The sequence below is a fragment of the Nostoc sp. UHCC 0870 genome (genome assembly GCF_022063185.1).
GTDB lineage: Bacteria > Cyanobacteriota > Cyanobacteriia > Cyanobacteriales > Nostocaceae > Trichormus.
In genome coordinates, this window is record NZ_CP091913.1 from 4,419,729 (window position 1) to 4,650,414 (window position 230,686).

The window sequence follows — 230,686 nt, forward strand, 5'->3', positions numbered from 1 at the left end:
ACATTCACCGCGACCAATGGATGAATACGCGGCGTTTAAAGCATATTGTCCACCTAGTTAATCAACAACACCCGGACTTAGTAGCCATTACCGGGGACTTAGTAACGCGTAACTTACCCGGATTAATCCCATCACTCAAGCCAGCCTTAGAGGAACTTACACCCCGCGATAGAACTGTTGCTATTTTAGGTAATCATGACCACGAAAACGACACCAAAGCCATCATTAAAATACTCAAACAAAGCGGCGTATTTGATTTAAATAATACTGTCTACACACTTCAAAGAGGCAACGCCATTTTAAATATTGCTGGGGTTGATGATGTGGGTATGGGTAAAGACCGCCTAGACTTAGTATTGCAGCAATTACCCCCACAGGGAGCAGCCATTTTATTAGCCCATGAACCAGATTTTGCGACTACCAGCGCAGCCACAGCCAGATTTGACCTGCAACTATCAGGACATTCCCACGGCGGACAAATCCGGCTACCTTTTGTCAAACCCCTGATTTTACCGCCTTGGGGTGAAAAATATTACTCAGGAGAGTACGAGGTAGGAAAAATGCTCTTATACACCAACCGAGGTGTAGGAATGACAGGCTTACATCTGCGTTTATTCGCCCGTCCTGAAATTACCATTTTTACTCTATCCTCTCCAAATCATCAGTAATTAAGTTCGTAGTAAGGACTTTAGTCCTTCCTTTAGGACTGAAGTCCTTCCTTTAGGACTGAAGTCCTTACTACAAACCTTTAAAACTCTCTGCGCCTCCGCGCCTCTGCGTGAAATCACTTGCCCAAACACCCAAGAATTTGGCACAATAAACCCAAATACTGCCAAATCAAAAACCATGCCTCAGCCCGGCGACATCCTCCGCAGCCGCTATAAAATCATTAAAATTCTCGGAAGTGGGGGATTTGGTGACACCTACCTAGCCCAAGATATAGACCTACCCGGAAAGCCGAAGTGTGTAGTCAAACACCTCAAACCCAATCCCGACCCCAAAGTATTAGAAATCGTTAGAAGATTATTTGACAGTGAAGCTCAAGTATTATACCGTCTAGGCAACGATAGCGACCAAATACCAAGGCTATTTGCCCACTTTGAAGAACAAGGGGAATTTTATCTAGTCCAAGAATTTATCGACGGTCAAGACTTAAGCCATGAAATCATTCCCGGTGAAAAGTTAACAGAAATAGCAGCCATTAAACTATTACAAGAAATATTAGAAATATTAGCAGTAGTTCACAAACAGAACATCATTCACCGCGACATCAAACCCCAAAACTTAATGCGTCGCCAGCAAGATGGTAAAATAGTGCTAATTGACTTTGGTGCAGTGAAAGAAGTTGAAGCCATGACGGTGAACACCCAAGGTCAAACAAGTTTGAGTGTAGCCATTGGTAGTCTTGGTTATATGCCCAGCGAACAAGCAGCCGGACGACCGAAATTATCAAGTGATGTTTACGCTGTGGGGATGTTAGGGATTCAAGCGTTAACAGGCTTACAACCCAACGAACTACCAAAAGACCCCAATGACGACGAGGTGATTTGGCGCAATCGGGCAAATGTCACTGAGAAGTTGGCAGATGCGTTAAATAAGATGGTGAGTTATTACTTTCGGGATAGATATCTTTCAGCAGTGGAGGCGTTGGCAGCAATTAAATTACTACAGCCACCCCCGCAAAAACGAGTAACGCCAACTATACCAATACCACAACCACGACAGCGACAAACACCGCCAACTGTACCCACACCACAACCACAACAGCGACAAGTAACGCCACCGCCACAACCTAAACCACAACAGCAACAACAAGCACCACCGCCAACATCTACACCTACAAAAATAATTACCCCAAATTGGTCACGACGCAAGGTAATACAAACAGTTGGGTTTGCGGGTGCTGGGTTGGGTTTAGCAATTGTAGTGCCACGTCTCTGGCAATCTAATTCACAATTCGTTGAAGACTTAGGGAATGGTGTCAGCTTAGAAATGGTGCAGATACCAGGGGGGACATTTACAATGGGTTCACCAGCAGGGGAAGCAGAACGAAGCTCAGATGAAAGTCCCCAGCATGAGGTAACAGTTCCCGGCTTCTTCATGGGGAAATATGAAATCACCCAGGAACAGTATCAAGCAATTATGGGGACAAATCCTGCTAACTTCAAAGGTGAGAAAAGACCAGTAGAAGGAGTCAGTTGGGATGATGCGGTAGAGTTTTGTGAAAAATTGAGTCAAAAGACAGGAAAACCCTACAGGCTACCCAGCGAAGCGGAATGGGAATACGCTTGTCGTGCAGGGACAACCACACCATTTTATTTTGGGGAAACCATTACTACAGATTTAGTTAATTATAACGGTAACTTTCCCTACGGTGCTGCACCCAAAGGTGAATATCGTGAACAAACAACAAATGTAGGAATATTTCCGCCGAACTCTTTCGGTTTATATGATATGTGTGGTAATATATGGGAATGGTGCGAAGATGTATATAATGATAGCTACCGAGGGGCACCGACAGATGGTAGTGCGTGGTTGACAAGTAGCGATAATAACAGAAAGCTGATGAGTGGCGGTTCTTGGGGCGACGGTGCTGGGTATTGCAGGTCTGCTATTCGCCTTGGGCGCTGGCGCGCAAACCGGTACAACGCTGTTGGTTTTCGCGTGGTTGCTGTGGCTGTGGCGTGAGGATTCCTTACCCTTTGCAATCTTGCCCTTTAGCCCTCTGCACTTCTTATTCTTTTCCCTTCTTATTCCCCCGCCGTCAGGCAGAAAAATATTTTTTTCAAGATGTGGTGTCTAGATATCAAAGTCATTATACACGAAGTTCAAAATTTAATCAAATCTAGATCCCCGACTTCTCAAAGAAGTCGGGGATCTGACCACACGACTTAGATAGAGGAATTAAAAACTTTTATCAACAGATGAACTGTCTATACAAAGTCGAATATAAACTACATCTAACTCAAATTTCTCAAATTAATTGAGAGTTTGAAGATGGGGCAGGCATTTTTAGCTGCTGCGTGGCGGTTCTTGGAATAACAATGCTAGGAATTGCCGGTCTGCTAATCGCAATAGGAACGCGCGCGCGAATCGGAACAACAATGTTGGTTTTCGTATTGTCGCGGTGGCGTTGGCGTGATTACTCCCCACCGTCAGAGTCGGTAAATGGGAATTTATCGAGCGTACATTAGGGAGTCCAGACCTGTCTCAGTGAGGAAGGTGACAACCTCGAAATATAAAACCGGGTTGGATAGGTTGGTAGGTTGCAAAACCGAAGACTTGTCCGACTCAATAATATTATCACTGGACGGACTAGAAGAGACATCTATGATTTAAGAGTTTGCACGCCAGGATATGCCAGAATTTTTGCGTCAGCCGTGAGTAACGGACACCCGTAAATTCTCGCAGTGGCTACTATGATTTGATCAGATGGATCTCGGTGAAAACCTATGAGTTTGGTTGATTCAACGATAATGGGTATTGTTATTTCAAGTAGTTGCACTCCTGGGTAAGCTAAAGCGGCTGTTAACCAATCCTCAACGGAAATTGAGAAAGCAAGTTTGCGATTCTCAACTAGTTTGGCAACTTCCCAACAAGAAATCAGGCTAACTCCAAGTCCTTGAGATCGATATTCTTCAATCCAATTGAGATATTTTTGATTTAGTCGCGCATTATTATCTACCCACCAAATCCAAATATGGGTATCTAAAATTATCATTGCAAAACTTCCCAATCTTCTATAGGTAAAGCAGGTTCAAATGGGTCATCATAATGAATGACCTTTCCCCGTAAAGGGTAAGGATTAGAATCTGAAGGTTGAGAAGAACTTTCTAAGATAATGATTTCTACTGCTTCCCCAGCCTGAAAGGGTAAGTCTTTGATGATCAAAGTTCCGTCTTCGGTTAATGTTGTTTCAATTCGATGTGCTTTCATTGTTACCCTGCGATTTCTCAGCTAATAAATCAGCAAATAGTCTTATACCTTCCTCACGCCAGCTATCATCATTCTCTCGTTCTTCTAGAGTAAATAATCTTTCTCGACAAAGAATTTGTAATAACGGTGATTGACATTGACAATTTTAGGACTTACGCAACTAGCATATTTTTTATGTAGGGGAGGCAAAAAGCGGTGTGGATTTTCCTCCCGCTTTATTGCCGTTGTGTGACGCTGCGAAAGTATTTGAACGTAGTATTGAGACTTAATAGCGTCACGCACCAACCATCGATTGTGACACTTGCGTAAGTCCTGTTTAAGCTTGCCGCACTACTAGGTTATTTTTGTTGGGAGAATTTGCGAACTCGCCAAATAACGTAACTTAATAGCGAAGTAGCTGCACAGATATAACCAATGCTGCTGGGTACACCAGCCACACCTAACGCCAGACTTCCCACCCACAAGGTAAGAGAGTAAATGAATAATACTGACCAGCGATGGGATAAACCAGCTTGTAAGAGTCGGTGATGTAGATGACATTTATCTGCAACCCAAGGGCGTTTACCTCGTCGCAGACGCGCCAAAATCACTGCGGACATATCTACAATGGGGACTGCCAAAATCAAGTATGGCAAAAGAACGGCAGTGAAAGCAGGGATTTTGACTAAACCTATGACACCTACAGAGGCTAAGGTGAAACCCATAAAATATGACCCCCCATCCCCCATAAAGATTTGAGCAGGGTTGAAGTTATAGCGTAGAAATCCTAAAGCTGCGCCAGCTAAAGCCGCAGCAATTAAGGCTGCTGCTGGTTGGTGCATAAATAAGGACACCAATAGCATGACTACAGCCGCAATCCCAGAAACCCCAGCCGCTAAACCGTCTAATCCATCAATCCAGTTGATGGCGTTCACCATCCCGACTAACCAAACTACTGTGATGGGCAAACTTAGCCAGTTGAGGTCAACTATACCAACGGTAGGAACGGTTATAAAATCTATGCTGACACCTGCTTTCCATGCACCTGCTGCAACAACAATTTGTATCAGCAGCCGTGTGAGAGGCGATAGACTTAATAAGTCATCGGCTAAACCAATCAAAAAAAAGCCAAGACCACCTACAGTAACGCCCCATATTTGCCATTCTTTCTCAGGGGGCAGATTGGCAAAGCCACCCAACCACCAAACAATCATTAAAGATAGCATTGTGCCTGCGAAGATAGAAACTCCTCCCAGGCGTACCATCGGACGGTCATGAATTTTGCGATCGCCAGGTTTATCTACACGTCCACTTCTAATACCAATATTTTTGACATCAGGTGTAGTCCAGAGAACGACTACTGCGGCGACTAGGAAAGCGATCAGATGATAAATCTGAGCAGGCATCTGTAATTTTTAAGAGTTTATTAACAAAAATTGGCTAAGGACGTTTCCTTCCTATTTTTACTACATTTGTGACTCTAATCAGCATAAGAATTAGGGATTGGAGATTGGGGAGATAGGGGATCAAGGAGAAAAGGGGAAAGTCTGCACCCTTGCAGCCTGCTTCCTACCCCAATTCCTCTTATCCCCATGCCCAATTTTTATGCTAAGGCTGGTACGGGAATCTCCAAGTGCGGATATAAGGGGAAGCGATCGCACAATGCGGCTACCCGGCGTTGACAATCTTGAGCTACGGCTTCTGATTCTGGGTTGAGCAGGCGATCGGCAATAATATTACCAATCTCGGTAAATTCGGTTACTCCCATACCCCGTGTTGTCATGGCGGGAGAACCTAACCGTAAACCACTGGTGACAAATGGTGATTGGGGATCAAAGGGGACGGTATTTTTGTTAGCGGTAATATTTACTTGACTCACTAACTGATCTGCTTTCTTCCCTGTCATATCAATAGAACGCAAATCAACGAGCATTAAATGGTTATCTGTACCATCAGATACCAGTTTTAATCCCCGGTTTTGTAGTTGATTCGCTAAAGCACGGGCATTCTCAATTACTTGCCTGGAATAAGTTGTAAATTCTGGTTTTAAGGCTTCACCAAAAGCAACCGCTTTACCTGCAATTACGTGTTCTAGGGGGCCGCCTTGCGTTCCTGGGAAAACTGATTTATCTAACTTTTTACCCAGTTCTGCATCACGGGTCAAAATTAAACCACCTCTGGGGCCGCGTAGGGTTTTATGGGTGGTGGTGGTGACGACATCACAATAAGGAATGGGGTTAGGATGTAAGCCACTGGCGACTAAACCAGCAATGTGGGCAATATCAGCTAGTAGGTAAGCACCAACTTCATCTGCAATAGCGCGGAATTTTTCAAAGTCAATGATGCGAGGATAGGCAGAATAACCACAAATCAAGAGCTTGGGACGTTCCCTCAACGCCAGCTCACGAATTTGCTCGTAGTCTAGTTGTTCTGTCTGTTGACTTACGCCGTAGTGACGGACTTGAAACCATTTACCCGACACATTCACCGGTGAACCGTGGGTGAGATGTCCACCATGAGACAAATCCATCCCCATGATTTTGTCCCCTGGTTCTAACAATGTCAGGAAAACAGCAAAATTCGCCTGTGCGCCAGAGTGGGGCTGCACGTTAGCATGAGCCGCACCAAATAGCTGTTTGGCTCGGTCAATTGCTATTTGCTCAATTTTGTCAATAAATTCGCAACCGCCGTAGTAACGCTTACCGGGTAAACCTTCGGCGTATTTATTGGTTAGGACTGAACCCTGAGCCGCCAGTACAGCCGCAGAGGTGAAGTTTTCACTGGCGATTAATTCCAAGTGGTCGCGTTCACGTTGGAGTTCTTGATTAATTAATTCTGCGATCGCGGGATCGGAGGTAGCAAGTAAGTCTGAATTTGTCCTAGTCACTTCAACTATACCTAATGGAAATTTGTACAAAAGTGGATTTGGTTTGCAGGCAGCTTCTACACTTAAGAATCAACAGTCAATATTTCTATTTTATTGATCTGCTATACAAATACGATTCATCACATCTGTATGATCTTTTATTATTAGCTACCAGCCAAGTTCCATAGATTAATCATCATAAACCTCTTTACGAAAATATGAACTTTTATACTTTTGATTATTTGTAGCGATTTTTATGCAGTTAAGGTTAAGTAATGATGATATTTCCAAGGGTTTACCCCAGGGAGTTTAGGGGCTGTGGTAAAATATGGGTATCAATGCTTAATACACCTAAATATTTAACATCTGCTTTGTCTCACTAGCATAATTGTTAACTTAATGCTCAGTGTGTGAATTGTATTCAGAAGAGTTTTTTTATCTGCTGTGAGATATGCACTATAGGGCTAAAAAGGCAATAGTAAAGCTACACTACCTGAACATAGGTAGTGTGTCTCCGTTCAGCCTTGAAATAAGCCTTGCACCAGTAGAGTGTCAAAGGAGGGGTTTTATATATGTTGATTATTTTAATGGACGAGCAAATCCTAACTCCTGAGCAAGTTTGTCAGTCTTGCTTGCTGGCTGATGGTAGTGGTCAACCCCGTTGGCGTAGTGGACAACTAACTTGTGGTCAAGCAATTCGCAAACTTGCACAACAGCAATCAGAACAGTATGAATGTCTAATGGGCTTCCGCATCGCTCATATAGAATAATCATACTTTTCTAGCAAGGCTGATTAACTGCGTTATCCTAGGCTCAAGTAACTCTGAAAATTTAGCCACAGGAGAATGCACAATGGCATGGCGCGGGACTACAACAATTGCCGATAGAGTTTTTGCTTGTTTACCTTATCTTTTGCCCATAATTGATGGTCTAGTCTTCGGGAGTTTTTTATTAAGACAATTTCCATTCCTACAATTATTGTTGTTACCTTTACAACCAGTATTAATAGTTTACGGTAGCTTAGGACAATTGGGTCAATTGCTCGTTTTCTTTGCCTTATTTATATTTGTGGTCAGAAACGAGAAGATTAGTCATTTTATTCGTTTCAACACAATGCAGGCAATTCTGCTAGACATTGTGATATTTTTGTGTAGTATTCTAATAAGAATATTGACACAAATTCCTAATACTGGTTTTGCAATCGAGACAATAGCAAACACGATCTTTCTAGGCATCGTAGCAGCAGTTGTCTATTCAGTTGCTCAGTCATTACTAGGACGTTATGCAGAAATTCCCGCCATTTCTGACGCGGTGTATATGCAGGTAAGGTAATACTTAACGGAACACCACAGTGTTTTCTAGGCGACCGATACCTTCAATTTCGATCCGGACGCGATCGCCTACTTGTAATTGACCGATACCTTCTGGTGTACCTGTCAATACCACATCTCCAGGTAATAAGGTCATCACCTGACTAATATAAGACACTAAAAAATCAGGGGGAAAAACCATCTGATCAATACCCGCAGATTGCACCGGATGGGAATCATCATTAACAAACGTCTGCAATCTAGCCCCAGGATTTAATTCTCTCACAATCCAAGGGCCTAGAGGACAGAAAGAATCAAAACCTTTGGCTCGCGTCCATTGACCATCTTTTTTTTGTAAATCCCTAGCTGTGACATCATTGGCGATTGTATAACCCCAAATTTTAGTTTGGGCTTCTTCTAGCGTGCAGTTACAAGCGCGATCGCCAATTACCAATGCTAACTCCCCTTCATAGTCTACTCGTTGCGACTGAGGAGGATACTTAATTGCTGTCTCCGATGGAATGATCGATGTTGGCGGTTTCAGAAAAATCAATGGTTCAGCAGGTACTAAAGTTCCCATTTCTGCGGCATGGTCTGCGTAATTCTTGCCTACTGCTATAATCTTCGAGGGAGCGCAAGGCGCAAGAATTTGGTAGTTGTCAGCTTCTAAAACTAGCTCTGTGGGTTGTCCGTGTAACCAAGGTGGAGCATCAAGCACCTGCACGTTCAAGGATAGTTGTAGTAACCCATAATAAATCTTTCCTTCTCGATTTTGAACTCGCACATAGCGTTGGGCCATAACCTTGATTAATATCCTCTTGTCTAAAGTTAAAAGTAGGGACTGGGGACTGGGGACTGGGGACTGGGGACTGGGGACTGGGGACTGGGGAAAAATTTCTACCTTTTTACCCTACACGCCTAAAACCTTACTTCTTAAGAGCCTCCAACTATCGCAGTTACAAGCAAAAAATGAAATAAGCAAATCAAATTCTCTTACCTGTCACCTGTCACCTGTCACCTGTCACCTGTCACCTGTCACCTATCACCTGTCACCTATCACCTGTCACCTATCACCTGTCACCTGTCACCTGTCAATTCTCTTCAACAAGCCCAATTTTGGCAGATAGGGCTGATGATTAAAATAGAAAACTGGTAAGATTATAGTTCCTTGTTGCTTCAGATGTTAATTGATACTAGTAACTCTAACAGAGTAATTGTATAAATTATCATTAGCAGCCAGATGTCCAAAAGGAGAATTACATCCATGTCCATAGTTTACGAAACACTATATATTCTGCGCCCAGACCTGACAGATGAACAGGTAGAGTTAGCGATCGCTAAATATCAGAACTTGCTCAAGGATCAAGGTGCTGATAACATCGAAATCCAAAACCGTGGCAAGCGTCGTCTTGCCTATGAAATTAACAGGCATCGTGATGGCATCTATATTCAAGTAAACTACACTGGGCCTGGAACAGTGATTGCTCCCTTAGAACGCGCTATGCGTTTGAGCGAAGACGTAATTCGCTACCTGACAACTAAGCAAGAAGTTTCCGAGGTTCAAGCCGAGGAAGTTGCTGTCACCGCTTAAGGCGATTTTTGTGAGTAGTTAGTGCTGAGTGCTGAGTGCTGAGTAGTGAGTAGTTAGTGCTAAGTAGTGAGTAAGAGTAGTGAGTAGTTAGTGTAGCGAGACGTAAGTCAGTCCTAGTTACCAAATCTATGGTACTTCATGGGAGTCGCTACCAATCGCAAAACTGCAAGCGCGCAGTATATTCCTTATGACAATAAACCCTCCTACCGCAGGAGCTTCACAAGGAACGAGATTTTTATTCAGCACCGGCTAAACGCCGCGCTACCGCTAACAGCACTCACAACTCAACACCGGCTAAACGCCGCGCTACCGCTAACACAACTCAGCACTCATAACTCAGCACTCACAACTCATAACTTAGCATCGGCTAAACGCCGCGCTACCGCTAACACAACTCACAACTCAGCACTTATTACTAACAAACTAAAAAAAATTTTACCTTCTGCCTTATTTTGTGATGGAGTTGGGAATGCTAAATTAACATTACTTGCCAAAAGCAGGCGATAGCAGTTATATCCAAGGTTGGAAAATATTCTTCAATCGGAGCTTTAAGCCGCCGTGAGCCAAACTGAAATACCCAACATCCAAGCCCTATCTTCAGAAATGTCGCAGCTGCGCCAAGAGTTACAGCTACGTGATCAATTAGTGCAACAACTATCTCAAGAACTTTTCCGACTAGTCAAGGGCAACACTAATTTTATACCTCCCAGATTAGAGGCGGAACAGGATTTAACTCAGTTAAAAGCTTTGCAAGAACAGTTACAAGCTGTTGAACAGCAAGTTACTTTCTATCAAGAGCAAATCACATCACGAGATGTGGAAATTTACCAACTGCGCCAGTCAGTGCAAGAGTTAACTGACCGCAGCCGGATGTTAGAGCAAGTAGTACAAGAATTACCTCAAATTTACCGTCGTAAGTTTGAAGAGCGTATGACTCCAGTCAGAGAAAAAGTAGCTACCCTACAGAGAGAAAACCGTCAGCTACAAGCTGAACTCCAGAGTGTAAGTTATCGTTTGGCTCTGAAAACCCGTACTTCTAGTCATAGTGGAATTGATTTGCCCAACTTTCCTCGTCCAGTATCTGGACAAGGTAATGTTTCTGCTGTGCAGAATGCCTGAAATACTAAATTTAAACGTAATTACCTAACATATTGCTAAAATCGCAGTTTTATTAGAAAACTGTCTATTTTTATATTGTTTACTTTCAAAATTTAATTTTTAATATTACTTATGATTGTAATACCCCTTGCCAAAATGCGCTCACTACAAGAGTGGGAAGCTTTCTCTGCGAGAAGCATTTGGTCGAAACAATAACGCCAGTAGAGACTTGGTAATGTATCTACTATGTACAGATCAGATCAGCCCAAAATCCTGATGTAGAGAAGAGATTTATCCCGTATGATCAGATGAATTATCTACACAAATAACTCTTAACTGAACCTTATTAGCCTATGCACAGGTTTAAAAGCAATCAGAAACAATCTCAGTAAATGCTCGTCATGAAACCTATAACAGCAATCCAACCCCAAAAGTTTATGAACCACCTGAATCAATGGAAATCTGGAGCAGCCGCAGCTATGGCAATGACAATTACCACAGGTGTCATTACCCCGATGATTGCCTTTGCTCCTGCGGCTAATGCTCAATACAATATTGGACAAACTAGAAGAGTTGCTATTCCTGCTGGAGTTAGTTTTCCTGTTAGACATGACAAAGAGAAAGTTGTTGTTAGTCGGGGAGAAACTATACAGCTAACTTTGAAAGTTTCTAACAATATTATTGATGGAAATAGAAATGTCTTAATTCCTGCTGGTACTGAAGTTATTGGACAATTAGAACCAGTATATTTTGATGGACAATATTCTACAGACAGAAACAATAAAGACAATATTAGAGGAGTAAGATTTGTAGCTAGAGAATTAGTCTATGCTTCGGGCATCAGACAAACAATTAATGCTAACTCTCAGACCATTACTCAAACTGAGAAAATTAACAAAAATGATTCTAGTAAAGTATTAACAGATGCAGCAATTGGTGCAGGTGCTGCTGCTGCAATTTCACTGATTACTGGTAATAGAAGAATTGAAATTGGAGAACCTTTAGGTGGTGCAGCCGCCGGTGCTTTGGCTAGCATACTACTACGGAAAAAAGAAACTGAAGTATTTGTAATTAGACCAGAGCGTGACTTGAGATTAGCACTCAGTTCTAACTTGAATGTGGATGTAATCCGCTAGCACCGCTACGCGGAAGTCAAAAATCCAAAGTCAAAAGTCCTGTATTGTAAGGCTTTGAACGATTGAGAATAGTATCTTTATTTCCGCCGCGCTGTACTTAGAGGACGTTTGAAAAGTCTGTTTCTTTGTCATGTTGTAGCTTGCTTCTCCGCAGGAGTATGTAGCGTAGCGTTGCGTAGCAAAGGGTAACATCTCGGTATGTGCCACAAAGCCTAGATTCTTCCTTACGCTCCGCTCCAGTCAAAACGACATTTTTATACCTACTGAAACTTTTCAAACACCCTCTTAGTAAGCTGCACTTAATTTTAGTTTTGACTGTCATCATCTTCAATTAGCGATCGCTACTTTCATCCCAAGTAGGCGATCGCTGATTTTTTTGCACCTCAAATCATTTATTAAACAATAAACCTCTGGCAAAAGCCGAAAATGAGATGTTTCGCTTCGCTCAACATGACAGCTTAAGTATTTATGCAATAGGTCTAATAGATATCTAATTTGTTAAAGCCGTCAGGTTTCTCTACCTCAAAAGTTGAGCAATATCTGCATAAGTGATTGCACTATTACTTATTACATATGTTTTGTGATATGAATATCCACCTTATTTAGAATATCCAGACAAAATAATATTTCTAATCATAGAGACATATGGGAAACTTTTTAATGTATAAATTGTCTAAGTAATTAAGAAGATAAACAAATAATTGTGTGGAGTCATAAATATATGTTTAAATTAAATCGTTGGCAATCTAGCACTGCTGCACTCATGGCTTTGAGTATTACAGCCGGAACTGTTGCACCTTTTGTTGTGGTTGCGCCATCTTTTGCTCAAACTACTTTTTCTGATGTTTCATCGAACTATTGGGCATCACAATTTATTCGAGAATTATCACAACGAGGTGTAATTGCTGGTTTTCCTGATGGTAGTTTCCGTCCAGAAGAACCAGTCACCCGCGCTCAATTTGCCGCAATGGTGAACAAAGCTTTTCAAAAAGCACCTGAACGCCAAGCAATTAGATTCGTAGACGTAGCCAGCAACTATTGGGCATATGGGGCTATTCAGCAAGCATACACCATTGGTTTCTTATCAGGATATCCCGGTAATAGCTTTAGACCTAATGAAAACATTCCCCGCCAGCAAGTTTTGGTTGCTCTAGCCAATGGTCTAGGATATGCTCCTGGGGGTAACGTTGAAAGCACTCTGCAATATTTCAACGACTCTTCTAACATAGCAGGCTATGCCCGTAGCCCCATAGCCGCCGCGACTGAAAAGCAAATTGTCGTCAACTATCCCAATGTGAGGTTTTTAAATCCCACAACTACCGCCACACGCGCTCAAGTAGCAGCTTTTATTTACCAAGCATTAGTTAGTTCTAATCAAGCTTCAACGATTAATTCGCCCTATATTGTAGCTATTCAACCTACAACCCCCACACCGATTGCTGTCACCATTCCCCAAGGAACAGTTATCCCTGTGAAGTACGATAAGGCGGAAAAAATTCTTGTTACAAAAGACGAAACAGCACCTTTGACACTGACAGTAGAGCAAAACGTCGTTACTCAAGAAGGAAATGTAGTTGTTCCTGCGGGTAGTCAGGTCGTTGGTCAACTCAGGCCTACTCAGGGTGGTTCTCAATTCGTTGCTCAAAAATTGGTTTTAACCACAGGTCAAGAGTATGACATTAGTGCAACTTCCGAAGTTATTACTAAAACTGAAACCGTCAGAAAGGGTACTAGCACAGGTACAATTCTCAAAAATACTGTGTTAGGTGCAGGCGCAGCAGCAGCCGTTTCTGCGGTGACAGGCGATCGCGCCATTGCTACAGAAGAAGTCCTAGGTGGCGCGGCTATTGGTGGGTTAATTGGTTTATTTTTTGGTAGAAACAGCGTAGACTTAATCGCCATTGACCCAGACACGGATTTACAAATGACAATTAATCAAAATTTACTGGTTTCGTTGAGATAGTTAATTAGTGACAGAGGGGAAGATTTAGTTCCCGGTTAGGGTAGGGTAAAAAATATTTGTGCAAGAGGTCTGATGACTAATGACCATTGACTATTGACTAACAGGTAACCAAATAATCACACTTGTTCCTGGTGCATTGGGTGTAGCGATCGCAGAGTTAATCGCCGGGCTGAAAACTTCTATTTGTCCGTGCATTTGCTCGATTAATTGTTTAGCGATCGCAATTCCTAACCCCGTACCGGGAATTTCTGTTTGGGCTTGCACTCCTCGATAATGTCTTTCCCCCAGATGGGCTAAATCTTCAGGGGGAATACCAGGGCCTGTATCACTAATCCCTATGCCTTGAAAATTAGCTTTTTCTTGCCCTAATTGAATATAAATTTTACCGCCGGAAGGGGTATATTTAAGTGCATTATCAATGATATTACTCAATACTTCTTGTAAGGATTTCAGATTAGCTCTTACTAATGGTAAACCCTGGGTAACTTCTAATATTAATTCTAGATTCCTCTCTTGAGCGATCGCTTGAGCAGAAACTAGCAATGGTGTTAATACTTCAGCTAAGGAGCAATTAGTTTCTTTATCTCCTGTGCCTGGTAGTAATAATACAGGTTGAGATTCTTTTTGTACAGTAGCTTCTACAAATCTTTCATTGTCAGGTAAGGAAAGTCGCTCTGAATCTAAATTTGCCCAATCGATGACCTCATCAAATTTTTGCAGCAATTCCGTGAGGCGATCGCTTTCTCTAACGATATTTCCTCCCACATCCCGATTTATATCTCCTGGACGCAATCGCTTTAATAACAGTTTGCCAAAGGTGCGTATGGCTGTTAGCGGGTTACGGAACTGGTGTAATAAGTTATCTAACAAATCTCGCTGTTGTTCTTGCAAAATTTGCTGTTGATGCAGTTGGTGTTGCAACCAGGCTCGACGCTGATCCAAAATACAAGCGATCGCTAATGTTTGTCCAATGGTTTGAATTTGGTTCTGTTCCGGTTCACTCCACGGGCGATCGTCTCTACCTGTCACCAACAATCCCATCATCACACCCTCATGAATCAAAGGAAAGACAAATTGATGCCCACTCAACAAAAAGTCTTCTTCTAGTTGCGGTGCTTCATTTTGGGGTGTTTCCGTTGTTGGTGCTGGTGTCAGCAATCTTCTTTGTTGCTGGGGTAGTGCCAACAAATTTTCTATTTGCAGTTGTTTACGTGCTGTAGCCTCAAAAATTTCTTCCCCTGGCAATATTACTGCTGTTTCTGGGTAAACTACTACAGGAATAAGTTTTGTCTCGCCTGTGGGAGACTCTACCAATTCTTGGGTTAAATAAACTACGCTTAAAGATGCTCCCAGCCCTTGGGTCAATAGTGCTATTTGCTCTCGGCATAGAGCAACAAAATCTGAACTGGCAGACATTAACATTTTTCGGCTCTTGCTCAGGATCACGGAATTTGAGAGAAGATAAAAGAAAGTACTTTGTTTTCCCCCTTTATTTAATAAAGCTTAACTAAATATTTTCAGTAATAGTTTTCGCCAAAGGATTATTTATTTTTGCGCTCTCGATTAATCTACTGTCAATCAGAATATTTTTGCTGTATCAAAAATTAAAAAACTATTGATCTTTTGAACTAGAACCTATATAATTACGACGGATTTTGTAGCTATAACTACAATCTATAGCTTGAAAGAGGAGGAAAATAGGTTGGCAAGGAGACGCAAAAGGAAGAGCCGTCGTCGCCAAGAAGGACGACGTATTTTAGAGCATGTGCCTCAATATAGCATCGAGAGTGGCGAAGAAAAACCTGTGACAGCAGCCAGAAAATTCATTCAATCTGAAGGTATCTTGCCACCAGCGTTGCTACTTGTAAAGCGAAATGAACACACAACAGACCGCTATTTCTGGGCAGAAAAAGGTCTGTTTGGAGCGCAATATGTAGAAGAGAACCATTTTTTGTTTCCTAGCCTGCGGATACTAGAACCTCCCGCAGGTTTGGAAGCAGTGGCTGTGGGCGGTCGCTGAGTCACAACTGGTTATCTTACTTTTTGATTGCAACTTCTGACAACCATTTAACTGGCAAAGATGGTCATTTTATGCAAAGTTTCCATTTTTTTTAAGTTTGTAACTGATTTGCCAGTAAATTTAGACCAAATAAATGCACAATCAACAAGAAACCAAACTTTTTGGTTTTTATTGATTCCTATTTGGTCGCAGTATACACAAGGGAGTAAAGATAGAGCCAAAAGTATCCAAATTTTCTGGATTGCCCTCAAAGCTCTGCCAACATATACTGATTTTCCATGCGGCATTGTGTCGTAGGGAAAATCGGTATCCTGTTAGTCATACTATCTAGTTCCCTGTTGTTTATCCAGTTGCGCGACAGGTGCAAAATTCCGTATTTTTAAATCCGAGATTTAGCACCAACGGCAACAGGAGAGTTGTCAACCAATCAAAATTTAGCCCAAAATTAGCATATCGCTTTCATTCAGGTCATCAGAAGCATCGAAAATCAATTACTAGTACAGCACGGCACGGCGGCAAAAGCCTGTTCTATAAGCTTTTTGAATTTTGCCTTGCGGTACTAGGCATTGCTAGGCTTTAGCTGCAAATTTTTCTGTAACTCAGCTATTTCATCACGATGAGCTGTCACAGTAATTTTGCTAAAAGATTTTTGCTCTTTTAAGTTTGGTTCAAGTTTGAGAAACACTTTTTCCAGTCTTCCCGCCTTTTGCCAATAGAAAAAACCACTCAAAGGTGAAAATAGTAACAGTCCTAAAAAAAGAAGGCTGTATTGGGGAAAAAGGAAAGATAGAACCAATGATAGACACACAAGACCAACAGCAGCTAAGAGAGTTAAAAAGACAGCTAAAAAAATGCTGGGCTTGACAAACCCTTCAAAAGCTACTTGGTTTTGTGATTTCTCTATCTCTACTACTCGGTAAGACCGGGAGCGAAAATAATCTTGTAATTGAGGCATGAACACTGCTTCATCTTGTTCAGATATCAGCTGTGCTGTTTGTGTCCTGTCTTTAGTCGCAGCACGAATAAAGAAAAGCAGCCCAACCGATAATAACAAGGTTAGCAGTAACGTGGATGACAAAATAGGAGTATCCATCATTGGTTGTTACTGTTTAACTGAGAGGAGATTTATTCATTATCAATTATCAACGTCAGTCAATAAACAATTTAGGGGTATAAGAGCTTTTTACACTTACACCCCTATACATTTACTTCACCCTCTGTGTTATGTAATCTCGCCAAAGCCGAGCCAAATCTAGTGATTGCCCTTCCCATTCTGGAGAAATTTGGTACATCCGCCTAGGCCGACCTCGACCTTCCAACTTTTTCCAATACCCATTAATAGCATTATGGTCTTCGAGAAATTTAATGGCACTGTAAAGTACAGTGTCAGAAAGCCGATAGGTGGGGTATTCAGTTTCTAATTGTTGAATCAACTCAGTACCGTATGATTCCCCTTGTAGCAATACATCCAGAATGTAACAAATTGCTAGTTCTTGGCAAAGATAAGTTGGCGGAGGATTCTCAAAGAATTGATATATATCCTCAATTTTCATAATTTAGTAAATGGCTAAAAGTATGCCTTAGGGTGGAATCTACATCTTTGTAGCCAGTATATGCTGCTACTCTAATCTGAGTAGGTATATAGTGCTACCTAGGCAGAATTTCCTAAGTGTAAACATCAAAATGAGAACCCACGATTGGAAATCAAGGGAAATAACAAAAGTTTTAGGAGAGTCAAAATAAAACGCTCCCAGCCTAGCTTTAATTAGTGTTGTGAGGAGCAATCAAGACAGCAGGTTTTGCCACTACCTTGGTTTTAAGTAATGCGGAGCTGATTAGAACTGCTTAAACGTAAGATGCTATCGAAAGAATTTTACAGGGAAAATGTCGTTTTGTCTGTAAATCTGTAAAAGTTAACCAATAATTGTTGAAAAAATCAACATCCTATTGCAAATCATCAAAAAGTTAGGCAACTAATGATGATATGGTGACAAGTCTGAAACCTGTAGACAGGCTAAAAATATGCAACACTGAGATGTCTAACCTTGAAATCCTCGTATCTCATCTGGTAAGTGTGATATGAGCAGGGCTGACACCAAAATGGTAGGGGTATGAGGGTGTGAGTGTGAAAGGTTTGCTCACTAACATTCTTGAGCCTAGGCTTTCAGCTACCGTTACCTGTGTGTAAGCCATCAATAAAATCAGTAAGTGCCTAGCAGGTAGATGATTCCGTATGTCACAAAACTCCGATGCTCCCTCGTCTTCCTCTAATCTCCGAACAATTGCCCAGACATTTCGCCTCACGGGTTGGATTAGCTTTTGGATTCAATTAGTGCTAGGTGTAGTTTCTGGGATTATTGTCCTGTTATTTGCTGTTTTCAGTCAAAGGTCAGGTAGTCCCAGTAATAATCCTGGGACTAGTTTCGGTGTCTTTTTAGCAGTTTGTGGAATATTAATCTTAGGTGGCGGGCTATATTTGGCTTATCGTTATACCAGAATTGGCAATCAATTGCTCTCATCTAACCCTAGCAATCGTCCTCGAAAAGTTGAGACAGTGCAGGTTTTACGCTTAGGACTATGGGTAAATTTAGCGGGGACACTAGTTACACTATTGGGAGCGCAGGCGATCGTTGGTACATTGGTAGCTAGGTCAATATCTCCCCAAGCCATCACAACGCAATTTTTTGACCCCACTAGAATCATTAGTGGTTTAGATATGTTGGTGGTACAGGCAAACATCAATACCGTGTCAGCTCATTTTGCTGGTTTAGTAAGTTCACTATGGCTACTCAATCGCATCAACCGTTCTTAATCCATTCAATGCCCCATTCCCTGCTCTCCACTCTCCATACCCTCTTTTAATATAATTTTTGTATTTGCTTTTCCGGTCATAGCAAGTCAAAATCAGTATATGCTGATGTGTTGGCAAGAAGTAGGCAAAAAGACTGAGAAAAATCTGTGCTGGATATTAAGCAACTACGGGAAAATCCCCAACTAATTAAGGAACGGTTGAATAGTCGTAGTGGTAAATACGACATAGAACCGATATTACAGTTAGATCGGCAGCAACGAGACATAGAAATTACTCGTAGCCAACTACAAGCTCGGAGTAATGAAATTGGTAAACTCGTTGGGCAGAAGATAAAATCTGGTGTCAGCCCTCAAGACCCAGAAATTCAAGCCTTGCGGGATGAGGGTAATAGTGTCAAAGCTCAACTGAGCGAACTAGAACCCAAAGAAAAAGAACTCAAAGCTGAAATTGAGCAACTTATTCTCGCAATTCCCAATGTTCCCAGTGATTCTACACCTCTGGGTAGAAATGAGGAAGATAACGTAGAAGTTCGCCGTTGGGGTGATGAGTACCTACCCCAGAATGCAAATATTCTACCGCATTGGGAAATTGGTGAAAAGCTGGGTATTCTCAATGTTGAGCGAGCGGTGAAGGTTGCCCAAAGTCGCTTTGTCAACTTAATTGGTGCTGGTGCAGCTTTAGAAAGAGCATTAATTAACTTCATGCTGGCGATGCAAACCCAAGCAGGTTATGTAGAAGTCAGTCCGCCGCTTTTGGTAAATAGCGAGTCTTTGACGGCGACAGGCCAGTTACCCAAGTTTGCAGAAGAAAGCTTTAAATGTGCTGATGATGATTTATGGCTAATTCCGACAGCAGAAGTACCAGTTACTAACCTTTACCGGGGAGAAATTCTCGCGGCGGAAAGTTTACCTATCTACCATTGTGCTTACACTCCTTGCTTTCGTCGGGAGGCTGGTAGTTATGGGCGTGATATGCGGGGGTTAATCCGGCTGCATCAGTTCAATAAAGTAGAGTTGGTGAAATTTGTCCATCCCAGCACCTCTTTTGATGAATTAGAAAAATTGGTAGGCAATGCTGAAGCGATTTTACAGGCTTTAAAGTTACCTTACCGCGTGATCAATTTATGTAGTGGAGATGTGGGCTTTTCTTCCACTAAAACCTATGATTTAGAGGTTTGGCTACCTTCTTCTGGGAAGTATCGGGAGATTTCTAGTTGTTCCAATTTTGTAGACTTCCAGGCGCGACGGGCGGATATTCGGTTTAAGGAAGCTGGGAAGAAGGGGACTCAGTTTATCCATACCCTCAACGGTTCAGGTTTGGCTGTGGGGCGGACAATGGCGGCTATTTTGGAAAATTATCAACAACCAGATGGGACTGTTTTGATACCGGAAGTGTTGCAACCTTTCTTGGGAAGAGAAGTGTTGTAATTAAGTCAAAAGGGAAACCAGTAGAGGCGTTTTAGGTAGCGTCTCTACATTGTTGTATGATTTTGGAAAAATGATCTTAGTAGGGGATAATAAATAAGAATTTAATAAGCTTAATGTTGGGGTAGAAAAACCTAGTTACAGATTTGATAAATCAACAACTTGAAAATTTAGGAGAGGTTATAAATTATGACAGTAGCATCGGATGAACTGGTATTTCAATCGCCATACTTAGCTGTGGTAAAAGCAAGAAAATTGCTACATGAGGGAAAAATGACAGAAGTTGCTCATATTCTGGAGAGTTTGGCAGAGTCAATGGGGCGATCAGAAAAAAGGGCAGTGATTAGTCAATTAACTCGACTGATGCTACATATAATTAAATGGAAATGTCAACCTGAAAAACGTAGTGCTAGTTGGGCTATTTCTATTAGATCCGCAAAGCGAGAAATTGCAGATAGCCAAGAGGAAATTCCCAGTCTCAATCGAGAGTTTTTAGAGTCAATTTGGGATAAGTGTTTTGACTCTGCGAAACAGGATGCTAGGGATGAAATGGGCAAAAAATTAGAAATTATTGCTTTAAGTTGGAATGAAGTTTTTGAAGAAACTTATACCTTTTGGGAAGATTAGATCACTTTTGACCAGAAAATATGAGGAGCGAAGATTGGAGAGTTTGAGTGGTAAATTGGGATTTAGGTTACACCAAACAAGCAGGGAAATAGGATGTTGGAATTGGGTGTAGCGATGTCTACGATGGGTTATGCCTACGCCCAAATTATAATAAGCTATTAAGCGATCGCCCAAACTATAATTTAAGAAAGCACAAAGGTTAATAAAACCCTGATTGCCATGTTAAAAAGTTACGAAGCGATTTATGAAAATGGTCAAGTAACATGGATATCGGAATAACCCCAAGTTAATACCGCTCATGTCATTGTTACCTTCATAGAAGAAACCTTACCATCGAAAAAACGACGCACTCCCCCGGCATCTATTGCTGGCAAAGGTAAAACATTGGGGGATATTGTTTAGTCCAATTATGAGAGCATTAGAAATAATCGTCACAATTACCCAGGATGGGAAGTTGCTAGTTAATTCTCCTATAGACCTACCTGTGGGTGAATATAATGCCGTCCTTGTACTAGAAGAGCAACCAATCGGTAGTAGGATTCAAACTTCTGTCCAAGAAGCTCAGGCTCTTTTGAGAAAATATATTCCTGCTAGTAGAAGGCTTTCTCAAGAGTTGATTGAGGAGCGAAGATTGGAGAGCTTGAGTGAGTGAAGTTGTTGTAGATGCTTCTGCTGTTTTAGCGTTGCTTAATCAAGAAACTGGTAGCGAAGAAATTTTGCAGTTGATTGACAATGCAGCAATTAGTAGCGTCAACTTATCGGAAGTTATAGCAAAGCTAGCAGAAGCAGGAATCCCTGAAGAAGAGATTAGGCAAATTCTATTGCATCTAAATCTTGAGGTGATTCCTTTTAATGAAGAACAAGCTCTGAGGGCTGGTATGATGCGTCCAGCTACTAAATCTATCGGACTTTCATTTGGAGATCGTGCTTGTCTGGCTTTAGGTGTTATTCTCAACCAGCCTGTGATCACCACTGATCGTTTGTGGAGTAACCTTAATATTGGAATTGAAATTCGAGTAGTGCGTTAGTGCGTAGGCGGAACATCATTATAGGCATCGCTATGCTCAACCCAGGTATCACCTAATTCTGTCGGATGGTTTGAGTCTGTGTGTCCGTTCCCTAACTACTACAATAAAAATATATATCCAAATATTTTGACTAATTTGCTCTATGTCAGTTTTAGCAGCGATCGCAGTCTTGGCTGTATTAATTTTGGTACATGAGTTGGGACATTTTATTGCAGCCCGTTCTCAAGGTATCCATGTCAACCGCTTTTCTTTGGGGTTTGGCCCAGTTCTTTGGAAGTATCAAGGCCCAGAAACCGAATATGCTATCCGCGCTTTTCCTTTGGGTGGCTTTGTCGGGTTTCCTGATGATGACCCCGATAGCGATATTCCGCCCAATGACCCGAATTTGCTGCGTAACCGGCCAATTTTAGATCGAGCGATCGTCATTAGTGCAGGGGTAATCGCCAATTTAATTTTTGCCTATATGTTACTGGTAGGCCAAGTTAGCTTCATTGGTATCGGCCAAGCTAGTCAACCAGGGGTATTAATTCAACAGCTAGCACCAGAAGTCAGTGATGTAGCCACCAAAGCTGGACTACAAGCAGGAGATGTAATTCTTGGAGCTAATCAACAACAATTTGGCACTTCCCTGCAAGGAATCGATAGTTTAAGAGACATCATTAAAAGTAGTCCCAATCAGTCGATTCAACTAGAAATTGCCCGTGGTGACAAAAAGCTGTCTGTGAATATCATCCCTGAAGCCAAGCCTAATGGTGGCAGTATTGGCGTTGGACTTGCACCTAATGGAAAAGTTGAACGCCGTGCAATCACTAATCCGATGAAGGCTTTAAGTATCGGTGCTACTGAATTTCAGCGCATCGTCACTATGACTTTTAAAGGCTTTGGGCAGCTAATTACTAACTTTGGTGAAACAGCCAGTCAAGTCTCTGGCCCCATTAAAATTGTCGAAATTGGAGCTAACATTGCCCAAAACGATACAGGTAGTTTGTTCTTCTTTGGGGCTTTAATTAGCATCAACTTGGCAGTCATTAATATTTTGCCTCTCCCGGCTTTAGACGGCGGACAACTAGCATTTTTGCTGATTGAAGGTTTGCGCGGTAAACCCTTACCTAATCGAATTCAAGATGGTGTGATGCAAACTGGTTTAGTGCTACTCTTGGGTCTGGGAATTTTTCTGATTGTCAAAGAAACTACCCAGTTGGAGTGGGTACAAAAATTGTTCCAGTGAGTACAAACCGTAAATCCCTATCCAAAAAGCAAAAAGCTCTAGAAATTCTGACTCGTTTGAAGCGGTTGTATCCAGATGCTACTTGCTCTTTGACTTATGCAACCCCTGTGCAGCTGCTGGTGGCTACGATTCTTTCGGCTCAGTGTACAGATGAGCGAGTCAATCAAGTCACACCAGTTTTATTTAGTCGGTTTCCTGATGCCGCGAGTTTAGCAAACGCTGACTTAGCGGAATTAGAAAACTTAGTACGTTCTACTGGGTTTTATCGCAATAAGGCGAAAAATATCCAAGGGGCTTGTCGGATGATTGTGAACGAGTTTGACTCTGTAGTTCCCGATCAAATGGAACATCTGTTAAAGTTGCCTGGGGTAGCACGCAAGACTGCCAATGTGGTGTTAGCTCATGCCTATGGGATTAATGCGGGGGTGACAGTAGATACTCACGTTAAACGTCTCAGCCAACGCTTGGGTTTAACGAAGTATCCAGACCCCATCCACATTGAAAAAGATTTGATGAAGTTATTACCGCAGCCAGATTGGGAAAATTGGTCAATTCGCCTGATTTATCATGGTCGGGCTGTGTGTAAAGCTCGTTCTCCCGTTTGTTTGGCTTGCGAATTGGCTGATTTATGCCCTGCGGTGATGGTAGGAGGTAAGGGAGTAGGGGAGTAGGGGCAGGGAGCAGGGGGCAGGGAGCAAGGTAGAATTTCTCCTCAGGACTCAGGACTCAGGACTCAGGACTCAGGACTCAGGACTCAGGACTCAGGACTCAGGACTCAGGACTCAGGACTCAGGACTCAGGACTCAGGACTCAGGACTCAAGACTCAGCACTCAGCACTCTCTAGATAAATAATTAGAAAGAGAGACGATCAGCCTGTACTAAATGTAGAATGGAAAATGCTGTCTTTACGTTGGTAAGATAATTTATGGCAAAGAAGAGTATGATTGAGCGCGAAAAAAAGCGCGCTAAGTTGATAGAAAAGTATGCTGTCAAGCGGGAAGCTCTGTTAGAAGAGTTCAGAACAACAGAGTCTCCCTTAGATAAGCTAGCAATCCACCGCAAAATCCAACAGCTACCCCGCAACAGTGCGCCTACTCGTCACCGTAACCGTTGCTGGTTAACTGGTCGTCCTAGAGGCGTTTACCGTGATTTTGGGCTGTCTCGGAACGTGCTACGGGAATGGGCGCACGAAGGTCTGTTACCTGGAGTAGTTAAATCTAGTTGGTAGTCAATAGTCATTAGTCATTAGTCAATAGTCCAGACATGAGCTTTTGACTGTGGACTTTTGACTGTAGACTTTCTTTTATTGTCCGCAACAACGGTCGATACCCAGACTTTCTAAGAGTAGATCGCTGACGGCGTTAGCGATCGCAAACTCTCCATAAAAGCTTTTGGAAAAATCAAACGCCTGCATCTCTGTGACAATAGCAATCACTAGAGAACCAAGGTCATTTTCCCCTTCCATTCTTTGACGCAAAAAAATCTGTGCAGCTCGTTGAGCAATCGTTTGATTAACGGCTTCTGGAATAAATTCTGTATCCAGCCATCGCAGCAAACGTTCTTGTAACCATTCGCCTTCGAGGTGGGGATTGTCTGAGGGTGGTAGGGTGATAGGTGGTATTGGTTGGGTCATCATTATTAAACGCACATTATGGGACATTGGGTATGGGGCATTGGGCATTGGGTATTGGGGTAAAATTTTTCCCCTGTGTACCTTGCCTGCTGCCTTTTGTTTTTATGTTTATTTTTAGTTTTATCTATGCAATATGATCTTGCGGCTATTATACAAGGCTATGCTCAAGGCTATTTTCTCATGGCTGATGACGATGCTGGACTGGGATGGTACAAAAGTCGCGATCGCACTTTGATTCCTTTAGATGATAAATTCCGCTACCCTAAGTCTTTGCAGCGTGTCTTGAATCAAGAACGGTTTACTGTGGCAATTAACCGTGATTTTCACTCTGTAGTCGCAGGTTGTGCTAACAGAGAAACCACCTGGATTTCTACAGAATTAGCAGAAATTTACTTATTACTACACGAAGCTGGCTTTGCTTATAGTTTTGAAACTTGGCAAGATGACAAACTCGCTGGAGGTATTTTAGGTATTGTCATTGGTGGTGCTTTCATTGGCGAATCGATGTTTTACCTAATTCCTGAAGGTTCTAAAGTAGCGATGGTCAAGTTGGTCGAAAGATTACGCCAAAGGCAATTCGTTCTGTTTGATGCTCAAATGATGAATCCCCATTTAGAAAGGTTTGGTGCTTATCGCATCAATGATGAAGACTATCAAATTTTGCTGCAAAAGGCATTGTTTAATCCTTGCACTCTCCTGTGAGCGGGTAGGGGTGTAGAGGGAGAACTATTAATTGCCTTCTTTAAAGAAATTTTATGAAGTTATCAAATTTGCCCTGGTAAATACCGCAATCAGGAGTTAAACTTGGGAGCATCTTAGTTAGGCAAGTATCTTTAGATGTAAAAAATTCCCAAAAATTCGCTATTTAATCAGTAAAATTGCTTAAAAAATGAAATTATCAATTTCTGAATTAAAAGAAAAATAATTATCATAAAAGCAAAGCAAAGGAAGTTGATTATAAATTGTTAAATAACCTTTAAAGTGATAATCTCCTGTGTGAGTGTGTGGGGTGTTTAAGCATATGGTTTCATCAATAACTCGAACTCAAAGCAACATTCGAGTGATTTCTGCTTCTGAAGTTGAGAAGTTAGGTAAGGGATTTGAGCAGAATAATGCACTGAATTTACTATCTTTGCCTGCAAATCCCCTGTTTGGTACAGATGGGATTCGTGGCAAAGTCGGAGAATTGCTAAGTGCGCCGTTGGCATTGCAAGTTGGTTTCTGGACTGGTGTAGTTCTACGTGACCATGTTGATCGGGATGGTCCGATCATTTTGGGACAGGATTCCCGCAACTCTAGTGATATGTTGGCGATGGCATTGAGTGCGGGGTTAACAGCCGCAGGGATAGAAGTTTGGTATTTAGGATTATGTCCTACTCCTTGCGTTGCTTATCTGACTAGCATCAGTGCAGCCATCGGTGGAGTGATGATTTCTGCTAGCCATAATCCACCAGAAGATAATGGGATTAAGATTTTTGGCGCAGAAGGTACTAAGTTATCACCAGCATTACAGAAAAAAATTGAAGAAGGATTACGTGGTAATACCTCAGTTACAGGCGGGGGAAATCATTGCGGACGGCATTACTCACGTCTGGAATTAATTAAAAATTACGGCGAAGCTTTACAAAAACCCTTGGAAAATACTGGCAATCTTCAGGGAATGAAGATTGTTTTAGATTTAGCGTGGGGTGCGGCTGTGGGGTTAGCACCTGCTGTGTTTCAAAAAATGGGGGCAGAGGTCATTTGCTTGCATAATGAAGCAGATGGCGATCGCATTAATGTTAACTGCGGTTCTACCCATCTAGACATTCTCCAAGCCACCGTTCAAGAACATAACGCTGACTTAGGGTTCGCCTTTGATGGTGATGCCGATCGCGTCTTGGCTGTAGATGATACTGGCAGATCAGTCAATGGTGATTACATTCTCTATCTCTGGGGACAAAATCTCAAGCAACAGCAACAACTCCCAGATAACTTGATTGTATCTACAGTCATGGCTAACTTGGGCTTTGAGAGGGCTTGGCAACAACAGGGTGGTGAATTGATTCGCACGGCTGTAGGTGATCAATACGTCCAAGCCGAAATGCTGAAGACGGGAGGGATGTTAGGTGGTGAACAATCTGGTCATATCCTTTGCCGACACTATGGTTTGACTGGGGATGGTTTGCTAACAGCCTTACACATAGCTAGTTTAGTGAAACAGGCTGGTGTTCCTCTCGCGGAATTGGTAGACCAAAGTTTTGATACCTATCCCCAATTGTTGCGGAATGTGCGCGTGACAGATCGCGATCGCCGGTTGAGTTGGCAAGATTGCGAACCTGTGCAGAAAGCGATCGCCTCTGCGGAAGTCGCAATGGGCAATTCTGGCAGAATCTTAGTCCGGGCTTCGGGTACAGAACCAGTGATTAGAGTCATGGTAGAAGCGGCTACCACGGAACTAGCTAACTACTGGACAGATGAATTAGTAACACAAGTAGAGCAACACCTTGCTATCTAGATCTCTGTGAAATCTGCTTAATTATAAAAAATATGCCGAAAACCCTTGAGGAACAGCAACGTAGTTGGGTATTCCTTACTTTCGGCATTACTCAGTTATTCCATACTGTTGAACCTGCATATTCCAAAGTGCGGTATACTCTCCCCCATGCTGCAAAAGTTCCTGATGTGTGCCATCCTCAATTAAACGCCCATCTTTGAGGACTAATATTCGGTGAGCCATTCGCACAGAAGCAAGTCTATGGGTAATCAAAATAGTAGTTTTACCCTCCGCTAGTTCCACAAAGCGCAGATATAACTCATACTCGCTGCGGGGGTCAAGTGCGGCTGTCGGTTCATCGAGAAGCAGTATTTGAGCTTGCTTACGGACAAAAGCACGAGCTAGGGCTAATTTTTGCCACTGACCACCAGAGAGTTCTGTACCGCTAAACTGTTTACCTAGGGGTGTGTCTTCCCCTGTGGGAAACTGTTCTACTAGTTTGACTATATCGGCTTTTTCTACGGCATATCTGAGCAAATCACGATTTTCTAAAGCTTTGAGGTTGCCTAAAGCAATATTTTCTCCTAGGGTGAGGGAGTAACGACCAAAATCTTGAAATACTCCTGCTATTTGTTGTCGCCACTGTTCTAAATTTAAATTCTTCAGGTCTACGCCATCAACTAAAATTCTGCCTTTGTTGGGGTCGTATAACCTAGTCAGTAACTTGACGAGAGTAGTTTTACCCGCGCCATTTTCCCCGACAATGGCGACAGTTTCCCCAGGATGCAGGGTAAAAGAAATATTTTTGACCGCCCATCCCTTAGCATCAGGGTAGCGAAAGTACACTTTTTCAAAAGTGATACCTTTACGAATGGGATTTGGAATTTTCTCCCCAGGTACACTTAAGAGCATGGGACTGGTACTATCGAGAAAAGCAAAAAACTGCTCCATGTAAAGCACATTTTCAAATAGTTCTAGCCCATTGCCGACAAATTCGCCTAAATTCTGCTGAAAGTAAGTTAAAGACTGGACAAATAACAGTACGCTACCTGCACTTAATTCTCCTTGAAATGCTTTCTGTACTACCCAATAGAAAGCAAAACCATTGCCTAGGGTACTTAAAATAGCTAAACTAGATGACCAAAAAGCTTGTTTACCCCGCAAATGGCGCATGGAGTTATGTAAAGACTGGAATGCTTGCAGATATCGGTCAATAAAGAATGAACCTAGCTGAAATAATCTAGTTTCTTTGGCGTAGGTATCGCTTAACATGACTGAAGTGTAATACTTCATTCTGCGCGCTTGGGGACTGTTTTCAAACAGAGTCAGCCAAATAGCTTTACCATATTGAGCAGAAACGACTACCTGGGGTATAGTAGCGATCGCAATTACTAAGGGAATCCAAAAAGTTAGGGGAATTAATAACGCCACCATCACCACTAAAGTGACCAAAGAACGGCCTAATTCCACCAAATTCTCTAGTAAATTCAACGGTTGATAGTTAATCTGTTCTTGTAAAAGCTGTAATTCATCATAAAATTCAGCATCTTCAAAACGGCTCAAGTCTGGTAAAGTATCAGCTTTACGCATTAACTTCAAACTCATATGAGCCATTAATTTATCATTGAGATTACCCTGAAGTGCTGTTCGCCAAGGGTCGAGTAGTGTTTCTAACAATAAAGCACCCACCCATCCCCCAACTAAAGGTAGCAAAATTGTCCAGCCCAATACTCTACCAGCAGACAACTCTGTTGCTACTGTATCTACTACTAACTTAGTAATCCATATACTGACAGCAGGCAGAAATCCTTGCAATAAAGTCAGGACAATTAATACAAAAATTTCCTTGGGTGCTGCTGTCCATACTAAGGGTAGAGAACGAAATAAGGCTTTAGTATATACCTCAAACCAAACTCTTAAATCGCTCATTGATATAAGCCTAATTTTTTAGATTTTATTTATGGTTAAATATTTATCTCATACCAAGCTCATTCATGATTTCGTATTAACAGCCATGATTTTTGCATAATAAAATTTTGGTTTCCAGGCACATCATTGTCTAATTATGCTATCTGACACTTTAATACTATTGAAAATAAAAACTATACTACTTAGGATAGAATAAGATTACTTTCAAAATAAAAAACTATCTTACTTAAGCAGGAATAAAAACAAAGACAAGACGATAAAGTATATAGTGTAGGCGTTACAAAATCGCTTTAAATACTAATTAGTTGTTAGAAAAATTTGACGCGAAAACACCATAAAAATAACTGTTTGACAACTCTCATTCAGATTGAAATCCAAGTAGTGATTTGACTGTAAAAGGAGTAAATAACAATGCTTACTCAAGAAACATTGACCACACAAACATTAGAAATGTATTTGGTAGATAGCGAAGATAAATTAGAACAAAGTCTGCTTTCTAAAGAAGAAATAGCAGCTTTAGAAAGATTAGTTCTACCAGGAACATTAGACACTGAAACTAGCCAAAGATGGGTTAGTCGATGTGGTGGATATTGCGGCGGATACTGCGGTGGACACTGTCGCCATCGCTGCGGGGGTAGATGTCGTCGTTGTTGGCCTAGATGTTATCGGTGTGGTGGTAAATGTGGTTTCGGTAGTTTCGGCTCAGTATCAGATGTGATGGAAGACGGTTTAGAACTCGAATTTGGTAATTAATATTGTTTGTAGTAAGGACTTTAGTCCTTAATATTCCCAGGACTGAAGTCCTTACTACAAACCTGATTCAAAATAAAACTAATCTCTCAGATTTTTATATAGAGATTGAGACAATAAAATCAAATCTATGCAATTAAATGATAGTAAGCGGTTGCGATTGTTAGAACACCTCGTTATTAGCGTTATACCTTCAGATGGTAATGATGGGGAAAGGATGATATTTAACACAACACGGCGGACATTAGAAGTTAAAGGTCAATCCTTGCAAGATGTGGACAGAGTTGTTTTTCCTTTACTCGATGGTAGCCGAACTATAGGAGAAATACGCCATGCTGTCCAAAAAAAGTTGACTAATGTTTCCCTAGACCAATGTTTAGAATTTTTGATTGACAATCGTTTAGTAGAAGATTTCGAGGAAGATGCAATTGATTTAGATACCCGCACTCAATTACTTCCTCAACTGAGTTTTTACCACGAGTTAGGCTTTCAAGCTAAGGATGTTCAAAAGCAATTAGCTAATGCTCGGATTGCTATATTTGGCCTAGGAGGCTCAGGCTTAATAGCTGCAATGTCATTGGCTGCTGCTGGTATCGGTTTTCTGCGTCTGTGTGATGATGCTTGCACAGTTCCTGCTGATGCAATGATGATGTCGGGTTGGGAACTCAGTCAAGTTGGTGCTGGGCGAGCAGTGGAAGCGGCTCAAAGAATTGAGGCGATGAGAGGAATTACCCAAACGCAGACGGTGACAGATCCTTTAAATGATGATGAAACAGTAGGTACATCACTGCAAGATGTTGACTTGGTTATTGTTGCTACCGATGCAGTATCAGTTAATTTAGCCTATCGCCTGAATAGATTATGCTTGCAGATGAAACGCCCATTGCTCCCAGGTGGAGTAGCGGGAGTAGAGGGAACTATAGGGCCGTTAGTCTTTTCTGAGGATGGCCCTTGTTACCTTTGCTATCGGATGCGCTCTATGGCTTGCGCCAAGCTGCCAGAGGCAAAATTGGCTCTTGAGCAGTTTCTCAACCGAGAACGGCGTTCTCAACCCCGTCTACGAGAAAATTTACCTATGGGTTATACCTTAGTTGGTAGTTATCTAGCCCTGGACGCATTAAAGATGTTGCTAGGTTTACCAATAGCTACTGATGGGAAATTACTGCATCTGGATTTGATTAGTACACAGTTGACTCATCATGTTGTACTGAAAAAACCCGGTTGTCCCCATTGTTCATCACATCAGGAGAGAACGCGATGAATGCAGTAGTTAGTAGTTCTCGGTGGCGGGATTTGGTCAGCCCCCATACTGGCATTATCCGAGCAATGGAGAGAATCAGCAAGCCATATACAGAGTGTGAACTGCCAGTTATTTGGCAGGCGGAATTAGGGTATTACCAAATTCGCAAACAGATAGAAAATTTACACTTCGGTATCGGCAAGGGTATGACTGATGAGCAGGCTATTTTAGGTGCTGTCGGTGAAGCCTTGGAACGTTACTGTGGAGGAATTGTTGACCGCCGGCGAATAGTAGTGAGTAGCTTTGCAGAATGCGATCGCCTACGGTGGGCAGAATGCCATCGCGCTCTACCTCCTCCCACATTTTACTCTTTTTCTGAACAACAATACTCTGACCCCAATTTTCCTTTTCCGGCATTTGATCCCACAATGCAGACTTCTTGGATTGCTGCTCAGGTACTTGGTAGCAACCAGGAAGTTTTTGTTCCTATGTCGTTAACTTATCTCGATTGGTGCGGGGAACAACCAGGGGATGATATTGTCCCAGCAACTTCTAATGGTATGGCTAGCGGCTCTTCTGTAGAGTTTGCCGCTTACGGTGGTTTGTGCGAGTTGATTGAGCGGGATGCTTTAATCATTACTTGGTTAAATCGCTTACCTGCACCGCGCATACATTTTCAACACCAGCCAGGAATATTAAGGGAAATTGCCCGTAATTACGCCAGATTTGATATTGAGTTAATCGCCTTTGATTTTACCACTGATATTAAAGTACCTGTAGTTGTAGCGATCGCTATTGACCATTCCGGTCAAGGGCCTGCCGTTGTCACTGGTCTGGGATGCCATCTAGATGGTCAAACAGCCCTTCGCAAAGCGATTTTTGAAATTTCTCAAGCCCGCCCTGGTGATCTCGAACGCATGGCTAATGGGGCTGGTGCTAATCTCCATAAATATGAAGATATCCAGAATATGGATGATCACAGTGCTTTTTTCTACTCCTCAGCACGGTTAGGTGAATGGGACTTTTTACTTCAAAATGACCAATCACTTAAAGTTGAAGATTTACCCACCTACACATCTGAATCAGAAGTAGAGAAATTACAAACAGTTGTCAACAGATTAAATTCAGTAGGTATTGAAGCGTATTTAGTCGATATTACCACCCCTGACATTGCATCGGTAGGTTTTCGCGTAGTACGAACTTTAGCTACTGAATTAGTACCTATCTATTTTGGGATTGGACAAGAACCATTAGGTAGTAAGCGTTTATTTGAAGTTCCAGAACGCTTGGGTTACGGTCGCCGGACTGAAGCTGACTTGAATCCTTGCCCTCATCCGATTGCTTAATTGGGGATTGGGGATTGGGGATTGGGGACTGGGGACTGGGGACTGGGATATTGTTACCCCAAGCCCTAATTACGAATTACGTAGCTTGCTTCTCGCTTTGCGAGTATTACGAATTAAACCGGAGTTGCAGCAATGTACAAAGCTAATGAACCTCTGGAATTAACTCTTCTTTATCACTGGAACTCTCCGCCGCCAACAGGTTATGTCAAGCAAGTTCCGGCTACTGAAATGCGGTATATGTCAGAGGCTGCGGTGATTGAACTACCAGCAGTACCACAGGATAACTACCTCACCAATTTATTGAGACAACGCCATTCTGTGCGGGCTTTTCAAGATACCGAGATGCCCTTGATTTCACTAGGGCAGTTACTTGATGCGGCTTGTGGTATCAATGGGTTACATGATGTAGAAGGTCACATCTTTGAAGGGCGTAACTCTCCATCTGCTGGTGGACTCTATCCAATTGAAATGTTTGTATCTATACAGGGAGTAACAGGATTATCTGCGGGATTATATCACTATGAACCCCGTGGTCATGGATTGCATTGGGTGAATGAGTCAGTACCCAGTGATTTTGTAGAACCTCTACTGCATCAGGATTATGTTGCGAATGCCAATGCTTTATTTATCATGACTGGGGTTTTTATGCGATCGCTCCATAAATATAGTACACGGGGCTACCGCTTTATCCTATTTGAAGCTGGTCATCAAGCTCAAAACATCTGCCTCATGGCTGTAGAGTTAGGGCTTGGCAGTCTTTGTCTAGGAGGATTCAACGATACAAGCATCAATCATATTTTAGGTATTGACGGTCAGCGTCATGCAGCACTTTACTGTATTGCTGTTGGTACGGAAAAAAGTTCCTAATCAGGACTTTAGTCCTAATTTTTCTAAGCACTAAAGTCCTTATAAACGACATAATATTTATTCGGGGGAGTATGTCAAAATTATTCAAAGCTTTCTATATATATGCTAGTTATAGATTCATCTATAGTTACCTACAGCCCTGCTTACACAATCGTTCCGACTTACGAGTGCTTTAATCGCTGTACCTACTGCAACTTTCGCACTGACCCCGGTCAAAGTCCCTGGCTGACGTTAGCAGCAGCAGAAGATATCTATAAAAGATTGCAAAATGAGCAAGTCTGTGAAATTCTCATCCTCAGTGGTGAAGTGAGTCCTCGCTCACCCAAGCGTGCAGCATGGTTTCAGAGGATTTATGATTTGTGTGAATTAGCATTAGGAATGGGTTTTTTACCGCATACCAATGCTGGCCTTCTGAGTTTTGCAGAAATGCAACAGCTAAAGAATGTCAATGTATCAATGGGTTTAATGCTAGAACAGTTAACCCCAGCTTTATTAAAGACAGTGCATCGCCACGCACCGAGTAAGTTACCAGAACTCAGACTGCAACAATTAGAATGGGCGGGAGAATTGCAGATTCCCTTTACAACTGGGTTATTGTTGGGAATTGGCGAAACCTCTGATGATTGGTGGGAAACCTTAGCAGCCATAACCCAAATTCATCAACGTTATCGCCACATTCAAGAAGTCATCTTACAACCCCACAGTCCAGGGAATCAGCAAACCTTTGACGCTCCATCTTTTGACCCCCATCAATTACCAGCCGTCATTACCAAAGCACGCCAGATTTTACCGTCGGATATTACAATTCAAATTCCGCCAAATTTAGTGAAAGATGAGCAATGGTTACTAGCTTGTATAGAAGCTGGTGCAAGAGATTTAGGGGGAATCAGTCCAAAAGATGAAGTAAATCCCGATTATCCTCACCTTCAACAAAAAGAATTAAGAGAAATTTTACAGCCTGCGGGGTGGGAATTAGTGCCGCGTTTACCTGTGTATTCCCAGTTTGATAGATGGTTGTCAGGAGAGTTGCAAGGGGCGGTAAATCGGTGCAGAAAATTTGTAAATTTATTGGCAATTCCCTAACTTGTAAGATTTTTCCTACTATTGCTGTCAGAACAGCTACAAAATCATATTAAATATGTTTACTTTTTGTTACAAATAGTTAATAATACTACTCATATACAGAAAAATAAAGCTGTAAACGCTAGTTAAGCGTTGAGCTTGATACTCCTTAAACCCATAGTCAAGGTACACCTATGCCTTTTACCATTGATTCAGCTCGTGGTATTTTTCCCGAAACGCTTGCTGCCGATTTAGTCCCAGCTACCATTGCCCGATTCGGTCAACTGAATGCTGAAGATCAGCTAGCTCTCATCTGGTTTGCTTACTTAGAAATGGGTAAAACAATTACCATTGCTGCGCCAGGAGCGGCAAATATGGTGTTTGCAGAAGCAACACTAAATCAACTGAAGCAAATGTCTTTTCGGGAACAAACTCAGGTGATGTGCGATCTAGCAAACCGTGCTGATACTCCTATTTGTCGTGCCTACGGAATTTGGTCTGCCAACATCAAGCTTGGTTTTTGGTATCAACTGGGACAGTGGATGGAGCAGGGTATTATAGCTCCTATTCCAGAAGGGTATCGCCTATCGGCAAATGCCGCAGCAGTCCTGCAAGCTATTCGCGGTCTAGAGTCTGGACAGCAAATTACCGTCCTGCGTAATTCTGTACTAGATATGGGTTTTGACCCCAATAAGTTGGGCAGCTACACCAAAGTTAGTGAAGCTGTTGCTGTGCCGAAAGACATGGCGGAAAGGATTCCAGTCGCTATTGAAGGTGTTGATAATCCAACCATTCTAAGTTACATGGATAACTTAAATGCCAATGACTTTGATGCGTTGATAGAGCTATTCACCCCCGATGGTGCATTGCAACCTCCCTTTCAAAAACCGATCGCAGGTAAGGATGCAGTCTATCGGTTTTTGAGAGAAGATTGTCAAAACTTGAAGTTGATACCAGAGCGGGGTGTTTCTGAACCCGCAGAGGATGGTTACACTCAAATCAAAGTTACAGGTAAAGTACAAACTCCTTGGTTTGGTGCTGGCGTGGGAATGAACATGGCGTGGAGATTTTTGCTCACTCCTGATAATAAAATCTTTTTCGTAGCGATCGACTTATTGGCATCTCCAAAAGAGTTGCTCAATTTGGTTCGCTAGTACGGGAGTAATTCTCCTTTCATACTGACAAAGAAATACACTTGGAAAATGGGGAGATAGGCTTAATAAGCCTATCTCCCCACTCATCCTAAATCTGTGATCTGATTCAGTAGACTAGACCTGTTGCAAAAGTCCGAAAATGAGATGTGTCATTGTGAACGAAATGTAGAATCTTTGAGATGTTTCGCTTCGCTCAACATGACAGCTTAAGGATGTATGCAAGAGGTACACTATCTACAATCAGGGCATAGCTTTGCTTTGTCCTGTAACGTCTGTATAAAATCTGTAGTTAATATAGGTAAAGATACTCTTGCTAAAAAGAGTGTCTTAAGATAAGCGCATGAAGGTAAACGAAGTTAGTTGGTCTGATTTAGAACAAGAAGTTGCTCACACCGCCTTTCAAACAGCATATGAGCGAGAAATCAACGCCCTGATTCAGGAGGTTCGCGACAACGCGAGTAAGATTCACGAATTAGAAGATATCTGGAGTTTTCATAACTTTCTCAGTGCCAGAAGACACGAGATTGATGGTAAGTACGATTACAACTATTCAGTTCTCGTATTTGTGTTTGCAACTCTGGTGAAACAGGGATGGTTACATTTAGATGAACTGAAGGGACTAGATAAGGAGAAGATTGCTAAGATTGGCTCTCTTTCCCGGATGTAGCTACCAATCATCTTCTGATTGGCGTTCAATTTGGGCGATCGCTAGTTTAGCCAATATTCGCACTACTTCTTGCTGATCCTGAAGCATTGCCTGTAATGGTTCTAAAGCACTGCGATCGCCAATTTTACCCAGGGAATTAATAGCTGCTTTCCTCACATCTAAATCGGTATCTTGAATTGCCAGAATTAAATGGGGAACAGAAGGGGGATAATTCACTTGTCCCAATGCTGATGCAGCTTCTGTACGGATGATCGATTCTGGGTCAGTTAAAGCAGAAACCAGAAGGTTGCAAGATTTTTCGTCTGACTGCTCTTGCGCCACATGACCAAGGGCCCCAATTACAGCACATCGCACATCCAAAGAAGCCGCGTTCAATGCTTGGTAAAGGTAATCTGCTGCTTCCGAGCCAATAAACGCCAACGCCCATGCTGCGTGACCTTTAATATCTTCGGGATGCTCGTTGGATGCCAGAATTTCTAGCAATGCTGGTACAGCCGCTTCTCCTGTTCTGGCTAACGCTCCAGCCGAGGAACTTCTAACTACAGTATCTTCATCATTCAGAAAGGCATGAAGCAAGTTTGGTACAGCACTTGAGTCAGAGATGATTGTGAGTGTTTTAGCCGCAGCCCGCCGCACAACCACATTAGCATGATTAGCCAGAGCCTCAACTAAAAAAGGCGTTGCCGGTTCACCAATTTCACCCAAGGTTTCAGCAAAGCGCAGTCGCACCAATCCACGCGGATCTCCCAACCCCTCCACCAGTTGTTTAAGAACTTTTTGATCTGTAGAGTCGAAGGTTTCTAGTGTAATCTGCTCATTCACCCTCTGAACCAGATCATCATTTTCAGCTTGAACTCGCAGGATTGGATCATCCACTGCTGGAGTTTTGGAGTTGAGCGAGTGACTCATCACAAATTCCCTATCACCTTGATTGTTAAATTATCTAGTTACCATCGGTCAAATTAGACTGACTGCTGCTGGCGGAGTGACTCCAGAGTTGCATCAATTTGGGCTAGCTGAGGTTGCAGACTAGCAAGTGCTTGTGCCTTCATGATTTTAGCGCGTTGTGCCATTGATAAGGTGTCATTAACCAGGCGATCGCGATATTGTTCCAATTCGGCGATCGCTTCGGTCAGTTCTTCCGGGTTGGCTTCATCAATTGAGGTAATTTCTGTACTATCAGCCATATTGGTTGTGTTTCCTAAAAGTAGTTTTTAAATGTTCTTGTTCGATTTTCTCAGATTCAGTTACCAAAATTCAAAATATTACCCTCGAACGAAGTGAAGGGTAAAAATTTAAAAATAAATATTGTCATGAGACGGAGCATTGCTACGTCTCTAATTTTTGGGAAATTAAGCATCACCAGTCTTTGGATCGATCGCCACTACTAGTTCTCGATATCGGCGTGGATCTCCTTCTGCTAACACTTCTCTTTCCTGCCCCTTACGCCCATACAAACCTTCCATAATTCTTTGCCAGTCCATAGAGGACAATGGTGAGGGTTGATTATCTATTGTTTGGGGCTGAGTTGCTGCTTGTAGGTGCTGCTGTGCCATCCAGACACGCCCACGCACTGCCCAACTTTCATCCTTGACAGCCATTTTTTCAAATTGTGACTGGATTTGCGATCGCCACTCTGGGTAAGTCACGGCAACTGCATCAGCCAGGAACTGTAAACCGACTACGGCTGAATAGCGTACTACCCATTCATCATCTTCCTGAGCCACAAATAGCAGGGCATCCATTGCTTCTGCTTGGGCAATTTCTAGGAGTTCATCAGGAAACCAGTGCCACTTCATCATTCCTAAACCCCTAGCAGCCGCCCGCCGGACGCTGAGGGCAAAGTCAGCCGTGGCTGCTCCCAATAAGGTTAATAACCCTCTGGGGTCGCCAATTCCTGCCAAGGCGCGAATTGTCCAAGCTCTGGCGGTGTAGTTATGGTTATCCAGTAGCTGCAAAAGAAACGGTACTGCGGGTTCTCCAAGTTGAATTAACCCATCCACAGCCGCCACTGCTGCACCTGGATTGTTATAGCTCAAAGAGGCAATCAAGGTGGGAATTGCTCCTTCTAAACGAGCTTCTGCCAGGTTTTTTACAGCTTCTTGCAAAAGGAGAGAAGAATCTGCGTCTTCTACTGCACGAATTAGAGTGTCAAGGTAATCAGCCATGAGGGAGAAGGGAAGCGATAAGTTATACCTTTTATATTTTCGCTCTTTCTGCTACAATAGCGCATCCATTAATTTCATTACTTTTATTGCCCCTGGCGATAAATCGGGTGGTGTAGTCTGTAGCAATTGCTTTTCTAGTAAACCCTTGAGGGAAATTAGCTTGAGGCTGTTTTCTGCCAGAGTTTCAGAAATTGCTTCGGCTGCTGGCAAGTACCCAATTGCCCCCAAATCTGCCAACACGGCTCGCCGTAGCTGCAAATCAGGGTGAGCTAGTGCTTGTACGAGGCGATCGCCATACTGATTAGATATTTCAGTTGCTTGAGAGGTTAGCTGGTACATTGCTCGCGCTGCGGCATACTGAATCCGGGGAATGAAGTGATCTAAAAATGTTTCAATCAAGGGAATGGCATCGATTGCCCCCAATGTTCCCAATGCCTCTAGAATGGCATCAAAGGGCTGGGTAAGTTGGGGTGGTTCTGGTGCTGGTAGTGTTCCCGGAACTTGATTATTGAGTAACTCGATCAGCCTAGGAATACAGGATAAGTCTCCTAACATCTCCAGAGATTGGGCTGCGGCTTCCCGAACATAGAAATCAGAGCATTCCAGTGACTTAATTAATGCTGGAACTGCTTGTTTCCCCCCCAATTTGCCTAATGCTCTCGCCGCATTCCGTCGCAGGGGATAGCCACCGGCATTAGTGCGATCGTCGTCGTCTTCTAGGGCTGCAATCAATACATCAATGGCTTCTGGGGCATCCACCCGAAAACGTCCTAACCACCAAGCAGCATATACTCGTAATCCCAAATCTTCACCCTGGAGATTTGCGATCGCCTGCTCTACAGTTAATTGGTTATCATCCCGGATACTAGATTCGTTGTCCATAGGGAAATGAGGGGAGGGAGACAACAATTTAAAATTAAGAATATAAAAAACAATACCCGGAGAAGTAAACAATCACTAACTTCTGTCAGTCATTGCATACCTCTCCGGGTCGAACCATCTGACTAGCTTAATGCGTTGATAGCGTAGTCGATGTAGGAGTTTGCTTCAACAGCAGGATCACCACTCAAACCGTGATTAGCTTTGATATATTTCAGAGCTTCAATATACCAGCTAGGAGATAGATCAAAAGTACGGTTGATTTCAGCAATACCACCGATCAGGTAGTCATCCATTGGGCCTGTACCACCAACAACTAGGCAGTAAGTAACCATGCGGAGGTAGTAGCCGATGTCACGCACGCACTTGTCTTTGCCTGTTTGGGTAGAAGCAAAGTTAGGGCCAGAGGTGCTGGTGGTGTAAGGATATTTGCTGTATACAGCATTAGCAGCACCAGAAGCTAGACTGGAAGCTTTTTCGCTCAATCCTTTTGCAGCTTCTAAGCTTGCTTTAGCTTGGCGGAAACGACCAAATGCGGTTTGAATTTCGGTGGAGCTAAGGAAGCGTCCTTGGGAATCAGCAGCTGCTACTGCTTCGGTCAAAGGGGTTTTCATGTCAGATTTTCTCCCAATAATCTTGTTTGATGAAATGGCTTTTAGCAATCGGTTCAGCTATCTGAAGCTGATGAAAAAAAATCAATAAATAGCTGATTAGGAAACCGCAGAAGCAGCTTTGTCAAAATAGCTTGCTACTTCAGACATCAAGCTGGCACAGTCGCCTCTGGTGATGCCATTGGTATCGCCAGCGATCGCCACAGCAGCATCTTTCATCTTTTGAACGCCAACTGCTACAGAAGCACCGGGAGTTCCTAGAGCCAAGTATGTTTCTCTTAGACCGTTGAGGCAGCGATCGTCTAGAATGCTTGCATCGCCAGCGAAAATAGCGTAGGTGATGTAGCGTAAGATGATTTCCATGTCGCGCAGACAAGCAGCCATCCGACGGCTAGTGTAAGCATTTCCACCAGGAGCAATCAACTGGGGCTGCTCTGCAAACAGAGAACGAGCTGCATTTGCCACAATTGTGGATGAATTGCTGGTAATACGGTTCACAACATCCATGCGCTTGTTGCCATCAGACACCATTGCACTCAAGGCATCTAGTTGAGAAGAACTTAGGTATTCACCCCGTGCATCAGCCTGGGAGACAACCTTTGCAAATGCGTCGAACATAAACTCAATCTCCTAATGTGTTTAAGTTGCGGACAATTTAGGTCAAAACAAAATCCGGTTAATTTAGGCGAAACAAGTCCTAAACAGCCGAAAAAGCATAGAACAGTGACCTGCGAGATGCGTTCCTTCCTTCCCACAAGGAAGCTTGGAAACTTTTACAGTTCTTAATAATTCAAGAACTTGACTCATCAGGCAACCAAACAAGTTGCACCTGTTTTGTCTATATTTTTGTTTATACTATGTCGTTGGATCGTTATTTATTACAAATTATCAAGAAGTTTTTACAATGCTGGAAAAACTTAACTGGTGAGGAATGCAATTACAGATGCAAAGGCAGATTCCATATACATCTTGCACAAAAGTAACTTTTATTTTCCAGGGTTTACATTCCAGAAAAATATTAACACGATTGTAAATAAAAGTTACAAATTATGATTTTTGCTTAATTCCAGATGAGGAAATGCCAAAAAAACCCAATTCATAATTCGCAATAAAAGGCGAGGAAGAAAAGAAGAAATTTGTCACCTGTCACCTGTCACCTGTCACCTATCACCTATCACCTATCACCTATCACCTATCACCTATCACCTATCACCTATCACCTAGTTGCCGCTAACTTTCGTTCCAGGTCGAATAAAAAGCCGTGGATATATTCTTCTGTCCACTCAGAACCGTAAAAACGGGTAAACATTCCCCGTGCTGGGTCTTTTTCAGCCCGGTAGTGCAGATAGCGCAGTTGAGCTTCCTGAATATCTGCTCTTTGTCGGGAGTCGGTTATAGGTTCTGCTTGATCAACAAAATCCAGGTATGCCTGGAGATAGTCCTTAAAGGCTGCAAACACATGGGTTTCCACAACCTCAGTTTGCTGGGTTCGCGTCCAGAGAAACGCGGGTGAGAAAAAGGGCTGGGCTTCTTCAGGAAAGTCTCCTCCCCAGGGTAAATGCTGCTGATATGTCTGAAAAATTGGCAGAATGGGCTGGGTATACTTTGCCTGATACTCTAAATTATCCCGAAATAGGGGTTGCATATCCAAGGCGATTAGGTGTCCTCCCGGCAAGGTAACTAAATCTGCTCCAAAAAAGGGCAGGTCATAGTTGAGGTGCGGGAAAATCACAAAATTTAACACTTGCAGCGAGTTACCCCCCTGGACATGGGCGGCTCGAATTTGCCGGAGTTTGGGAGATTGATAGGCGTAGCTGGTGGTTAAAACTTCTTCTTGATGTTTGCCTTTACCCACCGTTGCTTGCTTTGACTCAAACCCCACGGGAATTGGGTAAGGCTGCAAGTCTAGACGTTCGTGCAAAAGCGCGATCGCATAATCCAAAAATGGCTGATAGAGAGTCACGTCGCTGCGCTCCAAATTCAAAATTCAAAATTCAAAATTCAAAAATATTGCCCCCTGCCCCCTGCCCCCTGCCCCCTGCCTCTTATCAACTGCTCTATTTTTTGGCTGCCTTAGTCGCTAACGGTACAGCATCCTCAAACAGAAATTCATGCAAAAACCGCTCTGACCATTCATGTCCAAAATAGCTACTAAACAACCCAGAGGCTGGGTCACGTTCGGCACTGTATTGGTCGTAATCTTTTTGGGCTTTGATGATCCGTTGAATGTCTGACTGATCACTCAAGGGTTTGGCTTCTGCGAGCATCTGCCAGTACAGATTTAAATAATCTTTGAATGCCTCAAACACCCGTGTTTTCACAGTTTCTGCATCGGTTTTGGCGAACAACAGGTATTTTGAAAAATATTGATTAGCATCATAAAATTTCATTTCCAGGTCTTGCGCTAGGTCTGGATACTTCTGATGTAATGTCTGCAAAGGGTGGATGTACTTTCTTAGGTAAGCTTCATCCTGAAATAAAGGCTGGAAATCCATCACAATCAGATTTTTGATCTGACCGAAAGAGAGAAAATCGATACCAAGTAAGGGTAACTCGTAGTAGTGATTAGGATAAATTACACTATTAAGAATCTGGGCGCTTGCGCCTGCATCAATGTAAGTATAGCGGATTTTCCGATACTCAGGACATTGATAGCACCAGCTCTGAATGGTAGCGGGATTTCTACCGCGATCGCTCACCTGACACTCTAGTCCTGCCGGAATTGGGCGACTCTGCAATTTAAACCTTTGAAATAGGGATTGTTCCAGATGCTCAAGGAAGCACTTATACATAAGATTTATAGACTCATCTGCCTTAATCTCTGAGAATACGGGATTTGTTAACAAAGAGTCTCAAATAAGTTAAACAAAGTAACGATCCTTAACGTGATAACGCCAATTTTTAAATTAGTGCTTTTATGATTTCTACTCAGCAAGTAATTTATTGTATCAATCCCAACTGCGATCGCCCGATTAATGCTGTGGGTGATCTTGTTTGTGCCAATTGTCAAACACCTTTGGTTTACCGTTATCTCTGGGCTACTGGCTCATTAGCAGCTAAGATTACGCCAGGTATAAAGGTAGCAGATAGATATGAAGCGATCGCACCTCAAGTTTGGCTAGACACTCAGCCGGGATTTTCGCCAGATGTCCCCAAGAAATTACCACCAGTAATTATCCCCTATCTCCGTCTATACCCAGAGCGTTTACATCTCCCCCAAGTCTATGGATTTGTTCCCTCTTGGGAAGCAGGTGAAGATGATATTCTCTTACTGGAAAATGTCCCCATAGACGAACAAGGACATCTCTACCCATCTCTTACCGATGCTTGGAAACAAGCAACAGCCGTCAGACAAGTTTACTGGCTTTGGCAAATTCTCCAACTTTGGAAAACTCTATCAGAACTAGGACTTGGGCAAAGTCTATTGATTTCAGAGAACCTGCGAGTTCAGGGTTGGTGTGTGCGACTGTTAGAACTCCACGCTACACCTACAGAAAAACCTATTTTTCGAGATTTAGCCCATATTTGGCAGCCTCTAGCGGCATCTGCCAAAATTCCAGTCGCCGGAGAATTAAGTAACATTGTCCAGCAAATGAATAACTCTGAGGTAGAGTTTCACACTATTGCTACTCAACTCAATGCCTTATTACTCTCAACCGCAGGAGAATTACCCTTGACTCTCCAGGTGGTAGGTGCGACAGATACAGGAATGCAACTTACACAAAATGAAGATACTTGCTTTCCTCATAGCCTGGATAATTCAGACGATTCATTACTATCAAATCTGTCGATTGTTTGCGATGGTATTGGCGGACATCAAGGCGGCGAGGTTGCTAGTCAACTAGCAGTGCAGTCCTTAAAATTACAAATGCGTGCTTTATTAGCAGAGGTAGCACAACAGCCGCAAATAGTACCACCCAACTTGTTCCAGGAACAACTAGAGGCGTGCTTGCGGGTAGTAAATAACGTCATTAGCTACCGCAATGACGAACAAAAACGCCAAGGTAAAGAACGGATGGCGACAACTCTTGTGATGGCTGTACAAGTGCCGCAACGAGTGTTAACAGCATCTGGTTGGCAGTCCAATAATGCCCATGAACTGTACTTGGTGAATGTTGGTGATAGCCGCGCTTACTGGATAACTCATGAATATTGTCAACAATTGACAGTAGATGATGATGTCGCTACTAGAGAAGTTCGTTCGGCACGGTGCTTGTATCATCAAGCACTCCAAAGACCAGATGCTCATGCCCTCACTCAAGCCTTGGGAAGTAGAGATGCTGATTCTCTACGTTTTGGGGTTAAACGCTTGATTTTAGAGGAAGATGGCATATTATTACTGTGTTCTGATGGTTTAAGTGATAACAATTGGGTAGAAAAATCTTGGCAGCATTACGCAGTACCTATATTAAAAGGTGAAATGGCGATCGCAGATGCTGTTAGTCAATGGATTGATTTAGCCAATACAGAAAATGGTCATGATAATATCTCAGTGGTGCTGACCCTCTGTCGTCTCAGTAAAGATTATTTAGTGCCGATTCCTAAAACGCAGCCTCTAGCAGAGATTCCCAAAGAATTAGAACCACCAGAAATAGAAGAATCTTTTTTGGCAGAAATAGAAGAATCTGCTTTGGCAGAAATAGAACCTGAATCTACCTTGACAGAAAGTTCTCAAGCCCTGTTAGATTTAGAACTCACAGAAGAACCCAGCCCACCCCCACCCATAAAACCAAGCCGTCGGCGTAAATCTTTGTTAGTGCTAGGAAGTGTATTAGCCTTGCTAGTGGGGAGTACCAGTATAGGATTATTGGCTTTGTGGCAACTCTCTCCACAAACTTGGCAACAAATGTGTCAAAAATTACCCCAACAAGTCAAGCAATTGTGTCCACCACAGTATTAACAAATAGAGGTAGATAAATGATTCAGTCGCTACCAATTCCTATTAATGTTGACCAGTTTCTAGACTGGTATCCTGGTAATTCAACACAGTTTCGTTACGAACTTCATCATGGATTTATCAAACAAATGCCACCACCAACAGGTGATCATGAATTAGTTATCTCATTCTTGATCAAGCAAATTTTGCTAGAGTGCGCCCGTCTTTCAAAGCCTTATGAAATTCCTAAAATGGGGTTTGTTCAATCAACTGACAGTGAATTTGCTTTCTTACCTGACGTGGTGTTGTTGAATCGCTTTAACCTAGTCAACGAGTCATTATGGAGAAATAAATCAACCGTTAGTCAAGCATCATCAATCCCATTAGTTATAGAGGTTGTCAGCACAAACTGGCGTGATGATTACTTTACTAAGCTTGGTCAATATGTTCGCGTAGCGTCTCGAAGAGAAGCTATTGGCATCCCAGAATACTGGATTGTAGATTATGCGGCTTTGGGTGGTAGAAAATTCATTGGTAATCCTAAACAACCAACTATCTCGATTTACTCATTAGTTGAAGGGGAATACCAAGTTAAGCAATTCCAAAACGGCGATCGCATTGAATCGCTAACTTTTCCAGACTTAGCTCTAACTGCTGAACAGATTTTTCAATCTGCCAGTCTACTGACATAGAGACGGCCGAGCAAGATGCTCCATTAAGATAGAATACCGATATTGTTGTAGAATTGAATTTACCGTTAAAGCGTAAATCAATAACAAAGCGGGTTTTTCCTGGCACATTTGCCTATCTATCCTCAAAAAAGTGCTTCTCAGAGAGGAAGAAAAGCTGTTGTCAGTTTCCTTGGCTCAAAACTGCTTCTTAGCGACAAGTGCCGTATTTACGGGTAGACGCGAAAGTGTTTATGCAGTTAACGCTTAATTGCGATTAGGGACAAGGAAATACAGGACATTGACCCATAAACCTGTTAACACATTATAGGTCTAATCAGGATTTCTGATGTTAGTGACTAAATTACACTCAAAGCCTGCACGGGCAGGCTTTGTTTATATAGCAGGTACAGAAGCATGAAATAGAACATCTGTGAAGATGTGTACTATTGAAAGTCACTGTTGTCAACAGTCTATTTGTAAAAAGCTAGTTAGTTCAGTGAGGGTTAGCCGTGGAGACACTTGTGGAACAGCAAAAGCAAGGTGTAAAGGTTGATATGAAAGTAGGCGATCGCATTCGTGTTAAAGATTCAGTGGTAGTGTACCATCATCCTGAACATCGCGGTGAAGCTTTTGACATCAAAGGCATAGAAGGCGAGATTGTGGATATTGTTACCCAATGGCAAGGTAGACCTGTTAGTGCTAACTTGCCGTTGTTAGTCCAAGTTACTAAAAAATTTAAAGTCCATTTACGAGAAAACGAAGTAGAAATCATTTAAATCAATTATGAGCGGCGAAACCACCTCAAAATATTCACTTCGCCGCGCATTTTTTTCAGGTCTTGACGATTTTGTTCGGCAGTTACAGAGTACCACTCACAATAACGCTGAAACTCTAGGCGTGTTTGCACTTCATGATAAAACTGCTTAGTTGTTTGGTATGCAGCGAAACCTTCCTCAACTTGGGGTGGAAGGCCAGGTAAGATGTGCGGGAGGTGTTGAGACATGATTGGGGACTGGGGACTGGGGACTGGGGATTGGGGATTTTAAAAAGAGATCAGAAAAACAGAATTACGAATTACGTTAGCGTAGCGGGACGTTAGTCCATTACGAATTACGAATTACAAATTACACCCATCCGCGTATCGAATAAACAAAACTACCAATGTATTCTTTGAGTGCGCTAGTGAATTGGTGTAAGTTGTCGGTATTCGGTAATAAATTTAGGATAGCGGCTTTAGGAGAACTAGTTAGTTCTTGTAATTCCCCTTGAGTAACCAGAAAGTCTGTTGGTGCGGGGATAGCATCAATACCTTGACGCTGAAAAATTTTAAGCGATCGCGGCATATGTAATGCTGAAGTTACCAAAAGTATCTGACGAATACCGCGAGATTCTAGAATTTTTTTGACATTGACAGCATTTTCATAGGTATTCAGAGAGTCTGGTTCTTGAATCAGTACCTCAGACGGAATACCGATAGATGTGAGAATATCCGCCATATCAGCTGATTCTGATGAACCACTACCGCGCCAATCAATACGTCCGCCACTGAGTACGATTATAGGAGCTTTTTTTTTGGCGATATAGTTGAGCCGCATAAATTACGCGATCGCCTTGTTCACTCAAATCAACTGTTGGTCTAGGCGGAAAGGCTGATTTAGTTGCACCACCCAGCACTACAATTGCTTCAGCCGTTGGTAATTGTGCAGGTGGGATGTTTTGCCATTCTAGCGATCGCACCAGAGACTTAGCCACCCAAGCATTACTACACAATAATAATAAAATTAACGCCCAGGAGATAGCTACAGCCGCGATACGCGGTCTTTTCCGCAAAGTGAATAAGGCTACTACTAGGCTTACACAAGCTAGTCCTAAAGGGTAAAAAAATAGCGGTAGTAATTTAGAAAGATATAAAAACATATTGGGGGAAGGGAACAGGTTACAGGTGACAGGTTACAGAGGAGATTTTATCCCAATCCCCAATCCCTACTTATTCCAAAACTTAAAACTAAAACTACCGGGTGTCCGACGGTAACGACGGCTTGGCCTTCTTGTTTGCTGTCTTGTGATTCTACTGGTAGATTGTTCACCTTCTACATCTTCTAAAATTTCAACTGGTAATTGAGTTCTGGTTTCTTCTTTACTTCTCCACCAAGCAATAATCCAACCTCCACCTACAGCACCTATACCACCTAGTAAGATGCTCATGAGTGCTGGATATCCTAATAAGCCCAAACCTAGCAAGAAAAATAACCAGTATTTTAACCCGGCATCAATGCCATCAGAGGAGGGTACAGTGGGAGGCTGAGGACTATTTTTATTAGCACTAGTAAACCAACCTAAAATGAACCAACCGAGAATACCGAGAAAAATGCTTAGGGATATAGGTGTTCCCGTCGTGTTCAATATAAATATTATGAATGCCCCAAATATGATTTGAGATAATGACTCAGGGGAGAAATTGAATAAGTTGTTATTGTTTTGCGCCATGAGATAGGGGTGTAGGGGTTTAGGGGTGTAGGGGTGTAGGGGAAATTTACCCATACACCCTTTTCTTCATGAATGGGCTATTAGTTAATTACTTTTGACAATTGTGTTTGTGATGGCTGTGTTGTGTCCCAAATCTGCACGTAGGGTTTTTCAGTATCAGTAAAGGGTTCTGTTTGCTTGAGTTGCGAAGCTAATAAATCAACTGTTGCATCAGCAATATCACCAGTACGGTTGACAAGACGCTCTCGTACTACTTCTAAAGGTGCTGTACAGTAAATAATTTGCAGGGGTAGTTGGTGTTTTTGAGCTTGAGCGATCGCTTCCTGTCTAAGTTCTTGTTTATCATACTTAGCATCTAAAATTACGGTGTAACCTTGATTAGCTAGTATAATCCCCAAATTTAACAACCGCGCATAAGTTTTCTGGGTCATTTCCGGCGTATATAAATCATCGCCTCCACGTTCATACAGGGGAATTCCTCCCAAGTGTTTCCTGACTGCATCTGAACGTAGATGAATTGCTCCGGTTTGTCGCGCTAAATATTTGGCTGTCGTACTCTTTCCAGAACCAGACAAACCCGACATTAAAATTAGTTTTCCTTGTTTGGGTTTAGTATATTCCCAAGCAAGTTTGTAGTATTGCGCTGCTGTTTTACTTGCTTCTTCTTTGACTGTTGCAGGTACACTGGGGTCATCTAACAAAAATGATGTCACCTTAGCTCGCACATAAGACTGACGATTTAAATATATAGGTAATACCTCTAATCCCTCCCAATCGCCAGTCTGCTCTACATAAGTATTAAGATAGGCATTACTCAAATCAGGACGTTGCTGTGCTTCCAGATCCATCACCGCATAAGCAATATCAAACATCACATCGACAAAGCGAAACGGTTCGTTAAACTCAATACAATCGAACAGCAAAATTTTATCTTGCCATAGACAAATATTTCTCAGGTGTAAGTCGCCGTGACACTCTCGAATATAGTCATTTTGGATGCGACGCTGAAATAACTCTTGTCGTTCTGCAAAGAAACGCTCAGTGTAAGCTTTAGTTTCGTCAAACTGCGCCTGAGTTTGAGGTCCACCGATGTATTTTGCGGTTTGTTCGTAATTCTCATCAAACGCAGCTCTGATTTGAGATACTTCCCCAAAACTACGGATGTAATCATTTGTCTCAGTTTTGACGTGGTATTGAGCTACTACCCGTCCTAATTCTTCTAAATCGGTTTCTTTTAACTTATCGTCTGCAAACAGTGAACTAAGTAGAGTCTCTTGGGGAAACTGACGCATTTTTACTGTGTATTCAACAGGATCACCCGTTCCTCCTAGAATGTGTTGCTCACCCTCCAAAGTTATAGGTAACACTTCCAAATACAGTTCAGCTGCTCCTCGTTTATTTAAGCGCAACTCTTCCTGACAAAAATGCTGGCGTTTCTCCAGGGTGGAGAAATCCAAAAAACCAAAATTGACTGGTTTTTTCAATTTATAGGCATAGTCACCAGTCAGCAATACATAAGAAACGTGGGTTTGAATTAATTGAATCGGTTCTTGTACAGGATGGGGATAGAATCCCGGCTGTAACATTTGTTGAATTAAGGCTGGAAGAGTTATTTCGGACATAAAAATTTTGGCTGAGTAATTTGTCAAGCTAATTTTGATGGTTTGTAGTAAGCACTTTAGTGCTTAAAAAAATCAGGACTAAAGTCCTTACTACAAACTGGCTTACTTATGGATTGAAACTTTAAGCAACTATTAGATAATTACAGAAAAAGTGAAGAAAGCCAAACAACAAAAAACCAGGGTTTTATCCCTGGTTTTATCAGTAATTATTACAAACTTTAGATGGCAAGTTAAGACAAATTTTGCCACTCACGGCCTTAGCCTTTAGCAGTTGCAAAAAAGCTGATGTGGTAAGGATTACCTTTTGCTGGATGTATCTGAACTTCTCTAAGTACAGTTTTACCAGTCCATTGCAATTCAGGGATACTGAGTTCAATTTCCGTTTTGTTAACAGCAGCTGCTTTCAGTAGACGTTCTACGATTTTGGCATCAACTACTAAAGAAATTGATTCTCTAGCATTGTGACCGTATAAGTTAGCAGGGATAAGTCCAGAACGGCGTAAAGCTTTAGGTTTGCTTCCTTCGGGTCTGGGTTTAGATTCGACAGTCAGAGCCATAAAATTTATCAGTTGTTATTTGTTATTTGTTAGTTGTCAATGGTCAATGGTCAAAAAACTTGAGACTCATGACTCATTACTCATGACTCACTACTCACTACTCAGCACTCAGCACTCAGCACTCAGCACTGACTAAGCACTTAGCAAAGAAGCTGGAGTACCATCGGGGTGAAGTAAGGCGCGTTTTGGCCCGTGAATTGGGTCTTCTACAATTATGGTTTGATCGCGGCTAGCACCTAAAGAGACGATCGCGATCGGGACTTCCATCAATTCTGCTAAGAATTTCAGATAGTCCAGTGCTTGCGGTGGCAAGTCTTCCAGGGTACGGCATTCGGTTGTTGGCACTTGCCAGCCTGGTAAGGTTTTGTAAATGGGACGACACCGTGCAAAAGTCCTAGAACTAGTGGGGAAGTGTTCAGATCGTTCGCCATCTATTTCATAGGCGACACAGACTTGAATTTCCTCTAACTCGTCGAGAACATCTAGTTTGGTAATCGCCATACAGTCCATACCGTTAATTCGCACGGCATAGCGACCGATAACGGCATCAAACCAGCCACAACGCCGTTTACGTCCGGTAGTTGTGCCAAATTCTGCCCCGCGATCGCACAGTAACTCACCTAACTCACCGTGCAACTCGGTAGGAAATGGGCCTTCCCCAACTCGTGTGGTGTAGGCTTTAGAAACCCCAATCACCCGGTCTATCATTGTCGGGCCTAACCCTGTGCCAACACAAGCCCCCCCAGCTACAGGGTTTGAGGAAGTGACATAAGGATAAGTTCCATGATCTAAATCTAGGAGAGTACCTTGCGCTCCTTCAAATAATATGTTAAGCCGCCGTTGCACTGCATCATATATCTTCAGCGAGGTGTCAACAACGTAAGGCCGCAGACGTTCTGCATAACCTAGATACTCTTCAATTACCTGCTGTGGATCTAAAGGTGGTAGGTTATACAGCTTTTCTAAAATAAGGTTTTTATTATTAATTGCCCATTCCAACTCGTCGCGCAGGGCATTTTCATCCATCAAGTCTAGTATCCTAATCCCTGTACGCTCTGATTTATCAGCGTAAGTAGGGCCAATCCCTCGACCAGTCGTGCCAATCTTATGGCTTCCCCGTCGTTCTTCTGATGCCTGATCTATTAATCGATGGTAGGGCATCGTAACGTGGGCTGTCTCAGAAATGAGCAGATTTTTAGTAGAAATATTTAAAGTTTCTAATTGGTCGAGTTCTTTGATCAAAACCTGTGGATCGATGACCGTACCACAGCCGATGACGCACTTAGTTTCTGGGTACAAAATACCAGAGGGAATCAGGTGCAGTTTAAAGGTCTGACCTTTGACTACAATAGTATGTCCAGCATTCACACCCCCTTGGTAACGTACTACCACATCTGCGGAGCGGCTGAGTAAGTCAGTTATTTTACCTTTTCCTTCATCGCCCCATTGGGCGCCTATAACAATGACGTTAGCCAAGCTTTTATTATTGAGGTAAAGTTTCCACAAAGAACCATTATCAACATATTTTGCAAGATTTGTCAATGGGAATTAGGAATTGGGCATATTCAATGAGTGGATTTTGGATTGGGATCTCAATACCAAAATCCAAAATTCCTCTGTCACCTGTCACCTGTCACCTGTCACCTGTCCCCTGTCCCCTGTCCCCTGTCCCCTGTCCCCTGTCCCCTGTCCCCTGTCCCCTGTCCCCTACTCTGAACGAATTGACACAATCTTCATTGCAGTACAGAGGGTTTTTCTCAGTATATTTGTTAATATTATTAAACTTTTTATAGACAAAGTATCACTATGGCATTATATGCTGAGTTGCACAGACACTTGGGAGGCTCTGTTGTCCCCCGTGTCTTATGGCGTTATTTTGAGCGACATTCATCAGAGTTAATTTCCCGTTTTAGCAATTATCCAGAATTTGAAGACTTTTACACTCGTCCGCGCAATACTCTAGACGAATATCTAGAGTTGCATACTTTAGTAGAAAGTGTACAAACCGCAGAGACGTTACCGTACTTTATCTCTCGCCTAGTGCGGGGTGCTTATATTTTTGAAAATTTGGCTTATCTGGAACTCCGTTATACTCCCTATTTGCGGACACCAGAGCATTTGAGTCAGTCCCAGCGAATTGACAAGATGACGGAAATTGTGGAAGTAGTGGGAAAAGCCAGCCACTTGCCAGAATATCCAATTGTGACTAGCCAAATTCTCTGTATGCACTCGCGGCTACCCTATGAAGTGAATAAGGCGATTGTTGATTTAGCCGCGCAAAACAGACAATATATTTGTGCGATTGACGTAGCTGGAGGTGATAGTCACTATGCCGATCGCCTGACAGAATTGATTAGTCTATATGATTATGCGCGATCGCTGGGAATTAACACCACAGGACACCTGTATGAAACTACAGATGGCTGTTATCCAGAATTGTTACCTTACCTTTTGCGAATTGGTCACGGTATCCAAATTCCCCTATTGTATCCAGAGTTACTTCCAGAAGTGGCAAGACGTAGGCAGTGTTTGGAGGTTTGCCCCACAACTTACCTAAAAACAGGTACTTTACAAGATATCCGTCAACTTAAGTTAGTGTTTGACCGTTGTTTTGAGGCTGGGGTAGACATAGCTATTTGTACAGATAATGCTGGACTGCATAATGTTCGTTTGCCATTTGAGTATGAAAATCTTTTAACTTACGACATTATCAATTTTGAACAGCTGCAAGCCTGTCAGGATGCAGCTTTTCGTCACGCCTTTGCTTGGCCTTATGCTCAACGTCCAGCATCTCTGTTGAACGGTTTGTTAAAACCTGAACCTGTCAAGGCTTTGGCAAATTAGAGCTTTACTTAAGTAGCCAAATTGTTAGCTAAATCTGCTTAAAGATATCTAAAAAAAGTAGCGTTAAGCGCTGTAAAATCATAGTATGTCCGAAAACCAAGGACGCACAAACCAATCAGCCTTTTCGTTGAAAAACAAAAAGTAAGGTCGGCTTGACCTGAACTTAACGCCTGTGGACAAGAAGTAGCCTTCTACCTTGGAAGAAGCAGGAAGAAATCACTAAACCTAGTTTCACTAAGTTTAGGTAAGTATTTCAGAGCAGGCTACATAGAAACAGCCTCGTCTGAATTCCACCCAGTACCCAGACAAAATTCATCCACCCAAGAAGCCAGATTACTGGCATTAGTATGGGGTCTAGGATTAAATTTGTTCGCTGGTGCGGGTGGTTGTTTATGCACATATTGCCCGTTTTGGGAAATTTCCGTTACCATTTTTGACGATATTAATGTCTTGGGTGTACCGGGAACTTCAGTAGTGATTTCTAGTGAACTGACTACTTTTCCATTGCGGGGTTTGGTGCTAGTTAATGACAGGGATGTTAAAGATTTGTCTTTTTTCGGTACTTCCAGAGTGATAGCGAATAACTGTCCTCGTTGAGAGGATGATTTGTGGATAGTAGACTTTATATTCATTTTGGCAGTAGTTGCGATCGCTCTTCCAGATGTCCTGACTTCTGTGGCGATCGCTGGCAAAACTTCCACATGATGTGAACTTGGCATTACTACCAACTTTTCCAAAGTATGTACATTGGTTAGCGTCTGGGGAACATCCTGAACCGTGAGTGCAAATGATGTTACTGGTTGCTCCTCTGGATATTCTGGTTCGACTTTGGTGAGAGCCAAATTCATCTGTGATTTGATTAAGCCCAACTCTTTGTCAGGATTAAAATTTAAACCCAAAGCTGCAACTATCTCATCAGGATTGTTATTCAGTTCCATCACAAAAGCTAGAATCTGATCAAATTCTGGCTCTAAAACAGACAGTGTTGCCAAAATAAACCCAGAGGAAGGCCGGCGTAAACCATCATAGGCAGCCCAAACTCTCAATTTGACTAACCAAGGACGATTTTGCTCATAATAATCTAGCCACTTCATTTTTAAGGATTGACGCAGCTCCTGAATATTCATCGGATGCCTCGCTTGAGTCAACAATAGTGCAGAACTGTTATCAGTTAACAGTTACCAGTTATCAGTTATCAGTGCAAGGAAAACCCGATAACTGATAACTGAATTAATTGCGTTAGCGTAGCGGGACGTTAGTCCATTGCGTTAGCGTAGCGGGCGTTAGCCCATTGCAAATTGCGAATTGCGAATTGCGAATTGCGAATTGCGAATTAGTTTTATCCCTGGGGATGAAACCGATAATAGAGCATCTTTTGAACTCTGTGACCACCTAATAAATGCTTTTCGATAACTAGAGGTACTTCATGGGGTTGAACGCCGCTATACCAAACCATATCAGGTAACACCAACACTATCGGCCCATTACCACACTGTCCTAAACAACTGCTAGCTGTCACCGTCACTTCCGCAACTGGTAAAGCCGCAAAAGCCGCTAATACTTCCTTTGCACCTTGTTTTTTACAGGTGCGATTTTGGCAAACTCTCACACATCTATGAATAGAGGGTGTTTCTGTAGCTGGGGAGTTAAATTCTTGAATGAAATTGGACATAGGTAATGTTTCCCACCCTGCAAAAAACTTAGTTAATAGTCAAAAGTCCATAGTCTAAAGTCAGAATGACTACCAAGTAGAACGACTTGAAAAAACCAAACTATGTTAAGTAATGTAAAAAGACTAGGATGGAGTTCGTAGTAAGGACTTTAGTCCTTTTTTGTTCCCTGCGGGACGCTCCGCGTTCGCGCAGCGTCTGTCTACGACACGCTCCGCGAACGGAGAGAACGCAGAGAGAACTAAAGTTCTCACTACAAACCTTTAATTAATTACCCTGTTCTACTTAATGACTAATCCACAGACAGTCCTTTAGATGCTAGCCATTCACGGTTAAATATTCGCGACTGATAGCGAGAACCACTATCACATAATATGGTGACAATGGTATGTCCAGGGCCTAACTGCTTGGCTAGCGCGACGGCTGCGCCTACATTGATACCCGTTGAACCACCCATTAATAAACCATCTTGTCGCAATAGCTGGTAAACCACTCGCAAGGCTTCTTTGTCATCTATTTGGATCGCATCATCAGCTGGTGCGCCTTCCATGTTAGCTGTAATGCGGCTATTACCAATGCCTTCGGTGATAGAATTACCTTCTATTGTGATTTGACCTGTTTTGATGTAGCTGTACAATCCGCTACCCATTGGGTCAGCAACTACACATTTAATTGCGGGATTTTGTTCTTTCAGGTACATGGACACACCCGCAAATGTTCCACCAGTACCAGTTGCAGCCACCCAGCCATCAACTTTACCGTCAGTTTGCGCCCAGATTTCTACCCCTGTAGTTTCGTAGTGAGCGCGACGGTTAGCTAAATTATCAAATTGATTTGCCCAGATAGCATTATCCATCTCAGCCGCAATTCTACCAGATAGCTTGACGTAGTTATTAGGGTCTTTGTAGGGTACAGCCGGAACGGGACGAACTTCTGCACCCAAGGCTGTGAGCGCGTCTATTTTTTCTTGTGACTGGGTGTTAGGGATGATAATTAAGCATTTGTAGCCTTTAGCATTGCAAATATGTGCCAGTCCAATCCCCGTATTACCAGCCGTTCCTTCGACGACAGTACCACCCGGTTTGAGTAACCCTTTTTCTTCTGCATCTTGAATGATGTAAAGTGCAGCACGGTCTTTAACTGAACCCCCAGGATTCAGAAATTCTGCTTTAGCGAGGATTTCACACCCTGTTTCTTCACTGAAGCTATTTAAACGAATCAGTGGGGTATTGCCAACAGTGCCTATGAAACCATTTTTGATATCCATTGTCATTTTATTTTAGTTCTCACCTATAAAAATTGTGGCTCATCGCGGTGGTATGTATACACTGATTTTAATTTGTAAAGCGATCGCCTACAGTGGGCGAGTACGCCATACGCGATCGCCACCAAAATTTCTCTTCTCTTAACTCTTTGCGCCTCTGCGTGAAACAAATTTATCCATAATTTCCGCAAAGCAAGCCTAAGCTGTGGGATCTATTTTTTGAAGACAATTTAAAACCGCCCAAATCAAAATAGTAAATTCACTGGGGTTTTTAAGCAATTACGTAAGTTAATATACATACAATTCATAAGTAACAATATCATCCTCAATGGGGTGGACATCAATGACATCTCAAAATAATCGCCATCATGAACTAGAACAACGGGAACGAATACTGCGAGAGAAGGAAGTAGAATTACGACTCCGAGAAATGGAACAACAAATGTCTACTAATGACGCGCCATTTCATAAAACAATGAAACACCAAGCAGAAAATTCTTCCAAACCCTGGATGAAAAAAGTAATTCTTGGTGGTAAATTATTTGCTCTTGGTGTGGCGGCGTTAGTTGCGGTAAGAGTAGCATCAGTTTTGGCCGGATTTGTCATTATGGCAGTTCTGGCTTGGGTAGCTTACAAGCTATTTTTTGAAAATCGCAAAAAATCATCTTGAATTAAGGGATAAATGTAATGGTTAGTCAAGTAGGAACTGATAAATTTATTCAAGACTTAGAACGTGTTTCTCAGGTACGTTCCGAAATGGCAGTGTGTTTACAAAATTTATCTGAGACCATTAATAAAGCTGAATTAGAGGGAGAATCAATCTCAGGAAAACTCAGTTTAGGAAGGGATTTAGAAGATATTAATGTAGCTAGTAATAATCTCAAAAAAGGTGTGTTTCGCCTGTTAGTTCTAGGGGATATGAAGCGAGGAAAAAGCACCTTTCTTAATGCGTTAATTGGAGAGAACTTACTACCTAGTGATGTTAACCCCTGTACGGCTGTTTTAACAGTTTTACGCTACGGAGCAGAGAAAAAAGTTACCATTCATTTTAATGATGGTAAAAAACCACAACAGCTAGATTTTCAAAGTTTTAAATATAAATATACAATTGACCCAGCCGAAGCTAAAAAATTAGAACAAGAGAAAAAGCAAGCATTTCCTGATGTTGATTATGCAGTAGTTGAGTATCCTTTAACACTTTTAGAAAAAGGTATTGAAATTGTTGATAGTCCAGGGTTAAACGATACAGAAGCCAGGAATGAGTTATCTTTAGGATATGTAAATAATTGTCATGCTATCCTATTTGTGATGAGAGCATCCCAACCTTGTACTTTGGGAGAGCGTCGTTATCTAGAAAACTATATTAAAGGAAGAGGCTTATCAGTTTTCTTCTTAATTAACGCATGGGATCAGGTAAAAGAATCACTAATTGATCCTGATGATGTAGAAGAGATTAAAGCGGCTGAAAATAGACTCCGGCAAGTTTTTAAGGCGAATTTAGCAGAATATTGCCAAGTAGACGGTCAAAATATTTATGATGAACGAGTATTTGAAGTATCATCCATTCAAGCACTGCGGCGACGATTAAAAGATTCCCAAGCAGATTTAAGCGGGACTGGCTTCCCTGATTTTATGGGTGCGCTTAATACTTTTCTTACCAGAGAACGCGCGATCGCAGAACTCAGACAAGCAAGAACATTAGCTAGACAAGCTGTTAACCATACCCGCGAAGCCATAGGTAGACGGCTACCATTACTTGATCAAGATGTCGAAGAATTAAAAACACGCATTAATTCTGTAGAACCTGAGTTTAAAAAACTTACGAATATTCGAGATCAATTCCAGAGAGAAATCTTTACTACTAGAGATAATCAATCGCGTAAAATATCTGAATCTTTCCGCAGTTATATTTTAAATTTAGGCAATACTTTTGAAAGTGATTTTCTGCGCTATCAACCGGAATTAAAGATATTAGATTTTCTCAGTAATGGGAAACGAGAAGCATTTAATGCTGCACTGCAAAAAGCCTTTGAACAATATATGACTGATAAATGTGCAGCTTGGACTTTAACGGCTGAAAAAGATATTAATGCAGCATTTAAAGAATTATCTCGCAGTGCAGCGCAGTATGGTGCATCTTATAATCAAGTCACTGAGCAAATTACAGAAAAACTTACGGGAAAACAAGTTAAAGTCAACACTAACGAGACTACTACAGAAACAGATAATGCTCCTAGTTGGGCAAAATGGGCGATGGGATTGTTATCACTTTCTGGAGGAAATTTTGCTGGTGTAGCAATGGCTGGTGCTGGGTTTGACTGGAAAAATATTTTACTAAATTATTTCACTGTCATTGGTGTCGGGAGTATTATCACCGCAGTTACAGGTGTACTTCTCGGCCCCATTGGATTTGCTTTACTTGGTTTGGGAGTAGGTGTTTTACAAGCAGATCAAGCACGTAAAGAGTTAGTTAAAACTGCGAAGAAAGAGTTAATCAAATATTTGCCCCAAGTAGCAAATGAGAAATCACAAACTGTATACGATGCAGTAAAAGAGTGTTTTGATAGCTACGAAAAAGAAGTGAGTAAGCGGATTAATGATGATATTAATTCTCGTAAATCTGAGTTGGATAATTTGCTTAAGCAAAAAGAAACACGCGAAATTAATCGGGAGAGTGAGTTAAAGCGGTTTAAAACTTTGCAAGAAAATGTTATTTCTCAGTTACAAAAGATTGAGGCGGCTTATAGTAATCTTTTAGCTTACTATGGCTAGTATCAATCACATCTCTCTCTTGGCTACAAATAGAGAGAGGTGGGAATTTTTAAACGCAGAGGGGCGCAGAGGTTCACGCAGAGGTTGAATGAAAGCTTTGTGTTTAAAAGCTAAAAAATTGTGATGCTCCCTTAACTACATATGAACACTGATAAAATTATCTATGTTTATATGTAGTTAAAACTTTACATACTAAACCTAGAATGAGGGGAATATGCCACAACAGGATAGAAGATACAGAGATTTAGCAGATACTCTAAAATCTGCATCTACATTACTAGGTTTAGAACGCACATCACAACTACATCAAGATATTATTAATATTGGTAATTATCTGACTAATCCTAACTTTAGGATTGCGGTTTTTGGGCCTTTTAATCATGGTAAGTCTACTCTATTAAATGCTATTTTAGGAACTCGCACGTTACCTATAGATTTAATTCCTACCACAGGCGCAGCTATTACTGTCAAATATGGCTCTGATGTCAGAACACGCATCATGTTAGTAGATAATACAGAAATTTATCGTAGTGGAACGGAAATTTTACAACAATATGCAATTCTGGATGGTGATAGACAGATGCGAAAGGATGTAGCATCTGTAGAAGTTTTTTGTCCTCATACTTTTTTAGAAACTGGTGTAGAGTTTATTGATTTACCAGGAACTAATGATAGGGATGAGCAGGATAATTTAGTTAGAGAGCAACTTTTCAGTGCTGATTTAGTTGTGCAGTTACTAGATGCGCGCAAGTTGATGACTTTAGGTGAACGAGAAAACTTGCGAGATTGGTTATCAGATAGGGGTATTAAAACAGTTATTTTTGTTGCTAATTTTATTAATTTACTTGACCCGGAAGAGCAAAAACAAGTGCAGAATCGGCTGCGGTTTGTTGCAGAAAGTTTCCGCGCAGAATTACCTCCAGGTTTTAGTAACTTATATCGAGTTGATGCTTTACCTGCTTTACGCGCCAGATTAAAGGGTGATGTGGGTGCTGCTAGTAGTAGTGGGTTAGTAGCTTTTGAAACAGCGTTGCAAAATATTGTGCATATCTTACAACAAAATCGGGGTGATGTGAGGTTGCCGAGAGTGCAGGCGATCGCATCTCAAATTCAGTTATCATTAAAAAAGAAAATTGACCCAATTGCTAATGAATTTAAAGTATTTGATGAAAAACATAATGCCAAAATAGAAATCAAACAAAAAGCTAAAAATTTAATTACGCAAGGCTTTAATACTAGTCTATCTGAGTTAAGAGATTGGCTCTCTTTACCAAAATTATTAGCTAAATATCAATCAGATGCGGCTGTTGCACTAGCAGAAAATAATTTTAAATCTTGGTTAACAAGTAAACTCAAAAAAGACCTCACAGAGCTACAGTTAGCTGTAATGAAATGGCTGTATCAAGCTTATGATTTCTTTAAGGAAGAACGCCCAGAAGACTTATTAATTCCTTTCCCCCTAGAACCACACATTACTTTACCCCCAAAACCAGATAATACTGAAATTATAAGTGAACCTGGTGCAATGGCTGTAGGTGGTGGGATTGGTTGGTTATTAGGCGGACCAGTCGGTGCTGCTGTGGTTGGGAGTATTTCTTATGTATTAAATAAAAATATTCAACAGCACGAAGAAAAATCAGCTAATGAGTCATATCATCAGCAAGTTGCTAAACTTTGTATAAAAGCGACTGAAGATTATTTATCTCAATTTAGTAGTCAAGCTTTATCGATATTATCTGAGTTTGAACATCAAGCTGAAAAAGTGATTGATTTTAAAGTCACTCCAGAACCAAAAGAAGTTACTCAAAAGCGTGAAGAGTTAAGGCGAATGCAACAGGGATTTAATCAATTACTTAGTGAGTTAGAACAAGCTAAAATTTATATTAACTATCAACCTTATATAGAAACGCCAAAAGTTAATCAAACTCAACAAAAGTCTTCGCAACAACAAGAACGGATTTATACTCGACAACCTCAAGCCACTCCTAACCCACCACGACAGGAGAATACAGCTAAGACTGCTGAGAAAAAAGTAGAGTCTGCAAAACAGCAAGTTTATTCACCACCACCTCCACCAAAAACTGCTCCTTCACCCAATCCCGCAGAGGTAGAAGCGAAGTTTCATAACTGGGAAATGGATGAAGAAATAGCACGTATGAAAGCTGAAATGCGTTCTCCTGGTTATCAGAAGTGTAAGCAGCAGACAAATCAAAATACGCAAGTACCTAAACCACCTCAAAGCCAAACCGAAAAGGATAAAATTGCTCGCGCGTATAAGATTTTAGGCTTACCACAAGATGCTGCTTTTGCTGATATTAAACAGGCATATAAAAGTTTAGTTAAAAAATGGCATCCAGATTTATATGTTAACCAACCCCAGATGCAAAAACAAGCTCAAGAAAAAATGCGTTTGTTTAATGAAGCTTATACGGTATTGTCTAATGCTAAATAAGGGTGTAGCGGAAGAAAAAAACCGGGATAACCTCAGTATTATTTCATATTAGGTTTGCAATTAAAGTTTCAAATACTACAGCATATTCGATCTTTATGAGGTACAGTACCCAATTCAAATTCCAAGGTTTACAAGCCACCCTGTAATTGATATACCTCACTTATCTTAAAAGTGCTGTATGTTTTGTTGAACAACAAACTGGAATGATTAGTTAAACTAACTACATGGGTATAATATGCTCAAGGAAAAGTAATTTATTTTACCAATAATTTTCATAAAACCGTGAATAAGTCACAAGCCATCAAGCTACTGGAAAACGAGGGATGGACAAAAGCAGATGCTATGCGAGCATTGGAAGTAATTGACTTTCAGATTAATCCTGATGAAATTACCATTCGTCGAGCTATTTCGCGTTTTGCGGGTACAGAACTAATTAATCGTCAACGCCTTCAAGCTGCTCAGAAAGGAATGGTAACAAAGAAAAATAAAGAGATTGAAAGAACTCATCAGGAATATACAGCTAAAATCAACCAATTAAATCAGTCTTACCAACAGGAACAGGAAAAATATACCTACGAAGTTCAAAATTTATTAGACACGAATAAAGTGTTAGAGACAAAACTTAAAAATGCCAATATTCAGAATAGTGAGTTAGTTCAAGCTAATAAACAGTTACAAAATGATAATAAGGTTTTGAAAAATCTTATAGATGAAATCAAGCTCAAATTAGCTATAAATACCAAACAACTTCTTCAATATGAAGATAGTGAAATCAGGAAAGCATTAATCCATATGTTTAAGTCTACACTTGGATAGATAATTTATTTTATGAATAAGAAAAAAAGAAATTTTCAGGGTATGAGTTATCGTGTAATGCAAATTAATAACTCTCAAAGCAGACTTAAATTGTATCAGGAAGACCAATCTTGGTTAAGGAAAAACGGCTATAAAAATGTTGGCTGGAATCATGTGATTAGTCTTTACGAAAAAATTGCAGAATTCTTAAAAAAATATAATCTGAATGATTTAACACTTGAAGAATTATTCTTAGAAGCAGATCGGATAGGTAATAAATATCAGACAATTCAAGAAATTACTAATTTTAATCAAAAGTTAGCTATAGAAGTAAATGAAATTGCCGACTCTATAGATACGCAGTTTCCTGACACAGAAATAGAGTTTATTGATTTTAGTAATAATTTCCAAAATAAAAATAGGAAAAAACATCAGCGCAATTCTCATATATAGAACTATTCAGTATTAACTAAAGCATTATGAATCTAGAAAATAAACAGCTTAGGGAATTATTCGCTCTAGCAAATAAGATTGGTAATAAGCGATATCACAAACTTACACATCAAGACTTTGAAAACTACAGAAAATTTGATTACTGGAGGTATGTTAATGGCGATTATGAGTGCGGCACTACCCAAGAAAGTAAAGATTGGGTAACAGAAAATTCAGACGGGTATTGTCCAATTTGTGAGCAGCACTATTCGGTAAAAGGTGGTAAAAGTATAGACCATAAGCTACCACGCTCACAATATCCTTGGTTATCAATGGATTTTCAAAATCTATGGGTAATTTGCCGAAGTTGTAATCAAGAAAAGAGCGACATGAATTGGTATGAATATGAACACTATATATTTATTCATTATCCTGATTGGTATCCTGCTGTGAAAGCTGTACGTCCCAAGTCGCTACTGCATTCATTAAAAGGCTAACCCAGGTGATTACTGAATCAAAAATAGTGAAGCGATTGCACCTAATTTTTTTATAAAATAAGATATCAACGGTCAAACTAACTATATGACTTTGCAAGAACTCAAAGAACAGATTGATAAATTATCAACAAGCGATCGCCTCACTCTCATCTCTCTAATTATCGAATCACTCCAGCGTGAAAAAAGCGATAATTTAGAACAAAAGCAATTTGATCCTTCTGATATTTCCCCTCAACAACACTTACATACAGACAGAGCAAATGTAATTAATACAATGCGTGGATTTCTCAAAACGGATCAGCCTGCTCCCACAGATAGCGAAGTGCAAGCCATGTTAGAACAACGTCTAGTAGAAAAATATCTACAATGAAAGTCTTATTTGATACAAATATTATTTTAGATTTTCTACTAGAAAGAAATCCATTCTTTTCAGATGCACAAAGATTGTTTCAAGCAATCAGTTCTGGAGAAATTGTTGGTTATGTGACTGCAACAACTTTAACTGATATATTCTACGTTGCTAAAAGACAAACCCAAAGTATTGAGCGTGCAAGACAAGCAATCTCAATGATAATGACTACTATGGAGATTTGTCTAGTTGATCGTTCCACTCTTCAAGCTGCTCTAATTTCTGGTATTACAGATTTTGAAGATGCTGTACAAATTGCTTGTGCGATCGCTCAAAATTTAGATGCGATTGTGACTCGTGATACTAAATTTGCGGGTGCTTCGATTCCTGTATTGTCTGTGAGTCAGATATTACAAGAGCTAGAATCAATTGGCGAGACTAACCTTTAAAAAGCGACAAGAAGACAAGCTAAAATTTCATCGGGAATAACAATGCTCATGGGTTTAAAGGTGTAGGGGTATAGGGGTAGTAAGATTATTTCTTGATAACTACCAAATTTTAGACATATTCAGAGCGAATCCGGGTAAAACTGGATCTGCGCTTACTGCGTCAGGATTTTCTAAACATTCTTCTGATTGACCAGGACGATAAATGTAAACTTGGCGGTGTTTGCGGTCAATTAAAAAGCCTAACTGTACCCCTGGTTCTCTCATGTACTCTGCCATTTTATCTTTGAGGGGTTGAAGATTATCACTAGGTGATCGCAATTCAATGACAAAATCTGGACAAATAGGTGCGAATCGTTTTTGCTGTTCTGGTAAGAGACTATTCCACCGTTCTAATTTCATCCAGGAAGCATCAGGAGAGCGTTCTGCTCCTGTAGATAACGTGAATCCTGTACTGGAGCTAAAAGCGATACCTGTACCGTCTTTTTCTGTCCAAATTCCTAACTGTACGGCAATATTAAATTCTCGATTGCCTGTTTCTGAACCCGTAGGGGGCATAATTGATATTTCTCCTGACTGATTGCGCTCAATGCGTAAGTCACCATTTATCTGACAAAATTCAAAGAATTGTTCGTCTGTCATTTGCATTGATGGTGGCATTTGTATCACTAAGGAATATGACAGCATAATATTTCAACAGCTGACTTTATTTTTATTTTCACGTAAATACAAAAAAACGCAAAGATAAAGCTTTGCGTCTTGTACTTAAATTGACTTAAAATTTCCTACTTACTGCTGAGTAATTACTCAGCACCGGCTAAACGCCGCGCTACCGCTAACAGCACTCAGCACTCAGCACTCATTACTTGTTAGGCTGAGGAGTCATCCGCAAGTAGGGTTTAACTTCTTGATAACCTTTGGGGAATTTTTCTTTCAATACTTCTGGGTCTTTTAGCGAAGGTACGATTACGCAATCATCGCCGTCTTTCCAGTCGGCTGGGGTAGCTACGCTGTAGTTATCGGTGAGTTGCAGTGAATCAATTACCCGCAACAGTTCATCAAAGTTGCGTCCGGTGCTGGGGGGATAGATGAAGGAAAGACGTAGTTTTTTGTTGGGGTCAATTACAAATACGGAACGCACTGTTAAAGATGCGTTAGCGTTGGGGTGAATCATGTCGTAAAGGTCAGAAACTTTACGATCTGCGTCTGCCAAAATTGGATAGTTGAGGGTGGTGCTTTGAGTTTCTTCGATGTCGCCTACCCAGCCGTTGTGAGATTCTACATCATCAACGCTGAGAGCGATCGCTTTTACGTTACGCTTGTCAAATTCTGGTTTGAGTTTGGCAACTGTACCTAATTCAGTTGTGCAAACTGGTGTATAGTCAGCAGGGTGAGAAAACAGCACAACCCAGCTATCACCAGCCCATGTGTAAAAATCTATGTCGCCATGTGTAGACGCTTGTGTAAAGTTGGGTACTGTATCACCAAGACGGAGAGCCATATAAGATTCCCTGTAGTTAATTGACACTCTCCGACCTAAAGGTACGGAGATTCTTAAGACCTCACAGCCTTAATATTCTGTTTGCACAGATTCCCAGGCTCACCACGTTTGCCCAGTAGGGCGTAGTGATATCTCCTCAAGGTTTTTCGGGCGTAGACTTTCCCTCAGTCCGGGGGTAGGTTTTTAAATCTTGTACTGATTAGAGTATTTTACCATGTTCATCAACAAAATTGACTTAAGCCTAAAGGCAATAAAGAAGCTTTCATCCCGTGCCTGTTCGCGCAGCGTCTCCCCTTGGGAGAAGTACGAAGTTCGGACACCTGCGTGTCCTGCTTCTCACGGGTTTTCAGCATTTCCCTTATAAGTTGACAAATTTGCTGGAATAGTTTAGGAAATATTATTTGTAGTTTTGAGAGGTATTTCTATATCTGAGATCGGTTATAGTTGTTACATATTTTAGTTACACGTATACGTTTTTGAGCGGCTGATATTCAGGTATTTGCTTGTAATAGCAAATAGCAGAGATTACTAGGTAACTGACTTTCTGGGATAAATACATGATTCTCAAAGGGTCTTGGTCAATTAGACGCTTGACGGCAGCCTTTGGTGTACTGTTACTAACAGCTTGTAATGGTAATGCCAACTCTGATGATAATTTTACTGGTTTGAAAGTTAAGCTTTTGGTGGGTAGTGCCTTGGGGGATTTTTGCAACCAAGCTGCAAAGAATTTTAATGATACTCAACCGAAGTTAGATAATGGGACAGCGTTTCGGGTAAGTTGCGAAGCACAGGGTAGCGGCGATGTAGTGACAAAGGTAGTTACTTCCGCCACTCAACTGAAAAATGGCACTTTACAAGCAGATGCACCAGACTTACCAACGATTATTTCTGTGGATGGAGATATATATCACAGTCAGTTAATTTACCGAATTAACCAACTATTTCCAGGGCAAAATTATATTCCTGATATTACTGACGCACAGCTAATAGCGAACACGCCAATGGTGTTTATGGCGCAACCGGATGTGGCTGGAGGACTAAAAAAAGTTGCTGACCCTTATCAAGCTTTGGTGACAGCGAAAACTCACCGGGATATTGACCCAGCTGCGCCACCGTTAACAGTGAACTATGTCCACACTGCGCCAACTCGTTCTAATTCTGGGTTACAAACACTGGTAGCTCAATATGTCAGTGTATCTGGTAAACGGCCGGAAGAGTTGACTATTGCTGATGTGCAGAAGTTTCAGCCGCAAATTCAGCAAATTCAAAGCAAGATTACCCGTTATGGGGTTTCTACTAATTCCCTCGCCCAATCAATGGTGAAAAATGGCCCGTTTTGGGCTTCTGTGGGGTCTGTTTATGAATCTAGTGTGATTGCGGCTAATTCTACCTTGCAACCAGGACAACAGCGTTATACAGCCGTCTATCCCAAGGCGACTTTTACATCTAATATGCGGGCAATTGTGCCGAATGCACCTTGGGTAAGTGCTGATGAGAAGGCGGCTGCTGAAAAGTTTATCACCTATTGGCGATCGCCTGAAACTCAAAAAATTGCCACAGATTTAGGTTTAAGACCAGGAACTCCGGGTGTGGCTTTAGGTGCAAAGTTTTCTCCAGATTTTGGCGTGGAATCTCAAACCAAGTATGATTCCCTCAGACCACCGAAACCAGAGGTGGTAGATGCTATGTTGAAATCTTGGCAGGAAGCTTCTAAGAAACCTTCTCTAGTGGTGGTAGTTGTTGATTCTTCTGGTTCAATGGAGGGGAATAAATTACCAGCCGTGCAGAATACTTTGTTAAATTATATTAAGAATCTGGGTGTAAAAGAGCAAATTGCCATTGTAGACTTTGATTCGGAGATTCGCCCCCCAGTGTTAGTAGATGGTACACCCCAAGGGCGCGATCGCGGTTTGCAATTTATCAGTGGACTCAGAGCCGATGGTGGAACAAGATTATATGATGCTGCTTTACAAGCCCGCAATTGGTTACAGCAAAATCGTCGTCAAGATGCAATTAATGCGGTTTTGATATTAACAGATGGGGAAGATTCTGGTTCGCAAGTTTCCTTAGACCAGCTATCAACTGAATTGCAAAAAAGTGGGTTTTCTACTGACCAAAGAATTGGCTTTTTTACTGTTGGTTATGGGAAAGAGGGTGAGTTTAATCCTGATGCTTTGAAGAAGATTGCTGAGTTGAATGGGGGGTACTATTCTAAAGGTGATCCGGAAACAATTGCTCTGTTGATGTCAGATTTACAGGTGGAGTTTTAAACGCAGAGGTACGCTGAGGGAAACGCAAAGGTACGCGGAGTTTTTTATGGTGAAGTTAGTGAATCCGTTGTATTATCCGGTGGCTGTTTTGGTTGGGGGTTTGACTCTGTTTGTTGGGGTGCGGTTGGGTAATTTGTCTAGTTTGGTAATGATACCTGTGGCGAGTGGTTTAGCGGTGGCTGGTGCTAGTTTTTTGAAGTCTCGTGAAGGTGAGGTATTAGAGTTAGATAACCCAGAATTGGAACGGGAAATTTTAGCAGTTAAAACATCAGCGTTGGCTTTAGCAAAGCAAGCAAATGGAATGCGTTTAGAGGTGCAGAAATTATTGACTGATACCTTTCATGTGGAACTTTTGACTACTGTTTCCATGAGTTGCGATCGCGCCGATGAACTTCCTGGTAAACTTGATAAATTAGTAGTCAATCTACATCACACAAATTCACTTCTTTCTATCGAAGCTCTACAACAGCAACTTACAGAAGTAAAAAAGAAATTACCATCTAGTTCTGGGGTGGCTAAACGACATCTTAATCAATTAGCAGATAGTCTCAAGCGCAATGTTAAATTAGCACAAGAAGGTGAAGATACTCGCCTAGGAAGAATTATTAATATTGCTACTTTAATTCAAGATTTTTCTGGAGTATTGCAAAAACTGCAAACGAGATTACGTACATCTGACTTAAATGATGCTGAACAAATTAATGGGTTGCAATTAATTGCTGATGAATTAGGTAGTCTTGCAGACAATCTGGATTTAGTAGTATGACAATAATTTTGTTTTTAAACACAGAGTCATGCAAAGTTTTAATGAAATCTTCTTTTTAGTGTTTGACTGATTTCTGATGACTAATGAATAGAAAATAATATGAAAGCAAAAAAGTCTGAATTCAAACACAAAAATCAGGTTTTTACCTCAATTACTATTATTATTGCAGCATTGGGTTTAACTTACGCTCCAATTCCTGGATTACAGCAAACTGTGGTAATTGTGAGTGGGACAGAACTACAAGAACCACTGCAAAAACTAGAAGCAAAATTTGAGCAAGAAAACCCCAATATCAAGTTAGAACTCAAGTTTCAGGGTTCGCAAGATATGGTGAACAATTATGTTGACCAGAAGAATGACTTTAAAATTGCGGTGTTAATTCCGGCTAATGGAGAAATTTTAACAGAATTAAGCGATCGCCTGCAAGCTACCAACAACATCGACCCATTTTATAATTCTCCCACACCCATAGCGAAAACTTTACTCGTAGCCATTGCCTGGCCGCAACGGGGTAAAGTTTTATTCCCAGATGGACGCTTCCAATGGACAAAAATCGAACAAGCCATGCAAGCTAGTAACTGGGGAAAAATTGGTGGTGCTAATGACTGGGGTAGCTTTGATTTTGTGACCACAGACCCCACTCGTTCTAACAGTGGTCAGGTGACTCTTAACCTGTGGACACAAGCAAAGTTAGGTGCAAACATCAACCAAAATAGTTTTAATAACCCATCTGTGCAGTCTTTGTTTGGGTTGGTGAAAAAATCAGTCTATCAACCACCACGGTCTACAGATATTCTCTTGCAAGAGTTTATTAGCAGAGGTCTTAATGATGCTGATGTCGCTACTGTATATGAAAGTATAGCGTTGTATCGTTGGCAACAGTCAACCGCTAATCAAGGTCAACCTTACCAAATTTACTATTTAAATCCCACCAGTGAGTCTACAGCTACAGCCGCAATTGTCCGCCGAGATATTGATGGCGGAACAGCAAATGCAGCTAGGAAGTTTTTGGATTTTCTGACACAACCACCACAGCAAGCAGTTTTAGTTCAGCATGGTTTCCGTCCAGTGAATAATGCGGTTGATTTAAAAGCTGTACCTAACAGTCCTTGGAATCAAAATATTCCCGGTGCGGAAGTTAAACCCACGGTGCAAACCATACCACCACCCAACACTCAGACAATTAGAGAAATTCAGCGTCTTTGGGAAAGAGCAAATTAATGATTTGCGATAATTGTTTGATAGGCTTGGATAGTTTGTTTTGCGATCGCATCCCAGCTAAAATTTTCTAAGGCGTAATTTTGGGCATTTAATCCCCGACGCTGACATTCTTGGGGATTTTGTAAAGCTGCTTGCAGCAAGTCTACCAACGATGATACATCTGTTGTTCCCACCCAGCCTGATTCACTATCACGCACCTCTTCCCAAATATGCACTTGGTCTGAGATAACTACAGGTTTTCCGGCTACCATCGCTTCAGCTACAGCAATACCAAAGTTTTCATAATAAGATGGCAAGACGAATAAATCAGCCGCTTGTAGTAGAGTAGTTTTTAATTCACCACTAACAAAGCCTGTGATGGTAGTGTAAAATTTTAACGGTGAATTAGCAATTTGGTCTTTAATTCTTTGTTCATAGTCTGGGTCTTGGGGACTTGCACCCGCTAAAACAAAATGAAACTTATTACCAGATGTTAATAACTTTTCTAATGCTGGAATCAACAGATTTAACCCTTTTTTTGGGTCAAGCCGCGACATAAATAGCACCAAAGGGAAATCCTCTGGTATACCTAATTTATTAGTTATAAACTCTTTGCCATTGTTAGATGAATATTGAGGCGGGATTACACCCAAAGGAATGACTAAATCTCGTGTAGCCACCCCAAACCTTTCGGAAACTTTTGCTTCTTGTTCGCTAGTAAAATGAATCGCTGCTGCTTTAGCTAAATTACGCCGTTCAATAATTGCTACATACAGCTTTTTTAATTGTTTTTTCTTCAGTAAATCAGACGGGTCAAGCGTTCCTAAAGGACGTAAAATATAAGGTAATTTTTGTTGGCTACATACAACCGCCGCCGCACTACTCACCGGAGAAAATAAAGCATGAATATGTGCTAAATCAAATTCCCTAGCATGAGTTTTTAACCAATTTAGTAAGTCCAAAGAAAACTTATAACGTCGGAATGGCGCACAGCGAAAATAAATAATATCATAGCCATCTTGTTTTATAGGTACATTTAAAGGTACATCCAGAGGTTTTTGACCAGTATCACCATTACTATCTGTAGTTAGTACCGTAACTTCTACCCCTTCTTTAGCCAAAGCCGGTGCTAGTCCCAGCACCATTTGACTAGGGCCGCCATAGATTAAAGAAATCGATGGAACAATATGTAAAATTTTCATGTTATTCAATTTTTATTGACTAACTCCTGATAAAACTCAAATTGTTGCTTGGCTAAAGCTTTATTGGTATACTTATCCATCGCTTTCTGATAACCAATTTCAGCCAAATTATGAGCCAAATCTGGTTTTTCCATAAGCTGTAATAAACAATTAGCTAAAGCTTGAGCATCACCTTCAGGAAATACCAAACCAGCGTCACCAATGACATAAGGTATTTCCCCAGAATCAGAACCAATCACAGGTACTTTACAAGCCATAGCCTCAATTAGTACATGGCCAAACTGTTCTTTCCAACCAATAGAAGTGAGAGTTTTAAATTGGTAGGTGGTTTCTGAAGGCAAAACCAATGTATTCATTAAGTTAATATAGTTGGGGACTTCATCATGAGGTACACTCTCTACAAAAATCACCCTATCTTGAATATTATTTTCTGTTGCTAATTTAACTAGTTCGTCTTTTAAAATTCCGCGTCCCAGTAATAATAATTTCCAAGGCTGATCTTTTAAGACAATTAATGACTTTAGAAGTGTTAATAATCCTTTTTCTGGCACAAACCGCCCTACGAATCCCACAACAAAATCAGTTGATGTAATACCAAATTTAGCAGCTAATTCTGGTTGTGCTTGAGGCGTAAACAGATTTTGATCTACACCCAATTGTGGCATAACTTTAATTGTACCTTCATACCCACGTTGTCGTAAAACTTCAGCCCCATCCTGATTACCAGAGATGATACCGTGGCTGTGGTTAAGGTTATATTTTTCTAATAAAGCAATAGGTAATTTTAATTCATAAGGTAAATTCCACCAAGTAAAAAAGATATTTTTTGCCTCCAGTCCTAATAACTGATTTAATATAATCATCTGAGTATAAGCCAGACTCCTAGAACCTTGTTCTACTTGGATGATTTGGGGGCGAAACTGTTGCAATAAAGATATTAAATCAGCACCGAATGTCAGTAGACCTTGATGGTTTTGACTAAAATTAGAAACTGGAACTATTCTAAATGCACCTTCATCCCTAGATTGGGTTGCAATAGTTTTATTTTGTACACCACCAGGTTTCCAAACTTTAGGTACTACAACTGTCACCTCAATTCCCGGTTCTAATTGAGATAGCGCGCGTAGCTTTTCACAATTGAGGTCTACTATATAAGTATGACTGGCAACTAATATTTTCATGAATATTGGGTAGTTGTTAGTTGTCAGTTATCAATAGATAATTAGTTTTGACTAATAACTAATGACTCTTGACTTTTGACTAATGACTCTTGATCAAGACGACTGTAAATTTGCCCATCATCCCAATTAGATTGAATGACAGTCCCTAAAGCTTTGAAGAAACCCAAGATATAGAATACACCACGAGTAACAATTTTTATAGGTGAGCCACTTTTATGACAGGGGGGACGGCCGAGGACGTGACAATCAAATAACCTGGCGTATAGGCGTAAAGCTTGGCTAGCGGTGAGGTTTTTCATCGCCATCAAGAAATGATTGTGATAGAAGGTAAATTGATATTTGAGCGATCGCATACTAATATCATGACAACCTCCAGTTTCTTCTCCTAGATGTACTAAATTAGCCTCTGGGTCATACCAAATCTTATACCCTGTCTGGCGCAACCTCAAACAAAAATCTGACTCTTCACGTACTGCACTACCGCGAAACCTCTCATCAAACCGTAGTCCATATTTAGTGAAAATTTCCCGGCGGAAGGACATATTGCAACCCCTTGCACTTAACACTTGTTGGGGTTTAATGGTGTGTACTAAGTCAATATGATACCAAGCAATACCGGGGTTCATTGCCTCTGGGGGTAAATATTCTATCTCAAACTCTCCCCCAGACTCACCTAATTTCATTCTGTCAAATACCCGTCCAGCTACCGCCCCTATCTCTGGATTTTGTATATAGTTTTTGACATGGGATGAGATATAATTGGGGGTTAACTTGACATCATCATCAATAAAAATAATTATTTCCCCAGTAGCCCGTCTGACACCATAGTTCCGCGCTCCTGGTAAACTTGCCCAGTTCAGTTTAAACCATTTAATTTTTTCTGCTGCTGCTAGTTCTGCTAAATAATTTTGGACTTCTGGTTGATGTGTTGGTGACTGGTCTACCACCAAAACTTCAAAATTTGGATAATCTTGATTTAAAACATCTGCAATGCTATCTCTTAATGCTTCTTCTCTACAGTATGTAGGAATAATTACAGTGATTAAAGGCTGATTATTCATATTTTTGATGATAAATTAAGCTATCAAAATTTAATGCGTCAAGTTTAAATTGATGAATAAGCAAGTTTGTCGTAAAAACTTTAGTCCTAATTTTTAAGGACTGGAGTCCTTACTACGAACCGTCAAAAATAACTTGACATAGTGCTGCTTTGTAAGAATCAAACACTTTTTGCTTTTTCTTCAAGTTCTTCATTTTTCCTCTCTTGTTTATCCAGTATTGGTAATTTGAAAAGAACTCCTGCAAAAAACCAGTAATATACAGCTACCGGATCGACATCTAAAGGATAGTAGTATGTGTTGTAACTAATAAACAATATAAACACCCATATAGCAGCTGCGTAAGTACGGAAACTACGGTTTTTTATTGAGCGATACGTTTTAAAGGCAGTAACTGTCAGGGTAGTCACTAAGGCGACAAAACCCAATAATCCCACAATGCCAACTTCATACAGCACTTTAGGGTAGTAGGTTTCCACCAACTTAGTTGAACCTAAACTGCGAGCCGAGTTAGTAGCCCTACCCAACCCACTACCTATGGGAGTATCTACAGTTTTCCAGTTCTCTTCAAATTGTTGGACGATAAATTCCTCCGGTGGTGAAGCGTCCCAACGACCAGACAAACTATCAACCCTTTCTTGGACAATAGCCGGGTTAGTGACCATTGCAATTCCCAAGATGGCAGCCAAGCCTATACCAATGGGAATAAAGCGTTTGAGGTTGGCAATTTGACCTGTGAGTATTAGCAGTAACAAGAAGCAAGTAGGTACTAAAGCTAATGCAATTCTCTGCCCCGAAACAACTGCATTTATAAATACCGTAGCCAATGAACCTAAACTGATTGCACGCCAAATGAAAGAGGGGTCAGAAAAAGCCGCAGCAAAGGCTAAAAAGGTGCTGGAAATTAAGAACCATGCCCATTGCCAAGGAGCGACGAATGTTCCCGGTAAGCGAATCATTCCTTGGCTAGGACTATAAACTAGAGAACCACCAAAATAACAACGTGCGTCCAGGGTGGCTTTAAATAGGTCAGCACCTGAAGCATTTCTAGTACCTTCACAGACCCCTGTGTACAATAGTCCGTATTGAAGAATACCCAATGCTCCACATATGAGGATTGCGCTGACCTGGAGGCGCGATAAGAATAGAAAATCCTGTTTGTTGCGAATTAAGTAGTAAGCGCAACCAATCAAAGGGACATAGCCTAAAAATACTTTTAGTCCCAAAATACCCATACCTATAGGTATTTCGCTAGTAGTTCTTTCGAGCAGTCCCACGCTAGGTGGGTTTAGTTGCTGTCCACCATTGATAAACAGCAAAGTCAGCATACACAAGCCAAATAAAATAAATAGTGGAGTTCTAATAGGGGAGGGCAAAATTAGAGGTAGTTTCTGCTTGCGGCAAGTCTGCCAAATTGCGATTAAAGCAGGAAAATAGAACGAGTCCTTGGCAAGTTGTAATATAGGACTGTTACCAATGTAATAAGTGATTGTCCCTCCAAAAGGTACGTAAAGAAGAAAAGCAAAAAGAGCTAACCTCGGATATTTGTAAGATATAGACATGACAATTATTCCCAAAACAGTGGGAACTGCTGCCTTTATTCCGACAGTTAAAAACACCAATATACCAACAAAGAAGCTGACGAAAGAAACGGTAGTTAGTAAATTAATCAGTTCTTTACGTGCTTGGGTTGCTTTCCGCTTTTGGGCTAACCTGTCTTTTAAACTCAGGGTTGGCGTTTCTTTCTGTGGTTGCTGTTTTGATTTTTTAGTCCGTGATGATTTCGATTTTAATTTTGGCATAGGTGCGTTCTAGCCTATCAGCCTCAGAAAAAGTATATTTTTGACCTAATAAATTCAGATTACTGTAAATTATATAACCCAAATTCATCTCTAATAGATGGGGTAATTTTTTTTCGATTGAAGATACTGAAAGTTAACTTTGTCCGATCATAGTAATGATTTTCTCCTGTCTCTAACATATAAATTGCACCTGGAAATGGTAATGCACTAATAGCTTGACCTTTGTCTGTCAAAATATCTTTAACTTTGGCGTGATCTATATAATACTTATAATAACCATATCCCCGATTATATTCTGCGGGTTCCGGGAGAAAATTTAAGTCATATCGCAAAATATTACAACTTCCACACATTCTATAAAAGTTATTTCTTTTAATATATATATGGTTACTGCCCTCTTGATATTTATAACCTTGATTGATAAACCATCCATTACTGTTAGGATTGTCTTTGACAAACTCTGCTAACTTTCTGCTGACACAATCATCTGCATCCAATGCCATCGTATGAGTAGGGTCAAATTGTTGGGCATATACTAATCCTCTCAGAATTTTTCGCCCTTTATCTGTGCGTCCTTGATTGATAGAAAGGGACTCTTTATTAGCTGAGAAATCAACTGTAATGTATGTTATGTTAGGATGGTTAAATTCTATTTCTGGTTGCTCATTACAAACCACGATTACCCGGAAATCTGGCGAAGTTTGATGACAAACTGATTTAATACATCTTTCAAATAAATGTGTAACCCGCTCCCATGATTTAGAAAATTCTCGACCTTTAAGTGGGATAACAAAAACAAGCATATTGTTACCTTCTATAAATACCGCAATAGTTAACGGGTAAATAATAACACATTAACAATTAATGTCTCATGACTATAGCGGTTATCGCTTTAGTGAGGTACAAGAACCCCACCCCCAACCCCCTAAGAGCAAGCAAGGAGGGCTATGATATACCTCATGTGATTAGGAAACGCTATAATACCAAGTTCAGATAATTAGTAATAATTCTCAATGTAGTTTAACCCCATCCCTGATGATCGTGGATTAAATAACCTGTAGCTCTGGTTTAGCAATAGTCTTTAGCAAATTCGTCATGTATAAAGTGTGTCATTCAATTTAAGTAGAGCGCATATTTTTCAATATTAATATATTTAAATATTTAATCATCTAACTCCGCGTTTAGCGATGGTCTACGACCGACGGTCGGTCATCGCATCAATGTCTCCGAATAATTGCGGAAAATAGTGCCATTATCTTAGTAGCGATTTAAAATCTGAGTCAAATCATTGGAAAATTTCGCTAGTCGTGTCCACCACTGCAAAACAATTTCCTATCTGGGCTTTTTTCTTACTGGCAACCAACGGCATCCTTATGTTGGCGGTGATTCTGCTGATTTTGCGACAGCAGGGTTTGACCGTTTTTTCCAGTAATACTACCCCAGTTCCAGCCAATCAAGCCCCATCTGCTACCCCAGAGTTAGGCCCCCGCCACCAACTTAGTTACCAAAAGTGGGTAGACATCCTCAAGCAAGAAGCCCAAATAGCAGCTGAACAGCGTCCGCCGCAATTAAGTATCTTAGCGGGGGATTCTCTGAGTCTATGGTTTCCTGCGGAATTATTACCTAAAGATAGAAATTGGCTTAATCAAGCAATTTCTGGTGAAACCAGCAATGGATTATTCAAAAGATTAAATTTATTTGACAAAACGCAGCCAGAAACGATTTTTGTGATGATTGGGATTAATGACCTCATTCGGGGGGTGAATGATCAGGTTATCTTAGATAATCAACGGCAAATGATGAATTATCTAAGAAAAAGCCACCCCAAAGCTAAAATCTTTATCCAGTCGATTTTGCCTCATGGGGCAGAATCTGCCACCTGGGAAGGACGGGAAAAATTACTGGCTATTCCCAATAGTCGCATTCAGCAATTAAATCAGCAGTTAAAAAGCATAGCAGCCAAAGAACGGGTTGAATATCTAGACTTATATTCCTTATTTGCCAACCAGCAAGGAAATCTTCGCCCAGAATTGACTACCGATGGCTTACATATCAATCCTGCCGGCTATCTGGTTTGGCGCACAGCCTTGCAAATTTATCAAAAGGGAATTGGTGGGACTAATTAATTCAAAATTAGAACTCTTGCAAAAGTCCGAAAATGAGATGTGTCATTCTGAATGAAATGTAGAATCTAAGAGATGTTTCGCTTCGCTCAACATGACAGGTTAAGCATTTATGCAAGAGGTCTAATAACTTGTGTCACCTGTCACCTGTCACCTGTCACCTATCACCTATCACCTGTTCCCTGTCCCTTCTAACTTAAGAAAATCTCTACCTGATTAACTAAATCGTGTCATGGCACGAGAAAATCAGAAAGAGGAGATAATAAAAAATAAAACATATGGATACAAAAGCTTTTAAGCGTTCACTGCAACATTCAGAAAATTACAACCGTAAAGGGTTTGGTCATCAGGCTGAAGTAGCTACTCAATTGCAATCTGAGTATCAAAGTAACTTAATTCAAGAAATCCGCGATCGCAATTACATCCTTAAACGGGGCGATGTCACTATCCGTTTGGCGCAAGCTTTTGGCTTTTGCTGGGGTGTGGAACGCGCTGTGGCTATGGCTTATGAAACCCGCAAGCACTTCCCGACAGAACAGATTTGGATTACTAACGAAATTATCCACAATCCTTCTGTGAATCAGCGAATGCAGGAAATGCAAGTCGCATTTATCCCTGTTGATGGGACTAAAAAAGACTTCTCTATTGTGGGTAATAACGATGTGGTGATATTACCTGCCTTTGGAGCTAGCGTTCAAGAAATGCAGATACTCAACGATAAAGGCTGTAAAATCGTTGATACTACCTGCCCTTGGGTATCTAAAGTTTGGAATACCGTGGAAAAGCACAAAAAAGGTGATTACACCTCAATTATTCATGGTAAATACAAGCATGAAGAAACTGTGGCTACTAGTTCCTTTGCTGGTAAGTATTTAATTGTGCTGAATTTAAAAGAAGCCCATTATGTAGCTGACTACATTTTACATGGTGGCGATCGCGAAGAATTTTTACAAAAATTCGCCAAAGCTTGTTCAGCCGGGTTTGATCCTGATCAAGACTTAGAACGTGTTGGTATTGCTAACCAAACCACGATGCTGAAAGGCGAAACCGAGCAGATTGGTAAACTGTTTGAGCATACCATGATGCAGAAGTATAGTCCTGCTGAATTAAATCAACATTTCCAAAACTTCAATACTATTTGTGATGCTACCCAAGAACGGCAAGATGCCATGTTGGAATTAGTAGAACACAACTTAGATTTAATGGTGGTAATTGGTGGGTTTAATTCATCAAATACGACTCAATTACAACAAATTGCCCAGGAACGTAATTTGCCTTCTTATCATATTGATTGTGTGGAGCGAATTAAATCTAGAACATCTATTGAACATCGGCAATTAACTGGCGATTTAGTCATTGCAGAAAACTGGCTACCAGATGGAGAAATAGTTGTAGGGGTTACGTCTGGTGCTTCTACACCTGATAAGGTTGTGGAAGATATAATTGAGAAGATTTTTGCTCTTAAGGCTACGGTTGCGGTGGCTTAGGAGTGCTGAGTGCTGAGTGCTGAGTAAAATAAAAATTACTCAATACTTTGGCACTCGATAAATATTTAAAAATATTTAGTTGATGTTTCTTTTAATTTGTGAATTATTAACTTTTTACTTTTAATAAATGTCCTTTGATAATCTGTGCAAACTTCTGTCTGAAAAACATCCTGTTACTTTTGCCAGTTGGGTATTAGGTAAACCGCAAACTGATGTTACAGTTCTTAAAACTGAATTGAGTATCGAGCCGATTCGCGCTGATTACGTCACATTCCTGCAACTACAAGAACGCATTCTCCATTTAGAATTTCAAACCAAACTGGAATCCACACCACCCCTACCCCTGCGGATGCTAGATTATTGGGTACGCCTGTATAGGTTGTATCGTCTACCCATCACGCAAGTTGTCGTATTATTGCTTCCCCCCGCACCAGATACAGTAATTGAAACCGTTTTTAGTGTCGAGTCTACTCGTCATGAATATCGTGTAATTTCTATGTGGGAGGAAAATCCTCAACCATTTCTTAATGAGCCAGCGTTATTACCATTAGCAACACTAGCTGCAACTACCCAGCCTCAAGTTTTATTACAACAAGTTGTGGAACGAGTGAATCAACTTGAGCTAGGAGAGCGATCGCAAATCTCCGCTTACACCCAAATTTTAGCGGGTTTAAAATATAAAAAAGACTTGATTAAACAATTATTTCGGGAGGGTATGATGCGCGAGTCAGTTATTTATCAGGAAATTCTCGCCGAAGGAGAACAACGTGGAGAACAGCGAGAACGATCGCTCATTCTCCGTCAACTTACTCGTCGTGTGGGAGAATTATCTCAACCAGTGCGAGAACGAGTAGAAAATCTTTCTTTAGAACAGTTAGAAAATCTGGGTGAAGCATTATTAGATTTTCAGACAATAGCGGATTTAGACACTTGGTTGAGTACATTAAAGTAGCACAGACAGCATTACCCTTGTTCTTAATGCTCTTGATGGCTTGCTGGATACACCAAAAATCTCCCGACTGCCAAAGTTTTGCTATCGCTTTGGCAGTTGGGAGAGATTTAATTATCTAGTATCTATCTACTGTGAGATTTTTCTGGCATCCCTACATTAGTGGCTGACTTACCATTTTTACCATTTGTATGGGCATTGCCATTGTTATTACGGGGTTGAATTACGCCATAGCCGCCATGATTGCGTTCATAAATGACGTTAATCTCACCAGTTTCGGCGTTGTGGAACATATAAAAATCATGTCCCACTAATTGTAGATGCTCTAAAGCCTCTGCAACTGTCATCGGGGGCATAGAAAAGTATTTAGTACGGACAACTTCTTCTGGGAGTTCGGGAGTGCGATCGCCTATTAAATCTGCAACTACTGGTTGTGGTACAACTACTTCATTAGTGGGTAGAGCGTGAGTTTTCTTGTCTTGTTTTCTTTCTTTATATTTACGGAGTTGTCTGGCAATTTTATCTGCAACTAAATCAATGCTTGCGTATAAGTTTTCGCTGCTTTCCTCCGCGCGGATGACACTACCATTTGCATAAATAGTGACTTCAGCCGCTTGTCTAGTATTAATTCGGGGATTGCGAGCTACGCTAAGGTGGACATCCACTTCGTTGGTGATGTTCTGAAAGTGGCTAACTGCTTTTTCAATTTTTTGATGCACATATTCTCGAATCGCATCGGTAATTTCAATATTTTTGCCGTGGATGACAAGCTTCATGTAAACTCTCCCGCTCGATAGCGCAATATTTAATGTGATGTTGTCTTTGTATGAAAAGGGATTGCGGTAAGTTATGTTACTGCACCAACACCTGTTTTAGACTGTTTTGATGTCCTTTTAGCCTGCTTTATCTCAATTTTTTGCATCTATTATAGTTATTCCTATGTACACCCTTGCTTTTTTCCTTCATTTAGAGCGATCGCTCTAACTGATTGCTAGACAATTAGACAGTCGCGCTCTTTTCTCAATTAAGGTAGCCTAATTAATAACGGTTTTGACTACCTTGCTCATCAAAACAAACTTTACACAACTGAGAGTAGTTACTTCTGGTTTGTTAAAGGAGATTGGGTCGCTGTTGTTTGGGTATACAAGTCCTTCAGATGTAAACAATTATGAGACTCATCAGCCAGTGCATTCGTTCTTCTTATCTTGGCGTGATGCTTATTGTAGAGAATTCCTCCCAACACCTTTGTGCTTATATATCCAAACTAGCACTTTGTTTTTCTTTGAGATGATTCCCTTGATGTTCCTTTAAAATCCTTTGCATAGCTTGACAATTGTTGATCAAATTCTCGAAAGTTGAAATATATTTAGTTGTTAACTCAGTTGATTTTCGGCATGAATTGTAGTAAAGCAGCTAAAAACTCTTGTTTTTTGTACAACAAAGGGTTAACACCCTACTTAGAAGCGCATGAGTGGCAGAAATCCCTCCTCACAGAGCGTATTCACAATCCCCATCTAGATGACGTGTTAATCTTGCTGGAACATCCCCCTGTCTATACTTTAGGACAAGGCAGCAATTCCGAATTTCTCAAATTTGACATAGCCCAAAATCAGTTCGAGGTACATAGAACCGAACGCGGCGGCGAAGTCACTTACCACTGTCCCGGCCAATTGGTAGGGTATCCAATTTTAAATTTGCAACGTTATTGTAAAGATTTACATTGGTACTTGCGACAATTAGAAGAGGTCATAATTCACGTACTAGCAGTTTATGGTTTAAAAGGCGATCGCATTCCTCCTTTCACCGGGGTATGGTTAGAAGGACGTAAAGTTGCTGCGATCGGCATTAAAGTCAGTCGTTGGATTACCATGCACGGTTTTGCTTTAAATGTGTGTCCCGACATGACAGGCTTTCGGCGCATTGTTCCCTGCGGTATTGCAGATAAACCTGTAGGCAGTTTAGCCGAATGGATTCCCGGAATTACCTGTGAAGAAGTACGCGGACATATTGCTCAAGCTTTTACCGAAGTTTTTGGTATAGAATTCATTGAGTCAATTGCCAATTGTTAAATAATTATACTGTTATAAGTAGATTTAGCTGTAATTATGTAATAGGTGCAATTGGATCAGAAATAGGAATATCCGGCAATTAAAAGCAAATTGCTGCTTATTTGTGATTTCACTTGTGCAAGTTAAAATGTCAGTAACCCAGCCCTAAAGGGACTGAGCTTGTAAGAGAAATCAAGCAAGCTGTACTGACCCGTCTAAGTCAAAACTTGACTACGTTTTTTGAGTCACGACACCCTGGGATACGCAGCCAGTCCCTTGCTCTGTCGCTTGTGATTAAACAGTTCTAAGGTCACTGGAACAGTGTTGCAAGCCTAACAAGCTCTTAAAACATTGACTAGGCTAACTTTACTCCCACAAGGGAAGGCTCTATTGAGCAAAAACATTATGCGTACAGGGCGAAAAGTTTGATCGGTAATTGTCCCGTTGAAAGTGCATTACAAAAGCACACCAAGCAGAGTAACCCCAAGGCGATAATGTTTTAATATTCAAGGCGGTTAAAACCGCACGAGCGATGCACTGAGCCTGTCTAAGTGTCTTTTTCCTCTCAGGTCTAAAGACCATGAGTTTCCCACTTACCGATTTTTTTATGATTGTTTGCCAATCTCAAAACTAACTTTTTGTATCATTTGATTCAAATTTCGCCTGTGACTTATCCAATCAATCCACAGACTTACGCCCCAGTGTTTACGTCTCTGAGAGAAAGAGACTTGAAAGTTCTCATAGAACTATTTGATAGACAAGACGGCGAAGATATTGAAGCAGACATTAACAGTAATCTACTGTTAATGATGCCTGAACCATGCTGGGAAGACGATCCCTTTGACTTCTTGCGCGAATATCTTTAGGAGTGCTGTCAGCACTCAGCACTCAGCACTCAAAACTCACTCAGGGGGTAAAAATCACATGGCTAGATTCGGTTTTTGGCGTTGGCTGTGCTTGTGTCTAGTTATTGGTTTGAATTGTGTTTTACTCTCTGGTTGTAGTGCAAATCTGAGTGCTGATAAAACTTTGCGCGTCGCAACTGAACCTGCATTTCCACCTTTTGAGTTTCAAGGACAAGGTGGAGAGTTGCAGGGTTTTTCCCTGGATTTAATGAATGCGATTGCTTCATCTGCTAACTTTAAAGTCAACTTCCAAAGTCTACCGTTTGATGGCATTATCCCAGCCTTGCAAGGTAGAACCGTAGATGCGGCGATTAGTTCAATTACCATTACAGCAGAACGAGCCAAGACTGTGGCTTTCTCTCGCCCTTATTTTAAAGCCGGATTAGCGATCGCAATTCGTGACAATAATCTAGATATTACAGGTTTTGATAGTCTCAACAACAAAAAAATTGCTGTCCAAATCGGTACGACTGGCGCAGCCAAAGCTCAAAGTATTCCTGGTGCAGAAATTCGCAGTTTTGATTCTGCACCTTTAGCACTGCAAGAATTACTCAATGGTAATGTAGATGCAGTTATTAATGATGCACCAGTAACTTTATATGCCATTAATACAGGCAATCTCAAAGGTATTAAAGTTGTAGAGCAATTACTAACAGAAGAATATTACGGCATTGCCACAGCCCAAAATTCACCTAATTTATTACTTATAAATGACGGACTGAATAGAGTATTAAAAAACGGCACTTATGCCCAAATTTATCAAAAATGGTTTAAAGCGACTCCGCCACAATTACCAGATAAATCACCATTTGAAAATCAAACTAACACTGCTAAAGGGGGAATATTAACCTCATTTAGTTTAATTTCGCAGGCTTTACCGACTTTATTACAAGGTGCATTAGTCACTCTACAACTAACAACAATTTCTGTGGTTTTGGGTTTAATAGGTGGTTCATTAGTTGGTATTATTCGCCTCTCTAAAATTACTCCTGTGCGCTGGTTAGCCAGGGCTTATGTTGATTTTTTTCGAGGTACGCCTTTACTAGTGCAGATTTTCATGATTTATTTTGGCATCCCAGCCATTGCTCAAGAACTGAACTTTACTTTCTCTTTTGATCGTTTAATAGCTGGAGTAATTGCCTTAAGTTTAAATTGTGCGGCTTACATTGCCGAAATTGTTCGCGCTGGTATTCAATCAATTGAACCGGGACAAGCAGAAGCAGCTAAATCATTAGGCTTAAATCCTTTACTAACAATGCGCTTAGTAATTTTTCCTCAAGCATTCCGGCGGATGTTACCAGCTTTAGGCAATGAGTTCATCAGTTTATTGAAAGATACCAGCTTAGTAGCGGTGATTGGGTTTGAAGAGTTATTTCGCAAAGGACAACTGATTGTAGCTGGAAACTATCGCGCCTTTGAAATTTACGCAGCAGTTGCGATCGTTTATTTATGTTTAACTCTGCTTTCTTCCCAAGCCTTTAGTCGCTTAGAAACCTGGATGAATCCTACTCAATTAGTTCAAATTAGTCCAAAAAAATCCTCTCAATTCGAGAATAAAAAAAATTAACGCTCTATTTCTTGAGATTTCATACTGGATTAATATCCCGCCGGGAACTGAAGTTCCAGGCTAATAGCGAAAGTCCACTCAAGTGGACTAAATTTTTCCTTGATTCGTCTTTAGAGGGCTTTCACTATGAGACTCAGAATAAATTTCGAGGCGGGATAGATACATTACGGCAAGACTTGTCTGTAGGCCGTAGTCGTTGCGGAGATAGGGGTCAAATCATAATAATATTAAACGACTTGCCGGACTCCAGGGATACCGTTGTCAACTACAAATGAAGCACGGTTGGTAATCGTACCAAATGGTGTTAGTACATTTGACATCACTAGATAGTCTGACCTCCAAGTGCTAGGAGTCACTGTACAGCGTACATATCCCCGTTGCCCGTTGTAGAACTTGATATGGGGATTATCTGGTAAGTATGCTTGCACTGTAGGGCTGATATCAATACCATCACCACCTGAGCTAATGGAGGTGCAGACAAACTCACTACCCAATGTGGCGGATTCGGGTTGATCAAAGTTCGCCTTAAGATTCATCGCCCAGTGAGAATGCACATCCCCTGCTAAGGAAACTGGGTTAGATGGTTGACGCTGTGCGAGAAAAGCCATGAGGCGATCGCGGGAAGCCAAATACGCATCCCATTTGTCCATGCTGAAAACTTGACCTTCTCCCGGTAGGAAGTCTCTCTGAGCAATGGGAACTTGCTGCGCCAAAATATTCCATCTCGCTGTTGATTTATCTAAACCATCATACAACCAGCTTTCTTGCGCCTGTCCCAGAATTGTGGCTTGGGGATCAAAAACTTCTGGACAACGTTCCTTACTACCATCGCCACAGGGTTGATCTGTGCGGTACTGGCGAGTATCTAAAACATTGAATGTAGCCAGATTACCAAAGTTTAACCGCCGGTAAAGCTGCATATCAGGGCCGACTGGTCGGGAGAAGGGACGCAGGGGCATATGTTCATAGTACGCCTGATAAGCGATCGCTCGCCGTTGGGCGAAGATGGCTGGATCTTGATCTGGTTCGGTATCAACTTGTGAGATTAAGTTGGCATAATTGTTTTCTACCTCGTGGTCATCCCAAGTTACAATCCAAGGGAATGCTGCATGGGCAGCTTGGAGATTAGCATCGGTTTTATAGAGAGCATGACGATTGCGGTAATCTTCCAAGGTGAAAATTTCTGACCCATTGTGTTGTCTAGGCCGAGTTAGATTAATCCCTCCCTCGTAGATGTAGTCACCCGAAAAAAATACTAAGTCAAGGTCATCCTCTGCCATGTATTTATAAGCAGTGTAATATCCTTGCTCATAGTGTTGGCAGGATGCTATGGCAAACTTCAATAGATTTGACGCACTACCAGAAGCGGGAGCAGTCCGAGTCCGACCAATGGGGCTAGCTTCGCTACCTACATTAAACCGATACCAATACCAAGTATGAGGTGATAGCCCTTCCACCACCACCCGCACAGAGTGAGCCAGTTCTGGAGTTGCCAGTACAGTCCCTCTGGAGATAATGCGCTTCATGTTGGAGTCAGTTGCTACTTCCCAACGGATTGGCACATTTACAGGCGGCATTCCACCGCCATTTATAGGTTCGGGAGCTAGTCGAGTCCAGATCACAATGCTGGTATCATAGGGTTCGCCTGATGCCACACCCAGTTTAAAAGGATAATCGGAAAATCTGCCTTTAGCGATCGCTTGTTGTTGAGGAAATTGGCTGGCAATAGCTAAACCAGTAAATGCTCCTGCTCCGATAATTAAGTTGCGTCGTTTGATGCGACTTTGCAGAAACTTCTGAACATTATGGTAATCTACCATCCTCTTACTCCTGACTAAAAAATAAGTTAAAGGAATGCAACAGTTAACACAAAAAAGGCAGGGTATTTTCTCCCTTACCAAACTCAGGTTTAAATTTCCAGTTTCTCAACTGGTATCAATGTGTTAGTTGTTCTATCTGCACGTCAAAACTTACTATTTAGAGATTAATTTTTGACAAAGAAAGAGTTAATATAAATTTAATTTTTTGATATATTTAATTTATTAAATTACAAAAATAATATTTAAATTAAAATGCACAAAAAAATGAAGAATGAACTATGCAGCTATCATTCTTCATTTTGAATAATACCACTACAATTATCTATTTTGCCATTGAATAGGGATAAAATTTGACCCATTCAAGCAAGATTAAGCTTTAAGCTTTCCCATTACTATGTCTTTTCTTTTCATCATCAAGGTGACACTACCAACTAATAGAAGGCCTCCTAATATTGTAGGCTCAGGTACTTTTCTATAAGAAACTGTACCAGATATCAATTCAGCGTCTGATGTATTTATGGAGAAAGCAGTAAAATCTTCACCAGCAATTTCATACCTAATAGAGCTAGCTGGATTAGCTTTATCATCGAACTGATAGTCTAAAGCTAAAGATGTTTTACCTGTAGAAAGAATGGTGGTATAGACAATAGGAAATGCTGGGGATTTAAGATCATCTTCTTCGGTGTAAACATTAGAGTCACCGTCAAATTGAAAGGAAAGGGACTTCAGGATTGCTTCACCATCAATGAAAGTTGAGTCATCAAAGCTAAAAATGCCATTTCCTCTCGTGGTGGGACTATCAACTGTAAAAGCATAACGAACAATCGCCGCAGATGCTGAATTTACATCTACACTAGCCAAACCCAAAGCTAAACTAGCAGCAAGGACTAATTTTGAACCCAATTTCATCTCCGTTTTCCTCACTATAAACTTCTGTTAGCAATGCCCACTACAAAGTATATAAGTCGTTTATCTCGCGCTTTGCTTATCCCTTTTGATTCACCAATGGGAGTTCATCACCGATAGAATCAGTGATAAAAATAAGTTATTCTCCCTTTTGAAAACAAGGAAATAAGGGGCTATTTTTTTTGGAACTAACCTATATTGAAGCTATGAGTTTAAGTAGAATTTAATGGAAGGTAAAAATAAAAAATAATTAGTCATAACGAACTAAAAGCTTTGAGGAAAGCCAAAAGTTAAATTAGCCAATTCTTGCATCGAAGACAATAAAATTAAAAACTGCCCTGGCTGAAGATAATACCAAGAGCAGTAGATGGGGAGTAATAACAAAATTGAATAAACTAGACATCCTCTGGTTCAAGTTGAGCCACTGTAACTGCATTGACAGCAAAAGCAAAAACTAATGGCATAGGACATCTGAGTACAAAGGTAGAAATAACCGCTAACACCGTACTAATCACTGCTGAAGTTGACCAGATTTTTTCTTCAAATGTCAGTCCCTTCTCAGATTTAATTCCTCTGAGGACATGATGAGGAATTGGTTCTGGCATCACACATCCTGGAGGAAACGCCCAGTAATTATTACGCCGCTCTACAAATAGTTCTGTCCAGCCATTTTCTTCGCACCATGCTTCGATCCAGTCAATAGAGTAGTGTGTCATAATTGCAGTTACTTATTAGGCTTGTTGAATTTGTCTAGGTAGGGGCAATAAATCTACTCAAGATTTATCAGGAGTTCAGCAGTCACTATAAAAAAACTATGGTTAATACTCCCCATATAGAGCTTGTTAAGCATTCCGAAACATCATCAAATTGTTTTCGATCACGCTTAATGCTCGCCATGATTAAAAGACTAACAGTCTATCTTCCCAGCTAAACGGAAACGACAATAAACTTTACTTGGAAAATATTAACTTGAAGAAATGTAAATTTCATAGCGATCGCTAAATCTTAATTAAAAATATTTATATCCTAAAACGCAAACATTGAAATCAAGAATTGTAAATTATTCAGTGAGCAATTGCTTAATTTTCTTACGGAATTGAAATATATCTGATTAGTGAATCATTTCTCTACTATCTAGAGTCGTATCTAGCTCAACCTATAGTTATAAATGGGTGAAGATGTAGAGCGATGGCGTACCCGCCCACCAGAGGTTATCGCCAATCGTTTGTGACAAAATGTTAAGCTGTTAGTGATCCAAAACGCCTGAAGATGGGGAAAACGCAAAATGAAGCACCAAATTAATTACCTCAAGATGTTTTGGCGGCAAGGCTTGGTGTTATTATTGGGGATCATCGTCTTTTGCTTGCCCTTACCAGCATGGGCAGTAGATTGGACGCATCCTTTATCATTTAGCAATGCAGAATTATCGAGACATGACTTTTCTGGTGATAGTTTGCAAGCGGCGGAGTTTTCTAACGCCAATTTAGAAATGACTAACTTTGTCGGTGCGGATTTGCGGGGAGCAGTATTAAGTGCTTCCGTGATGACAAACGCAAATCTCCACGGAGCAGATTTAACTAATGCAATGGTGGATCAGGTAAACTTAACAGGGGCTGATTTAAGCGATGCCGTTTTTAAAGAAGCTATTTTACTCCGTGCCATCTTTAATAATGTGAACCTAGAAGGCGCAGACTTTACTGATGCAATTTTAGACAAGGCACAAATCAAAGAACTTTGTACAAAAGCTAGCGGAGTAAATTCTCAAACAGGCGTAGAAACTCGTGATTCTTTGGGATGTTAATGAAGCGTATAGGTGTAATTGGTGGTGGACAGCTAGCCTGGATGATGGGGGATGCAGCCAATAAGCTAGAGGTAGAGTTGATAGTGCAGACTCCTAGCATTCAAGATCCGGCTGTGGCGATCGCTCATGATACTGTATTGGCAGCAATTGATGATGCTGATGCAACAAAAGTTTTAGCAGCCAAAAGCGATGTTATCACCTTTGAAAATGAATTTGTCGATTTAGAGGCTTTATCTCTGCTAGCAAAGCAAGGTGTCTGCTTCCGTCCCAGGTTAGAAGCTTTAGCACCACTATTAGATAAATATCATCAGCGTTGTTATTTAAGAGATTTAGGGCTACCTGTTCCGCAATTTTTCGCTGTCGAACAGCAGGAAGATTTAGCAGCCAAAATTGCAGACTTAGGTTTTCCCCTAGTGCTGAAATCTCGCCGTCACGGTTACGACGGACAGGGAACTTTTATCATTCGTGATTTAGCTACCTTGCAAGAAAAACTAGAGTTAAATCAAAAAAATCCAACTCTATTTTTAATAGAAGAATTTGTCCCCTTTGAACGGGAACTAGCGGTAATTGCTGCCCGTGCAGTAGATGGTGAAGTTGTCATCTATCCAGTGGTAGAAACACAGCAAGAACAACAGGTATGTCGCCGAGTTATAGCCCCTGCTGATATTACACCCGAACAAGTCGCCACAGCAGAAGCGATCGCCTATAAATTATTAAACAGCCTCCAATTTGTCGGAGTGTTTGGTATTGAACTATTCTTAACTACTGACGGAAAAATATTAGTCAACGAAATAGCCCCCCGTACCCACAATTCTGGGCATTTTTCCCTAGACGCTTGTGCAACTTCCCAATTTGAGCAGCACCTGAGAGCAGTTTGTGGTAAGCCTTTGGGAAATCCGGCTTTACAGTGTACAACTGCTGTCATGGTCAACTTATTAGGTTATGAAACCTCTGTCAGCGACTACCAAAGCAAACGCCAGCAATTAGCAGCAATTCCCCAAGCACACGTCCACTGGTACGGTAAAACAGAATCTCGTCCAGGACGCAAACTAGGACACGTCACCGTTTTGTTAGAAAATCATAACCCAGCGATGACCTCTGAAATCGTCCACACTATAGAATCTATCTGGTACTTTAGTTGAAGAATTAAGGGTGTAGGGGTGTAGGGGTGTAAGGGTGTAAGGGCTAGCAGAACTGTTGACTATTGACCAACTTGTACACAATTGGTTTTGAAAAGCTATAATGAGTGAGTTGCACTGCGACGTTGGTGACTGCCATCAAGTTTTTTGATCTATGTCTTTAAGAAAAAGGGAGCTAAATGCTTCTCGTGGCAGTAAACCGGGCGTGTACCCGGAAACTTTAAACGAGTAAAATCTGTTCCCCCCTGGTTTAACCAGGTCATAAACTTAGGTAAAACGGCGTTGCGGTGAACTCAAAATTTTAAGCTCCCAATTTTATTAAAACTGGGAGCTTTAATATTTTGTATGTAGTCGTCTTGAACTGCGTACACGAATAACAGCTAAAGAAGGGTTTGTAGTAAGGACTTTAGTCCTTAGAAAAATCAGGACTAAAGTCCTCACTACAAACTTGCTTATCCATCAATTTAAACTTGATGCACTACTAGTTGTATCAGATGATTCTGAATCAGGTACAAAACAGAGTTAAGATAACTAAAAAATAACTTAAATTTTAGTTAAAAATAGAAAAATTGTTACAACCGCAACTAACAAATCCTGTCTTTCCAGCGTCGGTTTTCCGGCTAGATAATGGTTTAACGTTGATTCATCAAGAAATTCCCACTACTCCCGTAGTTGTGGCTGATGTTTGGGTAAGGGCTGGAAGTATACATGAGCCAGAACCGTGGTTTGGTATGGCGCATTTTTTAGAACACATGATTTTTAAAGGTACAGCCACCCTACAGCCGGGAATGTTCGACCATAATATCGAGAATACAGGTGGTGTCAGTAATGCGGCCACAAGCTACGATTATGCTAATTATTCCCTAACTACGGCTGCTACTTATATAGAAGACACTCTGCCTCATTTAGGAGAACTACTACTCAACGCTGCAATTCCAGAGGATGAGTTTGTCCGTGAACGGGATGTAGTATTAGAAGAAATCCGTGCTTCTTATGATGACCCAGACAGTGTAGGCTTCCAATCTCTACTGCAAAGCGTCTACCAAGAGCATCCTTACGGACGCGCAATTTTGGGTAATGCGCAAGAACTAATGCAGCATTCACCAGAAGCAATGCGCTGTTTTCACCGCACTCACTACCAACCAGAAAATATGACAGTAGTAATGGCGGGAGGTATTAACCAACAGCTAGCATGGGATTTGGTTCACAAATCATTTGGTAATTTTGGTGAACGTGGAGAATGTCCACCAATTAAACCATTAACTAAGCCAGTTATTAGTGGAGTTCGCCGCCAAGAATTGTCTTTACCACACCTAGAACAAGCACGGCTGTTAATGGGGTGGCTAGTACCAGGCGTAGAAGAACTGCGTGCGGCTTATGGTTTAGATTTATTATCAGTATTGTTGGCAGAAGGACGGACTTCCCGCTTAGTACGTGATTTACGAGAAGAACAGCAACTAGTGCAGGGAATTTGCAGTAATTTTTCTCTGCAACGAGAAGCGAGCTTATTTACAATTACGGCTTGGTTAGAGCCAGAACACCTAGAAATAGTAGAGAATTTAATTCTCAGCCATTTGGATGATATCTTCAGCCAAGGTATTAATGAAAATCAATTAGCTCGCACCCGTAGGCTGTTATGTAATGAGTATGCCTTTTCTACCGAAACACCAAATCAGTTGAGTGGGATGTATGGCTACTACAATACCATTGCCCAAGCAGAATTATCTGTCACCTATCCTCAGCAAATTCAATCATTTGCTCCTCAAGAACTGCAAAAATTAGCTAAACAGTATCTTTCACCGCAAAATTATGCAGTAACTATTATTAAACCTTGTTAACTGATGACTGATGACGGTTGACTGGGGACAAGATATATCTTACCAAAGTCAGAAAATGAGATGTGTCATTCTGAATGAAATGTATAATTTTTGAGATGTTTCGCTTCGCTCAACATGACAAATTCAGCATTTATGCAAGAGGTCTAAGGAAGACAAAGAAGTAAAAAAGAAACGAATCTTTTGACGTTTGACTTTTGTATGCCCAATTCCCAATGACTAATAACTAATGACTCAAACTGTGAATCCTGCTGTATCTAACAACTCCCTTATCCATCGCACTGTATTAAACAATGGTATTGTCGTACTGGTAGCAGAAAATCCAGCTGCGAATATTATTGCGGGGCGAATTTTTATTCGTGCTGGTAGTTGCTGTGAACAACGCGAAAAAGCAGGTTTAGCGCATCTACTAGCAACAGTCATCACTAAAGGATGTGATGGACTTTCTAGTATGGAAATTGCCGAAGAAGTCGAATCTGTGGGAGCTAGTTTGAGTGCAGATACATCGACTGATTATTTTTTAATGTCGTTAAAGACAGTGACGGGGGATTTTCCTCAGATATTATCACTTGCAGGGCGGATTGTGCGATCGCCTACTTTCCCCACCACCCAAGTAGAACTAGAACGGCGTTTAACCATCAATAGCATTCGTTCCCAAAAAGAACAGCCCTTTACCCTAGCAATAGAGCAAATACGGCGGGTAATTTACCAAAATCATCCCTATTCACTATCGGTGATGGGGGATGAAAATACTGTCAGTAACATCACCCAAGAGGACTTGGTAGACTATCACCAAACATATTTTCGTCCAGACAATATAGTAATTAGCATTGCTGGGCGAGTCACTTTAAATGAGGCTGTAGCCTTAGTAGAAGAAGTATTTGGTGATTGGCAAAATCCAGACCAAGCCCTACCAGAAATTAATCTACCAGAAATTTTAGTAGAACCACAATCCCAGCTTAAGCCTATACACACCCAGCAATCTATTGTCATGCTCGGTTATTTGGGTGCAGCAGTAAATTCTGCTGATTATGCCCCTTTAAAATTACTATCTACTTATTTGGGGAATGGTCTATCTAGCCGTTTATTTGTCGAATTACGAGAAAAACGGGGTCTAGCCTACGAAGTTTCGGCATTTTATCCTACTAAGCTATATCCAGCGTCATTTTTAGTTTATATGGGTACAGCCCCAGAAAATACCACCATAGCCCTAGAAGGATTGCGTACAGAAGTAGAGTTACTGTGTACCACAGAATTAACCCAAACCAGTCTGCAAGCGGCGAAGAACAAAATTTTAGGGCAGTATGCCTTGGGTAAACAAACTAACGGACAAATTGCTCAACTATACGGTTGGTATGAAATTTTGGGTTTAGGAATTGACTTTGATAGACAATTCCAAGAAATGACAACTGCTGTCACCATCCAAGATGCTTTAATCGCCGCGCGTCGCTACCTCCAGAAACCTTATTTATCTTTGGTAGGTCAAGAAGAAGCAATTAACCGCGCTATTTTGAGTAATGAGTAATGAGTGCTGAGTGCTGAGTGCTGAGTGCTGAGTGCTGAGTAATGAGTTTTGAGTGTATGCTGAATCTGCACAGGTTACAACCTGCTATTGAAAAAATTCAGCCCTTTGAAAAACCAGCTTAGAGGCGAATAAGTGCAGTTACTGCACGCTGCTCACGCCCCGCTCCGCTAACAGCACCGGCTAAACGCCGCGCTACTGCTAACAGCACTCATTACTCATTACTCATGACTCAGCACTAACTACTCAGCACTACTAAACGGTGTAATATTAGCAACAGAAGTTCTGGGAGTGATTTCCATGAAAGGCAGCCTGACAGCAAGTATTGTAAGCTACTTAGACTCACTAAAGACATTTCGCTGCTTCAGCAAAAGTAAGTTTTATTGGCTACTGATGTTTTCCTGTACGTCTGTGTTCCTTGGCTCATCGGCTATAGTAACAGTTACAGCACCCCAAGCAATTGCCCAACAAGTTGGGATAAACCGTCCTACTCTCAAGGTTGGTAGTCAAGGCGAACGCGTCTCGGAACTTCAGGCGGCTCTGAAGCTTTTGGGCTTTTATTCTGGTGCAGTTGATGGAACTTATAATGAACCTACCGCCAATGCTGTTTCTCGGTTTAAACAAACAGTGGGTTTGAGTCCAGATGGTATTGTTGATACGCCTACCTGGCAGAGACTTTTCCCAAATCAACCATTTGTGGCATCAATACCTAACTCAACAGCCAATACCATAACGGCTTTTCCTGTTCCTACTCAAGCTGCTACAACTACTAATACTAGACCTGAACTAAGACCCACTCCTCCCCGGCCTGTTAATAATCAGGTTGTGAATACTAAACCTGTCCCCAACCGGACAAACACCAAACCAGTGAATAATCAGGTTGTCAATACTAAACCTGTTTCTAGACCTAGCAATACTTCCAGGCAAAATACCACAACAACTAGACCATCCTCAACAACTCGTCCTAACCCCACTCCACCAGCTAATCGCATTTCTGGTGTACAGTACACCTCAGAAGGATGGCCGATTTTGCGGGTGGGGATGAGTAATCCAGAAGTTACCAAGTTACAAACAAGGTTGAATCAGCTAGGTTTTCTCAAAGGTGGTGTAGATAGCTATTTTGGTGTAATGACGGAAAATGCTGTGAAAGCAGCACAAAAACGTTATGGAATAAAGCCTGATGGTGTAGTTGGTAGTGCTACTTGGGAGGCTCTATTGCGACAATCGCCTCAACGGCGTTAATATCATGTCTGCTAAAAGAATTAGCATATCTCTGTAATGCTTGGTAATTGGTAATTGCTCATGGGAAAAATAAATCAGCAATTACCAATTAACAATTTTTGTATATTTCTTCGTAAGGCCGATTTCTTTCAACAAAATATGAAAAATTTTCTATTGACGTGGTTAGGTACTGCGGTGGCTTTGCTGATTACTGCCAATATTGTACCTGGGTTTGTGGTGAATAGTTTTGTCGCTGCTTTGGTTGCTGTGGCAGTAATTGGGTTAGTCAATGCTTTTGTTAGACCAATTTTAAGTATTTTGACCTTTCCCATTACTCTACTGACCTTTGGGCTATTTACATTTGTGCTGAATGGCTTAATGCTTTGGCTAGCAAGTCTCCTCACCCCTAAGTCTTATTTTGAAATTGAAAACCCTTTAGCCGCTTTTTTGGGGTCAATTGTATTATCTGTGGTTTCTAGCGTCATTAACTATATTCTTAGAACTATGGAATAGTCATGTGTAAAAATTTATGAGTCATTAATCAGTAGGTAGGAAAAAGTCAAAAATCAAAAAACAGAAATATTTGTCTTTTACCTTTGTACTTCCTATTTCCCAGTCCTACCATACAATATGGTTCAATGAAAAGTTATTTGTGTAGATAATTGGTCTTGTCAGACACGATAAATCGCGTCTCTACATGATAATCTGTGACTGATATGAACCGTATTGCCCTATAGTGACGCCAGCATCTTCTATCACAGAAGTGATGCTTATGCCTGTAAAAAGGGAATATTAAAGATAGAACATTATTTTCTTTAATTTCCCTTCACTGATATGAATAAACCAAACATTTTCAACAATGCCAAGCAAAAATTGAAAAAGTCTCGTTGGCCTGCATGGCTACCTTATCCTAGCTGCTGGTTAAAATCATTGATTTTGATGATATTTCTACGAGTGATTATATTTATAGCCAAGTTTTTACTAAAAGTAGGGTATGGGGTTTCTAATTTTATAAGTAGTCCAGAATTGTTAGTTATATTCGGAATAATAACTCTTCTTTCTCCTATTGCTATTATTGCTTTTACTCATCATTATTTACATTTAATTTTCAACCGATTTATTTCAGAAATTCAAGCACCAGAAATAGGTATTGTAAAAGGGTTAATACCAAAATTGATGAGTTGGTGGGAAGGACTATATGGTTGGCTTGTAATTATCTTATCTACGCTGGTGGCTGGTTTGTTCTGCACTATCATTTTACCTGTATTTCATATTAATTATGCAAAACCTCCTGAGACATACACCTCATTTGAACAGCAAATCATATTAATATTTGGATTGATATGGTTAGTTCAAGGATCGCTTATTTACCAAATTGATTATTTAGTTAGACAGCATTTAATATTGGTATATTCTAGCAATAAAAAATTATAAATACAGTGATAGTAACAGTTTTAAATGCTGTAGTTACGCAAACTTATGATTGATTATAATATTTGTTGTTTATGTTTATTGAAAGTTTACACATAGCAGTTTGCAATTGATTGGAGTACATAGTTGGATTTATTTGTGCATACCTACTTACTTAAATCTGGGTTGAGCTACAGCGATTGTTACTGCGCCTGGTTGTGCTGGTAAACGGAAAATTTGTTTAGGAACTAAAAGCTTGACTGCAAAATTAAGCTGGGAAGCCGCCAAAATAGCAGAGGCTTCAGCTACGCTAGGCGTTCCGACTATTTTAGCGATCGCTACGGTAGGATGAGGAACAACAACACTAGACAAACTCTCGGCAGGAAAGGTTTTTAAAGGCAAATCATAGCTGCGACAAAACTCGATTAAGCCCGGTTCTGATGCTTTTATATCGATAGTAGCAAGACCGGCGATCGCTGTTTGTGGCAGGTTATAATTTTGAAAAACTTGCTCAATTGCTACCAATAATAACTCAGAAGAAATACCTGATTGACAGCCAAATCCTATCCACAAATTTTGTTGTACAGGCTGTTGCTCAGGAATTATTTGCACATTCGTAACTAAATTACTATCAAGTAGAATTTGAAACTTTTAGTCTTTCGGTATTTCATTATAAGTTAGTAAGTTGTGCTTTTTAGCGTTTATTAAAATACCTAAAAACTGATAGTTAGAATACTGTTATCAGAAATGAAAAACTATATATTGAGCATATCTAGCACAGTAGGAAACGCCGGGGTGAGGACAAGGTAAAAACTAGAAAGTAAATATACTTTTCTAATTTTGCTTCTTTGGCATCCCTGAAGCAACAAGGTTTTACTTAGTCTACTTCGGTGTTTCAATTTCTTCACATTTTCGCCGTAATTACTTTATAAAAGGCTACGACTGATTTTTTTAATTTTAGTTTTTCATTTCTGAACCAGATTTCCTTTACCTCCTTAGTATTTAATTTAATACCGTGTTTTTTACTAGTTGTCAAGTTGTCTCAAACAAGTTTTATGATAAAAAAATTCTAGATAAAATTTGTCTAAAAAACAACAGAAATTTTTGACTTTTATTGCTAAGTTCTTGCCAAAAATTTAGACCATCAGAAAAGATGTATTGTTTTCTAGAACAAAGTAACATATGGCGGTTCTCGTTTTAGTGAGGTACAAGAACCCCACCCCCAACCCCCTCCCCGCAAGCAAGGAGGGGGCTATGATATGCCTCATGTAATTAGGAAACGCTATAATTACGAATTACGAATTACGAATTATTCCTCCGCCCCAGCCTGCTGGAAAATTTGCACGATATTCCTATAACCATTAAATTCTGCCAGCATCAAAGCCGTATAACCACCACGGTTTTTTAAATTCATATCTGCCCCAGATGCCAGTAATACTTGCACAACTTTACCATAGCCCCCAGCCGCAGCCCACATCAAGGCTGTAGCCCCTGCGGAATCTTGATAATTAATATTTGCACCCTTGGCTAACAATACCTGAACTATGCCAGGATAGTTACGTTCTGCTGCCTTGATTAAAGCCGTTTTGCTGTCCTTCGCTGGAATATTGACATCAGCACCATAATCTAAAAATACCTTGACTGTATCTGTCTGTCCTTGGGCTACTGCCAAGGTTAAAGGTGTTTCACCAATTTTATCACCATGCAAATTTGCACCGTAACGCAGCAGTGCTTCCACTATCTGACTATGCCCCTGCAATGCGGCTATTAGCAAGGGTGTGTCACCGAGATGATTTTTGATTTGAGGATTTGCACCCCGATGAAGTAAAACTTGTACTAAATCAAGATAGCCTTCCACAACAGCGAGATGTAAGGCTGTTTCGCCGTCTTTATCTTGATGATTAACTTGAGTACCTTGATCTAGTAATATAACTGCGGTCGCCACCTGTCCAGCCGCCGCAGCTGCCAATAGTGCCGTACCACCATCTTGGTTTTGTAAATTCACATCAGCCCCACCCGCCAGCAATGCTTGGACTACATCCACACTTCCCAAGTCAGATGCAATCATCAGCAGGGTTTCGCCGTCCTCATCTTGGGTGTTAGCATCAACACCACTTTCTAAAAGCAGTCGCACTACTTCCCCGTGTCCATGCTTAATTGCCAATTTTAAAGCCGTATCTTCGTCATTGTCTTGGCAATTCACATCAGCCCCACCCGCCAGCAATGCTTGGACTACATTAGTGTGACCCTTGAGTGCAGCTGCCATCAAAGCCGTACTACCATCTTCATTGGTGGCATTAATATCAGCCCCCCTAGAAACTAGAAGCCGTACAATATCTAGCTGATTAGCACTAGCAGCTAACATCAAAGCCGTCAAGCCGTAGCGTTTTCTAGCTAAATTGATATTTGCTCCCGCATCCAAGAGCGATCGCACAATTTCGGTATAGCCTAGATTAGCAGCAAACATTAACGCTGTAGTGCCATCGCGATCGCACACATTCACCATTGTGCCAGCAGCCAATAGCCCGTCCAGCTGCTTCAAATCACCACTTTTAGCAGCCTTCAGCAGCAAAGCATCATAGTTTTCAATCATGAATCCATTCCGACTGGGAAATGTTATTTATTGAGTCTCAGAATTTAGTCTGAGATGCTTTAGGTACTTTGGCAAGATATTGGGTATTGCCTACCTTGTCTACCTTGTCCCTCTTGTCTCCCATTGCCCACGGTACGTAGAATTGTGCTAATTTTTATTAAGATTTAAGAATTGGGCGAGAACACAATGAATCTGGAACTATCTGACTCAGTTAAATATTGGCTGAATTTCTTTCACCCGTTGATTATGTGGGTGTTACTAGCACTCTCACTGTATGCTGCTTACCTAGGTCTGCAAGTACAGCGTACACGCAACGCACAAGGTGAAGCCAAAAAAGAACTAATTAAAGGTAAATATAACGTCAAACACTACCAAATTGGCTCGTTAATTTTAGCTGTAATGGTAGCTGGTGCAATTGGTGGTATGGCTGTCACCTTTATTAATAACGGTAAATTGTTTGTAGGCCCGCACCTATTAGCAGGATTAGGTATGACAGGTTTAATAGCATTTTCTGCTGCCCTATCTCCCTTTATGCAAAAAGGAGCAAACTGGGCGAGGGTAACTCACATTTTATTAAATTTCGTAATTTTAGGACTGTTTACCTGGCAGGCTATCACAGGTGTAGAAATCGTCCAAAGAATTCTTTCTAAAGCCTAGTCAATAGTCATTAGTCAATAGTCATTGGTCAATAATTGACTGTTGACTGTTGACTGTTGACTGTTGACTGTTAACTGATTTATCGCCGTTTCTTGCAATTATTTGGGAAAGGAATCCCAACAGATTGATGAAAATCTTCTTGGACTTTGCGAGTGAGGCGGCGGGAGACTTGGCGGACGATTTGGTTAAGCAAGCGATCGCCTGTAGACTGAACTAAAGACTTGGGCAAACGCTGGATAAATCGCGGAAAATGCAAACAAACCACTAAATCTAATTCCCATTCCACTCGCGTGATTGCACCCAAATCTTCTTTTAACTGTAATGATGCTCGGTAGTCTACATCATAGCCAGGGGGTTGATAATCAGGAACAGGAATTGTGCGAATGCGATAAACTCCCTCTTCTTGAGGTAAAAGTTCTAAACCAATTTTTGGCTCAACTTCATAACCAAAAGAGCCAAAACGACCAATAATTAAGGCATAGCCGTTTTCCCCCAAAGGCTGTACCTTCATTGGTTCAGCACACCGCGAAAACCAATCAGCATGAGAATTTAGATACTCAGTAACTGTCTGTGATGGGGCGGACATTTCCATACAGTCGCTATAACGACCATAAAACTTGGTTAGAGTCCCTATAGCTTTTTCTGTACCCGTCTCTTCAGTGTCTGTGAGGTTCGTAGTAACGGGGACAACTGTTTCTGTGATTTCCAGAGATTGATATTCGCCGTTTGTCGAAAGCATGAAGCATTCCCCTCTAGCTTGGCGTTTGTCTATAATTAATAATTCCCAGGTTGATTGGGCGGATTAGCATTAAACTTCCATTTTGACCGAAAGCTTATAAATCTGTCATACACTTCATAAAATCACTACAATATAAAACGGATCAATCACATAACTAGTTTCCCAGGATAGCGTTTCTTATGAAAGCATTTGTAGCAGGGGCAACAGGTGAAACAGGTCGCCGCATAGTACAAGAGTTAGTAGCGCGTAATATTCCTGTGCGTGCTTTAGTCAGGGATATAGAGGCAGCTAGAACCATTTTGCCACCTGATGCCGAGTTAGTAGTAGGTGACGTATTAAATCCACAAAGCCTAACTACAGCCTTGGGAGATAGTACAGTGGTGCTGTGTGCAACTGGCGCAAAACCCAGTTTAGATCCCACTGGCCCCTATAAAGTAGATTTTGAAGGCACTAAAAATTTAGTCGATGTGGCCAAAGCCAAGGGAATTGAACATTTTGTTTTAGTAACTTCTTTGTGTGTCTCCCAGTTTTTCCATCCGTTGAACTTGTTTTGGCTAATTTTAGTATGGAAAAAACAAGCAGAGGAGTATCTGCAAAAAAGCGGTTTAAATTACACAATTGTTCGCCCTGGTGGATTAAAAAATGAAGATAATGCCGATGCGATCGTCATGCAGGGTGCTGATACATTATTTGAGGGTAGTATTCCTCGCCAAAAAGTCGCCCAAGTTTGTGTAGAAGCTCTATTTAAGCTAGTCGCACACCATAAAATAGTCGAGATAGTCGCCAAACCCGAAGCTAGCCCTAAAAGCTTTGAAGAATTATTTCAACAATGCTAACCGCGCTACTGCTAACATCACTCATTTTGTGAACTTTACCGAAATAGATGCGTCAACTTTTGTTGTTAGCTAAGAGAGTCAGAAACCCCACGCCTAAAAGCGGGGGCTTAAAAAAGCCCTAATCTGACCAGACTAAGTTCTTAACTGAACTACGTGAAATTGGAAGGAGTAAAACTCTGAAAAGCCTTGAACTCAAAGGTCTGGAAAAATTTATTGGCCCTATAGCCGCACTTCTAGGCTTTGTTTACTTATTTCAATGGTACGTGTTTGGGGATTTGCGATCGCCTTCTGATCCCATCTTTGGCAATAATTTACCACCCTTGGTGATGGAAGGCGGAGATCCATACATCCGGGCTTTGATGCGAACCATCTCAGCTAGTGAAGCCAATAGCAAACGCCCCTATTCACTGTTGTATGGTGGACAGCAAATCACTGACCTCAGTAAGCATCCTGAAATATGCGTCACTATTCCCGTAGGGCCAAACACAGGTAATTGTTCTACAGCTGCTGGCAGATATCAAATGATTAATACCACTTGGTATCATATTGCTCCCCGTTATCACCCCAAACCAGGACAAATGATGTTTTGGTCTAATTATAGTTTTGAGCCACAATATCAAGATGTAGTAGTTTACCGTTGGTTAAATGATTCCAAGGTTTGGGGAATTGATATTTCCCAACTATTGCGTCAAGGTAAGTTAAACGAAGTTTTGCGGCGACTCTCTCCCACTTGGACAAGTTTAGGTTATGGCATAGAAACAAACTCTATTAGTAAGTCTTTGCCCAAGATTTATCAAAAAATGTTGCAAGAAGAATTAACAACAGCCAGTCAACCAGCCGCAGCCAACGCCGCGACTCCCAGTCCCAAGATTAACCCTAAAGGCAAACAACCAAAACCGCAGTAAGGGAATAGGGAGTAGTTAACAATTCAAAATTCAAAATTCAAAATTCAAAATTCAAAATTAAATACAGTTGGAGTCGGGGATTTAAACCCCAACTCAACTGATACTAAGTGTAGACGTAGGGGTCTTAAACCCTTGAATTTACGATAAGTTAGTATACTTTTATTTTCTGTAGTAAACTCTAGCATTGCCGAATCCGCGATCGCGAATAAAATTATTCCATCTTTGGGCATCAGTGCGCTGACTAAAAGGCCCTACTGCTACGTGTGGTCCTAGAGGTTGTTTTCTTTCAGTGACAAAACCCTCTAATCCCGGAAACTGTCGAATCTGATTGGCAATGGTGAATAAATCTTCTGACTTAGCAGGAATGGAAATGTAATATCTGGATTTGGTGGTGGGATTATTGGTATTACCAGAGTTCCGATTATCAGGATAATAAGGTAATTCTTGCCCACTATCAAAACCCGCAACACTCGCACCATAAATACCAATTGCGTTTAACTCTCTAACTCGCTGTTGAGCATTATTTAGCCGATTAAATACTCCAGACTGAATCACAGAACGGCCATTGTACTGTCGAATATATGCGGTAGGTTCAACGCGGCGTACTTGTTGCAGAGTCCAGTTGCTAGTATTCTCAACATACACTGAGTAACGTTGAAAACTTTGGCTGAATGAAGACTCTGCTGGTTGATATTGATTAAATTCTACAGGCTGATTTTGTGGGTAGTTTGGTGGAGGTGGTAAAGTTTTAAATACTGATTGAGCTAGCAGTACCTTATCATCATTGCTAATTTGTCCCTGTACAGGGCTGCTATTGGCAATCAGTGCCAAAAACAAAGACATGATAGGTAATCCAATATGTTTGGCTGTTATTTGACTAGACATAGTAGTAACAAAATTGATAATTTTCCTAATAGTTAGCTTAATTTGTGTAAGTCTAGGTGGCAACGAATACCATCTTGAAGCTGAATAATTTATTTGTGGTAGTTCCCGAACGAAGTCCTTTTCTCATAAGGCTTTGAAGGAGATGTGCTAGAATTGAGCAGTTAAAAATTTTTAAGTTGGCGTTGTAGTTGTCGATCGCAAGGTAAATTTTTATATTCAGCAAGGCAATACGCCAAGCTCAATTCAAAGATATGAAAAAAGTCGTCGTTGGTCTTTCGGGTGGCGTTGATAGTTCCACCGCCGCCGCTATTCTCCACCATCAGGGCTATGAAGTGATTGGTTTGACCCTTTGGCTAATGAAAGGCAAAGGCCAGTGTTGCTCTGAAGGTATGATCGACGCGGCTTATATTTGTGAACAGTTGGGCATTCCTCATCAAGTTGTAGATATGCGGGATGTCTTTCAAACTCATATTGTTGATTACCTGGTGAATGGTTACAGCGTGGGAATTACGCCCTTACCTTGTTCCCAGTGTAATAAAACGGTGAAGTTCGGCCCAATGGTACAATATGCCCGTGAAGAATTGGGATGCGATCGCATTGCCACTGGTCATTATGCCCGCATTAGCTACAATGAAGCTACGGAACGTTACGAATTATTAAGAGCTATTGACCGTAATAAAGACCAATCCTACTTTCTGTATGATTTGTCTCAAGATTTACTAGCAGCATCATTATTTCCTCTAGGGGAAATGCAAAAAGCTGACACCCGCCGCATCGCTGCTGAACACGGCTTAAAGACTGCTGATAAGCCAGAAAGTCAAGATTTGTGCTTAGTGGAAAGTAACGGTTCTATGCGAGCATTTCTGGATAAATATATCGCTCCCAAAACAGGTGATATCGTCGATACCACAGGCAAAGTTTTGGGACAACATGATGGTGTCCATCACTACACTATTGGTCAGCGCAAAGGCATCGGCATTGCTGCGGCTGAACCATTGTATGTGATTGAATTAGACGCGGTGAATAATAAAGTAATAGTAGGCGATCGCACCAAAGCAACTCAGTCTGAATGTACAGTTAGCCGAGTTAATTGGGTATCTATGGCTGAACCAACTTCCCCCATTCGTGCGGAAGTACAAGTTCGCTACCGTTCTAGTCCTGAATCGGTGACAGTTATACCTTTAGAAAACTCCCGCGTGCGTTTGGTGTTTGACGAACCCCAATTCAGCATCACCCCCGGACAAGCTGCTGTCTGGTACGACGGCGAAAAAGTTCTCGGTGGGGGAATTATTGAATTGAGTGCTGAGTGCTGAGAATGTAGGTTGGGTTGACGTAAGGAAACCCAAGATAGATCATAGTGTTGGGTTAGGCGATCGCTTGGTTTGGACTTAGGACTCAAGGAGTTTGTAATTACATCAAAGGACGAGAAGTTTGAGAACCCCAACCTAGTAGCCAAAAAACAGGATGTGGGTTTCCAATTGCCAAAATTGGTGTGATATTTAGTTTGGTAACTGAAGCCGCTATTGCTTTGTAAAGCATTAATAGCGGTTTGCCGCCACCAGTCTGGGATCAGCTGCCCATCAGTGCCTGGGCTAGCCCGATGAAAAGCGGTATTGCCACGGCAATCGCAACCGGCGTGCCGATGGCTGTGGAAGCACCTATGTAGGCGGAGGGATTGGCTGACGGGATACCAGCTCGTAAAGTGGGCGGACCTGAGATGTCTGAACTGGAGGCGGCAATGACGGCCAGGAGCGCGACACCGCCAGGGCTGAACCCCGTGGCGTAGTGGGCAATCATGCCGAGACCGAAGGCAATAAACCCATGCAGGAGCGGTGCTACCAGGGCATATACGGCGTACCACTGGGCTACCTTGCGTAGCTCGCCAATCCTTGACCAAGCCTCCATACCCATTATCAGCATTAGTATTGAAAGCAGGCCGCGGAAGAGAGGCTCATAGAAGCTTTCAAAAACACTTTCCGGCCGGGTTATTATGCCTAGAGTGAGGCCGAGCAGCAGTGCCGATAGAGCAGAACCCTGGAGGCTTTCCTGCACGATGGGCCATATCTCGACCCGCTTGCCTGCGGTAGCGCGCTGCTGGCTGAGATACTCCTGCCTGGTGCTGGGATACTCCTGCTCGTTGGGATATTCGCCTGCGATAACTGCCTGCTTGCTGAGATATTCCTCCTGGCTGTCATACTTGTCGCGCTTCTTGCTGGTATAAATGCTGGCCACGACGATCGCAGTCACGAGCGCGGGGATGTCCATGAAGGGATAGAGTGCGCCAGCCCAGGGTTCGTATTTCATGCCTTGCGCTTCCATTACCGTTATGCCGGCAGCGAGGGTAGAGCCACTCACCGCACCGAACAAGCCTGCCGTCGCAACGGCATCCACGGTTCTGATGCCCGGCAGCTTGGCCAAGGTATATCGCCCGATGAACACGATCAGGATACCCGTTACCACAGCGAACAGCCCGGGCAACAGCATCTCCGTCAGATTAGAATTGCGGATCGCAATGCCGCCGCTCAGTCCGACTTTGATGAGGAGCATGAAGACGATGAACTTATATATCGCATCTGGAATTTGCAGTTGGCTACCGAGGGCGGCAATGACTATACCACCAATCAGAAAGCTAAGTGTCGGGGACTGCAATTGAGCCCCGAATTTCGTCAAGAAATCGGACAAGAAATCCACGTTGTAATTCCTCCTTGATTCAGATATTAGGGGTCAAAACAATTCAAAATTCTCAATTCAAAATTGCAATCATTAGGAGCTTGAACCCACTACTGATTGAAGACAAATTCAAAATTCAAAATTCTCAATTCAAAATTGCAATTATAGGAGCTTGAACCTAGTACTGATTGTTCGCGTAGCGTCCCGTAGGGAAGACCACTGAACAAAGTTCAGTGGGGGCTTGTACCCAGAATTAATTAATTCAAAATAAATCTTCTTCTTAATTTTGCATTTTGCATTTTGAATTCAAAAAATGTTAGTACGGCAGATATGTGATTAACTTTATCTTAAAATTCTTACAAATTTGCGATCGCTCTACATGGATCTGCTACGTAATTTCAAATTCAAATCATAAGTTTTCCTTTTAGTTTCAAAAAACCTATATATCTCTGGTAAATGTGAATTGCAATCATAGGCTTTTCTCTATACATTGTTGTTATTAAGAATTGCTTTTTATTTTTGAATTTTGAATTTTGAATTTTGAATTTTTAAGCTGGCTGGATCTGCGCGGGACTGGCCTGCTCCATCCTACCTGTCCAGTCAAACCGGCTAGCGTCTGCTTGTTTTCACCAGAGGACGGTATGGGGCTGGCCAAATCGGAAGAGTTGCGTGGACACCACTCTTATAGCAATGCCTGAGCTAATCAATCCACATTTCGGGGGGAGTTGTTGACGGCACATAAGTCTTGGATGGACTGTAACTGGCGAGGTTAAACCACCCCACCGCCAGTAGGAGACCGAACCCACAGCCCAACAAAAAAGTCCAGGCGTGAGAAGGATCGAGTACGCAGAGCAGGCGGCGATCGCCGCTATATACCTGCACTAGCCAGCCTTCGCTGGTGTTGTCAAATCTGGTTTGCAGTTTAGTTGAGTCAAACTTGTTCATTGTCTACGCTCCATGATCATCGAATGTGTGTGGCGGTGGCGGTTACTTGCGCGCCGCTATGGAAACACCTGTCAGAAATTCACCTGTGAATGGAGAGTGTCTCAAGGAGAGAGACTGGGTCGCTCAAACCTGACATTGATGTCGAACAGAAGACAGACATCTATGCTTTCGCCTTGAACGATATTCTTACGTTTATATTTAGAAGCGCATCAAGAAATCGGACAAGAAATCCACATTGTAATTCCTCCTTGATTCAGATATTAGGGGTTGACAAATATGTGCTTAACTTTATCTTAAAATTCTTACAAATTTGCGATTGCTCTACATGAATCTGCGAAGTAATTTCAAATTCAAATCATAAGTTTTACTTTTATTTTCAAAAAACCTATATATCTCTGTTCAATGTGAATTGTAATCATAGGATTTTCTCTATACATTGTTGCTAATAAAAACCTTTACCGAATGGTGTGAAGAGCAGGTGTCATCGTGTCAAAAGTATAAGTGTTTTTTATAAAATACTTCCGCTAATCTGAGTCAATTTTTCTCAATAGAGGTGAGTAGATTTGCCGATCTTTAGCATAAACTTAAAGATATGGTTCAAAGCAAGACTCGATGGTTTTGCTTTGAATTGTCGTATATAGAACGTATCAGGAGGTAACCCACATGACCCAGAAAGCCAGTAAGCTTGTCATCGTCACGGAAAAGGTGCTGCTGAAAAAGGTCGCCAAGATCATCGACGAAGCCGGTGCTACCGGTTATACGGTGGTGGCCGCTGGAGGTAAAGGCAGTCGCGGCGTGCGATCGTCGGGACAACCCACCGTTGGCGACATCTACACTAATGTAAAGTTCGAGGTACTCACCCCCAGTCGGGATATGGCCGTGAAGATTGCGGATGAGGTCGCAGCGCAGTTTTTCAAAGATTATTCGGGTATCACCTATATCTGTGACGTGATGGAGGTACTGTACGCACACCAGTTCTGAGTCAAAACCCCAGCAATTCTACTTTTAGCAAGAAGCTGTTCAAGCCCTGGGAATCTCGGTATTGTAATGACATCGGAGAGATCCAAGAGAGCTAGAGTGGTTGCAAGAACGGGGTTTGTTCGACACCATCGTCGGTTCGTTTCGGCAGCGTTTGTCGTCGCTACCGAACAAACGCATAGCCAAAAACACTCGCTACGGGATGGAGGATGCCGCTTTGAGCGTTTTTAGCGTGTTGCTCACCCAGGGCGGAGAGCGATTTTTTTTTGGGGAGATGAGAATAGCAATGCGATAAGATGACTAATGACTAATTCGCTACTTCGGCTATTTCAATAACCCGCCCTTCATAATCTTTAACTAGAAAATTTAGGGGTTTTTGATTGCGAATCTTAAACTTTAACCCGCGTGTTTCTACCCGCAATAAAATCATTTCTAAACAGTCACGGTCAAAACAAACATGACGTTGCTGATTTTTAGTCCCCAAACTCGCACCAGTAATAACGTGAAGTTGGGTGTTTTTCTTTAATTGATACCATAGTCCATCATTACCGTTGTTCATGGTTTTACCTGACCAACTGGGACTGGTGGACATATATAACGGATCTATCCCCGTCGCGCCTATGGTTTGTTCGTAATTGTAGTAGTAGTGCAATGGTACTTCTGCGGCTGGCAAATCTAGCAGCCCTTCATATAATTGTCGGGCAATCTCTAAATCAGACACCATCACAGTATGCACTTTGGGCGCACTGGTGAGGAAGAGCCACATAGCACCTGCATAGGCTGCTAGTAGCATCACCATAATGCCTTGGGTGGAAAATAGGCTATCTAAGGGTAGGGACGGCAAGAATGAGCCTAAAGTCAGAGGCGGGAGCAGAAACGATATGACACTAGCTGCTATAACCATGAACAAATTAGAAATTATATAAAGGTAGCCGCTTTTATTATTGTCGATCAAGACTTAAAAGAGGTCTTTATCTAGTGTACCAAGACTAAACTTGTCTGAGTTTTAATCTAAAAATATTCTTTACTACATTATGAAGTGCGGAATGTGGGTTTTAATACCATTTTGAGCAAATCAGAATACGATTGTCCGAAAGTTGCGTTTGATAAATTGGTGCAGCTATGCCATTTGCCGAGCCATTAACTGGGCAAATAGTCCTTCTTGTGCAGCTAGCTGGTCAAAAGTTCCTTGTTGTACAATCTGTCCTGCTTGTAATACATAGATGCGATGCGCGTTGCGGATTGTGCTGAGTCGATGGGCAATTACAACACGAGTGACTTGCATTTTATCCAAACTTTTACTAACAATAGCTTGTGTCTTATTGTCTAAAGCACTGGTAGCTTCATCAAACAGCAAAACGCGGGGTTTCAATGCTAACGCGCGAGCAATTAAAAGTCGCTGTCGTTGTCCTCCAGAAAGATTACTTCCACCTTCACTAACTACAGTGTGCATTTGCATTGGCATAGCGATAATATCTTCAGCTAAACCTGATGCTCTAGCTGCTTCCCAAGCTTCTTCTAGAGTAATCCCCGCACCAGCAGCGATATTCTCAAAAATGGAACCTGACATTAATTGACTGTTTTGCAAGACTACGCCTAACTGTCGGCGCACTGCTTCTACATCCAAGCCAGACAAGTCTTGACCGTCGTAGTATATACTACCTGCTTCTGGAGTTTCAAATCCCAGTAACAACCTGAATATAGTGGATTTACCACTTCCAGAACCCCCCACAAGGGCAATAAATTCTCCTGGCTCCGCAGAAATATTGAGATTATCGAGTATTAGCGAACCATCTTGGCGATAGCGAAAGGTGACGCGATCCACAGCGATTCTACCAATTAACTTGCCAGGATCGGCTTTGCTGGTATTCACTTCTGGTATACTTGCCAGAATGGGCTGGGTGCGTTTCCACTGGGGAATAACCTGTAAAACTTCGGTGACAGTGTTGCTCAGGTCTGTAGTTCCTTTGATAAAGTTTCCATAGGCTGTGTTAAAGGCTAAAAAAGTACCAAGAGATAGACCAATAGTTCCTGAATTCTGTGCTTCTTCAAGTAGTTTGATGGTAAACCAAAATAAGGCTCCATTAGTCACTATGGGTATGACTGTGTTGAAAAATATCACAGCGTCTTCTACTTGTTGTGTACTGAGTTCCAGCTTGATTTGCTGACTGTAGTTTTTACTCCAAGCGGCAAAGGCGCGTTCTTGTGCGCCAGCAATATGTAGTTTAGAAATACCATTAATCAGCTGCACTGTTTGTCCAAAAATTTTGCCCTGTAATTCCAACAGAGGTTGCACTTTACGCAGCAACATTACACCAGAAATTGTCGTGAATGCGATCGCTATGACTGCAAACGCCACCGCAACTAAAGCTAATTTGTAGTTGTAATAAAATAACTGCCCCAAATAAAACAGTGTAAACAGACTACTGAAGAGATTTATCAAGATTCTGCCACCTAATTGGCGACGGATTGCACTTACCGAAGATACGCGGGAAAGTAAATCACCTGTGGTGTATTGACGGAAAAATGAGATTGGTAAGTTTAACAGCCTGTCACAAGTAGCGGCTTGAGTCGAAGCATCTCCAAAGGTTTCTGTTCGTAGAATCGCAAATCCTTGAGTTATCTGAAATAAAGCTGTACCCAAAGCAGCAACGAGCAATCCCAAGCCGATTTGCAACAATAAACCGCGATCGCTATCTGGTATGGCATTGTCCATCATAATTGCCGTGGCTTGGGGAGTGAGCATCCCTAGTAATGTCACGGCAATACCAGTAAATACAATTGTCAGTATATCTCTGGCACGTCCTTTGAGGGTAAATTGCAGTAAACTCAAAGCTCCCAGCACTCGATCCGGCAAAGGCCGATAAAACATATAAGCAACGGGAGCTACTTTTGTAGCTACGCCCTCATCCACCCGCGTGCGAGTGCGTTCCACTGGATCGAAGATTTCATAGCGATTTGTCGCAACTTGTAACAGTGCCACTGGTCGATTGTCTTGAGTGTAAGCCAGAAGCGAACTACAATCTTTTTCCCACCAATTGTCTCGCAATAGCACTCGCCGCATTCTCATCCGCGAAGCCCGAACGATCGCTTCTAGTGGCTCTTTCAGCCGCTTCAGGTTCTCAGAACGAGCCGGAGGTCTAATTTTCACGCCGATAGCTTTGCCGACTGCACCAGCCGCAACTAATAAAGGCGTACCTTCTAGGAAAAAATCGCCATCTTGGTAATTCAGGGTTGATGCTAACTCTCCTACAGCCTCGGCTGTCACTTGACGGTTGAGACGTTGGCGATCGCCCAACCGCATCAGTTCTTCTTGGGCTTCTTGATGCTCTAAAATGTCAATGCAGCGCAGCAGTTGAGTATTTAGCTGGGATAGCCCGGTAAGAATAATATCTGAGTTGTCAATTTCGGAAGTTGTAATAGTAGCAAATTGAACTGTATCTCTGGCTTCTAGCCACATTTTATCGTTGAGGGGAAAAGTTGCAGTTGGGCTGAAGAGAGTTAGTTCGTCAAAACCCAGAAACTTGACAGTACCTTCCTTCATCTGTACCCAGCAGACAACCCCTGGTTCTGGTTGAAAAGTTTGACCGTTAATTAAGGAAAGTCGGCTGCTTCCCTCAGTTCTAACTTGAATTACTGGAGTGGGAATCGAAGAAAGTGCAGTACCAACTTGCTTGAGCCAAGATTCTACCAAAGCGATGGCTTTCACATTTCCATTGGCTATTAATTCCCGGAAAGACTCAGGGTGTAGTTGTAGTAATTTTATCTCACCCATTGGCACGGCTAAAATTTGGCGTTGCTGATTGCCTGATATAGCAGCAGTTCCAAAAAGAGCCTCGCCTCGACCCATCGTACATAGATAACGGCGAGTGCCTTCTATTACACCATCTTTAATTGTGACGGCAAACAATGCCACAGAGCCAGATTGAACTACCCAAATCCGATCAAGATCGTTTAACAATATCGGCTCATTTCCCTGAATTTGGTACAGTTGTCCCCGCATTGTTGCCTTACTCCAATTAAAAATAAAAAAGTTTAACAAAATGTAGGGGTTTAAATCCCCGGCTTCTATCCAGGCGCAAGTGTTGTGGCGGGGTCTAAATCCACGTTACAACACGTAATTGCGTTAGCGTAGCGGGACGAAGTCCATTGCGAATTGCGAATTGCGAATTGCGAATTGGTTTAAAGTGCTTCCCCTTCCATCCGAATTAACCGCGAGTACGCACCATCGACTTGCCACAATTTTTGATGAGTACCGCGTTGCACGACTTTGCCATGTTCTAAGACGATGATTTCATCGCAGTCTCGGATCGTGCTTAAGCGGTGTGCCACGATAATGCAGGTGCAACCTCGTCGCCGCAGATTTTCATCAATAATTTTTTCTGTTTCTGCATCTAAGGCACTGGTAGCTTCATCCATCACCAGGATAGAAGGGTTGTTGACCAAAGCACGAGCAATTTCTAATCGCTGTCGCTGTCCGCCGCTTAAGTTAGCAGCACCTTCTATGAGTGTTGCATCCAATCCCCCAGTCATTGACAGGATAACATCTGCGATCGCAGCATCTTCACAAGCTCGGATTAAGCTTTTATCCTGTATAGTAGAATCCCACAGAGTTAAATTATCTCTAACTGTTCCGCCAAATAGCAAGATATCTTGCTCCACCATCGCCACGGAGTTAGTAAGTATTTGCTGGGGTATCTGCTCTCTGGATGTTCCATCAAATAATATTTCCCCCGTCCAAGGTTGATAAAGTCCGCTAATGAGTTTGGCAATGGTAGATTTACCAGAACCACTCCCGCCTACCAATGCCACTCGCTGTCCTGGTTTAATTGCGAGGTGAAAATTTTCAATCAGTGGTTGCTCTAAGCGACTATAACCAAATGTCACATTCCGTAATTCAACATACCCTTGTAACTTAGGCACAAATGTAGAAGGATAAACTGACAGCAAGTTTTCTTTGTTCTCCCCTGCTCCTCTGCTCCCCTGTTCCTCTATCGGATTATCCAGCACATCATCTAGGCGGAGTAAATTCCCTTCCAACTCTTGCAAAGTAGTACCGAAGTTGACGAGATTGTTCACGGGTGATTGAAAGCTGTACATTAAACCTTGAAAAGCTACGAGCATTCCAATGCTGAGATGTCCATCCATCACTCGTAAACCACCCACAACCAATAACATTACTGAAGAAAGAGCCGACAGGAGTACGGGTAATACAGAAAATATTTGGTTTGTCGCACCTAATTCCTGTTGAGAATTAATCGCCTTGGTGTAATAACCCGACCACCGCGCAAAAAAATCTGACTCTAAACCAGATGCTTTTAGGGTTTCTATACTTTGGAGAGCAGCAATGGAAGTACCAGCAGCTTTACCATACTCTTGGATCAATCGTTGATTAGCATCTACGCGCTGTCGGGAAATCCACTGTAAAACTAAGATATTTATAGCAGCAAAAATAACTATACATAAGGTAAGTACCCAGTCATATTGCACCATGACTAAAGCATAAAAAATCACCATAACTGCATCAATGACCGTAGTAGCCAATCGTCCCGAAAGGACATCAGCAACTTGGTCGTTGATAGTGGTGCGATCGCTAATTTCTCCCGCAAAGCGTTGAGCGTAAAAACTTACAGGTAAGCGGAGGATATGCCAAAGGAAGCGGCTGGACATACCAACAGCCAGCTTTATTTTTAGCCGACGCAGATATTTCAAGCGCAGTAGGGTTAACAATCCTTGCACTATAGCTGTAATAATCATAGCCAACAGCAACGGACGCAACCAATGTAGCCTTTGTTCGATGAGGATTTCGTCTACAAATACCTGACTAAACACAGGTATGAGTAATCCCACAATGGCTAAGAAAAAACCACTAATTAAACAGTAAACTAAAGCACCAAAAGCTCCCCTTAATCGTGACCACAGCGATACCGTAATGTTGGGTTTGTGACCACCTTTGACAAACTCTGGGCTTGGTTCCATCACCAGCACCACTCCGGTATATCCTTCGTCAAATTCTTGCAAGGATACAGTACGCGGCCCGGTGGCGGGGTCGTTGAGATAAACTCGTTGTTTGCCAAATCCCTCCACAACTAAGAAGTGGTTGAAGTTCCAGAAGACAATATAAGGAGGGCGCAAATCTTGGAGTTTTTCTAGTTCTTTTTTAAAGCCTTTGGCTTGGAGTCCGTATCTTCTGGCAGCTTTGACCATATTGGATGCTTTACTGCCATCACGGGAAACGCCACATTCTCGTCGGAGTTCGGGTAAAGGTACAATGCGATCGTAGTAACCGAGAATTATTCCTAAAGCAGCAGCACCACATTCAACCCCCTCCATTTGTAAGACAGTGGGGGTTTTAACGCGCCGCCTGCTGGGATTAAAAAGTAATTTTTGCAGGTACTGCCAAGGATTAATCGTTGTTGCTAAGGTCGGATTAGTAGATACCACTGTATTCCCTCAAAATTGGTAAAACAAAAGTGATGGGAGCGCGTTCTTCTATCTTGACTCGCACAATAGTCGTAGTTCCAGAAGAAATTTTTGTTTGCGGCCCCGTGGAAGAAGACCACTTATAACCACTGGGAGTTGTAGCATCTAATTCTAGGTCAGCAAATACTTGCATCAGACCTTCTTGCCTTTGAGCTACCAAACTTTCTACAATATCTGCATTACCCACCTCCGATGCAGCAGCTTCTTTTGTAATGGGGAACTGTGAAACTTTACTAACCGTACCGACAATACCGCCAAACCGTTGTCGCTTGACGATTTGGGGTGTAATTTGAATTGTCATCCCCTGTTGAATTTTCTTCCCATCCCCAACCGAGAAATAGGTGACACCAACTAATTTTTTAGATGAGTCCTCTCCTTCTATGGTGCCAAGACGAGTTCCAGCATTAACAACTTGCCCTGATGTCACGGTTAATTCTAGAATCCTTCCTGAGTGTTGACTGATGATTTGGCTGCTGTCTCCTAGTTGCAATTCCAGTTTGGCAATTTCTCGCTGGACTTCTTGAATTTCTTTCTTGCGGGCATTAGCATTTTCTAAGTCTTGTTGAGCTACAGAAGCTTGTTTGCTGTCTAGTTCTTTTAATTGAGCTTGTAAATTAGCAATGGTGCTGAGGTTTTCACGATGAGCTTTTTCTTGTTCTGTCTTTTTATAATCGAGTTCCTTTAATTGGGCTGTCAGGTCAGAGATTTTCTCTAGGTTTTGTAAATATTCTTGTTCTGCTTGTAGTGCCTCATCACCAGAAATAGCTCCTTGTTGCTGATGCAGCTGTTTGCGAATTTCCATTCTCTGCTTGAGAACGGGAGTTAAAGCTTGGCTTTCTTTGAGACGTTGTTCCAAGCCTTGGCGTTGCTGTTCAAGAGAGATATTACTTGTACTTTTCAAAAGAGGCGACAAAGCTTGGAGTTCACGGATACGTTGCTGGAGATAAAAACTTTGCTGTTGCATAGACCCTTTCTCTTGTTCCAGCCTTTGTCCTTGCAGGGAACTGGTGGCTTGGTCTAGTGACTGCAATTCTGTAAGTTTAGCTCGTTGTTGTTGCAGTTGCTTGCGGAGTTCAGCTTGGTCAATTGTCGCTAGAACTTGTCCTTTTTTAACGACATCTCCCACTTTGACATTGAGAGCAAGTATCTGTCCTGCGCTTTTTGATTGCAAAGGTACAACTTTGCTGGGGTAAATTAGTACGCCTCGACCTTCAACAGTGACGGGGATACGTCCATAGATACTCCAAATAACAGCAACTCCCACCAACGAACCTAAAGCAACGAGCGGTAGCCAGCTTTTAGGGCTAACTACCTGCATTAACTGGTCTAGTCTTTCAGGGGACGATAGACGCTCTAGGGATTCTTTACGGAATAAGTTGCGTTTTTCATTTAACATTTTCCATCGCCCCGTAGTGTTTCACATATAGGCATACCAAGTATGGGAAAATTTTTGTCAGAGATATTGTTATCTCTAACAATTCTTGCAATTGCCAAAAGCAGGGTATCTCTATTTGCCAGACAATAATTTTTATTGTGAATTACCTAGAAATTGGCTCATTGATTGCAGGTAAACCAATCAGAGGACAAGTTAATTCAACGGGGTCTATATTTTCAATTCCACGAACCCAAGGTGCAAAACGTCCTGGTATTAATTTGAGCGTACCATCTAACTGTAAAGATCCTATTTTATTTCGTTCATCATTAAGAGCTACGGTACACTTTCCTACATCCCCATTTGAGCGAATTAATAATGAATTTGGTTGTGCTGCATAGCAGACAGGATGAGTTGACACAGAAGAATTTTGTGGTGACGCAAGATTGTCACCAAATAATTTTGTTTGTAATAAGTTAATAGCCTTCTCTTTATCTACTTCTGAAAAAACTTTGATTGAGGCATCATTAGATCCGCCTAGTCGTTCAATTGCTTTGAAAAAAACAGAAAATCTTAAATCATGAATAAACTCTTTTTTGATCTCTTCAATTAATGGATCAAGCAGTTCAAGGGTATCAACACTAAAATGAATACGCAGCAAAATATTCACTGATAATGAGCTATCACGGATTGCTAGTAGGTTAGCCCAAATTCGATCAAATGTACTGCCACCATCTGCACGAATTCGACTTTTGTCATGTACTTCACGATATCCATCTAGAGAAATTTGATAATGCCTAACTCCCACAGATGCTAAAGCTGTGATTGTTTTTAAATCTAGTAAGTAACCATTTGTTGTCATTTCTCCTTTGTAACGTAATTGGGGATATTTATTGAGCATTTCAATAATATGTTTAGAGATTTCTAATACAATATCTTTAGCAATTAATGGTTCGCCACCAAACCAGGAAACAGCTAAAAAATTTATATCTACACAGCGTCTTTCTAGGAAGGCTTTAATACCATCAACAACTTCTCTTTTCATACGCCCTACTGAAAAATCTTCATAACAGTAAGTGCAACGAAAATTACATTTTTCTGTTGGCAATATTATGAGATTGAAGTACCGTAAGTTAAATTGTTTATTTGATAGCATACTCATTTTAAACATTGTGCTATCTTTAACTAAAACTTTTCCTTCTTTGTTAATATTTATACTATCGTTAACCGCAATTTGTGATTCCAGAGCTTCAGAATATTTAGACATTGATGACTCCTAATTTCCTATTAATTTAATTTTGTATTAAGTGATGGATGATTTAGATTATGCCGATGTGCTTAAAGCTAATTCTTGTCTCACGAGTCTAGAATCTAACCATGTATGTCCAAACCATAAATATGCTTTAGCTTCTACTAAGCTGTCGTGTTCATAAACTATTTTTATATGGCTAATTTTTCTAGCGAAAATGCTCAATGCCTTAGTACCTAGAAAAGAATCACCCCATTTTAGATTTTCAGGCCAAAGTTCTGGATGAGATTTTTCTTGGCAAAATCCTGGCCAATCAAGTATTGCATTTCTCTTAGGTACTGTACATAATCTATTTTTAACCAAATAATCTAAGAATAATTGCCATCGCGTTTCATATTTAGGCATTTTTGATAGATGACATTCCAAACCTATTCTAGGTAAAATACTCTCACCTACGTCAAAGCTTAAGCAAATATAATCTACAAACGCCGATAAATCAGAAATGACAGATTGTAGTTTATCGATTGAATACATCCAGCCAATTCTTTCCAAATATTCTGGTAATTGTTCTGGTCTAATTTCACTTGTAACAATCCTGATTGCTTTGTCTGAACGAGATAGCATTGCACCAATATAGGTGATGTGTGAATTGCTAGGTAGACAATTCATGGTGAGTGCAAGACTCGATGCAAAGATAGAGGATACTCGATAATTAAGTAATCGGTTAACTATTTCAATTAGTTCTTGAGGCGTACTATTATTTTCCTGATTTAAAGCCAAGAAGATACACGGAACTGGTAGTTGCAAAGGTTGTTTATCTACATCAAATTCTAGCCATATATCTTTCACTTTTTGATATAAAAAATATTTTGATTCGCTACATTCATGGTAAATGTGCTGAAAAGCTTGCCATTTAGGATGAGTCATAAATGTTTCTGGCAGAGTAAAATTATTACAAAATAAACCAACTTCTAAATCTACTCTGGGTTGTTCTTCTCCTAAACGGCATTCAAGTATAGAAAATGGAAAGGGTGGTAATATTTTTGTTAAGCTGCGAATATTAGATAATGCTTCAGGAGAAACTAGTTCGGAACTAAGATATGGAATTACAACTTTTAGGTAGTCTTCCAGTTTAAATTTCACTAATTCTCTCCTTGTTATCAAAATTTAATGTTTATTCTGTCAATAGATTATCTTGGTCAGCTAACTATATTACTGATATTAGCTATTGATAATCAAATATCTGAAGTTAAGTAAATTTGTAATTAAAAATTTTATTGGGTCTAACAATCTTTATAAGAGCTTTTCATCCAACTATATAACAATATTAAAATTAGAATAAAAACCCTGATATTAATAATTTGTGTAGAGACCAACTAATTCGGCCTCTACATTTTTGCATATCTTTCATTTTGAAAATGAAATGGTACATCGCCTAGATATGCAGAGTTTATCAAGAGAGTGGGTAGAAAAAACTAAAAATTATGAGGCTAGACCAACAAGAAATTCTACGCTATCTTGACTTCCAGCAAATACCATTGCCTCCACCAGCTATACCTTGAAGTAGCTCATCACTTAGCTCTTCTGATTCTAAATCATCCAAATTGTTGCTATATATTTTCACTTCTTCGATGTTGAAATCGTAGCCTTTTTCTTTACCAAGCTCCACAGCTAGTTGAGCCAAGGAGTTAGCATCATTTACCGCTCTGAATTTATCTTGCATTGCTGAGTCTTGTAAGACTTCTTGGTAGAATTTTTCTAAGTTCTCTTTAGACATTTTTTTGTTTCTATTACTAGTTGTGTATTACAGCTAATTTAATCTATTTACATACACTCTCTACTATAAAAACCAAATTATTGGTTCTTGTCATGAAAGTGTATTTCTTTGCCAGCAAAACGCTGTATCTTAGCTGCTATCAATAGTTTATTTTTTATCAATTCAACAAACAATACAAAATTTTTAGGCAATACTCTATTTTTTTTAGTTATATTTGTTGGTATTATTAATTTATTCTCAGATTTAATATTATTTATACAATAAAAAATCCAAATTTAGCGACATATGAAATGCCGCTAAATATATTAAACCTCATGAATTTAGTTAAAAAATTTTAAATTATCTACTTACCCTTAAATGCTCCATCATCCAATCAAACCTTTTACCTGCCAGTGCTACACGATCTAAGATATTGATATTCAATTCATCTTCATATTCAAGATTTTCATTCAATGGTAGACCCCGGCTATAAACCTGCCTACCATAACTCAGATGAATATACATTCCTTGCAATCTATGAGAAAGTAAAGTAGCGATCGCTCGATAAAACCGCGATGCAAAACCCATATCTTGCTGTAATTTGGCTGCTAGTTGTTGTCGAGGAATTGACAACACTAAAGAGTCTTCAATAGCCTTGACATTTACCAAAGGTAGCCGACTATCAATAAATGGTGTTTCTCCAAAAATTTCACCTTTCGATATTCTTCCTATCTCTCTACCTGCAATTTCATTACCTTCTATAGCTGCAAAAGCACGAGCTAAAGGATTACGTTCATCCTCAGAAATCGAAAGTGACATTCTTCCATTTAGGATGATATACAACGCATCTACAGTTCCTCCTTGATGAATGAGGACAGTGTTAGCAGTAACTGTTTGAGGAATTCCCGCAGCCATCAGCCAATCAATGTCACTATCATGCAATTCTCCTAAAACACACAAAACATCCCTGACAGGTTGGCTTTTACCAAAGTTTTTTCGCCCAAGTTGGTTAATAGCCCCTTGCAGTCTGTCGGAAAATATAATAGCGATCGCTCGATAAAATCTGGCTGCAAAACCAACATCCTGCTGAAATTTTGCTGCTAATTGCTGTTGAGGAATTGACATAACAAGAGACTTTTCAACAGCACTAATATTTGTTGTACTTAAAAGATTACTGATAAATGGAATTTCGCCGACTACTTCACCCCTTGATAATCGAGCAATTTCTCTGTCTAAAGTTTCAATATCTTCTATCGCAGCAAAAGCACGCGCCAAAGGATTCTGCTCTGGTTGGGAGACAGTAACTTTTAATGTTCCATCTAAGAGAATATGCAAAGCATTGGGTGCTTTTTTTTCTTGAATGAGTATCGTTCCGGGAGCAATTTCTTGACGATTACCTGTAGAAATTATCCAATCAATGTCATTTTTGCTTAATTCTTTCAGTAGAACTTCTGTCATCACTTGCATCCTTATGTTTTTTAGGGAATAGAAAACAGTAACTCAGGAGTATATTTGGTTTCGTAAAAATCAAAACAGAAGGTTTTCTGTAATTCTTTTAATGCTTGTTGGATAAAAAATCTTGCCTCATTCGCAGCTAATTCTTCTAATGTCAAGTAAGTTAATGCCATCAACATCAAAAGTTGCATATTTTTGTCTGTTGACTGCTGTATATACTCAGCATAAAAGCGTTGTAAATTTTCTGCGGCTGCCTTCACCAATGCCTGTAAAATCTTAAAAGCTCCATCAGAAACAGGCGGTTGACCTCGATAGTTTTCTAACCTACCTCCTGCGCGATAAGCTGGAAATGACTCTAAGCCAAGAAAGCGCAAAAACCAGTCTGCTCGATAGTATCCACAAGCGATCGCAATACCTCTGTAGTCAGCAATCAATTCGTCTAACAAATTGTTACGCATTGAGTTAAATAGGCGATATGTGAAGTAATGCGTACATTCATGTTCCAAGCGAATTATCAGAGATAAGCGCAACCATTCTTGTTCTTCTAGTCCCATATCTCTAGCTGATATGTTGCTATAAGAACCAGGACTCAAAATAATGAACTTATCTTGATAAAGTTGCTTTTGCGGAATAATTTGCTGAAATTCCGCTTTCCATCTACTTTCAGAACAATTATCAGCATTTTGCACTTCCCATTGCTGGCGATAGCGACGAATTCGATCCCAGTTATTAAACCCGCTAACTATGCAAGCTCCCATAGATGCAGGGATTGTTACTGGTTCGTTGCGCTTGGTTAATGCTTGTATGAGAGATACAAAATCATCTCGATTTCCAGCAACCAAAACTGGGATTGTTCCCGCCAGGCTGGGATACATAATCAATTGGAGTTTCTCTGGTTGCTTTAAGATCAAACCACTTGCCTCTGACATAGCATCTGTAGTAACGCCTCTACGAGTAGCAGCGCGATAAGCCTCGGTTTGGCTAATTCCTTCCTGGATAGGAAACTGCAACTGTACAAGCTTGGTTGATAGCGTTTCAAAGACTCCGATTTTTTGAGATGCGATCGCATACTCTTCCCAAGCAGTAATATGAGGTTCGGGTGCAAGGGGAAATTTACAAAGATGAGTCAAGGGACTGGGATGAAAAACGTTTTCGTTGTATCCCAATAGTTCCTCTACTTCAGATGAATTAGCTCCGAAGTAAGTCAGAACATCAGCACGAAGCGATCGCCTTTTGTGCATAAACTATCAAGCTGCATTAGCAATTTGCTGAACAATCCCTTTCACCGTTTGATTAATAGGATGTTCGGAGTGGCGCAGACAAAAAATACCTTTACTACCTAGTTGCATCATCTCTTCTGATAGTGGCATTAATCCTGCGACTGGCGTTTTATAGGCAGTCTCTACCTGTTTCTGCAAATCAGCAAAATCAAAAGCTGGTAATACTTTATTCACCACTAACAGCATTTTTGGCACTTTCAACTTCCGAGCCACATCCACTGTCACGGCAGTACCTTGGAAGTCTTGGCTATCTGGACGCAGGATGATGACTAGAATACTGGAGATCCCGATGGAAAGTAAGGTTTCTTCATTCAAACCAGGATGGGTGTCAATTAATAGATAGTCTAAATTCAGACAACGGATAAGTTCTTGAAATCCATCATTAAGCTTAACTACGTCGTACCCTTCACGCAGTACCCTGGCAATTTCTCCGGCTTTAATACTAGAAGGAATCAGGTAAAGTTTGCCATTGATGTTACCTGTCTGTTTCATCTCTGTTAATAAAGTATGACTAACGTCATAGGCAGTATCTTTGATACTACAGCGTCCCCATAAGTAGTCATTGAGCGAGTAGTGAATTTTTTCTTCATTGAAACCAAAAAGTACGTGAATTCCCGGTGATTGGATGTCAGCATCAACAATCCCTACCTTTTGGCCTTGATTTGCCATAGTGGCAGCAAGGTTGGCAACTAAGTTTGATTTACCAGTTCCACCACGGAAGGAATGAACGGAGACGATTTGTGCCATAATTTACCTCTAATAATTTTTTTGGGCTTGCTGATTAAGGAGATATTTTGCTCACGCAGAGGCGCAGAGGCTCGGAGAGAATAGGGAGTTCCTAATTATGGGAATGTAAATTTCAACAAACAGTTATTGTTTGTGATGGGTAGTAAAACTCTTCCGCTTGATAGCTTCAAATCAAACTGCATTTTTTTATTGCCATTTTCTAATTCCACAAAAGCAGGTAAGCTCTTGGATTCTAGCTGGGAGTTATTTCTGTGCGTCCACACCCTCAGTTCTTTTTCTCGCTTGATTGGGAGGTGAAAGATGGCATATTTGAGCGATTCAAGTGAGGGAATTTCGACTGTCGAAGCTTGGTAATGTTGTTCGCCGTCAACATATCCCAACCGTATTTCTGCCATTTGTGGTCTTCCGCCAGCAGTAATTTTAAAGACGGAATGTCCTTCTCGCTGCTGTTCTTCTCGGAGTTCTACCACAACACGAGAAGCAAATGCTCCATAGTGCTTCATAACAAAAGTTGCTATGAGCGATAGTAAAGCAATACCCAATGCACTAAAGCGTGCCACTGGATTTTGCCAAATGAACAAACCGTGGAAAAATAATATACCTAGAAAAAGGCTGTATGTACCCACAATCAAAACTGGATGATTCAGAAGTTGAAAAACTACTCCTGGTACTAACTCTCCTTTGCGACGGCTGGAAATTAGCATGAGAACGGGAAAAATCCCGCCAACGATGGTGTTACCAAGTACGCCAGCAAAAGCAAGTATATTGCTAAAGGATTGAGTACCAGCTAGACATAGCCACTCTGTTAGCAAGAAGACTAGCACTAAGGGACTGATGGATACTAACAAGCGACGTTGGGAAAGTAGATTTGTCCAAAGGCGTTGTGTTTTGGTTTTTATATTCAGCTTACTAATTTGAGCATTCTGCACAGGAGTTGCATTACTTACATCTGCTTTCAAGGCTCCTTCGTAAACTAAAACCATCGCCGAGGTAATTCGTATACAAGCAGCATCTTGATGGGCCGATCGCACTTCTAGGGTTAAAGAAGTGTCCCACTTGCGTAGTTCTCTTAACTGTGGGAATAACTCTTTGATGTCCCAACGTTGGGCAGCAACAATCTCTAAATGATGTATATTTCCCTTCAATTGGATATCTAAACGGAACTTTGGCTGATCTACCTCCATTCCTAAGTAAGTTAAACCGATGTAAGGAACGTCATTAGAATTACTGCGGGGGTGTAATATTACTGTTCCTTGCTGACGCGGTAGCATTAACAGAGGTTGAGGTGGGACAGGAAACCACTCACGCGCTAAGTTCAGCAATAGGCTGGAACTACGCAACCAAGCCATTCCTAACAGTAAAGTGACTAAGATTGCTCCTAACACTTTCACAATGGGGCCGATTTGCACAGCCAAAGGATCTAAGGCTGTTCCTGACTGTCCAGACAATAACTGTGGTGAAATAGCTCCGTTCACTGCAATCACCCACAGACAAAACAGAACTGTTAAAATTGCTGTTCCCACCGCAGTACCCCAAATCAGCGATGAAGCACTGGGATCGCGGGGAAGCACAAGTTTTGCACATTCACCTACATATATATGTCCGAAGTAGAGCATCAGACTCACACCAAGAAAGTGCTGTAACATCAAAGGCTGAAAAGCTTCACCTTTGAGGAAAGGCAAGTTTACATATAAAAGATTGTCTAGCTGTATGTGACCCAATGCCAAAAGCGAAAGCATCAAAAGTAAGCTGACGTTGATGGCTGCCAGAAATAGCATTACACCAACTGTGAAGTTTAGGGATTTACGTAAAAGTAAGTATAAGCCCACACAGAAAAGTACCGCCGCCCATAGTGCAGCACTAATCTGGGTGAAGTTGGCCATAGTTACTGATAAGCCGATATAACAAGCTAAGGCAATCAGAAAAACACGAATGCCTACAGCAACAGAAAGTATGGAAGAACCTATATTTCCTAAATAGTTAGATACTAATTGTTTGATAAAAGCATTACCATAACGAAAATCACCACTACGCCCAATAGCTTCAGCCATGCAAACCATAGTAAATATATTGATGATGCCGATGATCATTAAAAAGGCTACTGTTGGTAGGGGGCCGATATTGGCAACAGCAATGGGTAAGGCGAGAAATGCTTGGGGAAGCCCAAGGGCAACTGTCAGTAAAGAAGCCAGCCAAAATGGTGGTAAGGATTCTAGTTTTTGGGCGATCGCAGATAATGTCCAACGTAACTGTTCCATGAAGGACAGTTTGGGTGCAAAGATTTTGGCTAACTGTGTCCTATAGAGGCGGGAATAAGCCATCTGTATGGCTTTTTCATCTAAACCTAACGCGGCTCGAATGTTCGGTACTACTTGATAGGTGAAGGTATATTTTTGGGAGAGAGCATGAGCAATGGCTGCCTTTAATCTCGGATTTGATGGAACTAAAGATGCCCAGTTGCCAGCATGGCATTCTAAGTGTTGGATTGTTGGGTGCAGTGGTGGGGCATTTCCCAGGGCAAAAGCTTCTAAAAAAGCCATATCTCGCTCGTGGGTTGCTTGTTCTGTCAGAGAAAACTCCACACGCGATCGCGCTACTATCTGCGCTGTCCGATTCTCAATCAAAAACAGCAATGTATTCGCCCGTCTGGCGGGTAAACCAGCCAGCACTTCCTCACGCGATATCAGTTCGTCATCTGTCATACCGATTTTGGATTTTAGATGTGGGATTTTGGATTAAAAATATTTTTGGTATTATTTGTTACGATAGAACACTAGATTTTTTAATTGTTGAGAGATCGCTGTTTGAGAGATTCCACTTTACTGTGCAATCGCTCGAAGTAATCCATTTCAGTTTCATCTGAAGTTGCTACTTGCTGTTTGAGCTTTTGAATTTTTTGCTGCAATTGTCTAAAGTGTTCGTTCTCTGTAATTTCAGATACTTGATTTGCTCTTTGTGTTTCATCAATTTCAACCCGTAAATCGATTACTTGTCGCTTTAACTTTTGCTCTCTAGCTTTTACCTCACTAGCCATATTCAAAAAGACACGCACCAAGCGTCCGATATCATCTTGAGTTCTAGACGCATCAGTCAACATTTCTGGATGAAAATTATCTTGCTCTAGTGCTTGGGCTGCGGCTGTGAGGCTGTGAATTGGTCGGGAAATACTTCGAGCTAATAACAGCGCAACAATCGTTGTAATTCCTCCCACTACCAGCACGCTACTGCCATGCTGCCAAATTAGGCGGTTCAAAGGAACAACAAACTGCGTTTTGGGTTGGCTGATGCCTAATACCCAAGGTTGCACTTGCAAGGGTGCAAAGCCAACTATTCTAGATATCTGTTCGTGTCCAGAGCGATATCTGGCGTGGCCTGGTTCTTTTGCCTTCACCATCACCGCTAATTCCGAAATGTCTAAGCTGTTAATTTTTTTCAGCCCGTAATCTCTATCGGCCATGACTTGCTTCTGGATATTGGGCGGCAAAGGAATCAAACTATGGTACAGCAGAGATTGATTGGGGTGACTGATGACGATTCCTTGTTGGTCGATCAAAAAGGCGTAGCTTTGAGAGTCTATCTGCAACGCATTGACAATTGCCCAGATGTTTTCTCCTCTAATTTTTAGGACTGCCACGCCGACAATTTTTCCTTGATCAGAACGCACGGGATAGGAAAGGAAAAGCCCCGGTCGTTTAGTAGTTTGACCAACTAAAATGCTGGAAATGTAAGGTCGCCCTTGGATGCTGACACGAAAGTATTCGCGGAAGGCATAGTTTTTTCCCACGAATTTCGGATCAGTGGCAGCAAGACAGTTACCTTGTGCATCCATGAGGAACACAGCATCGAAGTCTGGATTAGAACGAAAAACGTTATCCAAGGTACGTTGTAAGTTAGGGCGCAAGGCTTCCTGCTTTTCAGGTATGGTTGCAGTCAGAAACCCAACTACGTTGCGATCGCTACTGACTTGGACGATGAGACGTTGAATATTGATTAGCAATTGGTCAAGCCGACTAGCAGTGCTAGCCGCTAATAACTCTAATTTGCGATATTCGCCAGCTTCCAGACTAGCTAAACTTTGTCGTAGGTTGTAGCAGGCAGTAAAGCCCATCGGTATAATTGCGGTTGCAAACAAAGCAGCCGTAATTTTAGCAGCAATAGACCAGGCTGGTGGGTAAACTAACCGATGTAAACCCTTCATTTTTAGTTACATAAGTATGTTTATGCTATCTTTTTTTTCGGTAAGTGACGATTTCGATTTTGGAGGCGATCGCAACTTTCCTCCGTTTTTTAGTCTGTGATAGAAAATTTTCTTACTAACAAACACTCAGTTTCCTCCTCACTAATATTTAGTAGCTCTAAGAAAAGCAAGCTCTGACTACAATGCACAATCTTTTTGTGAGACTCGCAATTCTTTAGCTTCTATTTGACGCTGGATTTTTCTCCATACTTGGGGGGTAATTTCGTGGTGCTGTCGAAATTGGCGAAAGAAATGACCTTCATTTTGATAGCCGACCGCTAAAGCAACCTGATTTACACTTTGATTGGTTTCTAGCAGTAATTGACGTGCTGCTGTCATTCGGCGCTCAATAATCCAATTGTTGACTGTTTTTCCTGTCTGACGACGCACTAAATCTGTTAAGTAAGCTGCGGAGTAACCAACTGCTAGAGCTACATCACAAAGTGTAATTGTGAGATGATAATTGCGATCAATAAACTGGAAAACTTGATTCAACAGGGGATCTTGAGAAAATTTTGACTTATCGTCTGTCGATTTTGTAGTTTTTGCTGGAATTGGCTCAAGTATTGGCTGAGATTGATTAGCACTCCAATGGTTGTTAGAAATACTTTTTTTCTGCAATTGTGAGTTTTGAAGATATTGCTTTAGGTCAGTTATCTTTTTGACTAATTCCGTTAAGTTATAAAAATCGCCTAAGTGTTTATCTGTATGGTAATTTATATCTTTGGATTGCTCCAGATTACTTTGGCGATCATGAATATAACTAAAAGGAATATTTGCAGTAATAGAGCCTTGATGTAAGACTCTGACGAAACCGCAAGCGTTAACTTCAGGTATTTCTATTTCGTAAATAACACAGTCATCCGACGAGTCTTTTTCTGCTTGTTTGATACTAAGATTAATATCTTTAGAGTCGAAGCTATCAATGAATTTTGTTCCTAATTTTTTTCTTAAAAATTTGTTTTCTTTTAGGTTATTTTCAATGATAAAAATCCTTGTCATTTTTTTCTCCAATATTTATTAACTAGTGTTGAGAAATATGAGCAAATACATTTGTTTCCTTATAGCAATAAACTTAAGAGGATGTTTTAAAAGTTATTAGTAGTCTATCAGATATTGTTAGATTCCCCTAAATCCCCTTAAAAAAAGGGGAATTTAAAAATGTTTACCCCGTTTTTTAAGCAGGACTGTTTCATTCGTAATTCATTTCACTAGATTGACTTCTCCGAAATTCAATTTAGAAAAAACAATTATACAAATGTTAAATTTGCTTTAAATTAATTGTGTAATTTGAAACCGCCTTTTTACGATACTTACAAGAAAGTTACCATATAAGCTCAGAATTTTACAACAAACAATGTTGAAATTTTTATTAAGTACCGTATGGACTCAGAAATTTTATAACGAAATGTAAAAAGAGCTTTCAAAAAAACTTTTAGGCAAGTATTGTATACTCTTTATCCCCTAATATAATGATTATTATCTTCAATGGGATGTTTTATTTTTTGTAAGTTTCTTACTTAATGGAAGGGGCGAAAACGCCGCACGTAATATTCAAATGGTTGGGGCATCTACCATTCGGTTAGGTGATGTAAGTCGGGCTTTGCCAGCAATCACTGTTTGAGGCTAGAATCCCTCGAATACAATTCGGGGGAGTATGTCAACTGAGTCATTGGGATTGCAAAGCATGCAGCCACATGGAGCGATTAAACTACTTTGTCCATAGCTTTGCCAACCTGAAAAAAGTGATAAAAAACCGGGAAACTTTCAGTTCTCCCGGTTGATTTATATAAATATCAAAAATTTTGACAGGAGCAAAATATTGCCCCTATTTATCTTTGACTAAAATTAAACCTTAGCAGCAGCCTTGGTGATCATATTTAGTTCACCTTTAGCATATTTAGCAGCAAACTCTTCGAGAGTAACTTGCTTAATCTTGCTAGCGTTACCAGCAGTACCAAATTGTACATAGCGTTCAGCACAAACCTTCTGCATATATGTAATAGAAGGCTTGAGGAAGTGACGGGGGTCAAATTCCTTGGGATTTTTTGCTAAAGCTTCGCGCACAGCCGCAGTGATAGCCAAACGGTTGTCGGTGTCGATGTTAACTTTACGAACACCACTCTTGATACCTTTTTGAATTTCTTCTACAGGTACACCGTAGGTTTCAGGAATCGCACCGCCGAATTCGTTAATCAAAGCGATTAAATCTTCAGGAACGGAAGAAGAACCGTGCATTACCAAGTGGGTGTTAGGTAGACGACGGTGAATTTCTTCAATGCGGCTGATAGCCAAAATTTCGCCGGTGGGTTTGCGGGTAAACTTGTAAGCACCGTGGCTTGTACCAATAGCTACAGCCAAAGCATCTACTTGGGTTGCTTCTACGAAGTTAACAGCTTCATCGGGGTCAGTTAACAGTTGAGAGTGGTCAAGAGTACCTTCAAAACCGTGACCATCTTCAGCTTCACCCGCGCCAGTTTCCAGAGAACCCAAGCAACCGAGTTCGCCTTCTACACTTACGCCCAAGGAATGAGCTACATTGACAACTTCGCTGGTAACTTTAACGTTGTACTCGAAGCTTGCAGGGGTTTTAGCATCAGCTTCCAAAGAACCATCCATCATCACACTAGTGAAGTTGTTCTTGATGGCTGAGTAGCAGGTAGAAGGAGCATTACCATGATCTTGGTGCATGACAATGGGAATCTGAGGATAGGTTTCTACCGCAGCCAAAATTAGGTGGCGGAGGAAGTTTTCCCCTGCATAGTTACGTGCGCCGCGAGAAGCCTGCAAAATTACGGGGCTATCTGTATCAGCAGCCGCCTTCATAATTGCCTGAATCTGTTCTAGGTTATTAACGTTAAAAGCTGGGATGCCATAACCGTTCTCAGCTGCGTGTTCCAACAGTAGCCGCATTGGTACCAGCGCCATAGATAGTCCTCCTAATATTGATTTTCAGCTAGTCGTTATAAGACAAGCGTAACTATTACGCTAATCTTAAGACTTTTTTCAACTTATAGGAAATTATAACTAGTGTCGGGTGTTTATGTTGAAAAAGTTTACGCCGTTAATAATCAAGATGCCCTATACTTGACCGCAAATACTGTAAATGATGTAACGTGACGGTTATACGGTTTGGTAGTCTGGTATGCTAGATGTTTATCTCAAGCTGAGAGTTTCTTGACAAATGTCGCGTGTTCGGTGGATTGTAACCCAGTTTGTAAAACAGCCAATACAGACTGAACATTCCCGGTTAATAAATCTGCGATCGCTAACCACAAACCGGGAAAAACTCGACTTCGCACAATTGCATCATCATCAGGGACTAACTCTAAATATTCACCCTGTTCTAAATAAAACCAACTCAGTTTTTGCTCTAGAACTTGCCAGACGATATATTCTTTAACTCCATTGCGGCGGTAAGCCTGTTTTTTGCCATGAAGGTCAATGGCGACACTGCTGGCGGCAATTTCGATAATTAACTCTGGTGCGCCTTCGATATAGTCATCATCACTTAGTCTTGTTTGACCGCCTGCTTCTGGCGTGATGATAAGTACAGCATCTGGTTGGGGTTCATTATCCAAATCTAGACGCACAGTTGGTTCAACTCCCAAGGCTACACCAGGAGTAGCGGCTTCATAAGTACCAAGCCATGTAAGAATCCAACCATGCGGTTGACCGTGACTTCTAAAACGCAAAGCAGCAGGCATAATGTAGACAATTCCTTCGATTAATTCGGCTTTTCTCAGGTTGGACACGGCGTTGTAGCGACGCTCAAATTCATACCGGGTGAGTTTGTCGCCGTTTTCTAGAAGGGGAATTGTCCGATGCTGTGGAGGTGTTTTTACCATGACGATCGCATCTTGGTTGAGCCTATGCCTATCTTATATTTTTTCTGAGGTGGGATGAAAAAACTACCAAGTTGGGTCACTAAATAGATGGACGGTTAATTCTTCATCTTTCGGTGGTACAGATGTAATGCAAGCACGAATGGTTTCTCCATCATCAAGGTCTACCGTGCAAGCGTGACAAGTCCCCATTAGACAACCAGTGGGAATGAAAACCCCCGCTCGATCTGCTACATCTAATAGGGGTTCTCCTACTTCAGCATCAATGGTGACATCATCTGGCAAAAAACGGACACGAACATTCATGAAATCTAGCCTAACTACGGCAAAAAGGGCGTTAAATCTAAATGGGTTTCAATTTCGGTCGCCAGATTGTCTAACATCTGCTCCCGTTGTTCTCGGTAGTTGGCAACACCTGTAGGCAAAGATTTCAATCCTCGTTGTTGACGGAGGCGATTGAGCCAAGCGCGTCGCCAGGGGCCATTATCAAACAGTCCGTGGAGATATGTACCCCAAACTGATTGACAGCTATCTACCAATCCTAAGTTAGCATCATCAAATAAAGCTTGATAGGCCTGACTATCTCCTTGTGGTTCTATACGCGATCGCCCCTGATGGATTTCAAACCCAGTTACAGGTAATCCCGCTTGGGGGAAATTTGAGCTAACTTGACGCTGACGGGCAATTTTCTGGCCGGTAATTACGGTTTTAATGGGTAAGAGATTTAAGCCTTGATATCTACCGGCTTGTCCTTCTACACCTTCAGGATCGGCGATGATTTGTCCTAGCATTTGGTAGCCGCCACAAATACCCAAAACTGTGCCACCAGAAGCAGCATAGTTTTGAATTGCTTCAGCCATACCAGTTTTTTGCAGCAGGATTAAATCTGCAATTGTGGTTTTTGTCCCTGGTAGTATCACTGCATCAGGGTGTCCTAAATCATGCTTTGGACTCACATATCTAACGGAGACTGTGGATTCTGATTCTAAGGGGTCAAAGTCGGTAAAGTTGGCAATTCTGGGTAGGCGAATCACACTGATATTTACATCAGTCTGGGCTTTTGATGGTTTACGGTCGAGCAAATCTAGGGAATCTTCGGCGGGGAATAATTCTTGTAGGTAAGGTATTACACCAATCACAGGAATTTTTGTTCGTTCTTCTAACCATTTTATTCCCGGATCTAAGAGCGATCGCTGTCCCCTAAACTTGTTAATTATTATACCTTTAATTAATTGGCGTTCGTCTGGATCGAGTAATTCTAGTGTGCCGACAACGTGGGCAAAAGCTCCTCCACGGTCAATATCAACTACTAATATGGTGGGAGCATTTAAATATTTTGCTACCCGCATATTGGTCAAGTCGCGGTGCTTGAGATTAATTTCGGCTGGACTCCCCGCACCTTCGCAGACTATGACATCAAATTCTGTACCTAAATGCTGTAAAGATTCTTCAATCGCCCGCCAACCCATTTCAAAATATTGCTCGTAGTAGTCAGCCGCGTTAACTTTACCTACGTACCTACCTCTGATAATTACCTGAGATGTCATATCTCCTTGAGGTTTGAGCAAAATCGGGTTCATTTCTACCCAAGGTATAACACCGGCTGCCCAAGCTTGTACTGCCTGGGCGTAGCCAATTTCTCCTCCATTGGCTGTAACATAGGCATTTAAAGCCATATTTTGTCCTTTAAAGGGGGCTACTCGCCAGCCACGCCGCGACAAAATCCGACAAATAGCTGTAGTTATTAGTGATTTCCCTGCATGGGAAGTTGTCCCCACTACCATAATAGATTTCATAGACGCTGTTACTTATTCAAAATAAAGGGATGGTACTAATTCGTAATTCGTAATTCGTAATGGGCTGCGCCCCGCTACGCTAACGTAATTCGTAATGACGTAAGTTGTGTGAGTTTTAGCATAAAGGCTGGAAATATCCAATGCCCATCGTAGACTGAGGGCAGATATTCTGCTTCAAATTAAAGGAAATATGCAACCCAGCTTAACAATCCCACCAATTAATCAAGATGAAGATGGTAAAGGATTGATAAATGGGTTGATGTTTCTCCGTATATATTGTTCCCTGGAAATACTTAATCCTAACGTTTGGGTTATTGCAGCTAAAAGGGGAGTCTGAACCAACGAATTACGGCATTATATAGGCGATCGCGCCATGAAGGAGCAGGTAAGTTTTGACCTTGGTATTTTTCGATCAGTTGATGACCTAGGGGAGTGAGGCGAAACCCATCGGTAATACCCTGTCCATCGACTTCGCGCCGCAGTATCCCTACTTCGATTAACCAACCCAAATCGTTATCACAGGACAATTCTGATAGTGGTTGTTTAGTGTAGCCATGTTTGACACCATTTTCTGATGCGATCGCACCCAACGCAACACTCTGACGACGCATGGTTTCAAATAATTTGATTTTGAAGGGAGAACAAATCAGCGACTTTTCAGCCCTTTTGAAGCTGCTAGGTGGATAAACAAGGATTTTGGAGTTTTGAGAGTCAACAGCAGGCATAGTTTATTTTTCGGGAATGGGGAATTGGGAATAGGGCATTCTAATTGCGAATTGCCTCTAGTTTTTTCAGTAAGTCATGAAATCATTGTAAATTATTGTAAAATTTCAGAGTCATCAACAATCTGAAACAGGAAAGGTTCATTATGCCTCTAGCGGTTGGTACAAATGCACCTGCATTTACCGTCAAAGATACTAACGGAAACACCGTTTCATTGTCTGATTTTGCTGGAAAGACTGTTGTTTTATATTTTTATCCCAAAGATGACACCCCAGGCTGCACTAAGCAGGCTTGTAGCTTTCGGGATGCTCAACCAGATTATCAAGGCAAAGATGTAGTTGTTCTGGGAGTTAGTGCTGATGATGAATCTTCTCATCAGGCATTTACCCAAAAATATAATCTGAATTTTCCTTTATTGGCTGACACTAACCAATCTCTCATCAAAGCTTATGATGTCGATGGTGGTGGCTATGCCAAGCGTGTTACTTACGTTATTAGCCCCGAAGGTAAAATCATTCACGTTGATGCTAGCGTGAATACAACTACCCATGCTGGTGATGTTCTAGCTGCTTTGGGAATGTAGTGAGTGCTGAGTATTGAGTGCTGAGTATTGAGTGCTGAGTATTGAGTGCTGAGTGCTGAGTAATTAACTCTCTCAGCACTCTTATTCGTTTTAGGGTGAAACTGCTGGCTCAGTCTTGGCTGGGGTGTTAATAATTGGTAAAGGGAGTATCTGCCCTGGCTGCTGATTATTGGTATTCGCTCGGTTTTGTCTTTCTCTAAATGCCTTGGCTGCTTCATCTATTTGTTGGCTTTGCTGGTTAGTATCCCAAGAACCAGTTCCAAGAGTTGCCCGATGAATCAGGTCAAACATATTGAAATTGCCATTGCTAAAGTCAATATTATTTTGTTGGTCGGCATTATTACCACCTGCGTCTACTGTCCCAAGTTGAGCAAGGCTCGGTTGTGCTGTGAGTAAAGAAGCACAGCCAAAGCTGGCTACAGTTGCCATTAAAAGTTTAGCGATCGCTGAAAGTGATTTTTTCATAAGTTCCTCTAACACCATCTCTAAGTTATGAGTGCTGAGTGCTGAGTAAAAATTACTAGCCTCTAGCCTCTAAGTCCCTAAACTCTTTTTCATACTTGAGAGTGTATGAAGTTGATAGGGACTGCTTTTATCTTAAGCAAGAGTTCGTCTAAGTTGGGGTTGAATGCTCAGTAAAGCAACTAAAGCAAACCCAAACAAGATTAGCAATGCTCCACCAAAGGTAACATCACCCCAAGGTGCTTGCATGACTATACTACTCAGTCCCCAAGTGCTGTGAGTATAAAGATAGCGAATGGGTTCAATGGCGTAGCTGAGAGGGTTGAGGGTAGCAACAACCTGCAACCACTTGGGCATGAAGGATAAAGGAGCTAGGGCAGTGCTGGCGAATAATAACGGTAGGTTCGTAACGAATATTACAGCAATTAATTCAATGTGACCGGGTAAGGCAAAAGCTAAACCCAGGGAAATAGCAGTAACTCCCAACGCTAGCAAAAAGACGATGAGAGCGATCGCACTCAATCCGGTTATATCTGGTAGTCCAGCACCGATAACCGCCGCCGCACCAACAATTACAGCCGCTTGCAGTAAGCTCTGGCTAATAATAAAAATGGCTGATGCAAACACAATCGAAAACCGCGAAGCTAGGGGAGCAACTAACAAGCGATTCAAAAAGCCAAATTCCCTGTCAAACATCACAGGTAAACCAGCATTTAATGCTCCCGCAAAGGCTGTAAATACAATTACACCTGCTGCCAAAAATTGACCGTAATTTGTCGTAGTCCCGAATAAACCTTTGGGCGCGTTTTGGAACAACGCCCCAAATAATACTAACCACATGACAGGCTGAACAATACCCGCCAATAAAGTAGAGGGACGGCGTTGTAATTGAATAAACAAGCGGCGAGTTAAAGCCAGAGTCTCTTGGACTAATTCACCGAAAAAATTAGGTTTTGTTTCGGTATAGGGTTGTGGTGATGTCACCGCTTGCCAATTGATATCAGATTTAGGAGTTACACTCATAGAAATTTAGGGGTATAGGGGTATAGGGGTGTAGGGGTATAGGGGTATAGGGGTGTAGGGGTATAGGGGTATAGGGGTGTAGGGGTATAGGGGTATAAGGGTTTAGGGGAGCATAGGAGAATTATAAATTTCCAGTCCTCAGTACCCAGTCCCTAACCCCTAACGCATATTCTGCTTTTTCTCAGCTTTGGGATCACGAGTAGCGACTGCTGCTAATTCGGCATCCATGAGGGTGCGTCCGGTGGCGGCGAGGTAGACATCATCGAGGCTGGGACGAGATTGGGCAATGCCAAATATTGGTAAGCCTGCGTTATTTAATGTCTGCTGGACATTAATCAGAGCATCATTTTGCGGTGTTACTACCAAGTTGAGAGAATTACCTTGGGCATTGTTGATGATGACTTCTTTCACAAAAGATAATTCTTGTAGGAGTTCCTTGGCTTGTGCGGCTTCTTCGGTGGGGGAAAACTCGCGGATACGTAAGGTGATGCGATCGCCTCCTACTCTATCTTTTAATTCCGAAGGTGTACCCACGGCAATCACTACACCCCGGTCAATGATAGCGACGCGATCGGCTAATGCGTCAACTTCTTCTAAATAATGGCTGGTAATTACTACCGTTGTGCCTGATTCTCTCAGTTTTCGCAAGAATTCCCATACCACAAAACGGCTTTCTATGTCAAGTCCTACTGTTGGTTCATCTAACACTAAAACATCTGGTGCATGAAGTAAACCAGCCGCCAAGTCTAGACGCTTGCGTAAACCCCCAGAGTAAGTTCCTGTTTTTTTATCGGCGTATTCTTGTAAACCGAGTAAATCTAAAACTGTCTGAATACGCTGTTTGGCTATTGCGCCTGGGAGATGATAAAGCGCGGCTTGCAATTGCAGCAATTCACGTCCTGTTAACACTTTATCTAAAGCGACTTCTTGCGCTACATAGCCTAGCCGTTGTCTAGCTACTCTGGGGTTATCCAACACAGAAATCCCAGATATTTCAATTTTGCCTGCATCTGGTGTGGTGAGGGTACACAATGCACGCAGAGTAGTTGTTTTACCTGCACCGTTGGGGCCGAGTAAACCAAAGATTTCTCCTGGTTCTACCTGGAAGGAAACATCCTTGACGGCTTCAACAGTACCGTAACGCTTTTGTAGATTTTGAATTAAAACGGCGGCAGCCATGACAGCTAAACCCTAACTATACAATTCGCAACAATATCTATATATATTGTAGTGGAGTGGTGTGAAGTCAGGCGATCGCATAGCTACACTTCCTCAATCTTATAAACCTCCGACTAGCGTAGCTACACAATAGCAACCAACGAAAGAAACACCTCCTTCCTTCTTAACTGTCACCTGTCACCTGTCACATATTCGCTAAGTAATTCACTAAATCATTGGGACTAGTGAAATCTAACAGAGCCTCAGCTAAATCTTCTAGTTGAGTAATCGATAAAGTGCGAATCTGCTGTTCTACTTCTGGCTTAATTGCACTAAATCGACGTATCAACAGACGTAATATCAGTGCTAACGCTTCTTGTTTTTTTCCCTGTGCTTCTCCCTGTTGTAATCCCTGTTGTAATCCCTTCTGCAAAATATCTTGATAAATGACAGACTCTTGCATAATTTCCTCGCTGAAAAGTTGAGTAATTAAGTTTTTCTCAAATCGCAAACCAGCTAAAACTTGTACGCAGGCTGATATATTCTGCCGTTCGTCCGTTTCTTCAATCATATCGACTGCCGCCGCGACTTGGGTTAACAAGTCTGTGGGTGATTCAGTTCTCGCCAATGTCGCCAGTGGTAAAAGTGCAGGGTTAGCTAGCAGTGGTGTAGGATCTTCCTCCCACAATCTCATCGTTCTATATCTGTGTGTAGTATTGGTATCTACATACTGATTCTTAAATACAATTTCTGAGGAAGTGGGTTGGAGAAAAATTAACACCTGTTTAATCTCGCACCAGTATTGACGTTTTAATCTGGTGTAGTAATCCAGCATCCGAAAGTCAAGTGGCGGCGTGGATTTGGCTGTCGTTTGAAACTCTAAATGTAAAATTGTGTTGGCAATTTGTAGGAATGTCACCGAATCAGCGCGAATGGGTTCGAGGGTAAGTTCAGTTTTAAGTACCTCGATATCTGTTGTTTCAGATGCGAGTAACCATCTGGCAAAATCGGCTGGGTAGGTTTCGGCTAGGTATTTGCAGGTATTATCGTAACTCAAGGCGATCGCTGACTAAATCAATATATACACATCTTGCACTATTGCGATCACCTCCGGTGGGCGGGTACGCCATCGTCTCCGACCGACTATTGCAGCAAAAAGGACTAAAGTCCTTACTACGAACCTGTAAGAGTCTACTCTCCGTAGCCATTACCAGTTACCTTACCCCGGAAAACAATGTATTGGTAAAGGTTATAGAACAACATCACCGGAATCAGAAAGCCGATAAAAATGATCATAATTACCAACGAACTAGGATCAGCCGCAGCCTCATAAATTGTAATCTGCGGGGGAATAATGTAGGGGAAAACAATTAATCCCAAGCCAAAAAATGACAACACAAATAATAGAATTGTCCAAACAAAAGGCGCGCGTTCTTCTTTGCGGTTTAGACTATTCAAAAGTTGCCAAATTAACCACACTCCCAAAATCGGAATAATAGCGAAAATATAAACTAGTGGTTGCTGAAATAAACGCGCTCTAGCATTTTCATAAATAAATGGTGTAGTGACAGTAATAAAAATTGCACCTATCAGCGTAGTCAATGCAGCAAGTTTGGCTGTTTTATAGTGGGTTTCTTGTAATTCTCCGGTGGTTTTCCATACCAAATAGGTAGAACCAATCAACACGTAGCCTTGAATCAACGTTAACGCCACTAACACCGATGGTAAACTGAACCAATCCCAGGTACTACCAATAAAGTGTCCCGCCTCATCAACTTTAATTCCTTTAAGTACCGCACCTAAAGCAAAACCTTGTCCGAGCGCAGCCGTAAAACTTCCTGCACCAAAGGCGAGATTCCAAAAAAATTTCCGTCTAGATAATTCCCGAAACTCAAACGCCACACCCCGAAAAATAAACCCAAACACCATGACAAGAATTGGGATATACAAGGCGTTTAAAATTGTGGCGTAAGCCAGGGGAAATGCACCAAACAATCCCCCACCCATGAGAACCAGCCAAGTTTCGTTAGCATCCCAAATGTTACTTAAGCTAGTCATCAAAATTCCCCGACGTTCATCATCGGACGAAGTAAGAGATAAAATCCCCACGCCTAAGTCAAATCCATCTAGCATGACGTAGAGGAAGAGAAAAAGAGCTAAAATTACAAACCAAACTTGCGGAAGAAAATATTCGAGTGTTTCCATAATTAGTGCTGAGTGCTGAGTGTGGAGTGTGGAGTGTGGAGTGTGGAGTGCTGAGTGCTGAGTGCTGAGTGTGGAGTGTGGGAGTGTGGAGTGTGGAGTGTGGAGTGTGGAGTATGGAGTGCTGAGTGTGGAGTATGGAGTATGGAGTGCTGAGTATAGACAATTAATTAATAATCATTAGTAACTTACCTGTCCCCTGTCCCCTGTCCCCTGTCCCCTGTCACCTGTCCCCTACTTCTACTCCCTCGCTTCAACGGGACGCTCATCGGGGACAAACTCGCCAGGGGTGGTATCGATGGCGGGTTTAGTGATTTCTGTTCCTGGGATTGGTAATTCTAAATTTGGCCCTGTGCGGATGATGCGGCTACCAAAGTACATAGCCGTGATAAACAAAATTGTATAAACTACAGCAAAGCTAGTCAGTGAAACTAACACATTACTTGCGGGTAAACGGGAAGCAGAATCAACGGTGCGAATTTGTCCGTAAAGTGTCCACGGCTGTCTACCAACACAACGCACTATCCAACCTGACTCTACAGCAATGTATCCTAAAGGTGCAGCTAATACCCACGCCCGCATTAACCAACGCTGCTGACTAATATTGTCGGCTGAAAGTTTACCACGCAACCATTGCAGGGTACTCAACAACATTAACCCGGCAAAGAAAAAGCCGATCGCAATCATGGTACGGAAAGCGTAGTAAATTAAACCTACCATGTGGGGGCGATCGCTTGGTTTCCACTCTTTCAATCCGCGTAGTGGTTCAGAAAGATTCTGTTTAAATTCCAAAATGTAACCCAACGCATTGGGAATAGTGATTTCCCAATCATTTTTCTCGGCTTTCTCGTTGGGTATCGCCAGTAAACTCCAGTCCGCAGGTTGTCCGGCTGGTGAACTGTTCCACTGGGCTTCCATTGCGGCTAGTTTTGTGGGTTGATAGTGATAAACTTGTTCGCCGCTTAGGTGTCCGATGTATATTTGTAATGGAGCAACTGCGATCGCAGCTGCTAAAGCAATTTTCAAAGATTTAGCAAAAAAATCAGCATGGCGTTGCTGAAGAATATACCAAGCACTAATCCCACCAATCACAAATAAAGATGTCTCCAGTGTGGCAAAAAACATATGCAGCACACTGTTGACCATAAATGGATTTAAAATTGCTTGAAAATAATCGTGAACAACAAATTTACCGTTCACTAATTCCCCACCTGCTGGGGTTTGCATCCACGAATTAGCTGTCAATATCCACACAGTGGAAAGGTTTGCACCCACAGCCACCAATATAGTTGAGAGATAGTGAATTGCAGGATTTACTCTCTCCCAACCAAATAACATAATTCCTAAAAAAGCAGCTTCTAGCATGAACGCCCAAGAAGCTTCAAAACCAATCACGCTTCCAAAAAAGTTACCCACTGCTTCTGAAAAAGGGGCCCAATTCGTCCCAAACTGAAATTCCATCGGGATACCAGTAGCTACACCAATCCCAAAATTCAGTACGTAAAATTTAGCCCAAAAGCGAGCATGAAGATAATAGTCGGGATTTTTAGTTTTAAGCCAAACTCCTTCCACAATGACTAAATAAATTCCCATCCCTGTAGTCAGGACAGGCCAAAGCATATGAAAAATTGCAGTCAGAGCAAATTGCATCCGTGATAGTACAACAGAATCAGATAAAAATTCCATGCTTCATTCCCTTTATTAAATATTGATTGTCATGATAGGTAGACAAGAATTTTATACAAGTTGTAATTTTATCTGGATTTTTTTAAGATTTGTTTAAGTATAAGTATAAATAATTTGGATCAGATATTAATTTTAAAATAAAGGTAAATTTCTAGGTTTTCATTAGTAAAAATTTATGAGTATTTTTTGGCGATCGCAATTTTTATATTCTCAACTCATCTGCTATTTGCTTACTTAGTAAACTTTATTTAGACAAGATTACATCTACCCATAGACAGGGAAAGCTTTTTCTCATTTTTGGGGTAATCAGTGATATTAGTCAAAAGACAATTTGTCAAACTTCATATAGTCACATTTTTCTTTACAATCTATAAATTTAGGGTATGGATGAATATACTAAGCAGAAAATCAAGGAAAATCTTAAAAAATCAATTAGAGCTTTCTTTAAAAATAAAGAAGTACAAAACTACCAAGTATTAGATGATATTTTTCCAATTGAAAGACGAATACGTTCTTTAATTGGTGGTTTAGAAACTAGTTTAGGAACAACTTGCTGGGAACCTATAGCGAAAACCTTAGCAGAAATAAATGGATTTGAAATTATAACAAAAAAAATATTACGTCCTGAACCATTTCCCCAAAAATTACAGCATGAATTTAATAAATTAGTTTATGAGCGCGAGAGTAAACCAAATAATAAGCGAGTTTTAACAGAAGAATGTATACAGAGGCTGAAAGAGGCTGCTTTAAAGACTAATCAAGAAGACATCATTAAATATACATCTCCTCCATCTGGAACTGGTGTTGATATACATTTTTGCAAAAATGGCGTTGAATATATTTTTGATATAAAAACTACGCAACCAAATCAAGGTAACTTTAAAGGATTTAATCGACAACTTCTAGAATGGTACGCATATAGATATGTTGAAAACCCTTATGCAAATTTAGAAGCTCGTATTGCTATTCCTTTTAATCCTTTTAAAAAATCTTGGTATGAGCATCAAAAAAGTATGTTGTCTAACTCTCCATTGGATATCAATAGAGATATATGGGTTGAAAATGAGTTTTGGGATTTCTGCTCTGGAAGAGAAAATACATTTGAACAACTTAAATCACTTTTTGTTGAGCTAGGTCAAGAGAACTTCGCAGCAGAATTTCATGATATTTTTTATAACCGCGAATAAAAGTATTTTAAGGTATTAATTTTTCCCAAAACTATATTCTTATAATCTTGAGTAATTCTTTAACAACATACTCAACAACAGGTATAGGAACAGCATTGCCAAACTGTTTTTTGGCAATATCATCTTTTTCATGATATTTAAAATCTCTAGGAAACCCTTGTAATTTACAAGCGTGCTTTCCAGTAATTGGTATATATTGTTTATTTTTATATATTTTTTCTAAGAAAATACTTTTATACTCTTCTGGATGAGTTGCATGAATTGATATTGTTGCTATATAGTCTTTAGAACCAGTTGCCGTTAACGTTGGTATTATATCAGCAGTAGGTAATATAATGCGATAAATATTATTGATACCTGTCATATTCTTAGAATTAACAAACTCATACTTATTGTCATGAGTTAACCTAAGTATTTGTTTAGCTACCAAGTTATCTAATTCAGTTGGCTTGATATCTGGTATGATTTCCTGAAAATTCTGAAAAGATAAAGGATTACCATCTTTGTCCCCATATTTTTTGCTTCTTCTATGTTTTAGAAGATTTAAGCAAATCATTTTTTCTCTATCAGTAGTATCTATAATGTCCCAAGAATGAATTGTTGTATGTCCATTTCTTAAATCTGAAAAAATAAAAAAGTCATTCAGTTCATCATCTTTCTGAAATCTAGTTCTAGATGGTGGAATCATACCTTTAAATAAAGTATCTGAATCTAATTTGACTTTTTCTAAAATTTTAATATTTTTAAATTCATCTAAAATGTCTAAAACTTTAGGATGTACTTTTAAAGGGCTAGGGAAATTATATTCTTGGCATTTTTCTATATCATTCCTAATGCCAACGATAAAAACTCTATCTCTATTTTGAGGTAAACCGAAATCATAAGCATTGAGAATCTTCCATTTAACACAATATCCTATGTTTTCTAATTCATGCAGAATTAGTTCCAAATTCTCTCGATTTTTAGGGCTGGCTAATCCACTGACATTTTCAAAAATAAAAGATTTAGGTTGACTTTGATTAACTAGTCTAATCACATCAAACCATAATTTGCCTCTAGGATCATCAAAACCCTTTAAACATCCCGCAACAGACCAAGGTTGGCACGGAACACCGCCAACAACTATATCTAAATTAGAAGGCAGTTCAGAAATTTTTGTAATATCTCCCAACTCAATTTCATCTTCATTAAGGTAGCTTATAAAATTTTGTCGATAAACTTTAATCGCTTGTTTGTCTATTTCAGAATAACCTAAGCATTGACCGCCTAATTTTTCTAAAGCAATTCTAAATCCACCAATACCAGCAAATAGATCAACAAAATTAAACTTACTTTGATGATTTACTAATCTTAAAGGTAATTCTATCTGTTTGGGTATTTGTGAACATTCAAATTTCATTTTTATTTAAAATTTAAAAATTAATTTATTTTGCTTATTACAATCTACACAGTTAATATAACAAATAATGTACTATAGCAGAGTAAATTTTTGAATAAAAAAGTAATACTGTATCTTAAATATTAATCGCAAAATTACATTGATTTGGGTAAAATTAGAGTAAAATACTCAATATTAATAGACATAAAAGTTCCTGTAGGCTAGTGTTTGATCGCAGATAACTAACCTACAGGACGTAAATTATGAAAAATTTTAACTTACCAAATCAGGAAACACCTCTTGCACAGCCGGATGTACTAGACGGTGATTCTGCACATTCAAACCCTTAGCTAAGGCGGGGTTGACTTCTAGTGCTTTGAGTCCCAAATTTGCCAACTGCACAACATAAGGTAATGTACTGTTATTCAGAGCTTGAGTAGCTGTCCAAGGGACTGCTCCGGGCATATTGGGAACGCCATAATGTACGACACCTTCCTCTATATATATTGGGTTGGTGTGTGATGTAGCGTGTAAGGTTTCCACACAACCGCCTTGGTCAACAGCAACGTCAACGATGACTGAACCAGGGTGCATTTGTTTCACCAATTCGCGGTTAACTAAGATGGGTGCTTTACGTCCCAATACCAAAACTGCACCCACAAGTAAATCCGCTTCTTTCACAGCCGCTTCAATATGAGCAGAGCTACTGTACAGCAATTCAACTCTAGAACCAAATATTGTTTCTAAATAAGATAAACGCTCAACATTTACATCTAAAATTTGTACCGCCGCACCCATCCCTACAGCAATTCTGGCGGCTTCTGTACCGACTACGCCACCACCTAAGATTACTACTTTGCCTGGTTTCACCCCAGGAATACCACCCAAAAGCACACCTTTCCCACCTTGTTGACGTTCCAGGTAGCGTGCGCCAAACTGCACGGCTAGTCTACCGGCAATGATGCTCATGGGGGTAAGCAGAGGAAGTCTGTTAAGTCCGGGTTGCTCTACGGTTTCGTAGGCGATCGCACAAATGCCACAATCAATCAAACTTTCTGTTAATTTGCGATCGGCTGCTAAATGCAGATAAGTAAATAATATCTGCTCTTTTTGTAAAAATTTGTATTCGCTAGTCAGTGGTTCTTTCACTTTCACCACTAATTCCCGATTCCAAACAGCTTCTGCTTTAGAGACAATTTCTGCACCCGCGCTTTGATAATCTTCATCTGTAAACCCAGCACCACTACCAGCTTGAGTCTCTACAAAAATAGTGTGACCATTTTCTTTCAGCACCCGCACACTAGCAGGACTTAAACCGACTCTAAATTCTTGATCCTTTGTCTCTTTAGGAACGCCGATTTCCATGTAACGCCTCTGCTTAATTTTTTATTTAATTTAGCCTGCCAGTATCAGACTGACACTTCCGTATTAGGGATAGCTATCTACAACATTAGGTTTCCCTATTTCAATTAACTAAACCTCAAGGTACTTGTCCCTTGACGATTGCCCAATTATTTCTACAATATATAAAGAATAATTACAAATTGTTAACGAGCGTGGGCATAGCTTTTTACGTTATGTTGAAACTCAAGCCCTGCAATCATCTCACAACTCTCTATTAACTCCCGTTTGCCGAAAAGAGGTTTTTGGAATATGTCACAAACACAACCCACTGTTATACCCAAACTAGAAGAGCCTAAATTTGGCTTTAATGAATATGCCGAACGCTTAAATGGTCGAGCTGCCATGATTGGATTTCTCTTAATGGTGGTGATTGAGTATGCCACCAATCAAGGTGTTCTCTCTTGGCTTGGTCTTAAGTAGTTCTTAGTGTTGAAGTTGTAAGCTAATAATTAGAAGAGTTTAAACCAGCTGGAACATCTAGCTGGTTTTGAATGTATTAGTTCACTAGTGGAATACTTACACACAAGTTACCCTTTATCTTTATGAGGCGAACTAGAGACTGCTAGTAATAGCTTAAACTTGCAAAAACTTTATGCAAGGGCGTTAATTACTACACCTACTTCTATACTTAAGGAAATTATAATCTTTTTAAGAAGTCTTTTCTTGAGAAGGGTAATTCCCAGGTGAGGTATTCTTGGTAAATCAACAAAAGGTAATCTGGATAGACCAATCTGTGATGAATGCTGTATTACCTCGTTTTTTAAAGTCAGCCTACCGTAGAGAACCTATAGTCACCATCTTGATGACTATGGGCTTAATAGATGCCCTAATTGGTGGGTTGGATGATAGTTGGTCATTATTTGCTGTCGGTTTAGGTACAGCAGGTTTTAGCCTCGCGTTTAAGCTCTGGCGTAGCAGTCAGCAGCAACGTCCCGCACCAGAAGAGCCTGTGGTACAACATTACCTACCGCCTCGTTCATCTAGTCCGACTTTGCCTATGCTAACTGTGAATAAGAAAAAACCACCTTACTAGGGAGTGGTATGAGCGGTAGCGCGGCGTTGAGCAGCGCAGGGAGTAGAGACGGGATAAATCACGTCTGATAAAAGCGTTGAGTTTTGATTTGTGTATTTAATCTGGTGAGGAAAAACAGTGAGGAGTGAGGGAAAAGGTGGACTGTATTTTATTTTGGCATTCATAGCAGCGATCGCTCTGCCGATAAACCTCTGGCAAGAGTTCAAAATTAATCCTGCTTATGCTAACCCAGTAGTTAATACCCCAGAAACAACAGGAGCATTTACCACTCCCCGCCTCCTTCACAGCCTCATGGCACATCGGGGAACGGTGAAATCTTTAGCCTTTAGTCCAGATGGTAAAACTCTGGCTAGTGGTGGGGCTTACAATGAGGGGATAATCCGTATGTGGAATCCCATCACAGGCAAAAAGGCGGGTAGTATTACGAAAGCTCAAAAAACGAGTGTGGAATCTTTAGTAATTTCCCCAGATGGGCAAACTTTAGTCAGTTGTGGTAGTGACAACATTATTAACCTGTGGAATATTAAAAATAATAAATTTACACGTTCTTTTGTCGGACATAGTGCTAGTGTCTTGTCCTTAGCTGTATCTCCTGATAGTAAAGTTCTCGTTAGTGGAGCTTTAGATGGCATTCGGATGTGGGATTTGCTACAACAACGCCCACTAGCTACATTAGTACGGTTCGATAATACAATTCACACCCTAGCAATGAGTCCCGATGGTCAGTCTATAGCTAGTGGTGATAAAAGAGGTGTAATTAAGCTGTGGAATTTAAGCACTGGTAAGTTAATTAGGGCATTTGTCGCCCATACTGACACAGTTACAGATATTGCTTATACTCCTGATGGACAAAATTTAGTTAGTTCCAGCCGCGATCGCACTATCAAACTTTGGAATCTTACTGATGAAAAACCAGTTTACAGCATCACCGGACACAACAATTGGGTAAATGCGATCGCTATTAACCCCGATGGACGAACTCTTGCTAGTGCGGGTAGAGATGGTATTAAATTGTGGAATTTGCCTACAGGTGAGTTATTAAATACACTAGTTGGACACAGTGATTGGGTAAGTGCGATCGCTTTTAGTCGTGATGGGCAAATGCTTGCTAGTGGCGGATTTGATGGGAATGTAAATATTTGGGGTAATCCATCAATTACCACCCGTAAGTAATACTAAGTAGGTCTACACCAAGCTGTGCGAACAAAAATCACAGCAAGACTGCGGTGTTAGTCTCACTTTTGTGATTCTTGAAGATACTTGAGGATTACCAGACAATTCCTCGCATCATCGCTGCGTTCATAAACAACACGATCAGCCAAACGTCGTAGCAGAAACCAACCATAGCCACCTACTTGTAGAGTACCTGGTGCTGGTTCTGCGATCGCATCTGGGTTAAAAGGCTTGCCATAATCCCAAATTCTAATTTCTAACCTATCAATCCATAGATTCACTTCAATTTCTATGGTCGTCTCTGGCGGTAACATATGGTGGGCGTGACGCACTGCATTTGTAAAGCCTTCTGCTAATGCTAAGTTGAGGCGATACAGTTGGGTTTCTGACCAGCCAAGTTGAAATAAGTGTTTTAGACAAAAGTCCTCAAACCATTGTTGTACTTGGTTTAAGAGCTTTAGTTCGCTTTTTACTTTTAGATGGTCTTGCTGCATAATGCCAAGCATTGACCGTGGCATGAATTTAATATGTACAAGAATGTCTTTAATCTATTGTTCTTCAATCTATTTTAAATTTTGAAATAACTTTTGGATTCAAAATAAAAAATTTAACTAGACAGAATTGGGAACAAATTAATTCAAAATTCTAAATTAAAGCATTCTTAGGGAATTGTAACTAGGGAAGCCGGGGGAGAAAAATTCCATGCCCAATTCCCAATTCCCTATGCTCAATTCCCAATTCACTAAAATTGACGCTTGCTGATTGTTTTCAAAAGCACATATACCGAAGAACCGAACGACAGTTTTGTCGTAGACACCCAAGGGTGGCTTGTCATCAGACATCATAACTTCAGATATGCACTCTTGAAAACTACAAGCGTCAAAGAAGTTTTTGACGACTAGCTTTAGCTTAGAACAAGCCCAATGTCAAGGATTTGTCTAGTGGTAAAGCAGCACCAATACCTAGCCATAGAGTCACCAGAGTTCCAAACAAGAAAACTGTGGTTGCTACTGGACGGCGGAAGGGGTTTTGGAATTTGTTGACGTTCTCAAGAAAGGGAACGAGGATTAAACCCAGAGGTACGGAAGCCATTGCTAGCACTCCCAACAATTTGTTAGGAAGCGATCGCAAAATCTGGAATACTGGGTATAAATACCACTCTGGTAGAATTTCCAGTGGTGTGGCGAAAGGATTTGCTGGTTCACCTGTCATAGCAGGATCTAAGACAGCTAGAGCCACTATACAAGCAAATGAACCCATGATTACTATTGGGAATACATACAGTAGATCATTGGGCCAAGCTGGTTCACCGTAGTAGTTGTGACCCATACCTTGGGCGAGTTTTGCTCTTAACTTTGGATCGCTCAGATCGGGTTTTTTTTGGATTGACATATTAGAAATGCGTTCTCCTGCGGAGTTTTAAGTTAAAGCTTTGATGGTAGCCATCAATATCATTCAGACAACCCTAAAGTTAAACTATCCCTGCTGCTGTGTTTTTGGGTAGCCAACCTTAAGTCTCAAATACGAGCATTTACCGTGAGGGAAACTGTGAGCCATTAATTGCTGATTTCTCATCAGTTTAAACTAAATGACTCGCTCTTGTAACTGAGTGCTGTTGCCTGTTCGCATTGCGGCTGATGGAATTACAAGGGGCCGGAAATACCTTGTTTACGGATCATCAAGAAGTGGAACAGCATGAAGACCGCAATTAACCAAGGCAATACAAAGGTGTGCGCGCTGTAGTAACGTGTCAATGTTGCTTGACCGACACTAGAACCACCACGTAGTAGGTCGGAGATGAGTACGCCGACTACGGGAATTGCTTCTGGTACACCACTAACGATTTTCACAGCCCAGTAACCAACCTGATCCCAAGGCAGAGAATAACCTGTAACACCGAAGGAGACGGTGATCACAGCTAGGATAACACCACTTACCCAGGTTAATTCGCGGGGCTTTTTAAAACCACCGGTCAGATACACGCGGAAGACGTGCAGAATCATCATTAACACCATCATGCTGGCAGACCAGCGATGGATGGAGCGAATTAGCCAACCGAAGTTCACCTCGTTCATGATGTACTGTACTGAGGAGTAAGCTTCAGCCACAGTTGGCTTGTAGTAGAACGTCATGGCGAAGCCAGTGGCGAACTGAATTAGGAAGCACACCAGGGTGATGCCACCTAGACAGTAAAAGATGTTGACGTGGGGAGGGACGTACTTGCTTGTGACATCTTCAGCTAACGCCTGAATTTCCAAGCGTTCCTCAAACCAGTCGTAAACGTTGGCCATACAATCTCAAGTTCCTAAAAATCGGTTGCGGTTGATTCAATCTCCCAATTAGCAGTTTTGGGATTTTCTTGTAAGAGGATTTTGTTCGTTTGCTTTAGCACTTTGATAGTGCTAAAAGTTTAGAAACTTAACACTCTGTAAATATGGAATATATTACGTTCCCTTTGCAAGCCAACACTCTTAATGGTGGGTACAAAGTAGATTTTATCTTTTGTTGAGGTGGTTATTCACCAAAGTTCTCGCGCCGTGGAAGCCCCTGGCTTTAGACATGGGAGTAAGGCGCAGGCGAATTTACTCGCCGTCACATTATCGCCTTGAGGTTGCTCATTCGGTGTACCTTTGTTTTGTACTTTCAACGGGACAGTTACCGTTTCAAATTTGACAAAGAAGAGTACGCATAATGTTTTGCTCCAAAGAGCCTCCCTTACGGGGTAATGTGAGCTTCGACAATGTTAGAGGTCGGTAACTTCCAAACGACACTGGTTTAACCCCGTTAAGCCTGTTTAATCGTTCAGTTCTAGAGCAAGGAACTAGCTACGCATTCCTTGGTAGGTCTTTAACTCTTGCCTCTAACGTAGTTCAGTTAAGAACTTAGTCTGGTCAGATTAGGGCTTTTTTCAGCCCCCGCTTTTAGGCGTGGGGTTTCTGACATGGGTTCTCTAACAACTTGATGAGAACAATGCACCACTTCTATAAAAAAAGTAACATAATCGAGAGATAGATTTCATCAACGACGTGGTGATTGGGCAATTATAGGCAATTTGGGTTGAGGCGGAATTGATCATGGGGTTCATGCACAAACAGGTTTTTCGGCTCGGATTTTCACTATTGGTGGCTTTTGGTTTAGTGTTTGGCGCACTTATCCAACCAGCAAACGCATTGACGGAGGAACAAAAATTAGTTTCAGAAGTTTGGCGAATTGTCAATCGTTCTTATCTGGACGATACATTTAATCATCAAAACTGGGCAGCAGTGAGACAAAAGGCATTAGCAAAGCCTTTTAAAGACCAAACAGCAGCGTATGTGGCCATTCAAAATATGCTCAAGAGCCTTGATGACCCTTTTACTAGGTTTTTAGACCCTGAGCAATACCGCAGTTTGCAGGTTAATACTTCTGGAGAACTAACTGGAGTAGGTTTACAAATTGCCCTCAATGCCCAAACTGGGAAGTTGGAGGTGGTATCGCCCATAGAAGGTTCACCAGCCGATAAAGCGGGAATTCAACCGCGCGATCGCATTATCAAAATTGAAGGCATTTCTACAGAAAATTTGACTCTAGATGAAGCCGCCGCCAGGATGCGCGGGCCGATTGGTAGTTTAGTCACGCTATTAATTGAACGAGATGGAGATGGCGAAAAGGAAATCAGAGTCATGCGCGATCGCATTGCTCTTAATCCAGTTGTGGCGGAATTACGCTCGTCCCCTGAAGGTACATCTATTGGCTATCTGCGCCTCACACAATTTAATGCCAACGCCTCTACAGAGTTGGCACACGCCATTTCTAGTCTAGAAAAAAAAGGCGCAGATGCCTATATTTTAGATTTACGAAATAATCCCGGTGGCTTACTACAAGCCGGCATTGAAATAGCCCGTCTGTGGTTAGATTCAGGCACTATAGTTTACACCGTCAACCGCCAAGGTGTTGAAGGCAATTTTGAAGCCTTTGGCCCAGCTTTGACAGACGATCCTTTAGTAATTCTAGTCAATCAGGGAACTGCCAGTGCCAGCGAGATTTTAGCCGGCGCACTCCAAGACAACGATCGCGCCAAGTTGGTAGGTGAAACTACCTTTGGCAAAGGTTTAATTCAATCTTTATTTGCACTTTCTGATGGTTCTGGTTTGGCGGTGACAATCGCCAAGTATGAAACTCCTACCCATCGAGATATTAATAAATTAGGCATTACACCAGATCAGGTGATTTCCCAACCACCTCTCCAGCGTAACCAGATTGGTACAGAGTCAGATTTGCAATATCAAGCAGCTGTGGAATTGTTGCAGAAAAGGGGTGTAGGGGTGTAGAGGTGTAGGGGTGTAGGGGTGTAGGGGTGTAGGGGTGTAGGGGTGTAGGGGTTTAGGGGTTTAGGGGTTTAGGGGTGTAGGGGTTTAGGGGTTTAGGGGTTTAGGGGTGTAGGGGTGGAGAATTAAATACAGTCAACAGTTATCACGTGACTGATAAATGCCCTAGACCCTACAACAAGGTTTGTAAATCAATTGATGCCAGCCGTTGATAAGCTTGGGCTATAACTCGCTGTCCTCGCAAAAATCCGGTGTTCGCACCAGGACAAATATAGTGAAGTGTTTCGGGTGTGAAGAGTTCTAATAGTGCTTGTAGGCTTTTAATTTGTCGTGGCCAGTGAAATGTTTTTGCGGTTCGCAATGGTACGGGTTCGCCTTGTAGGTTGGGGAGTAAATGGCGGCCTGAAAACAGCACGCCTCCCATATTGTTATAGTGTAAGCAAGATGAACCAGGAGAATGTCCTGGTGTCCAAATTAATTTGGTTGTAGCATCTAAAGTCAGTTCTTGATTAAAGGTAGTGACTGTTAAACCGGGTAATAAATAAGCTTCTTGCTCTTGAATTAGTACCTCACAAGTAAAATTTTGCTGAATTTCTGAGGTTTTAGCAATAGCACCTCGATGGGTGAGGAATAAGTATTTTACACCTCCGTGCGATCGCAAAAAATCTTGATTTGTTTGGTCTAATGATGGGGAATCTATGAGGATATTCCCATCCTTTCTTACAATGAAGTAAGAAGTACCCCCTAATGTGTCCCTATTTGGTGGAAAGGCAAAAATATTGTCTAAGACAACCCGTGGTGACTTAGTTGTAGAACTTGGTTGTTGAGGTAGGGGGAACATTAGCAAATGTGGGGGTAATGGGTAGAGAGTAAGTATAAACGTGTAGAAGCTCGTAAAGCAGATTCTCGAAGAGATTAATCACGTCTGTACTAGGGAGTAGGGTATATTCAACAGGTAACAAGCTGAGACAATAATAGTTCTTGCTTTTTACTTTTGCCTTCTTCAACTAGCAGGGCATTTTTTCCAAATTACTGAAGAGCAAATGACATTTTGGTTTCTCCTCCTATTGGGATTGGCTACTTATCTAATGGTGCAGCGCAGTGTTGCTAACATCACCCGCACACCAATTTGGTTGTTGTGGTTGGTATTAATGACACCAGCATTGTTATTGAGTGGTTGGACTTTGGCGTATGGAGTAAAACAACCTCCACCGCCATCACTGATTATCTGGCCTGCAATCATCTGCCTTTTGTTATACTGGCTGTTGTTTCAGTGGGGACGGCAACCGCCGAGGGATACCCAAACCCAAGCCCAAACCCCAGAATCACAATCGGCTATCCATCCTACCGCAGAACAAGTACCTGTGCGCCCCATTGAACCGACGGAAGAAACCCAATTGCGAAATTGTTTTCCCTGGTCTATTTACTACATCCAAAACATTGAGTATAGACCCCAGGCAATTATTTGTCGCGGTCAGTTGAGAACAACACCTATTCAAGCCTATCAGCAGATTAGAGCAAATATTGAATCACGATTTGGCGATCGCTTTTTGATCATTTTTCAAGAGGGTTTTAATAATAAACCCTTCTTTGTGCTAGTTCCGAACGCACAAGCCGTCAAAGAAGGAATTGTCAAGAAACCAGAAAAATTAACCCGCCCTGGACTAGCATTATTACTAGTGTTAGCCACTTTAGTCACTACTTCCTTGGTGGGGGTAAAAATGGCTGGTATCGATCCCAAAATCCTATCATCCAACCCAGCGATACTTTTGCAAGGTTTACCCTATGCTTTAGGTCTGATGACTATCTTGGGCATCCACGAACTTGGACACTATTTAACCGCTAGGTTTTACAAAATTCGCTCCACTCTGCCGTATTTTATCCCCATACCATTTTTCTTGGGAACTTTTGGGGCATTCATCCAAATGCGGAGTCCCATTCCCAACCGTAAGGCTTTATTTGATGTGAGTATCGCCGGGCCGATAGCTGGATTTATCGCCACATTACCGTTAATTATGTGGGGGTTGGTTCACTCAGAGATAGTTCCCTTGAATGAAAAAACAGGACTATTAAATCCTGATGCCCTCAATCCTAAATATTCCATTCTTTTAGCGATACTATCCAAAATAGCTTTAGGCAGCGAATTAACCTCAAAATCAGCAATTGATTTACATCCTTTGGCTGTAGCTGGGTTTTTAGGACTAATTGTGACAGCTTTGAATCTCATGCCTGTAGGACAGCTAGATGGTGGTCATATTGTCCATGCCATGTTCGGACAACGTACTGCTATGCTGATTGGGCAAATTTCCCGTCTGTTGCTGCTAATGTTGTCTTTAATCCAGCCAGAATTCCTTGTGTGGGCAATTATTTTACTGTTCATCCCCTTGATTGATGAACCCGCCTTAAATGATGTCACTGAACTAGATAACAGACGCGACATCTTAGGCTTAATGGCAATTGCTTTGTTGGTGATTATTATATTGCCAATGCCACAGGCGATCGCTAATTTATTGCAAATTTAGCAAAACTGAGTCAGTGCTGAGTAGTGAGTAGTGAGTGCTGAGTAGTGAGTAATGAGTAGGGAGTAATGAGTAGGGAGTAGGGAGTAATGAGTAGGGAGTAATGAGTAGGGAGTAATGAGTAGGGAGTAGGGAGTAATGAGTAGGGAGTAGGGAGTAGGGAGTAATGAGTAGTGAGTAGTGAGTAGAAAATGCTCAGTATCAGTATTAGCTCTTTCAGTAAATATCCTGTCCTTTCTTAGCAGTCTTTTAACTCAGCAAGGGCTTATGCTCACGCTACACTAACAACACTCACAACTCAGCACTCATAACTCAGCACTCAGCACTCAGCACTCATAACTCAGCACTCTCTTAACTTGCTGAATTAGCAGCTTCAGAAGCTTTCTTTGCAGGCGCAGGAACACCCATGCGAATCTCAGAAGTAAAGGAAGCTAGACTCGAACCATCAAAATGCTTCAATACACTTACCCGCATCCGCAAATTGGGGCTGGCAAACCACAGGCGTTCTTCAGAAGACATCGTTTCAGACTCTGTAATTAGGGTCAATGCTTCATCACTGCCCATTTTATACCGACCGGCTACAAGTGTTTTCTCTGCATCACTCATTGCTCGCAGTAGTCTGCCTTCATTGGGGTTATCGTCATCCGGGACAGTCACTAATACAGTAGAGCTAGTGTGTTTTTTGTCGTTCAATCCCATTATGCCGCTCCAGGTAACTTTTGTGCCAAAACAGGCAGCACTCGGAGAAATTTCATATTGTTGACACAGTTGGATAACTTCTGGGTGATCTGCTGTCAGTGTCTCAATAATCACCTCTGATTTGCCTTCTTCCGATTTCTTAAAAGCTAAATTGTGACTAGTACGATGGGAAAACCATTTACCTGCACTCAATTCCAAAAATTCTTCAATATTCATAATGAAAATTACCCTGCATCAAAATCTGAAAAATCCTACTTATTATTATTAAAAAGCAGTTAGAGGTTTTAATACTAGACTTGATTATCTCTTTGCTCAAGTCGTGTGAGTGAAATCTTAGCTGCTTCTGCAACGTGGGGATGACTATCTTTTGCTAAATACTTGAGAGCTGATACACTCTTATCTGTAGGCAGATTACCCAAGGATTCCGCCAGTCTTTGTCTGACCAACCAATCATCTGATTGAGCAAAGCGTAGCAGATTATCTACCGAATCGATATCTTGAATTTCTCCGAGAGCTGAGATTGCGGCTTGTTGTAAGACAACTTCTGGGCTATCTAAAGCTTGAATTAAGATTTTACTCGCCCGTGGATCTTTAAGATTACCCAAGGAAACAGCCGCGCTAAAGCGTACTAACCAATCAGTATCTTCATAAAATGCTCGTGCTAGCACCTCAAAGGCTCTAGTGTCACCCAAATAGCCTAAAGCACCGGCCGCATCTGCACGCATACCATAATCTGGGTCATTTTCGAGAATTTTAGCCAAAATTGGATAACATTCTGTTGTTGGCTTGATGCCTAGGGCAAATATTGCCATCGATCGCAGCTGCAAAGATTCATCATCCAAGACCTTTTTGATTAGAGGTACAGCATCTTCAGCTGGTATATGCCGCAAATTGGCCAAGGCTACCATGCGATCGCGCAAATTCGGACTTTCTAACTGAGAGGAAATTTCCTGCAAGTGTGGAACAGTCATTTTTAATTATTAGCGCATTCTTAATCTATCTTTACTTTACTTTACTGATGCTCTCATGTGGGGTTGGGGATTGGGGACTGGGGAAAAGGTAGAGAGTAACTCATGTCCCAATGACTAATGACTAATGATTATGTATTTGACTTAGCACTCAGAATTAACAGTCAGTTGTTCCTCTGGTATGACGAGAAGACAGAATTGATTGGCGAAGGTAGAACGTAGTTTACAAATACAAACACCAAATCACTCGGTGTCCAAACCCCAGGAGAAGAACTATGGTTCAACTAAGTGAACGCCCCGTTGCCAAAATCACCAACTTACAAGAAAAATTTATCTACGAAGTTGGTGCTATGTACGATGCGGAACAACGCTTTTGGGAAGCACAACAATTGATGTTGCAGTGTTGTCAAAATAGCCAGTTGAAGTCTTTGATTGAGACTCATATTCGGGAAACAGAGCAACAGATTCAAAATTTAGAACAGGTGTTCAACACTTTGGGACAACAACCCAAGCGGATCACTTGTGATGCTGCGGCTGGTCTGGTCAGTGATGGTCAAAAATTTATGCTACTAGCTGCGGAAAGTCAGAAAGTTCTCTCGTTGGGACTGGCTGGATGTCAAGCTAAGGTCGAACAATTAGAAATTGCTTGCTACCGTGGTTTAATTCAAGTTGCGGAACAGATGGGACAACAACAAGTTGTACAACTGCTACAACAAAACTTGCAGCAGGAAGAACAGACAGCTAAAAAAATAGAGCAGCAGATACCGCAATTACTTAAGGAGTGTAGGTCATAGAAGGGAACAGGTGACAGGTGACAGGGAAAATTAAGCCGCCTACTTAGGTTCAAGGCTTTCAATTTTACCCCTCTGTTTACCCTAACTTCTCGTATGGTTCAGAATAGTAGGTTAACCCGACAAAGCCTTAATCTTATTGGGTTAACTTACATATATTCAAAATTTAGTTTATACAGTTTAAATGCGAAACGGCTTATAGTCTGCTCTCAGAGTACCCCGATGTATTGACAAAGGTTTATTTATGCTTGATTACCGAACTTTTTGAACTTTGCGAATGTGATAATTTCTACTTAAGTTCTTGGTATTTTATCAAAAAAGTATCTAACCGAGTTCACGTATACAGTGATATTACATAGAAAACTTATAAAATAGCTTCTTACATTCCAGCAATACAGATAATTTCACAGTTAATTAGATGAATATTTTACTATCTTCAATTTATTAATTCAGTAATGACAAATATCTCTTAAGTAGTTAAACTTTATTTCATAAAGAGATTACCAAAAGGTAAAGAGCTGAAGTTGTAAGACACAAACTTTAAAAATAGGTTGAGAGTTCAGTATTTCACTTAAAAAACCGTAGTTGTTCCCCTACGGTTTTTTTATTTTGCTATAAATACTCATTTTTAATATTTTTCATTGTATCGCTAAGTAAAGATTTTCTAGTGATTTTACCACACCGAAAACAATACTTTATGAATAAAAATAAAGTATAGCTTTACAAAAATGTTAATTATGTGGTTAAAAAAAATTGGCGGCTTGGTTGCAATACTCTCATTATCATTTAGTGGTATGGCAATAGCTGAAACCACAAAAGATAATTTTTATCTGCAAGTAGGTTCTAATAGAAATGGTGATCCAATTGTTTTAGATTTGGCATCTGTAAAAGGAACTGAATATACTCTGTTAGAACAGCATGGTAATGGCATAGAAAGAAGAACTCTGCGTGCTGCTTGTATTCAAGGCAGATTGTTCTCTAGAAGATTAGCTGTCTATGAATCTAATGGTCATTTGACTCGTGTTGATAAAACAGAGCAAGAAATTTTTCCTAAACCCAGAAGTGCTGATGCTAACTCTATGGAAATTGTTTGTCGTGTAGCAGCTAATAGGACAAAGTAATGGCTTTTTTTGCATTGCCATTTAATGGAAATTTACTTAGGGTATTTTTTCCTATTTAGAAGAAATACATAGTCATTTTTACAGAAACTTTTGTAAGTTTTTAAGAGTCTTGACATTATAAATTCTGTAAAAATCACCAATGTATTCTAATAACCAGGGAATTCCCGGATTGCCCGATTTAACACATCCAACAGAGCTAGTGCAAATTGGTTCTCAATTACTCCCGGCTTTGATATTATTAGTATTTTTAGTCATAGCTTTGGGAGTAGCGATCGCTATAATCAGTTTTACGTTACGAAGTCATCCAGCAGAACAAAAAGTTGTCATTGGTGATTGGACAATTCGTTACTCACAAATGTTATGGGGATTGCAGCATCTATCGTTGGTATTAGTGCTGTTGGTTGCAGGATTTTTTCTGTGTTCGACTTTAAGCAATCGTTATCACCATTGGGAACAAGCCAAAGTTACTCAAGTAGCTCAAAGTGTCGCTGGGGATAAGCTAGAACAAAGTGTCCCCCAAGTGCGCTATGTAATGCAGGAGGCCTTTAGCTATACAACTCAGGTGAATGGCAAAATAGTTAAAGTTAACGACAAGCGAGAAGTTAACCGTTTACTAGCGTTGGCAGGGTCACAAATTTTAGTAAAATTAGATCAAAGTACAGATGTACAGAACCGTAGCGCAATTTACCGCGTAGACTATACTGCTGAATACAAAGTAGTTAACCGCCTCAATAATATTGATAGTTTCTTTTTTGAAGCACAGCCACCCATTGGCTATTCACTGCTGTCTAACTATAAAATAGAGCGCGATCGCACCAGACTAGAGTCTGTCGAACCAGGGAATTATAGTTTTGCTTTCCAGTTAAAACCAGGAGAAGAAACTAGCTTTCGCGTCACCTATAAAGCGGAAGGCGGATCACGTTGGGTTTATAACGCCGCAGGACAGTTGCTTTCTAACTTCCGTCTGACAGCAATTGCTAACTTTCCTGGTGCTGACTTTGCGAGTGGTGTTATCCCCAGGGAGACGAAACTTGATGGACGCAACACTCAATTTACTTGGATATTCGACGATAACGTGTCTGTGAAAAATCCCTTTGGAGTCTTCACCAACACTAACCCCATTCGTGAAACTGGTATTCTTCCGAGGCTGTTATTGCTTGCGCCAGCTTTATTTTTGTGGTGGATATTATTACTTTATTTATCCATCCCCATGAATTTAAAAAATGTCGCGATCGCTGCTAGTATCTTCTTTGCTTGTCTGTTGACTTTAACCTATCTCAGCCGCTTTATGAATGCTCAGTTGGCTTGGACAATGATTTCCCTGATTTTACTCACATTATCATGGGGATTAGGTTACAGTCGTAGTGCTTCAATCGCGGCAGTTATCTGTACTATTGCTGGGGGAATATTACCCGTGTTTGGCTTATTAGTTCCGTTTAGCGGTTTGACTTTAAGTGTCGCTGGTTTGTTATCCGCTATTTGGTTAGCTGTACGTCACTGGTATGGCTGGTATGCTTTGCAACCTGAAGATAAATAATTTGTGTAAATATTTATTATGGTGATGCGAGTAGCTGCGATCGCACCCCTAATTTGCCACTTTTCAAACTAGCGTATACTTGCTAACAACTGACATTGATATTTTGAGTATCTGTTGTGTCATTTCTGCATCTACCCATCAGGAGTATATACCACAGCATAAATTATGCTTAGTAGCGTTGATCGTTTATTGTTTGTCCGCCGAGTCCCGATTTTTAAGGAACTGCGGGATGATTTTATTGTACGCCTGACTTCAGTGATGCACGAGTTGCATTTTTCCGCCAATCACACTATTTTCAGACAGGGAGAAGAAGGGCGATCTCTATATATAGTTGTCTCAGGTAGAGTGAAAGTTCATATTGGAGATAAACAACTAGCAGTCGTAGAACAGGGAAAATATTTTGGGGAGATGGCAGTATTTGATACTCAACCCCGTTCTGCTAACGTCACAACTTTAGAATCTTGCGAATTTTTGGAACTAACCCAAGAACAACTCTATGATGCCATTGAAGAAACTCCCGAAATCGCAGTGAATATTATTCGTGAGTTATCACGTCTAGTTCGCCGACTGAATGAAAATATCAACGTCACGGTTTCAGGTAGGCATTAACCAGAACGCTGAATATATTAAGGTAAGCCTGGTGATGAGTTAATTAGTCCCGATTTGCCATCCAGTGCATAAACAATTGAAGTCAGACATATCAAATTGATGTAAAGACGGTAAATTGGTAATGCGAATGAAAAGCTTAACTCTGAACTCGAAGATGATTTTAGGAAGTTTTATGACCTTAAGCTTCCTCTACCTTAACCCTCAACCTTCAATGGCACAACTTAACTGTAACGTGGTGGAATCATTTGGTAATGCTTCCCAGTCACAGATTTTGAGAGAACTGAATAACCGCCTCGCAGGAGGAAGTCACAATATCAACAGACGTAAAGATTTACGAATTAATCAGGTAGAGAATGTTTCTTTTAATGGTTGTCGGATAACAGTTAAAACCAATGTAACTTTAGAACGAAAGATTCGCCGAGATGCCCACGGAACGGTGACAATACGTGCAGATATCACATCTTTTAGCTTACCGAATCGGCAATTATGTTATGAAAATGCAAAAGTGACTGATGTGAGTTTGAGTAGAACTCTAGGTATTGGCGAAGCTGTGTATAAATGGGTAGCAAATAGAGTCCTTCCCAATAAAGATTGTTTAGGCGTTTAATTCAGTATGAAATATTTCCCGACATTGGCTAATAAACTGTCGGGGAATATCTACACTTTCCCCCCAGTGCAGATGAATATAAGAAGCATGAATATTTATTGGTAAACCCCATCCCTCGCATCCCAGATTCTCTTCCACATCGTAGCGATAAGTAGTAAACAAAGGCTGATCAGGATTTGAGATGACATGAGAACGATGGAATTCATGTCCATAAATATTTGTTCCTGCATTGACTAGCAGACTATCTTGTAAAGCCACAGCGCGACGATAGCCCAAAGTCAGCTTTTTATCCATCATCGCTGATGTGGGTAATGTTCCCACCATCGGCCAAGATTCACCCTCAAAATCAACTATTTGCTCACATAAATACATCAACCCCCCACACTCTGCAATGGTGGGCATTCCTGACACAATAGCTTGTTTAACACTATCACGGGCATTAGTATTAGCTGCTAATTGTTGAGCAAATACCTCTGGAAAACCACCCCCAAAATACATTCCCTGCACACCTTGGGGTAATTCATCTGCTAAGGGACTCCAAAAGACCAATTCTGCACCTAAATGTTGCAGGATGTCTAAATTATCTTGATAGTAGAAATTAAAAGCGCGATCGCGTGCAACTGCAATTTTAACAGGCATGGGACATGGGGCATGGGGAAGAACTTCTACCTTTTCCCCAGTCCCCAATCCCCAATCCCCAGTCCCCAACAAAGGTAATAAAGTTTCCCAGTCAAAGCAAGTATCACCTAAATCAGCGAGACGAGTGATTACAGCGTCTAATTCGGGGAGTTCGGCGGTAGGGATTAAACCTAAATGGCGATCGGGAATGGTAATGTTATCTTGACGACGTAAAACGCCAAGAATAGGTAAATGTAAGGGTTCGAGGGAATTTTTGAGGAGAGAGAGATGGCGATCGCTACCTACACGATTCAGCACTAAACCCGCTATTTTAATTCTAGGGTCAAAGGAGCAATAACCGTGAGCGATCGCCGCCACAGAACCAGATAATCGACTACAATCAAGCACCAACACCACAGGTAAATCCAACAGTCGCGCAATGTGCGCCGTACTAGCAAAATCAGTGCTGAGTAAATTCTCTTCCCCAGTCCCCAGTCCCCAGTCCCCAGTCCCCTTCACCCCATCAAACAACCCCATTACCCCTTCAACTAAAGCGTATTCACTCTCTTGATGATGAGCAAAACACTGCCGAACGTAAGCTTCTGAAGTCAAAACTGGGTCTAAATTCCGACACGCAAGACCTGTGACATAAGTATGAAACATCGGGTCAATATAATCTGGCCCGACCTTGAAAGATTGCACCACAGCACCACGCCGAGATAAAGATGCTAAAAGGGTAAGAGTGACTGTTGTCTTACCCACTCCACTACGTTCCCCAGCAATAACTAAAGCCATAAAAGCAGGATAGGAGATGTTCACTACCTTGGATATTAGAAGAGTAGTATACCGTCTTATCCACAATTCCAACTTGGCACTACTTACCTAATAGTTGCGTCACGTTCGTAGTAAGGACTTTAGTCCTGATTTTTCTAAGGACTAAAGTCCTTACTACAAACTTACATAGAAGGTTGTAAATTAAGCTCAATTATTAAGTATAAATATTTAGACAGTAATGCCGAACCAATTCCAGCACAAAAATAGAAGTTTTTCCCCCTACTCCCTCTTTCCATTCCTTAAGCGTCTTCTCCCAGTTTTGTTTGCCATATCATTGGCTATAACCTTGCTACTGGGAAACTTTACTCCCGTAACTGCTCAATTACCACAGTCACCTCGTCAAGAAATCCGTGGGGTTTGGCTAACGAATAATGACTTTGACATCCTCAGAAATCGCGCTAAAGTACAGGATACATTTGCTCAGTTACGGCGATTGAACTTTAACACAGTTTATCCGGTGGTTTGGAATGATGGTTATGCAAAATATCCCAGCGCAGTAACGCAACGCATGGGTATTCCTTTTTTCTTCAAAGGGACAGAAGGCCAAGATGTAATTGCAGATATTGTTAGTCAAGCCCGCCGTCAAGGTTTATTAGCGATACCTTGGTTTGAGTTTGGCTTCATGACTCCCCTGAGTTCAGAACTCGCATCCCAGCATCCAGAGTGGTTGACGCAAAAGCAAGATGGAACTCAAACTTCTATTTCGGCTGCGGGTGAGGTAGCATGGCTGAATCCTTTCCGCCCAGAAGTACAACAGTTTATTACTGACCTTGTGGTAGAAATCATTAGTAAATATGACGCTGATGGTATTCAATTTGACGACCACATGAGTTTACCTGTTGATTTTGGGTACGACAAATACACAATTAACTTATACACTCAGGAAACTGGGAGTCCCCCGCCCCCTAATCCTCAAGCTCAAGCATGGATGAAATGGCGAGCAGATAAAATCACAGCCTTTATGGTGCAACTTAACCAAGCTGTGAAAGCCATAAAACCCAGTGCAATTTTCTCGGTTTCTCCCAATTACTATAACTTTGCCTACAAATTTCAACTCCAAGACTGGCTTAATTGGGTGCGGTTAGGTGTTGTCGATGAGTTACTAGTACAAGTTTATCGGGATAATCTGCCAAGTTTTGTCAGTACAATTATTACCCCAGAAATTATAGAGTCACAACAATTAATACCTACTGGTATAGGTATTATGACTGGGTTAAGAAATCGCCCAGTTTCCATACAACAAATACAGTCTCAAGTACGGGCGGCTCAAGAACGTGGTTTAGGTGCAGTCTTTTTCTATTATGAAAGCCTTTGGGACTATGGTACAGAACCAGTGGCGCAGCGTCAGGCTGGGTTTCAAGCACTGTTTCCTAATCCGGTGGTACGTGATACTTCCCAAGTCATAGCCCGTAAACCCAGTTTTGATACTATATCAGTTCCCTTATATTCCAGGGGTGCAAGCGGTTATTTCCTAGAGGTGGCAGTAGCTAACGGTCAGCCAAGACGTGTTCTTATGGATACAGGCTCGGCGGGGCTAAGAGTTCCTAGAGAGTTTTTAGGCAATGCCCCCATTAACAGAACGGGTCAAATCGTTAGGGAGGTATTAAGTGATGGTACTATCTTAGAAGGAGAGATAGTTTACACTAATTTACGCATTGGTTTGGTTGCCACAGAAGAACCTGTTCCTGTGCAAGTTGTTACTAGCCGCCAATGTACCCCACAAAAACCTAATTGTTCTGCCAAAAGTGGTACACCGTTTGCCGGTATTATCGGAGTCAATTATTCAGAACGCACACTTCCCTATAATCCCTTGAGAAAACTACCAGGAAATCTAAGTAACGGATTCATCGTGACGGGGAATCGTGGTAGTAGTAACGGTAGTCTTATTCTCGGTTTAACTGCACAGAATCGCGTAGGGTTTAAAATAGCTTCCCTGAGTCAACAACCTGCGATTAATGGTATTCCTGGCAACAGATGGGACTCTAGACTCAATGGAGTTTGTTTAGCGATCGCAGCCAGTTCTATGAAAAATACCTGCAATGCCAGAATGGTAGTTGATTCTGGAGTAAACAGCAGTTTAATTGATTTTAAATCTGCTTCCCTAATGGGTAAACTCAAACCCGGAAGATTACGCCCACAAAATACAGTGAAACTATCAATTCCTCGTGTGTTTGACTACAGCATTACCCCAGGAAACACCAACGGGGTGAATGTGTGGAATGTCAATGTTTCTCCACAGTTAGACCAGCCTGTGGTGGTGAATAGTGGGATGAGATTTTTCAACAGATATGATGTACTGTTTGATCCAGTAAATGGAAGACAAGGTTTTCGCGATCGCACTAAAGCCTAGTACCCTCATTCTGGAAATTTGGCAGGATAGGACGGAGTATCAGGCTATTTGCTCATCGTGCTTCTAGCCATGACTCTAAATCAACCACACCAGTAAAATCTAACAGTGCCTCGCTCAAATCTTCCAGAACAGGCAAAGGCAACCCAAAAACTGAAGAGCGTATTTCTTCGGGAAGTTCTTGCCCAAATCGTTTAGCCAACTGTCGAGAAATAGCATTAGCCATCACTTCTCGTCCTTCCTCTCGTCCTTCTTCTCGTCCTTCCTCTCGCCCTTCCTCTTTAATTTCTCGGTAAACTTTTGTTTCCTTGAGCGTTATTCCTAGCATGGACTCTACCTCCATTCGGCTTAATTTTTCAAACCTGTACACTATAATCGTTGTTATCATCTCTATTATGGCGCGACTCTCTGGTTGAGATACTTCTTGACTACTTCTAGTTAATAAATACCTTGCTTCTTCTGGAGCTTGTTCTTCCTCTACTGTAGTCAATACCATCAATGCTACCCATATAGGTAATTGACGAATATCTCCTATTTCGTCTAAATATACCCGATGTACTTGTCCACCATTCAGAAATGAACGGTGAGGATAAATCTTACTTTGTTCAATATTACGCGACGGATAAATGATCACCGCTTGCCAGTCGCTAAATTGATTACAGTTGCGGTAGAAATATAAAGATGATTCAGCAAATACCCTTTCATAAAGCTGTTCATCTTTCTGAAACTGCACCTCGCAGAAATATACAACCCCTGCACCTTCGTTTTCGGGGGGTAAAAATACCCCGTCTATTTCAAATTTTGGTTCTTTGACAGCCACTGAATTAAAACGATAAGCATCTGCATTTTCTGGGTGATTTGTCAATAATTCAAATAATAATGCAGGAGATTGTTGAAATAGTTTGTAAAAGATTGAGTCTCGTCGCATGAAAAGATTTTACCAGCCTATCAAAACTTTTGTGCCAAACATGAGAACCCCAGTTTTGATGCAACTGGGGTTCTCAGGTCAAAGATATCTTTAGTATCTGAGCTAACTTATACCAATTTTCCAAAATCAAGCAGCCCTAATTTTGAATTTTGAATTGGTATTAACTCTTCACTTCTAACTTCAATACTTGCCCAATCACTGCTAGGCTTTCTTCAAATAATGCCTCACGACCCCAGCGTTGTACCTGTTGACTTAGTAACGCTTCCGCTTTTTGTTCTGATAAAGAACTCACCTGTTGGAATAAACCCGCAGATTGTGCGCCGCCGTGGGTTTCCATCCGCATACACCCACCAGTCTCAGAGCAAATGACAGTACCGCAGTCTGCTTGAGCATTAGTTGAACTCAGACGCAGGGCAATCAAATCACCCATAATCTCACCCACATCTGCAACTGGAACGCCAGCTAATTCTGCTTCTACTTGTCGTTGATTTGGGGCGACGAAGTGAATGCGGGTGATGTCATAATCACCACTTTCCTTTTTATAGGAAACTGGCTGCCATTGCAAACGACTCGCCAACCAACCCAAAAATAGTAATGCTTGGGCTGGGTTGCCTTTTTCGTAATCAAGTGTCACACGGTCAATTTCTCCCAAAGCCGCGCGACGGTGGGGAGAATCGTAAGCTTCAGCTGTCAATTCTTGCCATGCTGCGAGTCTACGCCAGTTTAAATCAGCTAGGGGTACACCAATTTCTACTAACTCGTGGAGGCTGATTAAATCGCTTTCTGGCTCGTTGAAATTACAAGAATCAACAATTACATTATTGCAAACTGCCGCCAGTCGCTTAAATAGTGCATTGTTGGGGTCTGGTGTAGCTTTCCACCAGAGGAACTTGGGCAAACCACCAATTAACAAAGCTGGAATCATCCCGCCGATTCGTTCCAAGGCTGTGGCAGTGCCACTCAAGGTAATGTATTCGCAACAAATTAGTGTGCTGGAAGACTGCTTTTGAATCGGGCAGTAGGCAGAAACCTGCGCCTTTACACCTTCATCTTCGCCAGCAATAGGACACAAAGCAATAATCCGGCAAGGGTTGCGGAGGGCGATTTCGTCAGCAATTCTGGGGCTGGTGGAGTTCAAACTATAGGAAGTAATACCGTTGGCAATTTCTCCTGTAGCTGCATTACCTTGACGTTTAGCAAATTCTTCGCGCAGTTTAGCTAAAGTTTCGGGTGTGGTTGTTCCGGTTTCTATCAGCCCATACTTGGTTTGCACTTGTCGCAAAGCTGCATCTGTTTGTGGGCCTAGAATGCCATCAATTGGGCCATTGTAGAATCCCAGAGATGCCAACAGATATTGGGTTTCTTCTGGTTCGTAAACTACTAAAGTAAAAGTAGTAGCGCGAGTAGCCGCAGGTAATGCACCATCTTCGCCAGTGATGCCGTAGCTTTGCCAAATCTGATTTAGTTCCGTTTCAATTTCGTTGAGCGAAATATCCTTGGGGGCTTGTAGTGAAAAAATAGTTGGGGCTTGGGAAATCATAGTAGTTGTGGTTTTGTCAGTGATCAGTTTGAATTGAGGGTGTAGGGGTGTGGGGGTGTAGGGGTGTGGGGGTGTAGGGGTGTAGGGGTGTAGGGGAAGAAAAACCTTTAGAGGTCAACAAGCAATCCCCAATTCCCAATCCCCAATTCCCAATTCCCAATTCCCGATTCCCAATCCCCAATCCCTATTCCTACAGTCTGCGCCAGCGACGACCGTCTTGATTGATCAAAAGTTCTGCTTCTGTGGGTTCCCATGTCCCTGCTTCGTATTGGGGAACAACTAGGGGATCGGCGGGTGCATCCCAAACAGAAAGGGCGGGGGTGACTACTTGCCAAGCTGCTTCTACTTCGTCGGCACGGGTGAATAATGTTTGATCACCCATCATACAATCTAGGAATAGGCGATCATACGCATCGGAAGTAGCGGCAATCCCAAAAGAACCATAGCTGAAGTCCATATCTACGGAACGGGTACGGAATTCTGCCCCTGGCATTTTGACATCAAAACGGAGAGAAATTCCTTCATTGGGTTGAATCCGCATAGCCAAAATATTGGCGTTTCTTTGTTGCGCGGCGGATTTGAACATCCGAGAAGGAACGTCGCGGAAGTGGATGGAAATTTCACTGACTTTTTTCGGCATCCGCTTACCAGTCCGCAGATAGAAGGGGACACCTTGCCAACGCCAGTTATCAACCATAAATTTCATTGCTACGAAGGTAGGGGTTGTAGAACTGGGATCAACTCCTGGTTCTTCCCGATACCCTGGTGCTGGCTGTCCTTTCATCCAGCCGGCACTGTATTGACCGCGTATGGCTGAACGTGAGAGGTTATGTACATCAGCTAACCGTGTAGCTTGTAAAACTTTGACTTTTTCGCTACGGATACTGTCAGCATCCATTGAGTTGGGTGCTTCCATTGCAGTGAGACAGTAAAGCTGCATCAGGTGGTTTTGCAACATATCCCGCAGTGCGCCGGCTTTCTCGTAGTAACCAGCCCGGTCTTCCACACCTACGGTTTCAGCTACGGTAATTTGTACGTGGTCAACAAACTGACGATTCCATAAGGGTTCAAAAATCGCATTGGCAAAGCGAAAGACTAGTAAGTTTTGAACTGTCTCTTTACCCAAGTAGTGGTCGATGCGATAGACTTGGTTCTCTTTACAATATTTCTGTACTACTTGGTTGAGGCTTTGGGCAGATGCCAAGTCCCGACCAAAGGGTTTTTCAATGACTAGACGGTGTTTGTAGGGGTCGTCTAACATTCCACCTCCCCCTAGCTGTTTGATAGCTTCAGGAAAGAAGTTAGGCGCAACGGAGAGGTAAAACATTCTGTTACCTCGTGTACCCCGTTTTTCGTCTAATTCGCTTAAGAGATTTTTCAGTTTTTGGTAACTCTCAGGATTATCTATGTCTCCAGGGCAGTAGAACAGACCTTGAGAGAAATCTTGCCAGAGTTCTTCGGGATCAACGCCACCATGAGCCTCTTCCATACCTTTCCGCATTTGTTCGCGGAAGTATTCGTGACTCCACTCACGACGGGCTACGCCGACAATGGTAGTTTCTGGGGGAATGCGTCTTTCTTTGCGTAGTTTGTACAGTGCGGGAACGAGTTTGCGCCAGGTTAAATCACCAGATGCGCCAAAGATGACGATGATTTGAGGTTCGGGCATCCCTTGTTGTTGTAGACCAACGCGCAAGGGATTTTCTAGGAGACTAACCATAACAGTTTTCGATTCTAGGTGGGGATTGGGGATCGGGGATCGGGGATTGGGGATTGGGTACTGGGAAAACTTTTTCCTAGTCCCCAGTCCCCAGTCCCTAGTCCCCAGTCCCTATACTGGTGACAATAGCTTGACTTTGCGCTCTAAAGAGTTCATTAGGGACTGGAAGGGCTGGACAAATTTGTTAATACCCTCGATTAACAGTTCATCCATAACAGCATTGAGATCAATATTGATGTCGGGGTCTTTGAGGCTTTCTATGAGATGGTAAGCTTCATTTACTCCTGTTTCTAGACGATTAGCAACATGACAATGGTCGGCACAGGCGGTAATTGTCCCTGGTGGTAGGGTGTTGACGGTATCTGGGCCAATTAACTCATCAACATACATGACATCGCTGTAGTTGGGGTCTTTGGTGCTGGTACTAGCCCACAGTAATCTTTGCACTTTTGCGCCTTTGGCGGCTAGGGTGTGCCAGCGACTATCGGCAATAATTTTTTTGTACTCTTGATAAGCAATCTTGGCATTGGCGATCGCTATTTTACCTTTGACGGCTCTGAGTTTTGCTTCTACATTAATATCATCAACGCCCCGTTGTAATTTGGCATCAATTTTGCCGTCAACGTTGCTATCAATGCGACTAAGAAAGAAGCTAGCCACAGAGGCAATTTTGCTGATATCTTTACCCTGTGCCAAGCGTTTTTCTAAGCCCCGCATATACGCCTCTAATGTCTTGATATAGCTTTGCACAGAAAACAGCAGGGTGATATTCACGTTAATGCCTTCAGATATTACCTGTTCCACGGCTGGCAATCCTGCCTCTGTACCAGGGATTTTGATCATGACATTTTCCCGCCCAATTTCTTGGAAATATCGCCGGGCTTCTGCTATTGAGGCTTGGGTATCATGGGCGATGGTTGGTGGTACTTCAATACTCACATAACCATCTTGTCTATTCGAGGCTTCATATACAGGGCGTAAGATATCACAGGCATTGCGGATATCTGCAAACACTAGGGATTCATAAATTTTGTATGTGGGTAGTTTTGCTTCAATGCCTGTTTCAATATCAGCATCATAAATTGCATTATCAGCGATCGCTTTTTCAAAGATAGCTGGATTGGAGGTAATGCCACAAATTCCTTGATTTTCAACTAAATTTTTGAGTTCCCCTGATTGAATAATGTCCCGGCTCAAATTATCCATCCAAATACTTTGGCCGTATTGTTTAATTTCTAATAGATGATTGGTGGCCATAGCTGTTGTTGACTCCATTAATGATGTTTCTAAGTGAATTTGACCAAACTCATCAAAATCAAAACTTTTGATGGTGACTTTTGCATTTTTGCGTCGTTATTCACTTATTGCATCGGCCAGCTGAGATAATCTCTCATGGACATCCAAAAAATGTTACAGAGAGTGATGAGTGCTGAGTCTTTTTCTCTCCTCTGCTCCTCTGCTCCCCTACCTCCTTAATGACCATTCTGAATAAACGACTCCACCTTGGCAACATCCTCTTTGCTACCAATAATTAATGGGGTGCGTTGATGCAGTTTGGTTGGTACTACGTCTAATATCTCTACTAACCCTGTAGTAGCACGACCACCAGCTTGCTCAATCAAAAAGGCGAGGGGAGCAGATTCATACAACAAACGCAATTTACCTTCTGGCTTTTGAATTGTACCTGGGTAAAGAAAAACACCACCTTGTACCAAAATTCTGTGGATATCACTTACCATTGCGCCACTGTAGCGAGATGTGTAACCTTCTGTACGATGGACGTAACGGATGTATTCCCGGTAGGATTCTTCCCATTGCCAAAAGTTACCTTCGTTAACGCTGTAGATGGGGCTGTGGTTGGGAATCCTCATATTTTCTTCAGTTAGGATAAACTCTCCTAAGCTGGGATCTAGGGTAAAAGAATGAACTCCTTTGCCAATGGTATAGACCAGCATGGTGCTAGGCCCATAAAGTATGTACCCCGCAGCAATTTGCTTGTGTCCGTTGGTCAGGAGGTCTTTAGCTTGTCCATCGCTATCGTCTCCTTCTTGTTGACGAATTGCAAAAATAGAACCCAAACTCAGATTAGTATCGGTGTTTGATGAACCATCAATGGGATCATATAGCAGGGTATAGCGACCAACGGGGCAATTTTCGGGAATATAATAGGGTTCATCCATTTCCTCGGAAGCTAGACGACAAACTAAGCCGCTTTGCTTAAAGACTGAGATAAATACGTCGTTGGCGTAGACATCCATCTTTTTGACGGATTCTCCTTGCACATTGACTTCCCCAGTAAATCCCAGAACGCCTTCCATTAAACCTGCACGGCTGAGGCGACGCGCAACTAGTTTACCAGCTAAAGCAATCCGATTCATTAGCGCACTTAAATCTTGTGCATCTGGAGAAAAACTTTGAAGTTGTTGTAGTACGTGGCGTGATAAGGTTGTACAATCACGATCTAAGCCTTTGTCTGTGGCTGGGTTGATAGACTCTAAAGATTCTGACGCTTTAGTCATTATTGGTTGCTTCCTAGGGACTAGCTGTAGGTTAGTTGGGTGAGTCAGTTTAATTATGGCAACTTATAGCTGCTGCCTCTATCTTAGAAAGGTAATTTGATAACTTAGATATGATTTTAGATAAACTAAAGAAATCAATTTGTTTTGGCTGCCATGCTTGAGGCGATCGCCATTCCAGAAAAATGAGTTTGAATTGCTTTACTTAGTGTCTAATACACTGTAGAATTTAAAGCCTTTACTTGCATATCCCAATTTGCTTACCAAAAAAAATCCGACGAGTTATTCAAGATTTTTTGCTAAAAATAACTGGTCGGATTAGTGCTGTCAATTTGGTAATAATGGCTGATTGCTAGCACTTCAAAGATACAGTTCACTCAAATTTTAGTCGAGAAGAATATTTTCTCCTTTGTGCCTTGATGTTGAAAAAATGATCTTTTCGCAACAAAAACAGGAAGAAAAATCATGTTTTTATTTGTGACACCCGGAAAGATAAACTTCACACTTATAGAAGTTGCGCTATTTGAACAATAGTGCTAAGAGATTTTTCCTTTACTAAAATTCTTGTCTTTTATTCCAACTACCTCGTCGGTCATCTTCTCGTGGTTTGGCTTTGTTGACTTTAAGCTGACGACCCATCCATTCTGCACCGTCTAGTTCAGTAATAGCCGCATCCTCTTGAGCGTCTTCATTCATTTCAACAAAAGCAAAACCACGCATTCGACCTGTTTCACGGTCGGTAGGTAAAACAACTCTTTTGACTTCGCCGTAGTCTGCAAATACGGCTTTCAAGTCTTCTTCAGTAGCGCGGTAAGAGAGATTTCCAACGTAGATAGTCATGTGGGATCACGTAATTATCAAAAACAGAGCAACTAGTTCAGCAATAAAACAGATTGCAAAGCTTGCATAGTCTCTTTTAAGTCACAGATGGCAAATGTTGTAGGGCTGCATTCATATTGCTAGCGTTATCTTCAACTAATCCGTCCCTGCGGCTGAACTGAAGCATACGCTCATATAATAACTGATTGTGACATTCTTCAAAGTGAGAGATTTTACAAACTCTCAATAAAATATAATTAGCAAGTCTTATATGTTTGATAGCTCAGATAATTTTGTTTTTTAAAATACAATTTTACCAGTAGTGAAATCCTGAAATTGCTATTTGTTAAGTAAGCAGGGTGGTTTCATACGAAAAAAGAAAAATCTATAAGCAGAGATTTTGACCCCTCTCCAAACCTCTCCCCCTGGGAGGGATAGGCTTTGAAAGCTAGGTTTATTTTTTTCTCTGGTTGTATGAAACCACCGTGCTTCCCTAGCAGGGAAGGGGGAATATGTAGAGACGTTGCGTGCAACGTCTCTACAGTTATAGGGGAATTTGGTAGATTTTGCAGTCTAATACAAGCTTTACACTTTGCCATTACGATCAACTTGATCTGATGTAGAACCGGGAATAACTAGTGGAAACAATGGTTGTTTGACTGAGACAGGCGTATCGCTAGAATTAGTTTCTAATGCGTTGTTTGTAGGGTTTGGTGTTTGCTGAGGATTAGATGCTTGTTGCTGTTGGAGTTTTTGCTGTTCGATGGTTTGAGCAACTCGCTGCATTAGGGTTTCAATTTTTTGTGCTTGCTCAAGATTACCTTGTTCGCGGTATTGGTTATGAGCGCGTTGTAAAGCACTGCTAGCTTTTTTTATGTCGCCTTGATTGTATAAAGTAACACCTAAGTTATAATAAGCTGAGGCATTTTTGGGATCTTGGCGAATAGCTTGGGTATAAACTGCGATCGCTTCAGCAGTTTGACCTTGAAGTGCCATCAGACTTCCCAAGTTACTATAAGCGGCGGCATTTTTGGGATCTAGCTTCAGGACTTGCTGATAAGCCGCGATCGCTTCTTCCATTTTCCCAAATTCTTGCAAGGCGATCGCTAAATTATAATAAGCGTTACCATTGCTACTATCAAAATTAATTGCTTGTTGGTAAGCTGCGATCGCTTCTGGTAGTTCTCCTTGATCGTAGAGTAATAAACCCAAATTGTATTGAGTTGCTGCCCTTGTTGGTTCTACTACCAAAGCTTGACGATAAGCTGTAATAGCTGCTTCTTTTTGTCCTTGGCGTTGCAATGCTAACCCTAAATTATAATAAGCATCTCCCAGATTGGGATTAATTCTAATCGCCTCACCATATTCCTGCACTGCTACATCTAGACGATTTTGCATGAGGAAAATATTACCCAGATAATTCCTCGCCATGCCAATATTTGGATCTTGCTGCAAAGCTTGCCGAAAAGCAGATTCTGCACCTTGCCAATCGCTGCGATTGTAGCGCGTCACTCCCTGCTGATAAAAAATAGCCGCGTCTAAATCCTGAGAAATGGGAGTTTGTGCTAGTACCTTACCACCTGGCAAATTAAAAACCGTCGGTGCAGCCAACATCAAAACAGCAGAGGCAGCACACAGAAGCCCTACTGGTGGCTTTTGCCAACGAAAAATGCGGTTGCAGGTGATGGGAGACAAACCGTAAAACCACTGTTTAAAAAGATGTTGTTTATACATAATGGAATCTCTGCACGAAGGTTTAGATCCTTATAAGTCAGAGTACCCACTACTACATGAAAAATTAAAAGTTGAACAAGAAAAATTTGTAAAGAGACTGGAAATGGGGCATTGGGAAAAATACTACCCTTTTCTTTGATCTAAACTCCCCACTCCCCACTCATTACTCATTACTCAGCACTCACCACTCAGCACTCTCTTGCTTCTGGCAAAATTAGCATGGCATCACCAAAAGAATAGAACCGATATCGAGAAGCGATCGCTTCCTGGTATATATTTAATAATCTCTGTCTGCTAATAAGCGCACTAACCAGCATCAGTAAACTAGAACGGGGTAGGTGAAAGTTAGTGATTAGACCTTCCACAACGCGCCATTGGTAGCCAGGATAGATAAATAGGTTGGTCTTGCCACAAAAAGGTTGTAAATCACCAGAGACGGCTGCTGCACCTTCCAAGGCTCGTACTGCTGTTGTTCCTACAGCGATAATGCGACCCCCTGCGGCTTTGGTGGCGCGAATTTTCTCTACAGTATCTGCGGGAACTTCAATCCATTCTTCGTGCATTTGGTGACTGGTGACATCTTCCACTTCCACCGGGCGAAAAGTTCCTACACCAACGTGCAGCGTAATAAAAGCTTGATTGATATTGCGATCGCCTAACTTAGCAATTAGTTCTGGTGTAAAGTGTAAACCAGCCGTTGGAGCTGCGATCGCTCCCGGTTGTTCGGCGTAAACGGTTTGATACTGTTCATCTGCCGCTTGGGATGTAGTAATGTAAGGCGGAAGCGGGATTTCACCGAATTTATCTAGAAGTTGTATTAAAGATTGACCATCTGGTATATCAAATTGTAATAAGCGTCCGCCTGTCTCTTTATCTGTTTCTAGGACAGTAGCTGTTAGCTGGGGACTGGGGACTGGGAATTGGGGAAATTTACCTGGTTCAAAAAAGATTTTACTTCCTGTTTTAAACCGTTTTCCCGGTTTAACTAGGGCTAACCAACAGTTATGCTGGCGTTCTTCTAATAGTAAAATTTCTACTTCTGCACCAGTTGACTTACGTCCATAAAGTCTTGCTGGAATGACTTTGGTATTATTCATGATTAACAAATCTCCAGGGCGTAGGAGGTCTGGTAAATCACGAAAAATCTGGTGTAATGGTGCTGTTGTGTTACCTGTAGTCTGAGAATTAACCACCAATAAACGAGAACTATCTCTAGGAACAGCCGGATTTTGAGCAATCAGTTCTGGAGGTAGTTCATAATCATACCCAGCTAATAAACAATCTAAATTTGTATCTTGTGTTGCTTGTTCAGACATTTGACTGTGATTAACTTGTAATACTAGCTGTTCCTTGGAAAGAGTGCTGTTAGCGGTAGCGCGGCGTTTAGCCGGTGCTGAGTAAAAATCCCAGTCCATAGTCCCTAGTTCTTATTTACTAGTACAGCGCGGCGTAAATAAACCACCCATTCCAAATCAACAAAACCCTTACGTTGTCTTCATTTTGACTTTTGACTTTTGACTTTTGACTTCCGCGTAGCGGTGCTAGTCCTTTGCTTAGACTACAAGAATCAGTGACGTGTACACAATAATATAAAAATTGGGTAAAACTCCCCATGCAAAGACGGGGGCTTTTACCCTACCGAAAACGGGGATCAATTTAAGAAGATAGAAATGTAGGATTAGCTTTGATCCAAAAGCACCCATCATGGAATACTTGTATTATTTGGCAAATGCCAGTCTCACTCTCAGAGTTGTTCAACACTTGCACGCTAGACCTAGAACTCCTGTTTCGTTCGTCACCGTGATTCATCAAATTGATGGTTGGGTGGTTAGGATCAAACTAAAAGGTCAAATTTCGTCCCAAGATGATGGAGATATTCGAGCTTTTCTCAATGAAATGGGGATTAGCTATGAGCCACCAATGCGGGTACAAATGGCACTTTGGAGTTTAGAAGCTGGGCAATGTCCTGTTGATGTGATGCGCCGCTATCAAGTAGCGATCGTTTCTCACGGTAGCCCAGAAAGAGAGGAAATCGAGGCTTTTCGACAACAGTTTGTCCGGGGATTGGGTTACTGTCCAGAAACTCTCGCATGAAAGGGAACAGGGAACAGGGAACAGGTGACAGGAAAAACTAGGTCGGACAAAATTCTAGTTAGCCCTTTACCTCTTTTCGTAAAACCTTATGTATTTAACGATGTTACATACAATTTGGTAATTGGTAATTGAAGATAGAGATATTTCATCTATACTAATTACCGATCTCCTCTAATCAATCACATCGAACGCAGCCGGAATATATTCTTGTAACTGAAATTGGTATCCTGCAACCGATGAGATAGCTAGGGCTTCTGGAATGACTTTGGTATGAGGGTATTGTTGCGAAATTGGCTGACAACGAACGATCGCAACATCAAAGCGACAAGAGCAATTTGCTTTCTCAGGGTATTTGGCTAAAAATAAGCGGGCAGTGCGTCCAATTTTCGCCTGTTTTTGCGGGGTAATGGCATTTTTACCCCAGGAATCCCAATTACCTAGACTGCGGGTTTTAACTTCTATAAAAGCCAATGTAGAGTCTATTTGGTTTCCCGTTGTATCAGGATATTGAGCGATAATATCAATTTCTCCCCAACGACAACGAAAGCGGCGTTGTAGAATTAACCAACCTGTAGATTGTAACCATTGGGTTACGAGGTCTTCTCCTAAGTCGCCAATATCGGCATAATGTGATGGAGGAGGATTTACCATTGGCTGGGAATAGCATGAATTTTAAGTTATCTAAGTTAAGCGATGGCCTATACCCCACTTTTCCTGCGGAAAAATACGCAAATAGCGATCGCATATTAGTTTCTACACTCGATGTATCCCCTACTCACTTTGAGCTATGGCATAAAAAATATCATCGAATTTTCACCAATATACTTAGTTTATTGCTGTGCATATCAGTCGGCATCACGGCAATTGCCGGTTTTTCTCCCACAGCCTTAGCACTTGAGTACAACAAAGAAATTTTAATAGAGGCTGATTTTTCAGGACGTGATTTAACAGACTCTAGTTTTACCAAAGCTAATCTGCGTCAAAGTAACTTTAGTAACTCTAATTTACGGGGTGTGAGTTTCTTTGCTGCCAATTTAGAGTCAGCTAATTTACAGGGAGCAGACCTAACAAATGCTACCCTAGACTCAGCTCGTCTCATCAAAACCGATTTAACAAATGCTGTATTGGAAGGCGCATTTGCGGCTAGTGCCAGGTTTGATGGTGCAATTATTGACGGAGCAGATTTTACTGATGCGCTATTACGTCCAGATGAAGTGAAAAAATTGTGCAAGGTAGCTAAAGGTACTAACCCAACTACTGGTCGTGACACACGGGATAGTTTGTTTTGTCCTTAGTATTAATACATATTAAAAAATAGAACCCCAATTTCTTCAAGAAATTGGGGTTCTGCTACAAGTATTTACTACTACTTATCTTTTGGTAATTCTACTAGTATCTGACTGGTACTGTGGGCTGGTGATGTGGGAGGGACTATTGGTTGTGGATCTATGAGTGTTACCTCATCATTTTTATTGGTTTGATTCCATAAAATCATTGACAGCAACCCATCAACTAAACCGTTGGTGCTGCCATTGCTACCGCCCACTAAGATATCAGGAATCAAGCGGACATTGCGATCGCCAATAATTTGCATGAGTTGCATGGCTGTATAACCTTGTGTTCCCAAGGCTTGCACACCAGTACGGTAGGTTTCAGCTTTGGCGTTACCTGTAGCCCTAATTCCTTCAGCTTCCGCGATCGCTTTGAGTTTGGTAGATTCTGCTTCCCCATTCGCGTGCTTAATGTTTGCTTGGGCTTTCAGTTCCGCAATCTGCACACTTTGCTCTGATTTCACCATTTCTTGTTGAATATCAGCTAAGGCTGTCTCCCGGACAAGTTTTTGCCTTTGGGTTTGTGCCATCTGCTGTACTTCGTAAGTTTTGCGTTCTTCTTCGGCAATCTTACGTTCTGTTTGGGTTAACATCAGCGATGCTGGCGGCTGAATATCCCCAATTAAAGTATCAATTGCTTGCACGTCATAAGCCCGCAATGCTGCCTTAATATACTCTGAGGCTTCCACTTGGCGTTCACTCCGAGCGTTTAAAAAGTCTAGCACGGTGTAATCTTGCGCTGAGTTGCGGAAATAATTACCAATGCTGGGTTCAAGGACATTATCAACCAAGTTTTGCATTGCACCCACGCGGGAAATTACTTTCGGTGCATCCAACGCGCCGACATGGATGATTTGCGACACTTCTAAATCAAAGGCGAAACCATCTTTAGAACGTACCGTTAAAGATTCTAAATTCGCGTCGTATTTATGCCTTTCTGTGCGTCCTGACCAGTTTAATACGATGTTAGTAGTTGGTACTAACTCTACTTTCATGATGCGGGTGTTAATAGGATGTTTACCCGGATACAGAGGTTCAACCCAGACACCTTTATGACCAGGATTCACTAAGTTACCGTGGGTAAAAGCTGCACCACTCACATCTTCTTGGGCTTTACCGACGAAAGAAATTACCACACCTACATAGCCAATGGGAATTTCCGTCATTGGTACTTGTTCAACATTGACAAGCCAGGGATTGAGATTCCAAGAACCAGAAAGCAGAATTTGCTCTTGTAAACCCCTGCGTCCCCCACCATCCAAGAATTTCTGACCGTTTTGGAAGTTATCGTGTCCTGTAATCACTGTACCGGCAATTTCACCCCCAGCGATCGGCATCCCATCTAAGGTGGTAACGATGCCCACTTTATCAGATGCCACAGTATACACGCGTAACTGTTCGGGAGTCATACCGTGAGATGTGGCGTTGGCAGCCATGATTACTTTAAACAGGGCAGTATTAATCCTGTATGTACCCGCAGTGATGAACCCCATTTGCCGCCCTTTTTCACCTCCTTGGGTGAGGAATTTTCGGGCATCTTGGAAATTATCACAATTGACGATTTTACCTAATATCCGTTCTGGTGGATTAGATTCGCCATCAGCAGCGACAATAACCGCAATTTCACCTTGAGGAACAACAACAACTGTCTCTTTGCGTACTGAATACTGCCAAGGCCAATAACCCCAGTGCCAACCAGGTGCTAAAGTGTCAGCCTGCAAGCCTGCTTCACCGTTGAGGGCTATTAGCTGTCCGGCTGGCAACCCTTTTCCAGAAATAGTAAATTTTTTGACAACAATACCAACTTCCCGTTCGCCAATAACTACTAATCCTCCGAAGAACAGGGGAAAAAATATCACCAAACCACCAACCACCACCATCGGAACAAGCACTAAAGGATCAACCCCAACGGCTTGATACTGCGTCCTGTTGATTTGTAATTGGGCAATATTTGGTTCTGTCTGCTCCATTGGGACGGATACAGAGGTAATTTCTTCTAAAATAGATGTTTTTACATTAGTAGCGTTGGCAGAGTTAATACTGCCCGCTAATGCTAAGGAAGCTATAAATGTAGTTGCAAAACAAGCTAATTTATTTTTTTTAGTCTTACCAAGGAAAGATGAAAAACTTTTCATAATTTGCGCCCTTCTGGGCAACTAATTATCTAAAGTATCACTTCACTTGCTAAACACAGGTTTTCTTAAACTTGGTGTAATTTTTTGAGGTTTGTGTCTATAAAATCAGTACCTTTGGAGATTCTAAGATAATTTGCCTTACGGTCTACTGTATTAAGTGATACGGGGTTTTGTATGAACATTGGATGAAGTCATCCACTATCCCAGAGTGATTTGTGCGTAAATCTTCACCAAAATCAAGAATTTTGGGGTGTGGAACATTAGATAATTAAGGGTAATCAATTTGTCTAATGTACATCAGATAACCTGATTCTCTGTAAAAAGTAGGTAATTTATGAAAAGTTTATTGTTAGGATTAGTAGCTATCTTGGCATTTGCTCCCAACGCTTATGGAGCAAAAATTGTATATAGTGAAGCCTCTCAAGGTGACTTATCTAGCGATAACTTGAACCCAACAAAACTCAACCTGTTTAATGGTTCTAACCGCATCAATGGCTCGACAACCGGCAACCCCAATCTTGACCAAGATTTCTTTTCCATTACTATTCCCAATGGTCATTTACTGAATAAAATTATTCTGGCTGACTATAAAGGATTAGATGATGATCTACTCAATCAAGGATTTTTAGCGGTACAAGCAGGTGCGCTGATTGAAAATAATACTGTTACTCAAAATACTCCTCAATTGCTGGGCGCAACAACTATTGGTGTAGGGACAGGAAAAGAAGTTGGTGATAATATCTTAGACGATTTGAGTCAAGCGAATTCAATCAGGGGTTTTTCCTTTGTTGGCTTCCCTAGTGGTGTCCTTCAATCAGGAAATTATACTTTTTGGATTCAGGAAACTAAAAATGGTATAGAAAAATATGAATTAGATTTTGTAGTTTCCAAAATTCCTGAACCTTCTACCATCATAGGTTTAGGTGTGGTGCTGGGTAATGTTATACTGTTGAACCGGAAACGGCGTTTAGCGTGACGACACAAACCTAACAATCTAAATTTATGTTGGGTTGCGCTACGCTTAACCCAACCTACTAGCTACGAGTTAGCTTTATGAGTGAAAATCAATCAGAGGATGATGTAGTAATGAGTAATGAGTATTGAGTAATGAGTATTGAGCGAGATTCCCCACTCAGCACTCAGCACTCAGCACTCATAACTTAATTCGTCGCTGCTTCTGTATCTACTGGGCTTTCACTTACGCGCAGGATTTTTGCGCCTAATTGTTGCAATTTCACATCCATTTGATCGTAGCCCCGATCAAGGTGATGTAATCCCTGGATTGTGGTTTGTCCTTCGGCGGCTAGTCCGGCTAAAACTAACGCTGCTGATGCTCGTAAGTCAGTCCCAATCACTGGCGCACCAGATAGTATTGGCACTCCCCGCACAAAGGCAGTATTCCCTTTAACGCGGATGTCTGCACCCAAGCGGTTTAACTCGGAGGCATGACGCAAGCGGTTTTCAAACACAGATTCGTTAATGATGCTGTCGCCTTCTGCCAAGGTGAGTAAGGCCATGAACGGTGCTTGCATATCTGTGGGAAAACCTGGATGGGGCAAGGTGTCGATATCTGTTGCCTTGAGGATTTCCGCAGGTAGAATGCGTAAGCAGTCTGGTGCATCTTCAATGATGGTTACGCCAATATCCCGGAGTTTGGCAATCACTGGAATTAAATGATCTGGGACTACTGGGCAAAGGCTGATTTCTGAGCGCGTGATAGCTCCCGCTACTAAAAATGTCCCTGCCTCAATGCGATCGGGAATAATCGAATAGTCGATAGAATGCAATTTGGGAACACCAACAACAGTTATGGTGCTAGTCCCCGCACCCTGTATTTTCGCCCCCATTGCATTGCAGAAGTTAGCTAAATCTACTACTTCTGGCTCTCGTGCAGCATTTTCAAGAATGGTTTCGCCATCAGCTAGAGTAGCCGCCATCATTAAGGTTTCGGTTGCCCCCACACTGGGAGTATCTAAGTAGATTTTCGCACCTTTCAATCTACCATTACTACCAGGAACATAAGCATTACAAATACCATGTTCAATCTGTACCTCTGCTCCCATTGCTTGCAGTCCTCGGACGTGCAAATCAACTGGTCTAGCACCAATGGCACAACCCCCTGGTAATGGCATTTGTGCCACCCCTAGACGGGCTAAAAGTGGGCCAATGGCAAAAAAACTAGCCCGCAATTGGGTAACTAGTTCGTAGGGAGCTTTTGATGTGGTGATTTCACTGGCATTGATATCTAAAATATCAGCTTCTCTAGTTAGGCGTACACCCAACGCTGAGATTACTTCAGCCATCCGTTCTACGTCTGCCAACAAAGGAACGTTACGAATGCGACAATCTCCTGAACATAGCAAAGATCCAGCAATGATGACCAAAGCTGAATTTTTTGCCCCGCTAATTTTTACCTGCCCCCGTAAAGGATGCCCACCCCATATTTGTAAGACTGAGGAGTCTACTTCAACAACAGGTTTAGCATCTGGTAAGCTGCTAGAAGGATTAATAAGTCTACCTCCAAAAAAAATAAGTACTTAATTTTATAAGCTAGAAGTTGGTTTTGATTCTACAGTAAAGAGCTGATTTGTCTACATTATTGTCTTTATTTTGTCCCTACATTGAACGTAACTCTGAGTAAATTTTGAACTCCTAGTACCGCTACGCGGAAGTCATGAAAAGTTAGAACGTAGAGAAAAACGAAACCAGAAGCCTTGCCGTACTAAGCTGTTGGACATTTAGGGAACACCAAAAAATAAATTATCCGCAATTGATGGTTGGGTAGGGTGCGTCAGTATGAATAATTTCTGAGTATAGTTAGGTTCTATAGCACTGACGCACCCTACAGTTTGAATATTTTTTATCTGGAAGTTCCTTGACTTGACACTAAGGGCAAGATGCTTACCCCACAATAGTTAGGCGCATTCATCATATGCAAACTAGAGGTGCTTTAGCTTAGTACCCAGTCTCTAATCCTTTTCTAGGAAGTTGACAAACATTAATAATTAAGCAATAATAAGAAATTGTCGATATGCAAACCGCAGGCGGAACTGGCGGAATTGGCAGACGCGCTAGATTCAGGTTCTAGTGCCGCAAGGCTTCCGGGTTCAAGTCCCGGGTTCCGCATAAATTTAAGTGCTGAGTGCTGAGAAAGAAATACTCGGCATTCGGCAGTCTTAATTCAGCACTACAGATGTTAACGAGTTTACAAAATCCTTTAGTTAAGCAAATCCGCAAGCTGCACTCTACCAAGGAACGCCATAGACAGCAGTTGTTTTTATTGGAAGGGACGCACTTGTTGGAGGAAGCTTGTGCGGTGAGTTATCCCCTAGAGGTGGTCTGTTGTACTCCAGAATGGGAAACAGCCCATGCAGGATTGTGGGAGTTGGCTTGTAGTTTATGCGATCGCGCGGAAATTGTCAGTCCAGAAGTTTTAAGTGCGATCGCTACTACTGTACAACCAGATGGGGTAGTAGCGATCGCCAAACGCAGTGAACACCAACAGCAAGTTCCTTACACTGGCATAGTTTTAGCTGTAGAAACCATCCAAGACCCTGGTAACTTAGGGACAATGATTCGCACGGCGGCGGCGGCTGGTGCGTCGGGTTTATGGTTAAGTCAAGATAGCGTAGATTTAGATAATCCTAAAGTCTTGCGTGCTTCGGCTGGACAATGGTTTCGTCTAGCAACGGCGGTAAGTGAAGATTTAAAGACGACAGTACAGAATTGTCAGCAGGCGGGAATGCAGGTAGTAGCAACCTTGCCCACAGCCAAGTTAACTTATTGGGAAGTAGACTGGCAAAAACCTAGTTTGATTTTATTAGGAAATGAAGGTGCTGGCTTGTCGGCTGATTTAGCCGCAATGGCTGATAAGCAAGTCAAAATTCCCCTGAGTCCAGGCGTGGAGTCTTTGAATGTAGCGATTACCTCAGCCCTAATGCTATATGAAGCCCAGCGACAAAGGCGAGAGTGAGTAGTGAGTAATGAGTAATGAGTAGTGAGTAATGAGTAGTGAGTAGTGAGTAATGAGTAGTGAGTAGTGAGTAGTGAGTAGTGAGTCAATAGTTATTTGTTTTTCTTCTTTGCTCCCCTGCTCCCCTGCTCCCCTGCTCCCTTCTAATTACTTTTTGTTCTTCCTTCTAGATATTGTTCAATATCAGCAACAGCGTCTTCCCAGGCGGCTAAATCAGCATCAGTTATATCTTCACTCGGCTCAACTGCATTGGCGTTACTCGTAAAGATATCTGGTATCGCCTCATCCTCAGTCTCACTTTCAATTAAGATATCTTCCAACTGTTCTAGGGCTGCTTGAAACTCTTGATCAGCCTCGTGGCGATTGTGTTGCTGATTTGACTCCATAATTTTGATTTTAAAATTTTGATTGACAAATTAGACGTTAATTGCAATGCCTACAATAAATTTTGCCCACCTAAAATTATATTTACAGCTATTTGCTGTATAAAGTTTACACCTAAACAGCTAGCTTTCAGACTCAAGAGACATTTTACCCACAAACAAATTTGTAGAGACGTTGCACTGCAACATCTCTACAAGGTCTAATGGTTCAGCAATTTAGCTTTTAAGCTTTTAGTAATGATTACCTGTTTTGCGGTGGTTGATGGCAGTTACATCATCGGGTTTGATGAGCTTACCATTGTCAACGGTGGCGTAAACTACCCAATGGTCGCCGCATTCCATGCGTTGACTAACTGAGCATTCCACATAAGCGAGGGCATCAGTTAGCACAGTACAACCGTTTTCAGCTTCCGTAGTGGTGAAGTTGGCAAAACGGTCTTCTCCGGGTTTGAAGTTTTTGCGGAAATGCTTCATGTATTCGCCGTGATTCTCTTCTGAGAGGATATTCAGGGCAAATTTACCACCGGGATACATGAGGGATTCTATAGCGCGTTCTTTAGCGATCGCCACAGTTAAGCCTGGAGGATTGAAGGTAGCTTGAGATACCCAAGAACCGAGCATTCCTGTAGATACTTCGCCTTGCTTGGCTGTAATCACGCAAACTGAACCGACAATCCTACCTACAGCTTGTTCTACAGGGGTAGCGGCTTGTTGGGGTACACGTAATTTCTTAGCTTTCTTCAAGGTTTGGGCGAAGTCTGTACCCACTTCTTCGCAATACTTGAGGGTGACATCGTCGGGTTTAAACTTAACTTTTAAGGTGTCCACACCGAAGCGATATCCAGCATCGCGGAGTTTACCTTCAATCATGTCTAAGGCTTCACCACTCCAGCCGTAAGAACCAAATACCCCAGCTAGTTTATTGTTATCACCCACTTTCAGGACAATACCCAAAGCGGTGTGAATGGGGGTTGGTGCATGACCGCCAATGGTGGGTGAACCGATAAGAAAACCGTCTGCTTTCTCTAAATTGGACTGGATTTCTTCCGGGGTGGCAAATTCACAGTTAATTGATTGGACTGCTACACCACCTTTAGTTAGTCCGAGTGCGATCGCCTGTGCAAGAGTTGCCGTATTACCGTAAGCTGAGGCATATAATAACGCCACAGAAATTTCCCGGTCTTTCTGAGCCAGACTCCAATCAGCGTAGGCTTGGGTAAGTGCCATTAAACTGGTACGTACCAAAGGCCCATGACCTACACCATACATTCTCACCTGTAAGTCGGAAATCTTCTCCAATGCTGCTTCCACATGAATAGCATGGGGGGCCATCAAACAGTTGTAGTAGTAACGCTGGTCTTCCTTGAAGGATTCCCAGTTGTCATCAAACACATCATCACTACAGATATGCACCCCAAACAGCTTATCTGTGTAGAGAATCTGGGTTTGTTGGTCATAGGTGCAAAGTCCTTCCGGCCAACGGGGGCTAGGAATAGGCAAGAACTTCAACACATGACCCTTGCCTAAATCAAGGGTTTCTTTCCCCCGCATCACCAAAATACTTAAGCTGTCATCGGGGAACGCCGCCCGTAAATTAGCTGCACCAGGAAGGGAACAAACAAAGGTAATTTGCGGAGCTAGTGCTAGCAAAGCCTTGAGGGTAGGTATACGGTTGGGGCTAAAGTGTCCCAGAATGACGTAATCCAATTTTTTCAAATTGAGCGTCTGCTGTAATGCTTCTAGATAAATTGTCGTAAAAGTTTCAGCAGGGGGGTCAGTAATTGCAGTTTTATCACCTTCGATTACATAAGAGTTAGAGGTAGTACCTCTTTCCAAGGCATATTCAATTTCAAACCGCAGACGTGACCAACTACGCGCTCTGAGAACTTTAGTATCTGTAGCAATCGGAAGAACTTGTACGTCACGGGGCTTGGAATCGCTCATAGATTTTTTTTCAGATTTCTCAAAAAATTGGAAAAACCGGGTAGACTTTGCCCAGTTTTTAGTGGATTCGATGAAGCGGTGAAAATCCATATTATTCGGGAATGGTGATTGGCGATTGGGGACTGGGGACTGGGGATTGGGGATTGGGGTAAAATCTCCTCAGCTTCTTCTCTTCCCCTACACCCCTACACCCTTATACCCCTACACCCCTTTTAGTAGTAATTACCCACCTTACGGTGACGAACTGCGGTAAATCCATCGGATTTGGAAACACGACCTTCTTGGACTGTGCAGTATAAAAGCCAGTGGTCGCTGCATTCCATGCTGCTTTGGACTTCGCATTCCATGTATGCTAAAGCGTCTGTGAGGATGGGAGAACCATTTTTAGCGGTTTGGGTTCTCACTCCTGTAAAGCGGTCAGCACCGGGCAGTAAACGCTTGAGGAAGTGCTTTTTCAGTTCTTGATAATTGCCTTCTTCTAAGACGTTGAGGACGAAGCGATCGCCTATTTGCATTAAGCTATCAATGGCGCGGTCTTTGGCTACAGCAATGGTGAATCCTAATGGTTGCAAACTCGCCTGTGCTACCCAGGAAGCTAACATCGCGCTGCTAACATCACCTTTTTTGGTGGTGACAATATACAACCCGTTGCTAATCCGTCCCAAAGCCTTTTCCATGTTGACATCAAGGGCTTTGATTTGCTTGATGTTGCGTTCCCGTGTCAGCAATTGACCCAAGTCTGTACCTGCTTCGGTACACATTTGGTAGGTGGATGCACCGGGAACTTCTCGAATCCGAATGGCTGGGAAGGCTTCTTTTACGCCCAAGTCGATAAACTTCCGGCGAATTGTATCAACCGGTTCGTCATCGCCGCCGAAGCATTCAAACAAGCCGACTACTTGCTTATCTTTAATTACAGATAGCAAAGAACTAATACCAGCTTGGGCTGCAACGGAGGTTGTCGGGGGCATACCGATAATTAAACCAGCTGCTCTACCTGCCAATTCTTGGATTTCTTGGATGTCGGTGGTGCTGAGGTCAATGATTTCTACACCCAGACCAGTTTTTTGGATACCTTCAGCTATGGCTTGACCAAGGCGATCGCTATATCCATAATCGGAGGTATAGAATAAACCAACAGTGGTTTCGGCTTTGGCTTGTCTTTGACTCCAACTTTGGTAGCACTCGGTCAAGACATCCAGGTGATGATACAACAACGGCCCGTGACCGTTGGCGATAATATTAATCTTGCCCAGTTCGCCCATCCGCTTCATTGCGTTCAGGAGAGAACGAGCATTTGGCCCCATGAGACAGTCATAGTAGAATCTAAAATCAGCTTCGATCGCTTCTAAATCTTCATCAAAAGTGCGATCGTCACAGAAGTGCATCCCAAAAGCATCACAAGTAAAGATGGTTTGGGTTTTGCGGTCATAACTAAAGATGGTGTCTGGCCAGTGGAGGTTAGGCGCACTCACGAATTCGATTTCGTGACCTTTACCAATATCGATGCGATCGCCACTTTTGACAATCCGCTTGGAGAAAGGATCATGTACCAAACCTTCCAAAAATTGCAACGCAATTTTAGAAGCCAAAACAGTTGCTCTTGGTGCTAATTGCAGCACATCTTCCACCAAACCACTATGGTCTGGTTCTGTATGACTGACAATAATGTAATCAATAGTCTTGGGGTTAACCAGACCTTTAAGTGTATCTAAATACAGTTGGCGAAACTTCTGGTGAGAAGTATCGACTAAAACTGTTTGTTCACCCCTAATCAGATATGAATTATAAGTCGTACCGTTTTGCAGTCCGAATTCGATATCGAAGCGATCGCGATCCCAGTCTAGACAGCGAATCGCCGTAGTATTAGGGGCAATTTCTACAGTTTGTACAGTTAGCCGATGCTGAATTTCTGCGTTGGCGTTGCCGGTCGTAGACATCGCTACCATTATTTTCTTCGTCTCCGAGCGCAAATAAACAGTATTGTTTCTTTGCCCCATTGTGCAGCTAACTGGATTTTTAAGTTGTAATGAAAACGCTATTTTCCAAAATTCAATATGTAGCAAATAATGCCATTTTTCGGAATTATTTTTAACTAAATAAATCTCCGAATAACAGCGTGTATAAAGGGTATTAAGTTTTAAATGTTGATGTTTCTTGGCATGATTTAAATTCCCTCACATATCATACATACCTTATTTATCATGGCAAGATTTCCGTAAGGAAAAGCATAGATTTCTCTACATTTATAAGTTTAAACAAATCGCTGAGTAAATTCATACATTAAATCTACTCTACCTTTCCTTAACATTGCTGGATCTAGTCTTTCAGTAGTATTACAAGTCATCAATACTACTAATCGCTGCTTGATTTGAATCCCCGCATCATCAATAACGCTTTGATATAAAGTCCCATCCAATAAGCTCAAAATGTGTTCTGTTTTGTTGTTATACTGGGCTACTTCCGAGGCGCGGTTTTGAGCTAGGTTATCGGCTTCGTTGATAATGATACAAATTCGTTCTAAGTATGTGGGGGGAACAAAGTTAGCGATCGCATCATGATCCAAAATAAAGATGACGTATCCTAAAGGGACGAGAATTTCTTTGGCTACTGCTTGTGTCCACGCAGTTTTACCTGTACCTGGTTCGCCGTTGACTACCACCGCCAGCTGGTTTTGATTCAGAATAGCTTGCTGGACTGTATCAGTGAAGTTTTGAATATCTGCGGGGAAACTGCGAATCGGAAATTGGCTATGGACTCTACCAACACGGCTTTGATAGCCACTCAGCATCACTGCTAAGTCGTGAGTAGCTTTGTTAACCAGTGGTGACATATCCCTGGACATTAAGGTATATTGTCTCCGTCCGCGATCGTAAGCTTCAACTTGTAGCCAAACATCCTGTTTTGACCAATAGGCATAAACCGTATTCAAAACATCGAGACGTTCCCAATTTACAAATTTTTCTACAGGATAATAAAAATCCCTTTCTAAGTAATATTGGGTGATGATATCAGGACGATCTAATACACTTAAAACTCGTAAAACTGTAATTTCTTGCAGTTTGTTCAGTACATAATCAATGGGAATACTATTCCGGCTGACAAATTGTAATATGGGCGTTTCTGTATTTAAAACGTCTTTATAACGATGATCAGGTGATTGTTTGTCAGGTGTAACATAGTTCCAAAACTTTTCTATTTCATAGCGAGTATTTTCCGATGCTAGACTTAAAATATTAGCCCACCAAGTATAATTATTCCTGCCTAAAATCTCTGCCATGCCACTGGCTAGATTCAAGCTTTTTTGCGTTAATTCTTTGGTATCACTATGTAATAATTCCCATAAAAATTCCCAATCTAATTCTCGGTGCAATGGTCGCCAACCACTGGCAAGTAAGCTTTGGCTATTTTGAGTTTTTGGCCTATTTTCACTGTGACTAAAATAATCAAACTCCATATTTTATCTAAAACTAATAGGTTGATAATGTTCTATAAAACAAAGGCAGAGACGGAAAAATTTTGATTTTTGGGTTGAGGATTGAGGATGTGTTCGCTTCTGTTTCGGAGTCACTAATCCGAACCCTATTGTAAAACTAAAATTGTCGGCGGCACAGGCAGAATGAGAAAAGATGGTTGAGCGAATAGAAAATCAGCTTTTTGAAGTTGTAATGAGTTTTTTTTATTAAATATGAGTCCTATATTATCTGCGATCGCTTACTAAGTTTTATATTTTAACTACTATACTAAAGCCTCGATATTACACCACATAAATATTAATGTACTACAAATACTACAAAATAAGCAACTAACCAGACACAGAAGTTTACAAAAATATATTAACCCTTTATTTAATGATGAAATACTTAGTAACTAACTTATTAAGTTAATACAAGACAATTCAGCGTCTCTACTTGTAAAAATGTATCTTTACATCTACTGAAATAAATAACACCAGGGATTATACTGTAAAACAGAATTATGTATATTAAGTTATGATGAAATTAGGCAAAAAATATTCTGTAATCTTGCGTATAATCAATAGGTGTCTGCTAACCCTATAAAAAGTATTGTGATTTTTTGCATTTTTTCTGACGAGATACCATGTCTCGTTTACTCAAGAATGATCATAAGTTCTGATGGAATCTTCTAGAAATGTATCTGGCAAAATCATTAATGAGTGATAAAAAGAAGCGCAACTCTCAGCAGCCGTTGATTTTAGCAGTGGAAGACAACGATGACAGTCTACTGCTGATTAGTTATGCCCTTGAGTCACTTGGCTGTAGATTTATTTGTCAACAAGATAGTACAAATACTGTACTGGTAGCAAAAGAGTATCAGCCAGACTTAATTATGTTAGATATCTTGTTACCCAGTGTCAATGGGATTGATGTCATCCGTTATCTCAAACAAGAACCGCTAACTTGTGAAATTCCTGTAGTAGCCGTGACAGCTTTGTCTGATAGAGAGGATCAAGAACGCATTCTTAAAGCAGGTTTTGATGAATACCTCAGTAAACCTTACATGATTGAAGATTTAGAAGCAGTTATTCGCCGCTTGCTTTGCGGCAAATTTCAATTTTCCTCAGCTTATCAGTTATGTCAGGAATAGGGGACTGGGGACTGGGGACTGGGGACTAATTTAAATTTTTTGGTAGTTGGATGGTGAATGTACTTCCTCTTCCTGGTTCGGATTTGAGGCTAATTTTCCCTTCGTGTGCTTCGATGATGCGGCTGGATAAATGTAATCCTAAGCCACTACCTGACCTTTTATTTCTACCTTGGCGAAATCGCTCGAAAATAGTAGATTGGTCTTCAATAGCAATTCCATAACCGGTATCTTCCACTTCGATATTTACCCAGTTGTGATTGGTTTCCGATATATTGATGCTAATGCTGCCTGTGTCGGTAAATTTAATGGCATTACCTACTAAGTTATGTAGCACACGCCGTAGTTCTAAGGCATCACCCATAACTACACCAGCTTTATTTCCCAGGTTATCTAAGTTACTGGTGTCTAGTTTAAGACTAATATTTTTTTCGCTGGCTAGAGGGATGAGTTCACTGACTACTTCTGAGGCGATTTCTGGAAGATTGCAGCTTTCGTAATTCAAGGTCTTTTTACCTGCCTCGAAGCGATAAACTTCTAAGAGGGTGTTGACCATTTGCATGAGATTTTGATTGCTGCGAATCATGACAGCGATCGCTTGTTTCATTTCTGGGGAAATAGGACAAAAGGTTTCTTTTGCAAATAAATCCAGCATCCGGTCAGCTGCTACTAAAGGGGTACGTAAATCGTGAGTCAGGCGAGAAACAAAGTCTTCTCGTTGACGCGCCATTTTACGCTGTTCGTCGAGACTGTGCTTGAGACGGAGAAGCGATCGCACTCTCGCTAAGAGTTCATCTGTATCAAAAGGTTTGCGAATAAAATCATCTGCACCAGCATCTAAACCTTCGACAACGCTGGATTCATGAAAGGCGGTAATTAATAAAATAGGAATATAGCTGAGTTCAGGATTCTTGCGGATGCGCCGTGTTACTTCATAACCATCCATTCCTGGCATCATCACATCTAGCAAAATCAAATCAGGTGGAGATTGAGCAACTTTTTCTAAAGCTGACATCCCATCTGTAACTAAGTCTATTTCATAGCCTTCACTTTCGAGAATGGTCTGAACCAAAATCAGATTATCTCTAGTATCATCAACAGCCAAAATACGATCAATTTGAGAATTTTCAACAACAGACATGATAATCAACTGGTTAAGAAATTTTATAGTTTTAGGTGAGGGAAACCCATAGAGACTTGGCTCGTTTGAGAAGTAGATGGGTGTGGATTTGGAGGAGAAGACAAAATTCCTTTACCATTGAACTCCACCGCCGCAAACGTTTGATTTGAGGTAGATAATGATACTTTTCTTGGTAGTTCAATTTTAAATAGAGAACCAACCCCTACTTGACTTTCAAGAGAGATTTTGCCGCCCATCATTCGGACAAGGGAGTTGATAATTGCTAAACCCAAGCCTGTACCTGAATATTTACGGGTAATACTTTGATCAACTTGTCGAAAAGCTTCAAAGATATGCTGAAAATCTTCGGAAGATATACCTATACCTGTATCTCGAACAGAGAGTGCTACTCGATTTTCTCCCAGGTCTTGTACTTCTACCCAAATACTACCAGACTCAGTAAATTTAATAGAATTAGATAATAAATTCAATAATATCTGTCTGATTCTGACTGGATCATTAAAAATTACAGGGTTAGCTGTATTTATTTTTACTACCAAAGACAACTTTTTTGCTTCAGCTAAAGAACGAATTTCTGCAACTGTCGTATGGGTAACTTTCGCCAAATCAAATAATTCTGGCTGGAGTGCTAATCTTCCCTCCTCCAACTTAGAAAAGTCGAGAACTTCATTCACTAGCATCAGCAAATGCTTCCCATTATTCAGGATACGTTCTACCATATCTGTTTGCTGATTTGTCAAATTACCAAACTTAGGACGCAACAATATTTGAGCAAAACCAATAATAGCATTCATTGGTGTTCGCAACTCATGAGACATGGTAGCTAAAAACTGAGATTTTAGCCGTGATGCTTCTAATAGTTTTAAATTTTGTAACTGAATTTGTTCCTGTTGTCTCTGTAGTTCTTGATTTTTACGTAATAGCTGTTCATTGCTTTCTTTCAGCTGCTGATTTGCTAAAGCGGTTTGCATTTCTGCTTGGTAAACCCGCATCGCATGGCGTAAAACCTGGGTTAAGGTTGCTGATGACAACCTTGATTTAGCTAGATAATCGGTAGCACCAGCTTTCATCAACTCAACAGCCGTTTGTTCATCTCCTTGATCTGTGATCACTACTAGGGGGACTTTAATTTCTGAGGCACGTAGCTTTTGTATTAAGCTTAAACCATCTTGGTCTGGTAAATCATTGTCCAAGAAAACGCAATCATAGGTAGTATGTCTTAAGGTAGAGATTGCAGTTCTTGCGTCACTTACTTCAGACAATTCTATTTTTACACCGGCTTGCGTGAGGGCTAAATAGACTGTCATCCGGTCTAACTCATCATCGTCTACAACCAAAATTCTCAGCGTTTCTTTCATTGGTTTTTATTTTCGCTGTCAAATACAGGTTGGGGTCAAACATATCTTTTTTAAACTAACAAACTAAATAATTGCAAATGTTGAGTATATCTTTGGGGAATTATACTGAGTCAATGAAAGGTCTTTGAATTTTTGACTGTCTTTAATTAGATTAGAGGCAAATTCTATAACTCAGCTTACTGCCCACACAACATTATGAGTAGTTCTAACTTATTTCTTTACCAATAAATTAATTGCATTGGTAATATTAATTCTATTGAGCTTTATTTTGGTAGTCATGACATTTTGTTGATTATTCATCCTTTGCTAAAATTATATTTATTTACATTGGGGGTATATTTTTTATTTAAATTGTGCTGTTGTTGAATTGTTAATTATAAATGGACAACTAATTAACAATTTACAAAGGATTGATCCCTGACTCCCACCAAAGACAACGGATATTGTAAAGTAACTTAAAATACTTTATTAACCTTCATTACGATTGTAAAAGAATGAGTTAACACAAGTCCTCACCCATTAGTGAGAGTTAGAAACAAAGATTGGTTAACATCAGATTGAGGCGTTGAACTGTTGCGATCGCTTGATCTGAGTGCAGGGAAATATGAGGCTAGTCGTAGCCAAACAATCTCATCTTGTCATATTTGGTATTTCTAAAATTTGTTAGCGATCGCCAAACACATACCCGTGTTTTCTTGGCGATCACATCTGTAAGAGTTGATAAAAATTACAATAAATTTTTCTGTAATTATCTTCTCAGTCAGAACGGCAGATAATTTTTTTTTAAATTATGCCATATTATGGAATAATAATTTATAGTAACCTATCCATCAGCAAGAAGTAGACAAATGTAAACCAATGGCAGGATGTGAATAAAAAGTAGGGTAAAAAATTGTATTAGCTCCTCTATCCTAGATTTCTTTAACTGTAAGCATTGTAATCGATCCGGTTGGTCTACTTTATCGCTGTAGAAAGCAAGTATCTTATATTATTCAGCAAAAAATTAATATACCCCAGGCCTGATTTTGAGCTACATCAAGCCTGAAAAAAAATGGTAGTGATTATTTCTATCGATGGATGCAGGGATATACACAGATCATCTATCTTAGGTTTGGAAAACTCATAGAAAGCAAATTAGAAAAAACTAAAAAAAATTTAGTTTGTCAGCTGCAAAGAAGGAATAGCGGGTGTAGCAATGAATGAAATCAGCATTATTTTAATTGAAGACCATGACTTAACAAGGATGGGGTTAAGAGCTGCATTGCAGTCCCACGGGGGATTGAAAGTAGTCGGCGAAGCTGCTAATGCGACTCAAGGATTAAAACTTTTGGAAACAGCAAAGCCAGATGTCGCCGTGGTAGATATTGGCTTACCTGACATGGATGGCATTGAACTCACCCGTAAGTTTAGACGCTATCAAGCTGAAAGTGGACAAACAAATACTAAGGTTTTGATCCTGACAATGGATCATACCGAGGATGCAGTGCTAGCAGCCTTCGCCGCAGGTGCAGACTCTTATTACATGAAAGAGACAAGCATTAGTAAATTAACAGAGGCGATACAAGCAACTTACGCGGGTAACTCTTGGATTGATCCAGCGATCGCCAATGTGGTATTACAGAAAATGCGGCAAGGTATTCCTGTAGAAACCCAATCATCTGATAAACCAAAAACAGTCAAAATCGAAGCTTTACCTTCAGAATACGAACAAGTTTTAGAGACTTACCCACTGACTCAACGGGAGTTAGAAATTTTAGAGTTAATTGTGGCTGGTTGCAGTAACGGACAAATTGCGGAGAAACTCTATATTACTGTTGGCACAGTTAAAACTCACGTTCGTAACATTCTGAATAAACTCTGCGCCGATGACCGTACCCAAGCGGCTGTACGGGCTTTGCGTTCTGGGTTAGTAGCGTAATTGCTGGACGTTGGGTATAGATTTGCTGAACCTCTCCCCAACCCCTCTCCGACCCGGAAAGGGGCTTAAATATTGAATTTTTCTACTAAATACTCAGCAATCCTTGCTGCTGCACCTGGTTTCCCCATCCTGCGCCTGCCATTCTCGGCAATAATATGCAGTCTATCAGGATAAGTGAAAAGCGATCGCACTTCTTGAGCAACTTGTTCTGGTTCGTCCACTAAAATCAGCGATAAGCCTAAAAGTCGGCTTTGGGCTTCTGCAAAACCGGGGTTATATTGCGGCCCCTCCCCAGGAATAGCGATCGCAGGTTTACCTAAACCGATAAACTGTTCTGTAGCTGTCCCCGCCATTGCGATCGCAATATCTCCCCAATGCAAACATTCGTTGTATGCTTGTTGCGTCAAGATGATATAGGCGTTGCTTTGCTGGAAGATCACAGCATTTTCATCCGGTAGGGGAAGAGGTGACTCTGTAGACGGTCGCCAGCCTTGAGACTGCACAGTTTGGGCTAGTATACTCAAGTCTAGATTTGGTGCGATCGCTCCTAAAAATACTACATTACTAGAACTTGGTACAAACGAATTTTGCTCCCGAAAACTCCCCATCAATGCAGACACCGCCACCATAATTATTTCCCAATTTTTATAAGCTTCCGGCGCACGCGAACCAGGGAGGAGAGTCATCATCAACGGTCTAGCCATTTCTTGCTGTTGACTATCAGCACGATAAAACTGTTGGGTATTAAACCTCGCCTCTAAACCATCCATCATTGGATTTCCCACATCAAAAGCGGGAATCGTCCACTGATTTAAAATTTTTGTTGTCAACCCATCCCTAGGAAACACCGCGCGACAACGGCGGCGACTCATTAACCACCTCTCCCAAGGATGGTAAATCGAACCCGAAAAGTTTTCCCATTTGGCTGCTTTTGATTCCCTAGCTAATATTCCCACTTCATCCCGCACATAATATTCTGACTTCGCCGTCCCGACAAAGGCATATTTAGCACCACTTATAAAAGCAAACAATAACGGGACAATATCCCCCACCGCCAAGATAGCGTTCTTGTTACCTAATTTTTTCTGGGAACGCACCCAACGCCGCACCGCTTGAATTTGACTCCAAGTTAGTTGTACCAAGCCACCTTTCACATCCCGCGCCAATTGTCGCCCATCCATATATATAAACCCACCAGAGGGCATTGTGCGGACTGAACCAATGAGAGGAATATCTAACTGTTGGTAAGCCCGTCCTTCACCCACCAGAGGTAAAGCAAAGATATCTGGTGGGTTTGATTGTTGCAACAATTCCTGCAAAATGCGGACAGCAATTACATCTTCCCCATGACCATTACTTAATACCAACAACTGCAACCGAGAACTTGCAGCTGGTGAATGGGTTGGGGATAAGCGGGATACATCGTTCATGAGAAATATAGGTGACAGGTGACAGGTGACAGGTGATAGGTGATAGGTGATAGGTGACAGGTGATAGGTGACAGGTGATAGGTGACAGGTGATAGGTGACAGGTGACAGGTGACAGGTGACAGGTGAGAGAGAAAAGGGACTCGGCGTAGTTTTCTTTGCTACGCAACGCTACCGCGAAACCTGGAGGGTGTACACACAAGTCTGATAACCTTATCCCGTATCGTTCTGATCCCTTTTGAAGGGGGATTTAGGGGGATCAAACCACATTTTGCACTCAGTATAGAGATGTGTGTACACCGTAGCCTACAACTGTAGAGACTTTGCCTGCAACGTCTCTACATATTCCCCCTTCCCTAGTAGGGAAGGGGGTTAGGGGGTTAGGTCTCGCGTTAGCTTTTCCACATAACGTGAAAAGTCAGGTAATAAACAGAGGCTGCGCCAACGCTTAGAGAGTCGGGGGGGAGCATCATTGCAAATTGCGAATTGCGTTAGCGGAGCGGGGCGTTAGCCCATTGCGAATTGCGAATTGTTCTAATATTTCCTCTCTTTTGGCTCAAACATGGTAATTGCGACTGGGCGATATTGAATATCAATCCCGGCTGGTGAATAGTAAGCCATTGTGTGTTTCAGAAAATTAGCATCGTCTCGCTGGGGGTAATCTTCGCGGAAGTGTGCGCCGCGACTTTCTTGGCGATTGATGGCTGAGGCTAAAATAGTCTGTCCCACTATCATTAAACTTCTCAGTTCTAAGGCTTCTACAAGTTCTGTGTTCCAACAACTACCTTTGTCATCTAAATAAATTTGATTATATTTCTGTTGTATTTCTGTAATTTTCTCCCATCCTTCACGCATTAATTCTTCAGTGCGGAAAACGCCGCAAAACTCAGTCATCGCATCTTGAAAGTTTTGACGAATTTGGTTAATGCGGTATTGTCCCGGCTGTGCAATTAAAGATTGAATTTCTTGCTGGGCTTGTGTGATGTAACTGCGCTCATCTATAGTGGGTAGCTTACGTTTCTGCACATATTGCGCGATCGCCGCACCAGTTCGTTTACCATAGACTACACACTCCAATAGGGAATTACTACCTAAGCGGTTTGCACCGTGGACGGAAACACAAGCCGTCTCCCCAGCCGAGAAGAAACCTTCAACAAAACCATCGCCACTACTGCGGACTCTACCATCAGTATTGACAGGAATCCCACCCATACAATAGTGAATAGTAGGACGGACTGGCATTGGTTGGGTGACTGCATCCACCCCGACTAGACGGTGTGCTTCCTCCCAACAGAAGGGGACACGACTCATGATTTTTTCCTTACCCATGTGTCGCAAATCTAGATAAACATAAGCACCGCCAGCACTACCATCAGGATTTATACCACGCCCGGCGCGAATTTCGTAGGCGATCGCCCGTGAAGTGATATCACGGGGGGCTAGTTCCATCCGACTAGGTGCATAATTCGCCATGAAGCGATCGCCTTCGGAGTTAATCAGATACGCCCCTTCTCCCCGTACCGCTTCCGAAATCAGCACCCCCACGGGATACAATCCTGTAGGATGGAACTGGACAAACTCCATATCTTCCAGGGGTAAACCTGCAAGTGCGGTCATTGCTAAACCATCACCTGTACAAGCGTAATCATTGGAGGTGGTGTTATAAACGCGACCATAACCCCCCGTGGCAAACATCACCGCCTTTGCCCGTAGTACCTCAACCTGACCATCTAGCAGGCGGTACATCACCAAACCTTTCGCCTCATTCTCCTCTAAAATCAGGCGCATGACATACCATTCTTCATATATCTGCACGCCATAACGCCGCAAGTTATTCACCAACTCATGTAAAATTGCGTGACCAGTTTTATCGGCGGCGTAGCAGGTACGGTTGTGAGAATGTCCGCCAAAAGCCCGTTGTGCAATGCGACCATCGTCTAAACGGGAGAACAAAACCCCCATATGTTCCAAGTCAATGACTACATCGGCGGCTTCTTGGGTGAGAATTGCTACAGCGTCTTGGTCTGCTAAATAATCAGAACCTTTGACAGTATCAAAAGCGTGGGCTTCCCAAGTATCAGTAGTATCGACATTTTTTAATGCTGCTGCCATCCCTCCTTGGGCTGCAACCGAGTGAGAACGAATTGGATGGGTTTTCGCCACCACCGCAATATTTAAACTGGGGTCAGTGCGGGCAATTTCCACAGCAGCACGACACCCCGCCAATCCACCCCCAACAATAATCACATCATGTTCCAACATACGTAGACCCTAGCTGCAAAACACTGCTGTTCTATTGTAGAGAGGTGAAATCAATTCAAAATTCAAAATTCAAAATTCAAAATTAAGAAATTAAAAGGCAATAGGCAATAGGGGAAATCCCCATAAATAAATTTAGAGGCTTGCATCCCAATATTCGGGTAGGTTTCTAGACTATTACCCATTACCCATTACCCATTACCCATTCCCCATTCCCCATGCTTCAGCTACTAGCTTGTACAGGTTGTTGCTGAGAAACATTACCAGGGATAGGTTCAGTTTTTACACCTGGTTCTACAGAAATTAATTCAATATGATTTAACAATGTAGTTACAAACGCAAACAATAAGAAAGGTAGAGACAACAGTACGACCAGACCCACTGTAGTTAAAGCATATACAGGTCGTCTTGCACCCATCAGTGCCAAAGCTGATGCCAAGCTAAGAGTAATGGTAATTAACCAAACAATTATTTGACCGTAGATATCACCAAAAGTTAAGGTGCAAACAAACCGATAGTTTTGAATATTATTTTTGTTCATCATAATTCGCCTCAAGTCTAGCCTATAGGTTCTACGTTAGAACTATGTTTGGCTAGCAGACAATTTCTAAATATTTTTCCAAGGTTTGTAATATCACTTTACAATTTAGTCTTTTTGTTACCAAATGTAATTTCTATTTCTCCTGAAGGTATGTAGTATAAATTACGATAGAAAGTTGCAACCAGAGAATAAGTCTCACACAAAAATCCGTGATTTTTCTTAAAATAGGAATAGGTAATGCTGATATAGCCTTTCTCGTTTGAGTGAGTTACAAGAACCCCATCCCCAACCTAGTACCGCAAAGCGGAAGTCAGTACAATTCGCAATTCGCAATTCGCAATTCGCAATTAATGCCCACGGATAAATCCGGGGGCTTGAACCAATCAAAGTTTAAAATGTTTCTATCCATAAATAAATTTAGGGGTTTGTACCATCAAGGAATAATTGGTCATTTTGAATTTTGAATTTTGAATTGGAGTGTAAAGCCTGCGGCATAGCTTCTCCTAACGGAGAGGCTGCGCCAACACTTAACGCGTAGCGGCTGTCTTTGCTACGCAACGCTGCCGCGAATGCGGTAGCGTCCCGCAGGGAACGTAGAGAAGCGAATCATAACTAATTTACCGCCATTAAAAATTAGTTGAAAAGCCATAATTTGGCTGCCACTCTAAATAAAGAATACAGAAAATCAACCATAATAAACCTGCGGCATATCCAGCCAAAACATCAGTAGGCCAATGTACTCCCAAATAGAGTCTACTAAAACCTACTGCCAAAATTATGACTGTAGTCGAACTTAAAATTTGTTTACGCCATTGGGGAAATTGCTTCGCCAAAATATAAGCGATGCAGCCATAAATTGCTGTCGAAACCATTGCATGACCACTAGGAAAACTATAGTGAACTGCATTGACAATATAATCCCAATGTGTGGGACGCGCCCTTCTAAAAATTTCTTTGAACAGCACATTTAAACCCACTGCACCCAAGGTTGCTATACCCAAAGTAGTTGCTTCTCGGTGGCGTTGATTCTGCCAGAGATTAATTCCTAGTGCGGAGCAAATTGACAGAAAAACTACCGGCTCACCCAAAAAAGTTATCCCCTTCATGATGGCATCAAGCAGAGGAGTATGAAGCTTTTGCAGTCCTAGCAAAATGCTTGTATCTAAACCATTTTTGTATAAAATCCCACTGCTTAAAACTAGAGTTGTCGCAGCCGCAGCCCCTAAAATTAGTTGACTGTTGAGTTTGTCTAATTGTGGCTGCATGGGCAGAGTTACTAGTTGTATAGGTTCTGCTGCTGTGGTTATAGATAAATTTTTAGGGAATTTTTGATAATCTAAAACAATATCGTGGAGTCGGGAAGCGATCGCACTATGCTTAAAATCAGGGCTAAATATCACCAGCACATTGCCTGTTAAATGGTTAGCACTCACTTGGGTAATATTTTTCTCTTGTAATAGCCGTGATTCAATGTATTTTCCCAGAAGTTCGGAAAGGTGCAGTCCTTTTACCTTGAATCTGGCTCTACCTTTAACAGCCGTATGTATTGCCTGAATTAAACTATGCTCATTTGAGAGATTGCTAAAATTCCCGTTCATCGTCCCAGAAGTCCATCTTGAATTATTAATTTCCTACACCAATAATCCTTAACTCCACCGTATTTTAGTATAGGCGATCGCACCAACAATAAAAAACCTTCCCTAGAACAGAGAAGGTTCAAATGATTGAGTTCGTAGTAAGGACTTTAGTCCTTAAAAAAGGGCTAAAGCCCTTACTACGAACCTATTAAAACCCAGTAACAACAGGTTGGGAAATTTGAGGTTGCAGAATATCAGTATTAAAGTGGTTGACAATCTCATTTCCTATGGTGGTATTCACCCAATCATGATAATGAGCCAATTCCCAGCTAGCATTACCGTTGAAACGCGCGCCTTCGGTGCGATCGCTAATTAAAATGCGACCTTGTGTAGAGTTACTTAAAGCGCGAGATGCGGCTTCTCGGATAAATTGTAATGAGCCTGGTTGGTAGTTTTCCATCCCTTTGAGGCTAAAAACCGCTAATTGTCCCTGATACCAACCGCCATCATAAAGATAATCAACTTGAATTTGACCCGTACCATCGACAATAAAAGTACCTGTTTCAAACAGAGGACGGTTAACATATTGTGATAATTCTTGTCCAACTTTGGTATTTAACCAATTACGGTTGGCGTAGACAGCATCTTGTAGTTCAGGTGCAGTTGCAGTTGCACCCAATACCTGAACCACCATATCGTTGAAATCACGATCACTGGTTTTTAAGGTATTAATATCTTCCCAACCGAAGGTATTACCCTTACCCGTGATATCTGCAATCTGGGGTGAAACTGTCCCGGTTTTTGTATCTACTGAACCGAAAGAAAACAGAACTTTGTCTGTATTAATAGATGTACTTTGAGCAATCTTCGCTACCGTAGTATCAGTAACTAACATCATGGCGAAGGTAGTTCCGGCTGTCATGTCAAACAGCTGCGGCCCTTGGTAGACACCACCATTAAAATCTTTCTCCCAGGATAATTCATGATTCAGGTCGCTAAAACGAGCGCGATCGCTTTCATCCCGAACAACTACATAACCGGAATTAGAATTGCTGAGGGCGCGTTTAGTTGCTTCCAGGATAAATTCTGCCGAACCTACCTTCATATCTTCCATACCTTGAAGACTGAAGATTGCTAGTTCTCCCTTATTCAATCCACCATCATATAGAAAATCAACGCTAACTTTGCCCGATAATTCAACAGTAAAAATTCCATTATTTAAGTCAGCAATTGTTGTCATTTTTTTATTTTTAGCAATTCAAAGAAGCAACTTGGTTCATTTTTTTAACTTTTATTACGCGAAAAAATAAGCTGTAATTACACGTTTTTTTATATAAAGTTTCTATTAAGAAAGTAACTGGTTATTTAAAGGTATAGGGGACAGGCAAATAATGTATGTAATTAATTCTGTTTAAGACACAACGAACTATACTCTGTTAAAATACAGAATTGGGGCATTCGCTTTCAGTCTTGGCGTTTACTGCCCAACTAGTACAGCACGGCGTAAATAAACAGACCATTCTCAATCGTTCAAAGCCTTAAGATATAGGACTTTTGACTTTTGATTTTTGACTTTTGACTTCCGCGTAGCGGTACTAGCCATGCCAACCATCCGTCCGCCTCAAACTGATGCCGCCACTGGCGACAGGCCGATGTTAATTCTGGAGTTTTATGTCTTTTTCTACTCTCGGCTTGTCAAAAGAAATTATCCGTGCAGTCACCGAACGGGGTTACACCAAACCTACACCAATCCAGATGCAGGCGATTCCTGCCGTCTTGTCGGGGCGTGATTTGCTAGCTGGCGCACAAACGGGGACTGGAAAGACTGCCAGCTTCACGCTACCGCTTTTACATCGGTTGTCTTCCGACAATAGCGTTCAAAATACATCTAATGAATACTCACCAATCCGGGCGTTGATTCTCACCCCAACTCGTGAACTCGCCGCACAGGTGGAGTTAAGCGTGCGTGAGTATGGCAAGTATCTAAATTTGAACACGATGGCAATGTTCGGTGGGGTCAGCATTAATCCCCAAAAACGGCTTTTGAAGGGTCGTGTGGATATTCTAGTTTCTACCCCAGGGCGACTGCTAGACCATGTGCAGCAGGGTACGATAAATCTGTCACATATCGAGATTTTAGTGCTAGATGAAGCAGATCGGATGTTAGACATGGGTTTTATTCGTGATATCCGGCGCATTCTCTCGCTCCTACCCAAACAGCGACAAAATTTGCTATTCTTCGCCACCTTCTCAGAAAAAATTAAGGCACTTGCTACCGGGCTACTTAATCAACCGAAGATGATCGAGGTAGCACGCCGCAACGTTACCGCCGATACAGTAGCCCAAAAAGTCTACAAAGTAGACCGTGACCGGAAACGTCACCTACTTGCTCACCTAATTCGGCAAGATAACTGGTATCAAGTGTTAGTATTCACTAGAACAAAGTATGGTGCTGACCGTCTGGTTAAGGAGTTAAGCCAGGAGCGTATTCAAGCACTAGCCATTCACGGTAATAAGAGTCAGTCGGCGCGTACCCACGCTTTAGCAAAGTTCAAGAACGGTAGTTTACAGGTATTGGTGGCAACAGACATTGCAGCGCGAGGTCTTGACATCAGTGAACTACCCCATGTGGTCAATTTCGATCTGCCCAATGTACCAGAAGATTATGTTCATCGCATTGGTCGTACTGGTCGCGCTGGTGCGTCAGGTGAAGCGGTATCGCTGGTATGCGTCGATGAATACCCGTTGTTGGCAGATATCGAAAAACTGATTGAACAGCGATTACCTGTTGAAGTGGTTGCTGGCTTGGGAGCGAATTCCCACACCAAGCTGGAAGCAGTTCCAGATGAACGCAAGCACAGACCTCAAGGTAGCCAACGTCCGGTTCGCTCTACAGCTAAAAAATCGGCACAGCGAACCATAACAGGTGGGAAAAAGTCTGATGGTCGTCCCGGTCGCATCAAGCCTATGAGCTAAACGAAGCCTGACCGGGGAATGGAAAATTCAAAATAAAAAACCTCTTGCAAAAGTCCGAAAATGATATGTGTCATTCTGAACGAAATGTAGAATCTTTGAGATGTTTCGCTTCGCTCAACATGACAGGTTCAGCATTTATGTAAGAGGTACAAAAAACCCTCATAAAAATTATGAGGGTTTTTTATACTTATCACACTATTTAAGTGCGGAAACGTCTTTTACTTTGCTTGTGCAAGGCAATCTTTTTGCGCTTGGATTTTTCAATAGGCGTTTCAAAGTGACGGTGCTTCCTCATATCTTGAAAAATGCCCGCCTTGGAAACTTCTCGCTTAAATCGACGTAAGGCTGATTCAATGTGTTCATTGTCCCCTACTACTATTTGGGTCATTATCCCTCCTGCTAAATTGGCTTAATTAATGGCTCATAATGGTCAGTTGTCTAGTTGACTAAAGTGTAAAAAAAGTCAGACTCTTGATATAACCTGAAAATTCGGTTGAAAAATTTCAGTTTTCAAAACTTAGTAGCGGTTACGTCCGCCACCTCCACCGCCACCGTATCCTCCCCCACGGTTTCCACCAAAAGAACCCCCTCTATCTTCTTTAGGCTTGGCTTTGTTAACTTTGAGGTCACGACCCATCCATTCAGCACCGTCAAGGGCTTCGATGGCAGCTGTTTCTTCAGCTTCAGTTCCCATTTCCACAAAAGCAAAACCGCGTGGACGGCCTGTTTCACGGTCAGTAGGTACTTGAACCCGCTTTACAGTACCGTATTCGGCAAAAACAGCACTCAAGGTATCTTGAGTAACTTCGTAAGAGAGGTTGCCTACATAAATTGACATAGATTGTCTCCAAAATTATTACTGTGTAGAGATTTAAATTTCGGAGAAAAACCTGTCAAGACCAAAAGGGAAAAACCTGTCAATACTAAAAACAAAGATGCTCACCGAATTAACTCTCCTTCTATAGGATGCCATAGAAGCCGATTGTCTGCATCCAGTAGATGGTTAATCAGTGATGTATTGAAAGTGAAGATTGAGAATTAGCAAGAGTTTCCACTGACGCAATGTCCAATCCTTTAATTATTCTACATCTTTAATACGGGTTTTTCGTTCGACAATCTCCTTGAGTATCAAGGTGACGACGGCGAGTAAGGCTAACAATACAGCCGCAGAAAATGCTGCCTCTGTTTTGTATTGTTTATAAGCTTCTTCGACAAATAAGGGTAAGCTTTGGGTAATATTAGCAATGTTACCTGAGACAACGGACACCGCGCCAAATTCACCCATTGCCCTCGCATTGGTCAAAATTAAACCATAAAGCAACCCCCAACGAATCCCAGGTAAGGTCACGCGCCAAAATATCTGCCAATCATTTGCACCCAGGGTTCTAGCGGCTTCTTCTTGGTCTTGACCAAATTCTTCTAAAACGGGGATGACTTCCCGCGCCACAAAGGGCATACTCACAAAAGTTGTTGCTAATACCATCCCTGGTAAGGCAAAGACAACTTTCACGTCATGAGCTTCCAGAATAGTGCCAAACCAGCCATTCCGCCCGTAGAGTAACACAATCATCAAACCAGCAACGACAGGGGAGATGGAAAAAGGCAGGTCAATCAGACTTAAGACGAAAGCACGTCCGGGGAATTTATGCCGCGCGATCGCCCAGGCTGCACACAAACCAAATACTAAATTTAAAGGTACGGAAATTAATGCCAATACTAGGGTTAATTTGGCAGCATAAAGGAAATCAGTACGGCCGAGGTTGTCTATAAATGGCCCTACGCCCTTACTGAAGGCTTGAAAAAAAACGTTAATGGCGGGGATATATTGAACTAGGGCTAAATATGCGATCGCAATTCCAATTAACAATGTGGGAACGAAACTCTTCTTTTGTCTGGGATGAGACGTATTTGCCTTAGATCCCTTACTTATTGTCATATCTTCTTGCCCAAGATTGTAATAAATTGATTGTTAAGAGCAATACTAGGGAAATAGCCAGTAGCACTACGCCAATGACAGTTGCACCAGAATAGTCATACTGCTCTAAACGTTGGAAAATCAACACAGGGGCAATCAAATCTTGAAATGGTGTATTAGAAGCAATGATCACCGTCGAACCATACTCCCCCACCGCACGGGAAAAACCCAAAGCTACACCTGTCAAAATCGAAGGTAATAAGGGAGGTAAAATCACTTTCCAAAAAGTTTGCCACTGGGAAGCACCCAAAGACCAAGCAGCTTCTTCAATTTCTATTTCCATTTCTTGTAGTACAGGTTGTACTGTTCTGACTACAAAAGGTAATGAAATAAACACCATTGCCACCCAAACACCTAAGCGGGTGAAGGATACTTTAATCCCCATTGGTGCAAGCAGCGAACCAATCCAGCCATTATTACTGTACACTGTTGCTAGTGTTAAACCTGCTACCGCAGTTGGTAATGCAAACGGTAAATCTACGGTAGCATCAATTATTCTTTTGAGGGGAAAGTCGTAGCGCACTAACACCCAAGCTATGAGAGTCCCAAAGATGCCATTGAGTAACGCAGCCAGTAAGGAAGTGACAAAGGTGACGTTGTAAGTGGCTAAAGCCAGATCACTAGTAGCAATTGCCCAAAATCTAGTCGGTGTTTCTGTACTGGCTTTAAGAAACATGGCAGCCATTGGGAGAAATAACATAATTGTTAGATATCCCCAAGTAATCCGCCATGTCCAAGGCATTTTTATGACTGGACGGAGAAATTTTTGCCAAACCGGAATTTTATGATCAATTTCCGCAGTAGGAGATAAGCTCATAGACAATTCAAAATGAGTTAAGTAGAACGGTGTAAATAATTAAAGGTTTGTAGTCAGGATTTTAGTCCGAAAAGAAGGACTAAAGTCCTTACTACGAACTCGATCACAATCCGCTATCTTTTAATACTGGATTGAACTTGGTCAAATACACCGCCATCAGCGAAGAATTTTTGGTCAATGGTTTGCCAACCACCAAAGTCTTGAGCTGTACCTAGAGTTTTGACTGCGGGGAACTTATCTTTGACTTCTTTGGTTTGAGCTACTGTCTCTTCTACTGGTCGGAATCCTAATTTGACAAACTCTTGTTGTGCCTCTGGTGTATAGAGGAATTTCACAAACGCTTCTGCCACTTCTCTATTACCGTGTTTATCAACGTTTTTATCAACCACTGCAATGGGATTATCGATGGAAATGTTAACTTCGGGGATAATGTAGTCTAGTTTCTCACCTTTTTGTTCTGCCAAGATAACTTCATTTTCGTAGTTGATTAAAGCGTCTCCCTGTCCTTGTTTAGCAAATGCGTCTGTTGCTTCTCGTGCATCTCTAGTCAAAATTGGCACATTTCTATAGACTTGAGTGACAAATTCTTTGGCTTTGGCTTCATCGCCGCCATTTTTAATCCCAGCATTCCACAGTGCTAAAAAGTTCCAACGGGCAACACCAGAGGTTTTGGGGTCAGCTGTAATTACTTTAATATCATCTTTAGCTAAATCTGCCCAATTTTTGATGCCTTTGGGGTTTCCTGGGCGAGTAATGATTGCTGCTACAGATTTAGAAACTATACCGTTATTCGGAACTTCTTTTTCCCATCCTGGCGCAATCAGTCCAGCCTTCTCAATCTTTTCTGTGTCTAGTGCCAATGCCAAGTGAACCACATCTGCATCTAATCCATCAATGACAGCACGAGTTTGAGAACCTGAGCCACCGTAACTTTGTCTAAAGGTGACAGTCTGGTTATGTTCTTGCTGCCATTTTTCGACAAACTTGGGAATAATCGCCTCGTGAGCTAGTTTGGTGACAGCAAAGGAAACTAGGGTGATTTGGACATTTGGTTTGTTGGCAGCAACAGGATTCGCGGTAGATGCTTCGCCAGTGGTATTATTTTCATTTCCCCCAGAGCAAGCAGCAAGGGTGAGACTCAACATTGTTCCCACTATCATCAATGAGACAAAGCCTTTTAAGGAACTAAATCTAAATCTCAACAGGCTTTTTCCCTGCCCAGCAATCAGCTGTAATTGTTTAAGGGGTCGCTGCCACAAGCTCATGCCAAATTCTCCTAGAGAATATACGGTTAATCGATGCAAATACAGTTGTATATAAATAATAATCGCAGACTTTTCGTAAAATTGACAAGCAAAAACTTCATATTCCCTATCGGAATATGGGAATTAAAACAATTCGCAATGGACTAACGTCCCGCTACGCTAACGCAATTCGCAATTCGCAATTAAATTTTTCTTCCCCTGCTTCCCCTGCTTCCCCTGCCCCCTGCCCCCTGCCCCCTGCCCTAAACCATGCCAACTAGTCTGGCAACAGCCGAGGCTAAAGTGTCTGGTTCTATCGGTTTAGGTATGTGCATTTGAAAACCTACTGCCTGTGCCTGTTTTTGGTACAATTCTCCAGCGTATGCAGTCAGTGCGATCGCTGGAATTTGTCCGTTATTAGCCGATGTCCTAGTCCTAATTTGTTGTAACAGTTCATAGCCGTTCATTTGCGGCATTCCAATATCACTAACTAAGACATCGGGTTTTAAACGCGCTAATATTTGCAAAGCTTCTAAACCTGATGATGCTGTTATCACTTCTGCTTGATACATTCGCAGGACAAAGGTAACAAATTCGAGGGAGTCGGCATCATCATCCACAACTAAAACTTTAATCCCACTAAAATCAAAGGAAATATCTTGCTGCTGATTGTGCTTAGGAGTCTCTGAATTAAAAGTAATTGGTAGTTTAACTGTGAAAGTTGCCCCCTGCCCAATACCAGGGCTATGGGCTGTAATAGTACCGCCATGTAGTTCCACTAAGTTACGGACAATTGCTAGTCCTAATCCCAAACCACCAAAGTTTCGGGTAATGCTGCTATCTTCTTGCCAAAAGTAATTAAATATGTATGGTAAAAATTCTGCACTGATGCCTTTACCTGTGTCACTGATAGTGATTTGAGCATAGGATCTAATCTGCTCTAATCTGATTTCTATTTTCCCGCCTGGTGGTGTAAATTTGACAGCATTGGATAGTAGATTCCATAGAATTTGTTGTAAGCGGGCTGCATCTCCTGCTACTTTTCCTAAATTGGGTTCAATAATAGTTTGAATTTGGATGTTTTTATTTTCTAATGCTAAATGCACCGTTTCTATAGCGGCTCTTGTGATGGAAACAAGATTAACTGTGGAAACATTCAGGGTGATTTTACCCTGCATAATTCGAGATATATTTAGTAAGTCTTCAATTAGACGTAACTGTAAATCGGCATTGCGCTCAATAGCTTCCAAGGCTTCAGCTGTTTTGTTTGCTTCTAATCGGCCACTTCTGATTAGTTTAATCCAACCCAGAATTGGGTTCAGGGGAGTCCGCAGTTCGTGGGATAGGACTGCTAGAAATTCATCTTTAATCCGGTTAGAGGCTTCCGCTTGCTTACGTGCTGCTTGTTCTCTTTGTAATAACTGTTCCCGTTCTATTTCCAGTTGCTTGCGTAAGCGAAGCTCGTTGTAGACATCGCTAATTTCCTCACAGACAATATTAATACCGATGACTTGTCCATTATCATCCTTCAAAGGATGCCAACTCTCTAGCCATGTGCGACTGACACCAGGTTGAGCAGCAGTTTCACCATTGATTTCAATGTTGAGGACAGGTTCACCTGTTTGGATAATATTACGTAATATGGGTTCGACTTCGCTTGCTAGGTTTGGGACAGTCTCTCGCACGCTACGCCCCAAATGTGCTTCTACTGGAATCCCATTAATTTCCGCTAACCGTTGATTAATCCGCACAAAGCGCAACTCAGTATCTAAAGCACCCAGACCAATCGGTGCAGTTTGGTAAATTGACTCAATTTCGTTGAGTTGACGGCGAATTTTTAGATCATTTTGCAGCAGTGTTTCCTCTATCTGTTTGCGGGTTGTAATTTCTTCTGCTACATAACAAAATCGAGGATGTCTAAACACAGATGAATTAATGGGGGCAACTGTCACTGACAAGTAAATAAGATGTTTCTGATTATCCTCATGAACATACTCAAATTTTACAGGTTCACCCCGTAATTCAGATTCACGGTACTGGGTCAGCCACACTTGAATAATAGTCGGGGTTACTCCCAACTCACTAGCCAGTTTCCCAGTTGTGCTACCTGGTTCATGACCAAAGAAACGGCAGGTGGTAGAGTTATCGTAAATGTGAAGAATATCATTCTCAGTAATCTCGACCACTCCCATTAGCATCGGTGCATTGTCGTAGTAACTTCTCAGAGTTGCTTCTCGTTCGGCTAAGGTGGCATTAACTTGTTGTAATTCAGCCGTCCGTGCTGCTACCCTTTGCTCTAATTCCTGGTTTGCCTGTTGCAGTCTTGCTTCTAATTGTTTACGCTTAGTCATGTCTGTGTGCGTTCCTGCCATCCGCACCACATTTCCCGCCTCATCCCACAGTGCTTGACCGCGATCCAGAATCCATTTATACGTGCCGTCTTTGCACTGGACACGATGCTCAGTGCTGTAAAATGGAGTTTTGCGCTCAAAGTGGTCTTGAATCGCCTGCATGACCCAATTGATATCGTCGGGATGTACGCGTTTTGCCCATTCATCTAGATGGTTGTTAATTTCGTGGTCTGGGTATCCCAACATTTCTTTCCATCTAGCTGAGAAAAAAACTTCATTGGTAATAATATTCCAGTCCCAGACACCATCATTACTACCGCGTAGGGTTAATTGCCAGCGTTCTTCACTCTCCCGCAATTGTGCTTCTAGATGTTGGCGTTCAGTTTCAGCACGCACCCGATCGCTAATATCCCGTCCTTCTGGGAGCAACAGGATGACTGTTCCCGACTGATCAAGCAAGGGTTTGAGGGAAAAATCGATGGTGACGATGCGATCGCCTACTCCCAATACTTCGACTTCATAGCGGACAAATTCTCCCTTTGCAGCTTGGGTGATCGCCGCTTTTAATTTATCTTGGGTTGCTGTGGAAATCGTCCACCACCGCACTTCCCAAAAGGGACGATTGATCACATCTGCTCGTATTAAGCCAGCAAAATCTAATGCCGTCTGATTGGCTTCTATCAGAATACCTTCAACGGTGAGTAACCCGATAAATTGAAAAGTATGATTGAAAATAGCCCGAAATTGTTCTTCCCTTGATTGTTCCGCCTGGCGCAGTTCGGCATTCTGGATGGCAGTTTTTATCGTGAAGCGTAACTGCTCTGGTGTAAATTGATCTTCAACAAGATAGTCTTCTGCACCCGCTTTCATTGCTTGCACTGCTAAAGCTGTATTGTCTTCAGCAATCATCACCACGGGAGGACAGCTTTTTCCCCATTGAGATTTCAGCGTTTTTAATACTGCTAATCCATCTTGATCACTCAGGTGATATTTCAAAATAATTGCGTCGATGATACCAGCCTCATTCCAGGGAGTCTGATCACAACACAAATTTAAGACATCTTTCGCCGATTTTGCTGTTATTATGGTATAATCAATGTCTGAATAAACATTTAGATAAGAACGATACTTATCTTGATTAATCTCTACCTCATCAACAATTAAGATTGCGTGTCGGCGTTCTGTCAGCATGGGTTTTCATCAGAATCAAAGGTGAGTGATTCAATTGCAAGTTTGTAAAAAAAACTGCCCAGAGATTTATTTTTTACATCACAGGGTTTTAAACCCAAGTTTTCGCTAATAAATACTTAAGCAAGACAAAATTTTAGCCAAATTGAGAATAACATTTTTTTGCATCAAGCAAGTAGATCCTAAAAATGTTGCAATGGCAACCCATCTTGAAACACTAATAATTCTCCCGGTTGAATGGGTGTCCAAACCTCGTTATCTGTGAGGGGAGTGGTGGCGATGACGGCGACGCGATCGCTTGATGTGGTTAATTCGTTAAAATCTACAGTCATATCTTGGTCTATTAAGTGAGCCGCCGCAAAGGGTGCTTGACGGACTATATAACTCAGTTTAGTTGAGCAGTGAGTAAAAAAATGTTCCCCATCGGAGAGTAAGTAATTAAAAATACCTGCCGTGGCTAATTGTTCTGTAACTTTTTGCAGTACAGGATACAATCTATCTAAGGGGGGTTGACCTTGGGGAAAGCTTTGTCTGAGGGTTTCTAAGATTACGCAAAAGGCTTTTTCACTATCAGTATTACCCACAGCCTGATAAAAACCTTGAGGTTCTGGATCAAAATCTGGCAAATTGCCGTTATGAGCAAACACCCAATACCGTCCCCAGAGTTCCCGGCGAAACGGATGGCAATTATGTAAGGCGACTTCCCCTTGGGTAGCCTTACGAATATGGGCGATAACGTGGGTAGAGTGGATGGGATAACGCCTCACCAAATCTGCGATCGCAGAATTAATAGAAGGTTTAGCATCTAAAAATATTCTACATCCTTTACCTTCAAAGAAAGCAATCCCCCAACCATCACTATGATCATCTGTTCTTCCTCCCCGTGCGGAAAACCCTTCAAAGGAAAAGCAGATATCGGTTGGCACATTACAATTCATTCCCAGCAGTTGACACATTGATATTGCAGTTTCTGAATTTTTAACTTATGCCTCAGAATCAAGATACTTCAGAATGCGATCAATATTTTGGTGCGATCGCTGCATTTTCCACAATGGTGAATAATATTATCTTTGCTTGATTTATGCCGTGCTGTACTAGGTTATCATAAACCTCGCAATAATACTTATGAAAAATATTACTGTTTCAGGCATATCAATTGAATAATTGAGGTTTTTTCTGATCTCAGTCCTCTAAATATTGATCCCCAAATTCAAGCAAGCGGTATTTCTGTAAGCGAGTCTACTTATAAATGATTTCTTTAATATAACTTAATACCAATTTTAAGTGTTTTTACCGAAGATATTACTTACGAAAAAAAGAATTATTAAAACAGTTATGTAACTAATAACTTTGTTACATAACTATAAAATTTTGTTTTGAAACTACATTTTTATAAATTCAAAAAATAATGAATACTTGTCCCTGTTGCTCTCATCGGCTTTTACGGCATATCCGCAGTCATGAAGTTTATTTTTTCTGCCGACAATGCTGGCAAGAAATGCCAGTTTTAAAGAAGACACATAATCACCATTTTCACCCGATGTTTAGCGATAAAAAAGAGGGGTCTTACATCAATATAATCTAATCGACACACGATAAATACCGCACTGCTATAGCGTTTCTTAATCACATGAAGTATATAGCCTCCTCCCCGCTTGCTCTTAGAGGATGTTTGAAAAGTACCTATTGGTGTAGCAAAACATTTCAGATCCCCCTAAATCCCCCTTAAAAAGGGGGACTTTGATTCTTGTTCCCCTCTTTTTAAGCTACCGTGTATACACAAGTTATCGAATCACTATCTGTCCTCGAATTACCCTACCCTAACCCTCCCCTTGGAAAGGGGAGGGAACTGGATTTTCTGGTTTCCCCCCTTTCCAAGGGGGGATTAAGGGGGGTAAAACCTTGATCTAGAAAGAATATCTGACTTGTGTATACACCGTAGCTTTTTAAGGGGGGTTAGGGGGGATAAACAAGTGTCTAAAATCACAGCAAACCACTTTTCAAACAACCTCTTAGGGGGTTGGGGGTGGGGTTCTTGTACCTCACTAAAGTGAGAACCGCTATAAGAGGATGGTTAAAAATTCGGAATGGGTATAAAAAACATCTATCTTTAGTTTGATTAAATCTCTGCCTGAAGAAATAAATATTGCTAAATCTTGAATTTTATTTTATAAATTAAAAATCACGGAATAGCTATCGATTTTGTCCTCAACACGAGAGTCGCTTCAGGCAGAAAACTAACGAATGAAATACTGGATAAATAAAGTAGTAATCTTGGCATTTTTATTGTATGTTTTATTACTAAATACCAATTATGCCAGAGCCGACCAGCTTTCAAATCCTGATGTTCAGCAATTAACCACAGTCCCGATAGTGGAAAAATTAGCAATCGTTGACAATAATCTTGGGGAAAGTATCAAAGAAGATTTTTGGCGATTTCGTGAGCAATTTAAAGGAACAAATAAATTACAAGGACTATTCACACTTTATAGTCATGAGGATTCAGGGGAAATTTACTTAGAAATTCAGCCAGAACAATTAAATAAAAATTATTTAGCTACAGTCACATTAGAATCGGGGATTGGTGAGGCGGGGATTTATAGCGGATTACCGCTTGCTGATTATCTGTTTTATTTCCGCCGAGTTAACAATAATTTGCACTTTGTGGTACGTAATGTTAAATTCCGTACAGAATCAAGTGAAGCAGAACAGCGATCGCTAGCTCGTTCATTTAGCGACTCAGTTCTTTATTCACTGGAAATAGCAAGTATTGATCCGCGCAGTAAAAATATTCTGATTAACTTGGATAATCTGCTCATGCAGGATTTTCCCGGATTAACTCCCTTATTGAAATACTCTTTACAGGCTGATTATCGGCTAGAAAGAAGCAAATCCTATTTTGGTGATGTTAAAAGCTTCCCAGAGAATGTTGAGATTGATGCAATTTATGGTTTTTCATCACCAGAAGGAGCAGATTTAGTCACTTTACCCGATAGTCGCTCACTTAGCTTGAAGGTACACTACAGTTTTTCTCAACTTCAAGAACACAACGGCTATATTCCCAGGTTAGCTGATGACCGAGTGGGATATTTTATTACTGCCTTTCAAGACTTCTCAAACAATCACACTCAAGAACCCTTTGTCCGTTATATTAACCGTTGGCATCTCGAACCATCCGACTCGAACGCACCCTTATCACCACCCAAACAGCAAATTGTGTTTTGGATTGAGAATGCTGTACCGCCGCAGTATCGTGAGGCGATTCGTGAAGGTGTGCTGATGTGGAACAAAGCATTTGCCAAAGCAGGATTTGAAAATGCGATCGCAGTGCAACAAATGCCAGATGATGCTGACTGGCAACCAGGCGATGTCCGCTACAATACTATTCGCTGGTTTAATTCTTTAGATGCTGGTTTTGCCAAAGGGCCAGCAAGAGTCAACCCCCTCACCGGCGAAATCTTAGACGCAGATATTATCATCGATGCCAACATGGTGCGATCGGTTCAGCAAGAATATCACGCACTGATGGAAGACAATAACCTCTGTCAACAGGTAAGAGACACAAGCCAGCAGCATAATATTAACCACGTTTCTTCCCCTATACCCCTACACCCCTACACCCCTACACCCTTTGAATCTTGCTATAGCCAACATACATCAGAGCAAGCCTCTATGGGGGCATTGGCGTTATCACTGTTGCAAAATACTCAACCCAGTAGTGAGGCGATGCAGGAGTATGTACATCAATATTTGCGTTATCTCATCGCCCACGAAGTCGGACACACTCTTGGTTTGCGTCACAACTTCCACGGCAGCACTATGTTAACGCCTGAAGAATTAAATAACACTGAAATCACCCACACTAAAGGTTTAGTTGGTTCGGTGATGGACTATCTACCTGTGAACATAGCACCCCAGGGAGTCCAGCAAGGTGAATATTTCCCTAGTGTGATTGGCCCCTACGATGAATGGGCAATTGAGTACGGTTATAAAAACAGTCCTCACGCCGTTGGTGAGATGATCAATCCAGAAGCAGAAAAGAGCTTTTTGCAGCAGATTGCCTTGGCATCTCCCCAACCAGAGTTATCTTACGCGACTGATGAGGATATCTTGGATATCAATCCTCTCGCCAATGTTTGGGATATGAGTAGTGATGTACTAGTCTATTCCCAGTGGCAAATGGATAATGCCCGTGTGATGTGGCAACGTCTGGATGAGCATTATTTACCACGGGGAGAAAGCTATAGTAATCTGCGCGTTTTATTTAATCGAGTCCTGAAATATTATTTTCGTAACGCCAACTTGCTTTCTCAATATATTGGGGGGGAATCGTTCCGCCGTGTTCATGCTAGTGATGATAGTTCATGGGCATTTGTACCAGTTCCACTGCTGAAACAACGTCAAGCATTGGCGAAGTTACAAGAGTATGTGTTTGCTGAGGATGCTTTTAGTTTCTCACCGCAATTGCTGAATCAGCTAGCACCATCACGCTGGCAACACTGGGGAAGCTTTGCGCCCAATAATCGCCTTGACTATCCCATTCATGAAAGTATTTTAAGTTATCAAAGGGGAATATTGCGATCGCTATTTAATGCTGAACGTCTCCATCGTTTACGGGATCTAGAATTAAAAACTCTAGTTGGGCAAGCACTTTCCATCCCGGAATTATTCGACACCTTGCAACAAGGCATCTGGACAGAAGTTTTAGCTACGGGGGAAGCAAAGGCAATTTCTAGCATCCGGCGTTCTCTGCAACAAGAACATCTGAATATTCTGCTAGAAATGGTCTTACATCAATATGATGTACCAGATGATGGCAGAACACTCGCTTGGTATGAATTGCGCCAACTGCAAAACGCCATTAATACCCAGGTAAAACAATTTGGGGAAAAACTGGATACTTATACTCTAGCCCACTTAGAATTTTCTAGCGATCGCATCACGAAAGCCTTAAACGCACAGTTATTTTCACAATAATTTAGTGTTTGAGGGGGTTTACGATTATTTCCTCAATTTTAAAAAAAAGCTTGAGTCTCTGGATAGAGAAATATCATAGTATTTGCTGATAATTTCTATCTTTAAGGAAATTGACTAGTCATATTTAATCAACAATTTTACTTACGTATCTAGAGGGTTGATATTTTTATTATTACTCCTCATAGTTAATGACATCAGTAACAGATGAATCGTATAATAGGTTTTTGCAGGAATTTTAGTGCTGCTAACAGGTAAAATTTATCACTTTTCTTAGGTGCAGGCTAGAATAGCTGATGTTTGCTCTTTGTATCTGAAAGCTGATATGAGCCTCTAAATTATCCATCATTACAGATTCAATTCTAGTAGTGGATTTTTTAACACAGTAAAAGAGTGAACACACCCTTCACACCTCACCAACTAGGCATACTAGTTGGGAGAAATATAACAATCTAGTCATGAGTCATTCCTCCTGCCTCACCATCCTGGTAATTGATAATTGCATCGAAGATTGGGTAACATTTCGCCAATTTTTACAGCATGACCGTCTCTATACCTATCGAATTTGGGAATTTGAGACGGCAACACAGGCAATGGCATGGTGTCAGCAGGGGATATCAGATATTATTTTGCTGAATTTTCTATTACCCGATGGCAATGGGCTGGAGTTTTTGGGAGAATTGCGGCAACTCGTAAGTCATACACAATCTGCGATTATTCTGTTGACAGAAAAAGAGGATGCAGCGATCGCAGTTCGGGCGATGAAAAGTGGCGCGCAAGATTATCTAGTCAAAAACCAACTTACACCGGAAACTCTACAAGCGGCAATTCATGATGCAGTGGCACAGAGGCATCAGAACTGGCAATTAGAACAAAGTCGGGAACAAAAACAACTGATTAACGCGATCGCTTTACGGATTCGTCAGTCCCTAAAACTCAAAGAGATTTTAGCTGTCACAGCAAAAGAAGTGCGCCTGTTTTTACAGACAGACCGGGTAGTAATCTATCAATTTGACTCAGATATGAGCGGTACTGTAGTAGCGGAGTCAGTTCTGTCAGATTGGACGGTAAGTTTAGGGAAACAGATTCAGGATACCTGCTTTCAACAAGGCGCGGGAGTCGAATATCTCCTAGGAAAAACACGGGCAATTAATAATATTTATCAAGCGGATTTAACAGACTGTCATGTGCAGATGCTGGAGCAATTTGAAGTCAAAGCTAATCTGGTCGTACCGATTTTAGTCAGCAATCGCTTATGGGGATTATTAATTGCTCATCAATGCACTGCACCGCGTCAATGGCAAGTAATGGAACTAGAATTATTGGAGCAACTGGCGGTACAAATAGCGATCGCCATTCAACAAGCAAGTGCCTATGAGATAGCGCGAACACAACTAAGAGAACGCAAACGCGCCGAGAAAACCTTACGGGAGAGTGAAGAGAGATTTCGTAGTACCTTTGAGCAGGCAGCAGTGGGAATCAGCCATGTGTCCTTGAGTGGACAGTTCCTGCGTTTTAATCAGCGATTTGCTCACATTACCCGCTACCCCCAAGCTGAACTCATGACCTTGACCTTTCAGGAGATTACCTATCCAGAGGATCTAGCAGCTGATTTAGAGCAATTACAAATCCTGCTAGCGGGTGACATTCAAACCTACTCAATGGAAAAACGCTATATCTGCAAGGATGGGGCAATTGTTTGGATTAAACTCACAGTTTCTTTAGTGCGCGATACCTTGGGGACTCCGCAATACTTGATCGGTGTAGTTGAGGACATTAGCGAGCGAATTTTAGCACAACAGGCATTACAACAACTCAATCAAGAACTCGAAACCAGAGTTACACAGCGCACCGCCGCTTTACAAGAGAGTGAAGAACGCTGGCAGTTATCACTGCGAGGCAGCAATGATGGGATTTGGGACTGGAATCTTAAAACTAATCAGGTGTTCTTTTCGACACGCTGGAAAAAAATACGGGGCTTCGCTGATGATGAAATTAGCTCTAGTTTAGAAGAATGGTCGAGCCGCATACATCCCGACGATCGCGATCGCATTATAGCGGCTGTTGATGACCATCTTCACCATAAAACACCATTCTTTCAAGAAGAATACCGAGTACAATGCAAAGATAGTTCCTACCTGTGGGTGTTAGACCGGGGTCAAGCACTGTGGGATGAAGCTGGCAATGTCATCCGCATGAGTGGTTCAGAAACAGATATTACTAGTCGCAAACAAGCAGAAGCAGAGTTTTTCGAGCTGATGAATCTGCAACAAGCCATCCTAGAATGTACCGATTATGCGATTATTTCTACCAACTCTCAGGGGATGATCCAAGTCTTTAACAGTGCTGCCCAGAAGATGTTGGGTTATACATCTGAGGAAGTTGTGGGTCTGGTAACTCCACTCATATTCCATGACCCAGAGGAACTAAAGCAACAAGCACAAGCACTTTCGCAAGAACTGGGCAGAGAAATTACCCCAGGGGAAGAATTGATCCTCAAAAACCAGTCAGGTGGTAATCAGGATGAGTGGACTTTTATTCGTAAAGATGGCTCGCGCTTTCCTGTATCTCTGTCGGTCAAACCATTATCTAATAGTGAAGGAGAGATAATTGGCGGCGTGGGTATTGCCAATGATATTACCCAGCAAAAACAGATTGAAGCCCAACTCCGCAAAAATACGGCTAACCTCACGGCTGCCCAAAGGATTGCTCATCTGGGTAGCTGGGAAATGAATTTGCAAACCCAAGAAGTGATCTGGTCAGAAGAAGTCTTTCGCATTTTTGGGCGTAATCCTGAGTCTGATACGCCCACCTACGACGAAATGCTAGAGTGCATACATCCAGAAGATCGCGATTATCGGAACTCTGTAGTACAGCAAGCGATCGCCCTGGGGCTATGTTATGACGTAGAGTATCGTTTTTATCGTCCGGATCAAAGTTTACGTTATTTACTGTCGCGGGGCGAAGTCATCTGTGATGCTGATGGTCAGCCAAGACAGTTGCTGGGAACTATCCTAGACATCACCGATCGCAAACAAGCTGAACAAGAACTGATCCGTAACAGGGATTTGCGGGAAGTAATTTTCAACGAATCTACCGATGCTTTGTTTCTGGTTGATCCGACAACACTAACGACTGTTGAGTGTAATTGGCGAGCAGTAGAATTATTTGAGGCAGCTAATAAAGCTGAACTGCTTGGTATTGAAGGGCATTTACTACAACGCTATCAATTCTCTGCGGATGAAACAGATGCCATCGTTGCCCAAATGCAGACAAAAGGATTTTGGAGTCAAGAGATTGAATATGTGACTCGTCAAGGCAAATTTTTCTGGGGCAACATTGCCGCCAAGCCCATTACTATCGCTGATCGTACCATGAATTTAGTACGGGTGACTGACATCAGCGATCGCAAAGAAGCTGAACAAGAATTGCAAGAATCACGCACAATGTTGCAATTGGTACTAGATACGATTCCCCAACGTGTCTTTTGGAAAGACTGCAATTTGCGTTATTTAGGCTGCAACCCAGCATTTGCCCAAGATGCCAGATTAACCTCGCCAAATGCGATCGTGGGCAAGACTGACTTCGACTTACCTTGGGTAAATTTAGCATCCCTGTACCGTGCAGATGACACAGATGTGATCAACACCAAAAAATCTAAACTGGGTTACGAAGAACCAATGGAAAACCAGGCTGGTCCTCATATTTGGGTAAGAACTAGCAAAATTCCCTTAACTAATAGTGTCGGAGAAGTGATTGGTATTCTGGGATCTTACGAAGATATTACCGAACGTAAACAAGCTGAAGAAGAACTGCGGCACACAAATGAGCAATTAGCCAATGCCAACGCCGAACTAGCCCGTGCTACTCGCCTCAAAGATGAATTTCTAGCTAACATGAGTCATGAATTGCGAACTCCCTTAAACGCCATTCTGGGTATGTCTGAGGGGCTTCAAGAAGCTGTGTTTGGTGCGATCAACGCACAACAAGCAAAAGCGATCGCCACCATTGAGCGCAGTGGTAGACATCTCCTAGAACTAATTAATGACATCCTAGATTTATCCAAAATTGAATCAGGCAAACTAGAACTACAACTGAGTGAAGTTGCGATTAAAAGCCTTTGTCATGCTAGCGTTACCTTTATCAAACAGATGGCATGGAAAAAAGATATTCGCCTGATGACTGACATTCCTGATCATCTTGACAGTATCCAAGCAGATGATCGTCGTCTACGTCAGGTACTCATCAATCTACTAAGCAACGCCGTCAAGTTCACCCCAGAAGGGGGATCTGTGACACTCAAGGTTTGGCTAGAGGGCGTAGAGGCAATAAATCCTCCCTTGTCTCCCCCTGTCCCCTGTCAAGAGTCCCCTGTCCCCTATCCCCCCTCCCCTCACATCTGCTTCTCGATTACTGACACTGGTATCGGTATCGCCCCTGAAGACATCGATAAGCTATTTGAGCCTTTTATTCAGTTGGACAGCAACCTCAACCGCCAGTACAACGGTACGGGTCTAGGTTTGGCACTGGTAAAACGAATTACTGCCTTACACGGCGGAACAGTCTCTGTCAGCAGTCAAGTCGGACAGGGTAGTTGTTTTACTGTCCGTATTCCCTACGTGACGAGGGATCATCTTCCTATCAAGCCCATAATAGCTTCATTACCCAAACATGACTTAATCGCCAACAATGCTCCAGTTTTGATGATCGAAGATTCCATTCCTGCGGCTGACCAAATTAATCGCTACCTCAGCGAGATAGGAATGGAATGTGTGGTCTATACAATGGGTGAAGGAGCAGTAGCAGAAGTGATGCGTGTTCAGCCTGCACTAGTAATTCTGGATCTGCAACTGCCAAACCTATCAGGTTGGGAAGTGCTGAAGCAACTCAAACTCAACCCACAAACTAAAGAAATTCCAGTCCTGATCATCTCCGTAATGGATGAGCGCATCAAAGGACTAGCTGAAGGAGCATTTGCATATTTGGTGAAACCTATTAACCGGACTCAATTTCAGGCAACTCTAGAGCAATTGCAACATTTAGCCCGTGCTGATGCGCCTGCCATAGATATAGTAGCGAAACCTGCTGTGGAGCATCCTTTGATTTTGCTGGCAGAAGACAATCAAGCCAACATCGATACAATGTCCGGCTATCTTGAAAGCCGAGGATATCGTCTGGCGATCGCCAACAATGGACAACAAGCCATTGACCAGCTTCATGTTCAGCATCCCGACTTAATTGTGATGGACATTCAAATGCCGACAATGGACGGATTGGAAGCCATCCGCCGTATCCGTGAGCAGCCGCAATTTCTGCATATTCCCATAATTGCATTAACAGCACTAGCCATGCCAGGCGATCGCGAAACTTGTTTAACCGCAGGTGCTAATGAATATTTGACCAAACCGGTAAAACTCAAACAGCTGATAGTGACCATTCAACAACTTTTAACGAGGTAGTGGAGCTTTTCGATGACCAAAGAAAAAAGGATACAAGCCCCTAAATTTATTTATGGAGAAGAAAAAAGTGAAACAGCATTAATTCAAGCTCCCGGATTTATCCGTGGGGTATTTAATTTTGAATTTTGAATTTTGAATTTTGAATTGGAGCGAAGCGACTTGACTAATCAACCCTCTATTTTGGTAATTGATGATGAACCGGATAACTTTGATGTGATTGAAACTTTGCTAGATAGTGAAGGCTACCAATTACATTATGCTCCTACTGGTCAACAAGCTATTGATCGCCTACATATTTTTCAGCCTGATGTGATTTTATTGGATGTGATGATGCCTGATCTCGATGGTATGCAAGTATGTCGGCAGATCAAATCTGACTCGCAATGGCAGTCTGTTCCTATTATTATGGTGACAGCATTAACTGCTAAAGAAGACCTGGCTCGGTGTATAGCAGCAGGGGCGGATGATTTTATTAGTAAACCTGTCAACGGTGTAGAGTTAAGAGCCAGAGTTCATTCCATGTTGCGGATGAAGCAGCAGTACGATAACTTGCAGACCTTGCTGAATCTGCGCGAAGATATGGTCAATATGATTGTCCATGACCTGCGGAATCCACTTACTAGTATTGTCCTCTCAAATGAGATTCTCCGGTTGCCAGATTTGTCCCTTCAACAGCAGCAACGCAAGCTAGATCAAATAACCATCGCATCTCAACAAATGCAATCCTTGATTGATAGCTTGCTAATCATGGCTAAGTTAGAATCGGGAAAAATGGTTCTTAACTATACAGAATTAGACCTACGTGCGCTCTGCATTTCCGCCTTAGCAGATGTTGAGGCGATCGCTCTCCAAAAAAACCTCAATCTTGTGAGTGAATTACCCAATTCCGGTGGCATTGTTAAAGCAGATGCACCCATCTTTCGCCGCGTCCTGGATAATTTACTCTCCAATGCAATTAAGTTTTCCCCATCAAATTCTCAAGTTACCTTGAAGGCAGAGTATTTAACAGCAGGGGCTAAATTACAAGTCCTTGATTCTGGTTCAGGAGTTGCTCATAACTTACGACAAAGCATTTTTGAGAAATATGATATTGGCACGCGGATGCCAGAAGTTTCGCAAATTGGTTTAGGATTGGCTTTTTGCAAAATGGCAATTGAAGCACATCACGGTACTATTACTGTTGAAGATAATCATCCGAAGGGGACTATTTTTACAATCTTCTTACAGTGTGTTTGAGGCAGGGGGAAGGGGACAGGTGACAGGTGACAGGTGACAGGTGACAGGTGACAGGTGACAGGGGACAGGGGACAGGTGACAGGTGACAGGTGACAGAGGGAGAAAGAAAAATATAGCGGTTCTCAGCACCGACTAAACGCCGCGCTACCGCTAACACCACTCAGAACTCAGAACTCAGCACTCAGCACTCAGCACTCAGCACTCAGCACTCAGCACTCACTCGGTCTATTGTTGCTTGCAGTTCTTTTAAATGCACTGGTTTAGCTAAATACTCATTAGCTCCGCCTGCCAAACATTTTTCGCGATCGCCTGGCATGGCTAAGGCTGTCAGGGCAATAATAGGGATGTGGACTAGTTCTGATATACTGCGGATACGGCCTATTGCTTCCAGTCCATCAATTCCAGGCATTTGGATATCCATCAAAATTACATTGGGTTTGTACTCTTGTGCAAGGTTAATTGCCTCTTCGCCATTTTTGGCAACAATTACCTGATACCCCCGCACAGTTAGGTACGCAGAAAAAGTATCGATGTTGGCTTGATTATCTTCTGCTAGCAGAATTAGCAATTGTTCGCGTATAGAAGAAGTGAGAGAGGTAGATTGTCTCTCCTCGGAATTGTTCTCAGGCTTTAATGCTTGGGGCTTCTCCCTGTCTGGTATTTCTAAATAAGGCAAGGTGACAGTGAAACAACTCCCTTCACCCAAATTACTCACCACATCAATACTGCCGTTTTGCAATTCCACCAGGCGGCTAACTAATGCCAAACCTAAACCTGTGCCAGCGTACTGGCGATTCAGGTTACTATCCACTTGCACAAAAGATTGGAAGAGTTTGGGTATATCTGCTTGAGCGATGCCAATACCAGTATCGCTAACAGAAAATTTGATATGAGGAGACTGGGGATAGGGGATAGGGGAAGAGAAGGAAGAATTTACTTCTTCTGTTCCATTCTGCGCCTCTAACGTCTCTAGCCAAACCTTGAGCGTCACTGATCCTCCTGACGGAGTGAATTTAACAGCATTACTCAATAAATTAATGAGTATTTGGCGAGTTCGCAGTTCATCTAAGGCAATTTCATCAGCATTATAGGGAATATCTAGATTTAGTTCGATATTTTTGCTAATGGCTATTTGCTTGACAAAACTCATACTGGAATTGCACAAGTTGTTAATCGAGACTGGCGCAATCTGCAATTCCACTTTGCCGGACTCAATTTTTGCCAGATCCAGAATGTCATTAATCAAAGCCAGTAGATGTTCACCACTACTTTCAATGGTGGCGATCGCTTTTTTTTGTAGTGAATTTAATTCCCCAAAAATGTTTTCCTGTAGACCTTCTGACATTCCCAGGATGGCATTTAGGGGTGTCCGCAATTCATGGCTCATGCTAGCCAGAAATTCGCTCTTGGCTTGGTTGGCGGCATCTGCTGCTGTTTGCATATTCTGTGCTTCTTCTAGCAGTTTTGCCTGTTGTATTGCCACGCCTAACTGTGTAGCAATTTGAGTGATAAATTCTTTTTCTTTTGTCCGCCATTGACGCGCACCTGAACACTGCTGAATAGACAGTAGACCCCAAAGTCTTTCTCCAATAAACAGAGGTGCTATCAGGTAGGCTTTGATCTGAAATTGAGCCAGAGTTGCCAGATAGCAAGGAGTTAGTTCTGTTTTGTCTATATCCTCTAGGGTATAAAACTGTTTGTCAGAGTGATGGGTGACATAGTTACGAAAACAATCATCTCGAATGGGGATAGCTATTGCAGAAGCATAGCCTGTACCCACATCTTCGGAGATAATTTCACCTAATGTAAAATCAGATTCAGGATCAAAGCGAAACACCCCTACACGATCAGCATTTAGCAGTTGGCGGACTTCTTGAGTGGTGGCTTTAAATATCTTGCTTAAGTCCAAGGATTCGCGAATTTTGGTAATCACGCCCATCAATGTTTGCTGTTGGTCGGCAAAAATTGACAAATCCTTGGCGAGTTTCTCCGCCAAAGTTCGCTTTTGGTCGGCGATGATGGTTGATTGCTGCAACTCTACTGTGCGAATTTCTACCTGTTGCTCCAAATTAGCATTGAGGAGTTGCACTTGATTGTATAGTTGATACTGTTTAACAGCAGAGGAAAATCGCTCACTCATGGCTTGAGCTAGGCGAATATCAGCTTCTATCCATGCTTGTGCTTGACCTTTTTTTATTTGCTGCCAGGCCTCAAAGGATTTCCGGGGCGATAATTGGCGGGAGTCTGGTTGATGATAACCTGCCCACATCAGTTTTTGGTCAGCTTCATCTCGAAAAATACTGAGACTACCTAGCACTTCCTGACCAAAGTAAAGTGGCATAATCAGTACACCCCGAATCTGCGTTGCTTCAAAGGCAGCAGTTAGGGTACGAAACAGAGGCTCTTTGTAGATGTCAGCGATCGCCCAGATATCAGTTTCAGTTTCTAATGTTTGCGGCACTTCCTTTAGAGCATACATTGACCGCATCCATTGCACTGACCAAGGTTTGCTGGCAGTATTAGCATCCCCTTGGGCATCATTTTTAACTAATACTGATTTGAGATAATTCTGCCATAGGATATTTTCCTCAATGGGTCTACCAGTTGCCCGATCTAGGGGTTCTGGTTGTGTACCGCAGACATAGACTTCAGCATTCTGGGTAGTATTTTGACTTGATAGATACAAGCGTCCACCAGATCCTTGAAAGACCTGAACAACTTCCTCAAGTGCGTCTTGGAGTTGGACTGTGGGTGTGGTGTGGAGTAATGTGGTGACACGGTTAATATTGGCTTCCTGTTTGGCTTGTTCACGCACACGTTCGAGTAGAATTGATTGGGCGATCGCGATCGATACCTGATCTACAACCGACTGAATAAACAATAACTCCTCTTCTGTAACAACCCGTGATTCTGAATGATGGGATACCAACAAACCCCAAAGGTAGTCATTGCTAGGCAACAATGGTAGTGGAGTTTTACTCGAATTTGTGGCTTCGATCACAATCGGCACTACCACAGAAGACTTGACTCCCATTGCGTTCATGTACTCTCGATGGCAAGGGTCTACAGGGCGATAGCGAATATCTGGAGACTCCAGATATTTCCCTGTTGCTATACAGTCCAATGGGCTGATGCCAATTTGATGGGAGTCTAAATCAATAATTGTGCGCTGACGTGCGCGTAAATATAATTCGCGGGCATAGGGTGGAATGTCATCAGCTGGAAAATGCAAGTCTAATAGAGAAGGGAGGCGATCTTCGCAAATTGATTCTGCAATGACTAAACCGTGACCATCTGGTTGAAACTGGTAAATCTTGACTCGATCAGTTCCCAAAAATAGACGAACTTCCGCAACAGTAGCAGACAGGATTTTTTGCAATTCTAATGATTGTCGAATGCGGTTGCTAATACGATGTAGCATTAACTGCTGTGTCAGACTGCCTGATTGCTCTTGAACACTACCTTGATCATCCTGTTTGTTTGCTGCGTTCATTGAAAGAGAAGTACAGAATATCTACTGATGTAGTATAGGATAAGCTAACATGAGGGGTTCAACATTAGATATTTTACGTATAAATTTAAATTTTTTTTAAAATATAAATTATGCACAAACGCTATTTTCTCAAAACTGGTGCTGCATTAGTTAGCACAGCCTTATTACCGCCAATTCTTTTACAGAGGTTAAACATCATGGCAACTTCTAAAACTGACTTTGAAATTACTAAAACTGATGCAGAATGGCGTACAGTTCTATCCCCCGAACAGTTTCGGGTGCTGCGTCAACATGGTACAGAACGAGCTTTTACTAGCCCACTCGATAAGCAATATGGTGAGGGTACTTATGTCTGTGCTGCCTGTGAACAGCCGTTGTTTAAATCAGACACCAAATTTAACAGTGGCACTGGCTGGCCTAGCTTTTTTGCCCCCATCGAAGGTGCAATTGCTACTACTGTAGATCGGGCGTTTTTTATGACCAGAGTTGAAATACATTGTAGCCGTTGTGGTGGGCATTTAGGCCATGTTTTTGAAGATGGCCCTGCACCCACAGGCCAGCGTTATTGCATGAATGGTGTAGCAATGCAGTTTATCCCTGCTTAAAGGTTTGTAGTGAGGGCTTCAGCCCTCATCTAAATCATTGATTTTGCGATCGCTAATGTTGGCAACTTACTTAACATCAATTGCTTATATAACTTTATGTAACGTTTTTTCTAAATTCCCCCCTAAAAGTTGTCTATTATGTCATGATGGCAGTTGAGAGTTAATTCGGTTAACAGCATTTGTTTTTAGTATTGACAGGCTTTTTGCTTTTGGTATTGACAAACTTTTCTCCGAAATATAAATCTCTACACACTTATGATTTCGGAGACAATCTATGTCAGTTTATGTAGGAAATCTTTCTTACGACGTTACAGAAGAGAATCTAAATGCAGTTTTTGCAGAATACGGTTCTGTGAAACGCGTTCAGTTGCCTACTGATCGTGAAACAGGTCGTTTACGCGGCTTTGGTTTTGTGGAAATGGGTACAGAAGATGAAGAAACAGCTGCTATTGATGCACTCAATGGTGCGGAATGGATGGGACGTGACCTGAAAGTGAACAAGGCTAAACCCAGAGAAGAAAGAGGTTCATTTGGCGGTGGCGGTGGCGGTGGCGGTAACCGTGGTAGCTATGGTAAGAGTAACCGCTACTAAGGTTCACATATTAAGCCATTTAAGCTAACCGCTTAATTGAAAAAATTAATTTGAGTTAGTAGGGGTTCAGGTATATTTACCTGAACCCTTTTTCACAGCAATCAGTGCTGAGTCCTGAGTAGAAGAATATTACGCTGCTCAATGCCTCGCTACCGCTAACAGCACTCGGAACTCTTCACATAACATCAAGCTACCAAGTTTTTATTTCCAGCAAAGCTAATATTTGAGAGCGTTGTTATGATAGGTTAACCGCGTAATAAATCACATATCTTATTTTTCTTTTTATTTTAGTTATAGGTTACTATATAATAAAGATGTAAGCTATTGAGCAAGTTGGATATAGAAATATATTTTACTTGCAAAGAGTAAATTTCTTAATTATTTTGAGGCTCACTTGAAAATTAGAGCATTAGATGTCAAAGCTGGCGATCGCATAGTTGCTTACTGCAATAACAAAATGCAAATCTGTAAAGTTAAAAGCATTTCAAATACTGAACAGATGAACATCACCCTTTCAGTATTCACATCAGAACATTATCGTGGCTGTCTAGTCTCAAGTGTAGTTCGCTTCCGCGATGATGCCTTAGTTGACTTGGTAAGCTAAAAATTCCTTACTCAATTCAGTATTGATTGTAAACCTCAAAAGGTATGTGAATTTGTTGTAATCCCAAATTAATTTCCTGGCTGCATTTAACTTAATAGCAGCTAAGGTAGGATCAAATTCACTCCTCCCAATAATTTTACTCAAAATAATATAAAAAGCATAAACCAAGACTGGTAACTGCTGACTTTAACAGTAAACAGTTATCAGTTAAATCCTTGGGTCAATTCCTAGTTTTAACAACGCTTTAACTGCGCCAACAAAACCACTATCTCATCCATTGCTTGCCTTAAAACACTTGCAGGTTGTTCAGATTGGTTTACCATAATACTAAAAACCATAGGCTCATATTGAGGCGGATTCAGATATCCTGCAAGAGAAATTGCACCGCTTAATGTACCTGTTTTCGCTTGAACAATTCCCTCCGCCGGGGTGTTACGAAAACGATTACTTAAAGTACCGCTTTTTCCAGCTATAGGTAAAGATGCACGATACAAATTGGCGATTGGGGTTTTCGCTACTCCCTGCAAAGTTTGTACCAATGCTTCAGGAGTAATTAAATTCCGTCGTGATAACCCAGAAGCATCTACCAATTTATAACCTGTGGGGTCAACTCCCAACTGAGTTAAACTTTTTTTGAGAACTTCTAAACCTATATCAGCAGTATTTTGATTTGCTTGTTTGGGTTGTTGAAAAGCTAAAGCTCTCAAAAGGGCTTCTGCATAGAGATTATTACTATTTTGGTTAGTTTCCATAACTAACTCCCATAGAGGTGGCGACTGCACAAATGCTAATTCCCGTTGATTCTTACTGCTATTAGCAACTAATGTTTGTCCTAAAGCAATTTGTTCTGTTGCTAAAACTGTACGGAAACGCCTTAAGAAGTAATAATCAGGGTCAACGACAGGTAAACTGACTAAATAGGGTTTGGAATTGGCTGCTACTTGTCCTTCTATTCGCAGTATTTTACCAGTTAAATCACGACTAACGTTGATGTAACTCGGTTGTTTTTCTGCAACTGTCACAGACCGATTAACTAATAACCACCGTCTTGCTTCATTATTATCATTCCACACTAATTGCGGAGTTTTACCAACAGTTTGGGGTCTAATTTCTAAGCCGAAAACATTTTGATTTAAAATAAAACTATTAACTGGCGCACCATAATCTGACTGTACATCTTCCCATTGCCAAGTAGAGTTAACAATATCACCTTGAATATAACTATCGTTGGCAATTAACTGCTGAATTTGAGTAATACCCTGCTGTTTTAGCTGTTGGGCAAGTGCTTTTAATTGGGTATCATTGAGGCTGGGATCTCCCCTACCTACAACGCTAAAAATACCATTACCATTTTGATAAATCGAGGTGCGAAAGCGAAAGTTTGTACCCAGATGTTGCAGTGCAGCTGCTGTAGTTAGCAGCTTAGTATTAGATGCAGGAATAAAATATTTCTGGGCATCTTGACTATAGAGAGGTTTTAAAGATGACAGTGGTTTGACTAAAATTCCCCACCGGACTCGATTAAATAGAGGACGATTAACTATTGCATCTATAGCTGTTCCTATTTGAGCCGAACAAATTGATTTGGTGGTATTTGATGGTGCAGATGGGGTTTGGGCTTGAACAAGTTGCTGATTCACACCAATAGGTGTAGTAACTAACAGTAGCATTAAGCCAAGATTGAGTTTTTTAGACATCATTGAAAAATAAGCAAAAGTATTTGATAGGTAAAAGAAAAGAATCTTTTGGCTTTTTTATAATTCAAATATTTGGTTTACCGGAATTTACAGCTTTATTACTTTCTATTGGTAACTGCACAGTAAAAAGAGATCCTTCATCGAGTTTACTTTTAACATTAATTGAACCACCACAATGCCACAATAATCGCTGCACAATCGTTAACCCTAAACCAGCACCATTGATTTCGTCGCTGACTCCTGAACGCACACGATAAAAGCACTCAAAGATTTTGGGAATTTCACTTTCGGCAATACCGATACCTGTATCGCGCACTTCTAGTTGGACATATTCGCCCTGGACTTTGGCTCTAACCCACACTTGACCACCGTTGGCAGTAAAATTGATGCTGTTATGTAGTAAATGAATCACTATCTGTCTGAGTCCGCCATTAACGCACCAAACAGCTGGTAAATCAGTGGGTACGGTGTAGGCTAGCATGATGCCTTTTTCTTGGGCTAAGGGTTGGTAAGTGCTGACTACCCCAGGGACAATATCTGCCAGCTTGACCAACTCTAAGGTTGTAGTTTCTAAGGTATGCTCTAGTTGGACGAGATCCAGTAGACTTGTAATCAAAATACTCTGGCGATCGCACTGACTATTGAGCATTTGTAAATAACGTTGTCGTTGGTTGGGTTTAATATTGGGTGAATTTAACAACGATAGGGCTGTTTTTATCTGGGTTAGCGGTGTCCGCAACTCTTGACAGACGTTACTTAAATATTCATCTTTCAGTCGTTCTTTTTTGTGTAAGTTTTGATTCTTCTCTTTTAATTTAGAAATTCGTTCAGTTCTAATTTGCCGATTAATTTCATCTTGTCGCTGTATTTGCTTGGCAAACAACTGACTGATCAATGCTGGTTCTGATGCGGTTGGACAAATAAAATCTGTAGGTGCAATTGGATCTAATTCTGATTTAATCTCTTGATTTAACCCATCTAGCACCTTTTGAATAACTTTGTTATCAACACTAATTATTGTTAATAAAGGTTGACTCTTATTTTGATTTTCCTTACTGACAACATTATTTTTATCTTTTTTAATTGGTTGATATGCCGCCAGTAAACTGCTAAAATTCGGTGCTAAAACTATTAAAAAATATTCACAGCTAATGTGACTATTTGGTCGTGATTGCAAAGTTATATTATGGCAATCTAAAGAGGATGAGGGGGTTAAATTTTCTTCACTGACTTCTTCTTCTGGTTCTGTTGCTTCTAGTCCTACTTTCTTCTCCCCAATTCGACAATTGTATATGGTACTCACTATTCTTGCTGATGACTGATAGCGAGTTAATTCTGTATACCAAATTTTCCCCGGTGGGAGCTTAAACCATATAGTTGCATTTATCTGCCGTTCAATCAATAAATCTATTGTGGCTCTCACCAGTGATAGCAGCGTAGCAGGATTAAGAGGAAATGCTTGGGGTGAGGATTCTACTCCTAACGCTAGCTGATAAACGGAAAAATCCTTATGCAGAGAGTCATTCATGGGTCAAACACGACAAATAAAAATCAGGGCAGGAAGAAATAATTATGTTATTAATTTTCACTTATTTATATATTTTTGGACATCTAAAATACTTAAAAAGTATTAATTAAGGGTGTAGGGGTGTAGGGGTAAGGCAAAAGAAAGCTATCTTTTACCTTCTTACTTTTTTATGCCCAGTACCCAGTACCCAGTACCCAGTACCCAATCCCCAATCCCCAGTCCCCAGTCCCTCAACTTCTAGATTGTAAAGCAGCGCGTGCGTGTTCTCGGTCATCAAAGTGAATTTTTTCTGTGCCGAGAATTTGGTAGTCTTCATGACCTTTCCCAGCTAGTAACACACCGTCTCCGGGTTGGGCTTGGAGGATGGCGGTACGAATAGCGGTAGCGCGATCGCAAATTACTAGTGGTTGTATAGTGTCGGGTATACCTGCCAAAACATCTTCTAAAATCTTTTCTGGGTCTTCAGTCCGGGGATTATCGGAGGTGACTACCGCCACGTCTGCTAACTCCGCCGCAATTTTACCCATTTTAGGACGCTTGGTGCGATCGCGATCGCCACCACAGCCAAACACGCAAATCATTTTCCCCGGAATAAAAGGCCTAGCTGCTTTGAGTAGGTTTTCTAAGCTATCGGGTGTGTGGGCATAATCCACAATCACACTAATTTCTTGGTCAGGACTAATCTGCACCCGTTCCATGCGTCCGGGAACGCCGGGAAATTCAGGAATAGCGGCTGCGACTAATTGCAAATCTAACCCCAGATGTAAAACTGCACCGACGGCTGCTAACAGATTTTCTAAATTATATTGACCAACTAGAGGCGATCGGAAAGTTACATCACCCTCTGGTGTATGCAGCATACCACTCACACCATTTGGTTCGTAACTTAAATCACTCATCCATAAATTAGCAGTAGGATCATTAACGCTGTAACTCCATACCTTCTCAGGATTCAAAACGGCAATTAATCGTTTACCGTAGGGGTCATCAGCATTAATAATTGCCCGTCCTTTCAGATATTCAGGGCTAAATAACAACGCCTTAGCCCCAAAATAATCTTCCATGTCGCTGTGATAGTCCAAATGGTCTTGGGTGAGGTTAGTAAACACACCCACCTCAAAGGGACAACCCAAAACACGGCCTTGGGCTAAAGCATGGGAACTAACTTCCATCGCGCCAAACTCACAACCAGCCTTGACAGCCTGTGCTAGCTGCTGTTGTAGTTCCACCGCAAAGGGTGTAGTATGGGCAGCCGTTTGTTCAAAACCAGCCCAACGGGTGTAGAGAGTCCCCATCAAAGCCGTTGGTAATTGGGCTTTGGTGAGTAAAAATTCAATCAGGTGAGTAGTTGTAGTTTTACCGTTAGTACCAGTCACACCCACCAGCTTAAGTTTTTGCCCAGGATATCCATAAAAAGCTGCTGCAATTTGGGCGCAAGCTGTGGTCATGTCGTTAGCACTAATGACAACCGCCTCATCTGTGGGAGGATTTTTTTGTACAGCTTGGGGTGAAATAATCGCCGCTACAGCACCCGATGCGATCGCACTTGGCCAAAATTCTCCCCCATCTACCCGTGTTCCAGGCATCCCAATAAACAAATCTCCCGCACTACAAGCATGGGAGTTTGTCTTTAATCCTTGGACTTCAGCATCTGCCAAAGCTGGAGGTAATTGTTGCACACTGTCAACTGTCGCTAGTAATTCCCGCAATTTCATATTGTGAACCTCAGCACACACTTTGCTTGCGCTTATTCTGCATTATTTTTTTCAATCTTGGCTAAATACTTATACAACATTTGCTCCAATTGCTGGACACTAGCACGGGGAGAAGGACGGGGTAAAGCTTGTGCTTTCTCGTCTTCAGGCTGTATTAGATGCAGAACCGGAATCTCATACTGATAGGCATTAAACCAATCTTCACGGGTAGTAATGTCACGAATCTCTAACTCAAATTGCAGATTTTGGATCTGTTCTAGCTTTTCTTGCAAGCCTTCACACAAATGACAACCGGGTTTACTGTATAAAATTAATCGCATTTACCTAAAATAATCGCGCCTATGGCATCTTTCATGATAGGTGCAAAATAGAGTTATGGATTAGAGTAGGCGATCGCTTAGTGAGGTACAAGAACCCCACCCCCAACCCCCTCCCCGCAAGCGAGGAGGGGGCTATGATATACCTCATGTGATTAGGAAACGCTATATGACTCGACTCAAAACGGAAATCACAACCCAACAATTCCTCGAATTACCAGAGGGGGATATTACTTACGAATTAGTTAATGGCGAAGCTAAAGCCAAAATATTACCAAAAAGATATCATTCTAGGCTAACAGGCGCAATTATTACCCTCTTAACGC

Annotated in this window: 198 protein-coding genes, 1 tRNA gene, 1 other RNA gene and 1 pseudogene (2 of these 201 only partly in view); 89 read left to right on the forward strand and 112 right to left on the reverse strand. The window is 41.6% G+C overall.

Annotation, left to right across the window (positions count from 1 at the left end):
• On the forward strand, positions 1 to 668 hold the 3' portion of the coding sequence (locus L6494_RS18565) for a metallophosphoesterase (RefSeq protein ID WP_237989157.1). Its footprint begins 196 nt before the window's first position; 668 of the gene's 864 nt are visible here — the last part of the coding sequence; its start codon lies off the left edge, out of view; it ends in the stop codon at positions 666 to 668.
• A 178-nt stretch (positions 669 to 846) separates the two neighbouring features.
• Entirely contained in the window at positions 847 to 2,688 is a 1,842-nt protein-coding gene (locus tag L6494_RS18570) for a bifunctional serine/threonine-protein kinase/formylglycine-generating enzyme family protein (RefSeq protein WP_237989158.1), read from the forward strand.
• Positions 2,689 to 3,328: 640 nt separating this feature from the next.
• Here L6494_RS18570 and L6494_RS18575 read toward each other — a convergent pair.
• From L6494_RS18575 to glyA, 4 genes are all read right to left on the reverse strand, one after another.
• Entirely contained in the window at positions 3,329 to 3,721 is a 393-nt protein-coding gene (locus L6494_RS18575) for a type II toxin-antitoxin system VapC family toxin (protein WP_237989159.1), read from the reverse strand.
• The gene (locus L6494_RS18580; protein ID WP_237989160.1) at positions 3,718 to 3,936 is read right to left on the reverse strand and encodes a hypothetical protein; all 219 of its coding nucleotides are present in this window, start codon (positions 3,934 to 3,936) and stop codon (positions 3,718 to 3,720) included. Before L6494_RS18580 ends, L6494_RS18575 begins: the two co-directional genes overlap by 4 nt.
• A gap of 338 nt (positions 3,937 to 4,274) precedes the next feature.
• The gene (locus L6494_RS18585) at positions 4,275 to 5,321 is read right to left on the reverse strand and encodes a glycosyltransferase family 4 protein (RefSeq protein WP_237989161.1); all 1,047 of its coding nucleotides are present in this window, start codon (positions 5,319 to 5,321) and stop codon (positions 4,275 to 4,277) included.
• A gap of 197 nt (positions 5,322 to 5,518) precedes the next feature.
• A complete protein-coding gene (gene glyA, locus L6494_RS18590) occupies positions 5,519 to 6,802 on the reverse strand; it encodes a serine hydroxymethyltransferase (RefSeq protein WP_237989162.1) in 1,284 nt (427 codons plus the stop codon).
• A 551-nt stretch (positions 6,803 to 7,353) separates the two neighbouring features.
• On the opposite strand from glyA, the gene L6494_RS18595 reads away from it, so the two are divergent.
• Positions 7,354 to 7,551: a hypothetical protein gene (locus tag L6494_RS18595; protein WP_237989163.1), complete on the forward strand. Its 198-nt coding sequence runs from the start codon at positions 7,354 to 7,356 to the stop codon at positions 7,549 to 7,551.
• A gap of 82 nt (positions 7,552 to 7,633) precedes the next feature.
• Positions 7,634 to 8,113 (forward strand): Tic20 family protein, encoded by a 480-nt coding sequence (locus tag L6494_RS18600; RefSeq protein ID WP_237989164.1) that lies wholly within the window; start codon positions 7,634 to 7,636, stop codon positions 8,111 to 8,113.
• A gap of 3 nt (positions 8,114 to 8,116) precedes the next feature.
• On the opposite strand, the gene L6494_RS18605 is transcribed toward L6494_RS18600, so the two are convergent.
• The gene (locus L6494_RS18605) at positions 8,117 to 8,890 is read right to left on the reverse strand and encodes a fumarylacetoacetate hydrolase family protein (RefSeq protein ID WP_237989165.1); all 774 of its coding nucleotides are present in this window, start codon (positions 8,888 to 8,890) and stop codon (positions 8,117 to 8,119) included.
• Positions 8,891 to 9,355: 465 nt separating this feature from the next.
• Here L6494_RS18605 and rpsF point away from each other — a divergent pair, with 465 nt between their 5' ends.
• The 5 genes from rpsF (at position 9,356) to L6494_RS18630 (ending at position 13,879) form a co-directional block, all read left to right on the forward strand.
• Positions 9,356 to 9,682: a 30S ribosomal protein S6 gene (rpsF, locus tag L6494_RS18610; protein WP_237989166.1), complete on the forward strand. Its 327-nt coding sequence runs from the start codon at positions 9,356 to 9,358 to the stop codon at positions 9,680 to 9,682.
• 138 nt (positions 9,683 to 9,820) lie between these two features.
• The gene (locus tag L6494_RS18615) at positions 9,821 to 10,189 is read left to right on the forward strand and encodes a hypothetical protein (RefSeq protein WP_237989167.1); all 369 of its coding nucleotides are present in this window, start codon (positions 9,821 to 9,823) and stop codon (positions 10,187 to 10,189) included.
• Positions 10,190 to 10,240: 51 nt separating this feature from the next.
• The gene (locus L6494_RS18620; RefSeq protein ID WP_237989168.1) at positions 10,241 to 10,801 is read left to right on the forward strand and encodes an Npun_F5560 family protein; all 561 of its coding nucleotides are present in this window, start codon (positions 10,241 to 10,243) and stop codon (positions 10,799 to 10,801) included.
• Positions 10,802 to 11,217: 416 nt separating this feature from the next.
• Positions 11,218 to 11,916: a conjugal transfer protein TrbI gene (locus tag L6494_RS18625; RefSeq protein ID WP_237996127.1), complete on the forward strand. Its 699-nt coding sequence runs from the start codon at positions 11,218 to 11,220 to the stop codon at positions 11,914 to 11,916.
• A gap of 721 nt (positions 11,917 to 12,637) precedes the next feature.
• Positions 12,638 to 13,879: an S-layer homology domain-containing protein gene (locus tag L6494_RS18630; RefSeq protein WP_237989169.1), complete on the forward strand. Its 1,242-nt coding sequence runs from the start codon at positions 12,638 to 12,640 to the stop codon at positions 13,877 to 13,879.
• A 90-nt stretch (positions 13,880 to 13,969) separates the two neighbouring features.
• Here the strand turns inward: L6494_RS18630 and L6494_RS18635 are convergent, their stop codons facing one another.
• A complete protein-coding gene (locus L6494_RS18635) occupies positions 13,970 to 15,301 on the reverse strand; it encodes a sensor histidine kinase (RefSeq protein ID WP_237989170.1) in 1,332 nt (443 codons plus the stop codon).
• Between the two features lie 280 nt (positions 15,302 to 15,581).
• On the opposite strand from L6494_RS18635, the gene L6494_RS18640 reads away from it, so the two are divergent.
• Positions 15,582 to 15,899 carry a DUF3155 domain-containing protein gene (locus L6494_RS18640; RefSeq protein WP_237989171.1) on the forward strand — a complete coding sequence of 106 codons (318 nt, stop codon included), beginning with the start codon at positions 15,582 to 15,584 and terminating at the stop codon, positions 15,897 to 15,899.
• A gap of 559 nt (positions 15,900 to 16,458) precedes the next feature.
• Here the strand turns inward: L6494_RS18640 and L6494_RS18645 are convergent.
• Together L6494_RS18645 and L6494_RS18650 are read right to left on the reverse strand one after the other, a co-directional pair.
• Positions 16,459 to 16,992 (reverse strand): cofactor assembly of complex C subunit B, encoded by a 534-nt coding sequence (locus L6494_RS18645; RefSeq protein WP_237996129.1) that lies wholly within the window; start codon positions 16,990 to 16,992, stop codon positions 16,459 to 16,461.
• A gap of 112 nt (positions 16,993 to 17,104) precedes the next feature.
• Complete coding sequence (locus L6494_RS18650) at positions 17,105 to 17,452, reverse strand: PadR family transcriptional regulator (protein WP_237989172.1); 348 nt, start codon at positions 17,450 to 17,452, stop codon at positions 17,105 to 17,107.
• Between the two features lie 680 nt (positions 17,453 to 18,132).
• Between L6494_RS18650 and L6494_RS18655 the strand changes: the two genes are divergently transcribed.
• The 8 genes from L6494_RS18655 (at position 18,133) to rpsN (ending at position 24,247) form a co-directional block, all read left to right on the forward strand.
• Entirely contained in the window at positions 18,133 to 18,711 is a 579-nt protein-coding gene (locus tag L6494_RS18655; RefSeq protein ID WP_237989173.1) for a DUF3611 family protein, read from the forward strand.
• Between the two features lie 146 nt (positions 18,712 to 18,857).
• Entirely contained in the window at positions 18,858 to 20,138 is a 1,281-nt protein-coding gene (serS, locus tag L6494_RS18660; protein WP_237989174.1) for a serine--tRNA ligase, read from the forward strand.
• Positions 20,139 to 20,324: 186 nt separating this feature from the next.
• Positions 20,325 to 20,762, forward strand: coding sequence for a DUF29 domain-containing protein (locus L6494_RS18665; RefSeq protein WP_237989175.1), 438 nt, complete (start codon positions 20,325 to 20,327; stop codon positions 20,760 to 20,762).
• A gap of 409 nt (positions 20,763 to 21,171) precedes the next feature.
• Positions 21,172 to 21,414 (forward strand): hypothetical protein, encoded by a 243-nt coding sequence (locus tag L6494_RS18670; RefSeq protein WP_237989176.1) that lies wholly within the window; start codon positions 21,172 to 21,174, stop codon positions 21,412 to 21,414.
• Positions 21,407 to 21,790, forward strand: a complete 384-nt coding sequence (locus L6494_RS18675) for a PIN domain-containing protein (protein ID WP_237989177.1) — start codon at positions 21,407 to 21,409, stop codon at positions 21,788 to 21,790. Before L6494_RS18670 ends, L6494_RS18675 begins: the two co-directional genes overlap by 8 nt.
• A 142-nt stretch (positions 21,791 to 21,932) precedes the next feature.
• Positions 21,933 to 23,018 (forward strand): RIP metalloprotease RseP, encoded by a 1,086-nt coding sequence (gene rseP / locus L6494_RS18680; RefSeq protein WP_237989178.1) that lies wholly within the window; start codon positions 21,933 to 21,935, stop codon positions 23,016 to 23,018.
• Positions 23,015 to 23,689 (forward strand): endonuclease III, encoded by a 675-nt coding sequence (gene nth, locus L6494_RS18685; protein ID WP_237989179.1) that lies wholly within the window; start codon positions 23,015 to 23,017, stop codon positions 23,687 to 23,689. Before rseP ends, nth begins: the two co-directional genes overlap by 4 nt.
• A 255-nt stretch (positions 23,690 to 23,944) precedes the next feature.
• Positions 23,945 to 24,247 (forward strand): 30S ribosomal protein S14, encoded by a 303-nt coding sequence (gene rpsN, locus L6494_RS18690; RefSeq protein ID WP_237989180.1) that lies wholly within the window; start codon positions 23,945 to 23,947, stop codon positions 24,245 to 24,247.
• Between the two features lie 75 nt (positions 24,248 to 24,322).
• Here rpsN and L6494_RS18695 read toward each other — a convergent pair whose 3' ends face one another.
• On the reverse strand, positions 24,323 to 24,652 hold the full coding sequence (locus tag L6494_RS18695) for a hypothetical protein (protein ID WP_237996132.1): 330 nt from the start codon (positions 24,650 to 24,652) through the stop codon (positions 24,323 to 24,325).
• A gap of 126 nt (positions 24,653 to 24,778) precedes the next feature.
• Here L6494_RS18695 and aat point away from each other — a divergent pair, with 126 nt between their 5' ends.
• A complete protein-coding gene (aat, locus tag L6494_RS18700; protein WP_237989181.1) occupies positions 24,779 to 25,354 on the forward strand; it encodes a leucyl/phenylalanyl-tRNA--protein transferase in 576 nt (191 codons plus the stop codon).
• Positions 25,355 to 25,673: 319 nt separating this feature from the next.
• Complete coding sequence (glmM, locus tag L6494_RS18705; RefSeq protein ID WP_237989182.1) at positions 25,674 to 27,149, forward strand: phosphoglucosamine mutase; 1,476 nt, start codon at positions 25,674 to 25,676, stop codon at positions 27,147 to 27,149.
• 87 nt (positions 27,150 to 27,236) lie between these two features.
• Here glmM and L6494_RS18710 read toward each other — a convergent pair whose 3' ends face one another.
• Positions 27,237 to 29,057, reverse strand: a complete 1,821-nt coding sequence (locus L6494_RS18710) for an ABC transporter ATP-binding protein (RefSeq protein WP_237989185.1) — start codon at positions 29,055 to 29,057, stop codon at positions 27,237 to 27,239.
• A 411-nt stretch (positions 29,058 to 29,468) separates the two neighbouring features.
• Here L6494_RS18710 and L6494_RS18715 point away from each other — a divergent pair, with 411 nt between their 5' ends.
• The 7 genes from L6494_RS18715 to L6494_RS18745 all read left to right on the forward strand — a co-directional run bounded on the left by L6494_RS18715 (position 29,469) and on the right by L6494_RS18745 (position 36,143).
• Positions 29,469 to 29,810 carry a hypothetical protein gene (locus tag L6494_RS18715; protein WP_237989188.1) on the forward strand — a complete coding sequence of 114 codons (342 nt, stop codon included), beginning with the start codon at positions 29,469 to 29,471 and terminating at the stop codon, positions 29,808 to 29,810.
• Between the two features lie 127 nt (positions 29,811 to 29,937).
• Positions 29,938 to 31,068 (forward strand): TOMM precursor leader peptide-binding protein, encoded by a 1,131-nt coding sequence (locus tag L6494_RS18720; protein ID WP_237989192.1) that lies wholly within the window; start codon positions 29,938 to 29,940, stop codon positions 31,066 to 31,068.
• Positions 31,065 to 32,393, forward strand: coding sequence for a YcaO-like family protein (locus L6494_RS18725; RefSeq protein ID WP_237989193.1), 1,329 nt, complete (start codon positions 31,065 to 31,067; stop codon positions 32,391 to 32,393). The genes L6494_RS18720 and L6494_RS18725 overlap by 4 nt, the downstream gene beginning before the upstream one ends.
• A 132-nt stretch (positions 32,394 to 32,525) precedes the next feature.
• Positions 32,526 to 33,260: a SagB/ThcOx family dehydrogenase gene (locus L6494_RS18730; protein WP_237989195.1), complete on the forward strand. Its 735-nt coding sequence runs from the start codon at positions 32,526 to 32,528 to the stop codon at positions 33,258 to 33,260.
• Between the two features lie 102 nt (positions 33,261 to 33,362).
• Positions 33,363 to 34,343: a 7,8-didemethyl-8-hydroxy-5-deazariboflavin synthase subunit CofG gene (cofG, locus tag L6494_RS18735; protein WP_237989196.1), complete on the forward strand. Its 981-nt coding sequence runs from the start codon at positions 33,363 to 33,365 to the stop codon at positions 34,341 to 34,343.
• Positions 34,344 to 34,516: 173 nt separating this feature from the next.
• Positions 34,517 to 35,476, forward strand: a complete 960-nt coding sequence (locus L6494_RS18740; protein WP_237989197.1) for an orange carotenoid-binding protein — start codon at positions 34,517 to 34,519, stop codon at positions 35,474 to 35,476.
• 340 nt (positions 35,477 to 35,816) lie between these two features.
• Positions 35,817 to 36,143: a hypothetical protein gene (locus tag L6494_RS18745; protein WP_237989204.1), complete on the forward strand. Its 327-nt coding sequence runs from the start codon at positions 35,817 to 35,819 to the stop codon at positions 36,141 to 36,143.
• On the opposite strand, the gene L6494_RS18750 is transcribed toward L6494_RS18745, so the two are convergent.
• The 8 genes from L6494_RS18750 to L6494_RS18785 form a co-directional block, all read right to left on the reverse strand.
• Complete coding sequence (locus L6494_RS18750) at positions 36,144 to 37,052, reverse strand: HEAT repeat domain-containing protein (protein ID WP_237989205.1); 909 nt, start codon at positions 37,050 to 37,052, stop codon at positions 36,144 to 36,146.
• Between the two features lie 53 nt (positions 37,053 to 37,105).
• The gene (locus L6494_RS18755; protein ID WP_237989206.1) at positions 37,106 to 37,330 is read right to left on the reverse strand and encodes a hypothetical protein; all 225 of its coding nucleotides are present in this window, start codon (positions 37,328 to 37,330) and stop codon (positions 37,106 to 37,108) included.
• Positions 37,331 to 37,495: 165 nt separating this feature from the next.
• A complete protein-coding gene (locus tag L6494_RS18760; protein WP_237989207.1) occupies positions 37,496 to 38,311 on the reverse strand; it encodes a HEAT repeat domain-containing protein in 816 nt (271 codons plus the stop codon).
• A gap of 51 nt (positions 38,312 to 38,362) precedes the next feature.
• The gene (locus tag L6494_RS18765; protein ID WP_237989208.1) at positions 38,363 to 39,193 is read right to left on the reverse strand and encodes a HEAT repeat domain-containing protein; all 831 of its coding nucleotides are present in this window, start codon (positions 39,191 to 39,193) and stop codon (positions 38,363 to 38,365) included.
• Positions 39,194 to 39,315: 122 nt separating this feature from the next.
• Entirely contained in the window at positions 39,316 to 39,804 is a 489-nt protein-coding gene (cpcA, locus tag L6494_RS18770) for a phycocyanin subunit alpha (protein WP_237989209.1), read from the reverse strand.
• Positions 39,805 to 39,900: 96 nt separating this feature from the next.
• Complete coding sequence (locus tag L6494_RS18775; RefSeq protein ID WP_237989210.1) at positions 39,901 to 40,419, reverse strand: phycocyanin subunit beta; 519 nt, start codon at positions 40,417 to 40,419, stop codon at positions 39,901 to 39,903.
• A gap of 598 nt (positions 40,420 to 41,017) precedes the next feature.
• Positions 41,018 to 41,764, reverse strand: a complete 747-nt coding sequence (locus L6494_RS18780) for a phycoerythrobilin:ferredoxin oxidoreductase (RefSeq protein WP_237989212.1) — start codon at positions 41,762 to 41,764, stop codon at positions 41,018 to 41,020.
• Positions 41,765 to 41,858: 94 nt separating this feature from the next.
• Positions 41,859 to 42,593: a 15,16-dihydrobiliverdin:ferredoxin oxidoreductase gene (locus tag L6494_RS18785; protein ID WP_237989213.1), complete on the reverse strand. Its 735-nt coding sequence runs from the start codon at positions 42,591 to 42,593 to the stop codon at positions 41,859 to 41,861.
• 125 nt (positions 42,594 to 42,718) lie between these two features.
• On the opposite strand from L6494_RS18785, the gene L6494_RS18790 reads away from it, so the two are divergent.
• From L6494_RS18790 to L6494_RS18800, 3 genes are all read left to right on the forward strand, one after another.
• Positions 42,719 to 44,701 carry a protein phosphatase 2C domain-containing protein gene (locus tag L6494_RS18790; RefSeq protein ID WP_237989214.1) on the forward strand — a complete coding sequence of 661 codons (1,983 nt, stop codon included), beginning with the start codon at positions 42,719 to 42,721 and terminating at the stop codon, positions 44,699 to 44,701.
• Between the two features lie 17 nt (positions 44,702 to 44,718).
• Positions 44,719 to 45,369 (forward strand): Uma2 family endonuclease, encoded by a 651-nt coding sequence (locus tag L6494_RS18795; protein WP_237989215.1) that lies wholly within the window; start codon positions 44,719 to 44,721, stop codon positions 45,367 to 45,369.
• Positions 45,370 to 45,902: 533 nt separating this feature from the next.
• Positions 45,903 to 46,124: a ferredoxin-thioredoxin reductase variable chain gene (locus L6494_RS18800; protein ID WP_237996134.1), complete on the forward strand. Its 222-nt coding sequence runs from the start codon at positions 45,903 to 45,905 to the stop codon at positions 46,122 to 46,124.
• A 5-nt stretch (positions 46,125 to 46,129) separates the two neighbouring features.
• Here L6494_RS18800 and L6494_RS18805 read toward each other — a convergent pair whose 3' ends face one another.
• From L6494_RS18805 to L6494_RS18830, 6 genes and pseudogenes are all read right to left on the reverse strand, one after another.
• On the reverse strand, positions 46,130 to 46,351 hold the full coding sequence (locus L6494_RS18805) for a hypothetical protein (protein WP_237989216.1): 222 nt from the start codon (positions 46,349 to 46,351) through the stop codon (positions 46,130 to 46,132).
• Positions 46,352 to 46,472: 121 nt separating this feature from the next.
• Positions 46,473 to 47,265 (reverse strand): annotated as a pseudogene (locus L6494_RS18810) (YdcF family protein).
• Between the two features lie 66 nt (positions 47,266 to 47,331).
• Entirely contained in the window at positions 47,332 to 47,835 is a 504-nt protein-coding gene (locus L6494_RS18815) for a hypothetical protein (RefSeq protein WP_237996136.1), read from the reverse strand.
• Positions 47,836 to 47,915: 80 nt separating this feature from the next.
• Complete coding sequence (locus tag L6494_RS18820) at positions 47,916 to 49,457, reverse strand: bifunctional aminoglycoside phosphotransferase/ATP-binding protein (RefSeq protein WP_237989217.1); 1,542 nt, start codon at positions 49,455 to 49,457, stop codon at positions 47,916 to 47,918.
• 257 nt (positions 49,458 to 49,714) lie between these two features.
• Positions 49,715 to 50,014 (reverse strand): 50S ribosomal protein L25, encoded by a 300-nt coding sequence (rplY, locus tag L6494_RS18825; protein ID WP_237989218.1) that lies wholly within the window; start codon positions 50,012 to 50,014, stop codon positions 49,715 to 49,717.
• A gap of 132 nt (positions 50,015 to 50,146) precedes the next feature.
• Entirely contained in the window at positions 50,147 to 51,490 is a 1,344-nt protein-coding gene (locus L6494_RS18830) for an adenylosuccinate synthase (protein ID WP_237996138.1), read from the reverse strand.
• 330 nt (positions 51,491 to 51,820) lie between these two features.
• Between L6494_RS18830 and L6494_RS18835 the strand changes: the two genes are divergently transcribed.
• On the forward strand, positions 51,821 to 52,858 hold the full coding sequence (locus L6494_RS18835) for an adenosine deaminase (RefSeq protein ID WP_237989222.1): 1,038 nt from the start codon (positions 51,821 to 51,823) through the stop codon (positions 52,856 to 52,858).
• A 263-nt stretch (positions 52,859 to 53,121) separates the two neighbouring features.
• Here the strand turns inward: L6494_RS18835 and L6494_RS18840 are convergent, their stop codons facing one another.
• From L6494_RS18840 to L6494_RS18850, 3 genes are all read right to left on the reverse strand, one after another.
• Complete coding sequence (locus L6494_RS18840) at positions 53,122 to 53,985, reverse strand: DUF5331 domain-containing protein (protein WP_237989225.1); 864 nt, start codon at positions 53,983 to 53,985, stop codon at positions 53,122 to 53,124.
• Positions 53,986 to 54,197: 212 nt separating this feature from the next.
• Positions 54,198 to 54,530 (reverse strand): (2Fe-2S) ferredoxin domain-containing protein, encoded by a 333-nt coding sequence (locus L6494_RS18845; RefSeq protein WP_237989226.1) that lies wholly within the window; start codon positions 54,528 to 54,530, stop codon positions 54,198 to 54,200.
• Between the two features lie 290 nt (positions 54,531 to 54,820).
• Positions 54,821 to 55,795: a cysteine synthase A gene (locus L6494_RS18850; protein ID WP_237996140.1), complete on the reverse strand. Its 975-nt coding sequence runs from the start codon at positions 55,793 to 55,795 to the stop codon at positions 54,821 to 54,823.
• Positions 55,796 to 56,135: 340 nt separating this feature from the next.
• On the opposite strand from L6494_RS18850, the gene L6494_RS18855 reads away from it, so the two are divergent.
• The 8 genes from L6494_RS18855 (at position 56,136) to L6494_RS18890 (ending at position 63,538) form a co-directional block, all read left to right on the forward strand.
• Positions 56,136 to 56,462: a DUF3040 domain-containing protein gene (locus L6494_RS18855; protein WP_237989227.1), complete on the forward strand. Its 327-nt coding sequence runs from the start codon at positions 56,136 to 56,138 to the stop codon at positions 56,460 to 56,462.
• A 17-nt stretch (positions 56,463 to 56,479) separates the two neighbouring features.
• On the forward strand, positions 56,480 to 58,564 hold the full coding sequence (locus L6494_RS18860; protein WP_237989228.1) for a dynamin family protein: 2,085 nt from the start codon (positions 56,480 to 56,482) through the stop codon (positions 58,562 to 58,564).
• A gap of 214 nt (positions 58,565 to 58,778) precedes the next feature.
• The gene (locus L6494_RS18865) at positions 58,779 to 61,016 is read left to right on the forward strand and encodes a dynamin family protein (protein WP_237989230.1); all 2,238 of its coding nucleotides are present in this window, start codon (positions 58,779 to 58,781) and stop codon (positions 61,014 to 61,016) included.
• A gap of 282 nt (positions 61,017 to 61,298) precedes the next feature.
• Entirely contained in the window at positions 61,299 to 61,832 is a 534-nt protein-coding gene (locus L6494_RS18870; RefSeq protein WP_237989231.1) for a hypothetical protein, read from the forward strand.
• A gap of 12 nt (positions 61,833 to 61,844) precedes the next feature.
• Positions 61,845 to 62,264 (forward strand): hypothetical protein, encoded by a 420-nt coding sequence (locus tag L6494_RS18875; RefSeq protein WP_237989233.1) that lies wholly within the window; start codon positions 61,845 to 61,847, stop codon positions 62,262 to 62,264.
• 26 nt (positions 62,265 to 62,290) lie between these two features.
• On the forward strand, positions 62,291 to 62,740 hold the full coding sequence (locus L6494_RS18880) for an HNH endonuclease (protein WP_237989234.1): 450 nt from the start codon (positions 62,291 to 62,293) through the stop codon (positions 62,738 to 62,740).
• 85 nt (positions 62,741 to 62,825) lie between these two features.
• A complete protein-coding gene (locus tag L6494_RS18885; protein WP_237989235.1) occupies positions 62,826 to 63,110 on the forward strand; it encodes a hypothetical protein in 285 nt (94 codons plus the stop codon).
• Positions 63,107 to 63,538, forward strand: a complete 432-nt coding sequence (locus L6494_RS18890) for a PIN domain-containing protein (protein ID WP_237989236.1) — start codon at positions 63,107 to 63,109, stop codon at positions 63,536 to 63,538. Before L6494_RS18885 ends, L6494_RS18890 begins: the two co-directional genes overlap by 4 nt.
• Positions 63,539 to 63,637: 99 nt before the next feature.
• Here the strand turns inward: L6494_RS18890 and L6494_RS18895 are convergent, their stop codons facing one another.
• Positions 63,638 to 64,222 (reverse strand): Uma2 family endonuclease, encoded by a 585-nt coding sequence (locus L6494_RS18895; protein ID WP_237989237.1) that lies wholly within the window; start codon positions 64,220 to 64,222, stop codon positions 63,638 to 63,640.
• 175 nt (positions 64,223 to 64,397) lie between these two features.
• A complete protein-coding gene (locus L6494_RS18900; protein ID WP_237989238.1) occupies positions 64,398 to 65,036 on the reverse strand; it encodes a peroxiredoxin in 639 nt (212 codons plus the stop codon).
• 557 nt (positions 65,037 to 65,593) lie between these two features.
• Here L6494_RS18900 and L6494_RS18905 point away from each other — a divergent pair.
• The 3 genes from L6494_RS18905 to L6494_RS18915 all read left to right on the forward strand — a co-directional run bounded on the left by L6494_RS18905 (position 65,594) and on the right by L6494_RS18915 (position 69,293).
• Positions 65,594 to 67,306 (forward strand): VWA domain-containing protein, encoded by a 1,713-nt coding sequence (locus L6494_RS18905; protein WP_237989239.1) that lies wholly within the window; start codon positions 65,594 to 65,596, stop codon positions 67,304 to 67,306.
• 46 nt (positions 67,307 to 67,352) lie between these two features.
• A complete protein-coding gene (locus tag L6494_RS18910; RefSeq protein WP_237989241.1) occupies positions 67,353 to 68,072 on the forward strand; it encodes a hypothetical protein in 720 nt (239 codons plus the stop codon).
• 99 nt (positions 68,073 to 68,171) lie between these two features.
• Entirely contained in the window at positions 68,172 to 69,293 is a 1,122-nt protein-coding gene (locus L6494_RS18915) for a substrate-binding domain-containing protein (protein WP_237989242.1), read from the forward strand.
• Here the strand turns inward: L6494_RS18915 and hpsP are convergent.
• The 5 genes from hpsP to L6494_RS18940 form a co-directional block, all read right to left on the reverse strand.
• Positions 69,290 to 70,474, reverse strand: a complete 1,185-nt coding sequence (gene hpsP / locus L6494_RS18920; protein WP_237989244.1) for a hormogonium polysaccharide biosynthesis glycosyltransferase HpsP — start codon at positions 70,472 to 70,474, stop codon at positions 69,290 to 69,292. The two genes, L6494_RS18915 and hpsP, sit on opposite strands and share 4 nt — an antisense overlap.
• Positions 70,475 to 70,479: 5 nt before the next feature.
• Positions 70,480 to 71,655 (reverse strand): hormogonium polysaccharide biosynthesis glycosyltransferase HpsO, encoded by a 1,176-nt coding sequence (hpsO, locus tag L6494_RS18925; RefSeq protein ID WP_237989245.1) that lies wholly within the window; start codon positions 71,653 to 71,655, stop codon positions 70,480 to 70,482.
• A 41-nt stretch (positions 71,656 to 71,696) separates the two neighbouring features.
• The gene (gene hpsN, locus L6494_RS18930) at positions 71,697 to 72,716 is read right to left on the reverse strand and encodes a hormogonium polysaccharide biosynthesis glycosyltransferase HpsN (protein ID WP_237989246.1); all 1,020 of its coding nucleotides are present in this window, start codon (positions 72,714 to 72,716) and stop codon (positions 71,697 to 71,699) included.
• Positions 72,717 to 72,874: 158 nt separating this feature from the next.
• Complete coding sequence (gene hpsL, locus L6494_RS18935; protein WP_237989247.1) at positions 72,875 to 74,515, reverse strand: hormogonium polysaccharide biosynthesis protein HpsL; 1,641 nt, start codon at positions 74,513 to 74,515, stop codon at positions 72,875 to 72,877.
• A 59-nt stretch (positions 74,516 to 74,574) separates the two neighbouring features.
• The gene (locus L6494_RS18940) at positions 74,575 to 75,318 is read right to left on the reverse strand and encodes a glycosyltransferase family 2 protein (protein WP_237989248.1); all 744 of its coding nucleotides are present in this window, start codon (positions 75,316 to 75,318) and stop codon (positions 74,575 to 74,577) included.
• Positions 75,319 to 75,822: 504 nt separating this feature from the next.
• Here L6494_RS18940 and L6494_RS18945 point away from each other — a divergent pair.
• From L6494_RS18945 to L6494_RS18955, 3 genes are all read left to right on the forward strand, one after another.
• Positions 75,823 to 76,641 carry an SGNH/GDSL hydrolase family protein gene (locus L6494_RS18945; RefSeq protein ID WP_237989250.1) on the forward strand — a complete coding sequence of 273 codons (819 nt, stop codon included), beginning with the start codon at positions 75,823 to 75,825 and terminating at the stop codon, positions 76,639 to 76,641.
• A 275-nt stretch (positions 76,642 to 76,916) separates the two neighbouring features.
• Positions 76,917 to 78,125 (forward strand): 4-hydroxy-3-methylbut-2-enyl diphosphate reductase, encoded by a 1,209-nt coding sequence (locus tag L6494_RS18950; RefSeq protein ID WP_237989252.1) that lies wholly within the window; start codon positions 76,917 to 76,919, stop codon positions 78,123 to 78,125.
• Positions 78,126 to 78,252: 127 nt separating this feature from the next.
• Positions 78,253 to 79,077, forward strand: coding sequence for an Rpn family recombination-promoting nuclease/putative transposase (locus L6494_RS18955; RefSeq protein ID WP_237989253.1), 825 nt, complete (start codon positions 78,253 to 78,255; stop codon positions 79,075 to 79,077).
• A gap of 122 nt (positions 79,078 to 79,199) precedes the next feature.
• Here the strand turns inward: L6494_RS18955 and hpf are convergent, their stop codons facing one another.
• Positions 79,200 to 79,850, reverse strand: coding sequence for a ribosome hibernation-promoting factor, HPF/YfiA family (gene hpf, locus L6494_RS18960; protein WP_237989254.1), 651 nt, complete (start codon positions 79,848 to 79,850; stop codon positions 79,200 to 79,202).
• 618 nt (positions 79,851 to 80,468) lie between these two features.
• Between hpf and lipB the strand changes: the two genes are divergently transcribed.
• The 3 genes from lipB to L6494_RS18975 all read left to right on the forward strand — a co-directional run bounded on the left by lipB (position 80,469) and on the right by L6494_RS18975 (position 83,594).
• Positions 80,469 to 81,143: a lipoyl(octanoyl) transferase LipB gene (gene lipB / locus L6494_RS18965; RefSeq protein WP_237989255.1), complete on the forward strand. Its 675-nt coding sequence runs from the start codon at positions 80,469 to 80,471 to the stop codon at positions 81,141 to 81,143.
• Between the two features lie 644 nt (positions 81,144 to 81,787).
• A complete protein-coding gene (locus L6494_RS18970) occupies positions 81,788 to 81,988 on the forward strand; it encodes a hypothetical protein (protein ID WP_237989256.1) in 201 nt (66 codons plus the stop codon).
• Between the two features lie 58 nt (positions 81,989 to 82,046).
• On the forward strand, positions 82,047 to 83,594 hold the full coding sequence (locus L6494_RS18975) for an ABC transporter permease subunit (RefSeq protein WP_237989260.1): 1,548 nt from the start codon (positions 82,047 to 82,049) through the stop codon (positions 83,592 to 83,594).
• A gap of 227 nt (positions 83,595 to 83,821) precedes the next feature.
• Here L6494_RS18975 and L6494_RS18980 read toward each other — a convergent pair whose 3' ends face one another.
• The 3 genes from L6494_RS18980 to L6494_RS18990 form a co-directional block, all read right to left on the reverse strand.
• Entirely contained in the window at positions 83,822 to 85,414 is a 1,593-nt protein-coding gene (locus L6494_RS18980; protein ID WP_237989262.1) for an alkaline phosphatase D family protein, read from the reverse strand.
• Positions 85,415 to 85,783: 369 nt separating this feature from the next.
• Positions 85,784 to 86,323 carry a PEP-CTERM sorting domain-containing protein gene (locus tag L6494_RS18985; protein ID WP_237989263.1) on the reverse strand — a complete coding sequence of 180 codons (540 nt, stop codon included), beginning with the start codon at positions 86,321 to 86,323 and terminating at the stop codon, positions 85,784 to 85,786.
• Between the two features lie 392 nt (positions 86,324 to 86,715).
• Positions 86,716 to 87,036 carry a hypothetical protein gene (locus L6494_RS18990; protein WP_237989267.1) on the reverse strand — a complete coding sequence of 107 codons (321 nt, stop codon included), beginning with the start codon at positions 87,034 to 87,036 and terminating at the stop codon, positions 86,716 to 86,718.
• Between the two features lie 596 nt (positions 87,037 to 87,632).
• Between L6494_RS18990 and L6494_RS18995 the strand changes: the two genes are divergently transcribed.
• The 8 genes from L6494_RS18995 to L6494_RS19030 all read left to right on the forward strand — a co-directional run bounded on the left by L6494_RS18995 (position 87,633) and on the right by L6494_RS19030 (position 95,272).
• The gene (locus L6494_RS18995; RefSeq protein ID WP_237996142.1) at positions 87,633 to 88,121 is read left to right on the forward strand and encodes a pentapeptide repeat-containing protein; all 489 of its coding nucleotides are present in this window, start codon (positions 87,633 to 87,635) and stop codon (positions 88,119 to 88,121) included.
• Entirely contained in the window at positions 88,121 to 89,263 is a 1,143-nt protein-coding gene (locus L6494_RS19000; protein ID WP_237989268.1) for a 5-(carboxyamino)imidazole ribonucleotide synthase, read from the forward strand. Before L6494_RS18995 ends, L6494_RS19000 begins: the two co-directional genes overlap by 1 nt.
• A gap of 108 nt (positions 89,264 to 89,371) precedes the next feature.
• A non-coding RNA gene (ssrS, locus tag L6494_RS19005) (6S RNA) lies at positions 89,372 to 89,555 on the forward strand.
• Between the two features lie 274 nt (positions 89,556 to 89,829).
• Positions 89,830 to 91,098: a M16 family metallopeptidase gene (locus L6494_RS19010; protein WP_237989269.1), complete on the forward strand. Its 1,269-nt coding sequence runs from the start codon at positions 89,830 to 89,832 to the stop codon at positions 91,096 to 91,098.
• Positions 91,099 to 91,324: 226 nt separating this feature from the next.
• Positions 91,325 to 92,620, forward strand: coding sequence for a M16 family metallopeptidase (locus tag L6494_RS19015; protein ID WP_237989270.1), 1,296 nt, complete (start codon positions 91,325 to 91,327; stop codon positions 92,618 to 92,620).
• A gap of 297 nt (positions 92,621 to 92,917) precedes the next feature.
• On the forward strand, positions 92,918 to 93,859 hold the full coding sequence (locus L6494_RS19020; RefSeq protein WP_237989271.1) for a peptidoglycan-binding domain-containing protein: 942 nt from the start codon (positions 92,918 to 92,920) through the stop codon (positions 93,857 to 93,859).
• A gap of 138 nt (positions 93,860 to 93,997) precedes the next feature.
• Positions 93,998 to 94,351, forward strand: a complete 354-nt coding sequence (locus tag L6494_RS19025) for a phage holin family protein (RefSeq protein WP_237989272.1) — start codon at positions 93,998 to 94,000, stop codon at positions 94,349 to 94,351.
• A gap of 321 nt (positions 94,352 to 94,672) precedes the next feature.
• The gene (locus L6494_RS19030) at positions 94,673 to 95,272 is read left to right on the forward strand and encodes a hypothetical protein (protein ID WP_237989273.1); all 600 of its coding nucleotides are present in this window, start codon (positions 94,673 to 94,675) and stop codon (positions 95,270 to 95,272) included.
• Between the two features lie 147 nt (positions 95,273 to 95,419).
• Here L6494_RS19030 and L6494_RS19035 read toward each other — a convergent pair whose 3' ends face one another.
• Both L6494_RS19035 and L6494_RS19040 read right to left on the reverse strand, forming a co-directional pair.
• Entirely contained in the window at positions 95,420 to 95,860 is a 441-nt protein-coding gene (locus tag L6494_RS19035) for a cobalamin biosynthesis protein (protein WP_237989274.1), read from the reverse strand.
• Positions 95,861 to 96,557: 697 nt separating this feature from the next.
• Complete coding sequence (locus L6494_RS19040; RefSeq protein ID WP_237989275.1) at positions 96,558 to 97,841, reverse strand: ankyrin repeat domain-containing protein; 1,284 nt, start codon at positions 97,839 to 97,841, stop codon at positions 96,558 to 96,560.
• 186 nt (positions 97,842 to 98,027) lie between these two features.
• Here L6494_RS19040 and L6494_RS19045 point away from each other — a divergent pair, with 186 nt between their 5' ends.
• Positions 98,028 to 98,498: a DUF4079 domain-containing protein gene (locus L6494_RS19045; RefSeq protein ID WP_190702796.1), complete on the forward strand. Its 471-nt coding sequence runs from the start codon at positions 98,028 to 98,030 to the stop codon at positions 98,496 to 98,498.
• A gap of 79 nt (positions 98,499 to 98,577) precedes the next feature.
• Here L6494_RS19045 and L6494_RS19050 read toward each other — a convergent pair whose 3' ends face one another.
• Positions 98,578 to 99,237, reverse strand: a complete 660-nt coding sequence (locus tag L6494_RS19050) for a DUF1997 domain-containing protein (protein ID WP_237989276.1) — start codon at positions 99,235 to 99,237, stop codon at positions 98,578 to 98,580.
• A gap of 179 nt (positions 99,238 to 99,416) precedes the next feature.
• On the opposite strand from L6494_RS19050, the gene L6494_RS19055 reads away from it, so the two are divergent.
• The gene (locus L6494_RS19055) at positions 99,417 to 100,073 is read left to right on the forward strand and encodes an NAD(P)H-binding protein (RefSeq protein ID WP_237989277.1); all 657 of its coding nucleotides are present in this window, start codon (positions 99,417 to 99,419) and stop codon (positions 100,071 to 100,073) included.
• Positions 100,074 to 100,285: 212 nt separating this feature from the next.
• Positions 100,286 to 100,978: a glycoside hydrolase family 24 protein gene (locus tag L6494_RS19060; RefSeq protein ID WP_237996144.1), complete on the forward strand. Its 693-nt coding sequence runs from the start codon at positions 100,286 to 100,288 to the stop codon at positions 100,976 to 100,978.
• Positions 100,979 to 101,137: 159 nt separating this feature from the next.
• Here the strand turns inward: L6494_RS19060 and L6494_RS19065 are convergent, their stop codons facing one another.
• On the reverse strand, positions 101,138 to 101,863 hold the full coding sequence (locus tag L6494_RS19065) for a hypothetical protein (RefSeq protein ID WP_237989278.1): 726 nt from the start codon (positions 101,861 to 101,863) through the stop codon (positions 101,138 to 101,140).
• Between the two features lie 251 nt (positions 101,864 to 102,114).
• On the opposite strand from L6494_RS19065, the gene mnmA reads away from it, so the two are divergent.
• On the forward strand, positions 102,115 to 103,176 hold the full coding sequence (mnmA, locus tag L6494_RS19070; protein WP_237989280.1) for a tRNA 2-thiouridine(34) synthase MnmA: 1,062 nt from the start codon (positions 102,115 to 102,117) through the stop codon (positions 103,174 to 103,176).
• A gap of 256 nt (positions 103,177 to 103,432) precedes the next feature.
• On the opposite strand, the gene L6494_RS19075 is transcribed toward mnmA, so the two are convergent.
• Positions 103,433 to 104,554: a sodium-dependent bicarbonate transport family permease gene (locus tag L6494_RS19075; protein ID WP_237989282.1), complete on the reverse strand. Its 1,122-nt coding sequence runs from the start codon at positions 104,552 to 104,554 to the stop codon at positions 103,433 to 103,435.
• A gap of 678 nt (positions 104,555 to 105,232) precedes the next feature.
• A complete protein-coding gene (locus L6494_RS19080) occupies positions 105,233 to 105,478 on the reverse strand; it encodes a hypothetical protein (RefSeq protein ID WP_237989283.1) in 246 nt (81 codons plus the stop codon).
• Between the two features lie 663 nt (positions 105,479 to 106,141).
• Between L6494_RS19080 and L6494_RS19085 the strand changes: the two genes are divergently transcribed.
• A complete protein-coding gene (locus L6494_RS19085; RefSeq protein ID WP_237989284.1) occupies positions 106,142 to 106,459 on the forward strand; it encodes a P-II family nitrogen regulator in 318 nt (105 codons plus the stop codon).
• Positions 106,460 to 106,763: 304 nt separating this feature from the next.
• On the opposite strand, the gene L6494_RS19090 is transcribed toward L6494_RS19085, so the two are convergent.
• The 18 genes from L6494_RS19090 to L6494_RS19180 all read right to left on the reverse strand — a co-directional run bounded on the left by L6494_RS19090 (position 106,764) and on the right by L6494_RS19180 (position 131,401).
• On the reverse strand, positions 106,764 to 107,360 hold the full coding sequence (locus tag L6494_RS19090; RefSeq protein WP_237989285.1) for a glyoxalase-like domain protein: 597 nt from the start codon (positions 107,358 to 107,360) through the stop codon (positions 106,764 to 106,766).
• 216 nt (positions 107,361 to 107,576) lie between these two features.
• Positions 107,577 to 110,459 (reverse strand): NHLP bacteriocin export ABC transporter permease/ATPase subunit, encoded by a 2,883-nt coding sequence (locus L6494_RS19095; RefSeq protein ID WP_237989286.1) that lies wholly within the window; start codon positions 110,457 to 110,459, stop codon positions 107,577 to 107,579.
• 179 nt (positions 110,460 to 110,638) lie between these two features.
• On the reverse strand, positions 110,639 to 112,900 hold the full coding sequence (locus tag L6494_RS19100; RefSeq protein ID WP_237989288.1) for an NHLP family bacteriocin export ABC transporter peptidase/permease/ATPase subunit: 2,262 nt from the start codon (positions 112,898 to 112,900) through the stop codon (positions 110,639 to 110,641).
• A complete protein-coding gene (locus L6494_RS19105) occupies positions 112,887 to 114,335 on the reverse strand; it encodes an NHLP bacteriocin system secretion protein (RefSeq protein ID WP_237989289.1) in 1,449 nt (482 codons plus the stop codon). Before L6494_RS19105 ends, L6494_RS19100 begins: the two co-directional genes overlap by 14 nt.
• 142 nt (positions 114,336 to 114,477) lie before the next feature.
• A complete protein-coding gene (locus L6494_RS19110) occupies positions 114,478 to 115,578 on the reverse strand; it encodes a radical SAM protein (RefSeq protein ID WP_237989290.1) in 1,101 nt (366 codons plus the stop codon).
• 57 nt (positions 115,579 to 115,635) lie between these two features.
• The gene (locus tag L6494_RS19115) at positions 115,636 to 116,703 is read right to left on the reverse strand and encodes a hypothetical protein (RefSeq protein ID WP_237989291.1); all 1,068 of its coding nucleotides are present in this window, start codon (positions 116,701 to 116,703) and stop codon (positions 115,636 to 115,638) included.
• A 370-nt stretch (positions 116,704 to 117,073) separates the two neighbouring features.
• Positions 117,074 to 117,337: a Nif11-like leader peptide family natural product precursor gene (locus L6494_RS19120; protein WP_237989292.1), complete on the reverse strand. Its 264-nt coding sequence runs from the start codon at positions 117,335 to 117,337 to the stop codon at positions 117,074 to 117,076.
• A 339-nt stretch (positions 117,338 to 117,676) separates the two neighbouring features.
• Positions 117,677 to 118,774, reverse strand: coding sequence for a cyclic nucleotide-binding domain-containing protein (locus tag L6494_RS19125; RefSeq protein ID WP_237989293.1), 1,098 nt, complete (start codon positions 118,772 to 118,774; stop codon positions 117,677 to 117,679).
• A 20-nt stretch (positions 118,775 to 118,794) separates the two neighbouring features.
• Complete coding sequence (locus L6494_RS19130; RefSeq protein WP_237989294.1) at positions 118,795 to 120,012, reverse strand: DUF7005 family protein; 1,218 nt, start codon at positions 120,010 to 120,012, stop codon at positions 118,795 to 118,797.
• A 6-nt stretch (positions 120,013 to 120,018) separates the two neighbouring features.
• The gene (locus L6494_RS19135) at positions 120,019 to 120,798 is read right to left on the reverse strand and encodes a MinD/ParA family ATP-binding protein (protein WP_237989296.1); all 780 of its coding nucleotides are present in this window, start codon (positions 120,796 to 120,798) and stop codon (positions 120,019 to 120,021) included.
• 95 nt (positions 120,799 to 120,893) lie between these two features.
• The gene (locus L6494_RS19140) at positions 120,894 to 123,500 is read right to left on the reverse strand and encodes a hypothetical protein (protein ID WP_237989299.1); all 2,607 of its coding nucleotides are present in this window, start codon (positions 123,498 to 123,500) and stop codon (positions 120,894 to 120,896) included.
• An 80-nt stretch (positions 123,501 to 123,580) separates the two neighbouring features.
• A complete protein-coding gene (locus L6494_RS19145) occupies positions 123,581 to 124,996 on the reverse strand; it encodes a PDC sensor domain-containing protein (RefSeq protein ID WP_237989301.1) in 1,416 nt (471 codons plus the stop codon).
• A gap of 177 nt (positions 124,997 to 125,173) precedes the next feature.
• Complete coding sequence (locus tag L6494_RS19150) at positions 125,174 to 126,037, reverse strand: helix-turn-helix domain-containing protein (protein ID WP_237989302.1); 864 nt, start codon at positions 126,035 to 126,037, stop codon at positions 125,174 to 125,176.
• Between the two features lie 846 nt (positions 126,038 to 126,883).
• Positions 126,884 to 127,963: a class II fructose-bisphosphate aldolase gene (gene fba / locus L6494_RS19160; protein ID WP_237989303.1), complete on the reverse strand. Its 1,080-nt coding sequence runs from the start codon at positions 127,961 to 127,963 to the stop codon at positions 126,884 to 126,886.
• Positions 127,964 to 128,196: 233 nt separating this feature from the next.
• A complete protein-coding gene (locus L6494_RS19165) occupies positions 128,197 to 128,883 on the reverse strand; it encodes a Uma2 family endonuclease (protein WP_237989304.1) in 687 nt (228 codons plus the stop codon).
• Between the two features lie 63 nt (positions 128,884 to 128,946).
• Positions 128,947 to 129,186, reverse strand: coding sequence for a 2Fe-2S iron-sulfur cluster-binding protein (locus L6494_RS19170; RefSeq protein ID WP_237989305.1), 240 nt, complete (start codon positions 129,184 to 129,186; stop codon positions 128,947 to 128,949).
• A gap of 14 nt (positions 129,187 to 129,200) precedes the next feature.
• A complete protein-coding gene (gene cobQ / locus L6494_RS19175) occupies positions 129,201 to 130,676 on the reverse strand; it encodes a cobyric acid synthase CobQ (RefSeq protein ID WP_237989307.1) in 1,476 nt (491 codons plus the stop codon).
• A gap of 320 nt (positions 130,677 to 130,996) precedes the next feature.
• Positions 130,997 to 131,401, reverse strand: coding sequence for an Npun_F0494 family protein (locus L6494_RS19180; protein ID WP_237989309.1), 405 nt, complete (start codon positions 131,399 to 131,401; stop codon positions 130,997 to 130,999).
• Between the two features lie 143 nt (positions 131,402 to 131,544).
• Between L6494_RS19180 and L6494_RS19185 the strand changes: the two genes are divergently transcribed.
• The gene (locus L6494_RS19185; protein WP_237989310.1) at positions 131,545 to 131,982 is read left to right on the forward strand and encodes a peroxiredoxin; all 438 of its coding nucleotides are present in this window, start codon (positions 131,545 to 131,547) and stop codon (positions 131,980 to 131,982) included.
• Positions 131,983 to 132,072: 90 nt separating this feature from the next.
• On the opposite strand, the gene L6494_RS19190 is transcribed toward L6494_RS19185, so the two are convergent.
• The 6 genes from L6494_RS19190 to L6494_RS19215 form a co-directional block, all read right to left on the reverse strand.
• Positions 132,073 to 132,447: a hypothetical protein gene (locus tag L6494_RS19190; protein ID WP_237989311.1), complete on the reverse strand. Its 375-nt coding sequence runs from the start codon at positions 132,445 to 132,447 to the stop codon at positions 132,073 to 132,075.
• 132 nt (positions 132,448 to 132,579) lie between these two features.
• Complete coding sequence (locus L6494_RS19195; protein ID WP_237989312.1) at positions 132,580 to 133,467, reverse strand: ABC transporter permease; 888 nt, start codon at positions 133,465 to 133,467, stop codon at positions 132,580 to 132,582.
• 159 nt (positions 133,468 to 133,626) lie between these two features.
• The gene (locus L6494_RS19200) at positions 133,627 to 134,646 is read right to left on the reverse strand and encodes an ABC transporter ATP-binding protein (protein ID WP_237989313.1); all 1,020 of its coding nucleotides are present in this window, start codon (positions 134,644 to 134,646) and stop codon (positions 133,627 to 133,629) included.
• A 184-nt stretch (positions 134,647 to 134,830) separates the two neighbouring features.
• Positions 134,831 to 135,682, reverse strand: coding sequence for a DUF4351 domain-containing protein (locus tag L6494_RS19205; protein ID WP_237989316.1), 852 nt, complete (start codon positions 135,680 to 135,682; stop codon positions 134,831 to 134,833).
• A 134-nt stretch (positions 135,683 to 135,816) separates the two neighbouring features.
• A complete protein-coding gene (gene cydB / locus L6494_RS19210; RefSeq protein WP_237989318.1) occupies positions 135,817 to 136,830 on the reverse strand; it encodes a cytochrome d ubiquinol oxidase subunit II in 1,014 nt (337 codons plus the stop codon).
• A gap of 237 nt (positions 136,831 to 137,067) precedes the next feature.
• Positions 137,068 to 138,513 (reverse strand): cytochrome ubiquinol oxidase subunit I, encoded by a 1,446-nt coding sequence (locus L6494_RS19215; protein ID WP_237989319.1) that lies wholly within the window; start codon positions 138,511 to 138,513, stop codon positions 137,068 to 137,070.
• Positions 138,514 to 138,896: 383 nt separating this feature from the next.
• Between L6494_RS19215 and L6494_RS19220 the strand changes: the two genes are divergently transcribed.
• Positions 138,897 to 139,700: a TdeIII family type II restriction endonuclease gene (locus L6494_RS19220; protein ID WP_237989320.1), complete on the forward strand. Its 804-nt coding sequence runs from the start codon at positions 138,897 to 138,899 to the stop codon at positions 139,698 to 139,700.
• A 31-nt stretch (positions 139,701 to 139,731) separates the two neighbouring features.
• Here L6494_RS19220 and L6494_RS19225 read toward each other — a convergent pair whose 3' ends face one another.
• Positions 139,732 to 141,099, reverse strand: coding sequence for a DNA cytosine methyltransferase (locus tag L6494_RS19225; protein ID WP_237989321.1), 1,368 nt, complete (start codon positions 141,097 to 141,099; stop codon positions 139,732 to 139,734).
• Positions 141,100 to 141,351: 252 nt separating this feature from the next.
• A complete protein-coding gene (gene ald, locus L6494_RS19230; protein ID WP_237989323.1) occupies positions 141,352 to 142,443 on the reverse strand; it encodes an alanine dehydrogenase in 1,092 nt (363 codons plus the stop codon).
• A gap of 288 nt (positions 142,444 to 142,731) precedes the next feature.
• Between ald and L6494_RS19235 the strand changes: the two genes are divergently transcribed.
• The 3 genes from L6494_RS19235 to L6494_RS19245 all read left to right on the forward strand — a co-directional run bounded on the left by L6494_RS19235 (position 142,732) and on the right by L6494_RS19245 (position 144,688).
• On the forward strand, positions 142,732 to 142,902 hold the full coding sequence (locus L6494_RS19235) for a chlorophyll a/b-binding protein (RefSeq protein WP_237989325.1): 171 nt from the start codon (positions 142,732 to 142,734) through the stop codon (positions 142,900 to 142,902).
• Between the two features lie 316 nt (positions 142,903 to 143,218).
• Complete coding sequence (locus L6494_RS19240; RefSeq protein WP_237996147.1) at positions 143,219 to 143,515, forward strand: hypothetical protein; 297 nt, start codon at positions 143,219 to 143,221, stop codon at positions 143,513 to 143,515.
• 153 nt (positions 143,516 to 143,668) lie between these two features.
• Complete coding sequence (locus tag L6494_RS19245) at positions 143,669 to 144,688, forward strand: WD40 repeat domain-containing protein (protein ID WP_237989326.1); 1,020 nt, start codon at positions 143,669 to 143,671, stop codon at positions 144,686 to 144,688.
• Between the two features lie 62 nt (positions 144,689 to 144,750).
• On the opposite strand, the gene L6494_RS19250 is transcribed toward L6494_RS19245, so the two are convergent.
• From L6494_RS19250 to petB, 3 genes are all read right to left on the reverse strand, one after another.
• The gene (locus L6494_RS19250; protein WP_237996148.1) at positions 144,751 to 145,194 is read right to left on the reverse strand and encodes an ATP-binding protein; all 444 of its coding nucleotides are present in this window, start codon (positions 145,192 to 145,194) and stop codon (positions 144,751 to 144,753) included.
• 403 nt (positions 145,195 to 145,597) lie between these two features.
• Positions 145,598 to 146,080, reverse strand: a complete 483-nt coding sequence (gene petD, locus L6494_RS19255; protein ID WP_237989327.1) for a cytochrome b6-f complex subunit IV — start codon at positions 146,078 to 146,080, stop codon at positions 145,598 to 145,600.
• Between the two features lie 251 nt (positions 146,081 to 146,331).
• Positions 146,332 to 146,979: a cytochrome b6 gene (petB, locus tag L6494_RS19260; RefSeq protein WP_190561121.1), complete on the reverse strand. Its 648-nt coding sequence runs from the start codon at positions 146,977 to 146,979 to the stop codon at positions 146,332 to 146,334.
• Between the two features lie 783 nt (positions 146,980 to 147,762).
• On the opposite strand from petB, the gene ctpA reads away from it, so the two are divergent.
• Positions 147,763 to 148,998, forward strand: coding sequence for a carboxyl-terminal processing protease CtpA (ctpA, locus tag L6494_RS19265; protein ID WP_237989328.1), 1,236 nt, complete (start codon positions 147,763 to 147,765; stop codon positions 148,996 to 148,998).
• 169 nt (positions 148,999 to 149,167) lie between these two features.
• Here the strand turns inward: ctpA and L6494_RS19270 are convergent, their stop codons facing one another.
• The gene (locus L6494_RS19270; protein WP_237989329.1) at positions 149,168 to 149,836 is read right to left on the reverse strand and encodes an MBL fold metallo-hydrolase; all 669 of its coding nucleotides are present in this window, start codon (positions 149,834 to 149,836) and stop codon (positions 149,168 to 149,170) included.
• Positions 149,837 to 150,038: 202 nt separating this feature from the next.
• Between L6494_RS19270 and L6494_RS19275 the strand changes: the two genes are divergently transcribed.
• Complete coding sequence (locus L6494_RS19275; protein ID WP_237989330.1) at positions 150,039 to 151,517, forward strand: site-2 protease family protein; 1,479 nt, start codon at positions 150,039 to 150,041, stop codon at positions 151,515 to 151,517.
• A 348-nt stretch (positions 151,518 to 151,865) separates the two neighbouring features.
• On the opposite strand, the gene L6494_RS19280 is transcribed toward L6494_RS19275, so the two are convergent.
• The gene (locus L6494_RS19280; protein ID WP_237989332.1) at positions 151,866 to 152,429 is read right to left on the reverse strand and encodes a phycobiliprotein lyase; all 564 of its coding nucleotides are present in this window, start codon (positions 152,427 to 152,429) and stop codon (positions 151,866 to 151,868) included.
• 74 nt (positions 152,430 to 152,503) lie between these two features.
• On the reverse strand, positions 152,504 to 153,184 hold the full coding sequence (locus L6494_RS19285; protein ID WP_237989335.1) for a HEAT repeat domain-containing protein: 681 nt from the start codon (positions 153,182 to 153,184) through the stop codon (positions 152,504 to 152,506).
• A 272-nt stretch (positions 153,185 to 153,456) separates the two neighbouring features.
• On the opposite strand from L6494_RS19285, the gene L6494_RS19290 reads away from it, so the two are divergent.
• From L6494_RS19290 to L6494_RS19310, 5 genes are all read left to right on the forward strand, one after another.
• A complete protein-coding gene (locus L6494_RS19290) occupies positions 153,457 to 153,975 on the forward strand; it encodes a YciE/YciF ferroxidase family protein (RefSeq protein WP_237989336.1) in 519 nt (172 codons plus the stop codon).
• A gap of 734 nt (positions 153,976 to 154,709) precedes the next feature.
• Positions 154,710 to 155,093, forward strand: coding sequence for a hypothetical protein (locus L6494_RS19295; RefSeq protein WP_237989337.1), 384 nt, complete (start codon positions 154,710 to 154,712; stop codon positions 155,091 to 155,093).
• A 139-nt stretch (positions 155,094 to 155,232) separates the two neighbouring features.
• Positions 155,233 to 156,630 carry a hypothetical protein gene (locus L6494_RS19300; protein ID WP_237989338.1) on the forward strand — a complete coding sequence of 466 codons (1,398 nt, stop codon included), beginning with the start codon at positions 155,233 to 155,235 and terminating at the stop codon, positions 156,628 to 156,630.
• A 165-nt stretch (positions 156,631 to 156,795) separates the two neighbouring features.
• Positions 156,796 to 157,239, forward strand: a complete 444-nt coding sequence (locus tag L6494_RS19305) for a cyclic nucleotide-binding domain-containing protein (protein WP_237989339.1) — start codon at positions 156,796 to 156,798, stop codon at positions 157,237 to 157,239.
• A gap of 127 nt (positions 157,240 to 157,366) precedes the next feature.
• A complete protein-coding gene (locus L6494_RS19310) occupies positions 157,367 to 157,846 on the forward strand; it encodes a hypothetical protein (protein WP_237989340.1) in 480 nt (159 codons plus the stop codon).
• Here L6494_RS19310 and L6494_RS19315 read toward each other — a convergent pair.
• The gene (locus tag L6494_RS19315; RefSeq protein ID WP_237996150.1) at positions 157,835 to 159,259 is read right to left on the reverse strand and encodes a cobyrinate a,c-diamide synthase; all 1,425 of its coding nucleotides are present in this window, start codon (positions 159,257 to 159,259) and stop codon (positions 157,835 to 157,837) included. The two genes, L6494_RS19310 and L6494_RS19315, sit on opposite strands and share 12 nt — an antisense overlap.
• Positions 159,260 to 159,476: 217 nt before the next feature.
• Here L6494_RS19315 and L6494_RS19320 point away from each other — a divergent pair, with 217 nt between their 5' ends.
• Complete coding sequence (locus tag L6494_RS19320) at positions 159,477 to 161,648, forward strand: glycoside hydrolase family 10 protein (RefSeq protein WP_237989342.1); 2,172 nt, start codon at positions 159,477 to 159,479, stop codon at positions 161,646 to 161,648.
• 52 nt (positions 161,649 to 161,700) lie between these two features.
• Here L6494_RS19320 and L6494_RS19325 read toward each other — a convergent pair whose 3' ends face one another.
• The 9 genes from L6494_RS19325 to queA all read right to left on the reverse strand — a co-directional run bounded on the left by L6494_RS19325 (position 161,701) and on the right by queA (position 172,218).
• Positions 161,701 to 162,573 (reverse strand): Rpn family recombination-promoting nuclease/putative transposase, encoded by an 873-nt coding sequence (locus L6494_RS19325; RefSeq protein WP_237989343.1) that lies wholly within the window; start codon positions 162,571 to 162,573, stop codon positions 161,701 to 161,703.
• Between the two features lie 160 nt (positions 162,574 to 162,733).
• Positions 162,734 to 164,113, reverse strand: coding sequence for a glucose-6-phosphate dehydrogenase assembly protein OpcA (opcA, locus tag L6494_RS19330; protein WP_237989344.1), 1,380 nt, complete (start codon positions 164,111 to 164,113; stop codon positions 162,734 to 162,736).
• Between the two features lie 16 nt (positions 164,114 to 164,129).
• On the reverse strand, positions 164,130 to 164,294 hold the full coding sequence (locus L6494_RS19335) for a hypothetical protein (protein ID WP_237989346.1): 165 nt from the start codon (positions 164,292 to 164,294) through the stop codon (positions 164,130 to 164,132).
• A gap of 9 nt (positions 164,295 to 164,303) precedes the next feature.
• The gene (gene zwf / locus L6494_RS19340) at positions 164,304 to 165,833 is read right to left on the reverse strand and encodes a glucose-6-phosphate dehydrogenase (RefSeq protein ID WP_237989347.1); all 1,530 of its coding nucleotides are present in this window, start codon (positions 165,831 to 165,833) and stop codon (positions 164,304 to 164,306) included.
• Between the two features lie 111 nt (positions 165,834 to 165,944).
• Positions 165,945 to 167,090 carry a transaldolase gene (gene tal, locus L6494_RS19345; protein ID WP_237996152.1) on the reverse strand — a complete coding sequence of 382 codons (1,146 nt, stop codon included), beginning with the start codon at positions 167,088 to 167,090 and terminating at the stop codon, positions 165,945 to 165,947.
• 215 nt (positions 167,091 to 167,305) lie between these two features.
• Entirely contained in the window at positions 167,306 to 168,352 is a 1,047-nt protein-coding gene (gene fbp / locus L6494_RS19350) for a class 1 fructose-bisphosphatase (RefSeq protein ID WP_237989348.1), read from the reverse strand.
• Between the two features lie 552 nt (positions 168,353 to 168,904).
• Positions 168,905 to 169,189: an RNA recognition motif domain-containing protein gene (locus L6494_RS19355; protein ID WP_237989349.1), complete on the reverse strand. Its 285-nt coding sequence runs from the start codon at positions 169,187 to 169,189 to the stop codon at positions 168,905 to 168,907.
• A gap of 564 nt (positions 169,190 to 169,753) precedes the next feature.
• Positions 169,754 to 170,902 (reverse strand): tetratricopeptide repeat protein, encoded by a 1,149-nt coding sequence (locus tag L6494_RS19360; RefSeq protein WP_237989350.1) that lies wholly within the window; start codon positions 170,900 to 170,902, stop codon positions 169,754 to 169,756.
• A gap of 188 nt (positions 170,903 to 171,090) precedes the next feature.
• Positions 171,091 to 172,218: a tRNA preQ1(34) S-adenosylmethionine ribosyltransferase-isomerase QueA gene (gene queA / locus L6494_RS19365; protein WP_237996154.1), complete on the reverse strand. Its 1,128-nt coding sequence runs from the start codon at positions 172,216 to 172,218 to the stop codon at positions 171,091 to 171,093.
• A gap of 388 nt (positions 172,219 to 172,606) precedes the next feature.
• Here queA and L6494_RS19370 point away from each other — a divergent pair, with 388 nt between their 5' ends.
• Complete coding sequence (locus L6494_RS19370; protein WP_237989352.1) at positions 172,607 to 172,996, forward strand: hypothetical protein; 390 nt, start codon at positions 172,607 to 172,609, stop codon at positions 172,994 to 172,996.
• Between the two features lie 171 nt (positions 172,997 to 173,167).
• On the opposite strand, the gene L6494_RS19375 is transcribed toward L6494_RS19370, so the two are convergent.
• Positions 173,168 to 173,647, reverse strand: coding sequence for a YraN family protein (locus L6494_RS19375; RefSeq protein WP_237989353.1), 480 nt, complete (start codon positions 173,645 to 173,647; stop codon positions 173,168 to 173,170).
• A gap of 14 nt (positions 173,648 to 173,661) precedes the next feature.
• Here L6494_RS19375 and L6494_RS19380 point away from each other — a divergent pair, with 14 nt between their 5' ends.
• Positions 173,662 to 174,291, forward strand: coding sequence for a pentapeptide repeat-containing protein (locus tag L6494_RS19380; RefSeq protein WP_237989354.1), 630 nt, complete (start codon positions 173,662 to 173,664; stop codon positions 174,289 to 174,291).
• A 71-nt stretch (positions 174,292 to 174,362) separates the two neighbouring features.
• On the opposite strand, the gene L6494_RS19385 is transcribed toward L6494_RS19380, so the two are convergent.
• Entirely contained in the window at positions 174,363 to 176,462 is a 2,100-nt protein-coding gene (locus L6494_RS19385; protein WP_237989355.1) for an SPFH domain-containing protein, read from the reverse strand.
• Between the two features lie 334 nt (positions 176,463 to 176,796).
• Here L6494_RS19385 and L6494_RS19390 point away from each other — a divergent pair, with 334 nt between their 5' ends.
• Positions 176,797 to 177,438, forward strand: coding sequence for a PEP-CTERM sorting domain-containing protein (locus tag L6494_RS19390; protein WP_237989356.1), 642 nt, complete (start codon positions 176,797 to 176,799; stop codon positions 177,436 to 177,438).
• A gap of 184 nt (positions 177,439 to 177,622) precedes the next feature.
• Here L6494_RS19390 and murA read toward each other — a convergent pair whose 3' ends face one another.
• Positions 177,623 to 178,972 (reverse strand): UDP-N-acetylglucosamine 1-carboxyvinyltransferase, encoded by a 1,350-nt coding sequence (gene murA / locus L6494_RS19395; protein WP_237996156.1) that lies wholly within the window; start codon positions 178,970 to 178,972, stop codon positions 177,623 to 177,625.
• Positions 178,973 to 179,506: 534 nt separating this feature from the next.
• Between murA and L6494_RS19400 the strand changes: the two genes are divergently transcribed.
• Both L6494_RS19400 and L6494_RS19405 read left to right on the forward strand, forming a co-directional pair.
• A tRNA-Leu gene (locus L6494_RS19400) sits at positions 179,507 to 179,588 on the forward strand.
• Between the two features lie 67 nt (positions 179,589 to 179,655).
• Positions 179,656 to 180,435: a TrmH family RNA methyltransferase gene (locus L6494_RS19405; protein WP_237989357.1), complete on the forward strand. Its 780-nt coding sequence runs from the start codon at positions 179,656 to 179,658 to the stop codon at positions 180,433 to 180,435.
• A 143-nt stretch (positions 180,436 to 180,578) separates the two neighbouring features.
• Here L6494_RS19405 and L6494_RS19410 read toward each other — a convergent pair whose 3' ends face one another.
• The 4 genes from L6494_RS19410 to L6494_RS19425 form a co-directional block, all read right to left on the reverse strand.
• Positions 180,579 to 180,821: a hypothetical protein gene (locus L6494_RS19410; RefSeq protein ID WP_237989358.1), complete on the reverse strand. Its 243-nt coding sequence runs from the start codon at positions 180,819 to 180,821 to the stop codon at positions 180,579 to 180,581.
• 228 nt (positions 180,822 to 181,049) lie between these two features.
• Positions 181,050 to 182,762: a diflavin flavoprotein gene (locus L6494_RS19415; protein WP_237989359.1), complete on the reverse strand. Its 1,713-nt coding sequence runs from the start codon at positions 182,760 to 182,762 to the stop codon at positions 181,050 to 181,052.
• 212 nt (positions 182,763 to 182,974) lie between these two features.
• Positions 182,975 to 184,711 (reverse strand): diflavin flavoprotein, encoded by a 1,737-nt coding sequence (locus L6494_RS19420; RefSeq protein WP_237989362.1) that lies wholly within the window; start codon positions 184,709 to 184,711, stop codon positions 182,975 to 182,977.
• Between the two features lie 305 nt (positions 184,712 to 185,016).
• Entirely contained in the window at positions 185,017 to 186,219 is a 1,203-nt protein-coding gene (locus L6494_RS19425; RefSeq protein ID WP_237989363.1) for an AAA family ATPase, read from the reverse strand.
• 695 nt (positions 186,220 to 186,914) lie between these two features.
• Here L6494_RS19425 and L6494_RS19430 point away from each other — a divergent pair.
• Positions 186,915 to 187,370 (forward strand): response regulator, encoded by a 456-nt coding sequence (locus L6494_RS19430; RefSeq protein WP_237989364.1) that lies wholly within the window; start codon positions 186,915 to 186,917, stop codon positions 187,368 to 187,370.
• A 25-nt stretch (positions 187,371 to 187,395) separates the two neighbouring features.
• On the opposite strand, the gene L6494_RS19435 is transcribed toward L6494_RS19430, so the two are convergent.
• Positions 187,396 to 188,508, reverse strand: coding sequence for a hybrid sensor histidine kinase/response regulator (locus L6494_RS19435; protein ID WP_237989365.1), 1,113 nt, complete (start codon positions 188,506 to 188,508; stop codon positions 187,396 to 187,398).
• Between the two features lie 23 nt (positions 188,509 to 188,531).
• A complete protein-coding gene (locus L6494_RS19440; RefSeq protein ID WP_237989370.1) occupies positions 188,532 to 189,866 on the reverse strand; it encodes an ATP-binding response regulator in 1,335 nt (444 codons plus the stop codon).
• A 1,195-nt stretch (positions 189,867 to 191,061) separates the two neighbouring features.
• Between L6494_RS19440 and L6494_RS19445 the strand changes: the two genes are divergently transcribed.
• Positions 191,062 to 191,784: a response regulator transcription factor gene (locus L6494_RS19445; RefSeq protein ID WP_237989373.1), complete on the forward strand. Its 723-nt coding sequence runs from the start codon at positions 191,062 to 191,064 to the stop codon at positions 191,782 to 191,784.
• Between the two features lie 65 nt (positions 191,785 to 191,849).
• Here the strand turns inward: L6494_RS19445 and L6494_RS19450 are convergent, their stop codons facing one another.
• The 5 genes from L6494_RS19450 to L6494_RS19470 form a co-directional block, all read right to left on the reverse strand.
• On the reverse strand, positions 191,850 to 193,214 hold the full coding sequence (locus L6494_RS19450) for a lipid-A-disaccharide synthase-related protein (RefSeq protein ID WP_237989374.1): 1,365 nt from the start codon (positions 193,212 to 193,214) through the stop codon (positions 191,850 to 191,852).
• 532 nt (positions 193,215 to 193,746) lie between these two features.
• A complete protein-coding gene (locus tag L6494_RS19455) occupies positions 193,747 to 195,474 on the reverse strand; it encodes a succinate dehydrogenase/fumarate reductase flavoprotein subunit (protein ID WP_237989375.1) in 1,728 nt (575 codons plus the stop codon).
• 220 nt (positions 195,475 to 195,694) lie between these two features.
• Positions 195,695 to 196,012, reverse strand: a complete 318-nt coding sequence (locus tag L6494_RS19460) for a hypothetical protein (RefSeq protein ID WP_190696577.1) — start codon at positions 196,010 to 196,012, stop codon at positions 195,695 to 195,697.
• Between the two features lie 626 nt (positions 196,013 to 196,638).
• Positions 196,639 to 197,610 carry a phosphatase PAP2 family protein gene (locus L6494_RS19465; protein WP_237989377.1) on the reverse strand — a complete coding sequence of 324 codons (972 nt, stop codon included), beginning with the start codon at positions 197,608 to 197,610 and terminating at the stop codon, positions 196,639 to 196,641.
• 187 nt (positions 197,611 to 197,797) lie between these two features.
• On the reverse strand, positions 197,798 to 198,829 hold the full coding sequence (locus tag L6494_RS19470; RefSeq protein ID WP_237989379.1) for a DUF4114 domain-containing protein: 1,032 nt from the start codon (positions 198,827 to 198,829) through the stop codon (positions 197,798 to 197,800).
• A 431-nt stretch (positions 198,830 to 199,260) separates the two neighbouring features.
• Here L6494_RS19470 and L6494_RS19475 point away from each other — a divergent pair, with 431 nt between their 5' ends.
• Positions 199,261 to 200,565, forward strand: coding sequence for a DEAD/DEAH box helicase (locus L6494_RS19475; RefSeq protein ID WP_237989381.1), 1,305 nt, complete (start codon positions 199,261 to 199,263; stop codon positions 200,563 to 200,565).
• Positions 200,566 to 200,764: 199 nt separating this feature from the next.
• Here the strand turns inward: L6494_RS19475 and rpsU are convergent, their stop codons facing one another.
• The 7 genes from rpsU to L6494_RS19510 form a co-directional block, all read right to left on the reverse strand.
• On the reverse strand, positions 200,765 to 200,953 hold the full coding sequence (gene rpsU / locus L6494_RS19480; RefSeq protein ID WP_237989382.1) for a 30S ribosomal protein S21: 189 nt from the start codon (positions 200,951 to 200,953) through the stop codon (positions 200,765 to 200,767).
• 129 nt (positions 200,954 to 201,082) lie between these two features.
• The gene (locus tag L6494_RS19485) at positions 201,083 to 201,403 is read right to left on the reverse strand and encodes an RNA recognition motif domain-containing protein (protein ID WP_237989383.1); all 321 of its coding nucleotides are present in this window, start codon (positions 201,401 to 201,403) and stop codon (positions 201,083 to 201,085) included.
• Positions 201,404 to 201,643: 240 nt separating this feature from the next.
• Complete coding sequence (gene cysW, locus L6494_RS19490; RefSeq protein ID WP_237989384.1) at positions 201,644 to 202,501, reverse strand: sulfate ABC transporter permease subunit CysW; 858 nt, start codon at positions 202,499 to 202,501, stop codon at positions 201,644 to 201,646.
• Positions 202,488 to 203,357, reverse strand: a complete 870-nt coding sequence (cysT, locus tag L6494_RS19495; protein WP_237989385.1) for a sulfate ABC transporter permease subunit CysT — start codon at positions 203,355 to 203,357, stop codon at positions 202,488 to 202,490. The genes cysW and cysT overlap by 14 nt, the downstream gene beginning before the upstream one ends.
• 113 nt (positions 203,358 to 203,470) lie before the next feature.
• Positions 203,471 to 204,622, reverse strand: coding sequence for a sulfate ABC transporter substrate-binding protein (locus L6494_RS19500; RefSeq protein WP_237989386.1), 1,152 nt, complete (start codon positions 204,620 to 204,622; stop codon positions 203,471 to 203,473).
• Positions 204,623 to 204,864: 242 nt separating this feature from the next.
• On the reverse strand, positions 204,865 to 208,143 hold the full coding sequence (locus L6494_RS19505; protein WP_237989387.1) for a PAS domain S-box protein: 3,279 nt from the start codon (positions 208,141 to 208,143) through the stop codon (positions 204,865 to 204,867).
• Positions 208,144 to 208,322: 179 nt separating this feature from the next.
• Positions 208,323 to 209,096: a class II glutamine amidotransferase gene (locus tag L6494_RS19510; protein WP_237989389.1), complete on the reverse strand. Its 774-nt coding sequence runs from the start codon at positions 209,094 to 209,096 to the stop codon at positions 208,323 to 208,325.
• A gap of 1,288 nt (positions 209,097 to 210,384) precedes the next feature.
• Here L6494_RS19510 and L6494_RS19515 point away from each other — a divergent pair.
• The 3 genes from L6494_RS19515 to L6494_RS19525 all read left to right on the forward strand — a co-directional run bounded on the left by L6494_RS19515 (position 210,385) and on the right by L6494_RS19525 (position 219,809).
• Positions 210,385 to 213,117 carry a zinc-dependent metalloprotease gene (locus L6494_RS19515; protein WP_237989392.1) on the forward strand — a complete coding sequence of 911 codons (2,733 nt, stop codon included), beginning with the start codon at positions 210,385 to 210,387 and terminating at the stop codon, positions 213,115 to 213,117.
• A gap of 455 nt (positions 213,118 to 213,572) precedes the next feature.
• Positions 213,573 to 218,573 carry a PAS domain S-box protein gene (locus L6494_RS19520; RefSeq protein ID WP_237989394.1) on the forward strand — a complete coding sequence of 1,667 codons (5,001 nt, stop codon included), beginning with the start codon at positions 213,573 to 213,575 and terminating at the stop codon, positions 218,571 to 218,573.
• A 159-nt stretch (positions 218,574 to 218,732) separates the two neighbouring features.
• A complete protein-coding gene (locus tag L6494_RS19525; protein WP_237989395.1) occupies positions 218,733 to 219,809 on the forward strand; it encodes a hybrid sensor histidine kinase/response regulator in 1,077 nt (358 codons plus the stop codon).
• A 202-nt stretch (positions 219,810 to 220,011) separates the two neighbouring features.
• Here L6494_RS19525 and L6494_RS19530 read toward each other — a convergent pair whose 3' ends face one another.
• Positions 220,012 to 223,302, reverse strand: a complete 3,291-nt coding sequence (locus L6494_RS19530) for a GAF domain-containing protein (protein WP_237989396.1) — start codon at positions 223,300 to 223,302, stop codon at positions 220,012 to 220,014.
• A gap of 110 nt (positions 223,303 to 223,412) precedes the next feature.
• Here L6494_RS19530 and msrB point away from each other — a divergent pair, with 110 nt between their 5' ends.
• The 3 genes from msrB (at position 223,413) to L6494_RS19545 (ending at position 225,103) form a co-directional block, all read left to right on the forward strand.
• On the forward strand, positions 223,413 to 223,907 hold the full coding sequence (msrB, locus tag L6494_RS19535; protein WP_237989397.1) for a peptide-methionine (R)-S-oxide reductase MsrB: 495 nt from the start codon (positions 223,413 to 223,415) through the stop codon (positions 223,905 to 223,907).
• Positions 223,908 to 224,181: 274 nt separating this feature from the next.
• Complete coding sequence (locus L6494_RS19540; protein WP_237989398.1) at positions 224,182 to 224,499, forward strand: RNA recognition motif domain-containing protein; 318 nt, start codon at positions 224,182 to 224,184, stop codon at positions 224,497 to 224,499.
• 394 nt (positions 224,500 to 224,893) lie between these two features.
• Positions 224,894 to 225,103, forward strand: a complete 210-nt coding sequence (locus tag L6494_RS19545; protein ID WP_190709826.1) for a hypothetical protein — start codon at positions 224,894 to 224,896, stop codon at positions 225,101 to 225,103.
• A 233-nt stretch (positions 225,104 to 225,336) separates the two neighbouring features.
• Here the strand turns inward: L6494_RS19545 and dacB are convergent, their stop codons facing one another.
• The 4 genes from dacB to L6494_RS19565 all read right to left on the reverse strand — a co-directional run bounded on the left by dacB (position 225,337) and on the right by L6494_RS19565 (position 230,363).
• Entirely contained in the window at positions 225,337 to 226,800 is a 1,464-nt protein-coding gene (gene dacB, locus L6494_RS19550) for a D-alanyl-D-alanine carboxypeptidase/D-alanyl-D-alanine endopeptidase (RefSeq protein ID WP_237996158.1), read from the reverse strand.
• A 64-nt stretch (positions 226,801 to 226,864) separates the two neighbouring features.
• A complete protein-coding gene (locus L6494_RS19555) occupies positions 226,865 to 228,328 on the reverse strand; it encodes a DICT sensory domain-containing protein (protein WP_237989399.1) in 1,464 nt (487 codons plus the stop codon).
• 230 nt (positions 228,329 to 228,558) lie between these two features.
• Positions 228,559 to 230,043, reverse strand: a complete 1,485-nt coding sequence (locus L6494_RS19560) for a UDP-N-acetylmuramoyl-L-alanyl-D-glutamate--2,6-diaminopimelate ligase (protein ID WP_237989401.1) — start codon at positions 230,041 to 230,043, stop codon at positions 228,559 to 228,561.
• A 32-nt stretch (positions 230,044 to 230,075) separates the two neighbouring features.
• The gene (locus tag L6494_RS19565; protein WP_237989403.1) at positions 230,076 to 230,363 is read right to left on the reverse strand and encodes a glutaredoxin family protein; all 288 of its coding nucleotides are present in this window, start codon (positions 230,361 to 230,363) and stop codon (positions 230,076 to 230,078) included.
• 166 nt (positions 230,364 to 230,529) lie between these two features.
• Here L6494_RS19565 and L6494_RS19570 point away from each other — a divergent pair, with 166 nt between their 5' ends.
• Positions 230,530 to 230,686, forward strand: the 5' end (the start) of a protein-coding gene (locus L6494_RS19570; RefSeq protein WP_237989406.1) for a Uma2 family endonuclease. Its footprint extends 401 nt past the window's final position; only the first 157 of its 558 coding nucleotides appear in the window; its start codon is at positions 230,530 to 230,532; the stop codon falls past the right edge of the window.

Bases quoted from the DNA above. Each gene is read 5' to 3' on its own strand.
- L6494_RS18570 (WP_237989158.1), top strand. From the start codon at position 847: ATGCCTCAGCCCGGCGACATCCTCCGCAGCCGCTATAAAATCATTAAA.
- L6494_RS18575 (WP_237989159.1), bottom strand. From the start codon at position 3,721: ATGATAATTTTAGATACCCATATTTGGATTTGGTGGGTAGATAATAAT.
- L6494_RS18580 (WP_237989160.1), bottom strand. From the start codon at position 3,936: ATGAAAGCACATCGAATTGAAACAACATTAACCGAAGACGGAACTTTG.
- L6494_RS18585 (WP_237989161.1), bottom strand. From the start codon at position 5,321: ATGCCTGCTCAGATTTATCATCTGATCGCTTTCCTAGTCGCCGCAGTA.
- L6494_RS18595 (WP_237989163.1), top strand. From the start codon at position 7,354: ATGTTGATTATTTTAATGGACGAGCAAATCCTAACTCCTGAGCAAGTT.
- L6494_RS18600 (WP_237989164.1), top strand. From the start codon at position 7,634: ATGGCATGGCGCGGGACTACAACAATTGCCGATAGAGTTTTTGCTTGT.
- L6494_RS18605 (WP_237989165.1), bottom strand. From the start codon at position 8,890: ATGGCCCAACGCTATGTGCGAGTTCAAAATCGAGAAGGAAAGATTTAT.
- rpsF (WP_237989166.1), top strand. From the start codon at position 9,356: ATGTCCATAGTTTACGAAACACTATATATTCTGCGCCCAGACCTGACA.
- L6494_RS18615 (WP_237989167.1), top strand. From the start codon at position 9,821: ATGGGAGTCGCTACCAATCGCAAAACTGCAAGCGCGCAGTATATTCCT.
- L6494_RS18625 (WP_237996127.1), top strand. From the start codon at position 11,218: ATGAACCACCTGAATCAATGGAAATCTGGAGCAGCCGCAGCTATGGCA.
- L6494_RS18630 (WP_237989169.1), top strand. From the start codon at position 12,638: ATGTTTAAATTAAATCGTTGGCAATCTAGCACTGCTGCACTCATGGCT.
- L6494_RS18635 (WP_237989170.1), bottom strand. From the start codon at position 15,301: ATGTTAATGTCTGCCAGTTCAGATTTTGTTGCTCTATGCCGAGAGCAA.
- L6494_RS18645 (WP_237996129.1), bottom strand. From the start codon at position 16,992: ATGGATACTCCTATTTTGTCATCCACGTTACTGCTAACCTTGTTATTA.
- L6494_RS18650 (WP_237989172.1), bottom strand. From the start codon at position 17,452: ATGAAAATTGAGGATATATATCAATTCTTTGAGAATCCTCCGCCAACT.
- L6494_RS18655 (WP_237989173.1), top strand. From the start codon at position 18,133: ATGTCACAAAACTCCGATGCTCCCTCGTCTTCCTCTAATCTCCGAACA.
- L6494_RS18665 (WP_237989175.1), top strand. From the start codon at position 20,325: ATGACAGTAGCATCGGATGAACTGGTATTTCAATCGCCATACTTAGCT.
- L6494_RS18670 (WP_237989176.1), top strand. From the start codon at position 21,172: ATGAGAGCATTAGAAATAATCGTCACAATTACCCAGGATGGGAAGTTG.
- rseP (WP_237989178.1), top strand. From the start codon at position 21,933: ATGTCAGTTTTAGCAGCGATCGCAGTCTTGGCTGTATTAATTTTGGTA.
- rpsN (WP_237989180.1), top strand. From the start codon at position 23,945: ATGGCAAAGAAGAGTATGATTGAGCGCGAAAAAAAGCGCGCTAAGTTG.
- L6494_RS18695 (WP_237996132.1), bottom strand. From the start codon at position 24,652: ATGACCCAACCAATACCACCTATCACCCTACCACCCTCAGACAATCCC.
- aat (WP_237989181.1), top strand. From the start codon at position 24,779: ATGCAATATGATCTTGCGGCTATTATACAAGGCTATGCTCAAGGCTAT.
- glmM (WP_237989182.1), top strand. From the start codon at position 25,674: ATGGTTTCATCAATAACTCGAACTCAAAGCAACATTCGAGTGATTTCT.
- L6494_RS18710 (WP_237989185.1), bottom strand. From the start codon at position 29,057: ATGAGCGATTTAAGAGTTTGGTTTGAGGTATATACTAAAGCCTTATTT.
- L6494_RS18715 (WP_237989188.1), top strand. From the start codon at position 29,469: ATGCTTACTCAAGAAACATTGACCACACAAACATTAGAAATGTATTTG.
- L6494_RS18720 (WP_237989192.1), top strand. From the start codon at position 29,938: ATGCAATTAAATGATAGTAAGCGGTTGCGATTGTTAGAACACCTCGTT.
- L6494_RS18725 (WP_237989193.1), top strand. From the start codon at position 31,065: ATGAATGCAGTAGTTAGTAGTTCTCGGTGGCGGGATTTGGTCAGCCCC.
- L6494_RS18730 (WP_237989195.1), top strand. From the start codon at position 32,526: ATGTACAAAGCTAATGAACCTCTGGAATTAACTCTTCTTTATCACTGG.
- cofG (WP_237989196.1), top strand. From the start codon at position 33,363: ATGCTAGTTATAGATTCATCTATAGTTACCTACAGCCCTGCTTACACA.
- L6494_RS18740 (WP_237989197.1), top strand. From the start codon at position 34,517: ATGCCTTTTACCATTGATTCAGCTCGTGGTATTTTTCCCGAAACGCTT.
- L6494_RS18745 (WP_237989204.1), top strand. From the start codon at position 35,817: ATGAAGGTAAACGAAGTTAGTTGGTCTGATTTAGAACAAGAAGTTGCT.
- L6494_RS18750 (WP_237989205.1), bottom strand. From the start codon at position 37,052: ATGAGTCACTCGCTCAACTCCAAAACTCCAGCAGTGGATGATCCAATC.
- L6494_RS18755 (WP_237989206.1), bottom strand. From the start codon at position 37,330: ATGGCTGATAGTACAGAAATTACCTCAATTGATGAAGCCAACCCGGAA.
- L6494_RS18760 (WP_237989207.1), bottom strand. From the start codon at position 38,311: ATGGCTGATTACCTTGACACTCTAATTCGTGCAGTAGAAGACGCAGAT.
- L6494_RS18765 (WP_237989208.1), bottom strand. From the start codon at position 39,193: ATGGACAACGAATCTAGTATCCGGGATGATAACCAATTAACTGTAGAG.
- cpcA (WP_237989209.1), bottom strand. From the start codon at position 39,804: ATGAAAACCCCTTTGACCGAAGCAGTAGCAGCTGCTGATTCCCAAGGA.
- L6494_RS18775 (WP_237989210.1), bottom strand. From the start codon at position 40,419: ATGTTCGACGCATTTGCAAAGGTTGTCTCCCAGGCTGATGCACGGGGT.
- L6494_RS18785 (WP_237989213.1), bottom strand. From the start codon at position 42,593: ATGTATAAGTGCTTCCTTGAGCATCTGGAACAATCCCTATTTCAAAGG.
- L6494_RS18790 (WP_237989214.1), top strand. From the start codon at position 42,719: ATGATTTCTACTCAGCAAGTAATTTATTGTATCAATCCCAACTGCGAT.
- L6494_RS18795 (WP_237989215.1), top strand. From the start codon at position 44,719: ATGATTCAGTCGCTACCAATTCCTATTAATGTTGACCAGTTTCTAGAC.
- L6494_RS18800 (WP_237996134.1), top strand. From the start codon at position 45,903: ATGAAAGTAGGCGATCGCATTCGTGTTAAAGATTCAGTGGTAGTGTAC.
- L6494_RS18805 (WP_237989216.1), bottom strand. From the start codon at position 46,351: ATGTCTCAACACCTCCCGCACATCTTACCTGGCCTTCCACCCCAAGTT.
- L6494_RS18815 (WP_237996136.1), bottom strand. From the start codon at position 47,835: ATGGCGCAAAACAATAACAACTTATTCAATTTCTCCCCTGAGTCATTA.
- L6494_RS18820 (WP_237989217.1), bottom strand. From the start codon at position 49,457: ATGTCCGAAATAACTCTTCCAGCCTTAATTCAACAAATGTTACAGCCG.
- rplY (WP_237989218.1), bottom strand. From the start codon at position 50,014: ATGGCTCTGACTGTCGAATCTAAACCCAGACCCGAAGGAAGCAAACCT.
- L6494_RS18835 (WP_237989222.1), top strand. From the start codon at position 51,821: ATGGCATTATATGCTGAGTTGCACAGACACTTGGGAGGCTCTGTTGTC.
- L6494_RS18840 (WP_237989225.1), bottom strand. From the start codon at position 53,985: ATGAATATTCAGGAGCTGCGTCAATCCTTAAAAATGAAGTGGCTAGAT.
- L6494_RS18845 (WP_237989226.1), bottom strand. From the start codon at position 54,530: ATGTCCAATTTCATTCAAGAATTTAACTCCCCAGCTACAGAAACACCC.
- L6494_RS18850 (WP_237996140.1), bottom strand. From the start codon at position 55,795: ATGGATATCAAAAATGGTTTCATAGGCACTGTTGGCAATACCCCACTG.
- L6494_RS18855 (WP_237989227.1), top strand. From the start codon at position 56,136: ATGACATCTCAAAATAATCGCCATCATGAACTAGAACAACGGGAACGA.
- L6494_RS18860 (WP_237989228.1), top strand. From the start codon at position 56,480: ATGGTTAGTCAAGTAGGAACTGATAAATTTATTCAAGACTTAGAACGT.
- L6494_RS18865 (WP_237989230.1), top strand. From the start codon at position 58,779: ATGCCACAACAGGATAGAAGATACAGAGATTTAGCAGATACTCTAAAA.
- L6494_RS18875 (WP_237989233.1), top strand. From the start codon at position 61,845: ATGAATAAGAAAAAAAGAAATTTTCAGGGTATGAGTTATCGTGTAATG.
- L6494_RS18880 (WP_237989234.1), top strand. From the start codon at position 62,291: ATGAATCTAGAAAATAAACAGCTTAGGGAATTATTCGCTCTAGCAAAT.
- L6494_RS18885 (WP_237989235.1), top strand. From the start codon at position 62,826: ATGACTTTGCAAGAACTCAAAGAACAGATTGATAAATTATCAACAAGC.
- L6494_RS18890 (WP_237989236.1), top strand. From the start codon at position 63,107: ATGAAAGTCTTATTTGATACAAATATTATTTTAGATTTTCTACTAGAA.
- L6494_RS18895 (WP_237989237.1), bottom strand. From the start codon at position 64,222: ATGCTGTCATATTCCTTAGTGATACAAATGCCACCATCAATGCAAATG.
- L6494_RS18900 (WP_237989238.1), bottom strand. From the start codon at position 65,036: ATGGCTCTCCGTCTTGGTGATACAGTACCCAACTTTACACAAGCGTCT.
- L6494_RS18905 (WP_237989239.1), top strand. From the start codon at position 65,594: ATGATTCTCAAAGGGTCTTGGTCAATTAGACGCTTGACGGCAGCCTTT.
- L6494_RS18910 (WP_237989241.1), top strand. From the start codon at position 67,353: ATGGTGAAGTTAGTGAATCCGTTGTATTATCCGGTGGCTGTTTTGGTT.
- L6494_RS18915 (WP_237989242.1), top strand. From the start codon at position 68,172: ATGAAAGCAAAAAAGTCTGAATTCAAACACAAAAATCAGGTTTTTACC.
- hpsP (WP_237989244.1), bottom strand. From the start codon at position 70,474: ATGAAAATTTTACATATTGTTCCATCGATTTCTTTAATCTATGGCGGC.
- hpsO (WP_237989245.1), bottom strand. From the start codon at position 71,655: ATGAAAATATTAGTTGCCAGTCATACTTATATAGTAGACCTCAATTGT.
- hpsN (WP_237989246.1), bottom strand. From the start codon at position 72,716: ATGAATAATCAGCCTTTAATCACTGTAATTATTCCTACATACTGTAGA.
- hpsL (WP_237989247.1), bottom strand. From the start codon at position 74,515: ATGCCAAAATTAAAATCGAAATCATCACGGACTAAAAAATCAAAACAG.
- L6494_RS18940 (WP_237989248.1), bottom strand. From the start codon at position 75,318: ATGCTTGTTTTTGTTATCCCACTTAAAGGTCGAGAATTTTCTAAATCA.
- L6494_RS18950 (WP_237989252.1), top strand. From the start codon at position 76,917: ATGGATACAAAAGCTTTTAAGCGTTCACTGCAACATTCAGAAAATTAC.
- L6494_RS18955 (WP_237989253.1), top strand. From the start codon at position 78,253: ATGTCCTTTGATAATCTGTGCAAACTTCTGTCTGAAAAACATCCTGTT.
- hpf (WP_237989254.1), bottom strand. From the start codon at position 79,850: ATGAAGCTTGTCATCCACGGCAAAAATATTGAAATTACCGATGCGATT.
- lipB (WP_237989255.1), top strand. From the start codon at position 80,469: ATGAATTGTAGTAAAGCAGCTAAAAACTCTTGTTTTTTGTACAACAAA.
- L6494_RS18975 (WP_237989260.1), top strand. From the start codon at position 82,047: ATGGCTAGATTCGGTTTTTGGCGTTGGCTGTGCTTGTGTCTAGTTATT.
- L6494_RS18980 (WP_237989262.1), bottom strand. From the start codon at position 85,414: ATGGTAGATTACCATAATGTTCAGAAGTTTCTGCAAAGTCGCATCAAA.
- L6494_RS18985 (WP_237989263.1), bottom strand. From the start codon at position 86,323: ATGAAATTGGGTTCAAAATTAGTCCTTGCTGCTAGTTTAGCTTTGGGT.
- L6494_RS18990 (WP_237989267.1), bottom strand. From the start codon at position 87,036: ATGACACACTACTCTATTGACTGGATCGAAGCATGGTGCGAAGAAAAT.
- L6494_RS18995 (WP_237996142.1), top strand. From the start codon at position 87,633: ATGTTTTGGCGGCAAGGCTTGGTGTTATTATTGGGGATCATCGTCTTT.
- L6494_RS19000 (WP_237989268.1), top strand. From the start codon at position 88,121: ATGAAGCGTATAGGTGTAATTGGTGGTGGACAGCTAGCCTGGATGATG.
- L6494_RS19015 (WP_237989270.1), top strand. From the start codon at position 91,325: ATGACTCAAACTGTGAATCCTGCTGTATCTAACAACTCCCTTATCCAT.
- L6494_RS19020 (WP_237989271.1), top strand. From the start codon at position 92,918: ATGAAAGGCAGCCTGACAGCAAGTATTGTAAGCTACTTAGACTCACTA.
- L6494_RS19025 (WP_237989272.1), top strand. From the start codon at position 93,998: ATGAAAAATTTTCTATTGACGTGGTTAGGTACTGCGGTGGCTTTGCTG.
- L6494_RS19030 (WP_237989273.1), top strand. From the start codon at position 94,673: ATGAATAAACCAAACATTTTCAACAATGCCAAGCAAAAATTGAAAAAG.
- L6494_RS19040 (WP_237989275.1), bottom strand. From the start codon at position 97,841: ATGATTGAAAACTATGATGCTTTGCTGCTGAAGGCTGCTAAAAGTGGT.
- L6494_RS19045 (WP_190702796.1), top strand. From the start codon at position 98,028: ATGAATCTGGAACTATCTGACTCAGTTAAATATTGGCTGAATTTCTTT.
- L6494_RS19050 (WP_237989276.1), bottom strand. From the start codon at position 99,237: ATGCTTTCGACAAACGGCGAATATCAATCTCTGGAAATCACAGAAACA.
- L6494_RS19055 (WP_237989277.1), top strand. From the start codon at position 99,417: ATGAAAGCATTTGTAGCAGGGGCAACAGGTGAAACAGGTCGCCGCATA.
- L6494_RS19065 (WP_237989278.1), bottom strand. From the start codon at position 101,863: ATGTCTAGTCAAATAACAGCCAAACATATTGGATTACCTATCATGTCT.
- mnmA (WP_237989280.1), top strand. From the start codon at position 102,115: ATGAAAAAAGTCGTCGTTGGTCTTTCGGGTGGCGTTGATAGTTCCACC.
- L6494_RS19080 (WP_237989283.1), bottom strand. From the start codon at position 105,478: ATGAACAAGTTTGACTCAACTAAACTGCAAACCAGATTTGACAACACC.
- L6494_RS19085 (WP_237989284.1), top strand. From the start codon at position 106,142: ATGACCCAGAAAGCCAGTAAGCTTGTCATCGTCACGGAAAAGGTGCTG.
- L6494_RS19090 (WP_237989285.1), bottom strand. From the start codon at position 107,360: ATGGTTATAGCAGCTAGTGTCATATCGTTTCTGCTCCCGCCTCTGACT.
- L6494_RS19095 (WP_237989286.1), bottom strand. From the start codon at position 110,459: ATGCGGGGACAACTGTACCAAATTCAGGGAAATGAGCCGATATTGTTA.
- L6494_RS19105 (WP_237989289.1), bottom strand. From the start codon at position 114,335: ATGTTAAATGAAAAACGCAACTTATTCCGTAAAGAATCCCTAGAGCGT.
- L6494_RS19110 (WP_237989290.1), bottom strand. From the start codon at position 115,578: ATGTCTAAATATTCTGAAGCTCTGGAATCACAAATTGCGGTTAACGAT.
- L6494_RS19120 (WP_237989292.1), bottom strand. From the start codon at position 117,337: ATGTCTAAAGAGAACTTAGAAAAATTCTACCAAGAAGTCTTACAAGAC.
- L6494_RS19125 (WP_237989293.1), bottom strand. From the start codon at position 118,774: ATGACAGAAGTTCTACTGAAAGAATTAAGCAAAAATGACATTGATTGG.
- L6494_RS19130 (WP_237989294.1), bottom strand. From the start codon at position 120,012: ATGCACAAAAGGCGATCGCTTCGTGCTGATGTTCTGACTTACTTCGGA.
- L6494_RS19135 (WP_237989296.1), bottom strand. From the start codon at position 120,798: ATGGCACAAATCGTCTCCGTTCATTCCTTCCGTGGTGGAACTGGTAAA.
- L6494_RS19140 (WP_237989299.1), bottom strand. From the start codon at position 123,500: ATGACAGATGACGAACTGATATCGCGTGAGGAAGTGCTGGCTGGTTTA.
- L6494_RS19145 (WP_237989301.1), bottom strand. From the start codon at position 124,996: ATGAAGGGTTTACATCGGTTAGTTTACCCACCAGCCTGGTCTATTGCT.
- L6494_RS19150 (WP_237989302.1), bottom strand. From the start codon at position 126,037: ATGACAAGGATTTTTATCATTGAAAATAACCTAAAAGAAAACAAATTT.
- fba (WP_237989303.1), bottom strand. From the start codon at position 127,963: ATGGCGCTGGTACCAATGCGGCTACTGTTGGAACACGCAGCTGAGAAC.
- L6494_RS19165 (WP_237989304.1), bottom strand. From the start codon at position 128,883: ATGGTAAAAACACCTCCACAGCATCGGACAATTCCCCTTCTAGAAAAC.
- L6494_RS19170 (WP_237989305.1), bottom strand. From the start codon at position 129,186: ATGAATGTTCGTGTCCGTTTTTTGCCAGATGATGTCACCATTGATGCT.
- cobQ (WP_237989307.1), bottom strand. From the start codon at position 130,676: ATGAAATCTATTATGGTAGTGGGGACAACTTCCCATGCAGGGAAATCA.
- L6494_RS19180 (WP_237989309.1), bottom strand. From the start codon at position 131,401: ATGCCTGCTGTTGACTCTCAAAACTCCAAAATCCTTGTTTATCCACCT.
- L6494_RS19185 (WP_237989310.1), top strand. From the start codon at position 131,545: ATGCCTCTAGCGGTTGGTACAAATGCACCTGCATTTACCGTCAAAGAT.
- L6494_RS19190 (WP_237989311.1), bottom strand. From the start codon at position 132,447: ATGAAAAAATCACTTTCAGCGATCGCTAAACTTTTAATGGCAACTGTA.
- L6494_RS19195 (WP_237989312.1), bottom strand. From the start codon at position 133,467: ATGAGTGTAACTCCTAAATCTGATATCAATTGGCAAGCGGTGACATCA.
- L6494_RS19200 (WP_237989313.1), bottom strand. From the start codon at position 134,646: ATGGCTGCCGCCGTTTTAATTCAAAATCTACAAAAGCGTTACGGTACT.
- cydB (WP_237989318.1), bottom strand. From the start codon at position 136,830: ATGGAAACACTCGAATATTTTCTTCCGCAAGTTTGGTTTGTAATTTTA.
- L6494_RS19215 (WP_237989319.1), bottom strand. From the start codon at position 138,513: ATGGAATTTTTATCTGATTCTGTTGTACTATCACGGATGCAATTTGCT.
- L6494_RS19220 (WP_237989320.1), top strand. From the start codon at position 138,897: ATGGATGAATATACTAAGCAGAAAATCAAGGAAAATCTTAAAAAATCA.
- L6494_RS19225 (WP_237989321.1), bottom strand. From the start codon at position 141,099: ATGAAATTTGAATGTTCACAAATACCCAAACAGATAGAATTACCTTTA.
- ald (WP_237989323.1), bottom strand. From the start codon at position 142,443: ATGGAAATCGGCGTTCCTAAAGAGACAAAGGATCAAGAATTTAGAGTC.
- L6494_RS19235 (WP_237989325.1), top strand. From the start codon at position 142,732: ATGTCACAAACACAACCCACTGTTATACCCAAACTAGAAGAGCCTAAA.
- L6494_RS19240 (WP_237996147.1), top strand. From the start codon at position 143,219: ATGAATGCTGTATTACCTCGTTTTTTAAAGTCAGCCTACCGTAGAGAA.
- L6494_RS19250 (WP_237996148.1), bottom strand. From the start codon at position 145,194: ATGCTTGGCATTATGCAGCAAGACCATCTAAAAGTAAAAAGCGAACTA.
- petD (WP_237989327.1), bottom strand. From the start codon at position 146,080: ATGTCAATCCAAAAAAAACCCGATCTGAGCGATCCAAAGTTAAGAGCA.
- petB (WP_190561121.1), bottom strand. From the start codon at position 146,979: ATGGCCAACGTTTACGACTGGTTTGAGGAACGCTTGGAAATTCAGGCG.
- ctpA (WP_237989328.1), top strand. From the start codon at position 147,763: ATGGGGTTCATGCACAAACAGGTTTTTCGGCTCGGATTTTCACTATTG.
- L6494_RS19270 (WP_237989329.1), bottom strand. From the start codon at position 149,836: ATGTTCCCCCTACCTCAACAACCAAGTTCTACAACTAAGTCACCACGG.
- L6494_RS19275 (WP_237989330.1), top strand. From the start codon at position 150,039: ATGACATTTTGGTTTCTCCTCCTATTGGGATTGGCTACTTATCTAATG.
- L6494_RS19280 (WP_237989332.1), bottom strand. From the start codon at position 152,429: ATGAATATTGAAGAATTTTTGGAATTGAGTGCAGGTAAATGGTTTTCC.
- L6494_RS19285 (WP_237989335.1), bottom strand. From the start codon at position 153,184: ATGACTGTTCCACACTTGCAGGAAATTTCCTCTCAGTTAGAAAGTCCG.
- L6494_RS19290 (WP_237989336.1), top strand. From the start codon at position 153,457: ATGGTTCAACTAAGTGAACGCCCCGTTGCCAAAATCACCAACTTACAA.
- L6494_RS19295 (WP_237989337.1), top strand. From the start codon at position 154,710: ATGTGGTTAAAAAAAATTGGCGGCTTGGTTGCAATACTCTCATTATCA.
- L6494_RS19300 (WP_237989338.1), top strand. From the start codon at position 155,233: ATGTATTCTAATAACCAGGGAATTCCCGGATTGCCCGATTTAACACAT.
- L6494_RS19305 (WP_237989339.1), top strand. From the start codon at position 156,796: ATGCTTAGTAGCGTTGATCGTTTATTGTTTGTCCGCCGAGTCCCGATT.
- L6494_RS19310 (WP_237989340.1), top strand. From the start codon at position 157,367: ATGAAAAGCTTAACTCTGAACTCGAAGATGATTTTAGGAAGTTTTATG.
- L6494_RS19315 (WP_237996150.1), bottom strand. From the start codon at position 159,259: ATGGCTTTAGTTATTGCTGGGGAACGTAGTGGAGTGGGTAAGACAACA.
- L6494_RS19320 (WP_237989342.1), top strand. From the start codon at position 159,477: ATGCCGAACCAATTCCAGCACAAAAATAGAAGTTTTTCCCCCTACTCC.
- L6494_RS19325 (WP_237989343.1), bottom strand. From the start codon at position 162,573: ATGCGACGAGACTCAATCTTTTACAAACTATTTCAACAATCTCCTGCA.
- opcA (WP_237989344.1), bottom strand. From the start codon at position 164,113: ATGATTTCCCAAGCCCCAACTATTTTTTCACTACAAGCCCCCAAGGAT.
- zwf (WP_237989347.1), bottom strand. From the start codon at position 165,833: ATGGTTAGTCTCCTAGAAAATCCCTTGCGCGTTGGTCTACAACAACAA.
- tal (WP_237996152.1), bottom strand. From the start codon at position 167,090: ATGGCCACCAATCATCTATTAGAAATTAAACAATACGGCCAAAGTATT.
- fbp (WP_237989348.1), bottom strand. From the start codon at position 168,352: ATGACTAAAGCGTCAGAATCTTTAGAGTCTATCAACCCAGCCACAGAC.
- L6494_RS19355 (WP_237989349.1), bottom strand. From the start codon at position 169,189: ATGACTATCTACGTTGGAAATCTCTCTTACCGCGCTACTGAAGAAGAC.
- L6494_RS19360 (WP_237989350.1), bottom strand. From the start codon at position 170,902: ATGTATAAACAACATCTTTTTAAACAGTGGTTTTACGGTTTGTCTCCC.
- queA (WP_237996154.1), bottom strand. From the start codon at position 172,218: ATGTCTGAACAAGCAACACAAGATACAAATTTAGATTGTTTATTAGCT.
- L6494_RS19370 (WP_237989352.1), top strand. From the start codon at position 172,607: ATGGAATACTTGTATTATTTGGCAAATGCCAGTCTCACTCTCAGAGTT.
- L6494_RS19375 (WP_237989353.1), bottom strand. From the start codon at position 173,647: ATGGTAAATCCTCCTCCATCACATTATGCCGATATTGGCGACTTAGGA.
- L6494_RS19380 (WP_237989354.1), top strand. From the start codon at position 173,662: ATGAATTTTAAGTTATCTAAGTTAAGCGATGGCCTATACCCCACTTTT.
- L6494_RS19385 (WP_237989355.1), bottom strand. From the start codon at position 176,462: ATGAAAAGTTTTTCATCTTTCCTTGGTAAGACTAAAAAAAATAAATTA.
- L6494_RS19390 (WP_237989356.1), top strand. From the start codon at position 176,797: ATGAAAAGTTTATTGTTAGGATTAGTAGCTATCTTGGCATTTGCTCCC.
- L6494_RS19405 (WP_237989357.1), top strand. From the start codon at position 179,656: ATGTTAACGAGTTTACAAAATCCTTTAGTTAAGCAAATCCGCAAGCTG.
- L6494_RS19410 (WP_237989358.1), bottom strand. From the start codon at position 180,821: ATGGAGTCAAATCAGCAACACAATCGCCACGAGGCTGATCAAGAGTTT.
- L6494_RS19415 (WP_237989359.1), bottom strand. From the start codon at position 182,762: ATGAGCGATTCCAAGCCCCGTGACGTACAAGTTCTTCCGATTGCTACA.
- L6494_RS19420 (WP_237989362.1), bottom strand. From the start codon at position 184,711: ATGGTAGCGATGTCTACGACCGGCAACGCCAACGCAGAAATTCAGCAT.
- L6494_RS19425 (WP_237989363.1), bottom strand. From the start codon at position 186,219: ATGGAGTTTGATTATTTTAGTCACAGTGAAAATAGGCCAAAAACTCAA.
- L6494_RS19430 (WP_237989364.1), top strand. From the start codon at position 186,915: ATGTATCTGGCAAAATCATTAATGAGTGATAAAAAGAAGCGCAACTCT.
- L6494_RS19435 (WP_237989365.1), bottom strand. From the start codon at position 188,508: ATGTCTGTTGTTGAAAATTCTCAAATTGATCGTATTTTGGCTGTTGAT.
- L6494_RS19440 (WP_237989370.1), bottom strand. From the start codon at position 189,866: ATGAAAGAAACGCTGAGAATTTTGGTTGTAGACGATGATGAGTTAGAC.
- L6494_RS19445 (WP_237989373.1), top strand. From the start codon at position 191,062: ATGAATGAAATCAGCATTATTTTAATTGAAGACCATGACTTAACAAGG.
- L6494_RS19450 (WP_237989374.1), bottom strand. From the start codon at position 193,214: ATGAACGATGTATCCCGCTTATCCCCAACCCATTCACCAGCTGCAAGT.
- L6494_RS19455 (WP_237989375.1), bottom strand. From the start codon at position 195,474: ATGTTGGAACATGATGTGATTATTGTTGGGGGTGGATTGGCGGGGTGT.
- L6494_RS19460 (WP_190696577.1), bottom strand. From the start codon at position 196,012: ATGAACAAAAATAATATTCAAAACTATCGGTTTGTTTGCACCTTAACT.
- L6494_RS19465 (WP_237989377.1), bottom strand. From the start codon at position 197,610: ATGAACGGGAATTTTAGCAATCTCTCAAATGAGCATAGTTTAATTCAG.
- L6494_RS19470 (WP_237989379.1), bottom strand. From the start codon at position 198,829: ATGACAACAATTGCTGACTTAAATAATGGAATTTTTACTGTTGAATTA.
- L6494_RS19475 (WP_237989381.1), top strand. From the start codon at position 199,261: ATGTCTTTTTCTACTCTCGGCTTGTCAAAAGAAATTATCCGTGCAGTC.
- rpsU (WP_237989382.1), bottom strand. From the start codon at position 200,953: ATGACCCAAATAGTAGTAGGGGACAATGAACACATTGAATCAGCCTTA.
- L6494_RS19485 (WP_237989383.1), bottom strand. From the start codon at position 201,403: ATGTCAATTTATGTAGGCAACCTCTCTTACGAAGTTACTCAAGATACC.
- cysW (WP_237989384.1), bottom strand. From the start codon at position 202,501: ATGACAATAAGTAAGGGATCTAAGGCAAATACGTCTCATCCCAGACAA.
- cysT (WP_237989385.1), bottom strand. From the start codon at position 203,357: ATGAGCTTATCTCCTACTGCGGAAATTGATCATAAAATTCCGGTTTGG.
- L6494_RS19500 (WP_237989386.1), bottom strand. From the start codon at position 204,622: ATGAGCTTGTGGCAGCGACCCCTTAAACAATTACAGCTGATTGCTGGG.
- L6494_RS19505 (WP_237989387.1), bottom strand. From the start codon at position 208,143: ATGCTGACAGAACGCCGACACGCAATCTTAATTGTTGATGAGGTAGAG.
- L6494_RS19510 (WP_237989389.1), bottom strand. From the start codon at position 209,096: ATGTGTCAACTGCTGGGAATGAATTGTAATGTGCCAACCGATATCTGC.
- L6494_RS19515 (WP_237989392.1), top strand. From the start codon at position 210,385: ATGAAATACTGGATAAATAAAGTAGTAATCTTGGCATTTTTATTGTAT.
- L6494_RS19520 (WP_237989394.1), top strand. From the start codon at position 213,573: ATGAGTCATTCCTCCTGCCTCACCATCCTGGTAATTGATAATTGCATC.
- L6494_RS19530 (WP_237989396.1), bottom strand. From the start codon at position 223,302: ATGAACGCAGCAAACAAACAGGATGATCAAGGTAGTGTTCAAGAGCAA.
- msrB (WP_237989397.1), top strand. From the start codon at position 223,413: ATGCACAAACGCTATTTTCTCAAAACTGGTGCTGCATTAGTTAGCACA.
- L6494_RS19540 (WP_237989398.1), top strand. From the start codon at position 224,182: ATGTCAGTTTATGTAGGAAATCTTTCTTACGACGTTACAGAAGAGAAT.
- dacB (WP_237996158.1), bottom strand. From the start codon at position 226,800: ATGTCTAAAAAACTCAATCTTGGCTTAATGCTACTGTTAGTTACTACA.
- L6494_RS19555 (WP_237989399.1), bottom strand. From the start codon at position 228,328: ATGAATGACTCTCTGCATAAGGATTTTTCCGTTTATCAGCTAGCGTTA.
- L6494_RS19560 (WP_237989401.1), bottom strand. From the start codon at position 230,043: ATGAAATTGCGGGAATTACTAGCGACAGTTGACAGTGTGCAACAATTA.
- L6494_RS19565 (WP_237989403.1), bottom strand. From the start codon at position 230,363: ATGCGATTAATTTTATACAGTAAACCCGGTTGTCATTTGTGTGAAGGC.